Source organism: Herbaspirillum sp. Sphag64, from assembly GCF_014192645.1.
Taxonomy (GTDB): Bacteria; Pseudomonadota; Gammaproteobacteria; order Burkholderiales; family Burkholderiaceae_D; genus Herbaspirillum.
On record NZ_JACHYE010000008.1, the window covers coordinates 1 to 197,634 of the forward strand.

The 197,634-nt window shown below is 55.3% G+C and carries 188 protein-coding genes, 1 rRNA gene and 3 pseudogenes; 97 read left to right on the plus strand and 95 right to left on the minus strand.

Translation table 11 applies throughout. The features are described 5' to 3' along the window. The 7 genes and pseudogenes from FHW66_RS13470 to FHW66_RS13500 all read left to right on the plus strand — a co-directional run. Positions 1 to 1,019: pseudogene (locus FHW66_RS13470) on the plus strand (hypothetical protein); the annotation flags it as partial. Continuing rightward, positions 1,009 to 1,692, plus strand: coding sequence for a hypothetical protein (locus tag FHW66_RS13475; protein WP_183380331.1), 684 nt, complete (start codon positions 1,009 to 1,011; stop codon positions 1,690 to 1,692). The pseudogene FHW66_RS13470 and the gene FHW66_RS13475, both read left to right, overlap by 11 nt. A gap of 293 nt (positions 1,693 to 1,985) precedes the next feature. Then, on the plus strand, positions 1,986 to 2,441 hold the full coding sequence (locus FHW66_RS13480) for a hypothetical protein (protein ID WP_183380332.1): 456 nt from the start codon (positions 1,986 to 1,988) through the stop codon (positions 2,439 to 2,441). Continuing rightward, a complete protein-coding gene (locus tag FHW66_RS13485; protein WP_183380333.1) occupies positions 2,401 to 2,709 on the plus strand; it encodes a DUF2345 domain-containing protein in 309 nt (102 codons plus the stop codon). Before FHW66_RS13480 ends, FHW66_RS13485 begins: the two co-directional genes overlap by 41 nt. A gap of 378 nt (positions 2,710 to 3,087) precedes the next feature. Beyond that, the gene (locus tag FHW66_RS13490) at positions 3,088 to 4,473 is read left to right on the plus strand and encodes a glycoside hydrolase family 19 protein (RefSeq protein ID WP_183380334.1); all 1,386 of its coding nucleotides are present in this window, start codon (positions 3,088 to 3,090) and stop codon (positions 4,471 to 4,473) included. Continuing rightward, positions 4,460 to 4,966, plus strand: a complete 507-nt coding sequence (locus FHW66_RS13495) for a hypothetical protein (RefSeq protein ID WP_183380335.1) — start codon at positions 4,460 to 4,462, stop codon at positions 4,964 to 4,966. The genes FHW66_RS13490 and FHW66_RS13495 overlap by 14 nt, the downstream gene beginning before the upstream one ends. A 245-nt stretch (positions 4,967 to 5,211) precedes the next feature. Continuing rightward, the gene (locus FHW66_RS13500; protein WP_183380336.1) at positions 5,212 to 6,489 is read left to right on the plus strand and encodes a dicarboxylate/amino acid:cation symporter; all 1,278 of its coding nucleotides are present in this window, start codon (positions 5,212 to 5,214) and stop codon (positions 6,487 to 6,489) included. Between the two features lie 95 nt (positions 6,490 to 6,584). Here FHW66_RS13500 and FHW66_RS13505 read toward each other — a convergent pair whose 3' ends face one another. The 5 genes and pseudogenes from FHW66_RS13505 to ampC all read right to left on the minus strand — a co-directional run bounded on the left by FHW66_RS13505 (position 6,585) and on the right by ampC (position 12,712). Further along, entirely contained in the window at positions 6,585 to 7,982 is a 1,398-nt protein-coding gene (locus FHW66_RS13505) for a cytochrome c (protein WP_183380337.1), read from the minus strand. Between the two features lie 8 nt (positions 7,983 to 7,990). Continuing rightward, positions 7,991 to 9,589 carry a GMC family oxidoreductase gene (locus FHW66_RS13510; protein WP_183380338.1) on the minus strand — a complete coding sequence of 533 codons (1,599 nt, stop codon included), beginning with the start codon at positions 9,587 to 9,589 and terminating at the stop codon, positions 7,991 to 7,993. Between the two features lie 22 nt (positions 9,590 to 9,611). Further along, a complete protein-coding gene (locus tag FHW66_RS13515) occupies positions 9,612 to 10,184 on the minus strand; it encodes a sugar dehydrogenase complex small subunit (RefSeq protein ID WP_183380339.1) in 573 nt (190 codons plus the stop codon). 240 nt (positions 10,185 to 10,424) lie between these two features. Further along, a pseudogene (locus FHW66_RS13520) lies at positions 10,425 to 11,459 on the minus strand (aspartate carbamoyltransferase); the annotation flags it as partial. 68 nt (positions 11,460 to 11,527) lie between these two features. After that, positions 11,528 to 12,712 (minus strand): class C beta-lactamase, encoded by a 1,185-nt coding sequence (gene ampC, locus FHW66_RS13525; RefSeq protein WP_183380507.1) that lies wholly within the window; start codon positions 12,710 to 12,712, stop codon positions 11,528 to 11,530. Between the two features lie 195 nt (positions 12,713 to 12,907). Between ampC and FHW66_RS13530 the strand changes: the two genes are divergently transcribed. From FHW66_RS13530 to FHW66_RS13540, 3 genes are all read left to right on the plus strand, one after another. Beyond that, a complete protein-coding gene (locus tag FHW66_RS13530) occupies positions 12,908 to 13,783 on the plus strand; it encodes a LysR family transcriptional regulator (protein WP_221197003.1) in 876 nt (291 codons plus the stop codon). Positions 13,784 to 13,871: 88 nt separating this feature from the next. Beyond that, a complete protein-coding gene (locus tag FHW66_RS13535) occupies positions 13,872 to 14,786 on the plus strand; it encodes a LysR substrate-binding domain-containing protein (RefSeq protein WP_183380342.1) in 915 nt (304 codons plus the stop codon). A 133-nt stretch (positions 14,787 to 14,919) separates the two neighbouring features. Beyond that, positions 14,920 to 15,921 carry a M14 family metallopeptidase gene (locus FHW66_RS13540; protein ID WP_183380343.1) on the plus strand — a complete coding sequence of 334 codons (1,002 nt, stop codon included), beginning with the start codon at positions 14,920 to 14,922 and terminating at the stop codon, positions 15,919 to 15,921. 73 nt (positions 15,922 to 15,994) lie between these two features. On the opposite strand, the gene FHW66_RS13545 is transcribed toward FHW66_RS13540, so the two are convergent. From FHW66_RS13545 to FHW66_RS13575, 7 genes are all read right to left on the minus strand, one after another. Then, positions 15,995 to 16,546: an N-acetyltransferase gene (locus FHW66_RS13545; RefSeq protein ID WP_183380344.1), complete on the minus strand. Its 552-nt coding sequence runs from the start codon at positions 16,544 to 16,546 to the stop codon at positions 15,995 to 15,997. An 11-nt stretch (positions 16,547 to 16,557) separates the two neighbouring features. Then, a complete protein-coding gene (locus tag FHW66_RS13550) occupies positions 16,558 to 16,857 on the minus strand; it encodes an AzlD family protein (RefSeq protein ID WP_183380345.1) in 300 nt (99 codons plus the stop codon). Then, complete coding sequence (locus tag FHW66_RS13555; protein WP_183380346.1) at positions 16,850 to 17,578, minus strand: AzlC family ABC transporter permease; 729 nt, start codon at positions 17,576 to 17,578, stop codon at positions 16,850 to 16,852. The genes FHW66_RS13550 and FHW66_RS13555 overlap by 8 nt, the downstream gene beginning before the upstream one ends. Positions 17,579 to 17,649: 71 nt before the next feature. Further along, on the minus strand, positions 17,650 to 18,273 hold the full coding sequence (locus FHW66_RS13560) for a 2OG-Fe(II) oxygenase (RefSeq protein WP_183380347.1): 624 nt from the start codon (positions 18,271 to 18,273) through the stop codon (positions 17,650 to 17,652). Between the two features lie 2 nt (positions 18,274 to 18,275). Then, a complete protein-coding gene (locus FHW66_RS13565; protein ID WP_183380348.1) occupies positions 18,276 to 19,238 on the minus strand; it encodes a hypothetical protein in 963 nt (320 codons plus the stop codon). A gap of 218 nt (positions 19,239 to 19,456) precedes the next feature. Continuing rightward, entirely contained in the window at positions 19,457 to 20,653 is a 1,197-nt protein-coding gene (locus tag FHW66_RS13570) for a hypothetical protein (protein ID WP_183380349.1), read from the minus strand. A 1-nt stretch (position 20,654) separates the two neighbouring features. Then, positions 20,655 to 21,422 (minus strand): SDR family NAD(P)-dependent oxidoreductase, encoded by a 768-nt coding sequence (locus FHW66_RS13575; protein WP_183380350.1) that lies wholly within the window; start codon positions 21,420 to 21,422, stop codon positions 20,655 to 20,657. 138 nt (positions 21,423 to 21,560) lie between these two features. On the opposite strand from FHW66_RS13575, the gene FHW66_RS13580 reads away from it, so the two are divergent. Next, the gene (locus tag FHW66_RS13580; RefSeq protein WP_183380351.1) at positions 21,561 to 22,979 is read left to right on the plus strand and encodes a PLP-dependent aminotransferase family protein; all 1,419 of its coding nucleotides are present in this window, start codon (positions 21,561 to 21,563) and stop codon (positions 22,977 to 22,979) included. Positions 22,980 to 22,992: 13 nt separating this feature from the next. On the opposite strand, the gene FHW66_RS13585 is transcribed toward FHW66_RS13580, so the two are convergent. The 5 genes from FHW66_RS13585 to FHW66_RS13605 all read right to left on the minus strand — a co-directional run bounded on the left by FHW66_RS13585 (position 22,993) and on the right by FHW66_RS13605 (position 26,504). Further along, positions 22,993 to 23,364, minus strand: a complete 372-nt coding sequence (locus FHW66_RS13585) for a YkgJ family cysteine cluster protein (protein ID WP_183380509.1) — start codon at positions 23,362 to 23,364, stop codon at positions 22,993 to 22,995. A 162-nt stretch (positions 23,365 to 23,526) separates the two neighbouring features. After that, the gene (locus FHW66_RS13590; RefSeq protein ID WP_183380352.1) at positions 23,527 to 24,165 is read right to left on the minus strand and encodes a carboxymuconolactone decarboxylase family protein; all 639 of its coding nucleotides are present in this window, start codon (positions 24,163 to 24,165) and stop codon (positions 23,527 to 23,529) included. Beyond that, on the minus strand, positions 24,162 to 24,575 hold the full coding sequence (locus tag FHW66_RS13595) for a cupin domain-containing protein (protein WP_183380353.1): 414 nt from the start codon (positions 24,573 to 24,575) through the stop codon (positions 24,162 to 24,164). The genes FHW66_RS13590 and FHW66_RS13595 overlap by 4 nt, the downstream gene beginning before the upstream one ends. Before the next feature lie 192 nt (positions 24,576 to 24,767). Then, positions 24,768 to 25,130 (minus strand): hypothetical protein, encoded by a 363-nt coding sequence (locus FHW66_RS13600; RefSeq protein ID WP_183380354.1) that lies wholly within the window; start codon positions 25,128 to 25,130, stop codon positions 24,768 to 24,770. Between the two features lie 306 nt (positions 25,131 to 25,436). Further along, on the minus strand, positions 25,437 to 26,504 hold the full coding sequence (locus tag FHW66_RS13605) for an ATP-binding protein (RefSeq protein WP_183380355.1): 1,068 nt from the start codon (positions 26,502 to 26,504) through the stop codon (positions 25,437 to 25,439). A 180-nt stretch (positions 26,505 to 26,684) separates the two neighbouring features. On the opposite strand from FHW66_RS13605, the gene FHW66_RS13610 reads away from it, so the two are divergent. Next, positions 26,685 to 27,443, plus strand: a complete 759-nt coding sequence (locus FHW66_RS13610; RefSeq protein WP_183380357.1) for a response regulator — start codon at positions 26,685 to 26,687, stop codon at positions 27,441 to 27,443. 101 nt (positions 27,444 to 27,544) lie between these two features. On the opposite strand, the gene FHW66_RS13615 is transcribed toward FHW66_RS13610, so the two are convergent. Together FHW66_RS13615 and FHW66_RS13620 are read right to left on the minus strand one after the other, a co-directional pair. Continuing rightward, positions 27,545 to 28,624 carry a glycosyltransferase family 39 protein gene (locus FHW66_RS13615; RefSeq protein ID WP_183380359.1) on the minus strand — a complete coding sequence of 360 codons (1,080 nt, stop codon included), beginning with the start codon at positions 28,622 to 28,624 and terminating at the stop codon, positions 27,545 to 27,547. A gap of 226 nt (positions 28,625 to 28,850) precedes the next feature. Further along, on the minus strand, positions 28,851 to 29,657 hold the full coding sequence (locus FHW66_RS13620; protein ID WP_183380361.1) for an IclR family transcriptional regulator C-terminal domain-containing protein: 807 nt from the start codon (positions 29,655 to 29,657) through the stop codon (positions 28,851 to 28,853). A gap of 198 nt (positions 29,658 to 29,855) precedes the next feature. Here FHW66_RS13620 and pcaH point away from each other — a divergent pair, with 198 nt between their 5' ends. From pcaH to FHW66_RS13640, 4 genes are all read left to right on the plus strand, one after another. Then, positions 29,856 to 30,548 carry a protocatechuate 3,4-dioxygenase subunit beta gene (pcaH, locus tag FHW66_RS13625; RefSeq protein WP_183380362.1) on the plus strand — a complete coding sequence of 231 codons (693 nt, stop codon included), beginning with the start codon at positions 29,856 to 29,858 and terminating at the stop codon, positions 30,546 to 30,548. Positions 30,549 to 30,559: 11 nt separating this feature from the next. Then, on the plus strand, positions 30,560 to 31,078 hold the full coding sequence (locus FHW66_RS13630; protein ID WP_183380364.1) for a protocatechuate 3,4-dioxygenase: 519 nt from the start codon (positions 30,560 to 30,562) through the stop codon (positions 31,076 to 31,078). Between the two features lie 123 nt (positions 31,079 to 31,201). Next, a complete protein-coding gene (locus tag FHW66_RS13635; RefSeq protein WP_183380365.1) occupies positions 31,202 to 32,575 on the plus strand; it encodes a lyase family protein in 1,374 nt (457 codons plus the stop codon). A 38-nt stretch (positions 32,576 to 32,613) separates the two neighbouring features. Next, positions 32,614 to 33,876 (plus strand): alpha/beta fold hydrolase, encoded by a 1,263-nt coding sequence (locus tag FHW66_RS13640; protein ID WP_183380366.1) that lies wholly within the window; start codon positions 32,614 to 32,616, stop codon positions 33,874 to 33,876. Positions 33,877 to 33,953: 77 nt separating this feature from the next. Here the strand turns inward: FHW66_RS13640 and aroQ are convergent, their stop codons facing one another. The 6 genes from aroQ to FHW66_RS13670 form a co-directional block, all read right to left on the minus strand. Further along, positions 33,954 to 34,403, minus strand: a complete 450-nt coding sequence (gene aroQ, locus FHW66_RS13645; RefSeq protein WP_183380367.1) for a type II 3-dehydroquinate dehydratase — start codon at positions 34,401 to 34,403, stop codon at positions 33,954 to 33,956. A gap of 72 nt (positions 34,404 to 34,475) precedes the next feature. Further along, positions 34,476 to 35,609: a porin gene (locus FHW66_RS13650; RefSeq protein ID WP_183380368.1), complete on the minus strand. Its 1,134-nt coding sequence runs from the start codon at positions 35,607 to 35,609 to the stop codon at positions 34,476 to 34,478. Between the two features lie 117 nt (positions 35,610 to 35,726). After that, positions 35,727 to 36,560, minus strand: a complete 834-nt coding sequence (locus tag FHW66_RS13655; protein ID WP_183380369.1) for a shikimate dehydrogenase — start codon at positions 36,558 to 36,560, stop codon at positions 35,727 to 35,729. Positions 36,561 to 36,579: 19 nt separating this feature from the next. After that, a complete protein-coding gene (locus FHW66_RS13660; protein ID WP_183380370.1) occupies positions 36,580 to 37,941 on the minus strand; it encodes an MFS transporter in 1,362 nt (453 codons plus the stop codon). An 82-nt stretch (positions 37,942 to 38,023) separates the two neighbouring features. Continuing rightward, entirely contained in the window at positions 38,024 to 38,911 is an 888-nt protein-coding gene (locus tag FHW66_RS13665; RefSeq protein WP_183380371.1) for a sugar phosphate isomerase/epimerase, read from the minus strand. Further along, entirely contained in the window at positions 38,908 to 39,807 is a 900-nt protein-coding gene (locus tag FHW66_RS13670; protein ID WP_183380372.1) for a 4-hydroxyphenylpyruvate dioxygenase, read from the minus strand. Before FHW66_RS13670 ends, FHW66_RS13665 begins: the two co-directional genes overlap by 4 nt. 172 nt (positions 39,808 to 39,979) lie before the next feature. On the opposite strand from FHW66_RS13670, the gene FHW66_RS13675 reads away from it, so the two are divergent. Then, positions 39,980 to 40,747: an IclR family transcriptional regulator C-terminal domain-containing protein gene (locus FHW66_RS13675; RefSeq protein WP_183380510.1), complete on the plus strand. Its 768-nt coding sequence runs from the start codon at positions 39,980 to 39,982 to the stop codon at positions 40,745 to 40,747. 34 nt (positions 40,748 to 40,781) lie between these two features. Here FHW66_RS13675 and FHW66_RS13680 read toward each other — a convergent pair whose 3' ends face one another. The 5 genes from FHW66_RS13680 to FHW66_RS13700 all read right to left on the minus strand — a co-directional run bounded on the left by FHW66_RS13680 (position 40,782) and on the right by FHW66_RS13700 (position 47,198). Next, positions 40,782 to 41,633, minus strand: a complete 852-nt coding sequence (locus FHW66_RS13680) for a carbohydrate ABC transporter permease (protein WP_183380373.1) — start codon at positions 41,631 to 41,633, stop codon at positions 40,782 to 40,784. Between the two features lie 10 nt (positions 41,634 to 41,643). Further along, positions 41,644 to 42,591, minus strand: a complete 948-nt coding sequence (locus FHW66_RS13685; RefSeq protein WP_255458968.1) for a carbohydrate ABC transporter permease — start codon at positions 42,589 to 42,591, stop codon at positions 41,644 to 41,646. 108 nt (positions 42,592 to 42,699) lie between these two features. After that, entirely contained in the window at positions 42,700 to 43,950 is a 1,251-nt protein-coding gene (locus FHW66_RS13690; protein ID WP_183380375.1) for an ABC transporter substrate-binding protein, read from the minus strand. Positions 43,951 to 44,060: 110 nt separating this feature from the next. Next, positions 44,061 to 46,031, minus strand: a complete 1,971-nt coding sequence (locus tag FHW66_RS13695) for a beta-galactosidase (RefSeq protein WP_183380376.1) — start codon at positions 46,029 to 46,031, stop codon at positions 44,061 to 44,063. Between the two features lie 27 nt (positions 46,032 to 46,058). Continuing rightward, complete coding sequence (locus FHW66_RS13700; RefSeq protein ID WP_183380378.1) at positions 46,059 to 47,198, minus strand: ABC transporter ATP-binding protein; 1,140 nt, start codon at positions 47,196 to 47,198, stop codon at positions 46,059 to 46,061. A 421-nt stretch (positions 47,199 to 47,619) separates the two neighbouring features. Between FHW66_RS13700 and FHW66_RS13705 the strand changes: the two genes are divergently transcribed. The 7 genes from FHW66_RS13705 (at position 47,620) to FHW66_RS13735 (ending at position 58,280) form a co-directional block, all read left to right on the plus strand. Continuing rightward, the gene (locus FHW66_RS13705; protein WP_183380379.1) at positions 47,620 to 48,639 is read left to right on the plus strand and encodes a LacI family DNA-binding transcriptional regulator; all 1,020 of its coding nucleotides are present in this window, start codon (positions 47,620 to 47,622) and stop codon (positions 48,637 to 48,639) included. Positions 48,640 to 48,878: 239 nt separating this feature from the next. Beyond that, the gene (locus tag FHW66_RS13710; RefSeq protein ID WP_183380380.1) at positions 48,879 to 50,546 is read left to right on the plus strand and encodes a methyl-accepting chemotaxis protein; all 1,668 of its coding nucleotides are present in this window, start codon (positions 48,879 to 48,881) and stop codon (positions 50,544 to 50,546) included. 234 nt (positions 50,547 to 50,780) lie between these two features. Beyond that, positions 50,781 to 53,405, plus strand: coding sequence for a 2-oxoglutarate dehydrogenase E1 component (locus FHW66_RS13715; protein ID WP_183380381.1), 2,625 nt, complete (start codon positions 50,781 to 50,783; stop codon positions 53,403 to 53,405). A 169-nt stretch (positions 53,406 to 53,574) separates the two neighbouring features. Beyond that, the gene (locus tag FHW66_RS13720; protein WP_183380382.1) at positions 53,575 to 54,114 is read left to right on the plus strand and encodes a cytochrome b; all 540 of its coding nucleotides are present in this window, start codon (positions 53,575 to 53,577) and stop codon (positions 54,112 to 54,114) included. Between the two features lie 9 nt (positions 54,115 to 54,123). Next, positions 54,124 to 55,338 carry a LysR family transcriptional regulator gene (locus FHW66_RS13725; protein ID WP_183380383.1) on the plus strand — a complete coding sequence of 405 codons (1,215 nt, stop codon included), beginning with the start codon at positions 54,124 to 54,126 and terminating at the stop codon, positions 55,336 to 55,338. Between the two features lie 152 nt (positions 55,339 to 55,490). Then, positions 55,491 to 56,819, plus strand: coding sequence for an MFS transporter (locus tag FHW66_RS13730; RefSeq protein WP_183380384.1), 1,329 nt, complete (start codon positions 55,491 to 55,493; stop codon positions 56,817 to 56,819). A 90-nt stretch (positions 56,820 to 56,909) separates the two neighbouring features. After that, the gene (locus FHW66_RS13735; RefSeq protein WP_370543466.1) at positions 56,910 to 58,280 is read left to right on the plus strand and encodes an MFS transporter; all 1,371 of its coding nucleotides are present in this window, start codon (positions 56,910 to 56,912) and stop codon (positions 58,278 to 58,280) included. 42 nt (positions 58,281 to 58,322) lie between these two features. Here the strand turns inward: FHW66_RS13735 and FHW66_RS13740 are convergent, their stop codons facing one another. The 3 genes from FHW66_RS13740 to FHW66_RS13750 all read right to left on the minus strand — a co-directional run bounded on the left by FHW66_RS13740 (position 58,323) and on the right by FHW66_RS13750 (position 61,979). After that, on the minus strand, positions 58,323 to 58,868 hold the full coding sequence (locus FHW66_RS13740) for a glutathione peroxidase (RefSeq protein WP_183380385.1): 546 nt from the start codon (positions 58,866 to 58,868) through the stop codon (positions 58,323 to 58,325). 75 nt (positions 58,869 to 58,943) lie between these two features. Then, positions 58,944 to 59,624, minus strand: coding sequence for a Fe2+-dependent dioxygenase (locus FHW66_RS13745; protein ID WP_183380386.1), 681 nt, complete (start codon positions 59,622 to 59,624; stop codon positions 58,944 to 58,946). A 78-nt stretch (positions 59,625 to 59,702) separates the two neighbouring features. Further along, a complete protein-coding gene (locus FHW66_RS13750; protein ID WP_183380387.1) occupies positions 59,703 to 61,979 on the minus strand; it encodes a catecholate siderophore receptor Fiu in 2,277 nt (758 codons plus the stop codon). Positions 61,980 to 62,490: 511 nt separating this feature from the next. Between FHW66_RS13750 and FHW66_RS13755 the strand changes: the two genes are divergently transcribed. After that, the gene (locus FHW66_RS13755; RefSeq protein WP_183380388.1) at positions 62,491 to 63,516 is read left to right on the plus strand and encodes a lysozyme inhibitor LprI family protein; all 1,026 of its coding nucleotides are present in this window, start codon (positions 62,491 to 62,493) and stop codon (positions 63,514 to 63,516) included. A 53-nt stretch (positions 63,517 to 63,569) separates the two neighbouring features. Here the strand turns inward: FHW66_RS13755 and FHW66_RS13760 are convergent, their stop codons facing one another. Both FHW66_RS13760 and FHW66_RS13765 read right to left on the minus strand, forming a co-directional pair. Continuing rightward, positions 63,570 to 64,286: an SDR family oxidoreductase gene (locus FHW66_RS13760; RefSeq protein ID WP_183380389.1), complete on the minus strand. Its 717-nt coding sequence runs from the start codon at positions 64,284 to 64,286 to the stop codon at positions 63,570 to 63,572. A 95-nt stretch (positions 64,287 to 64,381) separates the two neighbouring features. Beyond that, entirely contained in the window at positions 64,382 to 64,618 is a 237-nt protein-coding gene (locus tag FHW66_RS13765) for a hypothetical protein (protein WP_183380390.1), read from the minus strand. Positions 64,619 to 65,009: 391 nt separating this feature from the next. Between FHW66_RS13765 and FHW66_RS13770 the strand changes: the two genes are divergently transcribed. Together FHW66_RS13770 and FHW66_RS13775 are read left to right on the plus strand one after the other, a co-directional pair. After that, positions 65,010 to 65,270, plus strand: a complete 261-nt coding sequence (locus tag FHW66_RS13770; RefSeq protein ID WP_183380391.1) for a hypothetical protein — start codon at positions 65,010 to 65,012, stop codon at positions 65,268 to 65,270. A 169-nt stretch (positions 65,271 to 65,439) separates the two neighbouring features. Continuing rightward, positions 65,440 to 66,603 carry a GGDEF domain-containing protein gene (locus FHW66_RS13775; protein ID WP_183380392.1) on the plus strand — a complete coding sequence of 388 codons (1,164 nt, stop codon included), beginning with the start codon at positions 65,440 to 65,442 and terminating at the stop codon, positions 66,601 to 66,603. Between the two features lie 27 nt (positions 66,604 to 66,630). Here FHW66_RS13775 and FHW66_RS13780 read toward each other — a convergent pair whose 3' ends face one another. Together FHW66_RS13780 and FHW66_RS13785 are read right to left on the minus strand one after the other, a co-directional pair. Continuing rightward, on the minus strand, positions 66,631 to 67,812 hold the full coding sequence (locus FHW66_RS13780) for an ABC transporter substrate-binding protein (protein WP_255458985.1): 1,182 nt from the start codon (positions 67,810 to 67,812) through the stop codon (positions 66,631 to 66,633). A gap of 306 nt (positions 67,813 to 68,118) precedes the next feature. Then, positions 68,119 to 68,484, minus strand: coding sequence for a hypothetical protein (locus FHW66_RS13785; protein ID WP_183380394.1), 366 nt, complete (start codon positions 68,482 to 68,484; stop codon positions 68,119 to 68,121). Here FHW66_RS13785 and FHW66_RS13790 point away from each other — a divergent pair. After that, complete coding sequence (locus FHW66_RS13790; protein WP_370543471.1) at positions 68,437 to 69,315, plus strand: ankyrin repeat domain-containing protein; 879 nt, start codon at positions 68,437 to 68,439, stop codon at positions 69,313 to 69,315. The genes FHW66_RS13785 and FHW66_RS13790 overlap by 48 nt on opposite strands. On the opposite strand, the gene FHW66_RS13795 is transcribed toward FHW66_RS13790, so the two are convergent. Together FHW66_RS13795 and FHW66_RS13800 are read right to left on the minus strand one after the other, a co-directional pair. Then, complete coding sequence (locus FHW66_RS13795; RefSeq protein WP_183380396.1) at positions 69,296 to 70,504, minus strand: branched-chain amino acid ABC transporter substrate-binding protein; 1,209 nt, start codon at positions 70,502 to 70,504, stop codon at positions 69,296 to 69,298. The two genes, FHW66_RS13790 and FHW66_RS13795, sit on opposite strands and share 20 nt — an antisense overlap. Before the next feature lie 184 nt (positions 70,505 to 70,688). Continuing rightward, positions 70,689 to 71,645, minus strand: coding sequence for a DMT family transporter (locus FHW66_RS13800; protein WP_183380397.1), 957 nt, complete (start codon positions 71,643 to 71,645; stop codon positions 70,689 to 70,691). A 204-nt stretch (positions 71,646 to 71,849) separates the two neighbouring features. Here FHW66_RS13800 and FHW66_RS13805 point away from each other — a divergent pair, with 204 nt between their 5' ends. Continuing rightward, a complete protein-coding gene (locus FHW66_RS13805) occupies positions 71,850 to 72,206 on the plus strand; it encodes a hypothetical protein (protein ID WP_183380398.1) in 357 nt (118 codons plus the stop codon). 60 nt (positions 72,207 to 72,266) lie between these two features. On the opposite strand, the gene FHW66_RS13810 is transcribed toward FHW66_RS13805, so the two are convergent. From FHW66_RS13810 to FHW66_RS13820, 3 genes are all read right to left on the minus strand, one after another. Continuing rightward, positions 72,267 to 74,525, minus strand: a complete 2,259-nt coding sequence (locus FHW66_RS13810) for a bifunctional diguanylate cyclase/phosphodiesterase (protein WP_183380399.1) — start codon at positions 74,523 to 74,525, stop codon at positions 72,267 to 72,269. Between the two features lie 379 nt (positions 74,526 to 74,904). Further along, positions 74,905 to 76,458, minus strand: a complete 1,554-nt coding sequence (locus FHW66_RS13815; protein WP_183380400.1) for a methyl-accepting chemotaxis protein — start codon at positions 76,456 to 76,458, stop codon at positions 74,905 to 74,907. A 376-nt stretch (positions 76,459 to 76,834) separates the two neighbouring features. Next, positions 76,835 to 77,449, minus strand: coding sequence for a TetR/AcrR family transcriptional regulator (locus FHW66_RS13820; protein WP_183380401.1), 615 nt, complete (start codon positions 77,447 to 77,449; stop codon positions 76,835 to 76,837). A 206-nt stretch (positions 77,450 to 77,655) separates the two neighbouring features. Here FHW66_RS13820 and FHW66_RS13825 point away from each other — a divergent pair, with 206 nt between their 5' ends. From FHW66_RS13825 to FHW66_RS13835, 3 genes are all read left to right on the plus strand, one after another. After that, entirely contained in the window at positions 77,656 to 79,134 is a 1,479-nt protein-coding gene (locus tag FHW66_RS13825; protein WP_183380402.1) for an efflux transporter outer membrane subunit, read from the plus strand. A gap of 85 nt (positions 79,135 to 79,219) precedes the next feature. After that, entirely contained in the window at positions 79,220 to 80,437 is a 1,218-nt protein-coding gene (locus FHW66_RS13830; protein ID WP_183380403.1) for an HlyD family secretion protein, read from the plus strand. A gap of 12 nt (positions 80,438 to 80,449) precedes the next feature. Continuing rightward, positions 80,450 to 81,988, plus strand: a complete 1,539-nt coding sequence (locus FHW66_RS13835) for a DHA2 family efflux MFS transporter permease subunit (protein ID WP_183380404.1) — start codon at positions 80,450 to 80,452, stop codon at positions 81,986 to 81,988. A 98-nt stretch (positions 81,989 to 82,086) separates the two neighbouring features. On the opposite strand, the gene FHW66_RS13840 is transcribed toward FHW66_RS13835, so the two are convergent. The 3 genes from FHW66_RS13840 to FHW66_RS13850 all read right to left on the minus strand — a co-directional run bounded on the left by FHW66_RS13840 (position 82,087) and on the right by FHW66_RS13850 (position 84,330). Further along, complete coding sequence (locus FHW66_RS13840; protein ID WP_183380405.1) at positions 82,087 to 82,737, minus strand: 3-oxoacid CoA-transferase subunit B; 651 nt, start codon at positions 82,735 to 82,737, stop codon at positions 82,087 to 82,089. 11 nt (positions 82,738 to 82,748) lie between these two features. Then, complete coding sequence (locus tag FHW66_RS13845) at positions 82,749 to 83,444, minus strand: CoA transferase subunit A (protein WP_183378240.1); 696 nt, start codon at positions 83,442 to 83,444, stop codon at positions 82,749 to 82,751. 109 nt (positions 83,445 to 83,553) lie between these two features. Further along, positions 83,554 to 84,330 (minus strand): transporter substrate-binding domain-containing protein, encoded by a 777-nt coding sequence (locus FHW66_RS13850; protein ID WP_183380513.1) that lies wholly within the window; start codon positions 84,328 to 84,330, stop codon positions 83,554 to 83,556. Positions 84,331 to 84,610: 280 nt separating this feature from the next. On the opposite strand from FHW66_RS13850, the gene FHW66_RS13855 reads away from it, so the two are divergent. From FHW66_RS13855 to FHW66_RS13870, 4 genes are all read left to right on the plus strand, one after another. Continuing rightward, on the plus strand, positions 84,611 to 85,084 hold the full coding sequence (locus tag FHW66_RS13855) for an Lrp/AsnC family transcriptional regulator (protein ID WP_183380406.1): 474 nt from the start codon (positions 84,611 to 84,613) through the stop codon (positions 85,082 to 85,084). A gap of 89 nt (positions 85,085 to 85,173) precedes the next feature. Then, positions 85,174 to 85,797: a YitT family protein gene (locus tag FHW66_RS13860; protein WP_183380407.1), complete on the plus strand. Its 624-nt coding sequence runs from the start codon at positions 85,174 to 85,176 to the stop codon at positions 85,795 to 85,797. Between the two features lie 91 nt (positions 85,798 to 85,888). Beyond that, positions 85,889 to 87,088 carry an amino acid aminotransferase gene (locus FHW66_RS13865; protein ID WP_183380408.1) on the plus strand — a complete coding sequence of 400 codons (1,200 nt, stop codon included), beginning with the start codon at positions 85,889 to 85,891 and terminating at the stop codon, positions 87,086 to 87,088. A 116-nt stretch (positions 87,089 to 87,204) separates the two neighbouring features. Next, the gene (locus tag FHW66_RS13870) at positions 87,205 to 87,765 is read left to right on the plus strand and encodes a PAS and helix-turn-helix domain-containing protein (protein WP_183380409.1); all 561 of its coding nucleotides are present in this window, start codon (positions 87,205 to 87,207) and stop codon (positions 87,763 to 87,765) included. A gap of 4 nt (positions 87,766 to 87,769) precedes the next feature. On the opposite strand, the gene FHW66_RS13875 is transcribed toward FHW66_RS13870, so the two are convergent. Then, positions 87,770 to 88,696 (minus strand): LysR family transcriptional regulator, encoded by a 927-nt coding sequence (locus tag FHW66_RS13875; protein ID WP_183380410.1) that lies wholly within the window; start codon positions 88,694 to 88,696, stop codon positions 87,770 to 87,772. Positions 88,697 to 88,853: 157 nt separating this feature from the next. Between FHW66_RS13875 and FHW66_RS13880 the strand changes: the two genes are divergently transcribed. From FHW66_RS13880 to FHW66_RS13890, 3 genes are all read left to right on the plus strand, one after another. Next, positions 88,854 to 89,759 carry an MBL fold metallo-hydrolase gene (locus FHW66_RS13880; RefSeq protein WP_183380411.1) on the plus strand — a complete coding sequence of 302 codons (906 nt, stop codon included), beginning with the start codon at positions 88,854 to 88,856 and terminating at the stop codon, positions 89,757 to 89,759. A gap of 65 nt (positions 89,760 to 89,824) precedes the next feature. After that, positions 89,825 to 90,436 carry an NAD(P)-dependent oxidoreductase gene (locus FHW66_RS13885; protein ID WP_183380412.1) on the plus strand — a complete coding sequence of 204 codons (612 nt, stop codon included), beginning with the start codon at positions 89,825 to 89,827 and terminating at the stop codon, positions 90,434 to 90,436. A 33-nt stretch (positions 90,437 to 90,469) separates the two neighbouring features. Beyond that, positions 90,470 to 91,105 (plus strand): DsbA family protein, encoded by a 636-nt coding sequence (locus tag FHW66_RS13890; protein ID WP_183380413.1) that lies wholly within the window; start codon positions 90,470 to 90,472, stop codon positions 91,103 to 91,105. A gap of 20 nt (positions 91,106 to 91,125) precedes the next feature. Here the strand turns inward: FHW66_RS13890 and FHW66_RS13895 are convergent, their stop codons facing one another. Next, a complete protein-coding gene (locus FHW66_RS13895; RefSeq protein WP_183380414.1) occupies positions 91,126 to 91,806 on the minus strand; it encodes an HAD family phosphatase in 681 nt (226 codons plus the stop codon). Positions 91,807 to 91,857: 51 nt separating this feature from the next. Continuing rightward, on the minus strand, positions 91,858 to 93,282 hold the full coding sequence (locus tag FHW66_RS13900; protein WP_183380415.1) for a PLP-dependent aminotransferase family protein: 1,425 nt from the start codon (positions 93,280 to 93,282) through the stop codon (positions 91,858 to 91,860). Between the two features lie 191 nt (positions 93,283 to 93,473). Between FHW66_RS13900 and FHW66_RS13905 the strand changes: the two genes are divergently transcribed. The 9 genes from FHW66_RS13905 (at position 93,474) to FHW66_RS13945 (ending at position 103,774) form a co-directional block, all read left to right on the plus strand. After that, a complete protein-coding gene (locus FHW66_RS13905) occupies positions 93,474 to 94,796 on the plus strand; it encodes an aspartate aminotransferase family protein (RefSeq protein ID WP_183380416.1) in 1,323 nt (440 codons plus the stop codon). A gap of 543 nt (positions 94,797 to 95,339) precedes the next feature. Further along, positions 95,340 to 96,536 (plus strand): ABC transporter substrate-binding protein, encoded by a 1,197-nt coding sequence (locus tag FHW66_RS13910; protein WP_183380417.1) that lies wholly within the window; start codon positions 95,340 to 95,342, stop codon positions 96,534 to 96,536. Positions 96,537 to 96,656: 120 nt separating this feature from the next. Then, entirely contained in the window at positions 96,657 to 97,517 is an 861-nt protein-coding gene (locus FHW66_RS13915) for a branched-chain amino acid ABC transporter permease (RefSeq protein WP_183380418.1), read from the plus strand. Positions 97,518 to 97,526: 9 nt separating this feature from the next. After that, complete coding sequence (locus FHW66_RS13920) at positions 97,527 to 98,537, plus strand: branched-chain amino acid ABC transporter permease (RefSeq protein WP_370543467.1); 1,011 nt, start codon at positions 97,527 to 97,529, stop codon at positions 98,535 to 98,537. After that, positions 98,534 to 99,307: an ABC transporter ATP-binding protein gene (locus tag FHW66_RS13925; protein WP_183380419.1), complete on the plus strand. Its 774-nt coding sequence runs from the start codon at positions 98,534 to 98,536 to the stop codon at positions 99,305 to 99,307. Before FHW66_RS13920 ends, FHW66_RS13925 begins: the two co-directional genes overlap by 4 nt. Further along, positions 99,304 to 100,008 (plus strand): ABC transporter ATP-binding protein, encoded by a 705-nt coding sequence (locus tag FHW66_RS13930; RefSeq protein ID WP_183380420.1) that lies wholly within the window; start codon positions 99,304 to 99,306, stop codon positions 100,006 to 100,008. The genes FHW66_RS13925 and FHW66_RS13930 overlap by 4 nt, the downstream gene beginning before the upstream one ends. Before the next feature lie 36 nt (positions 100,009 to 100,044). Further along, a complete protein-coding gene (locus FHW66_RS13935) occupies positions 100,045 to 101,313 on the plus strand; it encodes a Zn-dependent hydrolase (RefSeq protein ID WP_183380421.1) in 1,269 nt (422 codons plus the stop codon). 38 nt (positions 101,314 to 101,351) lie between these two features. Beyond that, positions 101,352 to 102,845, plus strand: a complete 1,494-nt coding sequence (locus FHW66_RS13940; protein ID WP_183380515.1) for a M81 family metallopeptidase — start codon at positions 101,352 to 101,354, stop codon at positions 102,843 to 102,845. Further along, positions 102,842 to 103,774, plus strand: a complete 933-nt coding sequence (locus FHW66_RS13945; RefSeq protein ID WP_370543468.1) for a DMT family transporter — start codon at positions 102,842 to 102,844, stop codon at positions 103,772 to 103,774. The genes FHW66_RS13940 and FHW66_RS13945 overlap by 4 nt, the downstream gene beginning before the upstream one ends. A gap of 19 nt (positions 103,775 to 103,793) precedes the next feature. Here the strand turns inward: FHW66_RS13945 and FHW66_RS13950 are convergent, their stop codons facing one another. From FHW66_RS13950 to FHW66_RS13975, 6 genes are all read right to left on the minus strand, one after another. Continuing rightward, positions 103,794 to 105,893, minus strand: coding sequence for a GGDEF domain-containing protein (locus FHW66_RS13950; protein WP_183380422.1), 2,100 nt, complete (start codon positions 105,891 to 105,893; stop codon positions 103,794 to 103,796). A gap of 233 nt (positions 105,894 to 106,126) precedes the next feature. After that, entirely contained in the window at positions 106,127 to 106,666 is a 540-nt protein-coding gene (locus FHW66_RS13955; protein ID WP_183380423.1) for a TlpA disulfide reductase family protein, read from the minus strand. Positions 106,667 to 106,862: 196 nt separating this feature from the next. Further along, positions 106,863 to 107,522, minus strand: coding sequence for a BON domain-containing protein (locus tag FHW66_RS13960; protein WP_183380424.1), 660 nt, complete (start codon positions 107,520 to 107,522; stop codon positions 106,863 to 106,865). Further along, the gene (locus FHW66_RS13965; protein WP_183380425.1) at positions 107,509 to 108,105 is read right to left on the minus strand and encodes a phosphoheptose isomerase; all 597 of its coding nucleotides are present in this window, start codon (positions 108,103 to 108,105) and stop codon (positions 107,509 to 107,511) included. Before FHW66_RS13965 ends, FHW66_RS13960 begins: the two co-directional genes overlap by 14 nt. Before the next feature lie 177 nt (positions 108,106 to 108,282). Further along, on the minus strand, positions 108,283 to 108,681 hold the full coding sequence (locus tag FHW66_RS13970; RefSeq protein ID WP_183380426.1) for a YraN family protein: 399 nt from the start codon (positions 108,679 to 108,681) through the stop codon (positions 108,283 to 108,285). 76 nt (positions 108,682 to 108,757) lie between these two features. After that, positions 108,758 to 109,963, minus strand: coding sequence for a penicillin-binding protein activator (locus FHW66_RS13975; protein ID WP_183380427.1), 1,206 nt, complete (start codon positions 109,961 to 109,963; stop codon positions 108,758 to 108,760). Positions 109,964 to 109,973: 10 nt separating this feature from the next. Between FHW66_RS13975 and rsmI the strand changes: the two genes are divergently transcribed. Continuing rightward, positions 109,974 to 110,897, plus strand: coding sequence for a 16S rRNA (cytidine(1402)-2'-O)-methyltransferase (gene rsmI / locus FHW66_RS13980; RefSeq protein WP_183380428.1), 924 nt, complete (start codon positions 109,974 to 109,976; stop codon positions 110,895 to 110,897). Positions 110,898 to 110,918: 21 nt separating this feature from the next. On the opposite strand, the gene FHW66_RS13985 is transcribed toward rsmI, so the two are convergent. The 7 genes from FHW66_RS13985 to FHW66_RS14015 form a co-directional block, all read right to left on the minus strand. Then, the gene (locus FHW66_RS13985; protein WP_255458971.1) at positions 110,919 to 111,278 is read right to left on the minus strand and encodes an SMR family transporter; all 360 of its coding nucleotides are present in this window, start codon (positions 111,276 to 111,278) and stop codon (positions 110,919 to 110,921) included. Beyond that, entirely contained in the window at positions 111,268 to 112,398 is a 1,131-nt protein-coding gene (locus tag FHW66_RS13990) for a septal ring lytic transglycosylase RlpA family protein (RefSeq protein WP_183380430.1), read from the minus strand. Before FHW66_RS13990 ends, FHW66_RS13985 begins: the two co-directional genes overlap by 11 nt. 83 nt (positions 112,399 to 112,481) lie before the next feature. Continuing rightward, positions 112,482 to 113,591 (minus strand): rod shape-determining protein RodA, encoded by a 1,110-nt coding sequence (rodA, locus tag FHW66_RS13995; protein ID WP_183380431.1) that lies wholly within the window; start codon positions 113,589 to 113,591, stop codon positions 112,482 to 112,484. Positions 113,592 to 113,595: 4 nt separating this feature from the next. Beyond that, positions 113,596 to 115,560 carry a penicillin-binding protein 2 gene (gene mrdA / locus FHW66_RS14000; RefSeq protein ID WP_255458972.1) on the minus strand — a complete coding sequence of 655 codons (1,965 nt, stop codon included), beginning with the start codon at positions 115,558 to 115,560 and terminating at the stop codon, positions 113,596 to 113,598. 13 nt (positions 115,561 to 115,573) lie between these two features. Then, positions 115,574 to 116,086, minus strand: a complete 513-nt coding sequence (mreD, locus tag FHW66_RS14005; RefSeq protein WP_183380432.1) for a rod shape-determining protein MreD — start codon at positions 116,084 to 116,086, stop codon at positions 115,574 to 115,576. Next, positions 116,083 to 117,162, minus strand: coding sequence for a rod shape-determining protein MreC (gene mreC, locus FHW66_RS14010; protein ID WP_183380433.1), 1,080 nt, complete (start codon positions 117,160 to 117,162; stop codon positions 116,083 to 116,085). The genes mreD and mreC overlap by 4 nt, the downstream gene beginning before the upstream one ends. Positions 117,163 to 117,405: 243 nt before the next feature. Further along, complete coding sequence (locus FHW66_RS14015; RefSeq protein WP_007881173.1) at positions 117,406 to 118,449, minus strand: rod shape-determining protein; 1,044 nt, start codon at positions 118,447 to 118,449, stop codon at positions 117,406 to 117,408. A gap of 285 nt (positions 118,450 to 118,734) precedes the next feature. Here FHW66_RS14015 and gatC point away from each other — a divergent pair, with 285 nt between their 5' ends. The 4 genes from gatC (at position 118,735) to FHW66_RS14035 (ending at position 123,249) form a co-directional block, all read left to right on the plus strand. Next, positions 118,735 to 119,037, plus strand: a complete 303-nt coding sequence (gene gatC, locus FHW66_RS14020; RefSeq protein WP_183380434.1) for an Asp-tRNA(Asn)/Glu-tRNA(Gln) amidotransferase subunit GatC — start codon at positions 118,735 to 118,737, stop codon at positions 119,035 to 119,037. 99 nt (positions 119,038 to 119,136) lie between these two features. After that, a complete protein-coding gene (gene gatA / locus FHW66_RS14025) occupies positions 119,137 to 120,603 on the plus strand; it encodes an Asp-tRNA(Asn)/Glu-tRNA(Gln) amidotransferase subunit GatA (RefSeq protein WP_183380435.1) in 1,467 nt (488 codons plus the stop codon). Positions 120,604 to 120,663: 60 nt separating this feature from the next. After that, complete coding sequence (gatB, locus tag FHW66_RS14030; RefSeq protein ID WP_183380436.1) at positions 120,664 to 122,124, plus strand: Asp-tRNA(Asn)/Glu-tRNA(Gln) amidotransferase subunit GatB; 1,461 nt, start codon at positions 120,664 to 120,666, stop codon at positions 122,122 to 122,124. Between the two features lie 216 nt (positions 122,125 to 122,340). Then, the gene (locus FHW66_RS14035; protein WP_183380437.1) at positions 122,341 to 123,249 is read left to right on the plus strand and encodes a TauD/TfdA family dioxygenase; all 909 of its coding nucleotides are present in this window, start codon (positions 122,341 to 122,343) and stop codon (positions 123,247 to 123,249) included. A 69-nt stretch (positions 123,250 to 123,318) separates the two neighbouring features. Here FHW66_RS14035 and pyrE read toward each other — a convergent pair whose 3' ends face one another. After that, the gene (gene pyrE, locus FHW66_RS14040; protein WP_183380438.1) at positions 123,319 to 123,981 is read right to left on the minus strand and encodes an orotate phosphoribosyltransferase; all 663 of its coding nucleotides are present in this window, start codon (positions 123,979 to 123,981) and stop codon (positions 123,319 to 123,321) included. Positions 123,982 to 124,110: 129 nt separating this feature from the next. On the opposite strand from pyrE, the gene FHW66_RS14045 reads away from it, so the two are divergent. Next, the gene (locus FHW66_RS14045) at positions 124,111 to 124,887 is read left to right on the plus strand and encodes an exodeoxyribonuclease III (protein WP_183380439.1); all 777 of its coding nucleotides are present in this window, start codon (positions 124,111 to 124,113) and stop codon (positions 124,885 to 124,887) included. Between the two features lie 85 nt (positions 124,888 to 124,972). Here FHW66_RS14045 and FHW66_RS14050 read toward each other — a convergent pair whose 3' ends face one another. From FHW66_RS14050 to dprA, 3 genes are all read right to left on the minus strand, one after another. Next, positions 124,973 to 127,630, minus strand: a complete 2,658-nt coding sequence (locus FHW66_RS14050; protein ID WP_183380440.1) for a DNA topoisomerase III — start codon at positions 127,628 to 127,630, stop codon at positions 124,973 to 124,975. Between the two features lie 244 nt (positions 127,631 to 127,874). Beyond that, a complete protein-coding gene (locus FHW66_RS14055) occupies positions 127,875 to 128,351 on the minus strand; it encodes a DUF494 family protein (protein ID WP_183380441.1) in 477 nt (158 codons plus the stop codon). Positions 128,352 to 128,533: 182 nt separating this feature from the next. Next, the gene (gene dprA / locus FHW66_RS14060; protein ID WP_183380442.1) at positions 128,534 to 129,652 is read right to left on the minus strand and encodes a DNA-processing protein DprA; all 1,119 of its coding nucleotides are present in this window, start codon (positions 129,650 to 129,652) and stop codon (positions 128,534 to 128,536) included. A gap of 244 nt (positions 129,653 to 129,896) precedes the next feature. Here dprA and def point away from each other — a divergent pair, with 244 nt between their 5' ends. Continuing rightward, a complete protein-coding gene (def, locus tag FHW66_RS14065; RefSeq protein ID WP_221197005.1) occupies positions 129,897 to 130,418 on the plus strand; it encodes a peptide deformylase in 522 nt (173 codons plus the stop codon). A gap of 83 nt (positions 130,419 to 130,501) precedes the next feature. On the opposite strand, the gene FHW66_RS14070 is transcribed toward def, so the two are convergent. After that, on the minus strand, positions 130,502 to 131,584 hold the full coding sequence (locus FHW66_RS14070; RefSeq protein ID WP_183380444.1) for an MBL fold metallo-hydrolase: 1,083 nt from the start codon (positions 131,582 to 131,584) through the stop codon (positions 130,502 to 130,504). 126 nt (positions 131,585 to 131,710) lie between these two features. Here FHW66_RS14070 and FHW66_RS14075 point away from each other — a divergent pair, with 126 nt between their 5' ends. The 11 genes from FHW66_RS14075 to FHW66_RS14125 all read left to right on the plus strand — a co-directional run bounded on the left by FHW66_RS14075 (position 131,711) and on the right by FHW66_RS14125 (position 142,955). Next, positions 131,711 to 132,142: a MerR family DNA-binding transcriptional regulator gene (locus FHW66_RS14075; protein WP_183380445.1), complete on the plus strand. Its 432-nt coding sequence runs from the start codon at positions 131,711 to 131,713 to the stop codon at positions 132,140 to 132,142. A gap of 113 nt (positions 132,143 to 132,255) precedes the next feature. Beyond that, a complete protein-coding gene (locus FHW66_RS14080) occupies positions 132,256 to 133,443 on the plus strand; it encodes an isovaleryl-CoA dehydrogenase (protein ID WP_183380446.1) in 1,188 nt (395 codons plus the stop codon). Between the two features lie 64 nt (positions 133,444 to 133,507). Next, positions 133,508 to 134,719, plus strand: coding sequence for an acetyl-CoA C-acyltransferase (locus FHW66_RS14085; protein ID WP_183380447.1), 1,212 nt, complete (start codon positions 133,508 to 133,510; stop codon positions 134,717 to 134,719). A 75-nt stretch (positions 134,720 to 134,794) separates the two neighbouring features. Beyond that, positions 134,795 to 135,397, plus strand: a complete 603-nt coding sequence (locus FHW66_RS14090; protein ID WP_183380448.1) for a 2-hydroxychromene-2-carboxylate isomerase — start codon at positions 134,795 to 134,797, stop codon at positions 135,395 to 135,397. Then, on the plus strand, positions 135,397 to 135,837 hold the full coding sequence (locus FHW66_RS14095; protein ID WP_183380449.1) for a YchJ family protein: 441 nt from the start codon (positions 135,397 to 135,399) through the stop codon (positions 135,835 to 135,837). The genes FHW66_RS14090 and FHW66_RS14095 overlap by 1 nt, the downstream gene beginning before the upstream one ends. Before the next feature lie 21 nt (positions 135,838 to 135,858). Further along, positions 135,859 to 137,478 carry a carboxyl transferase domain-containing protein gene (locus FHW66_RS14100; protein WP_183380450.1) on the plus strand — a complete coding sequence of 540 codons (1,620 nt, stop codon included), beginning with the start codon at positions 135,859 to 135,861 and terminating at the stop codon, positions 137,476 to 137,478. A gap of 52 nt (positions 137,479 to 137,530) precedes the next feature. After that, positions 137,531 to 139,564 carry an acetyl/propionyl/methylcrotonyl-CoA carboxylase subunit alpha gene (locus FHW66_RS14105; RefSeq protein ID WP_183380451.1) on the plus strand — a complete coding sequence of 678 codons (2,034 nt, stop codon included), beginning with the start codon at positions 137,531 to 137,533 and terminating at the stop codon, positions 139,562 to 139,564. Positions 139,565 to 139,591: 27 nt separating this feature from the next. Beyond that, on the plus strand, positions 139,592 to 140,527 hold the full coding sequence (locus FHW66_RS14110) for an MBL fold metallo-hydrolase (RefSeq protein ID WP_183380452.1): 936 nt from the start codon (positions 139,592 to 139,594) through the stop codon (positions 140,525 to 140,527). A 44-nt stretch (positions 140,528 to 140,571) separates the two neighbouring features. Beyond that, positions 140,572 to 141,501, plus strand: coding sequence for a glyoxylate/hydroxypyruvate reductase A (locus FHW66_RS14115; protein WP_183380453.1), 930 nt, complete (start codon positions 140,572 to 140,574; stop codon positions 141,499 to 141,501). A 17-nt stretch (positions 141,502 to 141,518) separates the two neighbouring features. Further along, on the plus strand, positions 141,519 to 142,022 hold the full coding sequence (locus FHW66_RS14120) for a YbaK/EbsC family protein (RefSeq protein ID WP_183380454.1): 504 nt from the start codon (positions 141,519 to 141,521) through the stop codon (positions 142,020 to 142,022). A gap of 24 nt (positions 142,023 to 142,046) precedes the next feature. After that, positions 142,047 to 142,955, plus strand: coding sequence for a hydroxymethylglutaryl-CoA lyase (locus tag FHW66_RS14125; protein WP_183380455.1), 909 nt, complete (start codon positions 142,047 to 142,049; stop codon positions 142,953 to 142,955). A gap of 62 nt (positions 142,956 to 143,017) precedes the next feature. Here FHW66_RS14125 and FHW66_RS14130 read toward each other — a convergent pair whose 3' ends face one another. Beyond that, a complete protein-coding gene (locus FHW66_RS14130) occupies positions 143,018 to 143,173 on the minus strand; it encodes a hypothetical protein (RefSeq protein ID WP_183380456.1) in 156 nt (51 codons plus the stop codon). Between the two features lie 264 nt (positions 143,174 to 143,437). On the opposite strand from FHW66_RS14130, the gene FHW66_RS14135 reads away from it, so the two are divergent. After that, on the plus strand, positions 143,438 to 144,400 hold the full coding sequence (locus FHW66_RS14135) for a nitronate monooxygenase family protein (protein ID WP_183380457.1): 963 nt from the start codon (positions 143,438 to 143,440) through the stop codon (positions 144,398 to 144,400). A 144-nt stretch (positions 144,401 to 144,544) separates the two neighbouring features. On the opposite strand, the gene FHW66_RS14140 is transcribed toward FHW66_RS14135, so the two are convergent. From FHW66_RS14140 to FHW66_RS14150, 3 genes and pseudogenes are all read right to left on the minus strand, one after another. Then, positions 144,545 to 144,733 (minus strand): hypothetical protein, encoded by a 189-nt coding sequence (locus FHW66_RS14140; protein WP_183380458.1) that lies wholly within the window; start codon positions 144,731 to 144,733, stop codon positions 144,545 to 144,547. A 126-nt stretch (positions 144,734 to 144,859) separates the two neighbouring features. Continuing rightward, positions 144,860 to 145,553, minus strand: a pseudogene (locus tag FHW66_RS14145) (alpha/beta fold hydrolase). Between the two features lie 53 nt (positions 145,554 to 145,606). After that, on the minus strand, positions 145,607 to 146,761 hold the full coding sequence (locus FHW66_RS14150) for an MFS transporter (protein WP_183380459.1): 1,155 nt from the start codon (positions 146,759 to 146,761) through the stop codon (positions 145,607 to 145,609). Positions 146,762 to 146,922: 161 nt separating this feature from the next. Between FHW66_RS14150 and FHW66_RS14155 the strand changes: the two genes are divergently transcribed. Next, complete coding sequence (locus FHW66_RS14155) at positions 146,923 to 147,504, plus strand: HD-GYP domain-containing protein (protein ID WP_183380460.1); 582 nt, start codon at positions 146,923 to 146,925, stop codon at positions 147,502 to 147,504. A gap of 126 nt (positions 147,505 to 147,630) precedes the next feature. Continuing rightward, positions 147,631 to 148,866 carry a YbfB/YjiJ family MFS transporter gene (locus FHW66_RS14160; RefSeq protein ID WP_183380461.1) on the plus strand — a complete coding sequence of 412 codons (1,236 nt, stop codon included), beginning with the start codon at positions 147,631 to 147,633 and terminating at the stop codon, positions 148,864 to 148,866. Here the strand turns inward: FHW66_RS14160 and hisC are convergent, their stop codons facing one another. Next, entirely contained in the window at positions 148,867 to 149,943 is a 1,077-nt protein-coding gene (gene hisC / locus FHW66_RS14165) for a histidinol-phosphate transaminase (RefSeq protein ID WP_183380462.1), read from the minus strand. 187 nt (positions 149,944 to 150,130) lie between these two features. On the opposite strand from hisC, the gene FHW66_RS14170 reads away from it, so the two are divergent. Continuing rightward, positions 150,131 to 150,709: a DUF4337 domain-containing protein gene (locus tag FHW66_RS14170; RefSeq protein WP_183380463.1), complete on the plus strand. Its 579-nt coding sequence runs from the start codon at positions 150,131 to 150,133 to the stop codon at positions 150,707 to 150,709. 55 nt (positions 150,710 to 150,764) lie between these two features. On the opposite strand, the gene FHW66_RS14175 is transcribed toward FHW66_RS14170, so the two are convergent. The 4 genes from FHW66_RS14175 to FHW66_RS14190 all read right to left on the minus strand — a co-directional run bounded on the left by FHW66_RS14175 (position 150,765) and on the right by FHW66_RS14190 (position 153,810). Continuing rightward, the gene (locus FHW66_RS14175; protein ID WP_183380464.1) at positions 150,765 to 151,355 is read right to left on the minus strand and encodes a molybdopterin-dependent oxidoreductase; all 591 of its coding nucleotides are present in this window, start codon (positions 151,353 to 151,355) and stop codon (positions 150,765 to 150,767) included. Positions 151,356 to 151,432: 77 nt separating this feature from the next. Next, entirely contained in the window at positions 151,433 to 152,368 is a 936-nt protein-coding gene (locus FHW66_RS14180) for a bile acid:sodium symporter family protein (RefSeq protein WP_183380465.1), read from the minus strand. 285 nt (positions 152,369 to 152,653) lie between these two features. Continuing rightward, positions 152,654 to 152,935: a hypothetical protein gene (locus FHW66_RS14185; protein WP_183380466.1), complete on the minus strand. Its 282-nt coding sequence runs from the start codon at positions 152,933 to 152,935 to the stop codon at positions 152,654 to 152,656. Between the two features lie 119 nt (positions 152,936 to 153,054). Next, positions 153,055 to 153,810 (minus strand): GNAT family N-acetyltransferase, encoded by a 756-nt coding sequence (locus tag FHW66_RS14190; protein ID WP_221197006.1) that lies wholly within the window; start codon positions 153,808 to 153,810, stop codon positions 153,055 to 153,057. A 214-nt stretch (positions 153,811 to 154,024) separates the two neighbouring features. Between FHW66_RS14190 and FHW66_RS14195 the strand changes: the two genes are divergently transcribed. The 7 genes from FHW66_RS14195 to FHW66_RS14225 are packed head-to-tail and all read left to right on the plus strand — an operon-like array spanning position 154,025 to position 158,995. Next, the gene (locus FHW66_RS14195) at positions 154,025 to 154,498 is read left to right on the plus strand and encodes a YHS domain-containing (seleno)protein (protein ID WP_183380467.1); all 474 of its coding nucleotides are present in this window, start codon (positions 154,025 to 154,027) and stop codon (positions 154,496 to 154,498) included. Further along, positions 154,495 to 155,046: a hypothetical protein gene (locus FHW66_RS14200; protein ID WP_255458974.1), complete on the plus strand. Its 552-nt coding sequence runs from the start codon at positions 154,495 to 154,497 to the stop codon at positions 155,044 to 155,046. Before FHW66_RS14195 ends, FHW66_RS14200 begins: the two co-directional genes overlap by 4 nt. Continuing rightward, on the plus strand, positions 155,043 to 155,876 hold the full coding sequence (locus FHW66_RS14205; protein WP_183380468.1) for an alpha/beta fold hydrolase: 834 nt from the start codon (positions 155,043 to 155,045) through the stop codon (positions 155,874 to 155,876). The genes FHW66_RS14200 and FHW66_RS14205 overlap by 4 nt, the downstream gene beginning before the upstream one ends. Next, a complete protein-coding gene (locus FHW66_RS14210; RefSeq protein WP_183380469.1) occupies positions 155,873 to 156,484 on the plus strand; it encodes a VTT domain-containing protein in 612 nt (203 codons plus the stop codon). The genes FHW66_RS14205 and FHW66_RS14210 overlap by 4 nt, the downstream gene beginning before the upstream one ends. Beyond that, positions 156,481 to 157,650: a hypothetical protein gene (locus tag FHW66_RS14215; RefSeq protein ID WP_221197007.1), complete on the plus strand. Its 1,170-nt coding sequence runs from the start codon at positions 156,481 to 156,483 to the stop codon at positions 157,648 to 157,650. The genes FHW66_RS14210 and FHW66_RS14215 overlap by 4 nt, the downstream gene beginning before the upstream one ends. Before the next feature lie 43 nt (positions 157,651 to 157,693). Then, positions 157,694 to 158,233 (plus strand): hypothetical protein, encoded by a 540-nt coding sequence (locus FHW66_RS14220; RefSeq protein ID WP_183380470.1) that lies wholly within the window; start codon positions 157,694 to 157,696, stop codon positions 158,231 to 158,233. A 6-nt stretch (positions 158,234 to 158,239) separates the two neighbouring features. Beyond that, a complete protein-coding gene (locus tag FHW66_RS14225) occupies positions 158,240 to 158,995 on the plus strand; it encodes an NRDE family protein (RefSeq protein WP_183380471.1) in 756 nt (251 codons plus the stop codon). 45 nt (positions 158,996 to 159,040) lie between these two features. On the opposite strand, the gene ettA is transcribed toward FHW66_RS14225, so the two are convergent. The 5 genes from ettA to FHW66_RS14250 all read right to left on the minus strand — a co-directional run bounded on the left by ettA (position 159,041) and on the right by FHW66_RS14250 (position 164,378). Next, complete coding sequence (gene ettA / locus FHW66_RS14230; RefSeq protein ID WP_183380472.1) at positions 159,041 to 160,708, minus strand: energy-dependent translational throttle protein EttA; 1,668 nt, start codon at positions 160,706 to 160,708, stop codon at positions 159,041 to 159,043. A gap of 81 nt (positions 160,709 to 160,789) precedes the next feature. Beyond that, positions 160,790 to 161,677: an EamA family transporter RarD gene (gene rarD, locus FHW66_RS14235; RefSeq protein ID WP_183380473.1), complete on the minus strand. Its 888-nt coding sequence runs from the start codon at positions 161,675 to 161,677 to the stop codon at positions 160,790 to 160,792. A gap of 124 nt (positions 161,678 to 161,801) precedes the next feature. Continuing rightward, positions 161,802 to 162,707 (minus strand): aromatic amino acid DMT transporter YddG, encoded by a 906-nt coding sequence (yddG, locus tag FHW66_RS14240; RefSeq protein WP_183380474.1) that lies wholly within the window; start codon positions 162,705 to 162,707, stop codon positions 161,802 to 161,804. A gap of 11 nt (positions 162,708 to 162,718) precedes the next feature. Beyond that, positions 162,719 to 163,336, minus strand: a complete 618-nt coding sequence (locus FHW66_RS14245; RefSeq protein ID WP_183380475.1) for a GNAT family N-acetyltransferase — start codon at positions 163,334 to 163,336, stop codon at positions 162,719 to 162,721. Positions 163,337 to 163,433: 97 nt separating this feature from the next. Beyond that, on the minus strand, positions 163,434 to 164,378 hold the full coding sequence (locus FHW66_RS14250) for a cupin-like domain-containing protein (RefSeq protein ID WP_183380476.1): 945 nt from the start codon (positions 164,376 to 164,378) through the stop codon (positions 163,434 to 163,436). Between the two features lie 209 nt (positions 164,379 to 164,587). Here FHW66_RS14250 and FHW66_RS20975 point away from each other — a divergent pair, with 209 nt between their 5' ends. Both FHW66_RS20975 and FHW66_RS20980 read left to right on the plus strand, forming a co-directional pair. Beyond that, the gene (locus FHW66_RS20975; protein ID WP_255458990.1) at positions 164,588 to 164,752 is read left to right on the plus strand and encodes a hypothetical protein; all 165 of its coding nucleotides are present in this window, start codon (positions 164,588 to 164,590) and stop codon (positions 164,750 to 164,752) included. Then, positions 164,719 to 164,967, plus strand: a complete 249-nt coding sequence (locus FHW66_RS20980; protein WP_255458977.1) for a contractile injection system protein, VgrG/Pvc8 family — start codon at positions 164,719 to 164,721, stop codon at positions 164,965 to 164,967. Before FHW66_RS20975 ends, FHW66_RS20980 begins: the two co-directional genes overlap by 34 nt. Here FHW66_RS20980 and FHW66_RS14260 read toward each other — a convergent pair. The 10 genes from FHW66_RS14260 to FHW66_RS14305 form a co-directional block, all read right to left on the minus strand. After that, positions 164,906 to 165,460 carry an ureidoglycolate lyase gene (locus FHW66_RS14260; RefSeq protein WP_183380477.1) on the minus strand — a complete coding sequence of 185 codons (555 nt, stop codon included), beginning with the start codon at positions 165,458 to 165,460 and terminating at the stop codon, positions 164,906 to 164,908. The two genes, FHW66_RS20980 and FHW66_RS14260, sit on opposite strands and share 62 nt — an antisense overlap. Further along, positions 165,447 to 166,679: an amidase gene (locus FHW66_RS14265; protein ID WP_183380478.1), complete on the minus strand. Its 1,233-nt coding sequence runs from the start codon at positions 166,677 to 166,679 to the stop codon at positions 165,447 to 165,449. The genes FHW66_RS14260 and FHW66_RS14265 overlap by 14 nt, the downstream gene beginning before the upstream one ends. Before the next feature lie 81 nt (positions 166,680 to 166,760). Continuing rightward, a complete protein-coding gene (locus tag FHW66_RS14270; protein WP_183380479.1) occupies positions 166,761 to 167,747 on the minus strand; it encodes an ABC transporter ATP-binding protein in 987 nt (328 codons plus the stop codon). Further along, complete coding sequence (locus tag FHW66_RS14275; protein ID WP_183380480.1) at positions 167,744 to 168,790, minus strand: ABC transporter ATP-binding protein; 1,047 nt, start codon at positions 168,788 to 168,790, stop codon at positions 167,744 to 167,746. Before FHW66_RS14275 ends, FHW66_RS14270 begins: the two co-directional genes overlap by 4 nt. Continuing rightward, the gene (locus tag FHW66_RS14280) at positions 168,787 to 169,701 is read right to left on the minus strand and encodes an ABC transporter permease (protein WP_183380481.1); all 915 of its coding nucleotides are present in this window, start codon (positions 169,699 to 169,701) and stop codon (positions 168,787 to 168,789) included. Before FHW66_RS14280 ends, FHW66_RS14275 begins: the two co-directional genes overlap by 4 nt. 3 nt (positions 169,702 to 169,704) lie before the next feature. After that, a complete protein-coding gene (locus FHW66_RS14285) occupies positions 169,705 to 170,658 on the minus strand; it encodes an ABC transporter permease (protein WP_183380482.1) in 954 nt (317 codons plus the stop codon). 77 nt (positions 170,659 to 170,735) lie between these two features. Further along, on the minus strand, positions 170,736 to 172,382 hold the full coding sequence (locus FHW66_RS14290; protein ID WP_370543469.1) for an ABC transporter substrate-binding protein: 1,647 nt from the start codon (positions 172,380 to 172,382) through the stop codon (positions 170,736 to 170,738). 94 nt (positions 172,383 to 172,476) lie between these two features. Continuing rightward, a complete protein-coding gene (locus FHW66_RS14295) occupies positions 172,477 to 173,157 on the minus strand; it encodes a FadR/GntR family transcriptional regulator (RefSeq protein ID WP_255458978.1) in 681 nt (226 codons plus the stop codon). 6 nt (positions 173,158 to 173,163) lie between these two features. Continuing rightward, positions 173,164 to 173,406 carry a hypothetical protein gene (locus FHW66_RS14300; RefSeq protein ID WP_183380485.1) on the minus strand — a complete coding sequence of 81 codons (243 nt, stop codon included), beginning with the start codon at positions 173,404 to 173,406 and terminating at the stop codon, positions 173,164 to 173,166. Beyond that, on the minus strand, positions 173,378 to 174,601 hold the full coding sequence (locus FHW66_RS14305) for a Bcr/CflA family multidrug efflux MFS transporter (protein WP_255458980.1): 1,224 nt from the start codon (positions 174,599 to 174,601) through the stop codon (positions 173,378 to 173,380). Before FHW66_RS14305 ends, FHW66_RS14300 begins: the two co-directional genes overlap by 29 nt. A gap of 460 nt (positions 174,602 to 175,061) precedes the next feature. Here FHW66_RS14305 and FHW66_RS14310 point away from each other — a divergent pair, with 460 nt between their 5' ends. From FHW66_RS14310 to FHW66_RS14320, 3 genes are all read left to right on the plus strand, one after another. After that, complete coding sequence (locus FHW66_RS14310) at positions 175,062 to 176,270, plus strand: ABC transporter substrate-binding protein (RefSeq protein WP_370543470.1); 1,209 nt, start codon at positions 175,062 to 175,064, stop codon at positions 176,268 to 176,270. Positions 176,271 to 176,279: 9 nt separating this feature from the next. After that, entirely contained in the window at positions 176,280 to 178,019 is a 1,740-nt protein-coding gene (locus FHW66_RS14315) for a diguanylate cyclase (protein ID WP_183380486.1), read from the plus strand. A 113-nt stretch (positions 178,020 to 178,132) separates the two neighbouring features. Continuing rightward, the gene (locus FHW66_RS14320; protein WP_183380487.1) at positions 178,133 to 179,899 is read left to right on the plus strand and encodes a methyl-accepting chemotaxis protein; all 1,767 of its coding nucleotides are present in this window, start codon (positions 178,133 to 178,135) and stop codon (positions 179,897 to 179,899) included. 13 nt (positions 179,900 to 179,912) lie between these two features. Here FHW66_RS14320 and FHW66_RS14325 read toward each other — a convergent pair whose 3' ends face one another. After that, entirely contained in the window at positions 179,913 to 180,968 is a 1,056-nt protein-coding gene (locus tag FHW66_RS14325; protein ID WP_183380488.1) for an oxidoreductase, read from the minus strand. Between the two features lie 22 nt (positions 180,969 to 180,990). Beyond that, a complete protein-coding gene (locus FHW66_RS14330; protein ID WP_183380489.1) occupies positions 180,991 to 181,335 on the minus strand; it encodes a zinc ribbon domain-containing protein YjdM in 345 nt (114 codons plus the stop codon). Between the two features lie 119 nt (positions 181,336 to 181,454). Between FHW66_RS14330 and FHW66_RS14335 the strand changes: the two genes are divergently transcribed. Continuing rightward, positions 181,455 to 181,901, plus strand: coding sequence for a hypothetical protein (locus FHW66_RS14335; RefSeq protein ID WP_183380490.1), 447 nt, complete (start codon positions 181,455 to 181,457; stop codon positions 181,899 to 181,901). Between the two features lie 7 nt (positions 181,902 to 181,908). Here the strand turns inward: FHW66_RS14335 and FHW66_RS14340 are convergent, their stop codons facing one another. Together FHW66_RS14340 and FHW66_RS14345 are read right to left on the minus strand one after the other, a co-directional pair. Then, positions 181,909 to 184,239, minus strand: coding sequence for a DEAD/DEAH box helicase (locus FHW66_RS14340; RefSeq protein ID WP_183380491.1), 2,331 nt, complete (start codon positions 184,237 to 184,239; stop codon positions 181,909 to 181,911). Between the two features lie 122 nt (positions 184,240 to 184,361). Beyond that, positions 184,362 to 184,613: a hypothetical protein gene (locus tag FHW66_RS14345; RefSeq protein WP_183380492.1), complete on the minus strand. Its 252-nt coding sequence runs from the start codon at positions 184,611 to 184,613 to the stop codon at positions 184,362 to 184,364. A 469-nt stretch (positions 184,614 to 185,082) separates the two neighbouring features. Here FHW66_RS14345 and infA point away from each other — a divergent pair, with 469 nt between their 5' ends. From infA to ureG, 14 genes are all read left to right on the plus strand, one after another. Continuing rightward, entirely contained in the window at positions 185,083 to 185,346 is a 264-nt protein-coding gene (gene infA / locus FHW66_RS14350) for a translation initiation factor IF-1 (RefSeq protein ID WP_183380493.1), read from the plus strand. 31 nt (positions 185,347 to 185,377) lie between these two features. Beyond that, on the plus strand, positions 185,378 to 185,689 hold the full coding sequence (locus tag FHW66_RS14355) for a hypothetical protein (protein WP_183380494.1): 312 nt from the start codon (positions 185,378 to 185,380) through the stop codon (positions 185,687 to 185,689). 390 nt (positions 185,690 to 186,079) lie between these two features. After that, on the plus strand, positions 186,080 to 187,333 hold the full coding sequence (urtA, locus tag FHW66_RS14360; protein ID WP_183380495.1) for an urea ABC transporter substrate-binding protein: 1,254 nt from the start codon (positions 186,080 to 186,082) through the stop codon (positions 187,331 to 187,333). Between the two features lie 194 nt (positions 187,334 to 187,527). Then, positions 187,528 to 189,084, plus strand: a complete 1,557-nt coding sequence (urtB, locus tag FHW66_RS14365) for an urea ABC transporter permease subunit UrtB (protein WP_370543472.1) — start codon at positions 187,528 to 187,530, stop codon at positions 189,082 to 189,084. After that, positions 189,081 to 190,196: an urea ABC transporter permease subunit UrtC gene (urtC, locus tag FHW66_RS14370; protein ID WP_183380497.1), complete on the plus strand. Its 1,116-nt coding sequence runs from the start codon at positions 189,081 to 189,083 to the stop codon at positions 190,194 to 190,196. Before urtB ends, urtC begins: the two co-directional genes overlap by 4 nt. After that, positions 190,193 to 191,047: an urea ABC transporter ATP-binding protein UrtD gene (gene urtD / locus FHW66_RS14375; RefSeq protein ID WP_183380498.1), complete on the plus strand. Its 855-nt coding sequence runs from the start codon at positions 190,193 to 190,195 to the stop codon at positions 191,045 to 191,047. The genes urtC and urtD overlap by 4 nt, the downstream gene beginning before the upstream one ends. A gap of 3 nt (positions 191,048 to 191,050) precedes the next feature. Continuing rightward, entirely contained in the window at positions 191,051 to 191,749 is a 699-nt protein-coding gene (gene urtE, locus FHW66_RS14380) for an urea ABC transporter ATP-binding subunit UrtE (protein WP_183380499.1), read from the plus strand. 153 nt (positions 191,750 to 191,902) lie between these two features. Then, positions 191,903 to 192,793 (plus strand): urease accessory protein UreD, encoded by an 891-nt coding sequence (locus FHW66_RS14385; RefSeq protein ID WP_183380500.1) that lies wholly within the window; start codon positions 191,903 to 191,905, stop codon positions 192,791 to 192,793. Between the two features lie 16 nt (positions 192,794 to 192,809). After that, positions 192,810 to 193,112, plus strand: a complete 303-nt coding sequence (locus FHW66_RS14390; RefSeq protein WP_183380501.1) for an urease subunit gamma — start codon at positions 192,810 to 192,812, stop codon at positions 193,110 to 193,112. A gap of 14 nt (positions 193,113 to 193,126) precedes the next feature. Beyond that, positions 193,127 to 193,453, plus strand: coding sequence for an urease subunit beta (locus tag FHW66_RS14395; RefSeq protein ID WP_183380502.1), 327 nt, complete (start codon positions 193,127 to 193,129; stop codon positions 193,451 to 193,453). Then, positions 193,450 to 195,150 (plus strand): urease subunit alpha, encoded by a 1,701-nt coding sequence (gene ureC, locus FHW66_RS14400; protein ID WP_183380503.1) that lies wholly within the window; start codon positions 193,450 to 193,452, stop codon positions 195,148 to 195,150. Before FHW66_RS14395 ends, ureC begins: the two co-directional genes overlap by 4 nt. Before the next feature lie 30 nt (positions 195,151 to 195,180). Beyond that, complete coding sequence (gene ureE / locus FHW66_RS14405; RefSeq protein ID WP_183380504.1) at positions 195,181 to 195,702, plus strand: urease accessory protein UreE; 522 nt, start codon at positions 195,181 to 195,183, stop codon at positions 195,700 to 195,702. Between the two features lies 1 nt (position 195,703). Next, a complete protein-coding gene (locus FHW66_RS14410; protein WP_183380505.1) occupies positions 195,704 to 196,384 on the plus strand; it encodes an urease accessory protein UreF in 681 nt (226 codons plus the stop codon). Between the two features lie 61 nt (positions 196,385 to 196,445). Continuing rightward, complete coding sequence (ureG, locus tag FHW66_RS14415; RefSeq protein WP_183380506.1) at positions 196,446 to 197,081, plus strand: urease accessory protein UreG; 636 nt, start codon at positions 196,446 to 196,448, stop codon at positions 197,079 to 197,081. Between the two features lie 265 nt (positions 197,082 to 197,346). On the opposite strand, the gene rrf is transcribed toward ureG, so the two are convergent. Beyond that, positions 197,347 to 197,459: ribosomal RNA gene (gene rrf / locus FHW66_RS14420) — 5S ribosomal RNA — on the minus strand. Positions 197,460 to 197,634 lie beyond the last annotated feature (175 nt).

Genomic DNA, 197,634 nt, shown 5'->3' on the forward strand with positions numbered 1-197,634 from the left:
GTTATGGATGCCTCAATGAGATGGAGTTCGGCGCCAAGAATCGTGCAGATCGCTGGGCCCGCTTTGAAAACCACGCCCGTGCAGTGAGCTTTGACAGATTACCGCAAGAGTACAAAGACGCGCAGTGGCATTTCCATCCGACGGAGTTCATCAAGCATTTCAGGAAGTGTGGGTGGCGTAGCTTGAGAGAGTTAGTGCAAACAATGCCGCGTAAGTCTTCTGGCGGTGCAGGTGGCGATATTTCTTGGGACGATGCATGGAAACGTTGGGAGCTGGGAAATAACAAACATGGATATATGCCACCAGGTATGAATATCGCCATTAATCGGATGTGGAGCAAATACGGCTTCTTTACTGTTCGGCGCCAGGCACATTTTTTGGCGCAAATTTATAAAGAGACGGGTGCACTCCGGGGGACTAGTGAAGATGGTGACAAGCGTTACCTACGCACGATGTACGAAGTACTCACACTGGATGAGGCAGGCGAGGATTATGATCAGAAACGTAGTTGGCTCGAAGCAATGGGTTTTTTGAAGAAACGTAATCGCCAGAATTATGTCGCACAACGTCCCGATGAAATTTCCAAGAAAGCTAAAGCTTTGGGCAATGTTGAAACTGGGGATGGATCACGATTCAGAGGGCGTGGATTGATTCATTTGACAGGACGTATTGGATACAGCGCCTACGAGAAATATCGGAGTCGTAATTTCACCACTGATCTAAATGCGCAATTACTTTCAACTGATTCGACGAGTGCAGCAGATTCGGCAGGTTATTTTTGGGTTAGCAAGATGATGGACTCAAGCAATACAGGTGCCTTGCGAAACGGGCTAAATATTCATCGCCGGGCTGACATAGGTACAGACAACGCTAACGTAGCAGCAGTTACAACCCCCGTTACTGGAGGGAAAACAGGGCTCTCTGAGCGCCAGGAATTTTTAGAATATGTTTTATTTATCTTGGGAGATAGTGCTGAGATATCCGATAAATTAAAAATAAAAATTCAGAATGATAAGTAAGACACTATCTATATCAACTTTGAAAATATGTATTTTTTATATTTTTTTTATAAAATTAACTCATTCAGAAGAAATTAAAAATAAAGATTTTGTTAAATCTTCAACATGCGGATTGAGCATTTCAATTCCTAAAGCACTGGAATCGATTGGTGATTCAATTTCTCCTTGTATTGGATCATACAAAAATAAAGAAGGTGCCGTTTTGAGTCTAATAGTAGATAAATTTCAAGGAGCAAGTCCAAACTGGATAGATAAACAGCCAATTTTACATATATATAATATTGGAATCGATGATTTTCTTAGCGAAAAAAAATCCCAAAGAAACAATTTTAGAGTAATGCCCAACGGATTGGTGGAAAATCGATACCCAATGACAAATTGTGGATCCCCGGCAAAGACAAATTTCATCTATTTAAAAGGTAAAAATTGGAATGGATGGATGGCCGAAGATAATTATGATGAAAAAGAAATTGATAAATCCAAAGAAGAATCCTGTCAGGAATTTAAAAAAATAAATCAGTGCGTAAGATTGGCATTCGGAAATAAAAATATTTCCGCAGTTATGAATCAATATTGCCTAACAAAAAATTCTGAAGAATATGACTTAGATGACAGGCTAAGCTTTAAAATTTTTATGGAAATGATCCTATCTATCGAATTTTTCGAATATTAAATTATAGATAAAGCCCCCTGATTGCAGATGGATAATCTTATTTATCTTGATGCAGAGGGAAATATTGAGAACTATCTAAATGAATTTGTTCCGAGGCGGTCATGAAAAAAGCGCTCCTCTATCTAGCATGCAGTTTCCTGTTTCTGTTATCGACGATATCCCATTCACATACGATAACGCCATCTGCTCGGAAATCATTATTACCAGGAAACGAAGATCCAAACACGATCTACGGATCTAAGAAATGCAAGTACAGGATTCATGACTTGTATGGGGGCATATTTGGAGAGAGTGTGTACATATCACCTATAAGAAGTAAGGATAAACCTGATGAACCGATTGTCTGGGGGTTTGGTCTTGCTTGCCATGCAGGTGCTACAGGGGACGAGATAGATGATCTGCTAGGGGCCAGAAAACTAAAGGATCAATGGTTTTGGACCGGGACGAATGCGCCATTCGAGGCTAATCAATATTTTCGTCTAATTGAGTTCTCTGGTAAGAACTGGACAGGTATTGGCAACACCAACGATCAAATCACAGGAGAAGAAACACTAAGCCAGCGCTTCTTCAATTTTTGTTTGTTCCAAACCGGTGGTTCACAAGTCCTTTGTGTCTGCAACTTGCAAGTCATGAACCTAAACCACCCCAATAGCAATATTCTTGAGAAGGTAATTGATATTCTGAAAAGCATTGAATTTGTTGAGCCAGATGCGCCAGCAATGGAAAAATCGAGATACAGGCCAAAGTGACGAGATACACGCCATCGCCGACAAAAACCTGACGATCACCAGCGTCAACGGCAAGGTAGAAATCAACGCCAAAGAAGCCATCCTGCTCAAGTGTGGCGGCTCCTATCTCCGCATCAGCCCGTTGGGAATTGAAAGCGGCACACTGGGCGACATTAACTGGAAGGCAGATGCATTCTCCTTGCAGGGGCCAGCGGCGTTACCGCAAGTCTTGCCGGTGTTGCCTACTGAACGTGGCAAAACTGATGACGACTTCATTGTCTCTCGTTAATTCAAGGAAACTCTCCGTCAGGTCTATGGTCATACTAAACAGCTGCACTTTGAGATCTGCTGCGACATCGAGAACCTCAAAAAAATCATCGGGCGCGAACCCGGCTGGTTAGACCCAGAAGCCATTCCCACCAAAGACGGCCGTACCGACAGTATCTTCGGCAGCCTCTACATTTATCTGCCAGCCACGACGCCGATCAGTCTCAAAGCACCCACCGATCATCTTCGCGCTGATAGCGACATCACGCTCGGCACGGCGCAGTGGATCAAACTCGACTACGGGAATGAAGGCAGAACGCCCGGTAGCTGTGCATTCACCAGCTACGGCATCAACGGTCAGTTAGGTGCCACACGACAAGATGCCGACGCCGAATACAACTTGTACAAAGAAGCCACCGATCGTCACAACAGCCTGATCAAGGCACATCCCGCAGTAAAAAGCAGCCCCTCTGGCTGGTATGAGTTATTGCGCTTCGGTCGCAATATAGGGCGGAGTGAAACAGATAAAGACCCCTTGCCAGACAACGCGGCGCACTGGCGCAAGATCAGAACACTAGAGGATAAGTCAGTCTGGGCAGACCTGAATGCGCCGGGTACTTACAAATTCAGCGATGCCGATTTCCTGCCGCAATTTGGCTGGAACTGTTACGACGACGATACCAGTCCCAATGACCTGCGTTGTGATTCAGAAAGACTCAAGGCACTGATCCGGGCAGAAGGCGATCAACCCAATCCGGATCGCAACAAGGATGACGTCGAACTATCCAGACGTCTGCCGGAGAAGGACGTACGCAAGGCATTGCGCAGAACAATTTGTCAATTCCCGACGGAGTGGGACAGAGGCACGATCATTGCGCGTTATGGATGCCTCAATGAGATGGAGTTCGGCGCCAAGAATCGTGCAGATCGCTGGGCCCGCTTTGAAAACCACGCCCGTGCAGTGAGCTTTGACGGATTACCGCAAGAATACAAAGACGCGCAGTGGCATTTCCATCCGACGGAGTTCATCAAGCATTTCAGGAAGTGTGGGTGGTTAGGTGAAGGCGACTTAAACGCTATTCTGAATGGTGCACCTGCGGTCGGCCGTGCTCGCGCCGTGACATTACGCATACCAATGAATCAGATGCTCAGAAAGTATTTGATCTGTAGTCGTCAGCGCCAGGCACATTTCCTTGCACAGGTTGGTCATGAGACTGGTTGGTGGCAGTTTAAGGAGGAAATTGGCAAAGAGCGCTATTTCAGAACAATGTACGAAGTGATCACGTGGGAAGAGGCTTTGGAAGACTACCATTCCGATTTTGCTCAAAAACTTAGCTTGGTTAAAAATCAAGAAACAGCAGAACAATATGCAGCGCGACGACCGGGTGTAGTTGCGAATAAGGCTGCTGGCATGGACAACGGAATCGCAAATGCAAGCAACGGTGGACAGATTGGGGATGGTGTCAGATTTAAAGGAAGAGGATTTCTTCAAATTACAGGGAGACGAAATTATTCTAGCTATGGCAAGTACCGAGGTGCCAACTTTATTAGTCCTCCTTACCCTAATTTATTGGCTAATGATTTATTTAATGCATTTGATGCGTCCGGCTTTTTTTGGTCAAGAGAGTGCGTCAATAAAAAGGCCGACAGTGGTAGTGATGCAATTTATGTCACTCAGGTGGGCGGAGTGATCAATCGAGGATCAGCAAATAAAGTCCCTCATCACAATCGGGAAAGACAGGCCATATTTACTCAGCTTTGGAATATGTTAAATGAAGAAATTTAATTTCCTTATAGTATTGGTTGGATTATCAGCAGCACTAGCTATAACTGTACATGCTACTTCAATAGATTTGCGAAAAATAGAATCGATATTTAATAAATTTAACCTACAGCGTTATGAATACTCGGAAAAAGGAAATCTTAGGATCGAAAAATTTAAAAGCAACGTTCCTTTATCTGAATTCACAAGTGAATTTGATCAGCGTATTGTTATTGTGGTATTAGGAAAAAAAACAATTGTAGATAGACCAAAAGTAGAACCGCTGGTACCTGAGCAAATTCTTAGTAAGATTCACTCCAAGAGACCTGAGAAATACAATGGATGGACCCTCTCAACTGATGAGATCATTTATGCTGCTCAAGGACAGGTTCCTGGATTTATGGTCGATTGCACTGTCGCAGGAAAGATGTTTAAAAACGACTACGTTACCGTCTCTGAGTGCTATTCGTTAGATAAAAAAAAGGAATTTCTTAAAATTTTGTCTGCATTTCATTAGAAAATCTCTACAAAACTAATGAATACTTGTATAGCCCTAGCCACTAAACACCAAACAAACGATTCCCACCCCACATCACCGATAACCTGACGTCGCAAGCCGCAACATTTCCCATAAGCAATTTTTAACGAGCTGGCCCGATGAATCTGTGCCGTTACAGCAATCATGTGCCTTAAACAACCGCACTCCCTGCTGTTTTTAGTACAATTCCGCCCACTTTTGAAAAAGCCCAGGGAAATCGTTTCATGAAAACATCGAACAAAACTACCCGCATGATCATGCTCAGCATGGTCCTCGGTGTTGCCGTCGGTTATCTGTGCCATCGCTTCACGGCCGACGCGGCAGCGGCCAAGGAACTGGCAAGTTACTTCTCTCTGGTGACAGATGCCTTCCTGCGATTGATCAAGATGATCATTGCTCCGCTGGTATTTGCCACCATCGTGTCCGGTATTGCTGGCATGGATGACACCAGTGCCATCGGCCGTATCGGCGTCAAGGCCTTGCTGTGGTTCCTGATGGCGTCGCTGGTCTCGTTGGCGATCGGCTTGCTGTTTGTCAATCTGACCCAGCCGGGTATCGGGCTGAGCTTGCCCTTGCCTGCCGCCGATGCCGCCACCGGTCTGAAGACCAGCTCGCTGAACTTCAAGGAATTCTTTACCGGTATTTTCCCGAAGAATTTCTTCGAAGCGATGTCGACCAACTCGATCCTGCAGATTCTGGTGTTCTCGGTCTTCTTTGGCGTCGCTGTGGGTAAGTTGCCATCGGCTTCGACCAGCCCGATGAAGCGCTGGGTCGATAATCTGATGGATGCCATGCTGCATGTGACCAATGCGGTCATGATGCTGGCGCCAATTGGTATCTTCGCTGCGCTGGCAGCGGCGGTCACCGTGCAGGGTCTGGATGTGCTGCTGGTGTATGGCCGCTTCATCGGTTACTTCTATCTGGCGCTGCTGGTGCTGTGGGCCTTGTTGTTTGCGGCTGGCTTTGCGGTACTCAAGGGACGTGCGGTTGCCTTGGTGCGTCTGATCCGTGAACCGATTGTCATCGCCTTTTCGACTGCCAGCAGCGAAGCGGCCTACCCTTCGCTGATCGAGCGTCTGCGTGAATTTGGTATCCGCAAGCGTATGGTCGGCTTTATGTTGCCACTGGGTTATTCGTTCAATCTGGATGGTTCGATGGTGTATCAGGCGTTTGCTGCGGTGTTCATTGCGCAGGCGTTTGACGTCCACATGAGCCTGGGTCAGCAAATCACAATGCTGCTGATTCTGATGGTGAGCAGCAAGGGTATGGCAGCTGTGCCACGTGGTTCACTGGTGGTGGTGGCGGCGATTCTACCGATGTTTGGCTTGCCGGAATCAGGCCTGCTGTTGATCATGGGTATCGACCAGTTCCTCGACATGGGGCGTACCGCCACCAACGTGCTGGGCAACAGTATTGCTACTGCCGTGGTCGCCAAGTGGGAAGGTGAATACCTGCCTGAAGGTGCGACCGAAGAGGATACGGCGGTCAGTCAGGCTGGCTGAGACTGAGCTAAAGCGTGACTGCAATTGACGTAAAAAAATCAGGCCCAACCAGGCCTGATTTTTTTGTACTACGGCACAGAACGTGACTAGATTGATTAGTTGGCTGTACGACGGTTCTTGCGTCTTACCAACAATACTAGTGCCAGCAGGATCAACACAATCGCTGCAACAATGCCTGCACGTGCCAATGTCAGCAGCGGGGAAGTCTCGCCGCCTGCGCGCAGTGACTTGACCTGTTCTAGCGTGACCTTGGCCGATGGATTGCCAAAATTCTGCAGCAGGTAGTTAGAGAGCGTGACCACTTGCTCGTCGCTGAGCTTGTGAGCGAAGGCCGGCATCAATACTTCAGGACCACCTTCCTTGCGCTCGACGCCTTGCAGAATAGCCATCACCAGATTATTGCTGTTGCTATGTCCCAGTGCGCTGTTGTGATAGAGCGCTGGCAGGCTAGCGCCGTTCCAGTTCTTGCTGCCCTCGCCGCGCGCCTGATGGCACGATGCGCAGTTGGCGTCATATAGCTGGGCACCATCGAACTTGCTGGTATCCCTGACCAATGGACCGCCGCGCACACTGTCGGCTGCCAGCGTCGGCTTGCCCCAGCTGGTTGCAGACTGGGTATCAGCGCTATCATGTTGCGCCGGCAGGGACTTGATGTAGACGGCGACAGCGTGACGGTCTTCCTCGGTCAGCTTGCTGAGGCTGTTGTCGATCGCTTCGGCCATCATGCCACCTGCCTGCGCCTTGCCGTCGACACGACCGGTGCGCAGGTATTGGGCAATTTCTGCCTCACTCCAACTACCGATACCACTGACCGGATCACTGCTGATGTTCGGTGCATACCAGGTGCCGAGATCGGTGCCACCAAACGCATGCGCCTTGTCTTCCGCCATCAGGGTGTTGCGTGGTGTATGGCATGCCGTGCAATGCGCCAGCCCCAGTGCCAGATAGGCACCACGATTCCACTCGGCACTCTTGCTGCTATCCGGGACGAATGGTTTGTTATCCAGGAACAGCAGGTTCCAGACCGACATCGATGCCCGGATATTGAAGGGGAACGGCAGTGCTGTTTCCTTTGGCTTGCCGTCCACCGCAGACACACCCTGCATGAAGAAGGTGTATAGCGCCCTGACGTCATCCTCGCTCAAGAGCGCATAGGAGGTGTAAGGCATGGCCGGATAAAGATGCTGACCATCGGCGCGTACTCCGCGTTGCAAGGCATCACGGAACTGCTCAAATGTATAGCTGCCAATGCCATCGCTGGCCGATGGCGTGATGTTGGTGGAGACAATATGTCCCAACGGCGTGGCAATATCCTGCCCACCAGCAAAGGGCTTGCCGCCCTTGGCGGAGTGGCAGGCAATGCAGTCACCGGCGGTTGCCAGATATTCGCCACGCTTGATCTGCTGGGCATCGGCTGCATGCGCCATTGGCAGCACGCCTGCAGTACCGATTGCCAGCGCCAGCGCGGCGTACCATGTGTTGAACTTGTTCATGGAGGTCCTCATGCGTTGGCGTGGATATGGTCGGCAGAGCGTAATGCCAGGGCGACGGCGGTCAGGGTGGAATTGACCGTGGCCGAGGTTGGCATGACGCCGGTGCTGGCAAGGTACAGATTCGGATGGTCGTGCGAGCGGCCAAAGCCATCACACACCGAATCCTTGGGGTCATTCCCCATACTGAGCGTGCCGGTGATGTGCTGGTTGTTGCCATACACGCCATCAGGTGAGTAACGCAGATTGGTACCGCCCATCAGTTGCGCAATGTGGGTGTAATGCTCGCGTGCGGCAGCCATGCCTTTGTGTACATAATCATTGAGAGCGTAATGAACCTGCGGCTTGGGAATGCCGAGCGCATCCTTCTGGTCGCTGAGGACGATACGGTTTTCTGGATCGGGCAAGACTTCGAGCACGTTCTTGACGCTGCATTGGCGCGCGGCATGGTAACGAATCTGTTCTTCCAGCTCGGCACCATAAATGCCCTTGGCGATCAAGGCATTGGTCACGTTGGCAACCTGCGAGGAATTCGAAATATCGATGCGGAACGAGGCATGCTCAGAGCGGAAGGCACCATCACGCAGCGAGTTGATCGAGCCTGGGCTCATCGGGCCACGACCGGGCCACAACTCTTCGTCTGCATCGAATACCAGACTGTTGCTGGGGTGGTCCATCAGATTGCGACCGACCATGCCGGAGCTGTTGGCGAGGCCATTCTTGAACTTGTCGCTGGCCGAGAGCAGCAACAACTTGGGGCTCTCAATACCGTTGGCGGCGAGGATGAAGGTCTTACCGGTGACACGTACCGAGTTCTTGTCCGGGTCGTAATAATGGACGGCGACGATACGGTCTTTTTCATCATGCTCGATACGATAGACCACCGCATTCGGGATCAGCTTTGCCCCGGCCTGCTCGGCTGCATCAACGGAAAGACCGCCGTGATATTGCGCATCGATCGGGCAGATCGGCATGCAGTTGTTGTTGCCGCAGCAGGCTGGGCGACCGTCGTAGGCACGGCTGTTACGGGCCGTGGTGTTGACGATCACTTCATAGCCAGCCGGCGCCAGACGCTCACGATAGCGTTGTTGCAGGAACGACTCCGCCACCGGTTGCATCGGAAACGGCTTGCTGCGTGGCGAGCCGTTATTAGGTGCGCCGGAAACGCCCATCTTCACTTCGGCTTCGTGGTAGAACGGTTCCAGATCGTCGTAAGAAATCGGCCAGTCGCGACCGACGCCATACAGGCTCTTGATGCGCAAATCGTTGGGCAAGACGCGCCAGGCCTGAGCCGCCCAGTGCCAGGTGGTGCCGCCGACGATACGGATGTACTCGGCCTTGTAGGGATAAGGTCCGGCCTGGATCAGGTAATTGTTGTCCTCAGGCTGATACACCGGATGCGGCGACCAGGATGAGAAGGGATAGGGCGACATGAAGTCGGCCTTGCGTGGCGAGTTACGGAAGTTGGCGACGAGCGTGGCGCGGTCGATCCTCGGACCGCCTTCCAGAATCAGCACAGAAGCGCCTTGCGAAGCCAGACGATGCGCAGCCAGTGCGCCGACGATACCAGAGCCGATGACGACGACGTCGGCAGAGAGTTGTTCAGACATGGTGAATTCCCGGTGAAATGGTTCAGGCGGCGAGCGGATTGCGACCCCAGCTGCCATACGGTCCGTAGGCGTAGCTGGGCGGCTTGAGACGATCAGCCACGGCGACATACATCAAGCTGGTCTCATAAGTGACGCAGCGTGCGGTCTTGCCGCTACCCACCACGCCCACATACCAGCCGCTGACGATGCGTCCGGGCAACTTGGCCACGGGCGACTTTTGCGCATCCAATGCAGCCTGGAGTCCGGAAACCTCAAGCTTGGTCTGAGCCTCAGCGGCGGAAATGAACTCCGACAACTGCTGTAATTGCGCCTCGAAATCGGGATACACCGACACAAAGGCCGCATAGAGGCGATCTGCCTGTACCGGATTGAGATCCTTCTTATCAGTCAACAGACGAGATAAGCTTAAGAAGTTCTCTGAAGCCTTGGCGGCTGCTCCTGCCGGACTGGCATTGTCAGCAAACGCGGCCGGCAAGGGAATAAAGGAACAAACGTAACTACCGAGAATGCCAGCCAGCAGCATCCGACGTGCTTTATCGTGCGCATGCGCGGGCGCAGGCTGCTCCTGCCCGGCCGATGGAGGGAGGATTTTCATGGGTGGATCCTTTCTTTTGACGATCGTTTGACGCGATTTCTGGATGCGACTTCACAACCTGCACATTATAGTCAAGAGAAAGGACAACTCAACAGACATCCTACAAGTATTTATTATGTTAATCATTTGATAACAATCCGCTGTTCATGTTATCAATGACAGAAGTCACCTGATTACACCAGCCGCAATGCGCCGCACAGAACTTCAATGCAGGTGGGCTGCGGCTTGTATCCAGATCAATTAAAACAGCTCGCGTCGGTAAAACGCAGCATCGTCCGGCCCCAGATATTCAGGACTTTTCCATGCGGCATCGCGCAGATCCTTTTGCACCAGATGGTCAACGCCGAGAAGTGTGGCAAAAATCGCCATGCGCACGGGAATCCCATTGTCGGTCTGGCGGAAGATCGCCAGTCGCTCATCCCGGTTCAGATCAGTGCTGAGGTCATTGGCACCAGGACGGCTATCGCGTGGCAGCGGATGCATGACGATGGTGTGCGGGTTGCAATATGTCTGCAAAAAGGCGGAATTGACCTGAAAGTCGGAGGAATAATTCTCGACCTCTTCATCCACGAAGCGTTCCTTCTGAATGCGCGTGGCATAAACCACGTCGACATCGGTAAGCGCCTGCTGCAGTGAGGTACGGGTGTGGATACGATGACCACGATTGGCGACGATATCGATAATGTACGCCGGCATTTCCAGCGAGCCCGGCGCAATCAGGGTAAAGGTCAGTTGCTGGTAGAGCGACAGCAGTTTGATCAGGGAATGGACGGTACGACCGTATTTGAGGTCGCCGACCAGCGCAATATGTGCGCCGTCGATACGCTTGCCAAGACGCTGGAATTCTTTTTGGATGGTGTAGAGATCGAGAATCGCCTGACTAGGATGTTCACCCGGGCCGTCGCCACCATTGATGACCGGAATATTGGTGGCCTCGGCGAATTGTGCGACTGAACCCTTCTCTGGATGACGCACGACCATCACATCAACATAGCTGCTCAATACCCGGCTGGTATCGTAGATGGATTCGCCCTTGGCCATCGAGGAAAAAGTGAAGCCGGTGGTATCGCATACCGATCCGCCAAGACGGCAAAACGCCGCACCAAAACTGACACGGGTACGGGTACTGGCTTCAAAGAAGAGATTGCCGAGAACCGCCCCTTCCAGAACCCGGGTTACCTTGCTGCGCCGGGCAATCGGCTCCATCGTGTGTGCAGTTGCCAGTAGTTGCTCGATCGATTCGCGACTGAATTGATCAACAGACAAGAGATGGGGGCCGAATTGGGATTGGGTCATGTTTTCCAGTGTGAAATGCGTTGGCGTGGGTCGTTGAGACCCGAATTTTACTGGAGATTTTCGAGTTGCTTGAGAATCTGATACGCCGCTGTCACTCGTGGTGGAATCGGATAATTTTTATTGGCCAGCAACACGATACCGATCTTTCTGGCGGGAATAAAGGCGACATAAGAGGCGAAGCCATTGGTCGATCCAGTCTTGTTGATCAGCACGTCATCATGGGCTGACTGTGTTGGCGATGCTGGCTGCACTGCTGTCACCGGCATGGCGTGGTAGGCCATGGCATCCGAATTACCTGCCAGCAACTGCTTGAGCGTAAAGGGAGCGGCATATTGTTCCCAGATCACATCCTGCATCATGACACCGGTATCCATAAAGCCGGTATGGGTGAGCTTGATGGCCTGCTGCAGTTGACCGTCCACGCGCAAGCTGCCGACATTGGCGGCGATAAAGCGGATCAGATCAGCTGCATTGGTCTTGATGCCATAGGCTTCTGCACCGAGCACGCCAGGATTGAGCCGGATTGGTGCGCCCTGCTTGGTGTAGCCCTGCGCATACGAAGCCATTTGATCGGCAGGAACATGAAAGTAGCTATGGCGCATGCCCAACAAGGGAAACAGCGTCTTTTCCATTACTTCTTCAAACGGCATCTGCATGCTGCGCGCCGTGATCATGCCCAGCAAGCCGATGCTGACATTGGAGTAGGCGCGCTGGGTGCCGGCCGGATAAGGTGGCTGCCAATGTTGCAGATAATCGAACAGTTGCGCATTGTCCTGGATCGTCTCCGGCACTTGCAACGGCAAGCCACCCGCGGTGTGCGTACCGAGGTTGAGCAGGCTCACATGGTCGAAGCTGCTGCCCTTGAGTTCCGGCAGATACTTGCTGACCGGGTCCGTAAATGCAAGCTTGCCATTGACTGCCGCATAGGCGGCCAGCGTGGCGGTAAAGGTTTTGCTATTGGAACCGATTTCAAACAAGGTCCGATTCGTCACCGCCTGTTGTGTGGCCAGCGATGCCACACCATAGTTATAGAAGTAGCTCTGCCCATCGATGGTCAGCGCAACGGCCATGCCGGGGATGGCATATTCCTGCATGAGCGGACCAATGACCTCCTTCACGACCGACGACATCTGCCTTTGCTGGGCATCACTTGCCGCCCACGCGCCAGCGCTCAAAAAACCGTAACCTAGCCCGGCGGCCATCAATAAGGTAGAAATAAAACGGCTTCGCATCATTGCTCCATTCGTGAAAAACTTCATGAAATAATCCGGTTGACGTGCACCACAGTTACTGTGGCGGATCCGCGATCGATAAGATAATCTCGCACCGGGATCTGTTGAGGACGATAATGTCACCTCTTTCAAAGCGACTCACAAGCGAGCATAATTTCTATCAAGACCAAGAAAAACTTATGCCATGAAGCGCAAATGAGTAGCATCACACGCCCCCACCTTCCGCTCAACGCCTTGCGTGCCTTCGAAGCATCGGCGCGCCATTTGAGCTTTACCCGCGCGGCACAGGAATTGCATGTGACGCAGGCAGCCGTCAGCCAGCAAGTCAGGATGCTGGAAGAACGACTGGGCGTGACTCTGTTCAAACGCTTGCCACGCGGCCTGGCCATGACCGACGAAAGTCGTTCGTTGTTACCGGTATTGACGGATGCCTTTGCGCGTATCGAAGGGGTGTTGCGACAATTTGAAGGCGGGCATTTCCATGAGGTGCTCACCATCGGGGTGGTTGGTACCTTTGCTGTCGGCTGGCTGTTGCCACGCCTCAAATCGTTTCGGGAACAACATCCGTTCGTGGAATTGCGGCTGCTCACCAACAATAATTTAGTCGATCCTGTCGCCGAGGGACTCGACTTTGCCATCCGGTTCGGAGATGGCAGTTGGCCCGGCACCCACAATCTGATGCTGCTGGACGCGCCGTTGAGCGTACTGTGTACACCAGAGATTGCACGCCGGCTCTCCTCCCCGCGTGATATTGAAAAGGAAATATTGCTGCGTTCCTATCGCAGCGAAGAATGGACTAGCTGGCTTGTAGCTGCAGGCCTGGAACCGTGGACGGTCAACGGCCCTGTTTTTGATTCATCGCGCCTGATGGTGGAGGCAGCATTGCAAGGTGCTGGTATTGCGCTGGCTCCACATCTGATGTTTTTGCGCGAGCTGCAATCACAGCAACTGGTCCGTCCGTTCGAGACGGAAGTGAAAACGGGGAGCTACTGGCTGACCTGGCTCAAATCCAGACATATGTCGCCGGCCACTGCGCTTTTTCGGCAATGGATCCTTGCGCAAACGCAATGAACATGATGATGAAACGACATGGCGGAGACTGTCACAATAGCGAGCAGCAACTGTTTGAATTAACGCGACCTCCGAAAGGGAAAAACAAGTGCAGCTAAGCTGGCTGGAAGACTTCATCGAACTGGCGCGTACGCGCAGCTTTTCTCGCGCGGCGGAGAATCGTTGCGTGACGCATCCGGCGTTTGGCCGCCGTATCAAGGCACTGGAACAATGGGTGGGTGCCGAGCTGGTAGTGCGCTCACATCCGGTATCGCTGACCGCCGCCGGGCAATTGTTTCTGGATGCGGCGACCCATTCGGTGGATGTATTGTCGGCCGCCAAGGCACAACTGGAGGACAGTTCGGCACCGGTCGAGCAGACGCTCCGGGTGGCAACCGGGCGCACCTTGGCACGAACCTTCTTCCCGGCATGGTACGAACAGCTGACGCAGCGATTGGGGTCCTTTCCGGTATCGGTCAGCACCGGCGGTGCGCAGGAAGTGATCTTCCGGCTCGGCGCTGGCGAAGCCGATCTGCTGGTGATCTACTCCAGTCCGACCACACGCCTGCTGATTGATCCACTGCGTTATGAATCACTGACGCTGGCCAGAGAGACCTTGTTGCCAGTCTCAGCCACGGATACAAAAGGTCGCCCGAGATTCAAGCTGGTCAATGCCGGCACAGCGACGCCAACGCCTTGGCTGGGATTCTCGCAATCGCTGACCCTGCGCGGGGTATTGAGCAAACATCTGGCCGGGCTGCCAAAAAAGCTGGCCTTGCACATGGTCTATCAGGCCGACTCGTATGAATCGATTCATGCGATGGCGCTGCGCGGCATGGGCGTGGCATGGCTGCCGCAACAACTGGTGCAGGATGACATCCGGCAAGCGCAGTTAGTGGTCATCGGCGGGCCGGAAATGCGGGTCAACTTTGATATTTCCCTCTATCGCCTGCGCGGCAACAGCAAGCCGCTGGTTAATGCGATCTGGGCCTCGGTGGCAGCCGACGCCATTGGGCCTGACTAGCAAGCAAAAAGCACAAGGGTGTGCCGAATCGGCAATCTGCACAAAAACCGGCTGACTATACTGCCAGTAAGATCGCATCCGAACCCGTTTTGCCCGTTGGCAGAACATCCACCCAACTAATCCGCCCCCCTCCATGAAAACACTTGAACAAGTTCGCGCTCAACTCAAGGCTTATCCAATTGAAATCGACTTCCCCGACATCAGTCCATGGAAAGACGGCAACACAGGGGTGGATTACGTGCACAGCATCGACAGCGGCATCGCCGGACCGCACGTGATGATCATGGCGCTCATGCATGGCAACGAAGTCAGCGGCGCCATCACGGTAGACCGTTTGCTCAAGGCTGGCCTGACACCGCGTCAGGGACGAATCACGCTGGGCTTTGCTAATGTCGCAGCCTATCAGCGCTTTGATGCCAGCAATCCCGATGCTGGCCGCTATGTTGATGAAGACATGAATCGCGTCTGGTCCGCAGACCGTCTGGACAGTACCCAGGACAGCACTGAGCTGCGCCGTGCGCGCGCATTGCGACCGATCATCGATACCGTCGATTACATGCTGGATCTGCACTCCATGCATGAAGTTGCGCCGCCGCTACTGCTCAGCGGCCCACTGGACAAAGGTATTCGCTTTGCCGCCGCCGTTGGTGCGCCGGAGCATGTGATCATCGATGCTGGTCACGCCAATGGCAAGCGCATGCGCGACTATGCCGCTTTTGGTGATCCAGCCAGCAGCAAGAACGCACTCCTGATCGAGACCGGCCAGCATTTTTCCAGCCGCAGCAAGGATGTCGCCATGGATTCTGCCTGTCGCTTCCTGATGGCGACCGGTGTGCTGCAATCGGACGATCTGCGCAGTTTCATGTTGCCAGAGGCACCAACGCTGCAACGCTTCTTCCAGGTCACGGATGCGGTGGTAGCTGACAGCTATGATTTTGAATTTGCCGATGATTATCGTGGCATGGAAATCATCGCCAAGGCTGGGTCACTGATTGCGCATGACAAGGAAGCGAAGATCGTCACACCTTATGACAATTGCGTGATCATCATGCCATCACTGCGTCATCTTGGCCCCGGTGTAACAGTAATGCGACTGGCGCGGCTGGTGGATGCTGCCCGAGGCGCTCAGGCATAACTCCATGCGAGCCGCCAATCCATGCACCAGTGTGCATGGATGCGCTTCAATCATCTCAGCACCGGCCCGATGACTACAAGCCGTAGCTGAGTTCGCGACGCATTTGATAGAGGACGTCTTCAACCAACGCCATCTCAAAAAGGTTCATCGATGCGCCCCGATAATGATCCGGCAAGGGACTGTCCACCGGAAACGATTTAGTCCTGATATGGGCAAAGCCTTGCTTTTCGTAATATTTTTTCAAGCGTGCATTGGTGGCCCAGGTATCAAGGCGCAGAAACTTCTTCTGCGAGCGCAACGCGTGTCCCTTGATCCATTCAAGGATGGTTGCCCCTAATCCCTGACCGGCATAGTCGCGCCGGGTTGCCAGCTTGTGGATATAGAATGCGGGATCTTCGGACCCATCCCAGATCAAGGGATCAGTTTCTGTGATCGTGACTGTCGCAACATAGATGCTGTCGATCGAAAAAAGGTAGACCCGCTCTTCGGCGATATCACGCGAGATGGCTTCCAGCGGAAACACTGGCCAGACCTCTGGCGTTGTCGCCAGATGCCAATCCCGTGCGGCGCTGAGCAGGTTCCCGACAACCTGCAGATTTTTTTGGTTCGCTACTGTTACCTTCATTTTTTCTCTCCTCAAATACCGACTGCCCGACACAAACCCGTGACGACGATGCCACCCAACATACTGGCGGCGGTGTTTTTGGTGACTTTCATGAGTGCGATCGTCACGACTGCCGCCACCGCCCCCGGCACGCCCCTTCCCAACAAATCTGGTACCACCAGCGCCATGAGCACTGCCCCGGGAAGCGCATTGAGCATCGACTGAACCACCTGCTTATGTTCCAGATACTTGCCGCCATACAAACCGACCAGACGCAGTGAAATCGACATGAGCGCCAGGCTCGCCAATAAGATCCAGTCTTGTTCACGCATCACGTGGTTCCCCCTGAGATAAAAAGCTCTTATGTATCCCGGCAATGGCTGCCCCCGCCAGCGCACCGATCACGATGTACCAGCTACCGGCAACAAAATATTTGACTGCCAGCGCCACCAGCGCGGCTGAGATCCAGGGCAGAGAATCTGCTTCCGAGGACTTCCACAGCACAACCAATAGACACAGAAACACCCCGGGAATGGCAAAATCGAATCCCAGCGTACGGACATTACTGACCAGTCCGGCGGCCCAGAATCCGACCACATTGCCAACGGTCAGACAGCTCACCACCAGCAGACCGCCACCAAACAAAAACGCTGCCGAGGCAACGTTGCCGCTTCGTTGGCGGGCAATCGTCATCACCCAGTTCGAATCGGTGGTGAAGTGCACTGCCAGTAACTTCTCCCAGAAACTCAGACGGGAGAGCAACGGCGCAATCGACGCACAAATGAGGATGTAGCGCAGATGCACGGCAAAGCAGGCAATCAGGATGGGGACCATGTCGTGCGACGTTCCCCATAACTGTAATGACACCGCCTGAATCGAAGCGCCGACGATCCCCACACAAAAGAGAATCAGATAAGAGGGTTGCCATCCATGCTGGTGAGCCAGTGCCCCCATGACAAAGGCAAAGATGAATACCGCCACGGCAGGTGCCAGACATGCCCTCGCACCGAGCTGTAGTTGTTGCCGTTGAAACAGGGAATCGCTTGTTGACATGCTCGATAAGGGACAATGAAATGAATAGGGAGCGGAGACCGTTTCCGGTGCACCATGTCAGACCATGCTGCTTATATTTGTTTGTGATTGGTGTTTGGTATCGACAGGTTGTCTTCGCTCAGAAAGAACACTAGCGAGGTACGATTTCCGTTTTTCACACAATCCACGCCATGTGGAATTTCGCAGCGGTTGACCAGGAAGTCGGCATAGTTGGTCTTGATGCGATACTCTTTATCTTCATGCTCAATGAAGAACTCACCACCTTCGTAGTCTTCACCAAACTGAATCACGCACGAGTAGCGATATCTGAGATTGCTGTAGGTATCGATATGCTTGCCGATAAAACTGCCTTCGGTCAGCACGTTTGACTGGCAGCGCCGAATATAGAAATCGCCTCCCATCACCTCGCGCAACAGTTCCGCCGAACGCTTGCCGACCAGAATATCGACGACGCTTTTACCCAAAGGATCGTTGCGATACTCTGGCAGCGCCTCTTTCTTGTCTTCCATGAAGCGGCCCACATCGAGATTGTTCTGTTCACCAACATCCCCAACCCGGATTCTTTCCTTTGGAACGATCTGGCATGCACGACTTAAGAAATCCAGCTCTGAATCGGAAAAAATCCGATGCGCATCGAAACGTGCATACGCTTTGGTTGCGAGCTCATTTTTGACAAGGTTAGCGAGGAATTCCATATCTATTGATTCAGGTGAAGAGAAGTAAATGAGTCAGTTTTGTTGTGGCAAAGCCGATCTCTCATCATTCTCAAGGTGGATAAAAAACCCCAACTCTCGTACATGGGCCCAAAGCGACCTATATCCGATTCCAGAGTTGCTCTTACATCAGCGATACAAAAATAGGAAACCAATGGCATGCGATGGTGAAAATCGTGATTGGGTAAATCTTGCGGATACACATACAGTCGAACCGGCAAATCAAAGATCACCAGTTTCAGGATCCACACTGCCCACGCAAGAGCACCCGAGGCTGGCAATGCACGTCCCTGAAAGCGACCGAAGGTCAGTTCTCCGTAACCCAGCGCTGTCCTTGCGCCCTCGGGTGAAGAGGAAAACCAGAGATGCTCGGTAATCAATTGCAGCCACAATGAATGCTGAAAGAAGATGAAACCCGGAATCAGCAGAAAAAAGATAAATTCAACGACATGATGAGTAAGCGCCACACTAATGAAAACAGCACTCCAGAAAAAAATCCGATAAATAATCTCGATGGCGTTGGGTTCAATAAAGCTTTCAACTATCGCCTCTTTCAATTGATGAAAGAGGTAGGCTGGCTTGAATGGTGTGAGCCAAACCCTCAACCAGAAAGATGTTTCGCTCATGCCTCGCCGAAAGCCCTGACGAACGATAAATTGTTGGTCCGGATCATCGTCAGAACACAGCACACGCAGATGGTGATGGGTCTGTACATGGCTTGCGCCATATCGCCCCCATGAAACATAAAAAAATGGTGTGGTAAAAAAAATCGTCGCTAAACCGGGGGCATAGAGACTGTTGGGCATTGCCGCACCATGGGTCATGTAATGAAACGTCGCTTGCAGGCTTCGCCCGCGATTGACAATCAGTAGCCAGCACAAGGGAAGAACCAGATAAGCGCGACTTTCCAGTGCGCTCCAGCCAAGCAGAATGCTCAGTGCGATCACTGCCCAGGACAGCAGCAGATGAGCGATGACCTGCGTTGAATTAGCAGGCCGCAAGGCAGCCCGATACTGTTGCGCCGGGAGCGCTACGCCTTTTCCGGTAATCCATGTCCAGAACGATTGAAAGGGAAGCCGGCGATAGGCATCCCTGATATTGCAGCACGCTCCATAGCGCGCATACCGGGTCGGCAACAAATGGCGGCGTTCAGTCTGGGCGTTCATCAGTACACCCGCCGCAAATAAAGTACAGGGATTTCCTGATGCAGCCAGTAAAAGGGCATCATCCTGTTATGGTCACCACCGATCACCAGTGGATTGGAGAAATGCTGATGAAACAAACGTCCCATCGCCGCATATTCAGCGCATTGTTCGAGAAGAATTTTTGCGTACTGACTTTGTGGACGCTCTCCGTGCCAGGCCCGGTAAAGCGGCAGGCGTGCTTCCAGCACCGACTGCAGATCGACCTTGGTAGGCATCAGATTAGGAGTGCGCTGATCGGCCAGCACGTGGTGCGCCTGACTGGTGATGGCGCGCCATCCACTCTCCCCGTCCGCCAGTTCTGAAATAAAGATTGACCTGGCCGGCAAGCCGAGTTCTGCCAGGATGCGCTTCTGGCTCAGACGCAATTTTTCCTGGAAGCTCGCCCGGCTTTCACCCACGCGCTCAACCGTGGCCAGATCAAATCCCTCAAAATCCCCGGCCGCAATGACTTGCTGGGTTTTGATGCCGTGGCGATTGAACAGCGCGGTGATACCCGGGAGCGTGTTGACGATGCGCCGGGCAACGAGTCCAATGCCGTCACCCAATTTATCGAAGGTATAGCGAAATTTATCGCCCTTCTTCTCAAAACTATAGTCCGGGCACACTGGTGAAATCAGCGTGATTTCTTCACCGGCCAATCCTTTGGCGAGCACTTGTGCAAGGGCAGAAAAATAATCGCTCTTGGGCAGATGGAAATTCAATTCCTGCAATACCTCACCCATTTCTGCGGCCAGATGGTCCGGTAACTTCTTGAGCACCGGATAGCGGACTTTAATCGGTGGTGTTGCCTTGACCTGACCGCGGATTACACAAATCAGCAATGTCAGCAGCGAGGGACGGGCGTAATTAATGAAGGGCTTTTTAAGCGTGACGTGAGGCTGCTTGCCAGCCTCAACGATTGACCACTCGAAGGAAGGAAACTTGTCCTTGATCGCCTTGTAAAACGGTAAATATTTGGGCGAGCCCTGCCTATTGCTGTCGCCGCCAAATTGGCGGTACAGCTGGCGCATTGTCTTCACTTCGGCTGCGATACCCAAGTAGTTGACCAACACCTCCGGCGGCGCATAGCCCTCAGCAATCGGTGCCAGCACCGCTTTGCTGATAAGGCGGTCGGTGATCTTGCCCCGCCGCATGAAGGGTGTCAGCGCGTCGATCATTTTATTTGAAGGAAAATTGCTGATCCGCTGGCATCAATTCAATCAGATTGATGTTCACGTGTGCCGGCTGCTGAAACGCCCAACTGACCGCTTCAGCAACATCGCTCGCTTGCAATGGGGTAATACCGTTGTAGGCAGCCGCAGCCCGCTCATGGTCGCCGTTGAAGCGCACCAGCGAAAACTCGGTTTCGGTGCGTCCGGGGCGAATCGTGGTCAGCTTTATTTTTTTCTCGACCAGTTCTGTGCGCAAACAAGCGCCAAACTGTTCAACGAAGGCTTTCGTTGCAGCATACACATGTCCGCCGATATAGGGATGTATTGCGCCGATGGAACTGATGTTGATGATATGCCCCTGCCCACTGCGCTCGAGTTTCTTGAGCAGAAGCGAAGTCATATTGGTCAACCCGATGCAGTTGGTTTGCACCATCGTATTGAGCGCGGTGGCATCGAGCTCTTCATAACTGGCCGCACCGACCAGCAGCCCTGCGTTGTTGACCAATCCATCAATATGGGAAAACGCCGGAGGGACATCGTCCAGTAGCGCCTCCAAACGGCTTCTGTCACGCACATCTCCATCCAATGTCCATATTTTTCCTGCGGGAGATATCGCTGCCAAGGCATCAAGGCGGTCACGTCGACGCCCTACGGCGATCACACGATGCCCCAGATCAACAAGACGCTTGGTGGTTGCCAAACCGATGCCTGCAGTCGCACCGGTGACTACAATCGTGCGCATGGCGGGGAGCAAAGATTCAACGGCAGCAGACATGGGATTTTCTAGGTAACTAAGAGGTAATATGTGCACTTGAGTATTACGCTAGAATTTCGATAGCAAAATACACACTTGTGCAAGGCGCGCACAAACTGTTCGCCAAAATTGCGCTAACACTCTGCGTTGGAATAAGCGATGAAACTGAGCTTGGAGTTCAACACCGGCATATCGATCACTGAGCAGCTCGCCGGGCAGATTGAGGCACAAATCCGTTCAAACATATTGAATGTGGGTGCCAAGTTGCCGTCGATCAGGCAATTGGCGGCCAATCAGAAAATCGGTCTCTCTCCTGTGGTCGAGGCGTATGAGCTGCTGGCCTCGCGTGGCCTGGTGCATCCGCGTCATGGCTCGGGTTACTACGTGGCCAACTTTGTCGATGTCGGCAAGAGCTCGCCGGAAACACTGGATCGCCGACGCACTGAGGAAGATGCGAGTCGCATCCTGCAACAGTTCAGCCATCAGAGCGATGTACTCAAGCTCTCCAGTGGTTTCATCCCTGAAGGATGGCGCGATATTGAAGGCATCACCCACACTATCCGCCAGATTTCCCGTCAGAATGTCGGCAGTCTGATCGACTACGCCATGCCGCAGGGTGATGCAAAGTTGCGCGATCAGATCTGCATCAGGCTAGGAATGATCGGTATCGACGCCAAACTCGACAACGTCATGATTACCAATAGTGCGAGTCATGCACTGGATCTGGTTGTGCGTACCATGCTCAAGGCTGGCGACACCGTGTTTGTGGAAGATCCAGGCTATTTCAATCTGTTCGGCCTGTTGTCATTGCAGGGCATCAAGCTGGTTGGCATTCCCCGGCTGGCCGGCGGGCCCGATGTTGAGGTGGTCGAGGAACTCCTCCGTTACCACAAACCGAAGGCGTTCTTTATCAATTCCGTCTTCCATAATCCCACTGCAACCAATTTATCGCAGAAGGTGGCGTATCAATTGTTGCAACTGGCAAACCGGCACGGCTTTTTTATCATCGAAGATGATGTCTATGCCGACTTCCAGACGACACCATCAGCCCGACTGGCGGCGCTGGATCAGTTTGACCGTGTTATCTATATCGGCGGCTTCTCTAAGACTTTGTCGTCATCGTTGCGGCTGGGCTATATGGCGGGTAAATCCGAGCTGATCCGGCATCTGGTCGATGTGAAGGTATTGACCAGTCTGGGTGGAACACGGTTGAGCGAACTGGTGGTCGCCTCCTTGCTCGAGAGCGGTTTGTACCGCAAGCATCTGAAGCATCTGGCCCGGCGCATGAATGACACCTTATCCGATGCCATTGAACAATTGATCCGTTGCGGCTGGCGGGTGTTTGATGACCCATGCGGAGGCACCTTTATCTGGGCCAGTGTTCCTGGTATTGAACAGTCGGAAACGCTGGCCGAAGGTGCCAGTCAGTTCAACATTGCCATGTCACCAGGCAATATCTACCGTCCCAATCAAGAGCCGACTGCGTGGATACGGATCAACGCCGCACATGCGATGGAAAACCGCGCCGCCGAGTACATGATGCACATGGCAGAGATCGGCAGACAACGCCGACGATAAACGACCACGCCGGTCAAGCCGATGTAGCGGTATCGGCTAGCGCCGCTAGTGGCGGCAAACCTAAATTGTCACGTAATCGCTGACAATCAGGATTGGGCGTACCATCTGGCTCCCAGGGCGAAAATTCCCGGCAAGTCGTCGGTCGGTTAGCGTAGATGCGGCAGCGAATACCCGGTTTGCCCAACTCCCCTTCAAGGGCGGTACAGCGGCCGTGGCCAGTTTCTGTCCCTTGCATGCAGGCGATGAGTTCGTTGACCTTGCTGGTCATTTCCACCGGCACAAAGCCGCCCGATCCACCAGCGAGCTCGCCACAATAAAACGACACCCGAAAATGCGCACAACAGCCACCGCAAGCGATGCAGGGGTTGTCTGGGCTATCGGGCATATCAGTAAAAATACGGTCATCGTCGCGCGTGCGACGGACTTGCAGCGGTGTCGTCATGAATAACAATGGCCCGGCCGTTTCGTACTGTATCGCACTGTTTTGCACTGCCAGGCACGAAGTGAGACTTCAGAAGGCACTATGTTACCGCAACTTGACTACCCATCACGCGACCGACTGGCGTTGCATCAGTGCAGATCGCAGCCGCTGCGCCACGCTGGGTTCAACCAGCTGCGCCAGCAACGGCAAGACCTGATGCAACTGTTGTTCAGTCAAACCAATGTTGATGCTGATGGCAATATGCGCCTGCAATTGTGACTCTGCCCCCGGCAAGGCGGATAGGGCACCGACAGTGGCCAGCTCACGGCTACGCCAATCGAGATTATCCCGACCAAAGATAGCGCCGAACAGATGCGCCTTGAGAAACTGGTCCATGGCCGGTGCAAAGTCAAACAACGGTCCCTTTACCGGTACGCCAACCAGTTGCGTTTGATTGACCGTGCCGAATGCCAGTAAGTCTGTATCATCTGGGAACGGTGCGGGCTCCGCGCCGGCGATATCAACGATGCCGCGCTGCTGGCGTTCAGCGAGTACCTTCATGAACTCGCCCAGTGCATTCAGACTCCGGGGGAAACCCACATAGGCGTATAGCTGGACCAGCGCTTCGCGTATCGCGCTAATGGTCAAACCGGCATCGAGTGCGCGTTGCAGCACACCATTGAGTGCCGACACATTGCCCACTGCGGTCAAGGCCGCCATCGGCACCAACATTTGCTGTTGCAGATCAAGTGGATCGTCGTTCATTCGGTCACCACTGGGCCGGACAGATATTGCTCATCAGTGACCGGCTCCATCCATTCGACGTTCTTGCCGTCCAGCATTTCGGTGATGGCAATGTGCGACATGGCGGTAGTGGCCGTGGCACCGTGCCAATGACGCTTCTGGCAGGGACACCAGATGACGTCGCCGGCGCGAATCTCGGTGCGCGGTCCGCCTTCACACTGGGTCCAGCCCACGCCTGAGGCAACGACCAAGGTTTGTCCCAATGGATGCGAATGCCAGACTGTCCGTGCGCCGGGTTCAAACGTCACAATCGCTCCGCCGCTGCGGGCGGGTTGTTCGCCTTGAAAAAAACTGTCGATACGTACCGAGCCGGTGAAATAAGAGGCCGGTCCCTTGACCGAGGGTGTGCTGCCGTTACGGATGATCTTCATGCGGATTCCCTGAAAAATGCTTCCCTTGCGCGGCGCGCTGTGGAACTTGCAGGAATTGTAGGTCGCCGCTGATTGCTTGATTAGAGGTCAAATTCAACATGGACTTATGCAGCAGATTCATCAATGCCGGCATTCATCGCCGGTGAGGCAGCGCTGGCCTCACCATGTCTTATATTTTCTAATGATGCGTTTTTACTCAGCCAGTACCAGATCTTCAACTTGCCGGCGCGCCTCATCGCGCAACAAACCGGCTGACACTATCGCCAGACGCATCAGTTGATCGGCATACACAATGCCAATGGCAGGCGCTGCGGTAGCGCCAGGATCGGCATCGCTGTTGGCGGCGCGTTCCAGATTGCTGGCATAGGCCAGTTGCAGACAGGCGTGGATACCCGCAGAAAGATCGAGCGTGGTCTCCAGCAGATTGCCGTAAAGGCTGCCTTGCTGCGGGCCTTCTATCCAGTGAAAGTCTTGGTGAGTCGGGTCGGGATGGGGTTGCTGTTTTTGTTGTTGTTCGTCGTGCGCGGTGCTGGCGTTACTGTCAGGGTGGGTCATGAAGCCTCCGTAGTTGCAGGACTAAACCCGTCAGCGCCTCAAGGATGAGGGTGGCGGGCACAAGACAGGGTTAGCGAACCGGACATACAATCATAACCGGCATACCCGAAGGTATCCCTGCCCAGGCCCGCCATGGAGGCGTGCAAAGACAGGACGAAAAAAACGCGTCAACAAAGGACGCGGCTTTTCGCCGATTGTATGTACAGGTCGCTAAACCCGGCTCCCTCTTTATCGGGAACGCGTCAAGAATACCGGGCGATAAAACGGGGGTCAATGATTATTGTCAGTTTGTCATGATGGTGACACTCAGCGCGGCAGTGCAATCTCAAACAAGGCACCACCCTTTTCACCCTTGCGATAACTGGCATGGCCGCCATGCACTTCTGCAATCGCACGTACCACCGACAAGCCTAAACCACTGCCGCCCATGGCGCGCGAACGAGAGGCTTCACCGCGCTGGAACACATTGAACAGATTGCTGGCAAGCGCATCGCTGATGCCGGGGCCTTCATCCTCGACACGTAAAAAGTACGTATCGTCGCTGGCCCAGGTGTGAACATGGACCCTGCCGGGATGGGCGTAGCGTTTGGCGTTGTCGAGCAAGGCCATGAGCACCTGACGCAGGCGTGCCGCATCACAGCACACAGCGATGGTGGTGAGCGTGTAGTCGAGGTGGAAGCCATGGGCCTCGAAGTCGGGACGCAACAGCGTTACCAGTCCCTCAATGCCGGGTGAGAGATCAAGCTCTTCTTTGTACAGCTCAAGGTGACCGCTGTCGGCCAGACTGACGGTGCGTAAATCCTCGATCAGGCGCGACAAGCCCTCCACCTGTGCCAGCAGATTTCTGAACTGCGCTTCATCGGGGGTGAACACGCCTTCGGCCAGCCCTTGCAGGCGGCCACGCAGAATCGTGACGGGGGTGCGCAGTTCATGGGCGATGGAGGCGTTCCAGATGGCGCGCTCGGCGGTCATGCTCTGGATTCGCTCGGCCATGGAGTTGAAGTCATTGACCAGCAAAGAGGCTTCACCCCAGCCGGCATTGCGCAACTCGGCACGTACCGTGAGGTCGCCTTGCGCAACCTGCCGCAAGCCGCTAGTCACTGAAGTCAAAGGTGCCAGAATGCGCCTGGCCAGACGAACCGCAACATAGACCGCAATGGCCACGCCGACCAGCATGATGAAGATCAGCCAAGCCCATTCGGGGCCGGTGGGAATCCAGCTGTCGTCTTCAAAAAACTTGGGGTGAAACACAAACAGGAAGGAATAAAAAAAGTAGCTGCCCACCAGCACCAGTAAGGTCACGCTGACCACCACGGCACTCATGGAGAGAACGATTTGCCGGCTCAGACCGCGACCGTGGAGGGCATGCTTCATTGTTGATCCGTTGATAAGACTGGCAACGCCATGGTAGCGGTAGGTGTCAGGCGCCACATGGAGGTTGGATGGAGAATTAGTGACGGTTGCATTGATGGCGGGCGACGATGCTTCTGAAGGCTTGGCGTTTCGCCCTACAATGCGTTACCTGCCTGCCCTCTTTCATCAGGACGCCCCACTATGACCGAAAATGATAAACCAGATCAACTGGTTGCTACTAGACCATCTGCGCCCGTCTGGGCCGACAGTAATAATGCGTTAGTGCTGATTGCCGAGGATGAACCGGAGATCGCGGCGATTCTGGAGGCCTATCTGGTGCGGGAGGGCTTCCGTACGGTGCATGCCAAGGATGGCCGCGTGGCGCTGGAGCTGCATCAGGCGCTGAAACCGGACGTAGTTCTGCTGGATGTGAAAATGCCGCATCTCGATGGCTGGGAAGTACTGGCCCGCATTCGGGGCATGAGCGATACGCCGATCCTGATGGTGACGGCGCTGGATCAAGATATCGACAAGTTGATGGCGCTGCGCGTGGGTGCGGATGATTACGTCGTCAAGCCGTTCAATCCGGCCGAGGTGGCGGCGCGGGTGCGGGCGATCCTGCGGCGGGTCAGCAAGAATAATCGCAGTGGAGTCTTGCGCGTCGGCGACTTGCGTATTGATCTGGAAAGCCATCTGGCCTATGTGGCGCAGGAGGACAAAAAGGTCTCGCTGTCGTTGACGCTAACCGAGTTCCGCCTGCTGACCCATATGGCGCGCTCGCCGATGCGGGTGTTCTCGCGCAGTGAACTGGTGGATGCCTGCCTGCCCGAGAGCGATGCACTGGAGCGCACCGTCGACAGCCATATCAGTAACCTGCGCAAAAAACTCAGCGAAGCTGGCGTGTCGGCGATGCTGGCCGGTATTCGCGGGGTTGGTTACCGGCTCGGCAGCGACGAGTAAGAGGCTGTTGCGAAATGAGCGCGGCGTTGTTGCGACTCCTTGCCGTACTAAGCGTACTGTCTGCGTCACCGCGCCTAGCCACGCTCATTTCGCAACAGCCTCTAAGGATTACGCGGGCTCAGATAAGCGGGCTCAGATATATGCCGCAGCGGACGCATCGCGACCCACGACAGGAACAGTGAAAAACAAACCGGCCCCAACGCCAATACGGAGAGATAGGCAAAGTCAAACTGCGCCCAGCGCCGTTGCAGCCAGTCGCGCGAAGAGCGCCAGCGCCATAGCAGCACGGATACCAGCAGCATTGGCAGCAAGGCACCTAGCTGCGCACTGATAAAGGAAAACAAACCTTGCAGGTAAGCGAGTAAATCGGGACTTTTGGGAGCGCGCTTGCCGACATATTTGATCGACATGAAGTCGGTTTGCGCCATCCAGATCAGGTGCGGCACAAACATCAGGGTGGCAACTGCCATCATGACCCACGGGCCGGGCGTGCGCAGCCGTTGCCGCGATACGGGATGCAGCAGGGCGAACAATGCCAGCGGCGCAATGATGGCACCCATTGAATAGCGTGACCACAGCCCCAGGCTAGCCACCAGCCCGGTGAATATCCAGTCACGCAGGCGGTTGTCGGCATTGGCCTTGTGCAGCAGCCAGCCAAACAGAGCCGTAAAGGGCATCTGCAACAGGATGTCGTTGAATTCGAGTGTCGGCAGGCTGAAGTAGTAAATGCCCTCCAGCAGCAAGGCGCCGACCAGGGCCTCCTTTTCTGAGGCGATGCGTTTGCCGAGTTGCCAGACCGAAAAGAAAACCGTCGCCACACAGACTTGTCCGGCCAGATAACTGATCCAGAGCTGCTTGCCAGACAGAGTGGTGAGCGCCTGAATCACCCAGGGGTAGAGCGGCGGGTCCTTCTCGTAGCCGAGTTGCCATTCTTTACCCCAGGCGAGCCCCTCGGCCATGTCGAGTGCGATGTTGCTCTGAAACAGAAGGGGCAGCAGGGTCCAGACCAGGAGATGTGCCAGCACCGCCAGCATGAAGTGAAATGCCAGATCATGCCGGACCTGTTGTGCATAGATGTGCGGCCTGATCCGGTGCCTGTGGCCGGAGCCGGGTACCAGAGCATCAAGCTCTGCCGAGACAATCCGGGAGGAAATAAGCCGTTTCGGTGATACTGCTTTCATCGCGTTTCATACGCCCAAACGTGACCACCCCCGCGCCACACTTGGTGGCAAAGAACAGTCTGGTGGGCTCTTATTCAGAGGGTTATCGGGGAAGGTCTCGTCAGCAATCGCTGTAGGAACTGGCTGTGCTGGCAAAATCGAGACCGTCGTACGATAGCGTAGGCGAAATCAAAGTTCCATCGGGAAACGATGGAGTACGGCGTGGATATTCCCCGGGGATGAATGCTTACAGTAATGCAGCCAATTCGATCTGAATCTTGAGCATCGCGGGCAAGTAGCGCCCGACCATGTCGTCGAGCTGCATGCGGGCGGCGTGGACGCTGATATTCATGGCGGCAACGACTTCGCCGCGAAAATTACGCAACGGTACGGCCATGGTGCGCAGGCCCAGTTCCAGCTCCTGATCCACGAGGGCATAGCCTTGCTGGCGGATACGGGCAATCTCCAGCGCCATGCGCTCCTTGTTGACGATGGTGTGACTGGTGATGGCTTCGGGTTGCCAGCGCACCAGCAGATCTTCCATCTCCGACTGGGGCAGATGCGCCAGCAAGACGCGACCATTGGCGGTGCACATGGCCGGTACACGGGTTCCCGGTTGCAGCGTGGTCGAGACCAGCCGGCCGGCGCTGACCGCCGCAATGCAGACCAGTTGATCGTGATCGAGCACGCCCGCTGAAGCTGCCTCTTCCACCGAATGCGCGAGCCGGTAAAGCAGCGGCTGGATGATGCGCGGCAGGCGCGCCGAGTGCAGATAAGACTGACCCAGTCGCAAGACCATCGGCGTCAGCGAAAACAGCTTTTGGTCCTGCCGCATGTAACCCAGATACACCAGCGTAATCAGATAGCGCCGTGCAGCAGCGCGGGTCAGCCCGGTACGCTGGGCGACTTCGGCAATGGACAGGCGCGAACGCTCCTGGTCGAAGGCTTCGATCACTTGCAAGCCCTTTTCCAGACCAGCGATCAGGTCGCGTTTGGCGGGCTGGAGATTATCATTTTCCAGTGCGCTGTCAGGATGGTCTGCGGGCTCTTGCATGCTTCAATCTCCAGAAAATCTACCATTTGTGCGTTATTCGCACTTAGTGTGCGTATAGCGAATGGTACTGCACTTTACTAGCTTGTGGGCCAGCCCTCGATTGCCTACTATCTTTCCACAACAAGACAAAATAACCCGCTATTCGCACAAAATTAGTGCCAATAGCGATGACCTGAACTTTATTTCGCAGGAGACCACATGCAATTCGATGCCATCGAACCGGGTGTTTATCCGGAGCTGATTTATCCGCCCTACAAATCCACCGTCCCTCGTGGCCCCACCCAACCCCCATTGCGCATTGCGGCTCCCGCTGCAACGACTACCAATCTGGTCGCGGCGCCCAAGCTATTGCTGCCGCACGATATGGACCTGACCGCGCAAGGGACGAGTGCACCCTTGGGTGAAAAAATTGTCGTTACCGGCCGTGTGCTCGATGAAGATGGCAAGCCGGTGCGCAACTCGTTGCTGGAAGTCTGGCAATGCAACGCGGCTGGACGTTACTGGCACAAACGCGACCAGCATGACGCCCCGCTGGACCCAAACTTCTATGGCTTTGGCAAGATGCTCACCGATGATGATGGCCGCTACCGCTTTGTGAGCATCAAGCCGGGCCCGTATCCCTGGGGTAATCACCATAAGGCATGGCGTCCTGCGCATATCCATTTTTCGCTGTTTGGCAATGTGTATGCACAACGACTGGTCACGCAGATGTATTTCCCGAGCGATCCTTTGTTTGCCTACGACCCGATCTTCCAGAGTGTGCAGGATCCGGCTGCGCGTGAACGTCTGATCTCGCGCTTCAGCCTGGAAGAGACTGTGGATGACAAGATGCTCGGCTACGAATTCGATATCGTGCTGCGCGGTCGCAACGCAACACCGATGGGTATCTGAGGGGAGCAATCATGACAAGCAAAATCACGACATCACAAACCATTGGTCCTTTCCCGCATGAAGCCTGGCGGTGGGCGACGGAACTGACTGCGCAGGTCAACAGCAGCGCGCCGACGGTCACCGTCAAGGGTGTCCTGTTTGATGGTGCTGGCGTACCGATCAACGATGGCTGGGTCGAGACCTGGATGCCACAGAGCGCGGCGCTGGAAAGTGCACAGGCGATTCCTGGCTTTCGGCGTATTCCTACCAATGATGCGGGTGAGTTCGCGCTGCAGATCACCCGTCCGGCACAGGCCGAAGCGGGTGAGCCAGTGGCCTTTGTGACGGTGTTTGCACGCGGTCTGGTCAAGCATCAGTTCAGTGCGGTGTTTCTGGAAGACGATGCGACGCTGGCACAATCGACGATTCTGGAGCAGGTGCCGGCAGCACGCCGCGCATCGCTCATTGCGCGCAAACAGGCCGATGGCAGTTATGTCTGGAATATCCACATGCAAGGGCCGACGGAGACCGTGTTCTTTGACTATCTTTAAGACCCGGTAAGATTGCTGGCATTGATCACATCAATGATAGGAAGACATTGATGACAACGAGGACTCGCAAGGTTTTGCCGGCGGGTCCTGTTGCGTTTTTATTCGGTATCTAACGGAGTCCTTGTGAGCGTTTCCATTTTTGACAGTTTTCTGACAACCTCGGAGATGAGCCAGATCTTCGACGACAGTGCGATTGTGCAGGCCATGTTCCGCTTTGAAGCAGCATTGGCGCAGGCTGAGGCTGCCAATGGCGTCATTCCTGAAGCGGCAGCGCAAGCAATTGCCAGTGTTTGTCGCGCACCGCTCTACGATATTCCCGCGCTGGTGCAGGCCGGTCGTAGCGCTGGCGCACTGGCGATTCCGCTGGTCAAGGAGTTGACGCGTACCGTGGCGCTCTATAGTCAGGAAGCGGCGTCCCATGTGCATTGGGGCAGTACCAGTCAGGATGTGCTTGATACGGCGATGGTGCTGGTGACCCGTGAGGCGTTCACCCTGCTTGATCGCGGGTTGGCGCAACTGGCGCGGCAACTGCTGACACTGGCCGAGGCGCATCTGACAACGCCGGTATTGGCGCGCACGTTGATGCAACCGGCGCAGGTGACCAGTCTTGGTTTCAAACTGGTCGGTTGGGCCGCGCCGCTGGTGCGCGCGCGCGTACAGCTTCATCAGCAGGCCGCACGCGCACTGCAATTGCAGCTTGGTGGTGCGGTTGGTACGCAGGCAGTGCTGGGCGACAAGGGACCGTTGGTAGCCAAACATATGGCCCATGCCCTGTCGCTGCGAGTGGCTGATGCGGCCTGGCATACGCAACGCGACGACTGGGTCCGACTGGGGCTGGAAGTGGCTGTGTTGACCGGTAGTCTGGGCAAGATTGCAACCGACCTGAGTCTGATGGCGCAAGGTGAAATCGCTGAGCTGGCGGAGCCTTCTGGCAATGGTCGTGGTGGTTCGTCAGCCATGCCACACAAGCGCAATCCGGTGTCATCCATGATTGCTTTGGCGGCCTCTACACGCGCACCGCAACAGGCGGCGACCTTGCTGGCAGCAATGGGCCAGCAGCATGAGCGCGGTCTGGGCAACTGGCAGGCCGAGCTGGCAGCATGGCCCTCGTTGTGGCTAGGTGCGCATGGTTCGCTGCAAGCCTTGAATGATGCCTTTGCTGCACTACAGGTTGACTGTCTACGGATGCGGCGCAATATTGATAGCTTGCAAGGATTGGTGTTTGCCGAGGCAGCATCGATCTTTTTGGCAGCCACCATTGGCCGCCCACGTGCCCACGCATTACTGGAGCAGTTGAGCCGGCAATTACTCGACAGCAGCGCGCAGCTGGTCGATGCCCTCAGTGACGCCATCAACGCTGATATCACCTTGCGTGCACAGGTTGATCTGGCCGCCTTGCGGGCGCTGTTTGATCCGGTGCAGGCGGCAGCAGCACCGGGCCGACTGGCGCAGGCACAGTTGCAATCACTGCGGCAGACACTGGCTGGCCTTGATTGACCCTCTCTTTATCCTATTGATGATTGAACGAGAATTTCATGAGCTACGATCCCTTTGATCATGATGTTGAGCGCGGCATGCGCAACCGTCGCAGTGTCCTCGGCGACGCCTGGGTTGACCGCTCGGTGGCCAATGCCACCAGCTTCAACCAAGACTTCCAGAACCTGATTTCGCGCTTTGCATGGCATGAAATCTGGGGCCGCCCGGGGCTGGATCACAAGACCCGTCGCATCATCGTGCTGGCTATTACGATTGCACTTGGGCGCTGGGAAGAGTTTGAACTGCATGTACGGGCAGCCCTGCTGGCCACGGACGAAAACAAGCTGAGCCCGGACGAGATGAAGGAAGTGTTGATGCAGTCGGCGATCTATGCTGGTGTGCCTGCCGCCAATACGGCCTTCACCCATGCCCAGCAGATTCTGCGTGAAGTGGGGGAGCAGATCGGCTATACCCTGCACCGAGCCAACCCGGCTGCGAGCTTTCATTCTGGCGTCGGCCATGCGGCGCGCAGTACAGGACGGCCCGCGTTGCATTACACCGTGCGCCCGCCGCGCAATGGCAAGTTGCCGCGACATACGATTGTGCTCAGCCATGCGATTGGTTGTGATCTGATGATGTGGGATGGGTTGGCTAATCTGCTGGCAGCCGACTGTCAGGTCATCACCTATGACCATCGCGGCCACGGTAGCTCGGAGAGTATGCCGGGTCTGTACAGCATGGCGGATCTGGCCGACGATGCAGCGCAACTGCTGCGCGAGATCGATACCGGTCCGGTCATCTGGATCGGCTTGTCGATGGGCGGCATGGTTGGTCAGGAACTGGCCTTGCGCCATCCTTCGCTGGTACGTGCACTGGTGCTGGCCAATACCACTTCGGCCTATCCTGAGGCAGCGCGGACGGCCTGGCAACAACGCATCACCACCGTGCGCGAACAAGGTATCGAGGCGATTGCCGAGGCAGTCATGGGGCGCTACTTCCACGATGACTTCCGCGCTTCACAGGCGGCAACGGTAGCGCGCTTCAGGGCACGTCTGACCAGTTGCGATGTGCAGGGCTATGTCGGTTGCTGCCATGCGGTGGGCACGGTCGATACGACGGCGCGTCTGCCACAGATCCAAGCGCCGACGCTGGTGATCGCAGGTGAGTTGGACCAGGGTACGCCGTTGGCGATGTCGCAGACGCTGGTCGATGGTATTGCCGGCGCACAGCTGGCCGTGATTGCTCAAGCGTCGCATATTAGCGCAGTAGAGCAACCGCAGGCATTTGCCGAACTGGTGACTGGCTTTATCGGCGCGTTGTAATGCCGATATAAAAAAGCACCTGCCTTGCTGCGTGCAAAGCAGGTGCTGTATAAAACTTCAGAAGATTGGTCGTCAGATCAGCGTACCTGCTGACGCCGGATAATCTGTACTGCCGCACTCAAGGCGACCAGATAGCTATCACCACCGAAACCACTGATCTGTCCTTGTACGACTTCGGCAAATACGGAAAGATGACGGAACGGTTCGCGTGCATGAACATGAGACATGTGGAGCTCGACAATCGGTACCGACAGAATCGCCAGCGCATCACGAATCGCATAGCTGTAATGGGTCCAGGCGCCGGCATTGATGAGTACTGCATCAATCGGCTCGCTGTGCGCGGCATGAATACGCTCGCACATTTGGCCCTCATGATTAGTCTGAAAGCTCTCCACCGTGACGCCAAGCCCATGCCCGAGATCCTGCAGTTGCTGATCGATCTCGGCCAGCGTGAGCGTGCCGTAGTGGGCCGGATCACGTTTGCCGAACATGTTGAGATTGACACCATGGAGAACGAGAATTTTCATCTGTAGGCTCTTGAAACAATGCGTTAACCGGCAACGGAAGCACGTTGATCTGCTCCCGTTGCCAGTAAAGGTTTAGAAGGTATGCAAGATACCCATTTGAATACCAACCAGCTTGCGACCATTGACGTCTGAGCCGCTCAGATTGGCTGTTGGCGAGGCCGAACCACTGAAGCGATAACCGGCAGCGCTGTCGTTTTTCATGTAGTTCACAAAGCCGTAGAGCGTGGTACGTACCGACAGCGAATAGTAGGCACCAACGTTGCCACCCTGTGCACCGGCACTGCCACCCGAGGTGTCCTTGATGGCACCGTAGAGTGCGCCGATACGCAACTGTGGATTGACCTGATAGTCGGCCGACAGCTGATAGATGTCAAAGTAACGCTGGGCATTGATATCGGTACCGGCATAGACGTTGCCGCTGCTGGCGACGTTGCTCAGAATCTGTGCTGCGGTCAGGCCACTGCTGCTGGAGGTAATGTTGTTGCTGCGTACGATGGCGGTGTAGATCTTGCCATGACCGTAATCATAGTCGGCATAGACGTTGTGATATTGCACCTTTTCACTGACTGTACCGGTGGGTGCTGGATTAGCCATCAAGCCGGCATAACCAATACGATACGGACCGCTGGTGTAGTCCAGACCTAACTGATACACCGCACTTTGCGACAGGCCGCCACCGGCTTGTTCACCCAGCGCATAGTGCACCGTTGCCTGCAGACCGTTGACGCGCGCAGTCTTGTAGGAGAGGTCATTGTCGTAACGCGACGGTACGCCGAAGGTATTGATCAGGGAACCAAAGGTCGTGCGGGCGGTGTAGTCGATGGCACCGCCGATATTGAAGATTTCTGTATTCTGGCGACCAATGCGGAATTCGCCCGATGGGGTATTCAAACCCACCCACGCCTGGCGGTCGAACAGTCGTGTGCTATCGGCTGCGACGCCGGTATTAGCGCCAAATCCCTGTTCCAGAGTGAAGGTGGTCTGATAGCCGCCGCCGAGATCCTCGGCACCTTTGAAGCCAAGTCGGCTACGCAAAATCGCGCCGTCATTGACACCGACCACGCTGGTACCGCTACTGCTGTGGATATAGCCAACATATTCGTCGACGTCACCGTAAATGGTGACACTGGACTGTGCCTGTGCGGACGTCATGGCCCCTGCTGCACACCCCGCCAGTGCCATGATGCTGATGATTTTTTTCTGCATAGTTTCTCCTCCTGTGATTGATTGGCGCGCAATATCCTTGTCACGATCAAGATGACAATAACTTACGCTGTTTTTTTTACTACGGTGAACCGGTCCGTTGCTGATGAGGCACTGACGTCAGTATTTAATTTGTGCTACGGCACGCAACTCCTCAGGTGTTGCGGTGCCAAATCCAAAGAACTCCAGATAGGCAGGAATCATTTCGAACAACATGTCGGTGCCGATCTGAATCGGGCAGCCCTTCTCGCGGGCCGCTGCCAGCAGGGGCGTAATTTCCTGCTTCATGACCACATCGCCGACAAAGGTGCCGGAGGCGATACGACTCACGTCAAACGGCAAGGGATCATCGATCTTCATGCCCAGTGGTGTGGCATTGACTACCAGATCAAAGCCGGCTGGATCATTGCTGCCCGTACGCAGTGTCAGTGTCGGGTAATGTGCACGCAAGCGCTCAACCAGTGCCTGTGCCGACGCAACATGGGTATCGAACAGGACCATCTCGGCGACCCCGGCGGCGGCCAGTGATGCCGCAATCGCCGAGCCCACACCGCCGGTACCGGAAACCAGTACGCGGGCACCGTTCAGCATCAGTCCTTTCCGCTGCACGCCACGCACAAAACCCGCACCATCGAATTGATCACCCAGCAGGCTGCCATCAGGACGTAGCAAAATCGCATTGGCGGCACCGGCGATACGTGCCGCTGGTGTCACCTCATCGACCAGACGCATGGTGTTGACCTTGTGCGGCATGGTCACCAATGCGCCACGGATGTTGCTCATCCTGAACAATGCTGGCAGCGTGGTGGCGTAATCATCAGGCTTGACTCCCATCGGTACCACGACGGCATTGATGCCGTGTTTCTGAAACCAGGGGTTGTAAATCATCGGTGCCTTGAAGCTCTCCGTGGGAAATCCCAGGTGGGCGATGAGTTGGGTCTTACCGTCAATCATGGTTATTCCTATTACCTTTTTAATCAATTTCAACGCGGTGTACATCGCCAACGACGAAGACGTACGACAGCACGCCAAGCAGCGCCGCAGCACCAACATAAGCGAGTGCATAAAAGAAGGAACCGGTGGCGCTGATAATGAAACCGATCACCAGTGGCGTGACGATGCCGGCCAGATTGGAGCAGGTGTTGAAGATGCCACCGGTGAGGCCCATCAGCTTCTTGGGAGCGACGTCAGAGATCAGGGTCCAGCCCAAGCCCACCATGCCCTGACCAAAGAAGGCGAACGACAGGATGGCGATGATGGTGGTGTCGTTGTCGACAAAATTGGCGGCGACAATAGTCGATGCTGCCAGCAGACCGAAAATGATCGGCAGCTTGCGCGCCATATTGGCCGAGCCGGTGCGCTTGAGCAGCCAGTCGGAAAACCAGCCGCCGAACATCACACCGACCGCTGCCGCCAGGAACGGCATGATCGCGAAGAAGCCTACCTTGAGCCAGCCCATGTGACGCTCAACCGCCAGATAAGTTGGGAACCAGGTCAGGAAAAACACCAATGTGGTGTTGCCCGCAAACTGGCCGATCGCTGCGCCCCAGATTTGTCGTACGCTCAGCAGCTTGACCACATTGCTCCACGAAAACGGGGTGTGTTGCTGACTCGGCTGCTCCAGCCCACCCCCGGCAGCGATGTAATCGAGCTCGGCCTGATTGACACTCTTTGATTCATGCGGTTCGCGGTACATCGCCCACCACACGAGTGCAAAGGCGATACCGACCAGACCGACGACGATAAACAGCGAGCGCCAGCCAAAGTTGCCCATGATCCAGAACAATGCTGGCGCAAAGCAGGCCAGGCCAAGATATTCACCGACCGTGTAAATCCCCGTGGCACGCGCACGCTCATGTTGCGGAAACCAGGTTCCGACGACGCGACTATTGGTCGGAAAGCATGGTGCTTCACTCACACCAAGACCAAATCGGAACAGCAGCAGCGATTTGATACCAACGGCAAAGCCCTGGAACATCGTAAATAATGACCAGAACGTCAACGCCAGAAAATAGGTCAGGCGATTACCGAAGCGATCGAGAAAGACACCACCCGGGATCTGTGCCACTGCATAGGTCCACGAAAATGCCGAAAAGACCAGCCCCATGATGGCTGCACTGATCTGTAATTCCTTGGTCATGACCGGCGCGGCAATGCCGAGCACGGTGCGATCAAGGTAATTGATGAGGGTACCGATGGCCAGCAAGGCCAGAATCACAAAACGGGTACGGGTACGTGTGGCGTGCAGTTTGCTGCTGGTTGCAGTTGGGCTGCTGCTAGCAGGACTGCGCACGGCGGGATGCGCCGCAGTGGCGGTAGCACTGTCTGGTTTCATGACTTGTCTCCTGAAAAATTCTGATTTGAATTATTTGAACGACCGGCACCTCTTGCGGGTGCTCGATGTTGTCGCCGGCTCCTTACGCCGGAAGTGCTTGTCTGGTTTGTTTTTCACGAACATTTAAGCTGCGTCGCAAAACCTGATCTGTGACCCATTTGGCGCTTTGGTAAGCCCTTCGACCGACGATCTCAGGTGGCAGTTGCAGATAATCATCGTTGAAGACTTCAAAGCTGAAGTCGCCACGATAGCCACCACGATCCAGTCGATTGAGCATCTCTGACAACTCTGCCGAATGCGTACCTTCGCCGGGAAACACCCGCAGATGACGGGCAGTTTCGAGTCGTTCCTCAGCGCTGCGAATATCGCGCCACATGTAATCCGATAGTTGCACCAGAGCGATCTTGTGGCTCGGAATATCGTCCAGACTATCGAGCTCGCTGTTATTGGCGAGGATGTGAAACGAGTCCAGTACCACGCCCAGATTGGCGTGGTCTGCCAATGCCACAGCTTCCCATGACTGGGTGTATTGATTGATGTGACGGCCCCAGGACAGTGCTTCAAAGCCAACCTTCACGCCCAGCGGCACTGCCAGCGTAGCCAGCTTGGCCAGATGGCGGGCGATCAGGCTCATGTCACTGTCAGCGTGACTGGAGGTGGTTGAGCACACCATCAGCAACGGTGCGCCGACGGCCTTGCATAGTTGCAGCATGTTCTTGGCAATATCGAGTTTGTACTCATGCAGTGCGCCACTGAGCCCTTCGAAATCGCGCATGACCTGAATCCCGGTGACGCGAATGCCACTTTCCTTGACCAGACGTACTGCCTGATCGAGTCCGCCCGGATAGCTGGCCAGATCTTTTGCCCATAGCATGATCTGCGAAAAACCAGCCGCCTTCGATGCTTGCAGCTTGGATTCCAGCGGCCCTGCAAGAGTGATGCTGTCCATACCGAAGTTGCCGAGATTCATACTACCTCCGCATTTTTCTGTTGACGACGCTGATCGCTGATGACCAGCTCGAAGCTGATGCCACCGCGATACAGTTGCGTGAGTGCGCCGCGCTCGCTGGTGCGGGTTGGTTCCCGATCAATGAAGACGATACCGCGCTGGGTCAGTGCCTCCACGGCAGCCAATACATCGGGCGCACCGATGCCGATACGGATCAACTGCTCCTCCCATTTGAGCACGGCAGCGTCCTCGGGTGGCTCGACCAGTTGCAGGTAGAAAGTACGACAAGGGCTCTCCAGCAGCGTGCCCTTGTGCAGCACACCGAAGTAAACCCCTTCCGGCAGCGGGCGGAAATCCATCAGTTGCTGGTAGAAGTCGATCCACTCCGGCAGGCGTCCGGCACCAATGGTCTGTACCACGCCGAAGAAATGCATGTCGGCCAGTGCTGGCGGATGTTGGGGTGCATTGAGAATGGGCTTGAAGTCGACGTCATAGATAGAGAAATCCTGAAAGCGGTCGACAAAATAGACAATCGAATCACCCGCACCATGCACGCCGGGAATATTCAGTTCCATTGCGCCGGCGCGGGTCTGAATGGCCCAGGCACCCATCTCGATGGCGTGCCGATACGCGGCATCGGCATCACGTACGCGTAGCGCGATGGCACTCATGATGGTTGATTGCGGGTCTTTGCTGGTGGGCGATAGCGAGCCGGGATCGGCGTTGACGATGATGTTCATCGTGCCCTGCCGGTACAGCGTGACCTCGCGCGAACGATGGCGTGCAGTTGCCATGAAGCCCATTTGCTCCAGCAGGCTACCCAATGCCAGTGGCTGCGATGTTGCGTATTCAATGAACTCGATACCGGCGATGCCGAGAGGATTCTTTGGCTCTGGATTGATTTCTGTATTGCTCATGTTGTCTCTGCCCATCGTTACACGGCGCTGTCCGTGGCCGCGGATACACCGCGCTTTTGTTTGATGGAAGATTAGCGACAAGAATCGTGTAATACCAGAATTGAATCATTCAAAATGATCGATTAAAGTGCATAATGCACGATTATCGAACGTTTTTAGAAATGATTCCATGATGGAAATTGATAGTTTGAACAAAGTTGACTGGATTGCCGGACTGGAACGTGGGCTGGCGATCCTTGCCTGCTTCGACAACGATCATCCGACGATGACGGCAACCCAGGCAGCCGAACGGGCCGGCTTGAACCGCACTGCAGCCAGACGCTATCTGCTGACACTGGCGCATCTGGGCTATCTGTATAGCGATGGCAAGAAGTTCGGACTGACACCGCGCGTGCTTAAACTGGGCTGGTCTTATCTTGACTCGGCTGCGCTACCGCGCCTGCTGATGCCGTTCCTGCAACGGGTGACGGCTATTCTCAATGAATCGGTGTATGTCTGCGTACTCGATGGCTGGGACTCGGTCTGTATCGCCAGAAACGGTACCAGTCGGGTCATGACCAGTGGCTTTGCCCTTGGCTCGCGGTTACCGGCGCATCTGGCATCGCCAGGCATTGCGATGCTGGGGTTTCAAGCGCCGCAAGAGGTGCTGGCGCGTATGGCTGAACTGGCGCTGGTACCGTTTACGCCGCATACGATTACCGACTATCGTCTGCTTTACAGGGAGGTCGAAAAATCGCGCGAGTTGGGCTATGCACTGCTGGAGCAACAGATGCAAACCGGCGTGCGTGGTATTGCGATGCCGCTGAAAAATCGTAACGGTCAGCTCGTCGCTGCCATGAGCGTGAGCATGCCGATCAAGAATGAAACTACCGAAGAAGCGGTGGAACGCGTCTTGCCCGTGCTACAGGAAACGGCCAACAGCCTGATCAATCATCTCTGATCTCGCTATTGGCTTGCTACTTACATTTTGCCTGTCAGCCCTTGCTGGCACCAAATGTCAGGCCGACGACGAACTGTTTCTGCATCAGGAAGAATAGTAATACGGAGGGGATCGCTGCCAGTATCGAACCGGCAGACACCAGATTCCAGGCCGTTGTCCATTGGCCCTTGAGCGCGGCCACGCCAACCGTGATGGGTGCGACATCGTCACCCTGAGTGAGACATAAGGCCCAAAAATAATCGTTCCATACAAACGTGAATACGAGAACAGCCAGCGCGGCTAGCGCAGGTCGGATCAGCGGCAGCACGATACGGTAAAAGACGGTCCATTCGCTGGCACCTTCAATACGCGCGGCCTCGATCATTTCGTAGGGAAGCTGCTTAATGAAGTTACGTAGAAACAGGGTACAAAAACCGGTTTGCATCGCAATGTGAAACAGGACCAATCCGGTCGTTGTATTGAACAAGCCCATACTCAGGGACAGCTGACGCACGGGAATCATGAGAATTTGCTGCGGCACAAAATTGCAGGCAACAAAGATCGTGAACAGAATGGCGTTACCACGGAAGCGATATGTCGATAAGGCAAAGCCCGCCATCGCTGCCAGAGCAATGGCGCCTGCAACTGAGGGAAGTGTAATCAGACAGCTGTTCCAGAAATAATGCAGCATCGGCGAGCCCGTCAGCGCTTCACGATAATTGTCGATGACAGCGAAGTCCTTGGGCCAGCCCCAGTAATTGCCTTCCATCAGCTCATCGGTGGAGCGTACCGACGTCACCAGAACCGCCAGAATCGGCAGTAACCAGATCATCAGCGCCAGCGGTAACGAGAGTTGATAGAACAGGCGACTGCGCGGTTTCCAGTGTTGCAGGGGTAAGGGAAACATAGGGAACTCCTTAGTTTTCAGCGCGCAACATGCGCCGCAATTGCACAACGATGTAGATCAGCATGAGGCTGAAGAGCGTTACGGCAATGGCCGCAGAATAACCTTGTCGATAATATTTGATCGCTTGATCGTAGGTGTAATAAGCCAATACCGTCGAACTTTCGTAGGGCCCGCCACTACTCATGACGGCGATCAGATCGAAGCTGCGTAGAGCGCCGATGATCGTCACGACAAACGCCATGAAGGTAGTAGAACGCAACTGTGGCAGGACCACGTGGCGCAACATGCTCCATCCTTTGGCACCCTCCATGCGGGCAGCTTCTATCTGATCCTGATTGATGCCGGTTAATCCGGTCAGAAACAGAATCATGCAGTAGGCAGTTTGTGGCCATAGCGCGGCAAAGATGATGCCGTAGGTGACGTAGCGGGCATCACCGAGTACCGGAACGCCATGCCCCAGTATTAGGGCCAATAAGCCAAAAGTTGGATCATAAAACCAGCTGAATATGAGACCCACAACTACGCCGGAAAGGACAAACGGCGCAAAAAACAGGGATTTGACCAACCTGATTCCGCGTACTTGCTGGTTCAGATACAGGGCGACTGCAAGGCCTGTCGGTGGTGCCAGCAGAAATAGCAATAACCACGTCAGATTGTTTTTGAGCGCGGTGTAAAACGTGGGGGCATGCAACATCTCGACGTAATTGGCCACTCCCACAAATCGGGGAACACCCATCCCGTCCCAGTCAAAAAAACTGAGATAGACCGTATATAAAATCGGATACAGCACATAGATGATCGTCATCAGACAGGCCGGCAGCAGGAACCAGAAGGCAGCACGATGATGGCGCGCATGCTGACGATGCCGGACTTTCTGTTGCGGTGGCGGCGCTTTGCTGGTCGCAGGGGGTAGTGATGAGTGTGGCATCGGTACGCTGGCTGGGTGCGAGACGAGCATGAAGGAAACTCCAGTTGATCCGCAAACCAGCGCCCTTATGGTGCAGAAGATGAGCGCTGGCAAACGGAAAACGGCGAATGCAATAAGCAATCAGAGTGAATCAGGCACTCATGATTTCTTGTAGATTCGCTTACGGCTTTGTTCAAGATCATTCAATATGTCGTCAATTTTAGTCGGGTCACTGACGAATTTCTGCATCCCCTTCAATCCCTCATCAGCCATTTCTTTGGTCATGTCGCGGTCATAGAACTGGGCAATCCCGCCTTTGGTATTGGAGAGAATCTGAAAGCCGATACGCGAGATCGGCTCGACCGGTTCAGGTGACTTGCTATTGGCCGGCAGTGAGCCCAACCCGTCGGCCAGTTTGGCACTAATAGCCGGGGTCCCGACAAAGGCCAGGAAGCGGTGTGCGTCGGTTTTGTTACGTGCTTTACTCGGGATATGGATCGACTCTGCCGGACCATCTTCAGCAGTCGCAACGTGGGCGTCAATGACCGGGAACTGGAAGTAACCCATATTGGCTGCCAGCTTCGGTGGGAATCCCTTGGCAATGAAGGTGCCCATGAGCATCATGGCGGCCTTGCCCTGAAACAGGAATGGCTGCGCCCCGTCGAGGTCATAGGACAACGCATTGTCGATAAAATATTTACTGTCGATCAGATTTTTCCAGGCGCTATAGACTTTTTTGACACGGGGATCGGTGTAGGCGATCTCACCACCCATGAGTTGCTGGTGGAAGGCGTTACCGTTCAGACGCAGGTCGAGATAGTCGAACCAGCCCGCCAGCGTCCATGCGTCGCGGGCACCAACAGCGATAGGGGTAATCCCGGCTGCCTTGAGCTTGTTGCAGGCGGCGAGAAATTCATCCCATGTTTTTGGCTCATCGCTGATGCCAGCGCTCTTGAAGCTGTCCTTGCGATAAAACAATCCCCAGGAATAATAGACAGTAGGCAGCGCATATTGCTTGCCCTGGTAAGAGGAAGCGCTCTTGGTGGAGGCATAGACGTCATCCCATCCGTTTTTCTTCCAGTCGTCGCTGAGATCTTCCAGCAAACCGCGACTGGCATAAAACGCCATCCGCTCGCCATTGTGCCAATTGATGATGTCAGGTGCCTGGGTAGTCAGCCAGCCTGGCAACTGCACCTTGTAGGTTTCCTCTTCAACGAACGTTACCTTAACGTCAACATCGGGATTCTGCTTGTGAAACTCATCGAGTGTCGACTGCCAGACAGCACGCTGGGTCGCACCTTTGTAGGCAATATTGACAGCCAGTGTACCTGCTGCTGCGACACTACCAGTCACGGCAAACGCGCTGGCTAACAAGGTGCTGAGAAGTGCTTGGCGAATATTTTTTTTCATACCTGTCTCCGGGTAATTGAGGTTCTTGAAATGACCTGTTAAATGACGTACTTCTACGATTACGCTGTTGGTTCACCTTCTGATGGTCAGGGTCGATGTCAGGGGAGACATCAAGCTCGATAAATGGCGACGCCTTGCGGTTCAAGATGACGACTGCCGACTAAAAATTCAGCACGCTCTCCCGCCGGAACGTTGCAGGCTACATTGCTGTAATTAACCGCAAACTGCAGACCACCACGCTGACTGACGCGCAACCCTTCCGGCAAGCACTGCGCTGACAGTCCGGCCCTGTGTGCCACACGCTGCAACACGGAACGCGTGAAATCAGCATCAAAGACACTCGCCAGATAATGCAGACCACGATAATGGACAATCGCCGGATGCTGGTCATCAAATCGCGCCAGTGTCTCGACACCGGCGCCTGTCTCGATCAAATCACGCCAATACGCAGCCTGTCCTTGCAGATCATCGGCAGTGACTGTCTCGACGATATTGGGACGTAAGGATTCGACGCGCCAGACACGGATTGGCAAAACCTGTTGCAGAGCTCCGGGAGGTAATTTTTCCGGGATCTGCAGGGTATCGGTTTTGGAGCCGCTACGAGGACCGATCACCACCTGTGCGCCGCTAGCGGCAAGATCATCCGCCAACCCGGGCGGTAAAATCGGCAGTGGTGGTACAACAATCATGGCGTAATTGTTGAGCACACTACGCTCGCTGGTGGTGGGAAGAATATCGACATCCAGACCGAGTGCACGCAGTGCCGAATAATAGTCGAAGGCAATCCGGTGATACTGGAAGTCCGCTCCTTGCGGATGGATTTCAAACAGCCATTTTGCGGCGTAGTCAAAGAGTAACGCAACTTGTCCACGCGGCTGTGACAATGGGCCGTTAGCTTGCGTGATCTTGCTGATTTCCTGTGCCACCTGCGCCGCCTCCTGCCCACCGACATCGAGCTGGTTGTCGGGCGTATTGAGCCCGGCATGCATTTGCTCCTGCGCAAATGGAACTTGTCGCCAACGGAAATAAGAAACGCAGCCAGCGCCGTGGGCAAACGCTTCCCAGCTCCATAACCTGACCATGCCAGGCAAGGGCATCGGATTCCACTGTGCCCAGTTGACCGGCCCCGGTTGCTGCTCCATGACCCAGAACGGCTGGGCCGACATGCCGCGATAGAGATCATGATTGAAACTGGCAAAATCTGGATGACCCGTGCGCAGCCACCGTGCCTTGTCGTCAGGGGAAAACCACATCTCTTCTAGTGCGCCAAGCGGATAACTATCCCAACTAGCGACATCGAGATCGGCAGCCACAGGATAGTGATCGAACTCTAGAAACATCTGCATGAAGTTGTGCACCATCAATCGCGCCGGAGCATGGGCACGCAAGATGTCAACCTGCATCCGGTTGTAACGGGCGACCTCATCGGAAGCAAACCGCCGGTAATCGAGGCGATGCGAAGGATGCGCTTCAGTGACTGTGCAGACCGGGGCATCGACTTCCTCAAAGCTGCGGTATTCGCCACTCCAGAAGACAGTTCCCCAGGCCGCGTTGAGTGCTTCAATGGACTGGTAGCGTTGCTGTAGCCAGCGACGAAATCCGGCCTGTGCAGCGGCGGAGTAACTGACGACAGTGTGATGACAGCCAAATTCATTGTCGATCTGCCAGGCACTGATGGCAGGATGCTTGCCGTAGCGCTGCGCCAGCAGGGTCACAATACGCTGTGATTGTGCATAGTAGGAAGGTGACGAAAAGTCGTAGTGACGACGCGAGCCAAAGCTACGGGGCCGGCCATTGGCATCGATCGGCAAAATATCGGGATACTGATCAATCAACCATTTTGGCGGCGTGGCAGTCGGTGTACACATGACCACTTCCAACCCTGCGGTGGCGAGCACTTCGATCGCACGATCAAGCCAGCCCCACGCGTAATGGCCTGGTTCTGGCTCGATCCGACTCCAGGCAAATTCGCCAATGCGCACCTGCCGTATACCCAGTGCGACCATACGCTGGGCATCACTGCGCCAGATCTCTTCAGACCAATGCTCCGGGTAGTAGCAAACTCCTAATCGAATCGACATGCAACAAACTCCCTTCTTGAAATAGGTTCAGGCAGCCAGTGCTACTGCGCCAGATCTGGCAAAGGCAAAGCCGTTTTCGTCAAATAGATGTGCGCAGGTGGCCGGAATACCAAAATGCAGACGATCTCCACGCCGGGCCTGGCTATCACCAGATAGTTTGGATATCAATGGCTGGCCTTCTGGCTGCTCAAGGTGAACATAGGTATGTTCGCCAAGTCGCTCTACCAGAATCACTTCTCGTGTGACTCCCGCTGTCGACGTTGTGGTCAATGTGAAGTGTTCCGGGCGGACTCCCACTACCACCGATTGACCGGGCTGAAGGACAGGTGCCACAGCCTGTACAACAAGTATCTCGTCGGTTCCGGTCAAGCGTACTGTCACACTGTCTGGATGAGCTTGTACCACTGTTGCTGGCAAAAAATTCATCCGCGGTGAGCCAATGAATCCGGCAACAAAGCGATTGCGCGGGTGGTGATACAGCTCCATCGGTGTGCCAACCTGGGCAATGCTGCCATGCTCTCTGGCGTCGGCACCGGCATGTAAGAGGACGATACGATCGGCCAGAGTCATCGCTTCAATCTGATCGTGGGTGACATACACCACGCTGGCGTGTTCGAATTGGCGGTGCAGACGTGCGATCTCGATACGCGTCTGGCTTCTCAAGGTGGCGTCCAGGTTGGATAAGGGTTCATCGAACAGGAATACGCCTGGACGACGGACAATGGCGCGACCGATGGCCACACGCTGGCGCTGACCACCAGAGAGCTCGCGCGGCTTGCGCTGCAAGAGTTCTTCGAGTTGCAGAATACGGGCAGCTTCTCTTACCTTGTGCTCAATCTCGACCTTGGGCGTCTTGGCAAGACGTAGGCCAAAGCTCATATTCTCGAAGACTGTCATGTGCGGAAACAAGGCGTAGCTCTGGAACACCATTGCTACAGATCGCTGCGCAGAGGGGACCTCGTTCATGCGCTGATCATCGATGAGGAGCTCACCAGAAGAGATATCCTCCAGACCGGCAATCATGCGCAGCAGCGTCGATTTCCCACAACCTGATGGCCCAAGGAAGACACAGAATTCATGCGCGCCGATGTCGAGATCAACGTTACGTAACGTTGGCGCAGCGACGCCATAGGATTTTTGTACCGCACGTAAGGAAATACTGGCCATGCCTGCTCCTTGCGAAGTTTTTCAAACCAGATAAATCAAACTATTCAAGCGTTTCGGAATCGCTCCGGATGACCGGACAGCAACGACTCGCGCTGCCATGAGAAGCCGCAGGCACAAGCCCGAAAATCGGATGAATAAAATTTGGTTAAGCGCTTAACCTAATTAGCCAAAAAAAAGAGCACGCTTGCGTCTCGAATACATGATTAGTCTCCGTTTTGTCATTTTATTTTGTCACTGTTTACTGCCGATGCATCAGTTTTTACCGCTTGCATCGCGTGAGTGCGACCAATCATAGCAACCTTATTTTTGAGACGCAATCGAAATTTCGTCTCCTTCAGCGCCCTTCTATTCTCTCAGCCACGGCGTTGACAAGGCCCGCGATAGGCGATTGAATACCGAAGCTAAAAATTTCTGAATACTGATGACAACCCTCAACGAAGTTGCCGAACTGGCTGGCGTCACCGCGGCTACCGTTTCCAATGTTTTGCGTAATCGCGGCAAAGTGGGAGAACAGACACGGCTACGCGTCTTGGCTGCCGTGGATACACTCGGCTATCGTCCGCACCTCACAGCGCGTGCATTGGCAGAAGGTTGTGCGCCTACATTGGCATTGATGGTGTCCAGTATTGCCAATCCGTTTTATCCCGAATTTGCACTCGCGGCAGAGCGCGCAGCCCGAGCAAGCGGACGTTTTTTAATCGTCTGCAATACGAATGAAGATGTTGAAACCGGTCGCGCCTATCTGGACCAGATTGCGGGCAGTCTGTCCGAAGGCTTGCTGGTGATGAACGCCAAGCTGCCGATGGAAGAATTGAAAAAAGCCCAACAGCGTGGTGCACCAGTGGTGCTGTGCATGTGGGAAAAGCCGGATGCGCCGCCAGAGCTACCTTGTATCGCCGTTGATTTTTTCGCGGCCGGCGCGATTGCTGGACAGCACCTGATCGATTTGGGCCATCGCCATATTGCAGCGCTTGTCGGCAGCAAGAAAAACGGCATTCATAGCGAGCGCTACAAGGGATATTTGTCGGCGTGCACAACATCGGGACTGAAGCACCTCGAGTGTCACACCCGCTACATTCAGGACTCGGTAGAAGCCGGCTACGAAAGCGCGCTCGTCCTGCTTAAAACGCAGCCAGAATTGACAGCGATCTTCGCCACCAATGATTTGCCTGCATTGGGCGCGCTCAATGCAGCGGCTGATCTTGGCCTCAAAGTCCCTGAAGATATCTCAATCATCGGCATCACGGATATCCAGTGGGCCAGACTGGCGCGTCCAGCGCTGACAACCGTCGCCGTACCGACCGTCAGTGCAGCAGAGTCGGCGATCAAGCTATTGCTCGAGTTGATCAGCAAATCAATCGATGGCGCCACCATGCGCGTCACAGAAACACCACAACTAGTGATCCGCGCCTCGACCGGCGTCGTCAAGCGTAGCGCCTGATAACAAGGGTTACAGCGAGGCAGAGATCGAATGCACAACAAAGATACCCATAATAATGTTTGATCTAACTTATCTTTCATTGTTGCCTGTGATAAAAATAAAAAACGCATTCTGTGTCATGATTCCCGGACTCGATATTCACGACTACACAAAAGGTCAACATCAAGATTGGCCATAAAAATAACCGGAGACCTTTTGGTAAGAACATTGTGTGTTCATAAAAAGGAAGGGATGATGATATGAAAATTTCGAACTTGAATATTGGTCTGCGCCTTGGTCTGGCGTTTGCCGTGGTGGTGGCCTTACTGATTGGTACTGCCGGTGTCGGCATCGCCAACCTGGCTGCCAGCAACGACAAGATGAGTCACATCGTCAATGACCGTTACTCACTGATTGCGCTGAGCAACCAGATCAAGAACAACGGTTACAAGGGCAACGCCCTGCTAAGCAATATTCTGTTGGCGTCCACTCCGGAGAGTTCAAAGAAGTATATGGATGAATACGTTGCCGTTCGCAATGCTAACGCAACCGCCTATGCCCAGCTGGAAAAGTTGATCCAGACACCCGAAGCGAAAGATATCTACCAACAGCAAATCACCGCACGCAGCGCCTATGGAGTGGCTGTGCGCAAGTTCTTTGAGGTGATGAACGCCGGCAATCTGCAACAGGCACGCGAACTGTATCAGGGTGACGTCGCCAAGCTGCAGGTAGAGTACAACGTCTGGGTCGACAAGATGGTCGATCACATGGCCGATCAAATGAACAAGGACACCGCGCAGGCGGCCAGCGATGCAGCCAATGCCAAGCTGGAAATGATTGTGCTGTCGATCGCTGCGGCAGCGATTGCAATTGTGACGGGCATCCTCATCACCCGCACCATCACCTATCCGATCCAGCGGGCGGTCACACTGGCAGAAGCGGTGGCGCAGGGTGACCTGACCCATGAGCTTGCCTCCGACAGCAAGGATGAAATTGGTCGCCTGCTGCGTGCGTTGCAAATCATGATCGAAAATCTGCACCGCATCGTGGCCCGGGTCCGGGTTGGTACCGACACGATTGATACTGCTTCCAAGGAAGTTGCACGGGGCAATATGGATCTGTCGAGTCGCACCGAACAGCAGGCCAGCTCACTGGAAGAAACTGCCTCAGCGATGGAGCAGCTCACCGCTGCGGTGAAGCAGAATGCCGAGAATGCGCAGCAGGCCAATACGCTGGCGCGTTCTGCTTCTGCCATTGCAACGCAGGGTGGCGTTGCGGTGGAACAGGTGGTGTCGACGATGAATTCGATCAACAGCTCATCGCAAAAAATTGTTGAAATCATCAGCGTGATTGATGGCATTGCCTTCCAGACCAATATTCTGGCACTCAACGCGGCAGTCGAAGCAGCGCGCGCTGGCGAACATGGACGTGGCTTCGCGGTGGTGGCAAGTGAAGTACGCAGTCTGGCACAGCGTAGTGCGGTGGCGGCCAAGGAGATCAAGTCGTTGATCGATGATTCGGTCACGCAGGTTGGCTCCGGTAGCCAGATCGTGGTGCAGGCAGGACAGACCATCAACGAAGTTGTCACGAGCATTAAACATGTGACTGATATTGTGGGCGATATCAGCGCCTCCAGTCATGAACAGAGCCGTGGTATCGAACAGATCAATCTGGCCATCACCGAGATGGATCAGGTGACGCAGCAAAATGCCGCGCTGGTCGAGCAAAGTGCCGCAGCGGCACAGGCCATGCAAAGTCAGGCGAGCCGCCTCACGGATGTGATGGCTGCCTTCAAGCTCAATAGCGGGCATGTGCCGGTAGCGCTCAATGATGATGGTCCTGGTAGTTATGTTGGTCATCAGCTGTTGCGTGATGTCAATCCAGATCTGTCACTACCAGCGGAAACCCGAGTGCCGCAGTTGTCCTGACGGGTAAATTGGTAGGTAAGTGTGATTCTGATATGCGATGTACCCAGAGAGGGGATACGAACCAGGCTGATTGACTGTCTGGTTCGATAAGAAAATTCACAGTGATCTTGCAACTGACGGGCACTGCTGCGTCGTGTCATCCGGGTGATGACACTGTGCGGCGTTGTTTGTACGTTAGTGATGCGTCGGTCGTGAGATGAAAATCAACCCTGCTGTTCTTATCTCGTATTCATCATGACAAACAATGCTGATATCACATTCGCAACTGCTACATATTCGACCTCTGCATCCGACGACGTACTGTCGCTGAATCATTCTCAGCAAAAAATTAATCGCTATATCGAGGCTTACCGCCAGCACGGTTACCGTGTTGCCCGGCTGGATCCCCTGGATACGATCAAGGTGCCTGCGCTGGCAGAATTGTCGCCGTCATTTTGGGGCATCACCGACGAGGACGTCCGTCGTTGGCGCACCGGCAGCGGCTTTGCCGGGACCACGACGAAACAGCTGAACGACCATTTACAGGCACTTTACGCAGGCAGTATTGGTGTCGATGGCAGCGGCGTGCGTAACACGACACGACAACAATGGCTGTTTGACGCCTTCGAACAGCAACAGCAAGGACATCAGCAAACCTCCCTGCCACTGCAGCAACAGACTGCTCTATTGCAGCGTCTGATACAAGCCGAACAATGGGAGCACTTCGTCCAGGAGCACTATCCCAAGGCCAAGCGGTTTTCGCTGGAAGGATGCGAGAGTCTGCTGCTGCTCATGGACGCCTTGCTTGATGCCAGCAATGCGCAGGGCATCCGCAAATTCTTCTTTGCCATGCCGCATCGGGGCCGCTTGAATCTTCTGGTCAATTTCATGCAAATTGCGCCGGAACGTATTTTGTCCCACTTTGACACGACGACTACCACTGCACAGCGCCATCACGATCTGCCTTTCCATCTTGGTGTGACGAGCACCAGAGAGACGGTACACGGTGTGGTTGAGCTCAAGCTAGCACACAACCCTTCGCATCTGGAAAGTGTCTACCCGATCTTGCTGGGCATGACGCGGGCGGCACAGGACGCACAGAGCGCCACGACCGCTGCCCCTACCTCGGTCGTGTTGCATGGTGATGCCGCATTCAGCGGTCAGGGCGTGGTCATGGAGTCACTGAAGTTAAGCCAGCACCAGGGCTATGCGGTCAATGGCACGATCCATGTGATCATCAATAACCAGATTGGCTTTACCACGCCAAATCCACTGAACCCGGCAACGCATGTCCTGTGCACCGATATTGCCAGGATCGTCGATGCGCCGGTCTTGCATGTGAATGCAGATGATCCTGTGGCAGTCGTACAGGTGGCGCAACTGGCGTTTGCCTATCGCCAGCAGTTTGGTGTCGATGTCGTGATTGATCTGGTCGGCTATCGTCGCTGGGGACATGCGGAACAGGATACGGCCAGCGTTACCCAAGCGCCACTGCATGCGCTGATTGATCGTCAGCCAACTATTACGACACTGTTTCAGGAACAGTTGCAGCGCAACTTTAGCGACTTTATTGACCACGGTGCACAATGGCGCGAACAGGCACGGAAGAGCTTCCATGGAGTAACGCACCCAGCCAGACAATCACCGCAGACATCACTGTATCCTGCCACCGGGGCGGCAACTGAGACGGCTGTTCCTTTATCCCGACTGCGTCAGTTTGTCGACACAATGACCACGCTGCCACCTCACTTCGATCCGCATCCGGTTGTCGCAACACTAATCGACAAATGGCAAGCCGCAGTTACCCAGACCGATGGCGTTGCCGACTGGTGTCTGGCAGAAAACCTGGCCTATGCCAGCCTGTTGAGTGAGGGCTACAGTATTCGTCTGTCCGGTATGGACGTGGAGCGTGGCACCTTCATGCACCGACATGCTATATGGCACAACCAGCAGGCCGAAATACGCATCAAGGAGAGCGTAGCGATGGCCAGACATATGCCGTTGTTAAGCGTTGCCGCAGGACAGGCACGTTGCGCTATCGTCAATTCACCACTGAGTGAAGAAGCCGTGCTGGGTTTTGAGTATGGCTATAGCGTCCAGACCAGCAAACCCGGTCTGGTAATGTGGGAAGCGCAGTTTGGTGATTTTGTGAATGGCGCACAGATCATGGTGGACCAATATGTCAGTTCAGGGGCAGCAAAGTGGGGCTACACGTCAGGTCTGGTAATGTCGCTGCCGCATGGTTATGAAGGTGTCGGGCCAGAGCATTCCAGCGCTTATCTGAGCCGATTCCTGTTGCTGTGCGCGGAAGAAAACATGCGCGTCGTGTATCTTTCCGAATCGGCCCAATGGTTCCATCTGTTACGTGAGCAGGCACGCTCAACGCAACCAACGCCGTTGATCGTGATGGCACCAAAAGCGCAGTTATACCAAAATCAGGCATCGTTCTCGGAGGTGTCGGCAATCACTGGTGGTGCCTTTGCGCCAGTATTAGCTGATCCGCAACAACCAGTGGCGGAGCAGGTCAAACGGGTTGTGCTGTGCAGCGGCAAAGTCTTTCATGATCTGGACGCACACCGCCGTCTGGCAGCGCAGTCATCCGTGGCATTGCTGCGGGTGGAACAACTGTATCCGTTCCCGGCGACGCAGTTGCAGGACGAACTTACCCGCTTCCCTTCACTCACCGAGGTAGTCTGGGTGCAGGAAGAAGACAAGAATCAGGGTGCATGGTACTTCCTGCGTGAGCACTTGGAGGCAATCCTGCCAGATCAGGCTGCACTGCGACTGGTCTGCCGGCCAGCCAGAGCAGCCGGAGCGCACGCTTCTTCGACGCAACACAAGGCTGAGCAGGCAGCACTGCTATTGGCGGCATTGCAATGATGCCCTGAGGCACCAGACGAATGAAGTGCCATTCCGCCACGGTGTCATGACGCCGTGGTGGCCTTTATCAAGACTCCTCATTACAATTGTGCGCATTCTGGCAAGCATTTGATTGTTAGCTGCCGTCCAGTCATGTTCCACCGTATTGCTGACTTTTCATTTTCAATCCATGACAACGCGTAAAGCCTACCATCCGCTGTCAGTGTCTCTACACTGGCTGATTTTTATACTTTTCGTTGTCGCGCTGGCCGCGATTGAATATCGGGATGATATTCCCAAGGGTGAGCCATTGCGCGATATTCTCAGGACAGTTCATATGCATGCCGGTCAGCTGGTGTTTGTATTTGTGGTTATCCGCGTCCTGGCACGCTGGCGCTTCGGTGCGCCAGAGGAATTGCAAGCATCGCAATGGCAACGACTGGGAGCAACCGGTGTTCATCTGGCGCTGTATTTTGTCATGTTTGCCTTGCCCATCAGTGGCATTCTTTTCACCCAGGCCGGGGGTAGAGACATTGTATTTTTTAGCATGACGCTGCCGCAATTCATTGCCGAGAATCAGGACATCCGTGGTCCGATCAAGGAATTCCATGAGTTTCTCGGCAATGCCGTCTACTACCTCGTGGGTATCCATGTCGCAGCAGCGCTGTGGCATCAATTCGTGCTGAAGGATCGTATTTTGCAACGCATGCGCTGGCACAAGGACAACTGATTCGGGTCCATGGCATTGCTGAACCTGCGTCACCTTTACGTCTTCAATATCGTCGCTACCACTGGTGGCGTACGTCGCTCGTCGGATACCCTGCTGCGCGATTCATCGGCCGTTGCACGCTCTGTAGCGGCACTGGAGAGTAGTCTCGCGGTACCGCTGTTTGAACGCAAAGGCCGTGGCATGTTGCTTACCGCAGCTGGTGAAGCGGTGCAACTGCGGGTGCGGCGTATTGAAAACGAACTGCGGGAGGTCCGCGACGATGCATTACGCCTGTCCGATCGTTCCGGCGGACAGGTTGCCGCGCTCGATGCCTTGTTCAACGAACGCCGTCTGCTGGCCGCAGTACTGCTGGCAGAAGCCCATCACATGCCCAGTGTGGCAAGGCGCATGGAGGTATCGCCACCGGCGGTGAGTCAGGCCATTTCGCTGCTGGAAGGTCTGCTAGGCCAGTCACTTTTCTTTCGTACCGCACAGGGTATGTTGCCGACCGATGCCGGACGGCGCTGGACTGAGCACTTCGAACGTGCGCTGGCAGAGCTGCGACACATTCCTGCCGATATTGCCGCACTAGCCGGGTCGGTTCAGGGCAGCGTGACCATCGGCACCTTGCCACTGGTACGCTATGAAATCCTGCCGCGCGCCATTGCGACATTGCTGCACCACCATCCCGGCCTGCATATCCGTTCGCTGGAAAGTCCCTATGAAGAACTATCGGCCGGCCTGATGAGTGGCCGTATTGACTTCATCATCGGCTCGCTGCGTCCGTTCGATAGCGATACATTTGTATCGATGCCACTGTTCACGGACAAGGCGGTGCTGACCGCACGTGTGGACCATCCGCTGACGCGAAAGAAAAAAATCAAGCTCACTGATCTGGCCGATTATCCTTGGGTCATGGCCCATGCCGGTACGCCTTTACGTACATTGCTGGAGGAATTTTTCGCAACACAAGGCGTGAGCTGGCCATCAACTGCCGTAGAAACAGGTGATCAGGCGCTAGTGCGTGGATTACTGTGCGCCAGCGATATGCTCACGGTACTCTCAGCACATCGACTGCAGCATGAAGTGCACTCCGGCGCATTGACCGCGCTCCCGTTTGACTTGCCAGGTATGGAACGCATCATTGGCGTCACGCTCAGGAAGGGTGCGCATCTTTCGCCCGGTGCAACCGCCTTGCTTGGTGAAATTGAAAACATTACAACGACACTACAGCAAGCTGCCTGATGCCGTAGCAGAAGCAGATAAGTAAATTGCAACAGTCTGGTGACTGAACGCAATACGATAGAAGGACGTCAGTCGTACACTTTCTGACAGAGGAGCAATGGCGCGGCCACTGTTCGATAACAACGATAATTTCGGACTCACCAGGAGACACCATGAGTACAGCATCCACGCTGGATGTACGCGCGCATATCAACGGTCGCAAGATGTCGGGCTATCAGTGGCTATTACTGATTCTCTGCTTTTTGATCGTGGCCACCGACGGTATTGATGTCGCGATCATGGGCTTTCTGGCGCCGGACATCATTCGCGAATGGTCAATCTCACGCACTGCGTTCGGCGTAGTGATGAGTGCGGCGCCAGTTGGATTAGCCATTGGTGCATTGGTCGTTGGTCCACTGTCGGACCGCTTTGGTCGCAAAAAACTGTTGATGGCCACCGTCGCCTGGTTCGGTGTATTCAGCCTGCTCAGCGCCACCGCACCCAATGTAGTCGTCTTGTCGACATTACGCTTTCTGACCGGTTTAGGCTTGGGAGCTGCGATGCCAAACGCCACCACCCTGCTCTCGGAATACGTCCCTGAACGCGCCCGCAGCACTTTGCTGGCCATCATGTTTACTGGCTTCAATCTGGGTTCTGCCGTCGTTGGTTTCGGTGCTGCCGCGTTGTTGCCACATTATGGCTGGCGCACGGTGCTGGCAGTCGGCGGCGCATTGCCGTTGCTGTGCCTGCCGTTCTATCTGGTGCTGATTCCAGAGTCAGTGCGCTTCTTGGTCGTACGCAAGTTCCCGGCAGAACGCATTGCGCGTACGCTGAAAAAAGTCTGTGGCGGAGACTTCGCTGCCGACCAGACATTCACCATCAGTGAACCGACCGTTTATGGCAGCCAGCCGGGCAAGGTACTGCTGTCGTCGTCCTATCGACACATCACCTTGTCGCTGTGGGGAACCTATTTCATGGGCCTGCTGGTGATTTATCTGCTCGGTGGCTGGTTGCCAACCCTGATCAAGGATGCCGGCCTGCCCATTGAGCGCGCCGCCAATATCACCGCCATGTTCCAGCTGGGTGGTACTGCCGGAGCATTGACGGTGGGCTTCCTGATGGATCGTCTGACACCGGCCAAGGTGCTGGCAGCGGCCTATATTGCCGGTGCTTTCTTCATCTTGCTGTTGGCTTCCGGCAGCGTGAATTCGGGCATGTTCGCCGCCTATGTGTTGCTGGCCGGATTTTGCATGAACGGTGCGCAGACTGGCATGAATGCCTTTGCACCATCGTGCTATCCCACCGTCGTGCGTGCTACCGGTGTGAGCTGGATGCTGGGCGTCGGTCGCTTTGGCAGCATCCTTGGTTCTTTTGCTGGTGGTGTGCTGTTATCGCTGGGCTGGGGATTCTCTGCAGTGATTTCGGTATTGGCAATTCCGGCAGCGATTGCCGCCATCACTATCGTGTTTGTGCGCCTCGTGCAACGTCCGGTTGCAGCATAAACACGGTATCACCGCCACGAATTTTTCGTGGCGGTGATACGATAGCGGCTTTGTCGCAGGCGCATACCTGCACAAGTCGAAAGTCACGCTGTGCACGTTTCTCAAGCAATCGGCCCAAGCGCCGCACATCCGGACGGTTTACCTCCTGAACAACGCCTGCTGGCCATCATCACGGTGGTGCTGGGACTGACCATGGCCGTCATGGACGGCTCCATTGTCAATCTGGCACTACCGACGATGGCGCACGAAATGCATGCCTCTGCGGCCGAGGCAATCTGGATTGTCAACAGCTATCAGATTGCGATGGCGGTTTGTCTGCTACCACTGGCTTCACTGGGCGAAGTGATCGGCCACCGTCGCATCTATCTGCTGGGTCTGGTGTTGTTCACTTTCGCCTCACTCGCCTGCACACTGAGCGGAAACATCACCCAACTCAGTCTGGCGCGGGTACTGCAAGGTCTTGGTGCTGCCGGGATTCTCAGTGTGAATACGGCATTGATCCGCTTCATCTATCCGGTACGGATGTTGGGCCGCGCAGTGGGCTATAACGCACTGGTGGCAGGAAGTGCTTCGGCATTGGGGCCTAGCGTGGCGGGTGTGATCCTGCATGTGGCGTCATGGCACTGGCTGTTTCTGATCAATATTCCGCTGGGCTTGCTGGCACTGAGCATTGGTCTGCGCGCGCTGCCGTTCAATCCACTATCGGCTCGTAAATACGATGTCACCAGCGCCTTGCTGTGTCTGCTGTTTGTCGGGCTGACCTTGTACACCTTTGATGCACTGGCGCATCTACAGGGCCTGTCGGTGGTACTGCCTTGTGGCGTGCTGGCTGCTGCGGTGCTGTGGATGTTACTGCGGCTGCAATCGGCCAGTGCGCCGATGCTGCCACTGGATCTGCTGCGTATTCCACTATTCGGGTTGTCCATCAGCACGTCGATCTGTGCGTTCGCGGCACAATCGACGGTCCTCGTGATGCTGCCGTTCCTGCTGCAAAATCAGCTAGGATTACCGGCAGCGAAAGCGGGTCTGTTGCTGACCACCTGGCCGATCACATTGGCGATGGCTGGTCTGCTGTCTGGCAGATTGTCGGACCGGATTGCAGCAGGTCTGCTCGGTGGATTGGGTCTGGCAGTTCTGACGGCAGGCTTGCTCGGCTTGCTCTGTGTGCAGCAATCAACACCGACACCGGTGATTGCCTTGTTGCTGGGTGTTTGTGGCATCGGCTTTGGCATCTTCCAGTCACCGAATAATCGCGCCATGATCAGCGCTTCACCACGTACTCGCAGCGGCGCGGCCAGCGGCATGCTCGGTACTGCCAGACTGACCGGACAAACACTCGGTGCGGCGCTGGTGGCACTTATTCTCAATACCTCGGCGATTCCCTATCCCGTAGTGCTTTACTGTGCCGCCAGTCTGGCTGGTGTGGCCTGTGTGGTGAGCCTGACGCGGCTACGGTTCTGATGTTGCCGGCGTCAGGCGATGCGCTGATCTACTCTGCGTGAATCAGGCCTTGGCCAGTTCGTCGTGAATTGCCTGCACCAGACGTGCATCATCAGCGGTGACATCTGGGGCAAAGCGGCCAACAACCTGACCTTGTTTGTTGACCAGGAATTTCTCGAAATTCCATAACACGTCGGGTGCCGGATTGCCGGCAATGCCATAACCCTTGAGACGTTCACGGAATGGACCATCGCCTGTGGCTTGCGGTTGAGCGGCGGTCAATGCCGCGTACAACGGATGCTGGTCCTCGCCAACCACCGAGATCTTGGAGAACATCGGGAACTGGACGTTATAGGTCAGCGAGCAGAATTCGCTGATCTCAGCGTCACTGCCGGGCTCTTGTCCCTTGAAATTGTTGGCCGGGAAACCCAGGATTTCGAGACCCTTAGCACGCTCTGCCTCGTACAGCTTTTCCAGTGCTTCGTATTGCACGGTGAGCCCGCACTTGGAGGCGACGTTAACCACCAGCAGTACCTTGCCACGGAATTCGGCGAGGTTGATGGCGGTGCCATCGATACGGTTCAGAGGGATGTCATAGAGGTTGCTCATCGTCGAATCCTTTGGGTAAAGTAAGAGAGCAACTACTATACACAAGCTCGCCACAGCTCGCAGGCGACCCTTGTTTTACAGGTCGGCCCATTGCCTCAGCAGATTATGATAATGGCCTGTCAGACCAAGCACTTCGGCAGTGTCTCCCAGGCTGGCACGCAGGCTGGAAATATTCTGGTCCAGCGCAAACAGCATGCTGCGCTGCCAGTCGTCACGCACCATGCTCTGTGTCCAGAAAAAAGAACAGACGCGCTCACCACGCGTGACCGGTTCAACCCGATGCAAACTGGTGGCGGGATACAAAATCAAATCGCCGGCCGGTAGTTTGACTTCATGCGTGCCATAGGTATCAACGACTACCAATTCACCGCCGTCATATTCTTCCGGCGCGGACAGAAACAAGGTGGAAGACAGGTCCGTGCGCATTGCCAGCGTACTGTCAGACAACTGTCGGACTGCTCCGTCAACGTGCAAGCCATAGTGCTCACCGCCGGCGTAAACATTGAACAGCGGCGGCATGACTGTGCGCGGTAGTGCCGCAGCAAAAAACAAGGGATTGGCTTTCAGTGCAGCCAGAATCCGGTTACCCAGCGCGACACATGTCGGCGAGTGTATTGGCAACTGGCGGTTGCGTTTAACCTTGGCACCTTGCTCGCCGACGGTTGCCTTGCCGTCAATCCAGTCGGCACGAACCAGTTCGCTGCGCAGTTCCCTGACCTGTTCGCCGCTGAGCACCTGAGGGATATGCAACATCATGAGGTCTTCTCCATGCGTGTAAATACTTTGTCGGCTACGCCTCGCCCGGCCAGCGAGGCGCGTTACCAAACTGAGTACTTAGTATTTGAAGTTGGCAGTCAAGGCGATCGCTCTGGCTGCGCCCGGCGTGTCACGATAGCCACTCTTGTTGATCGCCGCTACGTAGTCCTTGTTGAACATATTGGTCAGATTGAGTTGCAGATCGACGTTCTTGTTGACCACGTAACTGAGCATGCTGTCGAAGACCCAGTAAGCATTGGCATACTGCGGCGTGCCAATTGCACCATCGGTACCACGTAGCAGCGAGCTCACATAACGCGCACCACCACCGATGGTGAAACCTTGTGGCAGCTTGTAGGTGGTCCAGGATGTGAAGGCTTGTCTGGGGGTATAGGCCAGCAGCTTTTCACCGCTGGCCGTGGCTGCCGCACCGCTGACGATACGGGTATCCATGATGGTATAGCCGGCAGTGACCGCCCAGTTAACGGTGATATTGCCGGTGACGCCCAACTCGATACCCTGGACCTGCTTCTTGCCGGTCTGGTAGTAGAGCAGTGTGGTCGGATCCTGTTCGACGTCATTGCGAACCTCGGTGCGATACAGCGCCGCTGTCAGTGCCAGCGCCTTGTTGAGCACATCCCACTTGGTACCAATCTCGGTGGTAGTGGTTTTTTGTGGCGCGTAATTGCTATTACTGGCGCTATTGGCGGCAGCACTCAGGGCGAAGTTAGCACCGCCCGGTGGCTGCTGTGAAGTTGCATAAAGCGCATACACACTGCTGTCTTCAGTTGGCTTGTAGCTTGCGCCCAGCTTCCAGTTGACCAGATTGCCGGAAGTCGACAGATCAGTGATCACACCTGCTGCATTGGCATAGTAACTGGTGCGGTAATTGTCGACCCGTGCACCACCGGTCAACGACCATTTGTCGTTGAACTTGAGGGTATCGAACAGATACGCAGAAATGGTATCGGTCTTGCCATTGTTGTAGCCGGTGGCAGGCATGCTGAAGCTTGCTGCCACGGCATCGTAGGGATTCGGATTGTAGAGATTGGCTGCCGGCAGCGATCCATTCCGGGTGAAGGACAATGCCTGCTGCCTTTCCTCGGTCAGTTCCACACCGGCGACCAGAGTGTGCTTGATGCTACCGGTTTGCAGTTCGGCCGTGATATTGCTCTGGTTGGTCATGATCTGGTTGCTCTGATTCTTGCGCGTAGGCAGATTGCGGGCAATGCTCCAGGTCGAGGTATCGCTGCTGACCGGGGTCAAGAGATTGGCCGAGCTTCCAATGAAGGAGGTCAACTGATAGTTCTGACTGGTCTTTTCGTAGCGGGTCGTATTCTGGAATTTCAGATCAGGTGAGAAGTCATGCTCTACCCGTACGGTGACCATGTTGGTTTCGCTCTTGTCGAAGTCCGATGCCAGGCCGTAGAAGTTGGACGAGCTGACGCGTGGTGCGTTGCCGATGTAGCTGCGGGAGGCGTCCGGCGAACTGTATCCGGGCAAACCAATAGTCGGCGCGCCGCCGTCAGGTACGTTGTTCTGATCCACATGCAAGAGGTCGACAAATACGCGCGTTGGTCCGTTCAAACCAAAGACAAACGATGGCGCAATCCCACTACGATTGTTCTCTACCATGTGGCGACCTGGCACACCGCTTTCCTGTTTCATCAGATTCAGACGCATGGCCGTACCGGTGGCTTCATCGATGACCTTGTTCCAGTCAGCGGTCACACGCTTTTGATTCCAGCTGCCATAGGTCGCGGAGGAGGCAAAGGAATCTGTCATCTCCGGCTGCTTGGTGACCAAATTGATTGAGCCGGTCGGCGAGCCGCGTCCGTTATCGGTACCCGCCGGCCCCTTGAGTACTTCCACCTGCGAGATGTTAAACATGTCACGCGACACTGAGCCGAGATCGCGCACATTATCGACAAAGATCGCGCTGGAGCTGTCAAAGCCACGCATGTAGATGGCATCACCGGTACTGGTTGAGCCGTTTTCGCCGAGGAAAAAGGTACCAACGCCCGGCGTGTTACGCAATGCCTCGGTCAGGGTCGTCGCTCCCTGTTGATCCATCAATGGGCGCGCAATAATGGTAATCGTCTGCGGTGTATCCACCATTGGTTGCGTGTATTTGGGTGATGATGCATGGTCAACTTTATAACTTTCTTCGGTCGCGCTAACGTGAACCGCTGGCAATTGGTTAGCCGTGGAGGGTGCGGGGGCGACCTGCTCGGTCTCCTGTGCATGCGTAATGGAGGGCAACAACATGGCGCCTGCCATGGCGACAGTGACAGTGGCGTGCACGGTGGCATGCACACGAGGATGGACGTGTTTGCGACTTTGGATAGAAGACATGAGCTAGCCTGTTCAAATGGAGTAAAGATTCAGGCTGGCGTTTCATGTCAACACTTGCGGACACGAGGATAAAGCTGGCAGAACGATGAATGTACGTAACAGATAGATACTTAGTTACAAAGCACAAACATTATATCACGAATGAGAATTGTTACGATTTGGTGACAATTTCTTGATCATCATTAACGCTCTGGGCAGCTCTGCAACAGCGCGCAGAATATTGCAAAAAAACTGCGCCACTTTGTTTAACTCAGCGTATTGTTTAAAGGAGCTGCGTTAGGCAAACACCCTATTGGCGGAAGTTACGGGTGCATCCGTTAGTGCATGTTGCGGCTCTGATGTTGGCACGGATAGATCTACGGCAACCCTCGTAAAGTAAGGTATCGGGCCCTTGAATTTACACATGTAAAGATTTTTGCAAAAACATCGCTCTACTCTGCGTTTTGTGTCCGCTTGGAAAATGTCATGCTTTTCATGTAACTACTGCAACATATTGGCTCGCGAAACTGACATGAAAAATACTGCTCTCAATCCATTCAAGCACGGTCTGGCTTTCAGACTCTGGCTCGCAGCTGGCATCGCTGCACAATGCGTTCTGTTTGCCTCGCCGGCAATGAGCGCCAGCTTTGACTGCAGCAAGGAAGGCTCTGCCAACGAAAAAATCATCTGTAATGATCCCGAGTTATCGGCCATGGATGAGCAACTGGCAAAAATCTTCAAACAGGCGCGTAAGAAAGCGGCAGACCGGCGGGCATTCAATGCTGCCTCGGACGAGAAATGGCTGTGGCGGGAAAAGAATTGCCATGCCCGCGAATGTCTTGTGGACTGGTATCGGAAACGCCAGACTGAATTGAAAGCAAGTCTGGATGCAGACATGACGACTGATAAAACTGCGAGTGATACAACAGCACCTGCGCCTGCACCGGCAAAGAAAGCCATTAAACCTCAGACTCCCGTAGCAGCAGTGACAGCGGCCCCATTGGCCAGCCTCGCGCCCTCCGCGCAGGCGGCCGTGGCGGAAGCCGAGGCGCAGCTCAGTGCCACCAGCAAAACAGAAGTCAAAGCAGGAAGTAAAATCGATAACAAATCAACGACCGGCAAGGCGACTGCAAAATCCGCACCCAAGGTGGCTGAAGCCGCACCGGCACCGGCATCGACACTGCAACTGGCATTGAGCTCGACTCAGATCGACGGTGTCGCGCCGGAAGGCGCAGCGGCACGACCACACTACGTCAGCGCCAACCGCGGCGAATACCTGTATACCGATCCCGATGCCAAGGAAGGTGATGCGACAGCAACGACGGTCAGCGTGCGCTATCTGGGCATAGAGAACGGTCAGTACATTCTGGAAGCGAAGCGCGCCAACGTGTATACACGCTATACCTGCAGTGCAGACTGCGCGCTGATCGGCGCACTGCAATTGCCGGGCGATGTAGAAAAAGACATGGTCATCCTGAAGAATGACCACCTCTCCCTGCCGTCACAAATGGTGAGTGATGCGATTAATGGCTTGCTGGCCGAATCGGGAAAACGTTAACACGTGAATGCCGTCAACCAAACGGTGACTCAGGCAGTCACCGTGATCACGACTTACAGAGAGCGCGTGATGCCACCGTCAATCCGAATATTCTGGCCGGTAATGTAGGCAGCATCAGCACTGGCCAGATGCGACACCAGTGCAGCAACTTCTGCAGTCTTGCCATAGCGTGCCATGGGAATCTTTTCCTTGATGGCGGGCTTCTCGGGCAAGCTGTCGATAAAGCCAGGCAAGACATTGTTCATGCGGATATTGTGTGCGGCATACTGGTCGGCAAACAATTTCGCATAGGCCGCCAGGCCGCTACGAAACACACTGGAAGTTGGGAACGACAGCGAAGGTTCAGCCGCCGAAAAGCTGGAAATATTGATGATCGCACCGCCGCCCTGCTGCTGCATCAGTGGCGTTACCAGACGTGCCGTGCGGACGACGTTCATCAGATAGACCTCCATTCCGAGCAACCATTCTTCGTCACTGAGGGTGAGCAAATCACCTTTGGGGCCATGTCCGGCACTGTTGACCAGAACATCTATCCGCCCCCAACGAGCAACACAGGCATCAACCACCCGTTGCAGATCTGCGATGTTGCGATTGCTGCCAGTAACACCAACACCACCCAGTTGGGTCGCCAATGCCTCACCCTTACCAGACGACGACAGGATACCGATCGCAAAGCCATCAGCGGCCAGCCTCTGCGCCGCCGCGGCACCCATGCCACTGCCGCCGCCGATAATCAGCGCTACCTTGCTCACTTCGCGCGTTGCTCCCATTTTCACTCCTTGTTCAGTGTCATTGACAAACGTGTCAGGTTACACGAACAGGTTCAATGCTGCAGTTTGCGACGATATCAGAGGGCGATAACGGTTTAACGCCAGCCCTGGTGCCAACCATACTGTGGATGGTGCCAACCCCATCCGTAATGAGGATGATAAGCCCAGACATAACCTACCGCAGGTTGCGGATAGCTGGGTGCGACATAGACCACCCCGGGCGGTGCCACATAGGCTGGACGTACTGTCGGTGGTGTGACCACGCAGCCACTCAGGGTAACGGCAATGACGGCGCCCGATAGCAGGGATGCCATACTGAAAATTCTATTCATGTTTCTTCTCCTTGTTGTAATGACGTGACGATCTGATTTTGAGTCGGGGGATCGTGAAATAGCATTGAGCAACGATAATGTGCAGTGCGCAGTGCTATTGCACCCTCAACGGCACAGCAGCAGAGAATGCCGACCGAATTTTGTATTATTGTGTAACCGTTTTGCGGTGTGCGTTGCCCATTGTTGCCATGTATTTCGGGCAAAGGTAAATCAGACATGGGCTCGCTCTGCAGAGGTACAGGCGGCTTGCAATGGATAGTCGAGAGGCCGAATGGGCAAATAGCCACGTCAAAAAAATATGTTACATTCTCTGCCTCGTTACGTCTGATTTTATCGTTCAGGCTTCTCCGGTTTTTGGTTTCAACGGCGGTACTTATAAAAATAATTGACCATGACATCGACCCCAAAGGCTCCATCTTCAGCGCGACACAATCACCAGAATATCAATCTGGCCTGCCCGCATTGCGGGCAAATGTTGTTGCAGTTATCCATTGATGCCCGCCCGATCCAGGAACAGAAAGTTGCCTGCCCAGCGTGCGCTCGCCGTAGCAAGATGGCCGCACTGAAAACCAGTACAGGCGATACGTATCAGCTGTACATCAGGCAGATTGATCCGCGCGCGCAGATCAGCGTCTATTCCTACAAGAAATAAGAAGCTAAGCAAGGGGCCGAAAACTACCGCCCTGGCCCATGTCACTTCAGCGTCAGTTCTGCGAGCAATTGCTTGCTATTGCGTGTCACACCTACGCAATCATCAAGTATTACAATATGATGGCGACTTACGGACCGCGCAGGCGGTCACCTCGTTAGACTGCCCCTCCATGCTTGCCATTGCCTCCATTCTTGCCATTACCGCGCTGTTCAGCATGTCCATGCTGTTGGTATTGGGTTCGCTCAGGCGCAGCGGTGTCGCGGGTCTGCAATACTGGTTTGCGGCCAATGCCTGCGTTACCTGCGGCGTGATCCTGCTGGAGTTGCGCGGCTTGATTCCCGACTTTCTTTCCATTGTTGTCGGCAACACCACATTGGTGGTGGCGGGAATTTTGTTCTATGCCGGTTGTGCCCGCTTCATGGGTCGTCCTGCGTACTGGTGGCGTCTGCTCAGCGGGGTTGTCATCGTTGCAGTGTCGATGATTTTCTGGCGTTATATAGATGACAATATCCGGATGCGCTTCATTACGTGGAGCAGCGTCATCACACTCATTTATTTTTTTCTCGGCGTGCTCCTGCTGCGCCACCGGCCAGCTACCGGACGCTGCGGATATTATCTGTTCGGTGCAATGATGTCGTGGGTGTTCGCGATTATTCAACTGGTACGTTGCGCAACCTTTTGGACGTTGACACCAGCCAATCTGGTCACCATGCTGACCCATCCCTGGAACATCGCCTTGCTCGCCGTCAGTGCCATTGCCATGCCATCACTGACGATGTTCGTCGTGATGCTGGTCCATGACGCGATGCTGGCCAAGCTCGAAGATGCAATCAACCATGATCATCTGACTGCCGTCCTGTCTCGCAAATGCTTTGAACGCTTTGCTAATGACCATCTGTCACTGGTGACATCGAACCAGCCTGTCTCGCTGTTGCTGATTGATCTGGATCACTTCAAGCAGATCAACGATACCTGGGGACATGCTGCTGGTGATGAAGTCTTGCGCAGTTTTGCTGCGCTGGCACGCGAGCAGATACGACCCGGCGATGTGCTGGGGCGTCTGGGTGGCGAGGAATTCGGTTTGTTGCTACCCGCTACCGCACTGCCCGAAGCGATAACAGTCGCTGAACGTCTGCGCGAAAAGGCCGAGCAGCATCAGGTACGTGGTGCCTTCGGGACATGCCGCTACAGCATCAGCATCGGGGTCGCATGCACTTCTCTTTCCGATACGCTGGACCGCTTTGCTGCTCAAGCCGACCGTGCCTTGTACGACGCCAAAAATACCGGTCGCAACCGGGTTCTGGTGAGCCAGATGGCCATGGTGGGCACCTGACCCCATCCCTAATGCAGCAACCCGGATTCAGTCAGCAGCACGCAATTTTTTCACTTCGGCATCTGACAACTGCAATGTAGTGCCATCCACATAGATAAAGCTACTCATGACGCCGCGCCCATCCTTGACATCGGTGCGGCCAACGAAGACCCCAAGCGTTGACTGATGATCCTGTGCGCGGTAAACAATCAGCCCTAGTGGGGTCTCGACCTGCAAGCCCGAGAATGCTGCGGCCAGCTTGCCACTATCCGTGCTGCCAGCCTTGCGCAGACCGGCAGCGAGCGACATCATCGCGCTGTAGCCTACTAGTGAACCCATGCGAGGATAGTCGTTGTACTTCTTGCGATAAGCCTCTACAAATTTCTTGTGTTGCTGTGTGGTCAGTGCGTACCAGGGATAACCAGTCACGATCCAGTTTTTTGGCGCCTCATCTTTGAGCGGATCGAGGTATTCAGGCTCGCCCGAGAGCACCGACACTACCTCGCGCGATGCGAACAAACCACGGGTATCACCCTCGCGCACGAACCTGGCTAGATCGGTGCCAAACAGCACGTTGAAAATGGCATCCGGTTTGGCATCAATCAATGCCTGTGCGACTGCGGCCGCGTCCACCTTGCCCAGCGGCGTCGCCTGTTCGGCAACAAACTCGATATCGGGCTGAGCCTGCTTCATCATGCTCTTGAAACTGGCAACGGCAGATTGGCCATATTCGTAGTTGGGATAAACAATCGCCCAGCGCTTTTTCTTCAGCTTGATGGCTTCCTTGACCAGCGCCGTCACCTGCATGGAAGTGGATGGACGCAGCCGGTAGGTATATTTATTCCCGTTTTGCCAGATGATCTTGTCGGTCAGCGGCTCGGCAGCGAGGAAAAACACCTTCCGCTGTTTAGCGTAATCGCTCAATGCCAGCCCGGTATTGGAGAGAAAACCACCGAATAACAGGCTGACCTGCTCACGCTTTAACAGCTCCTCGGCAAGTCGTACCGAGTCGCCCGGATTGCCGTTGTCATCACGCGCGATGACCTCCAGTTTCTTGCCCAGCACGCCACCACTACCATTGATTTCGTCGAGTGCCAGCCCCCATCCCTGGCGATAGGGTTCGAGGAAGGCTGGCTGGAGCTTGTAGCTATTGATTTCCCCGATTTTGATGGTGCTCTGGGCAGTCGCCGTCGAGACGACAGCGAGGCTGACGACCAATGAGGCGCTCATCAGTAAATAACGCAGCAAGGTACGGCGAACAGTGATCATAGCGACAATCCTTTAGCAAAGGAGCTCAGTATAACGAGCCGGCCAACATTGTGTGCAGCACGGCATGCGCCTTAATGAATGAGAGACACCTGGACAAATATTTCGCTGGGAGAAGGAACGCGAAGAAGAGATAGGTAGACAAACTGCTAGTTACCTTTGTCAATCATCAGGAGTCTTATCTTGGACAATTTCATTAGCCGTCAATTTACACTGCCGATCACCACTACCGCCTATATACCAGCAGTGGTCAACGCGATATTGTCTACGCTAGGGAGCAAGGTACTGCGTATTTTCAGTACGCAGGAGAAGCCGATCGACCCCGTCGCTCAGCGATGGCGCTTGATGACTGATCGCAACCTGCTTCCGGAAGACTGTCTGCGAGAAATTTTCAGCTATATCGTGGATTTTGCTGATGTACTCAATCTGGTCTATGCCTTCAGAGATAAGGACGGCCAGCCAATGGGGCCTGACCACTATCTGTTCCAGGCAGTAAAGAGATTCTATCAGATACCTCTGGAATATCCTCAGCGGTGGCAATCGACCTGGTTCAGTGCGGCCAAGGATGGCCGTACCAGAATCGTTGACATACATGTCAGCCATCAAGGCAACATCGATGTCAACATGACCGATCATTTACACCGTACCGCCTTGCAATGGGCAATCCATGGTGGTCATGGAAAGCTGGCGACTCTGTTGCTGCTGCAACCAAAAATACACGCTGATGCCACCGGAAAATTCAATCGGAGTCCGCTGGCACTAGCAGCGCACGCGGGCAATGCACGCATCGTCAGATTGCTCGTGCGGGACCACAATGTAGATAACAATGCCACTGACAAACAGTTTAGAACGCCACTTCATTATGCTGCCCATTTTGGGCATAAGAAGGTCGCCGATATATTGATCGGACATCCCCTTACGGCAATCAACGTGACCGAACGCATGAACCGATCTGCGCTGCATCTAGCGGCGTACAGCAATCATGAAAAAATCGTCGGAAAACTGCTCAGGCATAAACAGATCAAGCTCAACAACCGCAATGCTTTCGGTGAAACACCACTATTCAATGCGGCGAGTCGCGGCAATCTTCTGGTCCTGGAGATGCTATTGAAAGCAAAAAACATCGAACTTAATATTCAGGACCGTCACGGCGACACAGCGCTGATTATCGCCTGCAAGAAGGATCAATACGAGATCGTAGTGTCATTGCTCGCTCATAAAGAAGTAGCCCTGAACAAGCAAAATCTTCAAGGTTTCAGTGCTGTGATGTGCGCTGCCAGCAACGGCAATCTTGCCATTGTTAACCTCCTTCTGGCCGACTCGAGAACAAATGTCGGGCTGGTCAATACCCACCAGAAGACAGCAGTCGTTATCGCCAGAAGTCGTCATCACCTTCGCGTGGCAGATGCCTTGCAAGTGCATGCCCAGAGCACCGAAAAGCAGGGAATCAGCGCTGGCGCACAGTAATTTCCGGAACTGCGGTGCCACCGATACGAAATTGTTTGAGCGCAATCCAGATGTGGTTCTGAACCTGGTACATGGAAAATGATAATTCGCGCAGATCACCGTTGGCATCGAAGGAGATGTTGCCAATCAATCCTTTGTAATTGATCGTATGCAAGGCCTTGGTCACATCATGCGGATCGGTGGATCCGGCCTGCAATATCGCAGCCGCGATCAGTTGCACCTGATCATAGGCAGATGCCGCATACGCGCCAACGTGAGTACCATAACGTAGTCGATAAGCCTCTTCGAAATTGAGCAAGGTCTGACTTTTTTGCTGCCGCCACCCCGGCATGATCGAGACTGTCCCTTCCGCACCTTCCCCAGCAACAGAGAGATAGAAGGAGTCGGCAACCGAAGCTGCGGTGACCAGCGGCAGGTTCACCCCGAGTCGACGCAGACTCTTCGCCAGCATAGCGGTCTGATCAGCCAATCCGGCAAAGAAGATGACATCAGGCTGCATCGCCTTGATGTGATTGATCTCCTGATTGAAATCGAAAGTGGTTACGCTGACACTCTCTACACTAATGATATTAACGCCCGCTCGTTTGAATGCTGCAATAAAACTGTCCTTGTAACTGATACCAAACAGATCATCTGGATAAATGATCGCCACCTTGCGCTTATTCAATTCATGGATCGCAAACCCAACCAGTGCATCGGCACGTTGATCATCATAGGCTGCCAGGCGAAATGCCGTATTGTTGCCCTGACGGGTGAATGAGCGACTCGCTGAGACGGCAAAGTGAGCAATGCCGCCCGATTGATAAATCGCCGACGAGCTCAATGCCACAGCGCTATTGTAAATACCTACTACGCCTGCCACTTTACGACTCACAAAATACTGCGCAGCAAATCCGGCGATACGCGGGTTGGACTTGTCGTCCTGTACGAGTAATTCAAAGTGCAGTTTGTCGCCATGGAGACTGAGACCGGCCTGGTTCAGGTCATCAATTGCCATTACCGCTGCATTGCGCATATCGGTACCAGCGATCCGGCTTAACCCGGTAATCGGCCCCGAAAAGCCGATAGAAATGGTCCGCATTGCCGCGGCAGGGGTACTCAATGAAAGGCAAAGCAACAACAGGGTGCCGATGATAATCAGCAGCGTGCGGAGTTGATAATAACTGCGATGAGCAAAAGTGTGGACCATGATCCGGATCCTGTATGCCAAGTGTGCGCTGATGAGCACTAACCCTGGAGCATATATAGCATTAGTGTGTCGCAGGACGTACGAAAAGAATCGGATCAGAGTGTGGCCGATTGTCGCTTTTAAGGCACAATCAGATCAGCTAATGACGCCCATGACAGCATTGATGTCATGGGGCATAGCATGCTCAGTGAGCGGGTGCGGATCTCCCCGGCAAGGTCACCAATAGCATACCCGCCAATGCAACCGTGAAAGCAATCAACTGGATTGAAGTTAGCGATTCACCAAGCACCAATACTCCGACCAGAGCCGCGCTGACCGGCAGCATGACGGTAAAGACGCCGGCCTTGGCCGCCGGCACTGATTTAAGACCGGTCATCCATAACCAGACAGTCCAGACGCTGGCTGCCAGTGCGTAAAACACCAACAGCAGCCAGATACTGACATTGACCGTGGTCAGATCAAATGAAATGGCCGTATAGATTCCTAACGGTGTCATCAAAATCAAGCCCCACAAATTGATCACCGCGCTGATCCGCTTAGGACTCATGACTGCTGTCAATCTCTTACCAATGACAGCATAGGCAGCCTCACACAGGACTGCGCAAAAAACCAGCAGGTTGCCTAGCCATGCCTTGTTGGCAGCGGCATCAGAAAGAGTGGCACCTACACCACCATGGCCATTTTTGGCCAGCGACAGCAAGCCGATTCCCAATGCGCCACAGGCCACTGCCAGCCAGACACGTACGCCAATACGCTCACGCAGGAAAATCCAGCTCATCAATGCCACCACCGCAGGAATCACCGACATGATCACACCCGCCGATACCGCACTGGTCATGCTGACGCCAGTGATCATGCAGATTGAGAACAGAAAATTGCCGAGAAATGATTCAAGAAAGACCAGTACCCGGGTCTTCGGCGTCAGCGGTGCTTCATTGGCCGGCTTTCTGATCCAGCGCAGCATGGCAATCGCACCGATGCCAAAGCGTAGCCAGGCCAGCAAAAAAACTGGTAACGCCGCCACCAGCGGCTTGGTCAGTGCAACATAACTGCCCACCAAAGACATGCTCAGCGCCAGACATGCGTAGGCGAGGAGGCGACTTGAAGCGGTGGAGACTTGTGGTTGTTCTAAGACAGTCATTGCGATTAGCCGGAAAGTATTGTCGCTCGGAAAGGCGAGCGGGCATTTTAATATGAACTGAGCAAGGCTTGCCCCGACAGCCCAGATTCGTATTTCAGGTAAGAAATGTAAGCAAGAATTGCTATAGCATTTTCCTGCCAGCGTCTGCTCTATATTGACGACATGGCGAAGAAGAAAACACGCCAGAATTAAAAGGAGATCATCATGATCAGCAAGAAACTTGTTCCCGCACTCCTCATCTCGACCGTACTGGCAGCATCCGTATCAAACGTCGCCATGGCGCACGACAGGAATGGACTGGCCATCGCCGCGGGCATCATCGGAGCCGTTGCCGCGGGCACCATCATTGCCAACAGTGTTCCCGCGCCAGTAGTTGTTGCACCTCAGCCGGTGGTACAACCGGTCTACAGCACCCCGCAGGTTGTCTACTATCAGGCTCCACCCGCACCGGTCTATTACCAACCAGCCCCCGTATATTATCGTCCGGCACCGGTGTATGTTGCACGCGACTATCCACGTGCTCCAGGCTATCCCTACTACGGTCGCTACTATGATCGCTAATGAGGCACATGCGCCAGAGCGACTTTCTGCGATGCCATAAATTAATGTCACACTATTACTTTATGCCATCAGCAGTTGGTCTATCTGTTCACGCTCAAGTGGACGATAGTAGTAAAAGCCCTGGAACAGTTCACAACCGATAGCCTTGAGAAAATGCTCTTGCTCGGCCGTCTCAACACCTTCAGCGACTGTCGTGCATGACATGATTCTGGCCAGCGATACGACCGCGCGAATGATCAGTTCGCTCTTTTCGCTGACACCGATCTGCGCGACAAAAGATTGGTCGATCTTGATGCTGCGGGTCGGGAAGCGGCTCAGTTTCTGGAGCGAAGAATAGCCGGTACCAAAGTCATCAATGGTGATCCCGTAACCTTTTTTGCTGAGCGCTTCGAGATGGGAAATCGCCAGACTCTCATCACCGACCAGTCCCGTCTCGGTGATCTCGAACTCCAGCAGATGTGTACTCAATTGATACTTCTGACATGCATTGTTGATTTGCTGGACCAGATCAGTACGCACAATATCGTTGGCCGATAGATTGATGGCGATCGGCAGGCAAACCTTGCCGGCATCAAGGCGTTGGCGTAGATAAGCACACGCACTATCAAGCACGAACGCCGTGATCAAAGGAATCGCACCGCAACTTTCCGCTATCGGAATGAATTCGGCGGGAGATACCTCACCCAGTGACGGCGAGTGCCATCTGACCAGCGCTTCCAATCCCACAATCTTGCCTTGATTGGTAACCTTGGGCTGGTAGACCAGACGCATCTCATCTTCACGCAACGCCATCACGATGGCTTGTTCGATACTTAACCGGCGACGTATACGCGCGACGGTATCGTCATCAAAGACGGCGACATCCCGGCTACCCGATTGTCTGGCAGCATCCAGCGCCAGCTTGCAGCGCTGCAGGAGCTGGTCGCCGTCCGTCTCACCGGGACGCGAAAATGCCACAGCCATCGATAGGTCAACACGGCACTCTTCCGCACCTACCGGTAGTTGCTCCGGCAAGTGGCGACGAATCTGTTCAATCTGCGTAATCACCGTGCTGTCATCATGGGTACACTCAATGGTGAAACAAAACAGCGCACTACGCAGACGTGCACAGAGACTTTCAGCAGGGAGCAACTGCCGCAGTGCTCGCGCAAAACCTGCAATCAGCGCATCCCCAGCCAGCGTGCCACGTGCGTCGTTAATGTACTTGACGCTATCGAGGCGAATCAGCACCAGCGCTATCTGATGGCGTGGCGAGCGATCTTTCATTGCCTCACCTAATCTCTCCAGCAGCAGATTCCGATTGGGTAGTTGCGTTAGCTGATCGTGGCTGCTGAGGAAGCTTTCACGGGCCTTGCTACGATCCAGTTCTTCCTGAATCCGCTGCATTGGAGCCAGATCACGTAACAACACCATAGTGTGTTTTTCCGAAGTCCTGATGACGTTCTGAATCAACACCAATCGGCCATGATGTGTCTGGAACTGCTGCTGCGGCTCCAGCGCTGCCATGTCAGTGACTGCTGGCTCCATATGGTGCGGCTTGTGCTGTATCAGCTGGAAGATATTGGAGCCGCCTTCGTTCTTGCCATGTCTGCGCTCCAGCAGCGAATCGGATTGGGCATTGGACTTGAGAATCTCGCCGCGGGTATCACAGAGGAAGATGGCGAAACCGGCATTTTCGAAGATTTCTTCATATTGCGCATGGCTACTTTCAAGCTCGGCAGTGGCCGTACGTTGACGTTTGATCGCGACATCCAGCGCATGGAGCAGCCGAAATACGCTCAGCGGCAGGCAGATATTGAAGAACAGGAAGAGTAACGACTGAATATCATAGCCATGCTGATCGCTCGGTGAAGCGATCACGCCTGGGTAGCTAGGCAGGGGATAATCGTGCAGCAATAATAAAAATGGGACAACATTTACCGCCATCAACGCCAACGCGACACGCGGACCGAAAAACAGTCGTCCAAGCAAAGGCGCGGCGTAAACCAGCACGATGCCAAGTCGCGCGATTTGGGGATAACTACCAAAATAGACCAGACAGAAGGCAGCTGCGTAGACACTGCCAATCAGAATGGCGCTACCGATGGCGGGTCGCCGCGCAGCGGCAAGGATCGCCAACACCTGGAGCGCAACAAAACCACTAAAGAGGACCAGTACATAAGTTGAGCCATCTTTCAGCGCACCACTGATGCTAATGGCGCCGATAATGACTGCGACCAAGAGTGCAGAAACCAGAATGATGCGTAAAGCACTCTCTCTCCAGACCGAATTCTCCGCCGCACTGAGCGCATTTTCCTTGAGCAGTAACCACTCGAACATTTTTATTGGCTCGACAATTGGGGATGCGATCTCGAATAATTTCTATTACAAATTCATCTGAAAACGCATAATCTCATAGTTAATTTCTGATTAGCAACTAATATTACAACTAGGTCACGATGATTTTCCATGCGTAACCGATCAATTGACAAATACCGCATAACACCGCAGCCGACACGGCTTGCTGAGATCGAACACCCGATTGCTTTAGTACTTTTTGTGATCAGCAATGGGCGTACCGGTGCTGCAGATTGAGACGATGCGTGTGCTTCAGTTAGATGAAGGGGACTAAGAAGATTAAATAGAAAGGCCCGTCGAAGTGGGCCGGATCGAGCTGCTATAACAGCAACATTTAGAGCGAAGCGTGTCAAAGACCAGTTCAGCGGCGCTCCAGCTTGAAAATACTGACGACTCCAGCCAGGTTGCCGGCCTGTTCCTGCAACGATTGCGCGGCAGCAGCAGCTTCTTCGACCAAGGCGGCATTCTGCTGAGTGACTTCATCCATTTGGCTAATGGCACGGTTGATTTCTTCGATTCCGCTACTTTGTTCCTGACTGGCGGCGCTGATTTCAGCCACGATATCAGTAACATGCTTAACGCTGGCGACGACCTCGGCCATGGTCGCTCCAGCCTGCTCAACCAGCTTGCTGCCAGAACTCACCTTTTCGACAGAATCATCAATCAACTCCTTGATTTCCCTGGCCGCGGCAGAAGAGCGTTGCGCCAGATTGCGCACCTCTGAGGCGACCACCGCAAACCCGCGTCCCTGTTCGCCGGCACGGGCTGCCTCGACCGCAGCGTTGAGTGCCAGGATATTGGTTTGGAAGGCAATGCCGTCAATCACGCTGATGATGTCAAATATCTTGCGTGAAGATTCATTGATCGAGCCCATCGTGTCAACGACCTGCCCAACCACGACGCCACCTTGCTGGGCGACGTCCGAAGCAGATACCGCCAGCTGATTTGCCTGGCGGGCATTGTCGGCATTTTGCTTGACCGTTGAGGTAAGTTCTTCCATGGCCGATGCAGTCTCTTCCAGCGAGCTGGCCTGCGCTTCGGTGCGCGAGGACAAATCAAGGTTGCCGCTGGCAATCTGGGTCGATGCCGTAGCGATTGTATCGGTACCCAGACGGACTTGGCCAACGATGCGTTGCAAGCTATCGTTCATTGCCTTGAGAGCATGCATAAGCTGCCCGGTTTCATCCTGACTTTCGGCACGAATCTCGGCACTGAGGTCACCACCGGCAACACGTTGCGCAATACCAACCGCCTTGTTGAGGGGCTCTGAAACGATACGCGCGACAATTACCGCCAATCCGACAGCGACAACCACAATGGTAATGAGCAAACCAAGAATCCAGCCTCTACCTTGGATAAACGTGTCATCCGCTAACTCATTAGCACGGGTAGAGCCCTCATTATTGATTTTTACGAGCTCCTCCAACAGCTCTACCGATTTACGAAACAGCTGGTTCGACTCGCCCTTGAACAACGCACGTGCCTCGTCTTTCTTGCCGTCACGCGACAATGCCTGAATCTGCTTGTTCACTTCCAGATACTTCGCAAAAGTCTGCTGGAATTGCGGATAAATCTTTTTCTCCTCTGGCTCGGAAATTAGCGCTTCATATTTGGCCTGATCAGCGCGGAGGATTTGCAAGCGGGTATTCATTGCCTTTTCTGCATCGTCGAAATCCTTCGAATCAGTCGATAAAATATGTTGCAATTCCGAGATACGGAAGCGTCCCATCGACGTTTGCAGCTGATAGCCCAACTTGATGCTCGGCAGCCAGTTGGTGGTGATTTCGGTAGACGCCTTGTTGACCTTGACCAGTTCAACGATGGAAAAGATACCCAATGACGCGGTTAGGACAATCACCGTGAGGAAGGAAAGGATCAGCTTCTTGGCGATTTTGAGATTGAGGAACCAACGCATGATGTATTTCCTTGGCAAGAATATTGGAATAAGGCGAATGTCATTCGCAAGAATGACTGTACTGCTTTTTGTCCCATTCACGGTATATAAGAGAATTTCAGTCGCAGATAGTACTCACCACATTCTTGTGAGTATCTTTTGAGAAAGTGCCTATTTACCGTCCAATTATCTTGAACGGCATTTTGATCAGAAAGTTTAGTGCAAAATTTCTGTGATGATGCGACAGGCTGCGACAGCCCGAATAACAACAAAAAGAGGACGACAAGCCGCGCTTGTGCAGTGCATCAGTCGGATTCGGCGACGCGGGTCAGGTAGCCGGCAACGTGAGCTGAAGAAGAATGTTTTGCTCACATTTTGGCACTGTGGGGGCTCTGCCTTACTTGCCGTATATGCAATAAAATGCGTCGAGCGCCCGTTCAACGCCTTGCGCCACCTGCTCCGGCGACACCGGTGCCATTGCCCCCAGCAAGCGCGGCTCATTCCACTCAACCTCAATCAAGGAGCGGAACTGGAGCGCCGCGAGCGCCGGATCAGCCTCACGCAATACACCAGCTGCCATGGCACGTTCCATAAAATCAGCGATGATCTGGTTGCCACGCTTGGGTCCATTGTCGTAGTACATACAACCCAGATTCGAATGCTCGGCGTGATAGATCATCAAGCGTCTGACAACGATGATTTCGGATGTCAATACCAAATTCAGATATTGGTTGGCAAACAGGCGCAAGGTTGCCCGCGTCTGTGTGGAATCCAGTGACTGATCTTGCATAAGCAGCGCAAAGCGGGATTCGAACTGGGTCTTGGCCTGCCGCCGCATGACTTCAAGAAAGATCTCTTCCTTTGAAGAGAAATAACTGTACAAGGTCGCCTTCGATCCACCGAGACGGGATGAAATCTCCGCCATGGAGGTGCGATCAAATCCTATTTCATTGAATATTTCAGCGGCGACATCGATGATGGCCTGTCGCCTTACTTCACTTTTCTTGCGCATGGTGTCTATTTTACCGGTTGGCACGACGGCTGTTGTACCTGAGTCGCTCTAAGTGCAGAGCCTGCTGTGGTGGACACAATGACAAGTCGTTGTAGCGTTGCACTGTGTCCACCGATGTTCGTTTATTTGTCGCTAGTTTTGCTTGACGTTCGCCAAAAGTCAATACTATACTGAACTGTACAGTTTACTTTTGAGTGAGTTTTCTTATGCAAGTTCCGTTGTTTTCCCACAATAGCAACGCCCGCGGCGTGCGATTGGATGCGCTGCTAAGGCACACGCCAATCGCTCTGGCCGCGTCTGCCATGCTGGCGCTTGCCGGTTGTGCGCCATTTTCGGATATTGGTGAACGCGCCCAGCCGAAAGCCATTGAAACTTATCAAAGCAGTGCGTCACTAGCTGGCAACAACGTCGCGTGGCCACAAGACAGCTGGTGGAATGTTTATGGCGACCCGCAACTCGATGCGTTGATTGCGGAAGGCTTGCAAGGCGCACCATCGCTGGCAGTGGCACAGGCACGTTTGCTCAAGGCCGAAGGTTCGGCTCAGCAACAGGGTGCCGCACTGACGCCGGATATCACAGGTAACGCTTCGCTATCGCACATGAAGCAAAGTTACAACGACGGCTTCCCACCTGCTTACGTACCACAGGGCTACAACAACTCGACCCACACGTCGATCGATATGAGTTACGAGATCGACTTCTGGGGTAAGAATCGCGCCGCACTGGCGGCCGCCACCTCAGATCTAGAAGCGGCGCGTGCCGATGCCGCCCAGGCGCGTATCACCCTGGCGACGTCGATCGCATCCGCCTATGCCGAACTGGACAATCTGTATCGTCAACGCGACACCGACGAAGCAGCATTGAAGGTCCGCGTGGAGACACTCACGCTGTTTCAGCAACGTCGTCTCAATGGTCTGGAAACAGAAGGCAGCGTGAAACAGGTCGAGGCACGTCGCGCTATGGCTGAGGCAGATTTGTTGAGTGTAGAAGAGTCGATTGGACTGCAACGTAACAAGATCGCCGCATTGCTCGGTGCCGGACCGGACCGTGGCCGCCAGTTGACGCGCCCGGTCATTGATTTGTCCAAGCCGTTTGGTCTGCCTGCAGAGTTACCGGCCAACTTGCTGGGCCGCCGACCTGATATCGTCGCTGCGCGCTTGCGGGCTGAAGCGGCTGCCAAGCAAATCAAAGTGGCACGTGCACAGTTCTACCCCAACGTGAATCTGAAGGCCTATATCGGCTTCGAATCTCTTGGCACCACCATGCTCAAGGCTGCCGGTTCGGATATCGGTGGTATCGGTCCCGCTATCTCGCTGCCGATCTTCGAGGGCGGGCGTTTGCGCGGCCAGTTCCGTTCAGCCAGCGCCAACTATGACGAAGCAGTCGCCAACTACAACAGTGCAGTCACGCAAGCCCTGCAAGATGTCGCAGATGTCGCCGTCAGCGAAAACGCACTCAGCGGTCGTCTGGCCCGGGTTGAAGCAGCGGCACATGCAGCACAGGAAGCGTATCGCATCATCAACGAGCGCTATCAGGGTGGACTGACCAATTATCTCGATGTACTCAATGCCCAGGATGCGCTGCTGACGAATCTGCGCGAGTTGTCGAACTTGCAATCGCGCATGTTCACGCTCGATGTGGCACTGGTTCGCGCTCTCGGTGGTGGCTATCAGCACGCCATTTGAATAATGACACGATGGGGCTGAGGCGTTTATCGCTAACGCAGTAGCAAATGCTGGCCCCGCTCATCAGGAATGTAAAGGAATAACCATGTCACACAGTGATTCTCAAGCTATCAATACGCTCGCCGAAGAAGCCACAGCCAAGCAAAACAGCACCAAGCGCAAGAAGTTGTTCGGCATTTTTGCCGGTGTCGTTGTGGTAGCCGCAATCGGTTATGGCAGCTACTGGCATTTTATCGCCTCACGCTACGTTGATACCGACAATGCCTACACTGGCGCCGAAATCTCTCAGGTCACACCGGCAGTCAACGGGATCGTTTCGGCCGTCAACGTGGTCGATACCCAATACGTCAAGCAAGGCGATGTGCTGGTCGAAATCGATAGCCGCGATGCCAAGCTGGCACTAGCCCAGGCAGAAGCGGATCTGAGCCGCGCCGAACGTCGTGTCCAAGGCTACTTTGCCAATGACAATGGTTTGGCAGCGCAGGTACTTGCACGTGAAGCAGAACAAAAGCGTTCAGCAGCACAGTTGTTGTCGGCGCAGGCTGATCTGCAACGTGCAGAATTGGATCTGCATCGCCGTGAAGCACTGGAGAAAACCGGTTCAGTATCCGGCGAAGAAGTGACCAATGCTCGTACTGCGTTGTTGACCGCGCAAGCCAATCTGAAGGCGGCCGAAGCCGGTGTCATCCAGGCAGATGCCAACCGTCATGCAACCCTCGGTGCACAAAAGGCCAGCACGGTGCTGACCGCAGATACTACCGTGGATACCAATCCGGAAGTGACATTGGCGCGCGCCAAGCGCGATCAGGCCAAGCTGGATCTGGAGCGTACTGTTTTGCGCGCGCCGGTCGACGGTGTCGTGGCCAAGCGTCAGGTACAAGTCGGTCAACGTGTGCAGGCTGGTGCGGCATTGCTGTCCGTCGTACCAATTCACTCCCTGCACGTAGACGCCAATTTCAAGGAAGGCCAATTGACTAAAGTAGCTCTGGGTCAGCCAGTCACCATGACTTCTGACCTGTATGGCAGCGCTGTCGAATATCACGGCACCGTGGTTGGTTTGTCGGGTGGTACTGGATCTGCATTTGCAATGATTCCGGCACAAAATGCAACCGGTAACTGGATCAAGGTGGTACAACGCCTGCCGGTACGCATTTCGATCAATCCTGACGAGTTGCTCAAGCATCCGTTGAGTGTGGGCCTGTCCATGGATGTGACCATCGATACGCGCAATCAACCTGCCGGCACCAAGGATCAGCCCGTTGCTTCGGCAACCGCCACTGCAACGACTGCAGCGAAGCGCTAAACAGGTCGTATCATGTCATCCCAATTTTCCGATGCCAACCTGCAGCCGCTACAAGGGTCGCAGCTAGCAATCGCCGGCTTGCTGCTGGCGGCTGCCAATTTCATCGCGGTGCTCGATACCACGATCGCCAACGTCTCCGTATCCACCATTTCCGGTGCGCTGGGGGCGTCGTCCAGTCAGGGCACCTATGTCATCACTTCCTATGCTGTCGCCGAAGCGATCACGGTGCCACTCACCGGCTGGCTGGCCAACCGCTTTGGTACTGTAAGGGTGTTCATCAGTTCGATGGTCATGTTTGGTCTGTTCTCTGCGTTGTGCGGACTGGCCAATTCACTGGGCATGCTGATCGCCTTCCGTGTGTTGCAAGGACTCGCTGGTGGACCATTGATGCCGTTGTCGCAAACCCTGTTGCTGAAAATCTTCCCCAAGGAAAAAGCAGCAGCGGCCGTTGGCTTGTGGGCCATGACGACACTGATCGCGCCAATTGCGGGGCCGATCCTCGGTGGTGTGCTTTGTGATCAGTACAGCTGGCCCTACATCTTCTTTATTAACGTGCCAGTGGCATTGTTATGCGGCTACTTCGGGTGGAAGATGCTCAAGCGCTATGAGTCGCCACTGATGAAACTGCCGATTGACAAGGTTGGTCTGGTTCTGATGATCATTTGGGTCGCCGCCCTGCAATTAATGCTCGACAAAGGCAAGGAACTGGACTGGTTCGCCTCCGGCACGATCATCATCCTGGCACTGGTGGCAATACTCGGTTTTGTTGCCTTCATGATCTGGGAGCTGACCGAGCGCAATCCGATCGTCGATCTGCGCGTTTTCCGCCATCGCGGCTACAGTGCCAGCGTTACGACAATCTGTCTCGCCTTCGGTGCATTCTTTGGTGCGACGGTTCTGACACCGCTGTGGCTACAGGGCTATATGGGCTACACCGCGACACTCTCAGGTCAGACCACTGCCGTGAGCGGAATTCTGGCAGTGCTCACCGCGCCGTTTGTTGCCAAGCTCTCCACCAAGGTGGACCCACGCAAGCTGGTCTTCATCGGTGTGACCTGGCTGGGCATGGTGACGTTACTGCGCAGCTTTAACTCGACCGACATGACTCATTTACAGATCGCCTGGCCGCTACTGATGCAAGGTATCGGGATGCCTTTGTTCTTCGTGCCGTTGACTGGCCTGGCACTGGCCAGTGTGGATCTGTCTGAAACGGCTTCGGCGGCTGGTCTGATGAGTTTTTGCCGCACCATGTCAGGTGCCATTGCGACCTCACTGGTCAACACCAGTTGGGAAAACAAGGCCAGCTATTACCACGCAGAGCTGGCAGGTATGGTCGATTCCAACGGTGAGATCAGCAATGTGCTGGCCCAGGCAGGCATGACGCTTGATCAGGCGCGCGTAAGCATGGAGCAAACCCTGCAGTCGCAAAGCATCATGTTGTCGACCAATCATATTTTCCTGATGGCCGCCATCTCGTTTGGACTGGCTGCAACGGCAGTCTGGTTTGCACCCAAGCCAACACGGGTTGCGGATACCTCAGCAGCACACTGAACTGAATCAGTAACTGCAGGAAATAAAAAAGGATGCCTTCATTCAGGCATCCTTTTTTTACATCCGAACATCTGTCGGCATCAATGAAACTAGATTCATCAGACTGCGCTGACATCAAGCTCCGCTTCAGTATTCGCCAACATCTCTTCCTTGCTCACCCCGGTTGCCAGCTCGATGAGCTTCAAGCCAGTCGGCGTGACATCGATCACGCCCAGATCGGTGATGATCCGATTGACCACGCCCACACCAGTCAGCGGCAGATTGCATTGCGGCAAAATCTTTTTCGAGATGCTGCCATCCTTGCCCTTGGCAACATGTTCCATGAGCACCACCACACGCCCCACACCGGCCACCAGATCCATCGCACCACCCATGCCCTTGACCATCTTGCCGGGAATCATCCAGTTCGCCAGATCACCCTGTTGCGATACCTGCATCGCCCCCAGAATCGCAATATTGATCTTGCCACCGCGAATCATCCCGAACGAATCTGCCGAGCTGAAAAACGACGATCCCGCAATCGTAGTCACCGTCTGCTTACCGGCATTGATCAGATCCGCATCCACCTTGTCCTCGGTCGGAAACGGGCCAATCCCCAATAAACCATTTTCTGACTGCAGCCACACTTCGATGTCAGACGGGACATGATTGGCCACCAGCGTGGGCAAGCCAATCCCCAGATTCACATAAAAACCATCCTGCAATTCCTTGGCTGCTCGCGCTGCCATTTCGTCTCTGGTCCATGCCATTTTTGTTCTCCTTATTTGCTGACAGTGCGCTGTTCGATCCGCTTTTCCGGGGTCGCATTGACCACGATGCGGTGCACGAAAATACCGGGCGTATGAATCTGGTCGGGGTCCAGCGCTCCCACTTCCACCAGTTCTTCGACTTCGACCACAGTGATCTTGCCTGCCATGGCAACATTCGGATTGAAATTACGGGCGGTCTTGTTGTACACCAGATTGCCAGCACGGTCAGCCTTCTGCGCCTTGACCAGCGAGACGTCGGCCACCAGCGAGCGCTCCATCACATACTGCGCACCGTCAAACTCACGGATTTCCTTGCCTTCTGCAACCAGCGTACCGACGCCGGTCTTGGTGAAGAATGCCGGAATGCCAGCACCACCGGCGCGCAGCTTTTCAGCCAGCGTTCCTTGCGGCGTAAATTCCAGCTCCAGCTCGCCCGCCAGATACTGACGCTCGAACTCTTTGTTCTCGCCCACATAGGAAGCGATCATCTTCTTGATCTGGCGCGTCGTCAGTAATTGACCCAGACCAAAGCCATCGATACCGGCATTGTTGGAAATGGCCGTCAGGTTCTGCACATTGGAATCGCGCAGCGCCGCAATCAGCGCCTCCGGAATGCCACACAGGCCGAAGCCGCCTACGGCAATCACCTGGCCGTCATGGACAATCCCGGCTAACGCACTAACGGCGTCTGGATAGACTTTGTTCATAGGTCTCCTTGAGATTTTTATTTGTTGAAAATAGCTGCAAGCATCATAGGATGCCCCCAACACGGGCCACAATACGGTAAAAATACCTAGAACTTACACCATGCGTGGCTCATTTGAGCCAGTGAGCTGCCGCTTCCTGCAGATCACCGCGCTTGTCGATCAGATCCCAGGTAAATTGCATCACACGCAGGTAATCCTCATCGCTGGCTGGGAGCATGAAGCCGAGAAAGTTGCGCGGTGTCAGTGGTGCATCAATAAAGCGTGCTGCCAAGCGTGCATCGTTGTGAGCGTAATACAACGCCTCGTAGGTCTCGGTGATCATCACATCGCCCTGCCCGCTGGCGATCAGTTCGGGGATTTCCGCATTTTTATCATGCGTGATGATTTGCGCCTTGGGAAGATTGTTCAGCACAAAGGTTTCATTGGTGCCACCGGGATTCTTGATCACACGTACATCTGGCTGGTTGAGATCAGCCAAGGTCTTGTATTTGGACTGGTCAGCAGCACGCACCAGCGCCACTTTTCCGAACCCGGCGTAGCCCGGCAGCATGGCAACCTTCCGCAAACGGGTCGCATTGCGGGTGATACCGCCAATGGCAATATCGAACTTGCCTGCCTGCAGATCGGCCAACAGATTCGGCCAGGTCGTCGGTACGTATTCAATAGTGACGCCCAGTTCCTTGGCCATTTTTTCGATCACTTCAATGTCATGCCCTTCGTAACTCCCGGTCGCGGTTTTGATCGCGAATGGACGGTAATCACCCGGTGTGCCGACGCGTAAAACCTTGCTCTCGACAATATGATCAAGGATAGGACCGGCAAGGGCCGAGGACAGGATAAACAGGCAGGCGACAAGACCGCACAAGCATTGACGAAATAAGCGCATCATTTTCTCTCAGGGTTGAATCATTAAAAGGATGTTGCCGCCAGCGTAGCAGAGGCAACAGGCATCCAGGCTTCAGCAACTTCCATGCCACTACAGAAATACCATAATTCACCAAATCGACGCATGGGCCCGCAAAATTTGCGGAGTTCGTGCATTAAAATAGCGAAAAAGAAGCATTCATGCACAATGGCACATGAATTGCTTAAGCCATATGCCTCACGCGCGACACACTATTTTTGCCCTTTTATGTCGCTTTGATCAATCCTCAAGTGATTTCCTCATGTCTTTTACCATCGATGAATACGACCGCATGATCCTGGATCTGCTGCGTGACAATGGCCGCCTTAGTAATCAGGATCTGGCAGATCTGGTGGGCTTGTCTGCATCACAATGTTCGCGCCGCCGCAGTGCGCTCGAGAAGAGCGGACTGATCCTCGGCTATCACGCGCATTTGTCGCCACAGGCAGAAGGTACGCCTGTGATGGGCATGGTGGAGGTCCGGCTGATTAACCATACGCGTGAGGCGGTCGAGTTGTTCAGTGCATTCGTCCGCTCGGCGCCGGCGGTACGCGATGTATTCAAGCTCACCGGCGACTTCGATTATCTGCTCAAGATTGCGCTCCCCAATCTGGGCGAGATGAGTCAGCTGGTCACAGATCTGGCTTCCCTACAAGGTAGCGTCAGCCATTTGCGCACCTCCGTCGTGCTGGAACGCGTTAAAGAAAACGGTATTGTCTTCACGACCACCAGTTAACGACCGCACGCCAGATTGTCACTTTCTCTCCGCCACCCATCGTTTGCTTCGGTGGCATTGCTTTTTTTCATTGCCCGACTAATTACACCATGAACACCCCTGCATCCATCGAACCAAAAGATCTCGCACCACACAGCCCTGTAGAAGACTTGTTTGCACTGATCCTGGGTACCAGCGTGATTGTTTTTGGCGTCGTGCTGCTGCAGCAATCCCATGCCATCACAGGCGGCACCTCGGGCTTGGCATTTTTGTTACACTACTTGACTGGCATGCGGTTTGGCGTGGCTTTCTTCTTCTTGAATCTGCCGTTTTACTACCTTGGCTACAAGCGCATGGGAGCCGTTTTTGTCGTCAAGACCTTTAGCGCAGTGGCGTTGCTGTCGGTGCTGGTCGAGTTTTATCCGCATGTGATCGAGATCAGCCAACTCAACCCATTGTTTGCCGCACTGTTTGGCAATATCCTCATGGGACTTGGCTTTATCGTTCTGTTCCGGCATCGCGCCAGCCTCGGAGGCATCAATATTCTGGCGCTGTACCTGCAGGCACATCATGGCTTGCGTGCTGGCAAATTCCAGATGGGGGTCGATGTACTGATCGTGCTGGCGTCGCTGGTGGTTGTGCCTTTATCGGCTGTGCTGGCATCGGTTGCAGGAGCGATATTGTTGAATCTGATTATCGCAATGAATCATCGGCCAGGCCGCTATCTATCGTGATAGCACTGGCTTCATCAGGTTTTATTGAGTTTCACTAAGTTTTATTACGCAGCGTGCCGGTATCGGCGCATGTCAACTTCTGGAGTCTTTCATGTTTCACCATGTAGAAGCCTATCCTGGCGATCCCATCCTCTCGCTGATGGAGCAATTCAAGACTGATCCTCGCAGCGGTAAAATCAATCTGAGTATTGGTCTGTATTACGATGCCGATGGCATCATTCCTCAGTTCAAGTCGGTGCAGCGCGCGCAAGAGCGTCTGCAGGCACGCCCGCAAGCGGCAAGTCTCTATCTGCCAATGGAAGGTTTGCAGGCCTACCGCAATGCCGTCCAGATATTACTGTTCGGTGCCGACAGCCCGACCCTCAAGGAAGGCAAGATTGCCACTATCCAGACGCTGGGTGGTTCAGGTGCACTGAAGGTTGGCGCCGATTTCCTGAAGCGCTACTTCCCGCATGCTGAAGTCTGGGTCAGCGACCCAACCTGGGACAACCACGTCGCCATTTTCGAAGGCGCAGGGTTCACCACACACACTTACCCTTATTTCGATGCCACCACACGCGGTGTCAACTTTGCCGGCATGCTCGCCAGTATTGAACAGTTGCCCAAGGACAGCATCGTCTTGCTGCACCCTTGCTGCCACAATCCAACCGGCTCAGATCTGACGCCAGCACAATGGGATAGCCTGATCGAAGTGATCAAGTCACGCGGTCTGATTGCCTTCCTGGATATTGCCTATCAGGGTTTTGGTGCTGGCATGGTGGAAGATGCCTATGCAATTCGTGCACTGGCTGCGGCCGGACAAACCTTCCTGGTGAGCAACTCGTTCTCCAAGATTTTCTCGCTCTACGGCGAACGCGTTGGTGGCTTGTCGGTCGTCTGCGAAAACGCCGATGCCGCCTCCCGCGTCCTGGGTCAACTCAAGGCGACTGTCCGTCGCAACTACTCCAGTCCGCCAACCAATGGTGCCGAGCTGGTCAATACCGTCCTCAATGACGACGCGCTGCGCACAGACTGGTTGCATGAAGTCGAAACCATGCGTACCCGCATCATCGCCATGCGTGAAACGCTGGTCGGCGCGCTCAAGAATGCGCTACCGGGTCGTGACTTCGATTATCTGCTGGAGCAACGTGGCATGTTCAGCTATACCGGCCTGAGCGCGGCGCAGGTAGATCGTCTGCGCGACGAGTTCGGCATCTATCTGGTGCGCAGCGGACGTATCTGCGTGGCAGGTCTGAACCAGCACAATGTCGCCCGGGTAGCAGAGGGTTTTGCTGCGGTATTGGCAAACTGAAGCAGGTACACTGCGATCAGTGCGTTGACAGTGCAGATGTGCTCATCGTTACCGAGGCTTGACCTTGCACCTGAGCCACCGCTTGTCAACGCTTTCACTCCTCTTTGCAACTGACAATGAGTAAGCAGTCCACCATCGATTTCCAACAGGTATTCATGCATGCCCCGATCGGCATGTGTGTTTCTCATAACCGGGTTATCCAGCAGGCCAATCTGGCGCTGGCCAGGATGTTTGGCTACGCGCCGGACGCCTTATCGGGTATGTCGTTCATGGTGCTGTACCCAACCGCTGACGAATTTGAACGGACCGGTGTGCGACTCGTCCCGATTCTCAACGAAAAGGGTTTTTATTCCGACGAGCGCATCATGAAGCGCGCCAACGATGAAATGTTCTGGTGCCATGTCACCGGCGCTTCGCTGGTACAGGGAGACCCGCATGCCGCCGGCATCTGGACGTTTGAGGATGTCAGCAGCAAGCGTCCGTTAGCGCCAGGACTCACCCCGCGTGAGCGCGAAATCGCCGCGCTGCTGGTGGAAGGCAAGACCAGCAAGCTGATCGCCCGTCAGGTCGAACTGAGCCCGCGTACGGTTGAAATGCATCGCGCCCGGCTGATGCGCAAGTTCGGTGCGGCGACCTCCTCGGAGCTGGTCCATAAGCTCTTGAGCATCACCCCATAACCGCTCACCACGACTCCACAAAGCGCGCCGCCAGAAAATCCAGCATCGACCGCAATACCGGCGACATATGCTTGCGCGAGGCGTACACCCCATACACGTCCAGTACGGTCGGCTCGTAACGTGGCAACAGCGCTACCAGCTGTCCGCTGGCAATGTAAGGCGCAGCCGATGATGCTGGCAAGTGGGCGATACCAGCACCTGCCAATGCACCATGCAGCAATATTGTCGCCTCATTGGCGCTGATGCCGCCACTGACGGCGACCGAACGCTGAAACTGACTGCTATCGCCGTCAGCCGATTCTGCTGGCCAATACGCCTGCTTGAGATCGAAATGCCACAAGCTTTTGCCCATGTAGGAATGCGTCAGGCATTGATGCAAGGCCAGATCCTCGACCTCCTCTGGCGTCCCATGCTGGCGCAGGTAAGCAGGTGAGGCACATACCGTGGAACGACAAATCGACAATTTGCGGGCAATCAGATTGGGATCCAGTCGTCGGGTCATACGGATGGCCAGATCAATGCGCTCCTCGACCAGATTGACGGTGCGATCGAGCATCACAAAGTCGATCGTTACTGCCGGATAGCGCTGCACAAACTCCGCAACTGCCTGCATCAACTGCGGCCCAAATGCCGTGCTACACGTGATACGCAACAAGCCCTTGGGTTGCTGCTGGGGATGGCTCACCGCCTGCTGCATTTCACCGGCAGCATCGAGCAATTGCCGGCAACGCTCCAGTACCTCGTTACCCGCCGGGGTCAGACTCAGACGCCGTGTGGTCCGATGCAGCAAGCGCGCACCCACCCACTCTTCCAGCTCAGCAAGATAGCGCGATACCACCGGACGCGAGAGATCCAGCTGGATTGCCGCAGCCGACTGACTGCCACTGTCGACTACCGTGACAAAGACCTGCATCGCCATCAAACGGTCCACGACATGCTCCCTGTATCAGTACGCAACACCAACATAACAGCCTTATTTGAACGATTTTGGAAACAAACTATGTTTCATTATGCCGTTTTTCAATCCAAAAGAAAGGTCTAAGCTGCGTGCATTGGACTTTTTAATGACTTTTTAAGGAGCAAACAACATGACTTTCACATTGAAGAAACTGATGCGTCCATTGCTGGTGTTAAGCCTCGCCGCTGGCGTACTGACAGGCAATACAGCATTGGCTAGTGACAATGCCAAACCCGCCCTGACGCTGGATATCTACAATCCAGGTCGGCAGGCCCTTTTCCCGGTCAGCTCAGTCATCGTCGCGGGTCAGCATGATGCCATCCTGGTTGATGCGCAGTTTGGCCGCGCGCAGGCAGCACAGGTGGTGGAAAAAATTCGCACCAGCGGCAAGCACCTGACCACCATCTACATCAGCCATGGCGACCCTGATTATTACTTTGGTCTGGACACCATCACTGCAGCCTTCCCGGATGCCAAGGTCGTCGCCACGCCGCAAACGGTTGCCCATATCCGCGAAACTGCTACGCACAAACTGGCATTCTGGGGCCCCAAGCTGGGTACCGATGCGCCGCAAAAAACCATCGTGCCAGAAGTATTGAAGGGTAATACGCTGACACTGGAAGGCAAACAGCTCAAGGTGATCGGTCTGGATGGCCCGCAACCGGACCGCAGCTTTGTCTGGATTCCTTCCATCAAGGCAGTCGTCGGTGGTGTTGTCCTGTTCAACGATGAGCATGTCTGGATGGCTGATACGCAATCATCCAAATCACACCAGGACTGGCTGAAGACGCTCAAGCGTATTGATCAGCTCAAGCCCGTGACGGTTGTACCAGGCCATTTTGGTGAAGGTGCCGCGATGGATCGCAGCGCAGTCACGTTCACCCGCAACTACATCCAGACATTTGATGCCGAAACCACCAAGGCGAGTGACAGCACTGCGCTGATCAAAGCGATGCAGGAACACTATCCGGCGCTGACCGAGATCTCTTCCCTCAGTCTGAGTGCCAAGGTTGCCAAGGGTGAAATGAAGTGGTGAAACACCACGTATCAAACAACTGCTGGAAATTTTATTAATCAACGTTTTTATACTAAGGATCTAACATGAAAATCGCTCTCATCGGTGCCACCGGCAATGTTGGTACCCGTTTGCTGGACGAGGCACTGCGCCGCGAACATCAGGTCACCGCCATCGCACGGTCGGCATCCACACTGACACCCCGTACCAATCTGCGTAGCGTGGATCTCGATGCTCAGGACGGTTCGGCACTGGCTGCAGCATTATCTGGCCACGACGTGGTGATCAGCAGCGCGCACTTCGTCAGCTTCAAAGCCACGCATTTACTGGCCGCTATCAAGCAGGCAGGCGTCGTACGCCTGCTGGTCGTCGGTGGCGCAGGTAGCCTGCATGTGGCTCCCGGAGTGGCACTGATCGATACGCCGCAATTTCCGGCAGAATACCTGTCTGAAGCCAGCGCCGGACGCGACTTCCTCAATGACCTGCGCAACGAGCAGACCATCGACTGGACATTCCTGTCACCGTCTGCCATGTTTGTACCGGGCGAGCGCACCGGCGTGTTCCGGCTCGGCCAGGAAGAATTGCTGACCGCCGCCGATGGCAAGAGCTGGATTTCGATGGAAGACTATGCTATTGCCCTGCTCGACGAGATTGAACAGCCGCGCCATTCGCGTCGCCGCTTCACGGTCGGCTATTGAACGACACAGCTACTGAAGAAAGCAGAAACCGCCATGCGCACCACAACCCTGCATTACATCTACGACCCTTTGTGCGGCTGGTGCTATGGCGCTGCGCCGCTGGTAGCAGCCGCACGCAGCATTCTGCCTGTGATCGGCCATGCCGGCGGCATGATGACTGGCAATAACCGGCGACCGGTTACTGCGGCCTTGCGCAACTATGTCATGCCGCATGATCATCGTATTGCAGCGATGACCGGCCAAACGTTCGGGGATGATTACTTCAACGGCTTGCTGCTGGATCAAACGGCTGTGTTTGACTCAGCACCACCGATCGCCGCCATCCTCGCTGCCGAGCAGATCAACGGTAGTGGATTGAACTTGCTGGCGCGTTTGCAGCGAGCGCACTATGTCGAGGGCAAGCGCATTGCTGATAATGCCGTGCTAGATACGCTGGCCGCCGAACTGGGTCTGGACCCGGCTCAGTTTGCTGTACTGCGTCAGCAAGTCAGTGGTGATGAAGTGGCTCGACATATCACTGGCAGTCGCGCACTGCTGCAGGAAGTCGGCGGCCATGGCTTTCCGACGTTTGTGCTTGAACAGGATGGCCGCTTGGAAGTGCTCGATGCCGGCGCCTGGCTGGGACAACCGGAAGCCTGGGCCGACTATCTGCGCGAGTATCTGCACTAATCCTTCACCACTCAATAGCCTCAGGCAGGTACACCCAACGCCTGCAACTGACGGATAGTCTGCTGACAATCGACATGCTGAATGGCATGCCAGCCAAGTCGCCGAGCCGCCTCGACATTGCGTGCCAAGTCATCAATGAAGACTATTTGCTGCGGTTGCAGGTCTGGCAAATGCTGGCGGTAGCGCTCCAGTGCAATCTGATAAATGATGTCATCGGGCTTGATGCACTTCTCAGCACCTGACACGACGATGTCACGGAACAACTGCAAGAAGTCGTAGTTAGCCAAGGCATAAGGGAAGGTTTCATCGGACCAGTTGGTCAGGCCGAACACGGGCACGCCACGGGCATGCAGACCGCGCAACAGCGCCACGCCATCATCAAGCGCCCCCTGCAACATCTCGCTCCAGCGAGCATAGAAAGCCCGAATCAATGCCTCATGCTGCGGGTATTGCGCCACCAGCAACTCGGTACCATCGTGCAGGCTGCGGCCGGCATCCTGTTGGATATTCCATTCAGAGGAACACACGTGCGTGAGGAAGTGCTCGCGCTCCTGGGCATCAGGGATCAGTTCCTGATAAAGATGATGCGGATTCCAGTCAAACAGAACGCCACCGAAATCAAAGACAACTGCACGGATGTCAGCACGGTTGTGCGCATGATTATCAGCAAGATGGGTGGGATCAGGAAGCGTGGTTTGCATGAACAACACTCTCACAAAAAGGTAGTGGGACAGACGACTCAACAATACACATCATAGCGTGCGAAAGAAATCATAGAGTTCACTCGCCTCCGAATACGCGACATTGAAACGGAACCACGGCTGGCCCGGATGGGACAAGTGAAAAAAATCGCCAGGCGCAAGCCAGATACCCTTTTGGCGCGCCCGATCGGCAATCTCGCGCGCACTCAGGTCGCAGCCCTCCAGTCTGGCCCAGGAAAACATGCCGCCGCGCGCCGTGGTAAAAGGGATCAGCCCGGTTTCATGCAAACGGGCATTGACCCTGGCCTGCGCGCTCAACAAGGCGGCTGACAATCCATCCACGTGACGTCGATGATGCCCCTCCGTGAGCACACTATGCACCAGTCGCTCATTGATCTCGGAATTGGTCAGACTCAAGACCATCTTGGTATGCACAAGTTGACGCGCCAGTTCCCGCTGACAGGCGATATAGCCAAGTCGCAATGAAGGCGCGATGGTTTTGGAATAACTACCCACGTAGATCACTCTGTGCAAACCATCGAGCGCTGCCAGCATAGGATCGGTGGGCTGCCCGAGTTCGCGAAATATATCATCCTCGACGACCCAGAAGCCATGTCGCTCGGCCGACTGCAGCACACGCATCGCACAGGCGGGCGTATAAGACGTGCCGGTCGGATTGTGCAGCACGCTGCTGGTGAAAAACAGCTTGGGCTGATGGGTACGTGCCAATATCTCCAGTTGATCGGTATCCACGCCGGTCGGTGTGCGCGGTACGCCAATGACCTGCAGGTCTGCCATTCTGAGCATCGCCACCAGATTGCAGTATGCCGGATCGTCAATGAAGACCGTGTCGCCGCGTTTGGTCATGGTCCGAATGATCAGATCCAGTGCCTGAGTGGCTCCATGTGAGGTCAAAATCTGGTCCAGTGACACTTCCAGTGACCAACCCGCCAGAAACTGCGCAATGATCTGGCGTAGCGGCGCGTAACCATAGGGATGCCCATAACCCACCTGCTGTGCCCCGGGTGCGCGGATGATGCGACGCTCGGCCTGATGCAGACCATCATCATCGAGCCATTTACCGGGTAGCCAGCCGCAACCGGCCTTGATCGGTACGCGCTCATCGGCAAACATCTCGGAGAGCAGCCAGGCCGAATCAATGACCGGCTCCGGCGGCGCAAAGCTCAGACTAGGCGCTGTTGGTGCCCCCTTGGCTGCGACAAAGAAACCGGCACCACGACGCACCACCAATAAGCCCCGCGCGACCAGTTGCTCATAGGCTTCAACCACGGTGGAAGCACCAATGCTGTGGGTCTGTGCAAACTGCCGTACCGAAGGCAAGCGCTCGCCTGAGCGCAGCCCGCCGCTGGCGATCAATTGCGCCAGAGTATTGACCACCTGTTCCACCAACCGTACCGCGGTATTTCTCTGCAAGTCCAGTTGCAGCGCTTCGTGCGGCGCTCTTGCTCGTGCCATGACAGCTCCCAACGATCAGTTAGCTGGGGTCGATTGACCACAGTGACCAATACAGATTAAACAAATTTGCAATACAGTTTTCTAGTTAATTGAGAAGTGTATCTAACAATACTGACGCTGTCCCGGAATAATCGTGGCTATCAAATCCACATTATTCGGCTCATCATTTTTTCGTACAAGGTCTCGTTGCCATGAACAAACCACTTTCCGCTGCCGAGCTCTCGGCCTACTGGATGCCCTACACGGCCAACCGCAATTTCAAGTCCAGTCCGCGCATGCTGGTCTCGGCTGAGGGCATGTATTACCGTGATGATGCTGGCAATGCGATCCTCGATGGCACCGCAGGTCTGTGGTGCGTACCGCTCGGCCATGCCCAGCCGAAAATCGTCAGTGCGGTACAAAAGGCCGTTGCCACCCTCGATTACGCACCATCTTTTCAGCTGGGTCATCCCAGCGCGTTTGAACTGGCAGAGCGTTTGAAGCAATACACTGGCGGACGTTATTCACAAGTGTTTTACACCGGTTCCGGTTCGGAAGCCGTTGATACTGCCCTCAAAATCGCATTGGCTTATCACCGTGCACGTGGTGACGCCACCCGTACCCGCCTGATTGGCCGTGAGCGTGGCTACCACGGTGTTGGCTTCGGCGGCATGTCGGTCGGTGGTATTGGTGGCAATCGCAAGACTTTCCACGCCTCCCTGATTCCCGGCGTGGATCATCTGCCGCACACTCACAATCTGGAAAAGAATGCCTTCACCAAGGGCCAGCCTGAATACGGCACCCATCTGGCAGACGAACTGGAGCGCTTGGTGACGTTGCATGATGCGTCCAATATCGCAGCCGTGATCGTCGAACCGGTGGCTGGTTCGACCGGTGTGCTGATTCCCCCAAAGGGCTATCTGCAACGGCTGCGTGAGATCTGCACCAAGCACGGCATCCTGTTGATTTTTGATGAAGTCATTACCGGCTTTGGCCGTCTTGGCACACCGTTTGGTTCAGACTATTTTGGCGTTGAGCCGGACCTGTTCACCACCGCCAAGGGGCTCACCAATGGCGTGGTGCCAATGGGTGCCGTGTTCGTCAAGCCGCATATCCATGATGCATTCATGCATGGACCAGATGGCATCGAACTGTTCCACGGCTACACCTATTCTGGCCATCCATTGGCCTGCGCCGCCGGTCTGGCGTCACTGGAAATCTTCCAGCAGGAAGGCGTTCTCGAACATGCGCGCAGCGTATCTGACTACTTCCAGGATGCAGCACACGCGCTGCGTGGTCTGCCGCATGTCGTGGATGTACGCAGCATCGGCATGATCGTGGGGATTGAACTTGCGTCGATTCCAGGCAAACCCGGCGCACGCGCCTACGATGCATTCCGCCGCGCATTCGATGACGGCATCCTGATCCGCGTCACCGGTGACATCATTGCCTTGTCGCCACCACTGGTCATCGAAAAGAAACACATCGATGAGTTGTTCGGCAAGCTCGCAGCTATTCTGAAGACACTGGATTAATCCGTCAGAAAAGTAAGGAAGAAAAAACATCGTCAATAACGGCATGAGCAACGCTCATGCCGTCGCTGTTTTTACTCAGCACCAAGAAGACACAATGGTGCATGACGATCTCGGCGCTGCACTAGTTAACATCAGGAAGGAGAAAAGAGCACCATCATCATCCGTAACAGCGATCTAAAACGCATTAAAGGCAAGTATCAAAACAAGATTTACAGCAGTAAAAAATCACAAAAACAAAAGTAGTACCGAGACGTTAAACCAGGAGGAGCAATTCATGATCCACGTTCATCATGCATTGTGCTGCGCTGTCGTTATGCAATGTGCGCGGTCGCTTTTTTATCGCTTGCAGCGATTCTTTGACACTGTTTTTATGGCGTTTTTTGCGTGCCTGGAAACAGCGTTTTTTCACGTCAAATCGCCTCCTTCTCTACGTTAAAAATCATCTGCCGATCATCACAATAATGGCGGTGATGGGCACAGAACTTGCGTCACGTATTACCGATTTCATTCCTACCATGCACGATCTTTTTTGGAGATGTGACTATGTTGAATCGCCGTGATTTTCTCAAGTTGTCTGCACTCGCCGCACCAGGTGCATTGACGTTTTCCGATGTCTTTGCGCAATCAGATGCAATTCAGTTTGCCTGTCCTGTTCCCATGTCCGGACCGTTTGCTGCCAATGGCAAATATGCGGATATGGGGATGAAGCTGGTGTTGCAGAAATATGGGAAGGTTCTGGGAAAAAATCTCAGTTATGTAACGCTCGACACGGAAGGAAAACCTGCGACCGCCGTACGCAAGGTGCAAGAAACCATGGAAAAGGGAACGCGCTTTTTTGCCGGTGGCATTCTCTCGGGCGAGGCGCTGGCGATGGGTAAGGAAGTCGACAAGGGCGGCGGCATTTTCATCACAACTGCCGGTGCCGATGAAATTACCGGTAGCGATTGCAATCACGCGACCTTTCGCTGGTCGGTACCAACCTTTGGTGCAATTGAACAGACCGTACGTCCCCTGCTCGACAAAATGCCCAAGGCCAAACGCTGGTACACCATCACACCCCAATATGTCTTTGGCGATGGTCTGCTCAATGCTGCCAAGGCGATCTTCAAGGAAAAGGGGATCGAGCACGTTGGCAACAGCTATCACTCACTCGCAGAAAAGGAGTTCAGTGGCTATCTGACCAATGCCATGGCCGCCAAACCTGATGTGCTGCTGTTGCTCAATTTTGGCTCCCAATCTTCGGATACGCTACGCCAGGCAGTGAGCTTCGGCATGAAAAACAATATGACCATTCTGGTCGCCTGGGCCTCCGGACTGGAGCAGTTTGAGACACTCGGTGCCGATATCTGCGATGGTGTGTACTTCGGGGCCCAATACTGGCACGATATCGACGCACCGTTCAACAAGGAGTTCCAGCAGTTCGTCAACAGCACCTTGAAGATAGAACCGAACTACAGCCTGGCGGGTTCTTACATCTGTACCAAGGTCATTCTCGATGCCATCATCAAGGCCAACAGCGCCGATCCCAAAACAGTGATCGCTGCGATGGAAGGCATGAAATACGAAGGCCTTACCGGCACCGAAGAGATCCGTAAGAGCGATCATCAGGTCATCAAAAATTACTATCTTCTCAAGGGAAAACCGAAGGCGAAGATGCGTAACAAGGATGACTTTGCGGACATCATTTCCTTCGGCAAATCCTTCCTCGCACCGGACAAGACCATGTGCAAGATGGGTTGATGTCCGTCATGCTACCGACCAGTTCTCTGGTCGGCGCAACTGTCATCGCTATGCTCATTTCTGATTCTGCATTGGATTCTGATTTTTGTTATTGCGCTCGCACCCACCTATCGAGGTTGCATGAATATTTATCTGCTGCAGGTGGCCAATGGTGTCGGTATTGGCATGCTGTACTTTTTGCTGGCAGTCGGGCTGAGTATCGTCTTCGGCTTGCTGCGCTTCGTCAATTTTGCGCATGGCGCGTTCTTTCTGCTCGGCGCCTATCTCTGCTTTCAATGCGGGGAAATGGGCTTGAGCTTCTGGTGGTCCCTACTCTTGGCACCGTTGCTGGTGGGCGTCTTCGCGTGGCTCATCGAGCACTTCGTACTGCGCCACGTGTATGCCTTGCCGCATCACTTTCACATCTTGTTTACGGTCGGTCTGGCGCTGGTAATACAGGAAGCCGTGATTGCCATCTGGGGACCGCTGGGCAACAACATTTCACCACCTGATCTACTGCAGGGCGTAGTGATGGCTGGCGGCTTTGTCTATCCGCTGTATCGCCTGTTCGTGATTGGCTTCACTGCAGTCATGGCCTTGCTGTTGTGGTGGGTACTGGAGGGAACCCGTTTAGGTGCGATTGTCAGGGCCGGGAGCGAATCGACCGAAATGGTCTCGCTGCTGGGGCTCAATATCAACCGCATTTTCAGTCTGGTATTTGCCCTTGGCGCAGCGACCGCTGGTCTGGCTGGCGCACTCGCGGCACCGATTCGCGGTGTCGAACCGTTCATGGGCGTTGAGGCGCTCGGGATTGCGTTTGTCGTGGTCGTCATCGGTGGACTGGGCAGTTTTTCCGGTGCGCTCATCGGCGGTATTCTGGTCGGTATTGTGCAAAGCGTGATGAGTACGGTCTGGTCCGAAGGCGCACATCTGATGATCTACGTCGCCATGGCAGCGGTCATGTTGCTACGCCCCAATGGCCTGCTTGGCCGCGCAAGCTAGGAGACTGTCGTGAAAAAACTTGCACCGCATTTTTCCCATCTGCACTACACCTTGCTAGCACTTCTGGTGACCTTGTTGCTGCCATTGCTGGTCGACTCAGGCTCGCTGGCAACGGAAGTGCTGATCTATGCCCTGGCCGCTCTGGGCTGCAATCTCTTGCTGGGATATACCGGACTGATGTCATTCGGTCAGGGTATATTTTTTGGTATCGGCAGCTACACCACCGGACTGGCACTGCTGCAGCTGAAGTTGCCGTTGCTGCCCGCGTTGCTGCTGGCGGTAGTCATTGGCGCGGCGATTGCACTCGTGGTGGGATGGTTTTCGATCCGCCAGCGTGGTACCTATTTCGTCATGCTGACACTGGCTTTTGCCCAGATGTTCTACTTTCTGGCCTACACCATGAAGGATCTGACCGGCGGCGACAATGGCCTGCTTGACGTACCGCGCCCTGACCTGCGCTTCTGGGGGCATACCTTGTTGGCAACGGGCTCTTCGTGGCAGTACTACAGCGTGGTGGCGATTCTGTTTGTACTAGTGTTCTGGCTGCTGCAACGGGTAGTCGATTCAGTCCTCGGACGCACGCTGCTGGCGGTACGCGACAACGAGATACGTGCTGCGGCGGTCGGCTACGACATCACCCTCCTGAAGCTGGCCGCCTTTGTGATTTCCGGTGCTGTCACGGGCTTGGCTGGCGGCTTGCATGCCATGATGACCGGTGTCGCACCGCTCTCCAATATCGAATACCACACCAGTGAATCAATCCTGATCATGACCGTCATCGGCGGTACCGGCAACCTGTTTGCGTCGGTACTGGGCGCAGCCTTCTACGTCATCGTGGGCAACTGGTTATCGACGCTCTGGCCACGCTGGCTGATGTTGCTGGGCTTCCTGCTCATTGGCGTGAGTCTGTATCTGCACAAAGGCCTGTTTGGTGTGGCCCAGACAATTGTGCGAAAGTGTCGACCGCTGGCAGCGGCATCTCCGGTTGAGCCGGAGTCCGTCAAGGAGCAACATCCATGAGCAACACGACACCTATCCTGTGTGCGCGTCACGTCACCAAACGCTACGGTAAATTCACCGCGGTCAACGATATCTCCCTCGATATCCTGCCCGGCACCGTGCATTCAGTGATCGGCCCCAACGGTGCAGGCAAGACCACCCTGTTTCATACGTTGACCGGCACCACACCGATCACGACCGGTAGCATTCAGGTGGAAGGCGAGGAGGTGGCGCATCTTCCGGGTCATCGACGCGTGCGCAAGGGGCTGGCACGTTCGTTCCAGGTTACCAGCCTGTTTCCCAATTTGAGCGTGCGTGAAAACCTGCGACTGGCGGCGCAGGGCAAACATCCCTATGCCGCGCTTAATCCATGGCGACGTCCGGAACTGCTACGCGCAGCCTGTGATAGTGCCGAGCAGCTGCTGACTCGCCTGAACCTGCAAACAGTGGCTGAGCGTATCTCGGCAGAACTATCGCATGGGCAGCAGCGCCGGCTGGAAGTCGGCATGGCGATGGCCGCGCAACCGAAGGTGATTTTTCTCGATGAGCCTACCTCCGGTATGGGGATTGACGATATTGGCGAAATGAAGCAGCTGATCCATAGCCTGCGCGATAGCGCCACCGTGGTTCTGATTGAGCACAACATGGACATCGTCATGGATATCTCGGATCAAATCACCGTGATGCAGCAGGGACAGATTCTGGCGCAAGGCAAACCCGCCGAGATTCGTAGTGACGAACGTGTCCGTCGTGCCTATCTGGGCAGCATGATTACCGGAGGCAAGGCATGATCCTGAAACTGGAAGAAGTCCACGCCTATTACGGCAAGAGCCATGTATTACAGGGCATTTCACTACAGGTTGCTGCAGGCGAAGTCGTGACGCTGCTGGGACGTAATGGTGCAGGCAAAACCACGACGCTCAAAAGTATCGTTGGGGTGGTACCGCCGCAAAAGGGCAAGGTACTGTTTGAGGGTCACGATATGGCGAAGCTGCCATCCCACAAGATTGCGCGCCAGGGTGTCTGTCTGGTACCGGAACATCGCGGCATCTTCAAATTGCTGACGGTGGAAGAAAATCTGACCATGGCAGCACGCAAGGACTCGGCGTGGACCCTCAATGATATTTACCGGATTTTTCCGCGGCTGCAGGAACGACGCAAGAATGGTGGTGGCCAGCTTTCGGGCGGCGAACAACAGATGCTGGCGATTGCACGGGCATTGATGACGCATCCCAAGGTACTGATGCTGGACGAACCGGTAGAAGGTCTGGCTCCGGTTATCGTCGATGAGATCGTGGCACAGATCAGGCTGATTAGAGCTACTGGCATGTCGATCATTCTGGTCGAACAAAATCTGCAGGTCTGCACGCAACTCGCCGACCGTCACTATATTGTTGAACAGGGCCGCATCGTCTACACCGCCAGCAATGCCGATTTCATGGCCGATGACCATGCCAAGGACCGCTATCTGGGCGTCAATCTCACTGCCTGAGGCAGACCCACACACTGACCGAAAAAAGGAATCACCATGGATATGAAGACCAACACGGCATTATCTGCATTGCCCACATTGCGTATTGACGGTGGCCGACTGTGGCAATCACTGATGGATCTGGCCACCATCGGCGCCACGCAAAAAGGTGGCGTATGCCGACTGGCATTGACCGACCTCGACAAGCAGGGACGCGATCTGGTCAGCAACTGGGCACGGCAGGAAGGAATGAGTGTGACGGTCGATCAGATCGGCAATATTTTCATGCGTCGTCCCGGGCGCAACAATGCATTGCCACCGGTGGTTACCGGTTCGCATATCGATACCCAACCAACGGGCGGCAAATTCGATGGCAACTATGGCGTGCTGGCGGGAATGGAAGTGATCCGCACCCTCAACACCCACCAAATCCAGACCGAGGCGCCACTGGAAGTGGCGATCTGGACCAACGAAGAAGGCTCTCGCTTTGTGCCGGTCATGATGGGGTCGGGCGTGTTCTGTGGTGCTTTCTCGCTGGAGCATGCTTACGCAGCGACCGACGTCGATGGTAAAACGGTCAAGGAGGAACTCAGCCGGATTGGCTACATCGGCGACCAGCGTTGCGGCGATCATCCCATCGGGGCTTACTATGAAGCCCATATCGAACAAGGGCCAGTACTGGAAAACGCCGATACCGTCATCGGCGTGGTACCAGCCGTACTTGGCCTGTCCTGGTACGACTGCACAGTGACCGGTTTCGAATCACACGCCGGTCCGACGCCGATGGAAATCCGCAAGGATGCATTGCAGGTAGCGACCTACATCATGCAGGAAGTCGTTGCCATCGCGAATCGCTACCCGCCCTACGGTCGTGGCACGGTGGGCTCGGTGCAGGTGATGCCGAATAGCCGTAACGTGATTCCGGGGCAAGTAAAATTCTCGATTGATCTGCGTAATGTGAGTGATGCCGCCTTGAATCAGATGCACGAAGATCTGCTCGCCTATCTGGAGCAGACGCGACAAAAAACCGGACTCGGTATTGCCCTCGAACGGGTATCGTATTTCCCGCCCTGCCCATTTCATCCCACCTGTGTGGACGAGGTCCGCAAAGCCTCGGCAATGCTCGGCTACCGCACCATGGATGTGGTTTCAGGTGCCGGCCACGACGCGATCTATGCGGCGCGTCTGGCACCAGCCGGAATGATCTTCGTGCCGTGCAAGGATGGCGTCAGCCACAATGAAATTGAAGACGCCCGTCCCGAACATCTGGAGGCCGGTGCCAACGTGCTGCTGCACGCCATGCTGGCCAGCGCCGGCGTGGTCTGAAGAAAAAATCTGCCATGCCAACTAACCAGATCAAACCAATGAAAATCGTCATCGCGCGCCTCAACCACGAGACCAATACCTTTTCACCGATTGCGACACCTCTGGAAGCGTTTGCGCCCCAGTGGAATGAAGATGCCTATACCGATCAAAAGGGTGCCCGCACGGCCATGGGTGCCTTTCTGGATATCGCGGAAGGACTCGGTGCCAGCATCGTGACACCACTGGCCGCTACTGCCAACCCGAGTGCAACGGTCGAAGCCACCGCTTATACCCAGATGACAGACGCGATTGTCGCTGCCGTCGCCCAGGGCTGCGACGCCATCATGCTCGATCTGCATGGCGCTATGGTTGCGGAGAATGCGCAAGACGGCGAAGGCACCCTGCTGGAAAAAATCCGCAAGCTGGCACCCACCACGCCACTCTGCGTAGCGCTCGATCTGCATGGCAATGTCACGCAGAAAATGGTGGACAACGCCGACATCATCGTCAGCTTCAAGACCTATCCGCATATCGACATGTTCGAAACTGGCGAACATGCCGGTCGTCTGCTGGTCGCACTGCTGCAACAACGGGCGCGTCCCGTGACTGGCTGGCGGCAGATTCCCCTGCTCTCGGCAACACTGACCAGCAATACCTCAGCGAGCGCAATGCAACGTGCGGTGGCGCAGGCGAAACTGGCCGAGCAGCGTCCCGGCGTACTCGCCGTATCGGTGCTGGCAGGCTTTCCTTTGTCGGACTTTCAGGATGCCGGGATGTCGGTGGTGGTGGTCACCGATAACGATCGGCAACTGGCGCAACAGGTTGCCGACGAACTCACCCGTACGATCTGGCGGGAACGAGATGACTTTGTCTATCACAGCTTGCCGCTGCAGGAATCACTGGCACAGGCGCGTGCCCTGCAAGCCTTGCCTGGTCAAGGTCCCGTGCTGCTGCTCGACCATAGCGACAATGTCATGTCGGGTGGCACCTGCAACACCATGGATGTCCTCGAAGCGACACTGGCGGCAGGCATGCAAGGAATTGCCGCTGGACCCATCAGCGATCCGGAGGCAGTCGCTGCACTGTTGCAATTGGGCATTGGTGGCACCACCACGATCGCCATCGGCAACAAGGTCGCACTGACACAGCAAGGAATCACCAAGACACCGCTGCCGCTGCATGGCACCGTGATCGCCATCACGGATGGCAGCTTCAAGGTCACCGGCCCGATTTATACCGGTTCAACCATCAACATGGGACGCAGCGTTCTGTTTGATACCGGTGCCGCGCACATCGTCATTACCGAGGAGCGGTGCGAGCCCTATGATCTTGGCGTGTTCACCAGCCTCGGGCTAGACCCGGCGACGATGGATTACGTCATCCTGAAGTCACGCATGTATTGCCGTCCGGTGTTCGTGCCGATCAGCAAGGGCTTGGTGGAATGCGACTCCGACAGCGGTGGGCCAACCAGTTCCAACTTCACCTTATTCCCGATCCGCCACGTGCGACGGCCAGTCTACCCGCTTGATACGTCGACACCGGCGCCAGTGTGAGGACCACCGAAGGCGCTGCCGTAGAGCGCGCCACCGCGAGCACACAACGACGCGCTAAACACTTGCTGATCCTGCTGGGCGTGGTCTGGGGTCTGAACTGGCCGGCAGTCAAAGTGGCACTCGGCAGTATCTCGCCATGGGCCTTGCGCAGCATCGGACTGGGTGCCGCTGCGAGTACGCTATTGTTGCTCGCTGTCCTTCGCGCAGGCACACTGCGCGTGCTTACCATCACCGCCGGCCGCGACCGGATTCACGTGATCGTCAGCGGGCTGCTCAATATCGCCTTGTTCAATATCCTGCTGACGTTTGCCCAGCTTGGCGCCGCAACATCGCGAGTGGCCATCATTACCTATTCGATGCCACTCTGGACCACCCTGTTGGCGTGGCTGATATTGGGGGAGAAAATCAACCGCAGGCGCAGCATCGGCTTATTGCTCGGTGCCACGGGTCTGCTTGTGTTGTTGCTGCCATTATGGCGAACAGGCGTACTGTCGTGCGGCATCCTGCTGGCGCTGGCGGCGGCAATCAGTTGGGCGATCGGCACGATTTACAGCAAATGGGCAAATCTGCGCGCCGATCCCCTGGTCATTGCCGCCTGGCAGTTGCTCATTGGGGCCGTGGTAGCGTGGATCGGCATGTTGTCGCTGGAAGGCTGGCCGCACTTGATTAACTTGCCATGGCGGGTACTGGTGGCGTTGGCTTATCACGTCTTCTTCGGGATGGCAGTCGGCTACATTCTCTGGTTCGAAATCATCGCCCGACTACCCGCTGCTGTCTCGGCGCTCGGCGTCTTGCTGGTGCCAGTGGTCGGCGTATGCGGTGCGGTATGGTTACTGGGCGATCATCCCAGCGGCCCGGATCTGATCGGTTTTGCCTTGATTTTCAGCGCTGCGGTGTGTGTACTGCTGCCTGTCAGCCAACAACGCTAACACTGGTTTCAGGCAGAATTCAGGCAGGCTGCAACGAGGTTACGTAGGCATGATGCAAGACGTGATGCGGTACATACAGCAAATCAGTTACCGTTTCAGCCGACAGTGCGCGCGAAAAGAAAAAGCCCTGCCCAAAATCACAACCAAGGCTACGCAGATGATCAACCTGCATGTCGGTCTCAGTGCCTTCGGCGACAACTTCAATCCCCAGATTACGCGCCAGCGTCATGATGGTCTGCACAATCTGACGTCTTTCTTCATCGTGATTCATGCCGTTGACGAAGGAGCGATCAATCTTGAGTACATCCAGTGGGAAGCGATGCAGATAACTCAACGACGAATAGCCGGTACCGAAATCATCGATGCTGAAGCGCACGCCCAGTGCGCGTAACTGCGACAGAATCTTGATGGTTTGCTCGACATCACCCATGGTCACGCTTTCGGTGATTTCCAGTCGCAGTGTGTTGGGGTCAATACCGGTTTCGATGATGATCTGCTGAATCTGGTCGACCAGATTCGGCTGTACAAACTGTCGCGGCGAAATGTTCACACTCATGGTCAGCGGCTTGCTGCGCGGGAACTGCTGGTGCCATTGATGCATTTGTCGGCAAGCTTCACGCAATACCCACATGCCGATATGCAAGATAAGGCCGGTCTCTTCGGCCACGCCAATAAAATCAGTCGGATAGATCAGATCGCCACTATCACCACGACGCCAGCGCACCAGCGCCTCAACCCCGACGATGGAACCCGCCTGCAGCTCGATGATGGGTTGGTAATGCAATACGAACTCATTGTTCTTGAGCGCATTACGCAAAGCAGTCTCGATGGTCAGACGGCTGACGGCCCCACGGCGCATGCTGTGCTCGAACAGTTCATAGCAATTCTTGCCGAGTGCCTTGGCGCGATACATCGCCAGATCCGCGTCACGCAGGACCTCGTCGGCCAGCGTATGTGCACCGTCACTGAAGACAATACCGGTACTGGCACTGGCATAGATTTCCTGATCTCTGATCAGGAAGGGCAGGGCCATGGCCGCCTGAATGCGTTCTGCGATGCGAATCGCCTCATCCACATGGGCAATATTACGCAGCAGAACCGTGAATTCATCGCCTCCCATGCGGGCCAGCAGATGTTCGGACGATGCCGCTGCGACGTGATCATCCGGCGCGTCTACCCCCGGCCAGGGCACGGAATGAGGGACCGCAACCGGCACATGATCGGGACGCAGTGCATTTTTCAGCCGGGCAGCAACCTGAATAATCATGCGATCACCGGCCAGATGACCGAGACTGTCATTAATGACCTTGAAGCGGTCCAGGTCAATGAAGAGCACCGCGAATCGCGTACTTTCATCCTGCCATTGCCGCTGCAGTGCCATATCCAGCTGCTGCAAAAAGCGGGAGCGATTGCATAGTCCAGTGAGGCTGTCATGGGACGCCTCATGCATCAGTCGCTTCTCGATACGGGTACGATCGGCGACACGACCAAGACGACTACCGATTTGCCGCATCAAGGTCATCAGGCGCAGCAGATAGTCATCCAATGACAACATCCGGCTGGAGAAAAACTCAAGTACAGCCACCACTTCGCCGCCACTCATGATCGGAAACGCAACACCGCCCTTGATCCCGGCGGCGCGGGCGATATCGGCGCGGGCGGCCATACGGTCTACCCCCAGATTGACCGTCCAGACTGGCGCACCCTCGCGCAGGGCACGTCCGGCCAGATCGTTTTCAGGGAAAAAATCAGGACTGGCAGTGCGCGCACAAAACAGCGCAAACTCTTGCCGGTTGGCACCTTGCCATATATCACTGGATTTGAGAAAGCTGCGGCTGCCGCTCTTGTGCAGCAAGTAGCAATGGCCTATCGGCCAGCCGGTATAGCGACACAACTCGCCAACCGTGAAACGCAACGCTTCGTGTAAGGTTTCGGCCTGATTGGCAGCAGTAGCAACGGCCTCCAGCAGTTGTAGCTGCTGCTCGCGCTGATGCGACTGGCGCATGCGATTTTCTGTATCGGCTTCAGCGCGATGACGCATCTCACGCTCGCGCTGCAGTGACTGAGACAGTTTGTCGAGTTCTGCGGCATGCGCGACCGCATCCGTTGGGGTTGTCATTATAAGTGTGGTGGTGACGATGCCGAAATTGGACTGCCTAGTGCATGCACGAGCGTTCGATTATAGCTGCGCGTTATCAGTCTTGCATCTAATTTATGTAAAGATTCAAACATTATTGAAACAAGCGCAAAGCCGCCCTGGAAGGCGGCTTTGCATGATATTGGAGAGTGGAAATGTTGCTGCGTGACATGCCGGTTATTGCAGTATGTGACCGTAGGCCGGCGTGGTTCGAATCAGGCAGCCAATGCCTTTTCCAGCAATTGATGCAGCTCGGCAAACTGCGGCTCACCGACGTAGCGCTTGAGAATGGTGCCATCTTTACCGATCACAAAGGTGGTCGGCGTCAACTTCACATCACCGAATGCATTGGCTAATTTGTCTTGCGCGTCGAGTGCGACGGCGAAAGGCAATTTGCGGGTCTCGGTAAAATTGATCACATAGTTAGGCGGGTCATAGCTCATCGCGACAGCGACAAAGTCGAGACCCTGATTTTTGTACTGATTGTAGGTTGCCACCATTTGCGGCATTTCACCGACACAAGTCGTGCAGCTGGTCGCCCAAAAATTCACCATCACAACCTTGCCGCGCAATGCCTTGAGTGACACCGTGCTGCCATCGAGCTTGACGAAGCTCACGTCCGGCGCCTTGTCAGGCACTGCCAGCGCGCGGTAGCCGAGCAGTGCAGCTGCTACCAGCACGACAAGAGCCAGCAGTTTGAGTCGTAGGCTAGTGGTTGAGGGAGAGGCGGAAGAAGTTGCTGTTTTGGCATCCATGACTATTCCTGTTCAAATGTGGTCGCGGCAAGGGCAGGAAAACCTGCACACGTCTGCCAAAGCGTCACAGGGTCTTATTATAGTCAGCATCGCGCAAAACTGTCGCCCATGAAAAAACCGCCGATACCAGAGATACCGACGGTTTAGATTCTGCTTCCAATACGACTGCGATTGAAGCAAATACCTGCAACAGCGCTTATTTTGCTGTGTTCGGCTGCTGTGCCACGTTCTGGTTCAGGCGCTTGTATTCCTCGTCGGAGATGAAGTCGAACAGGGTCACAACCTTTTGCACGCCGCTGACGCCACTGGCGATCCTGGCGCCGACCTGCCCCTCATGCTGGGTCACCCGTCCCAACATGTAGACAACGCCACGTTCCGTGGTGATCTTGAAGGCGTTGGCATACAACTCCTTGGAGTCCACCAGACTGGCCAGAACCTTACTGGTGATCAAGGCGTCACTGGAGCGGGAAGAAAAGCTGGCGGAACCCGACACGGCCAGCTCATTGAATACGCGTTCAACGCCGGCAATGCTCTTGATTTCCCGTTCAGCCAGCGCTCTGGAGTTGTCGTCAGGCACTTCGCCACTGAGCAAGACCCAGCGATTAAAGCTGGTGACATTGACGTGCGCACCGCCAGGTAGCACGTTGGCAATGTTGGACTCACCCTTGACGACAATGGACTTGTCTTCGGTCTGTGCGCCCAGGGTACGGCGGTCACTGGCAGCGAAAGTACCTGCTACCAGGCCACCTGCCAATACACCAAAACACCCCTGTAGCGTCAATGCCAGCATGCCGCAAGAGACGGCTACACACAACCGGCGATGCCAGCGATTTCCGTTGGCATTAATCATTCGCATCACCTCCGAATAGCGCCACATCAATGCCATCGCAGATGCAATGCAAGGTGACCAGATGCACCTCCTGAATCCGGGCAGTGCGATCATGCGGCACGCAGATATGCACGTCGGCATCGGTCAGCTTCTTGCCGATGGCACCGCCGCCCTTGCCGGTAAGCGCCACAACGCGCATGTCACGCTCCTGGGCCACATCGATGGCGGCCAGGACGTTACCGGAATTGCCAGAGGTCGAGAATGCCAGCAATACATCGCCAGCCTGACCAAATGCCTGGACCTGTTTGGAGAAAATTTCCTGATAACTGTAGTCATTGCCCACAGCGGTCAGGATGGAAGTATCGGTCGTCAGCGCCAACGCCGGCAGTGGCAGGCGCTCGCGCTCAAAACGTCCGACCAGCTCGGCAGCAAAGTGTTGGCAGTCGGCGGCAGAACCACCATTGCCACAGGCCAGAATCTTGTTACCGTTCGACAGCGCCGTGAACATGATTTCAATCGCCTGCTCAATCGGCTGTGCCAACACGGAGGCAGCTTGCAGCTTGAGTTCGGCACTTTCTTGGAAATGCGAGAGGATACGTTGATTGGTCATGATGCGTAAATGTTAAAAATGCGTGAAGAACGATAGCAGAATGGATTTCCCACAAACGCTACCCGAACAGCCATCCATGCCTGCCTGAGGTCAGACGTTGAAACCTGTGGCGAACAATTATAGTGCAGTTACTCTGCCCTGCTCGCAGCACATCGACAAACAAATCGATCAACAAGCTCATGCCTGGGCTTCGATCGCGTTTTTTATCCATTGCCGCTGCAAGCCATCATAGGCCACGACATCGAAGCGGCAAGCAGGTACATTCTGATAGCGCTGCAGGTAGAGTTGGGCGGCAATCAGCAGGCGTTTTTGCTTGGCCGGCGTCACGCTGACCAATGCGCCTCCATGGCTGCGGCTACTGCGTTGACGTACTTCGACAAAAACCAAAGTTGCATGTTCCTGCATGATCAGATCGATTTCGCCGCCGCGACAACGGAAATTCCGTTGCAAGAGTGTCAATCCCTGCGTTTTCAGGAACTGCAGCGCACGTTCTTCTGCAGCATCACCAATGCGCTGCGTACTGCTCAGTTGCGACGGCTTGGTGAATTTTTTGCGTAAGCGGTCAAGGATTGACATAAGCGGATTTGCCTTATCGTGGTCTTTGATGACCGTGAGTAGTCTTTCATAATCTTTTGATCGGCAGCGCAACGGTTCAGCGCTGGCTACTTAGCGGTACGACCACACCATCCTGGTAGACTGCCTGCGTTTCGCGCCGCTGGAAGTAGGTGGCACTACGGTCCATGTTGACATAAATCTGCCCGGTCACGCCATCTACATCAAAGCCGGAGTGCTGCTGGGCAATCTGGTTGGCGATACGATACGCATCTATCCCAAGTGCGTACAGACGCTCAATATCGGCATTCGAGCGCACTTCATTACTTGCCGGACGTGCGCGCTGATAGGTGATGACGATGGCATTTTCCTGTTCCAGCTGCCACGGCATATCGACCAGATGAACACCGTTGAGTTCAGGAAAACGGTCATCCGCAGGCAGACTTGCTTTGTCAGCCGCGGCTGAGGCCTTGGCGCTGCTTTTGAGTCTGCTGTCCAGCGTCAGGGGGTTCAGCTGGGAAGTGCCGTATAACGGCAAGTCGTTACCCACTGCATCGCGCAACTGGATGGTCTGGATTGCATCCAGTGCGACAAACAGCAAGGCTGGCTTTTCGGCCTGTATCCTTTGTCGTAACTGTGCCAGTCCGCTCTGGCTGATACTGCCATTAGGCAAGCTCAACTCCAGACTTTCCACCGCCATGCCGATGCGTTGCGCCTGATCGGCATAGGCTTTGGCAGCGCGGCGTTGCCAGGCAATACTGGTGGAAATGGTAAAGATCTTTCCAGGCCGCTTGTCACGCTCGGTCCAGAGCGCAATCTGGCGTGCTTCATCCTCAATCGACAAGCCAATAAAGAGCAACTGGGGGGGTAACGGCGGTTCGGCAACATCGGGCTGCGCCAATGCCACGGTGGGTTTGATCACACTGCTCGATTGCGCCAGCGCCGTCACCGCGCTGCGCGATAACGGCCCGACGATGATGTCGGATTTGGTGGCGGCATCCCGATAACTAGCCAATATCTCCTGCACATCGTCGCCAGTCTCGACAATATTGATTTGCAGCTTGCCATGTTTGTGTTGGGCTGCACTGAGAAAACCGCCGCGCACTGCATTGGCAGCGGCGGCAAAAAGCGGCGAGCGCAGCGGCAGGAGCAACGTGACGCGCACTGCTGACTCATCCGAGTCATCATGGCCAGGAGCGTTCCGGCCATTGCTCTGCGCGTGCGCAGTTGTAATTGGCGTTACGGAAGCGCACAATCCGCTCATCATCGCCAACAGCAAGAACACTTTCACCCATTTTCGCGACATTGTCTTCTCCATGAGTATCTCTTCCACTGCTGCCTCAGGCACATCACTAGCGTTGTCGGTCTTGAGCGAGGCGGCGCAGCAAACGTATCCTGCATCGGCATTATATGTGCTTGCTACACCCATCGGAAATGTTTGCGATATCAGTGTGCGTGCACTGCATGTATTGAGCATCGTCGATACCGTGGCCTGCGAAGATACCCGCAACACCAGCCATTTGTTGAGCCGCTACGGTATCAGTCAGCCGCTGCTGGCCGCGCATGAACACAATGAGCGGGAAGTCGCCGAGAAGATCATTGGTCGACTGCAGCAAGGCGAGCGCATCGCGCTGGTGTCGGATGCGGGCACCCCTGCGGTCTCGGATCCAGGCGCAAAAATTGTCGCGGCAGTGCGTGCTGCAGGTCTGCGCGTGGTGCCCTTGCCGGGTGCTTCAGCAGCTATTTCGGCCTTGTCTGCCAGTGGCCTGATTAATGATCAATTCCGTTTCGTCGGCTTTTTACCGAGCAAGGCCAAACAGCGTGAAATGGCGTTACACGAGCTGCTACACGAGCGCGCTACACTGATGTTCTATGAAGCTCCTCATCGCATTGTCGAGACGGTGAGCGCGCTGTTGCAGGTGTTTGGTCCGCAGCGTCAGGTCGTGTTGGCGCGTGAACTGACCAAATTGTTTGAGACGATTCATCACTGTGCGCTGGCAGAAGCACCCGACTGGCTGGCGCAGGATGCTAACCGGCAGCGTGGCGAATTTGTGATTCTGATCGCAGGTGATCAGGCGGAGAGTAATACGGAAGCCGACGCCGATGCCGAGCGGATTTTACAGATCCTGCTCGCCGAGTTACCCGTCAAACAGGCCGCATCACTGGCCGCCCAAATTACCGGACAAAAGAAAAACGCGCTCTATGAGCGCGCTTTACAAATCAAAAACTCAGAAAACTAAGTCTGCCGGAAATGCCACATCTCAATGTACGGATGACTTTGAAAACAGATTGAGAACCAGCACACCCGCCAGGATCAGACCCATGCCGATCAGGGCGGGCGCATCCAGTGTCTGCCCATAGACCAGATACGCCACCAGCGAAATCAACACGATGCCTAGACCGGACCAAACCGCGTAGGCAATGCCGACCGGTATCGATTTGAGGGTCAGCGAGAGAAAAATAAAAGCAATCGCATAGCCGACCACAACCAGCACCGATGGCCAAAGTCGGGTAAAACCATCGGCAGCGCGTAGCGCCGACGTCGCAATGACCTCGGCTACAATCGCGATACCCAGTAACAAATAAGGTGGCATGAAATCGCGTCCCTGTTTAGCGTTCAATAATGAATGGTGTTACATCAATGCGCTGACGAATCAGCTGCGCCGTGCTTTGCGCCACGGGGCGACTGGCATAGGGACCGGCGACAACGCGGTACATGCCATTGACCACGACGGTATCGAGACTGGCTACAGCACCGTTAAGACTAGCCATGAGCTTGTCGCGCGCAGCACGCGCGTTGGCTTCCTGACTAAAGGCACCGAGTTGCAGATAAATGCCCGGTGCAACGGCCGCCGCGGTGGTGCCCGTGGCAGTGGCGACACTGGATGTTGCCGCCGCGCTGGCGGCACTCACATTACTGCCAGTGGTGATCGCTTGCGGCTGCGCCAGTGCTGGCATTTCTGCCTGGGCAAGCTGTCCCGGTGGAGCGACCGCACCGACTGATACTGCAGGATCAGCTGCGCCCGATGTTGCAGGCATGCCGGTGGCACCAGCGACAACGGTGCTGGAAATGCCGTTACGCTTGTTTTCTGCCATGCGCCGAATTTCATCGGGCAACAAACGCTCGACTTCAAGCTCACTGCTGCCAGAAGACAGATAACCAAGTTTTAGTGCAGCGGTGTACGACAAATCAATGATGCGGGTGGTGTGGAAGGGACCACGGTCGTTAATCCGCACAATCACTTGCGCACCAGTCTTCAGATTAGTCACGCGGGCATACGAGGGAATCGGCAAGGTCGGATGCGCTGCCGTCATCTTGTACATGTCATAGAGCTCGCCGGACGAGGTCTTGGCGCCATGGAATTTCTTGCCATACCAGCTGCCGATGCCACGCTCTTTGTACGGGCGATCATCGACGATCGGTACGTAGGTCTTGCCAAAGACAACGTAGGGACGACTGGCCGACTTCAAATAGGGCTCAATCTTTGGATCAGCATCCGGCGTATTGAGCAAGCCATCTGGCGGATTGTCACCGGGGCCATCATCCTTGTAATAGCCGCCCCGGCCAGAACCGGCTGGCGGTAATGCGGGCAAAGGCTTGGAAGGGGTTGAGCGCACGGCGGTGGCAGGTGCAACCGTGTCAGTGCGCGGCGGCGCACTGCTGCAGGCTGCCAATGCCAGCGGAATCAGGACGGACAGGCCGCGCAGCAGGCGCGGGAAGACATCAAGGTGTGCTCGCATGGGAACATTTCCAAAAGGCATGGTTGGTGTGCGGTCGTCGATGATGCGCAAAGATACCAGAGTCTGCCGCGCCCCGAACAAAATCAGGTTTGCACCAGTTTGCGGTGACGTTGAATACTCATCAGAATGCCAGCTGCCAGCCCCAGTGTGACCAATGCCGTGCCACCGTAACTCATGAACGGCAGCGGTACACCAACCACCGGGATAATGCCGCTGACCATGCCCATGTTCACGAATGCGTAAGTAAAGAACATCATCGTGATCGAACCACCCAACAACCGGGTGAACAAGGTCGGTGCATTTGCCGTAATCATCATGCTGCGGGCGATCAGCAACAGATACAGTGCCACCAGAATGAGATTGCCGATCAATCCAAACTCTTCTGAGTAGACCGAAAAGATAAAGTCAGTGGTCCGTTCCGGAATGAATTCAAGGTGGGTCTGAGTACCCATCAACCAGCCCTTGCCGGTGATACCGCCCGAGCCAATGGCAATCGTCGATTGAATGATGTGAAAGCCCTTGCCCAACGGGTCAGAGGTTGGGTCAATGAGCATCATCACCCGCTGTCGCTGATAGTCATGCATAACCGACCAGATCACCGGCAGGCTGGCCGCACCGGCAACGAACAGGGCCGTCAGCACCTTCCATGACAACCCGGCGAAGAAGATCACAAAAAAACCCGCCGCCAGCACCAGCAAGCCGGTACCCAGGTCTGGCTGGCGAATGATCAGACCAACCGGCACCGCCAGCAGCAGCGTCGCCACGACAAAGACATGCCAGCGCATCACGCTTTCGCGCTTCTGGAAATACCAGGCCAGCATCAACGGCATGGCGATTTTCATCACTTCCGAGGGCTGCACCACCACGCCAATGTTGAGCCAGCGTCGCGATCCTTTCTTGACGATACCAAACAGTGCCACCGCAATGAGCAAGGTGACACCGATGGTATAAATCGGCACGGCAAAACGCAACAAGGTCTGGGGCGAGAGATTGGCAGCAATCCAGAGCACCACGAAAGCAATCAGGATATTACGCAACTGGTCTTCCACCCGGCCCGGGAAATTGATGCCGGCCGAGTACAGCGTAACGATACCTACCGCCACAATCAGAAAGATGATCAGCGACAGGCTGGCGTCAAATACGGCCAGATGCGGTTTGATGATTTGCCACAGAGGTGGTCGCTGCAGGCTCATGATGTCAATCTTTCAATGGACGACCGTTGGCATCCACTGCGGGCGCCACATTCGATGTGTCATCAGCGTTGGTACCCGACTTGTCGCCGGCCTTGGGGTCTGTCTTGTTGCTGTCACCAGGACGCTTACCCAGCAAATAATAGTCGAGTGCCTTGCGTGCCAGCGGTGCAGCCGCTTCGGCGCCCCAGCCACCATTCTCGACGATCACAGCAATCGCGATACGTGGTTTCTCGGCCGGTGCAAATGCGGTGTACAAGGCGTTGTCCAGCAGATGCGTCGCCAGATGCTTGGCGTCGTATTTCTCGTTCTTTTTGATCGATACCACCTGTGCAGTACCGGTCTTGCCCGCGGACGTATATTGCGCACCGGCAAACACGCGCGAACCAGTACCTTCCTTGTTCACGCCAACCATGGCTTGCTTGACGATGTCGATATTTTCCTGCTTCAACGGAATCCGATAACTTTCCTTGGGCACGGTGACAGTGCGCTCATGGGTGACGCCATCTTCAATCATTTTGACCAGATGCGGCTTCATGACCACGCCGTCGTTAGCCAAGGTCGCTACGGCATGCGCCATCTGAATCGGGGTAAAGGAATTGTAACCCTGCCCGATGCCTAGCGAAATCGTTTCACCGGCATACCACTTGCGCTGCTCTGGCCGACGGTAGGCATTGCGTTTCCAGGTAGTTGAGGGCAACAAGCCCTTACGCTCGTGCTCCAGATCAATACCGGTAATCTGACCAAAACCGAACGGCTTCATGAAGTCATGAATCGCATCCACGCCCAAGTCATTGGCCAGCATATAGTAGTAGGTGTCGCACGATTCAACGATGGATTTATACATATCCACCACGCCGTGGCCACCTTCCTTGTCGTCCCGGAACTTGTGATTGCCCAGCCAGAAATAACCAGGGTCGCGGATGGTATCGGTAGGCCGTCGCTTACCCAGTTCCAGAGCCGCCAGCGCCATGTAGGGCTTATAGGTGGACCCTGGCGGATAAGTCCCCGATAGCGGACGATTCACCAACGGCCGGTCAGGCGAGTTGTTGAGCTCATCCCAGGTTTGCTGGTCAATTCCTTCAACGAAAACATTGGGATCGAATGACGGCTGAGACACATAGGCCAGGATATCGCCGGTAGCCGGATCGATTGCCACCAGTGCCCCCTTGCGGTCGCCGAAGGCCTCTTCAATTACCTTCTGCAATTCAATATCAATCGACAGAATCAGATTGTGACCAGGGCTCGCGGGTGTGCGTGAAAGCGTACGCACGGCGCGACCACCGGCAGAAATTTCAACTTCTTCATAGCCGGTCGTCCCGTGCAGCTGGGTCTCGTAGCTCTTTTCCAGACCTTCCTTGCCGATGTAGTCAGTACCGTTGTAATTGGCCTCGTCATCGGAGTCGGCAATGCGGTCAGCATCGCGTTGACTGATCCGGCCGATGTAACCGATGACGTGCGCGGCGCTCTTGCCAAACGGATACTGACGGAACAGTCGGGCCTGAATATCAACACCAGGAAAGCGATAGCGCTGGGCAGTGAATTTGGCAACTTCCTCGTCGGTCAGACGGGTACGAATAGGGACACTCTCAAAGTTCTTTGATTCTTCGAGCAATTTGCGGAAACGACGACGATCCTTGGGTTGAATCTCTACCAGCGTACTGAGCTGATCAACCAGATCATCTAGACTGCCAACAATCTTGGACGGCGTAATTTCAAGCGTATAAGCAGAGTAGTTACGCGCCAGAACGACGCCATTGCGGTCCATGATCAGGCCACGATTGGGCGTAATTGGCACTACCGAGATACGGTTTTCCTCGGCCTGCGCAGCATAGGCTTCATAGCGCACGATCTGCAGCCAGACAAAACGCGCTACCAGCAAACCAAAACACACCAGTACGACGATGGCCACCACGAACAGGCGCAGCCGGAACAGCCTCAGTTCATTCTCGGTATTTTTGAACTCGGTCATGCCAACAGGCCCATCAGATCGGACGATTTTCGTCGCGATTTATAGCGCGCCGCTGGGGTGCCAGCAGCAACCATGTCACCAGTGGCCACAACAAGGCACTGACAAAACTCTCGCTGAAGTAATACCAGTGCGGGAATTTACCACTGACGATCAGACGCACCAGCAATTGCACGACTTGCGTGAACAATAGCAGCGGCAGAATATGCAGCGCCTGGGTGCCCACCGGAAACCAGAGTACACGGCGGTGGATCATGATCGAGAAATACGACAGCAGGGTATAGGCAAGCGCATTCTCGCCTAGCAATGTCGCTTGATTGACATCCATCAATACGCCCATCAGGAAAGCGATGCTGATACCAATCATGCGGGGCTGATGGATCGCCCAGAATACCAACACCAATGCGACAAAGTCTGGCACGCCGACGGCTTGCCCCCAAGGTAGCAGGTTCAGCAGAAAGGCCACCACGAGACTGAAGAAAATGAACAGCCGGTTTGCCGGCAGCAGGATGTAATGCGGGTCGTTCATTTGGTGCTCTTGGCTGGTTGGGCTGCCGCAACAGGCGCAGAAGCAGCGCGGGCGACAGGAGTAGCTGGCGCTGGTGCCGCCGCTACAGGCACGGCCGCCTGGGTCACCGAGGCTGCGCCCTTGCGCTCCTCGGCCGGCGGCGATTTACTACGGTCATCTGCCTGCTCCTTGGTACTCTCGCGCAGGCGACGTTTGAGCAGTTTGTCATCCTTGTCGGAAGGCACATCAGCGTCCGGACGCTGTGTCTGAGATTGGTCGACCAGCAGGATCAGTAATTGGCGATGACGGTCAATTCCCGCCGACGGCATACAAACAATGTGGGCGAAGGCATCGGTTGACTTGGTCTCGACTTGTACCACGGTAGCCACCGATAGACCGGCTGGATACACGCCGTCAATGCCCGAAGTCACCAGCGCATCACCCTTGCGGATGTCGGCATTGGATGCCATGAAGCGCAAATCCAGCACACCTGACTGACCGCGGCCATAGGCAACGCTACGCAAGCCATTGCGCAATACCTGCACCGGGATAGCCTGATCCTTGTCCGTCAACAGAGTGACTTCAGAAGTAAACGGGAACACCCGCGTGACCTGCCCCACAATACCAATATCATCAATCACCGGCTGGCCCGCTGTCACGCCTTGTTGCGAGCCACGATTGAGGATGATCTTGCGCGTGAAGGGGTCGCGCGCATCGTACAGAATTTCGCCCACCAGCGACTTGCTGGGAACCCGTTGCTGCATATTCAGCAGGTTACGCAACTGATTGTTCTCAGCAGAGACCTGACGCTCCTGCTGCAGCAATTGTGCATTCAGGACTTGTTGTCGGCGCAAGGCGTCATTCTGGCTTTGCACCGTATTCAGCGAAGTGAAGTAATCACCCACCTTATACGCCGCATCACGCGGCATCAACGCCACCACCTGAAACGGATACAGCACCGTCCCCACTGCCTGACGCACGATGGTCAGCGCGTGCATGCGAGAATCAACCACCAGCATAACGACGGCAATCAGGGCAAAAAAACCGGCACGCACACGGGCTGAAGCGCCCTGCTTGAAAAGTGGTGGAATATCCATGTGTGCTTAAGCCCGCAACGAACTCTGCAGGGCAGAAAATCGCAACAGCCCGCACAAGGCGGGCTGAAAAAACCACATCGGGCAGGAGTACTGGTTGCCTAAAGGCAAGCCGTGCCATGAAGACGAAACAGAGCCATCCGATGGATCACACACTCGCGACACCGACTTTGTTTCTGTATGCGCTGTCATAGGCGTATTTCAATTCTGCAAGCTTGATCCGACTCCCGCTACCCGTGCGTTGAATTACTCGTTGGAGAAAATCGATCCGAGCTTGTCCATGCGATCCAGTGCCATACCCGAACCACGAACCACGCAGGTCAGCGGATCTTCAGCAACGATCACTGGCAGACCGGTTTCTTCCATCAGCAGACGATCCAGATCACGCAGCAAGGCACCGCCACCGGTCAGCATCATGCCCTTTTCGGCAATATCGGCACCCAGCTCAGGAGGCGTCTGCTCCAGCGCATTCTTGACGGCAGAAACGATGTTGTTCAGCGGATCGGTCAGTGCTTCCAGAATTTCGTTGCTGGAGATGGTGAACGAGCGTGGAATACCTTCGGACAGGTTACGACCCTTGACTTCCATTTCCTTGACTTCGGAACCTGGGAAAGCGGAACCGATTTCCTTCTTGATGGCTTCAGCGGTCTGTTCACCGATCAGCATGCCGTAGTTGCGGCGGATGTAGTTGACGATGGCTTCGTCAAACTTGTCGCCGCCGACGCGAACCGAACCCTTGTAGACCATGCCGCCCAGCGAAATGATGCCAACTTCGGTCGTACCACCACCGATATCGACAACCATCGAGCCTGTTGCATCCGAGACCGGCAGGCCTGAGCCGATGGCAGCTGCCATCGGTTCTTCGATCAGATACACCTGGGAGGCACCGGCACCCAATGCCGATTCACGAATGGCGCGACGCTCAACCTGGGTCGAACCGCAAGGAACGCAGATGATGATACGTGGGGAAGGACGGAACAGCTTGGAGTCGTGCACCATGCGGATAAACTGCTTGAGCATCTGCTCGGTGACTGTGAAGTCGGCGATCACGCCATCCTTCATCGGGCGAATCGCCTCGATATTTCCCGGCACCTTGCCCAGCATCTGCTTGGCTTCCTTGCCGACTGCCTGAATCGTCTTTTTGCCATTAGGACCGCCTTGTTGGCGGATTGCCACGACCGAGGGCTCATCCAGCACGATGCCTTGGCCGCGTACATAAATCAGAGTATTTGCCGTTCCAAGGTCGATTGCGAGGTCGTTAGAAAAATAACTACGTAAAAATCCAAACATGAATTGTCCTGATGCGCCATAGCCGCGCGCTTTACATTTTGCAAGGGGGGGTGTCTTTTATGACTGCGGCGACACATAATCGGCGCCAGCGAGGCATTAGTCCGACATTCTACCTTATAATTTGAGAGAAACCAGCAGGCTGAATTGCCAATCATTCTGGCCCGATACCAGATACTTCTGCGTTTTTCCCGACAATTCTTCGACGTTTTACTATGAGAATGTCTGTGAGAACGACGCGATTTTTCAACATACTCGTTTTTGCGCAGCAGGCGCACTCTTCCCATCATGACGCTAGCCCTTTCCGACGTTAAACGCATTGCCAACCTGTCCCGCCTGGAATTAACGGAGTCACAGGCGCAGCAAACCCTGACCAAACTGAACGACATTTTTTCTCTGGTGGAACAAATGAGCGCGGTCGATACGACCGGTATCGAGCCACTGAGCCATCCAATTGCTGCGCTACAGACCGATCTGGCGCTGCGCCTGCGTGACGATGTGGTGACCGAAACCAATCAGCGCGAGGCCTATCAGCAGCCGGCACCAGCGACGCAGGATGGCCTGTATCTGGTGCCCAAGGTGATCGAATAGGCATCTAACCCGGACAGACGCGGCCTGGCAATCAGTTAACCATGCCCTGCCAGCCGTTCTTCTCAGAAACTGAAGCAACTGAAAAACGATCGATTTTCCATGCATACCAAGACCATCAAAGAGCTTTCGACGCTGTTGCAGGCCAAGAAAATTTCCGCCACTGAACTGGCGACCCTGTTCCTTGACCGTATCGAACAAAGCGACCTCAATGCCTTCCTGCATGTGGACCGCAGCCTGACACTGGCACAGGCAGCACGCGCAGATCAGCGTTTGAGCAGCGGCGATATCACCGCACTGACCGGTATCCCGATTGCACACAAGGACCTGTTTGCGACCCGTGACTGGCGCACCACTGCCGGTTCGAAGATGCTGGAAAATTACACCAGCCCGTTTGATGCTACCGTGGTGGAACGCTTCAACCATGCCGGTACTGTCACGCTGGGCAAACTCAACTGCGACGAATTTGCAATGGGTTCGGCCAACGAAAATTCCTTCTTTGGCGCGGTCAAAAATCCTTGGGATAAAACTGCCGTACCAGGCGGCTCCTCCGGTGGCTCGGCCGCGGCAATTGCCGCCCGTCTGGCGCCTGCGGCAACGGCAACCGATACCGGTGGCTCAATCCGTCAACCAGCCTCGCTGTGCGGCGTAACGGGTATCAAGCCAACCTATGGCAGCGTGTCGCGTTTCGGCATGATCGCTTATGCCTCCTCGCTGGATCAGGGTGGTCCGATTGCCAAGACCGCCGAAGACTGCGGCCTGCTACTCAACGCCATGTCCGGTTTCGATGCCCGTGACGCCACCAGCCTCGAGCGCCCACAGGAAGACTTTACCCGCTCGCTGGGCGACAGCCTGCAAGGCCTGCGTATTGGTGTGCCGCACGAATTCTTCGGCGCCGGATTGGCCGCCGATGTGGAGCAAGCGGTACGCGCCGCACTACGCGAATTCGAAAAGCTGGGTGCCACGCTGGTCGATATCTCGCTGCCCAAGACCGAGCTGTCGATCCCGGTGTATTACGTGATCGCACCGGCAGAAGCATCCTCGAATCTGTCGCGCTTTGATGGTGTGCGTTATGGCCATCGTGCCGCTGATTACAAGGATCTGGCGGACATGTACAAGAAGTCCCGTGCAGAAGGTTTTGGCGAAGAAGTCAAACGCCGCATTCTGGTCGGTTCTTATGTGCTCTCGCACGGCTACTACGATGCCTACTACCTGCAGGCACAAAAGATTCGTCGCCTGATCGCGCAAGACTTCCAGCGCGCACTGACCGGGCCGGAACGCCAATGCGATGTCATCATGGGACCGGTATCGCCGACCGTGGCATGGGATCTGGGCGACAAAACCGATGATCCGGTGGCCAACTATCTGGCCGACATTTTCACACTGTCCACCAGTCTGGCAGGCCTGCCCGGCATGTCGATTCCCTGTGGTTTTGGTCAAGGCGAAAAGAACAGCCGCCGACCAGTCGGCCTGCAGATCATCGGCAACTATTTTGAGGAGGCGCGCCTGCTCAACGTCGCTCACCAGTATCAGCAAGCCACCGATTGGCATGTGCGCGCTCCAGCCTGAGCTGGAAACGCCGCCAACGTCCTGACGCAACAGCACAGATAAAGATTTGAAGAGGTCATCATGCAGTGGGAAGTAGTCATCGGTCTGGAAACGCATACGCAGCTCTCGACCCAATCCAAGATTTTCAGTGGCGCATCGACCCAGTTCGGTGCCGCTCCCAACACCCAGGCCAGCCCGGTTGATCTGGCACTGCCTGGCGTCTTGCCCGTACCCAACAAGGGCGCCGTCGAGCGTGCGATTCAGTTCGGGCTCGCAATTGGTGCCACGATTTCGCCGCGCTCGATTTTTGCGCGCAAGAATTACTTTTATCCTGACCTGCCCAAGGGCTATCAGATCAGCCAGTTTGAAATTCCGGTGGTGCAAGGTGGCCGGATTTCCTTCGCGCTGGAAAAGGATGGCAAAACCGAGCTCAAAACCATCCAGCTAACGCGCGCGCATCTGGAAGAAGATGCCGGTAAATCGCTGCATGAAGACTATCAGGGTATGACCGGCATCGACCTCAACCGGGCGGGTACACCCTTGCTGGAAATCGTCACCGAGCCCGACATGCGCAGCGCCACGGAAGCGGTCGCCTATGCCAAGGCCTTGCACTCGCTGGTGATGTGGCTGGGCATCTGCGACGGCAACATGCAGGAAGGTTCGTTCCGCTGCGACGCCAACGTCTCGGTGCGTCCGGTGGGACAGGCAGAATTCGGTACCCGCTGCGAAATCAAGAATCTGAACTCGTTCCGCTTCATGGAAGAGGCCATCAACTATGAAGTGCGACGTCAGATCGAACTGATCGAAGACGGTGGCAAGGTGGTCCAGGAAACCCGCCTGTACGATCCCGACAAGAAGGAAACCCGCTCCATGCGCAGCAAGGAAGATGCGCAGGATTACCGCTACTTCCCGGACCCCGACCTGCCGCCGCTGGTCATTGCACAAGAATGGATCGAGCGCGTGCGCGCCACGATGCCAGAACTGCCCGGTGCCATGCGTGAACGCTTTGTACGTGACTTTGCGCTGCCGGAATATGATGCGGCGGTACTGACCCAATCGAAGTCCATGGCGAGCTATTTCGAAGCCGTAGTCACTGCGGCTGGCAAGGAGCAGGCTAAACCTGCTGCCAACTGGCTCATGGGTGACGTTGCGTCCACCCTCAACCGTGAAGATACCGATATCAGCGCCGCACCTGTCAGCGCTGTGCAACTGGCCTTGCTACTCAAGCGCATTTCCGACGGCACGATCTCCAACAAGATCGCCAAGGAAGTCTTTGCAGCCATGTGGGAAGCCAAATCAGACAAGCCATCGCTGGCCGATGACATCATCGACGCCAAGGGTCTGAAGCAGATTTCCGACAGTGGTGCGCTCGAAGCAATCGTCGATCAGGTACTGGCTGCCAATGAAAAGTCGGTCGCCGAGTTCCGTTCCGGCAAGGAGCAAGCCATCAACGCGCTGATCGGGCAAGCCATGAAAGCGACCAAGGGCAAGGCAAATCCGGCGCAGCTGACCGAGTTGCTGCGCAAGAAACTGAGCGCCTGATGTAGTCCTCAGAGTGCTCCTGCGGGTGTTAAAGAGCCGCTGTGCAATTCGACTGCAGAGCGGCTTTTTATTGGCGTCAGACGTTTGATGCAGCGAAAACCGCATATGGATAAATGATTTTATTCCTTGTCGCCTTGAATGGCCGCAGGTGTAATGGTCGCTTTGCGGCCGTACTGAGCGTCCTCATTCAGCGTCCTCACTGCACTCACAATCATCATGTCCCGCGCCACTGCCTCCCCTGATATTTCTCCTGCTTTCTCCGTCACATCACAAGACGCGTTCGGCATTCGTGCCTTTGAAGGGCCGCTCGGTGCCGAAATCAATGGCCTTGATCTGAATCTGCCCGTCTCCGATACCCGCATTGCCGAGATCCGGGCAGCGCTGGTCAAGCACGGCGTGGTGGTGTTTCGCGATCAACGTATCACCCCCGAGCAACATGTGGCGTTCAGCCGCCGTTTTGGCCCGTTGCAGGTACATGTTCTGAATCGCTTTCACCTACAGAATCATCCGGAGATTCTGATCGTTTCCAATGTGCTGGAGAACGGCAAGCCGATCGGCCTGGTCGATGCTGGTGCCGACTGGCATTCCGATCTGTCGTACATGCCCACACCCAGTCTGGGTTCGCTACTGCACTCGCAAGAGCTGCCGGCCGAACAGGGTGACACGTTGTATGCCAACATGTTCAACGCCTACGAATCGCTGCCGGCGGATGTCAAAAAGACACTCGAAGGCCGACGTGCTGTGCACTCCTATGTGTACCGCTACAAACGCCTGCAGAAGTTGTCACCATGGCGCGTTGACCTGACCCAGCAGCAGATCGATGAAGTGCCGGAAGTTGAACATCCGGTGATTCGCACGCATCCTGAAAGCGGGCGCAAGGCGCTGTTCGTGAGCGAGGGTTTTACCTCCCACATCATCGGCCTGCCACGCGACGAAAGCGATGCGCTGCTGAAATTTCTGCATGAGCACAGCATTCGCCCCGAAAACGTCTATACCCACAAATGGCGCGCCCACGACATCGTGTTCTGGGATAACCGCAGCACTATTCACTATGCCGCGATTACACCGCTGCATCTGCGCCGTACGCTGTATCGCACCACGGTCGAGGGCGATGTCCCGTTCTGAAGCCAGAACCATTCAATAAAAAAGCTCCTCACCGTCATGGCGAGGAGCTTTTGCTTTGGCGGCCCAACTTCAGATGCCGTAGCGGGTCCGATAAGCAGCCACAGCATCCTTGTATTGCGCCAGTTGATCACCGGCTCCTGCACAGGTCAGATACTCCAGCAAATCATTGAGGTTGGCAATCGAGATCACCGGCATGCCATAGGCTTGCGAGACTTCCTGCACCGCCGAGTGTGCCGACAGCGCATCGTCCTTGCCAGATCGCTCCATGCGGTCCAGCGCAATCAGGACCGCACAGGGCGTTGCACCTGCCGCGCGGATCATGTCGACCGATTCACGCACCGAGGTACCGGCCGAAATCACATCATCAATGATCACTACGCGGCCTTGCAGCTTGGCGCCGACAATCGTGCCGCCTTCGCCGTGATCCTTGGCTTCCTTGCGGTTGTACGCAAACGGCACGTTGCGGCCGTGCCCTGCAAGCGCCACAGCAGTTGCGGAAGCCAGTGTGATGCCCTTGTAGGCAGGGCCAAATAGCATGTCATATTCGAGACCGGATTGCTGCAGCGTCTGTGCATAGAATTGCGCAACTTTGCCCAGCATGGCGCCTTCATTGAACAAACCCGCATTGAAGAAGTAAGGCGAGGTACGGCCCGCCTTGGTGATGAACTCGCCGAAGCGCAACACGCCGGCCGAAACGGCGAACTCAATGAATTCTTGTCGTAAATTGCTCAAAATGCATTCCTGGAAAATTGTCTGTGCGGCAAGTTCTGCGATGCATGGAAAGCAGTAGCAGAGGCCCTGGGACACGTATTTTAAATGAATCAGGTATGCTACGCGCCTGACTTTTTCATGAGTTTCCCCATGCCAAAAATTGTTTCCGCCAACCTCAACGGTGTCCGCTCCGCCGCCAAGAAAGGTTTTTTCGAGTGGCTTGCCAAGGAATCTGCAGACTTTATCTGCGTCCAGGAACTGAAGGCACAGGAAGCTGACATGAGTCCCGAGTTTCTGGCGCCGGCAGGTTATGTCGGGCATTTCCACTATGCTCAGAAGAAGGGCTACTCAGGCGTTGGCCTGTACAGCAAGCGCACGCCGAACGCCGTACGTATCGGCTTTGGAACGCCTGAATTCGATGATGAAGGTCGTTACGTGGAATGCGACTTTGGTGACCTGACCGTGATCTCCGTGTACTGCCCGTCAGGCTCTTCCAGCGAAGAGCGCCAGCAGGCTAAATTCCGCTTCATGGAGGTGTTCTTGCCCCACCTGCAATCACTGGTGGCCAGCGGACGCGAGATTGTGATCTGTGGCGACTGGAATATTGCACACAAGGAAATCGATCTCAAGAACTGGAAGAGCAATCAGAAAAACTCCGGTTTCCTGCCAGAGGAACGGGCGTGGATGACGCAACTCTTCGATCAGCTTGGCCTGGTTGACGTCTATCGTGTGCTACATCCGCACACCACCGGCGATGCTTACACCTGGTGGAGCAACCGTGGTCAGGCCTGGGCCAACAATGTGGGATGGCGTATCGATTATCACGTCGCCACCGCTGGCATCGCGGGCAAGGCAACAACGGCAGCGATCTACAAGGAACAGCGTTTTTCCGACCATGCGCCACTGACGATCAGCTATCAGGATTGAGTCAAACGGGACAACAAAAAGCCCTCGTCACTGGATAAGTGACGAGGGCTTTTGCTTGGTACCACTAGCTCAGGTTAATGCAGACTCAGGCGCTGGCGACCTTCTTGGGCGCAGCCTTGCGCACTGCAGGCTTCTTTGTGGCCGTCTTTGCGGCCGCCTTGGCAGCAGTTTTCGGTGCCGCCTTGGCAGCCGCTTTCTTCGGTGCTGGCGCAGCGGCTTCGTCGTCGCCGTCAGCTTGCGCCGCAGCCTTGCCCTTGGCCGGCGCCTTGGCTTTACGCTCCTCGAACTCGAAGCTGATCTTGCCATCCTTGGCACGTGTCAGGAAGGCCTTGAACGGACGACGCGTACGCTGGGAAATAAATCCCGGCAACAGATCAGTCTTCCCTTCGTTCAACAACTTGGCCATCTGCTCGGGCAAAATTTCCTGCTGCAGGATGATGCGACCGCTACGGAAATCGCATGCCTTGGGCTTGGCAACCGTCTTTTCACAGACGTAGGCAAGTCCCATTTCATACACGCCACTTGCACATTTAGGGCAAGGGCCGAGCGGTGTCTGTTCGCTAAAATCAACGGCTTCACCGCCTTCGCCTTCACCGTCGTTCTGACCGAAATCAAACTCCAGCTTGAAGTTGTTGATTTCGTTATCACGCGAAATCTTCAAAATCGCGGCGAACGGTCGGCCCATCTTGGAACGGAAGCCCTGCAACGGACCAATGGTGCGATTGGCCAGCAATTCCTCAACTTCAGGAATTTCAAACTGACGGCCACCGGGTACCTTGCTCATCGAGAATTCGCACTTGGTGCAGGCAAACCGACGATAGTTTTCCTTCACCACGCCGCCGCAATTCGGGCAAGGCGTTGCCAGAGTCGCGTAGTCGCCAGGAATCGTGTCGTTATCGTATTCCTTGGCGCGCTTGACGATAATCTGGGTCATCTGGGCAATCTCGCGCATGAACTCGTCGCGGCTGATCTTGCCACGCTCCATCTGCGCCAGTTTCTGCTCCCATTCACCGGTCAGTTCCGGTTCGGTCAGCTCGTCCACACCCAGACCATGCAGCAAGGTCATCAGCTGGAAGGCCTTGGCAGTCGGCATCATTTCGCGGCCTTCGCGTAACAGATACTTTTCGTTGAGCAAGCCCTCGATGATGGCAGCACGCGTGGCCGGTGTGCCCAGCCCCTTGCCAGCCATCGCCTCGCGCAGCTCGTCCGAATCGATCAGTTTGCCGGCGCCTTCCATGGCTGACAGCAGCGTCGCTTCGGTGTAGCGTGCAGGCGGCTTGGTCACCAGACCATTGGCGGTGACCTTGTCGGTCTTGACCTTTTCATCCTTGGCAACGGCCACCAGCGTGCCGCTGTTTTCATCCTTCTCATCGACCACGTCCTTGCCGTAGATCGCCAGCCAGCCCGGATTGGTCATGACCTTGCCTTCGGTCTTGAACTGATGACCGGAGACTTCGGTGTAACGCGTGGTGACCTGGAATTCGGCCGCCGGGAAGAATACCGCCATGAAACGACGGGTCACCAGGTCGTACAGCTTTTGCTCTGGCTCTGACAGATTCTTCGGTACCTGGGTGGTCGGAATGATCGCAAAGTGATCGCTGATCTTGGTGTTGTCAAAAATGCGCTTGTTCGGTTTGACCCAACCCTTGTTCAGAATTTGCGCTGCAAATTGCTGGTAGTTATTGTTTTCGGACACGGCTTCCAGCGTCTGCTTGACGGTCTGCAGATAATCTTCTGGCAGATGGCGCGAGTCGGTACGCGGGTAGGTCAGTACTTTGTGCTTTTCGTACAGGGCTTGCGCCAGGCCGAGCGTGTTCTTGGCCGAAAAACCAAAGCGGGAGTTCGCTTCGCGCTGCAGGCTCGTCAGATCAAACAGACCTGGTGCCATTTGTGTGGTCGGTTTGGATTCTTCCGTAACGTTGCCGATCTTGCCGCGGCAGGCAGCCACGATGGATTCAGCAGCAGCCTTGCTCCACAGGCGCTCAGGCCGTTTTTCGGGATCAGCTTCGTCCTTCTTGTGCTGCTTGTCCAGCCAGCGCCCTTCGTAGATACCAGCAGCGCAGACAAACTCGGCGCGCACTTCCCAGTAATCCCGGGGTACGAATTTTTTGATCTTTTCTTCGCGCTCAACCACGATCGACAAGGTCGGTGTCTGCACACGACCAACCGTCGTCAGGTAAAAACCGCCTTCCTTGGAGTTGAACGCCGTCATCGCACGGGTACCGTTGATGCCGATCAGCCAGTCAGCTTCACTGCGGCAACGGGCGGCGTCGGCCAGCGGTAACATGTCTTCGTCACGACGCAGATTGGCGAAGCCTTCGCGAATTGCGTTTGGCGTCATCGACTGCAGCCAGAGCCGTTGTACCGGCTGCTTGGCTTTGGTGTATTGCGCAATCAGACGGAAAATCAGTTCACCTTCGCGGCCCGCGTCGCAGGCGTTGATCAAGCCGGTGACATCCTTGCGCTTGATCAGTCGGGACAATGCTTTCAGGCGTGATTCAGTCTTGGCGATCGGGTTCAGCGCGAAATGCGGCGGAATCATGGGCAAGTGCGTAAAGGTCCACTTGCCGCGTTTGACGTCGTACTCCTCAGGCACCGCGATTTCCAGCAGGTGACCGACGGCGGAGGACAGGACGTATTCATCGGATTCGAAATACTCATCGTGCTTGGTAAAGCCGCCGAGGGTCTTCGCGATGTCATTCGCGACAGAGGGCTTCTCGGCAATGATGAGGGTCTTGCTCATAAATATGATCTCAATAGAGGAGGCGAAAAGAAGTCGAACGCTCAGTCGATTGCAACTTTTTCAATGCTTACCAGCACAAAATTGTGACATCCGATTCGACATTCGCATTGCATCTTGGCAATACGCTTTTTATATACTAGCCAATATTCGGCGATTGCGGGGGGAATGATAAGCGCGTTGCGGCGCAAACGGCAAGCGCAATGGCTTGCCTGTGGCTACCGACAGACGGCCCGGGACAGTAACTTCAGTGCAGGAGACGCGGTTCGGTCTCGTCTTCGTCGAGAAACAACTCGTCGAACATCAAGCCATCCGGTTCTTTTCCCTGACTCCACAACACCATCAGAACGATGACTTTGACCTTCTCGAGTGAGACTGGTGCTTCGCCAACGGCAAGCGCACGTTCAATCACGATCTCACGCTGGATGGCATTGAGCATCTTGGCCGACTCGAGAAACTGGATGAAGCCAACAGCTTCCGTACCCAGCACATCCATCTCTTGCTGCGCATACACACGAATGCCAAAAGAGAAAGCGGTCTGTTGGGGATATTGGACGGCGAATTCGTGATTGGCTTCTTCCAGATCGGTCAGCCAACCAAGTGCCTTGGAGATTTCTTCTTCTTCAAAACCGATCGCGGACAGCTTCTTGACCAAGGCTGCTGGTTCAGGGCAGGCGTCGGGGCGATAGTAGGTTTCGTACAGATAAACAAGGACGTCAAACATGGCTCTACTCTATCGCGAAGGTTGAGACAACACAAGTCTGCGAGATGAGTATGGCAGGATTTTGGGATTCGCGCTCAAGATCTTACGGTGTTGCTGTCTGGTTACTCTTGAATCATAGCGATCTTGCCAACACCTTTATCTATAAGGGTTTCAAGCTTGACATCGTGTCGCGAATGACAACATTACTGGAGACGTCGATAACGTCCTCCGGGCAGGGCCTCCACCAAGCCCTCCAACTCCAGCATCAACAAACGTGCATGTAGATTGGCCGCATCCATTGCACTGCGCGCACTGAGACTATCAACATCAATTGGATCGAAACCGATGAAGTTCAGCAAGGGTTCATCGATGCCGGGTAGCAATGATGGATCATGTGGCTTCGCTAACGCATTGTTCGGTAAAGGCAGCTGACCAAGCTCACTGAGAATGTCATCAATCGACTCGGCCAGCTTGGCCCCTTGCTTGATCAGTAAATGACATCCCTTGGATAAAGGCGCATGGATCGAGCCGGGAATGGCGAGTACATCACGCCCTTGCTCAGCGGCCATCCTGGCAGTGATCAACGACCCGGACCGTGCTGCTGCCTCGACCACCAGCACGGCCCTTGCCAACCCGGAAATGATGCGATTGCGACGTGGAAAGTTAGCCGCCAGTGGCGGCATCCCCAACGGATACTCGCTCACAATACAGCCCGAGCCCGACTCTGCCAGCCGCTGCGCCAGAGCGATGTTGCGTTGTGGATAGCTGATGTCGATCCCGGTCCCAAGCACGGCCACTGTACCGCCAATCCCACGCAGAGCGCCCTCATGTGCGGCCGCATCAATGCCCAGCGCCAGACCCGAGATCACCACGACACCGGCTTCACTCATCGCCTGCGAAAAACGTTCTGCATGCAGCAGACCTTGTGCAGTCGCATTGCGGCTACCGACGACTGCTACGCCGACGGTACTGAGCAGTTCGGTGCATCCCTTCAGATATAGCAAGATCGGGGGATCAGCAATGTGGCGCAACAGCGGCGGATAATCCGGATCGCCGATGGTCATGATGCGATGCCCGGGCAGAGCAGCCCAGTCCAATGCCTTGTCAACACGCTGCTGCAATGACGCAGAGACTGGCGCGGTGAGCACGTTGACCTGCGCCTCAGAGACGATCTCGCCCAGTCGCCGCGCACTGGCCTGCAGGATCATCGAGGGATGTTCAAACTGTGTCAACAAACGACGCAATCCGGAGATACTGACGCCATCGCGCAAGCACAACTGCAGCCAGGGGTTGAGCTGCTTGTCTTGTTCGGAAACGGCCATATCGGGCTCCTCATGTGAAGGCATGTCGCACAGGGCAAAGCCTGCGGCGCTGGGGTAGGCATGCTAGAATTTGCTTCGTGCTGTCGGCGACGCACAAGCGGTGGGAAAGACTGGAAATTGGTGAAATCCTGAATCCAGCGAGAAAATATGTTGCGATAATGACAACTTTTATATTCTGCCCACAATCCCTTTTACTTGCAATCACAACTCTCTGTTCTGCCGCGTGATGCGGCGATTAACTCGTATGGCCTTGCTGAATATTCTTCGTTATCCTGACCCGCGTCTGCACAAAGTCGCCAAACCCGTGACCGTGTTCGACGAGCGTCTCAAGCAGCTGGTCGCTGACATGGCTGACACCATGTATGAAGCACCCGGCGTTGGTCTGGCCGCTACTCAGGTGGATGTGCATGAGCAGATCGTGGTAATTGACGTGTCTGACAGCGGCAAGGAATTGCGTGTGCTGATCAACCCCGAGATCCTCTGGGCCAGTGAAGAAAAGCAGCTCTACGATGAAGGCTGCCTGTCAGTGCCTGGCATCTATGATGGCGTGGAGCGTCCGGCGCAAGTGAAGGTGCGCGCGCAGGATACCGATGGCAAGTCATTTGAAGTGGAAGCCGACGGCTTGCTGGCCGTGTGCATTCAGCACGAAATGGATCACCTCAAGGGCAAGGTGTTCGTCGAGTACCTGTCACCGCTGAAACGCAATCGCATCAAGACCAAACTGCAAAAGGAAGAGCGGGAGCAGCAGCGCGCTGGAGCACGTTGATCTGCGCGGCGAATACGATTCGCCTCCCGAAAAGACGAAAGGCCTGCACATCATTGCAGGCCTTTTTACTCATAGGACCGGTATCAGCGTGCTACGAAACGGTACACCTGGTCGGCATCCAGACGTCGTTCCAGTAGACCATCAAACCAGAGCTTGTGCAGATGCGCTAAGGCTTCACCCAGCGCGAAGCTGAGCTGATGCGTATCCAGTGGCCGCTTGAACATCACAGGCAGAATATCGACAGCCGACTGCGTAGTAACACAGGCTGCCAAGACCTCCTCCAGCCGCGCCCGATGATGCGCAAGCAATTGCGCAATGCGGGTATGCGCACCACGGAATGGCTTGCCATGCGATGGCAGGATCAAGACACCTGCTGCCACACCAACATCCAGATATTTTTGTAATGACTCCATGTATTGCTGCACCGGATTAGCCAGCGGCTCAATCGCAAATACCGACACATTGGTAGAAATGCGCGGCAACAGCATGTCACCGGAGATCAGGATCTGATCCTGCTCGGCATACAAGGACACATGTTCCGGTGAGTGACCAAAGCCGGTAATCACACGCCACTCACGCACCTGCTCACCAACACCAATACGGACGCGCTGACCATCCTGCAAACGGATATAGGACAGTGGCACGCTCGGCACCAGATCCTGATAATAATGATTGCGTCCCTGCAGCTTGGTTACCAGAGCCGCATCGGTAAGACCATGCGCACGGAAGTGTGGTCCTGCCGCGCTGCCATCAGCACCAGGCAGGCCTGCCGACATCAGTCGCGCAAAGGCATATTCCCCAGCGCTCATCCAACACGGAGCCAACCAGCGCCGACACAGCCAGTCCGCCAGCCCCACATGGTCAGGATGACAATGCGTGACCAGCACGCGCACAATCGGCAAGCCACGCAACTGTGAGGCAAAGATGTTCTCCCAGCTGGCGCGCGTAGCATCGGTGGCGATGCCACAGTCAATTGCGGTCCAACCATGAACGCGACCATTCGGGGTCTCGATCTCGTCTTCCAGCAGCCACAGATTAATGTGGTCCAGCGCAAAGGGCAAACCCATACGCAACCACAACACGCCGGGCGCGACTTCCAGGGTGGTACCAAGTTCAGGCAAGCGGTCGCCGAAGGTATAGTCAAGCTGGGCTTCAAGAGGGTTCATAGGTCATCTGTCGCAGGAAAATTGGCAAATTGACAAAAATGTGTTTGGTGAAATCACCATTTTCATTTTCGCCAGAGCAGCCTACAATATACTTTACGTTAACGTAAAGTGCCACTACGGAGCATCATGCCGACTTACACCATTACCGAGCTGGCGAAAGAGTTCGATATCACGCCGCGCACGATCCGATTCTACGAAGACCAGGGCTTGCTCAGTCCCAAGCGGGAAGGCAGTGGTGGTCGTAACCGGATCTATCCGGCACGCGAAAGAACCCGCCTGAAGCTAACCTTGCGTGGCAAGCGATTGGGTCTGACGCTGCTGGAAATCAAGAGCCTGGTTGATATGTACGAGTCTCCCAAGGACACCGAGACGCAATTGCAACGCTTTCTCGGCGTGCTGGCACAGCATCGCGAAAAGCTCGAACGGCAGCGCGAAGATCTGGAAACCACGCTGGCGGAAATTGCTGCTCACGAAGCTGAATGCATGCAACTGCTAAAGCAGACGACGCCAGCAAAAGCGAGCGGAAAACGCGCAGCTGCCCTACCTAAATCAGCCTGATAACCAGCGATCATTTGACGTTAACGTTAATCAAGACGCGCATTGTCAATCAAGAACAATCGTCTGCCACTGATCCATCATCAGAAACACCTAAAACCATCAAGGAGACACCCATGTTGCACTTGCCAGGCTTGACCTTCGATCACGGTGATGACATCGCCGCTCTGCGTGCTGCCGTCGCTGAATTTGCGCAGGCAGAAATTGCGCCTCGCGCCGCCGAGATCGACCGCAGCGACCAGTTCCCAATGGATCTGTGGCAAAAAATGGGCGCACTCGGTGTACTCGGCATCACAGCCGATGAGCAATACGGCGGTGCCGGCATGGGCTATCTGGCGCACATCATCGCGCTCGAAGAAATCTCGCGCGCCTCGGCCTCGGTCGGACTGTCCTACGGCGCTCACTCCAATCTGTGCGTAAACCAGATCAAGCGCAACGGTACCACCGCACAAAAGGATCGTTACCTGCCCAAACTGATTTCGGGCGACTTCATCGGTGCGCTCGCCATGTCAGAGCCCGGCGCCGGTTCCGACGTCGTCAGCATGAAGCTGCGGGCCGAGAAGAAAGGCGACCGCTATGTCCTCAATGGCAGCAAGATGTGGATCACCAATGGTCCGGATGCCGATGTACTAGTGGTTTATGCCAAGACCGATCTGGCCGCCGGTCCGCGGGGTATGACGGCATTCCTAGTGGAAAAGAATTTCAAGGGATTCTCGGTCGCACAAAAACTCGACAAGCTCGGCATGCGTGGTTCGCATACCGGGGAGCTGGTGTTTCAGGATTGCGAAGTGCCGGAAGAAAACGTGCTCGGTGGCATCGGACGCGGCGTCAATGTCCTGATGTCCGGCCTTGACTATGAACGCGCCGTACTCTCCGGCGGGCCTCTGGGCATTATGCAAGCCTGTATGGATGTGGTCGTTCCCTATGTCCACGAACGGCATCAGTTTGGTCAGGCTATCGGCGAGTTCCAGCTGATGCAGGGCAAGCTGGCTGATATGTACTCGACCATGATGGCGTGCAAAGCCTATGTCTATGCTGTGGGTCAGGCCTGCGATCGTGCCAGCACGCCAGACGCTGCACGCGCCTTGCGCAAGGATGCCGCCGGCGCGATTCTGTATGCCGCCGAGAAAGCCACCTGGATGGCCGGCGAAGCAATTCAGGCATTGGGAGGCAACGGCTATATCAATGACTATGCGACTGGACGCCTGTGGCGCGACGCCAAGCTCTATGAAATCGGTGCCGGCACCAGTGAAATCCGACGCATGCTGATCGGCCGCGAACTGTTTGCCGAGACCATGGGCTGAACCCGTACCTCTATCAACATCAGAACCGTACACCACTTTTTATCAAGACATTGAGGAGACAGACATGCAGGACCTTACCGTGAATGACCCTATTGTTATCGTCGGCGCTGCACGCACCCCCATGGGCGCTTTTCAGGGCGAGTTATCGGCACTGACCGCCAGCGATCTGGGTGCGGCTGCGATCAAGGCTGCGTTGGAACGTGCTGGCATTGCAGCAGCCGAAGTGCAGGATGTCCTGTTCGGCAATTGCCTGATGGCGGGGCAAGGTCAGGCACCGGCACGGCAGGCTGCCATCAAGGCCGGCATTCCTGTCTCGGCTGGTGCCGTCACACTGTCGAAGATGTGTGGCTCAGCGATGCAGGCCACCATGTTCGGATTCGACTCCATCCTCACGGGCACCAATGAGGTCGTCGTGACCGGTGGCATGGAGTCGATGACCAACGCACCCTATCTCATCCCGAAGGCGCGCGGCGGTTATCGCATCGGTCACGGCATGCTGTTTGATCACATGATGCTCGATGGTCTGGAAGACGCGTATACCCGTGACGAAAAAGGGGGCGGTCGCGCCATGGGCACCTTCGGCGAAGACTGTGCCGCCAAATACAAATTCACCCGCGGTGAACAGGATGCCTTTGCCATCGCTTCGGTCCAGCGCGCACAGCAGGCTGCCGCCAATGGTGGATTCCAGTGGGAAATCGCACCCATCACAGTCGCTTCACGGACAGGTGATGTTGTCATCGATACAGATGAAGGCCCACGCAAAGCCAAACTCGACAAAATTCCCTCGCTCAAACCCGCATTCAAAAAAGACGGCACCATCACCGCTGCCTCGTCTTCGTCCATCAACGACGGTGCCGCTGCGCTGGTACTGATGCGTGAGTCGACTGCCAAGCGCCTGGGCAGTACACCGATTGCACGCATTGTTGGCCATGCACGCCATTCGCAGGAACCGAACTGGTTCACCACCGCACCTATCGGTGCGATTCAGAACCTGTACAAAAAGATCGGCTGGAGCACTGCAGATGTCGATCTGTTTGAAATCAACGAAGCCTTTGCCGTCGTACCGATGGCTGCCATGGCCGAGCTCGGCATTGGTCACGACAAAATCAATATCCATGGCGGTGCGTGTGCGCTGGGGCATCCTATCGGTGCTTCTGGTGCCCGTATCCTCGTCACGTTGATCGGCGCCTTGAAAAAGACCGGTGGCAAGCGCGGTGTCGCGGCGCTGTGTATCGGTGGTGGCGAAGGTACCGCCATGGCCATTGAACTGATCTGAGGCTCACCACAGAAGGCCTGCTCCACGGCAGCAGGCCCAATTACTCTCCACGTCACGTCTTGAACAAGGATTCGCATGCGCTCTCCCATCGACTTTTACTTCGACTTCGGTTCACCCTACGGCTACTTCGCGTCACTGCATATTGAAAAGGTGGCAGCACAAGCCGGTCGCGAAATCCGCTGGCACGCCATTCTGCTCGGCCCGATCTTCAAGCAGACCAATGGCGCGCCTCTGACCACGTTGCCTGTGAAGGGCAACTATTCCGTGCACGATATGAAACGCACGGCGCGCTTCCACAATATCCTGTTCAGATTTCCCGACGTGTTCCCGATTGGTACCCAGCATGCGGCACGCGCCGTGCTGTGGGCACAACAGCATGCTCCAGACAAGGCAGTCACGCTGATTCACACCCTCTTCAGCGCTTACTTCACTGAGAACATTGATATCAGCAAGGCGGAGACCGTGGTGCGTATTGCAGTAGATCTGGGGCTGCCGCAAGAGGCGCTGGCAGCGGGTATTGGCGACGAGGCGATCAAGAATGGATTGAAAGAAGCCGTCGATACGGCCTTCCAGCGCGGGGTATTCGGTTCACCGTTTGTGATTGTGGACGATGAGCAATTCTGGGGCTTTGATCGTTTTGATCAGCTCGCGAGCTTCCTCAAGAATGGAAAAATCTGATGGCTGGCAAGGCTGACAAAGTTACCAAGGGTGGCAACGCAGAATGTCCGTGTGGCAAAGGCAAACTGGTGACCTGTTGCGGGCGCTTCCTGTCGGGTGCGCAGGTAGCGGAGACTGCAGAGCAATTGATGCGCTCGCGCTATAGCGCCTTCGCGCTCGGTGACGAAGCCTATCTGCGCGCCACCTGGTTTCCCGATAGCTTGCCCGATGAGCCCCTGACAGGCGAAGACGACGTCAAATGGATAGGCCTTGAGGTGCGCAAGCATCAACACGTCAAGGACAGTGCTGAAGCGACTGTTGAATTCGTGGCGCGCTTCAAGGTCAGCGGCCGCGCCCATCGCTTGCATGAGGTGAGTCGCTTCGTACGTCAGGCGGATGCCACAGGCCAGTTGCGCTGGTATTACGTCGAAGGTGTGTTCCCGGAACTGGCCGACGACTAAAAATGGAAGAGTGAGGATGACATGCCGCACATTGAAAGCAAGCTGAATACCCGTAGTGAAGATTTCCAGAACAATACCGCGGCGATGCAGCTCATCGTCGATGATCTACGCCAAAAAATTGCCGTGATTGCACAAGGTGGCGGTGAAGCGGCGCGCACCAAACATCTGGCCCGTGGCAAGTTGCTGCCGCGCGACCGGGTGCAGATGCTGCTGGATCCGGGGACACCGTTTCTGGAATTTTCACAGTTGGCTGCCTACGGTATGTACCGTGAAAATGACAAGGATGCAGCCCCATCGGCCGGGATCATCACCGGCATCGGTCGGGTCGCGGGACAGGAATGCGTGATCGTCTGCAACGATGCCACCGTCAAGGGTGGCACCTATTATCCGATGACCGCCAAGAAGCATTTACGGGCGCAGGAAATCGCCGAGTTCAATCACCTGCCCTGCATCTATCTGGTCGACAGCGGCGGTGCCAATCTGCCGAATCAGGATGAGGTATTTCCAGATCGCGATCATTTCGGCCGGATCTTTTTCAATCAGGCCAATCTATCTGCCAAGGGCATTCCCCAAATTGCCGTGGTCATGGGCTCCTGCACGGCGGGTGGTGCCTATGTTCCGGCGATGAGCGACGAGTCGATTATCGTCAAGGAACAAGGCACCATCTTTCTGGCTGGTCCGCCATTGGTCAAAGCCGCGACCGGCGAAGTCGTCAGCGCCGAAGATCTGGGCGGTGGCGATGTGCATACGCGACTCTCCGGCGTGGTCGATCATCTCGCGCAAAATGATCTGCACGCCTTGTCGATTGCGCGCGATATCGTTGGCAATTTGAATCGCCAAAAGCCGCAGCAACTGCTGCTGCGCGACATCAAGGAACCCCGTTATCCGGCGCACGAACTGTACGGCATCATCCCTAGCGACACCCGCAAACCCTTCGATGTGCGTGAGGTGATTGCGCGCGTCGTCGACGATAGCGTCTTCGATGAATTCAAGGCCCGCTATGGCACCACATTGGTGTGCGGCTTTGCGCATCTGCACGGCATGCCGGTTGGCATCATTGCCAATAATGGCATTTTGTTTTCTGAGTCGGCGCTCAAAGGCGCGCACTTCATTGAACTGTGCTGCCAACGCAAGATCCCGTTGATCTTCCTGCAAAACATCACCGGCTTCATGGTCGGTCGCAAATACGAGAACGAAGGCATTGCCCGTAACGGCGCCAAGATGGTGACGGCAGTTTCCACTGCTGCCGTACCCAAGTTGACCGTGATTATCGGTGGCAGCTTTGGTGCTGGCAACTACGGCATGTGCGGCCGTGCCTTTTCGCCACGCTTCCTGTGGATGTGGCCCAATGCACGGATCTCGGTCATGGGTGGCGAACAAGCCGCCAGTGTGCTGGCCACAGTCAAGCGTGACGGCATCGAAGCCAAGGGCGATAGCTGGTCGGCGGAAGAAGAAGCTGCCTTCAAGGACCCGATCCGTGCGCAATACGAACATCAGGGCCATCCCTATTATGCCTCGGCGCGTCTGTGGGATGACGGCGTGATTGATCCAGCCGATACCCGTACTGTATTAGCACTGGGTCTCAGTGCCGCACTCAATGCGCCAATACAAGAGAGCAGGTTTGGCGTGTTCCGCATGTGAGCATGCTATAGCACTCCAAAAAAAACGCAACAGCCGTCCCTGAGGAGACATCATGTTCGAAAAAATACTGATTGCCAATCGCGGTGAAATCGCCTGCCGGGTCGCAGCGACTGCACGCCGCATGGGAATCAAAACAGTCGCCGTTTATTCCGAAGCCGATGCCGGTGCCAAGCACGTCACTGCCTGCGACGAGGCCATCCTGATCGGTCCCGCTGCGGCACGTGAAAGTTACCTGCAAGCCGAAAAAATCATTGCCGTTGCGCTCGCCACCGGCGCTCAGGCGATTCATCCGGGGTATGGCTTCCTGTCAGAAAACGCTAGCTTCGCTCAGGCCTGCGCCGACGCCGGTCTGATCTTCATCGGCCCACCCGCTAGCGCCATTACTGCCATGGGATCTAAATCAGCAGCCAAGGCATTGATGGCACAAGCCGGTGTGCCACTGGTGCCGGGCTACCACGGCGACAATCAGGATGCCGAACTGCTGCAACAGGAAGCCAACCGTATCGGCTACCCGGTCTTGCTCAAGGCCAGTGCCGGTGGCGGTGGCAAAGGTATGCGCATCGTGGAGCATGCCGATGATTTCAAGGCGGCACTGGCTTCCTGCAAACGTGAAGCCAGCAATAGCTTTGGTGATGATAAGGTCTTGGTGGAAAAGTACCTGACCCGTCCGCGACATGTAGAAATTCAGGTCTTTGCCGATCAGCAAGGAAATACCGTTCACCTGTTCGAACGTGATTGCTCGGTGCAACGACGCCACCAGAAAGTGCTGGAAGAAGCCCCGGCACCCGGCCTCGGTGCCAGTCGGCGTCAAGCCATGGGGGAAGCGGCTGTAGCCGCTGCCAGAGCGGTTGGCTATGTTGGTGCCGGTACGGTGGAATTCATCGTCGATTGCAGTGCCGACGATGGCAGTGCCGATCGCGGCGACTTCTATTTCATGGAAATGAATACCCGGCTGCAGGTAGAGCACCCAGTGACGGAAATGATTACCGGACTTGATCTGGTGGAGTGGCAACTGCGAGTGGCCAGCGGACAAAATCTGCCACTGCGGCAGGAGCAGTTGCACATTGACGGCCATGCCATTGAAGCACGTATTTATGCTGAAAACCCGGAGAAAGGCTTCTTGCCCGCGATCGGTCGTCTGCACACTCTGCATACGCCCTCTGCGGTCGAATTTGTCGTCCATTCCCACGCGCCGGGCCTGACCAAGGCAGCCGTCAGAATCGATTCCGGCGTACGTGAGGGCGATGCCATTTCGCCGTTCTATGACCCGATGATCGCCAAACTGATCGTCTGGGGAGCTGACCGACAGACTGCGCTGGCCAACATGGCGGCAGCGCTGGCGCAGTATCGTATCGTCGGGCTGGCCACCAATATTACCTTCTTGCAACGACTGATCAGTGGCCATGCCTTCGCCAGTGCTGATCTCGATACCGGGTTGATTGCACGTCACCACGATGCGCTGTTCCCGTCGCCACAAGCGGCTAGTCTTGCCACGCTCGCATTGGCAGTCTGTGCGCTGCTGACGCAGGAGCGTGCCACATCGAACGAACCCTGGGCACAATCAACTGGCTGGCGGATGAACAGCCGTCTGGTACGTCAACTACCGCTGTCAGATGAGGCCAGCGTCTATCCGTTGACGGTGGAGTATCTCGATGATCGTCGCTGGGTACTGCACGCTGCGGATCAGAGCTATCACTTGTCGCTGAACCAGCACGATGATTCAGCATGGTCGATTACACTCGATGATCAGCAGATCAAAGGACATGTCGTGCGTCTGGAAGATGACTTGCATGTGTTCCATCAAGGTCGCCAGCACGTCTTGCGCTGGGAAGATCCATTGGCGCATGCAGGGCAAAGTGAGGCTGAGGGTGGCCGACTGACTGCGCCGATGCCGGGCAAGATCGTGGCGCTTTTGGTCACTGCCGGACAAGAGGTCAAGCAAGGTACGCCGCTACTGATCATGGAAGCGATGAAAATGGAGCACACTATTAACGCCCCAGCAGATGGAGTCATCGATACCTTGCTCTATAAGATCGGTGACCAGGTGGCTGAAGGTACCCAGCTGCTCGGCTTTACGCGGACATAAGCGCCAAGATCGGACGGTTCCAGCACCATGCCAGCCAATCCCCATGCACTGCCAGCCAGCGTTCACGTGCTTGAGCGTGGCTGGCTGTCGGCCAATAATATTCTGTTCCTTGGTCGTGACGAGACAGCACTGGTCGACAGCGGCTACGTGACGCACGCTGCGCAAACCATTTCGTTGATTGAGCACAGCCTGCAATCACGACAACGGCCGGTGCAACTGAACCGCTTGTTCAACACGCACTTGCACTCAGATCATTGCGGTGGCAACGCTATGCTACAGGCACGCTTTGGCTGTCACACCAGTATCCCGGCAGGAGAGACCGATAAGGTTAGTCGCTGGGACGAAAACGCACTCAGTTTTCAGGCAACCGGGCAGCAATGCCCGCGTTTTGGATTTGATGCCGGGATTGAAGACGGTGCGACGCTGATGCTGGGCGATCTATCATGGCAGGCACTCGCCGCGCCCGGTCATGATCCACATTCGCTGATTTTTTACTGTGCACCTGAACGACTGCTGATCTCGGCCGATGCGCTGTGGCGAAACGGCTTTGGCGTGATTTTCCCGGAGCTCGAAGGCGAGTCCGGCTTCCCTGAAGTCGCGGCGACACTGGATCTGATTGCGACACTGGATGTACGACTCGTGATTCCCGGCCATGGCGCACCGTTCACCGATGTCGCAGCAGCGCTGGCACGGGCGCGTACCCGGCTGGACTATTTACGTAGCGATCCGTTACGCAATGCGCAGAATGCCGTCAAAGTCATCCTAAAATTCCTGCTGCTGGAACGACAGGCAATATCGCTCGATAGCCTGCCTGCACTGATGACTGAAACACCTTTGCTAGCCTTATGCAACCAGCAATTCTTCCACAGTAGCGCCGAGGCGCTGGCGGACTGGGCCAGCAATCAACTGATCAAGGCAGGTGCAGCAGCCCGTTCGGCAACGCACTTGCTAAACGCGGGTTAGTGCTTGCGGGTAAAATAATTTTTTTATCTCCATCCCACCTTCCTATGCGCATCCTGTTTTATTCCGCCGACACCAGCAATCAGGACGCCTGGTTGCACGCCTTGCGCAGCGCACTGCCTGCTGCCGAAATCGCACCTTGGGAAGCTGGTGACACCCGCTCAGCCGATTATGCGATCGTCTGGAAGCCGCCCGCTGCGATGCTGGCCGCACACCCGGAACTGAAGGCTGTGTTCAATCTTGGCGCTGGTGTGGATGCGATTTTGCAACTCGGTGTAGTACCAGATGACTTGCCGCTGATCCGTATCGATGATGGCGGCATGGCGGAGCAAATGGCCGAATTTGCGACACAGGCAACCTTGCGCTATTACCGACGGCTCGACCAGTACGAACAACAGGCACGACAAGGCCAATGGCTGCCACTGGAACCGTTTGAGAAGGAAGATTTTGGTGTCGGCATACTCGGCATGGGCTTGCTGGGGCAGCGCATTGCCGCTAGCCTGCAGCACTTTGGCTTTACGGTACATGGCTGGAGTCGCGCCAGTAAGGACGTTCCGGGAATGAACAGTTTTGCCGGTGCCGAACAATTGCCGGCCTTCTTGCAGCGCTCGCGCGTTTTGATCTGCATGCTGCCACTGACGCCGGAGACCACTGGTATCCTTAATCGCACGACGCTGTCGCAGTTGCCACGTGGCGCCTATCTGATCAATCTGGCACGCGGCGGGCATCTGGTGGAAGCAGATCTGCTGCCCTTGCTGGAGCAAGGGCAACTGGCGGGTGCCACGCTGGATGTCTTTGCGCACGAACCGCTGGAGCCGGCGCATCCATTCTGGAGTGATACACGGATCACGATCACTCCACATATCTCGGCACTAACGGTACGCAGCATTGCGGCACAACAGATTGCCAAAAAGCTGCAGGCGCTGCAACAGGGCCTTCCTGTTGCCGGGCTGGTGGATCGCCGCCTCGGTTACTAACTATCTGGACATGAATAATGCATCAAACCTCTTCTACCCTGCCCGAAGCTGCCCAGCGCGTCGCCGATCTGCTGGCCGCGCTGCAGCATGATCGCCCGGTGGTGATGTTGTCTGAAGCTGGGCGCACGGCCGCTGAAGCAGCAGCCGGTTTAGGCTGTAGCGTCGCCGAGATTGCCAAGTCGATCATCTTTCGCCGCCTCTCTGATGAGACGCCGGTACTGGTGATTGCCAGCGGCAGCAATCGCGTTGATGAAACCAAGGTGGCTGCATACGTTGGCGCTCTCGGCAAAGCCGATGCCCGTTTCGTGCGTGAGAAAACCGGTTACGTCATCGGCGGTGTTTCGCCCATTGGACATGCGGTCAAACCTGTCATGTTGCTGGATCAGGATCTGTTCAAGTTCGACAGCATCTGGGCTGCTGCCGGTCATCCGCATGCCGTCTTCAATCTGACGGCGCAGCAACTACAATCCATGACCGGAGCGACCGTCGCCGACATCGCACTGGTCGCCAGTGCAATATAAAATCAGGATAGAGGAGACACTGTCATGCGCTTTCCCAAACAAGTCAAAATCGTTGAAGTTGGCCCTCGGGACGGTTTGCAAAATGAACAGCAAACCATCTCTGCGGCGGTCAAGATTGAACTCGTCAACAGACTCACCGCTGCCGGCTTTGTCAATATCGAAGCGGCCTCGTTTGTGTCGCCCAAATGGGTGCCGCAAATGGCGACCTCGACCGACGTCATGCAAGGGATCCAGCGTCGGGAAGGTGTCATCTACTCGGCATTGACACCGAACATGAAGGGATTTGATGCGGCATTGGCTGCGGGTGTGGATGAGGTGGTGATCTTTGCCGCTGCTTCGGAAGCGTTTTCGCACAAGAACATCAATTGCTCGATTGCCGAATCCATTGCACGTTTCAGTGAAGTGGCCGCCGCCGCCAAACAGCATGGCAAGCGCTTGCGTGCTGCCGTCAGTTGCGCCTTCGGCTGTCCTTATCAGGGCGAGGTACCTCTTGCAGCCATCACTGATGTGGTGACTCGCTTGCAGGATCTGGGCTGTGACGAAATCGACATTGCCGACACCATCGGTGTAGCCACCCCGAATAAAGTCGCACCTGTCATGGAAACGGCGGCCAGGGTATTCCCCATCACCGGCTTGTCAGGCCACTTTCATGACACCTACGGGCAGGCACTGGCCAATATCTACGCCAGTCTGGAAGTCGGTATCACGATCTATCATGCGTCAGTCGCCGGACTGGGCGGTTGTCCTTATGCCCGCGGTGCTACCGGCAATGTGGCCACCGAAGATGTGCTGTACATGATGCAGGGCCTGGGTATCGCGACTGGTGTCGATCTCGACCTGGTGGTAGACGCCGGTCAGTTCATCTCGCAACAACTGGGGCGCAAGAGTAGCAGCCGCGCAGGCAACGCAATTGCCGCTAAACGTCAAAGCTGACGTCAGAGCAACTTTCTGGTCGTATCGAACACGGTGCCAGTGTGGCGCCTTGTTCGGATCTATCAATGTGAATGGCGATTGTGCGCACTATGATAGAGCGCGCTGCGGGCCCGAATTTTCTTGAGCCGGCCACGCAGGTAACGGCTGTGCAATCCAGCAGCCAGCACAATCACCACTGCCATCCCGCAGACGGCAAAAATATTTGTCAGATTGTCCATTTTCTTCCCCTTAGGTTACTTGCTGCTTCTTGCGACAAAACATGTTCATGCCTGCATCACGCAAATCGTATGCCAAGGCAGAGCTGGCATCGGGAACAGTCGTTTTTCCTTGTTTTTAGAGTTAAAGATAATACGAATTCGTATGAAAAACACCAATCTAGTGCGACGCAGTCTGAAGAAACAACAAGAAAAGCACGATCGTAATATTTTTAGCCGTATTTATCCTATAATCAGCGGACTTCCTACAACAACGAGACATTCATCATGACCCTGCCTGCAGTTCTGCAACAGCTTCGTATTCCCGTGATCGCCTCGCCGATGTTCATCGCCAGCGGCCCTGCTCTGGTGGCCGCGCAATGCAAGGCTGGTATTGTTGGTTCTTTTCCCGCACTGAACGCACGTCCTGCCGAGCAGCTTGATGTCTGGCTGACACAATTGCAGGCAGAACTGGCGGCACACAAGGCGGCGCATCCGGATGCGGTGATCGGTCCGATTGCCGTCAATCAGATCGTGCATCAATCCAACGATCGCCTGGCCCATGATGTTGAGGTTTGTGTCAAACACCAGGTTCCGATCATCATCTCCAGTCTGCGTGCACCACCGCGTGAAATGCTGGATGCTATCCACAGCTATGGCGGGATCGTGCTGCACGACGTGATCTCCATACGGCATGCACAAAAGGCGCTCGAAGCCGGTGTAGATGGTTTGATTCTGGTCGCAGCAGGTGCCGGCGGCCATGCCGGTGCGCTGTCACCGTTTGCACTGGTGGGTGAAGTACGTAAATTCTTCAATGGCCCGATTGTGCTGTCCGGCGCTATTGCAACCGGTGATGCGATCTTGTCGGCACAGGCCATGGGCGCTGATCTAGCCTATATCGGTTCGCGCTGGCTGGCTACACAGGAAGCCAACGTGAATGACGAGTATCGTCAGGCAATCGTCGAGTCCAGCGCAGCCGACGTGGTGTACACCAATCTGTTTACCGGCGTGCATGGCAACTATCTGAAGAAATCCATCGTCAATGCCGGACTGGATCCGGACAATCTGCCGGAAGCTGACAAGAGCAAAATGAATTTTGGCTCTGGCGGCGATACCAAGGCCAAGGCCTGGCGCGATATCTGGGGTGCAGGTCAAGGTGTCGGTCTGATGGATGATGTGCCGACAGTCGCCGAAATGGTGGCGCGCCTGGAGCGCGAGTATGTTGCTGCACGCCAGCGTCTGGCACTGTAAGTCACAGACATCGGTGGTGTCGCGAGTTCGCTGCAGCCACCGATTTAGTTTGCAAATGCATCACAATTGATGGCACTTCTTTCATTCAGGTTGGTCTTATCTTGTCCCTAAACTCTACAAAGTGAGGATATGATGACCAGCTTTCTACGCACCCGTAAAGATCGCCATCCAAGAACCGAAGCCAAAGCCCACCCGGCCCAGGACATCACCAGCAGCAGCGCCAACATTGAGCGCCTCCATACCACTGATGCTGTGCAACCGCCGCGTCAGGATCAATTCAGTCGCACCGTCGACTCCCAGCAAGCTGAAGACGTAGACAACAAAATCCCGCATGACCGTTGAGCTTGACGGCACTAGTCAAGAGCGCTGAGCCCTGCTGAGTCTATTGATGGACGCAGCAGGAATGCTTGATTCACTTGCGTTGCATAAATTGTTTCGCTTCAACTGCAGAATGCACGGCTACAGTCCCGTCTCCTCGATCCAGCTACGCAGGATGAAAAACAGCGCTTGCGGCTTTTCCAGTGGTGTCATATGGCCGCAGTCACGCACGATGTCGAAACGTGCTGATGGGATACGACGGGCCATCTCTTCTGACTCCTCTACCGAGCGTAGCCGGTCCGCATCACTGGCCACAATCAGCGTCGGGCAAGCAATCCTCTCCAGCGCTGCATAACTGCCGTCACGCAAGGTCGCCAGCTGACGCAGAAATACTTCCTTGCCATTGTCCAGTGCCATGGCCTGCAAGCGCTGCAGCAATACACTATCTCGCGCGCGAAGGATGTACCGAGGATGCCAGTGCACGCGAAGTCAGGCCCTTGAATGGCGTGCGCTCAGCCAACGCCAGCTGCGCCAGCGTGGCAGCAGATTCCTGCTCGGTTTGTGGACGTGACGACGTGTTGAGCAACGCCAACCCACGCACCCTATGCGGGGCCTTGAGCGCAATTGCCTGCGCCACAAATCCACCCATCGAAAAGCCGGCCAGTACAAACTGCTCCGGCGCGTCCTGCAAGACCCGATCGGCCATGGCGGCCAACGAACTGTCTCGCCGCAGATCGCCGAAATGCAACTGCCCAAGCGTCGCCAGATCGTCACGCATGTCGTCCCATAAGGCCTGATTCAACATGAAGCCAGGTAATAAAACCAGATTACGCATTCCTATTCTTTCCAGAGTTTTTTGTTGATCTTTCCCCTACCACCTATAGCAATCTATACCAGCCAGCGAGCGCGACTAGCGGCGAATGCGACAGCCACACACAGCACACCGATGAACGACAACGCAGCCTGCAAACCAAAACCTTGTGCCAGTATTCCCACCACAGGAGGGCCAATCAGACTACCGCTGTAACCCAAGGTCGCCACGCCTGCCAGTGCAATTGCGCCGTGCCGACCGGCGGCGCTGAATACGAAGGGAAACACCATCGCCACACCGGCACCAGTGATCATGAAGCCAATCGCCGCGACAACAATACTCGGTGCCAGCACAACGATGGCGATACCGAATGCCGCCAGCAAAGCGCCATAACCAACAATGCTGCGCGCCCCCCAGCGCTCCTTGAGACGGTCGCCGAGCATTCTTGCTACCAGCATCATGCCGGCAAAACCAGCGTAAGACAGTGGTGCCGCACCATCGCCAGCATGCATGTGATCCTTCATATAGATGCCGCTCCAGTTCGAAATCGATCCCTCCACGATAGCGCCACAAAAGACGATCAAGCCAAGTGCTACCAGATGACCATGCGGAATTGCGAAGACCTTGCGTTGCGGATCATGATGCGGCCGATCATTGGGCAAGCGCTGGTACGACAATTTCAACGGCAGTGCGAACAGCAGACTCAGCACCAGAAAATGCTGCCACGGCGCGATTTCCACCGATGCCATCGCACTCCCGAGCAAGGCTCCACTGAAGGTCCCCACACAAAACCAGGCATGCAACATTGACATGATGGAGCGGCCAACTTGCTTCTCGTGCTCGGCACCCAATGCATTAATGGCCACATCAAAACAGCTCGCTGCGCTGCCATAGCAAAAGCAACCCAGCATCAATAGCGGTAGATTTGTCGCCGCGCCGAGACAGGGCAGCACAAGCAAAAGCGCCCATCCAGCATACGACGCCGTATGACGCGCGCCATAGTGCGCATTGAGCCAGGCCGCCAGTGGAAACGAGCAAACCGCACCAATCCCGCTACACAACAAGACCATACTCAGTGTGGCGGCATCCAGTGCGAGTCGATCTCGAATGGCGGGAATGCGAGCCGCCCAACTGGCATATAAAACGCCCAGCAAGAAAAATAGAAACGGCATGGCAAGCTGACGTAAGCGTGCGCGCACGTCGAGGGAATTCACGGTAATGTTGGTTGTCATGCTGCGCGTAGAGGAATAAACTTCGTCGAGCTGGCATTATCTCGCATCTGATTCGTATCTTGATGTAAGTCGTTCCACAGACTCAAGAGCATGTAGGTTGCAAATACGTTGCGCCCGTTGCAGTTGCCGAATCAACAATAGCCACGCTGCTAAAAAATTTCATGCCAGACCTCGATATCTCTACTCATCAGCTACAACGAGAAGCACTTGATGCGCTGGTCTCGCTGCAACAGCTGATCGACAATTACACACCGGAGCACGAACGTCGGGTTGCCGAACTGGCAATCCGTATCGGCCATGAACTACGACTGGGCGGCGAACAACTGGAAGCATTGAACATGGCGGCGCTGGTCCACGACATTGGCAAGGTCGATATTCCCCTGGCTGTGCTCAACAAACCCGGTCGTCTCACCGACGAAGAATTTGCGCTTATTCGCGGTCATGCCCAGACCAGCTACGATATCCTCAATCGCATCTCCTTTACCCTGCCGGTTCCCGAAATTGCGTATGCACATCATGAATATCTGGATGGTTCCGGCTATCCACGTGGGTTGAAAGGCGATCAGATCAGGCTTGAGTCTCGCATCCTCACGGTAGCGGATATTGTCGAATCGATGTCGCAGGATCGGCCCTATCGTGCCAGCCTTGGCATCGACGCCGCGGTCACGGAAATCAAGCGTCTGAGTGGTAGCCGTCTCGATCCGAAAGTGGTTGAAGCCTGCCTGCAGGTCTGCATCGACTAAACAGCACACGACTAACTCGCCCCCTGCTGAAAGAACAACAATCCGCTACACTCTGAGGCAAACATCAGCACTCAGAATGCACAACCCCAACCGGGCGACATGTGATCCCCGAGGAGACTAGCGGTCATGTCCGGCAATTCAGCTTCGCACAAACCACCTCATTCCTGTTCCGTCCTGCTGACTGCAATCGCGCTATCGCTAGGTAGTGCGGTCGCACTCGGTATGGCACGCTTTTCGTACGCACTGTTACTCACGCCGATGCGCACCGATCTCGGCTGGCCTTATCTGATTGCGGGAGGCATGAATACCGGCAATGCATTGGGTTACCTGATCGGCGCCTTGCTGACACCACCGCTGGCGCGTCGCATGGCAGCATCGACATTGCTGATCGCCGGTGCACTTGCAACCAGTTTGCTGGTACTCAGTTCAGGCCTGTTCATCGATACCACGGTGCTGCTGTTGCTGCGCGTTGCCAGCGGTATCAGCAGTGCGTTCGTGTTTGTCTGCGGCGGTATTCTGATTACCAGACTGGCCACCCTGCATCCGCAGCGGGCCGGTTTTCTACTCGGGCTGTTCTATGGCGGCACCGGAATCGGCATTGTGATTTCAGCGTGGCTGGTGCCACTGACCATCTCGCTCGCGCAAACCCATGGCGTCGCGCATCACTGGCAATGGGCATGGCTCGCCATGGGTGTGCTGAGCCTGCTAGCGACTGCCTGCCTGGCACCGGCTGCCAGAAACATTTCCTCGGCTCCGGCACAAAGCCGTGCCGAGGGACATTTTCGCTGGAGTACCTTGGGGATCGGATTGGGTGCTTACTTCCTCTTCGGACTGGGCTATATCGGTTATATGACCTTCGTGATTGCCTTGCTCAAGGAACAAGGCATGTCGCCGCTCATGATCAACTGGTTCTACACCGCACTCGGTCTGGCGGTGATGGTAGCGTCACGGCTCTGGGCGGGGATGCTGGATCGCTTCAAGGGTGGACAGGCGCTTGCCATTCTCAATGGCTTGCTCAGTATTGCGACGCTGCTGCCCGCGTTGACCGCAGCACCGTTAGTGGTATTTGCCTCAGGAGTCTTGTTTGGCGGTGTATTTCTGTCGGCAGTGGCCTCAACGACGGCACTGGTGCGACACAATCTGCCGGCGGCCAGCTGGCCCGCGGGAATCAGCGCCTTCACCATCGTCTTCGCGCTGGGACAGATCATCGGCCCCAGCATGGTGGGCTGGATTGCCGATCATCTGGGTGGCCTGCAGCAGGGGCTGCAATGTTCAGCACTGGCACTGCTGGCGGGGGCATTGCTGGCATGGCGCCAGCAACCGCTTCCACCCGGCGCGGTGACAGCGACAATGCCTCGCTGATCAGGACAAGTGCTTGCGCAATGACTGAATCAGACTGCCGCAGGCAGCGTCGGTACCGACTGTGATACGCAGGAACTGATTGATACGTGCGCTGGTGAAATGGCGCACGATAATCCCATCACTGCGCAAGGCCGCAGCCAGCGCAGCCGCATCGTGCCCGGGGTGACGCGCAAACACGAAGTTGGCGGCTGAGGGCAGTACCTCAAAGCCCAGACTGCTGAGATCCGCCACCAAGGTATTGCGGGTTGTGATCACCGCTTGCCGGGTCTGCTCGAAATAGTCTTCGTCTTCCATCGCCGCTGTCGCAGCGACAATGGCCAGGCGATCCAGCGGATAGGAATTGAAACTGTTCTTGACCCGTTCCAGCGCGCTGATCAGGTCAACATGACCAACCGCAAAGCCAACCCGTAAACCCGCCAGCGAACGTGACTTCGACAAGGTCTGTACGACCAGCAGATTCGGATAGCGGTCGACCAGCGCGATGGCACTGTCGCCACCGAAGTCAACATACGCTTCGTCGACAATCACAACTCGCTCCGGGTTGCCGGCAACGATCTTCTCGACCGCCTCCAATGGCAGTAAGCAACCGGTCGGTGCATTCGGATTGGGGAAGATGACGCCGCCGATGGCCTTGCCATGGCCGAGATAATCGTCGACGCGAATCGTGAAGTCTGCTGCCAAAGGCACGGTCTGATAAGCCACCTCATACAAACCGGCATACGTCGGATAGAAACTGTAGCTGATATCCGGAAAGAGGATGGGTGCCTCCTGTCTGAGCAAGGCTTGAAAGGCATGTGCCAGTACCTCGTCGGAGCCATTACCGACAAATACCTGCGCCACCGACAAGCCATGACGGCGCGCAATCGCCTGCTTCAGTGGTTCTGCATCAGGATTCGGATACAGCCGCAGGCTATCGCCGGCAGCGCCGATTTCACGGCTCATGGCCGCCACCGCCAAGGGCGACGGGCCATACGGGTTTTCATTGGTATTGAGCTTGATCAGGTTAGTGATCTTGGGCTGCTCGCCAGGAGTGTAAGGCGTCAGTCGGCTAACAATGGGGCTCCAGAACTTGCTCATGGGAATGCTCTTCAGGTGATGGCGCGCAGCGCGGATCAATAAAACAGCAATGGTAGCAAACCTCAGCGCTTCTGATCGGCAGTCGATTTAGCTGATTCAGGGTATTACGCATTAAAATAACGCGCGCACTGAGCGCCAACTGCATAATTGTATAACCGACAATCATCGACATCACTGAACAAGAACCATGGCCGAAGAATTTGAAGTCCCCAGTCCGCATGAACACCATCTGGAACATGTTGCCCAGCACGCCCATGACGAGGGTGACAACTTTGCTGGAAAGATTGCCGTGATGACCGCCATCATGGCAACGATTGGCGCACTATTCAGCTATCAGGCAGGTTTTACCGAAAGTAGTGCTGCCATGAACAAGAACAATGCGGCTATCAAAAAGACCGAGGCGGCCAATCAGTGGAATTACTATCAGGCCAAATCCAGCCGTCAGAATCTGGCCGAGCTGGCCATGACGATTCCCGGCGTGGATGCCGCCAAGTACAGTGCCGCCGCCGAACGCTACAAGTCGGAAAAGGAAGAGATCCGCAAGAAAGCAGAAGAGTTGGAAGAACAATCCAAGCAATGGGATGAGTTGTCGGAAGCCGACCTGCATGCACACCATCGTTGGGCACAGGCCATGACGGCGATCCAGATTGCGATTTCCATGGCAGCTATCACCCTGCTGACACGCAAGAACTGGCTCAAGAAAATTTCCTATAGTGCTGCAGGTGTGAGCGTGGCATTGGGTATTCTGGCAGCGCTGCATATCTGAGCCGCACAATCATTACCGTGCCGGGTCTGAGGCCATAACATCTTAGACTCGCATCTCAGAGGCGCGCTTCAATGTGGTAAATACCCCATGGGCATAGTGCAAAGCGCGCACTCACCGGACGCTCCATCATCTCTGGAAAGCGGTCGGCATCGTACACCGCCCACAACGGTCCGAGTCCACCCAATGGCAGTGGTTTTCCGTCCAGATGGGTGGCGATGATGAAGCCGTAGCGCCGAATATCGGCCGCCGACACCATCACCACATAGCCATCAATGGCGCGCAGCAGAATATTATTGGCATTGGCCGCACCTGCCGCTGCCAGCACATCACTGATCAACGGACCTTGCAACAGATGCTGCTGCTCGTCATATTCAAGCGTCGGCTTGATGGTCTGGCGGGGTAGTGATGACAGGGTAGAAAAATCAAAGACGTGGGCCCGCTCAAACACCAACTTCTGCTTGACCATCAGTTGATCCAGTGCCGCATCAAGTGCGCCTCTGTTACCGGCACCGATGGCACCAGTGATGGTGAGCAAGGTCGGCCCTGCCGGTGCAGCGCATGACTTACTGACATCGTCCTTGCCTGCTGCAAGCGCTACGCTGCTGAGACCACATAATGTCGCTGCAATGAAGTTACGCTTGTCCATGCTTTCTCCTTGGTCCACTGACCGATACGACGTCACAATAGAAAGAGCGGACCAGAGTCCGCTCCAGGCCGATGATCTTACACCAGGCGGTCCGAATCTTGCGCGCGTGGTGGACGACCACGCCAGAAACCTGCCAGTAACGAGCCTGACAAATTGTGCCAGACCGAGAACAAGGCTCCCGGTAACGCTGCCAGCGGCGTGAAGTAGAGCTTGCCCAGTGCCGCTGCAAGACCAGAGTTCTGCATACCGACTTCAATGGCCAGCGTACGGCAAACAGACTCATCAAAGCCCAGCAGACGACCACCCCAGTAGCCACCCAGCAAACCCGTGGCATTATGCAGAATCACGCCTACCAGCACGACCAGTCCAACCGAGGCGATATGGCTCTGGCTGCCAGCAACTACCGCCGCAATGATCAACAGTATGGCAACCATTGACACCAGCGACAGATACGGCTCAATGCGGCGTACCAGTTTGCTGCAGAAAATATTGACTACCAGCCCCAGCACAATCGGCACCACCACGATCTGCACGATGCTCATCAACATTGCGCCGACGTCGACATGAATCGAAGCATCGACATACAGCTCAGTCAGCAACGGGGTCGCAAATACGCTCACCAGCGCCGACAGCGTCGAGATAGTGATCGATAGCGCCACGTCACCGCGCGAGAGGTAAATCATCACGTTGGAGGCTGTGCCGCTAGCCACGCTGCCAACCAGTACCATGCCAGCGGTCAGATCCGGCGGCATGCGCAGCAGTTTGGCGATGACCCAGGCAGCCAGAGGCATGACCAGATAGTGCAAAACGATACCCGCAGCCACCGGTGCCGGACGTTTGACAATGCGCTTGAAATCCTCCAGCGTGAGGGTGACACCCATGCTCAGCATGATCAGGGTCAACAGCCCGGTGACATGCGGACCAATCGGCGTGAAAGTGGCGGGAGAAAAGTAGGCTGCGGCGGACAGCAGCAAAGCCCAGACAGGGAACAGACGAGTCAGTGTGGAAAGCATAATCAGAAGTGGATGGCGCGTCTTGCAAGCCGCGAAAGCCTGAGTACGCGCACAGAGCAGTTTGTCAAATTATCGTTATCTGCAACTGCTGCGCACGGGCAGGGAGAGCGGTGCGCAACAGCAGTGACGGGGCCCGACCTATGGCGCCGGAACCGTACAGCCAGCCTCTTGTGAAAGCTGGAAGGCGCTTATTTTACCTGCGCCATCCAATCCTTGCCTGTGGCGGCCCGCAAACGACGCGCCATCGATCGGATGCGGTCTGTTTTTGGATGCTTAGCCAATTCCTTAATCAATGCACCGGAACATGACCGCACTGCGGGCTGGAACAAGCCCCAGTACGGCATCGGCCGACTGCGAATTGGTCAACTCCATGCGTTTCCCACGCTGCTGGCAGAACGCCTGTGCCTGGTTGACACCATCTGCGGTAGCACTGACGCCGAGAAAGAAAGCCTTGGTGGTGATCATGTAAATGCCATTATCCAGCGGCGTAATCTGGCCCTGTGAGGCACAGCCCACCAGGAATACAGACGCCGCCACGGTAGCAGCCGCCAGATGTGTGATTTTCAAGAGAAACTCCCAGGCTGATCCAATACCGCTACGATAATCCCGGCAATCCACTTTTGACAAGTTCTCTGGTGCAACCCTGTGGCATATGACATGCAGCGGTCCATGTTGGGCAGGCCAACTCAGGGAATACCGAAACGACGTCGTCGCTGCTGCATGTCCGGAGATTGCAAATCCACCAAAGTCAGAAAGTCGATGGTCTTGAAAGCCCGATCCAGCGCTGGTGGTCCGCAGATCCAGGCACCCAGCGCCAGATAGGAAGAAAGCAGCTTGGGTAGCTTCAGATCCGGCGTCGCCGGACCATCGAGCGGACAGACATACGCAGGCGTAGGTGCCGTACGCAAAGCCGGCGGGGCCAGATATTGCTGCAGTTGATTGAAGCCAGCCACACCGTCGGCAGGATCCTGCGAGGTCAGCGAGCTGCAGCCAATCAGGTAGCGGCCACCACGTTGCTGGGCATACGCGGCAATCCCGCGCCACAGCAAACTCAGCACCTGAAAATTGCGATGCTCACGCGCAATACAGGCACGACCGAGCTCTATGATTTGCGCCCGTAACGGCGCATAGACATCAAACGCAAACTCCTGGGCGCAGTAATAACCGTGTTGCGCATGCGCCGTCGCACCGGACTGCATACGATAGGTCCCTACAATTTTTCCACTGGGGCAATGCTCGACCAGCAAATGGTCGCATACGGAATCAAAGAGATCGCGATCCAGACAGGTCTCAAAGGAAGACGCCAATCCCTCATTGAGCTCGCTGTTGAACACCACAAAGCGCAGCGACTGGCAAGCGCGCAAGTCAGCTTCATCTCGCGCCATGCGCGCCACATAGCTGGTACCTATATGAAGTGGGGCCAATTCGCCGAATACGTTCATCGGTCATCACCATTGGTTATGGACAACATTGCACAGCGCAACGTCCTGCCCTGTTATTCGCGTTACAGGCAAAAGAAGTTACGTGCACAACAAAAATATTATCAATTTTTGCGTCGCGGTGTAACCGGATCAACTTGCCCGACGAACTCACTATCAACACCACGGCGCAAGCCGCCTTTTGAAAATATAGCCTTATCGCTCGCAAAGGAAAAGTATGTTTACGCACTTACTAAAACCATTACTGCTGTCTTTGCTGCTCACCACAGGTGCGCTCGTCACCTTGAGCGCACCAGCCAGTGCCGCCGAAGCGCCTGTCTACACTGGATTGTTCAGCAAGGTTGCTGTCAGTGGCTACGATACCGTGGCGTATTTCACTCAGCATCAGGCCGTTAAAGGCGATCGAAAGTTCACGACAATCTATCAAGGTGTCGAGTGGCGCTTTGCAAGTGCGGAGAATCTGGCCCTGTTCATCGCCAATCCGGAACACTACGCACCGCAATATGGTGGCTATTGCGCCTGGGCCGTGTCCCAGAACAGCACCGCCTCAGCGGATCCACAGCGCTGGAAGATCGTCAACGACAAGCTCTATCTGAACTATGACGAAGACGTGCAAAAGAAATGGGAAGCCAACACACCCGCCTTGATCAAGGCTGCCGACCAACACTGGCCTAAGGTCCTCGAAAAATGAAACCCCTCTCCAAATCACATACCGATAGCCTGCAGATGTCAGCGACTCCTTCCGCGATGCCGACCGGACGGCGGCAACAACTACTCTTGATCGCGCTGACCGGCTATATCGCCTTTGTCTTTATTCAGTCCTTGTTCTACAAATTCTCCAACTCGCCGGAGACACAATATATCTTTGGCATTCTTGATGTCTGGAGCGGCACACTCGGCTGGCCGGGACTATTCTCGCCACACGGCATCTTCAGTCAATATGTCGTGGGCTGTGCCGAGTTGTTGGCATCGACCCTGCTACTGGCCGGTCTGCTGCTGAAAAAGCCACTGCTGCATACGGCTGGTGCCGCGCTCGGGCTGGCGGTTATCAGTGGTGCGATCTTCTTCCATCTGTTCACCCCTCTGGGCGTACAGGTACGGAATGCCGATGGTAGTCTGGACGGTGGCGAACTGTTTGCGCTGGCCTGCGGTGTGTGGATTTCGGCGGTACTGATCCTGGTACTGCGCCGGCATACGGTCCTGACACTGCTGTCGCACCTACGTGCATCACGGCCATGACTGCGACCAGAATCATGGGTGTCCTCGCCGTCGTCATGACACTGGCTGGCTGTGCGCCACCAGCACCGCGCCTGTCGTCAGAGCAGCTGTCCGCCTTGCGCAGTACGGTGCATGTGGACGCACCACTGAACCAGGCAATCAGTATCGTGCACTCACCAGAAACAAGCGGTGTGCCGGTAATTTATGTACACGGTACGCCGGGCTCGGCTGAGGGCTGGACCGACTATGTGCTCGAACCACTTCCAGGCACCCGATCGATTGCACTGGATCGCCCTGGTTTTGGCAGTAGCGAGCCCGAACAGGCTGTCACCAGTCTGGCATTGCAAGCCGCTGCGGTGACCGCCCTGTTCCCGCAAGATGGCAGCCCGGTCGTTCTGGTTGGCCATTCACTCGGCGGTGCGGTCGTCGCCAAGGTTGCGGCCGATCATCCGCAACGTGTACGCGCACTCGTCTTTCTGGCATCGGCACTGGACCCGGCTCAGGAAAAAATCAATCCGCTGCAATATCTCGGACAACACTGGCCGGTCAGTGCGATGTTGCCACGCGCCATGCGTAACGCCAACGAGGAATTGATGGTCTTCAAGGGCGAGCTGGAAGCGCTGCAACCCTTGTTGCCGCAGATTACCGCGCCGACCATCATCGTGCACGGCACCAAGGACCCGCTGGTGCCCTTTGCCAATGTCGCCTACATGCAGGCCCATCTGAGTGGTGCTGCCTGTATCAAGACGGTACCGCTGCAGGACTTCAATCACTTCCTGCCATGGAATGCAGAGCCACAGGTGCGCGCCGCCATTGAATGGGCAGTCCATGCGGACTGTCACGCACCATGAACGCGCTCTGGGACAACAGCCATGCGCTGGTACTGGCAGCACTGCAAGGCCTGACTGCGCCGTGGTTAATCGTCGTGGTGCTGGTACTGACAACCTTCCTGCTGGAAGACCTCGCCATCGCCGCCGGTGCCGCGCTGGCCATGCAGGGCGTGCTTTCCTGGCCACTGGTATTTGCAGCAGTCGCCGGTGGCATTGCACTGGGGGATCTGGGCTTGTATGGGCTCGGCTATCTGGCGCGCTATCTACCATGGCTGCGGCGACGCTATCTCACGCCACACGGGCCATGGTTACTGCACAAGCTGCAAAGCAGCCTTGGAAGTGCCGTGCTGCTGGCACGCGTAATTCCGGGCTTGCGGTTGGTAACTTACACCGTCTGCGGTGCCGTCAAGGTCCCGGTAGTGGCTTTTATTGGCTGGGTGACGTTGGCCGTGACGCTCTGGACCAGCACCTTGTTCTGGATCAGCGCCACCATCGGCCGCGCCATCGCCAACAGTCTGCACCTGCCACTGGCACTGGCTGCCGCCATCCCGATCGTGATGCTGGTGCTGCTGACGCAGCTAGTGCGCCGTATCCATCCAACACTGTTTCAAGTCAAGGAGAAAGCATGAATCCCGTGATGCCACCAGCGATGCAGCAAGCAGTTCAGGATGCCATGGCGCAAGGACAACAACCGCATCAGGGCATGCCTGCGTTTGATCAGAGCGGCGCGCCGCTGAGCTTTTTCGAGTTCTGGCCAATGTGGGCGTTCTACCCGCCAGTGTTCCTGTACACGCTGTGGTTAATGGCGCGCTATCGCGGCATCTTGCTGCCGACAGTTGCCAATCCTTCGTTCCCCGGCGGTGGCTTCTTTGGCGAATCCAAGGCTGCCATTCTGGAACTGGCGATGGCACACACACCGGAGTGGGTGGCCCCTTTCATCACACTGGAACGTCCGGAAGTCTCCGACACCGAGCAAGCCTGGCAAGCGCTGACCACGCTCGCACTGGAACAACTGGCAGCAAAGGGCCTGAGCCTGCCGGTGGTAGCTAAACCCGATCTGGGCTGTCGTGGTGCCGGCGTGCGACTGATTCGCACTGTCGCCGCATTGCGTCAGTACTTGCAGGACTTCCCGGCCGGTGCCACCTTGCTGCTACAGCGCTATATTCCGTTCGAAGGAGAAGCTGGCATTTTCTACTGCCGCCAGCCACACGAAGCACGTGGTCGCATTCTGTCGATCACGCTGAAGTATTTTCCTTACGTCTATGGCGATGGACAGCGTAGTCTGCGCGAGCTGATCCTGGCTGATCCACGCGCCGGCAAATTGCAGCATCTGTATCTGCATCGGCATGCCGCGCGTCTTGATACCATCCCTGCTGCGGGTGAACCAATACGTCTGGCATTCGCCGGCAGTCATAGCCGTGGCGCGATCTTCCGTAACGGCACCCACATGGTGACGCCAGAAATGGAAGCCTGTTTCGATGCCATCTCACAGCGCATTCCGGAGTTTTATTTTGGTCGTTACGACATCCGCTTCGCTGACTTTGCCGAGGTCCAAAATGGTCGCGGCTTCACCATCGTTGAAGCCAATGGCGCTGGTGCCGAAAGCACCCACATCTGGGATCGCAGCACCAGCCTGTGGACGGCCTGGCGCGATCTGATGAAGCAGTATCGACTGCTATTCCAGATCGGCCGTGCCAATCTGGAGCGTGGTTTCAAACCCTTGAGCCTACTTGAATTCAGGCGCTGGCATCGCCGTGAAAAAGAACTCACACCGCGTTATCCGAGCACCGACTGAACCTCTTCAACTCCGAATGATTGACCATCCGTGGACATCCATCATGCACAACAATGACACCAACCCGCTCTGGGCACATAACGCCGGCCTGATTGACGCCGCCATCCTGCTGATCGGCCGCCTGCAACGCGAAGCGCATCCTGGCTTCAACTATGCGCAGGCAGTAGGGCCTCATCTGCGCCACATCATTGAGCATTACACGGCATTGCTGGCGGCGCTGGACTCTCCCTCCGGCCTGGTTGATTACGATGCCCGCGAGCGCGATCTGGCCTTGCAAAGCGTACCGCAAGTCACGCTGGCCAAGCTGACGACGTTACGTACGCGCTTTGAGACGCTGATGCATAGTCACGGTCCGGCAGCCTCCCTGGCGACGTCACTGACAACCCGCCTGCAGACAGGTCCCGCGGGTGAACTGAGCATCATGTCGAATACCTCACTGGGACGTGAGCTCTGTTTCCTGTCCTCCCATACGGTGCATCATTTTGCCGTGCTGGTTCATCTATGCCACGCTGCGGGTGTCGAACTGGGACATGACTTCGATAAGGCACCAGCGACGCTGGCGCATGAACGTCAAGCGGCCTGAACTGCCATGTGCCTGATCGCCTGGAACTGGCAACCTGATAGCCAGCAACCGCTGCTCCTGCTGGCCAATCGTGATGAATTTTTTGTTCGCCCGACTCAGCCCTTGCACTGGTGGCAGCATGGCTTGTTCATGGCTGGTCGTGATCTGCACGGCGGTGGCAGCTGGCTCGGTGTCAGCCGGGATGGCCGACTGGCGGCGCTGACCAATTATCGCGACCCGCTGCATCAGCGCGCCGATGCGCCATCACGCGGCAAACTGGTGACTGATTTTCTGGAGGGAAGTCTCAGCGCAGCCGACTATCTGGCCCAACTGACGCCCCACGCGCAGGACTACAACCCATTCAACCTGTTACTGCTTGATGGTCAGCAGTTGCTTGGTTTCGAAAGTCGGCAAGCCCGCAGCTTTGTTGTGCAACCGGGCATACAGGGTGTTTCCAATGCCGGCTTCAATACACCATGGCCAAAGTTGGTCCGGCTCACAGCGGCACTATCGCGGCAAAAGCCAACTGCCGATACGGAGACACTGATGTCCTTGCTGGCCGACGACACAATAGCGCCTGATACGTTGTTACCCCAAACCGGTATCACGCTCGAACGTGAGCGCCTGCTGTCAGCCGCCTTCATCCGTTCGCCCGATTACGGAACACGCGCCAGCAGCGTGGTCAAGATCACGGCACAAGGAGTGGAATTTAGTGAGCGCAGTTTCAACGCCCAAGGAACACTGGCCACGCAGCAGTTCAGCCTTGCGGCTGTTGCGGCGTGACCAGTGATAGTAAGGATGATTGCGACGATCTAACGTCAGTGCCGTTTAGCGTGTCACAGGCTTGTAACGGATACGCTTAGGCTTGGCACCTTCTTCACCGAGACGCTTCTTCTTGTCGGCTTCATATTCCTGATAATTGCCGTCAAAGAAGCTCACTTGCGAATCACCCTCGAAGGCGATGATATGGGTCGCGATACGGTCCAGGAACCAGCGATCATGGCTGATCACCATCACGGTACCGGCGAACTCCAGCAAGGCATCTTCCAGTGCACGCAGGGTTTCCACGTCGAGGTCATTGGACGGTTCATCCAGCAGCAATACGTTGCCGCCTTGCAGCAGTGTCTTGGCCAGATGCAGACGGCCACGCTCACCACCGGACAGATTACCGACGATCTTTTGCTGATCCCCACCCTTGAAATTGAAACGACCCAGATAGGCACGCGAGGGCATTTCAAAGCGGCCCACGGTCAGAATATCCGCACCATTGGCAACATCTTCAAACACGGTCTTCTTGTTTTCCAGATCTTCGCGCGACTGATCGACCAGCGAAATCTTCACCGTTGGTCCCAGGACCAGTTCGCCGCTATCGGGCTGCTCACGGCCAGCCAGCATGCGGAACAAGGTCGACTTACCGGCCCCGTTAGGACCGATGATACCGACGATAGCACCGGCTGGAATCTTGAAATTCAGGTTGTCGATGAGCAGACGATCACCGTAGCTCTTGCTCAGGTTCTTGAACTCAATCACTTCATTGCCCAGACGCTCGGCCACAGGAATGAAGATTTCCTGGGTTTCATTGCGCTTCTGGTATTCGTGTTCTGACAATTCATTAAAGCGCGATAGACGTGCCTTGCTCTTGGCCTGACGTCCCTTAGGGTTTTGTCGCACCCATTCCAGTTCCTTGGCGATGGTCTTTTGACGCGCCGATTCGCTGGCTTCTTCCTGCTTCAGACGCGCTTCTTTCTGTTCCAGCCAGGAGCTGTAGTTACCCTTCCAGGGGATACCGTGACCGCGGTCCAGTTCCAGAATCCATTCCGCAGCGTTGTCCAGGAAGTAGCGATCATGGGTAATCGCCACCACGGTGCCGGGGAAGCGTTGCAGGAACTGCTCCAGCCAGTCGACCGATTCCGCATCCAGATGGTTGGTCGGCTCATCAAGCAGCAACATGTCGGGCTTGGAGAGCAGCAGTTTGCACAATGCCACGCGGCGTTTTTCACCACCGGACAGCACACCGATCCTGGCATCCCACGGCGGCAGACGCAGGGCATCAGCTGCCATTTCGAGCTGCTGGTTCAGGCTGTTGCCATCGGACGCAGAAATGATCGCTTCCAGACGTGCCTGCTCGGTTGCCAGCGCGTCGAAGTCAGCGTCTTCTTCCGCGTAGGCGGCATACACAGCATCCAGTTTGGCTTGCGCTTCGAATATTTCGCCGAGTGCGCTCTCGACTTCCTGACGCACGGTCTTCTCGGCATCGAGCTGTGGTTCCTGCGGCAGATAACCAATGTTCAGGTTCGGCATCGGAATGGCTTCGCCTTCGATTTCCTTGTCGATGCCGGCCATGATCTTGAGCAGGGTCGATTTACCGGAGCCGTTCAGGCCGAGCACACCGATCTTGGCGCCGGGGAAAAAGGACAGCGAAATGTCCTTGAGGATCTGCCGCTTGGGCGGCACGATCTTGCCGACGCGGTTCATTGTAAATACGTATTGAGCCATGTGTAGATGCCAATAATGAGAATAAAAAGGAAAGAATACGATTCGGTAGCAGCCAGATCGGGACGGGCCAGTCAATCGCCGTCAGGATTGAGCCAGACGACGCTTGTCAGATTTATCAACCCACAAACGCCATAACCCTTCCAGTGAGTATACCGCCAGCGCGGTCCAGATCACCATGAATCCGGTTAAGCGAATGCCATCGAAGGCTTCGTGGTAAATCAGCACACCCGTCAATAGTTGCAGGGTCGGTGTCATATACTGCAACAAGCCCAGCAACGACAAGGGAATCTGCCTTGCGGCCCGGGCAAACAACAGCAAGGGGATGGCCGTCACCGGCCCCGATAGCATCAGTAGCAACTGCTTCGATGGTGCCGCCTGTAAAAATGCATTGCTGCCATGCAAGGCGCCCACCAGCGTGACACCGATCACCAGCGGTGATAGCAGGATGGTTTCCAGTGCCAGCCCCTGCAAGGCTCCCAGCGGTGCCGTCTTGCGCAACAAACCATATACCCCGAAGGTCGCGGCAATGAGCAAGCCAACCCAGGGCAAAACACCGTTCATCCAGGTCATCCACAAGACGGCACCGAGTGCAATCAAGACGGCCAGCCATTGCAAGGGACGCAGCCGCTCCTTCAATACCACGGCGCCCAGCAGGACACTGAGCAAGGGGCTCATGAAATAACCCAGACTGGCATCGACGATACGACCGCTATTGACCGCCCATACATACAAGGTCCAGTTGGCCGACAGCAGCAAGGCGCTGGCCAGACAGCCGAGCAATACGCGCGGCTGACGTGCGACCTCGCCCAGCCAGGCCCACTGGCGACGCCAGCTCAATACCAGCACCAGAAAAACCAGTGACCAGAAGATCCGTTGCATCACAATCTCAAATGAATTGATGTCTTGCAACAGTTTGAAGTAGACCGGGAACAAACCCCAGAGCAGAAAAGAACTAATCGCGTAAAGCATGGTGGCCCGACTGTCAGGAACGGCAATAAGAGGGTAGAAAGCGCTTGCTGCCAGTCACCGATGAAGTCTCCGGAATTTTTCTATATGTATGGACAGCAACGCTATTATCGCCGGAAAGCAGGCTTTATTCACCTGCCAGCAAGGACGTACGTTGACGCGTGGCCAGCCAGCACAACACCGATCCAGCACACACCATGCCAGCGCCTTGCCAGAATGCCAGCGATAAAGGTACGCGCAATACGAGCGCTGATAACACTGCCGAAAAGATCGGTATGAAATAAGACGCACCGGCCAAAATGGTGACATTGCCGCCCAGAATGCCTACATTCCACGCGGCATAACCAAACCCCATTGCTGCAGCAGCCAGCACCAGATACAGCACAGCGTGCACACTGAACACCATCGGCGCGCCGGGACTCAGTAGATATTTTAGCCACAACACTGCTGCCACCAAGATGAAAAACAGAGTCACGCCATTCTTGCCCTGTGCAATGCGCGCCGTCACCGTGCAATAAGCGGCCCAGATCACGGCCCCAAAAAAGGCCAGTCCATAGCTAAGCGGGTTGTCTTTGACATTGATCAGCATCTGCGCCAGATCCACCCCTTGATCACCACCGAGCACCCAGCAAATACCCAGCATCGAGAGCAAAAATCCGGGGATCACAATCAAACTCGCCCGTTGTCGATTAAACAGAATTGCCGCCACCATGGTGAAGGACGGCCACAGATAATTGACCATACCAACCTCAATGGCTTGACGCCCGGTATTGGCGTAACCGATAGACAGTGCCAGACAAAGCTCATAAGCGACAAATAGCAAGCTGCCCCAGAGCAGGTAGCGCCGCGGAAATTGCCGGATGTCGGGAAAACCCACGCTCAGTAGCAGGAACAGTGATGCCACGCTATAGATCATTGCCGCCCCACCGGTGGCACCCAGACTTTCACTGACGCCGCGTATCAAGGCAACGATGGAACTCCACAACACGATGGCAACAAGGCCGACCAGCGTCGCCCGATTTTGAGATTTCATATTCAACAGATTCAATTGTGATCGGTGCGTGTTTGCTGCATGCGGCTTTGCAAGGTAGCTTTGACGGCTGGCCATTCATCATCAATGATGCTAAAGCGGATCGAATTACGCTTGCGACCATCGGGCATGATGCGCTCATGCCGGACCACACCTTCTTGCTGCGCACCGAGGCGCAAGATGGCGTTGCGCGATGCCTCATTGTGCTGGTCGGTGGTGAACTGCACCCGCACACAATGACGTGTTTCGAACGCGTATTGCAGCATCAGATATTTGGCCTCGGTATTCACAAAACTACGCTGCCAACGTTTGGCCAGCCAGGTGCTGCCGATTTCCAGCTTTCTGTTGACGCCATCCATTTTCCAGAAACGGGTCGATCCGATCACTTCATCAGTGGCAGCCAGCACGGTCACAAACGGCATCACCGTACCCGCCTCTCTGCCAGCAAGCGCTTTGGCAATATAGTCGTGTACGGTCTGCGCGGATGGCACCACCGTCACAGGCGACTCCCATAGACGACCATCACTTGCGGCATCGACCAGCGCAGCGGCATCGTCGAACTGCAAGGGGCGTAGCAGGATGCGTGGGCCGACAAGCGACTGGAGTAAATCAGGCCGATGAGAGGTAGTCATTGTGACGAAATCGAGATGGTTCAACGTGATGATGCATGGCAGAGGAGGTTGATTCTAGCAGCACCGCTGACGACCGGATCAATCGCCTCCGCAACGATTATTCTGACGTATGCGCAGCGCTACCACGCAATACCAGCGGCACGCCTCTGGCCCAGCGGTTTGAGGAGAGAGAAAATGTCAGCGCCCTGACCTGGTGGTACCATCCCGCAGGCACATACAAGAGCTCACCGGGCTGCATGATGCATTCGACAATGGCGGCCTGACGCGCCAGAGGGAAGCGCTCGAAGTCGGGCGACTCCGGATCGAACGGCGAGCCAAACAAAATCGCGTTCGCCTCACGCGGATAAAGAAAGGCATCATGATGCGGCGGCGCCAGACAAATGCGCTTTGTACCCCAGATCTGCGCAAAGATATTGTCGTCGTAATCGCAATGCAGCGGCGTTACCGTACCGGCAGGACCCAGCCAGAAACGTGGTGGCCCCATTTTTTTGAAGTATCCCGGCCAGTGGCACAGACTGTTGAGCGCCTTCATTTCCAGATTGCCGAGATAGGGAGGTAATGACGGAGGCACTAAAGGTTGCAATGGTTCAGTATCCGAAGAACCCTGATCGGCAACCAGATCAAGGTAATCCAGCAGCGACATATCCTGCATTGCCCGATCAGGTGCAAATGCCGTATTGATGTAATCACCCACTCTTGCGCGTACGGGCAACGTCGCAAACCGCTCGCGCAAGGTCTGTGCCGTCAACGCTGCCAGCGGCCATTTGCCGACGACACCGGTGATGACAAATGGCAGCCCCTGCATTGCCCGTTGCTCAAAGCCAACAGCATCGAGCACAGCGATACGTGGCACCGTGGAGATCATTGGCAGATTACGGCTTGCCTGCCGGATTGCCTCCCGCATTTCTGATATTGAGTTAACGCCACGAATCTGCGCATCTCTTTGCTCGCGCGCCTGTTTTTTGGCGAGCGTATCGACGGACGAGTGAGCGATCAGCCCCGGTCGCGGCGGCAGGAATCGTGAGGAATTACGAGAGACCATGAAGGCAATAAATGCAAGAATAAAAGAGACATGATTGTAAAGTTTATCTCTCTTGCGAGGTCGTATTACGGATATCTCTGCCTCGCATTCACGCCGCCGTAAAAGTGACGTCACTTTAATAAACGTCCTATATCGCTCTACTGACTCTTCTCATAGCATGCGCCTTCGATTTCGTCCGCCGGACGTTACGCCACGAAGGAATGCCAGAGATGACAGATTCATTCGATCAAGCCGCTGCGCTTGTCCACGCCGTAACCAAGCATCAGAAATATCACGTTAAGGTTCGCGGCACGGCCAGCGCAGCATTGTTGTCGGTGGTCTCTTTGAAGCCGTCGAAGCCTTGGGTGCGCCGTACCAGATCACTATCACGCTAACCCATCCTCAAGAACTGGATCGGAACGGGTACCTCGGCAAGGAAGCCAGCTTCAGCATGGGCACCGGCTTGCACGAACCACGCGAATTCGTCGGTTGCATCACTCACTTCAACAAGCTCAAACAAACGCACGATTTTCACAGCTACGAATTCGTCATCGAACCACTGGTGGCAAGACTACCTTATCCTCCAGCCTCACCACAAACTGCCCCGTGAGCGGTACTACCTCACAATCCACCACAGCAGCCTGCCGTTCAATGACAAGGACATCGGCAGCGCCCAGCGTGAGCAGCGGATGGTGCCAGATACCGCGACGCAAGGTAATGCCCTGTCCGGGCTCGACGATGAATGCCTGTAGCGTCGATTCGTCTGGCGCATTGTCACCCAGCGCCACGACTGCAAGACAACGACCCTGCGCTAGCGGCACAAAGGTCTGACTGCCCAGCAGATGGCGTTCCATGACACTGAGTCGATGCGCTGTCGTCGGCATCTGCGCACTGGTGCGGAAGATGGCAACGCAGGGTGTACCACCCTGCACATCGAAGTCGAGTCGGGTCAGGTCATCGAACCGTTGCGCACTCCCGGCATTGATCGCTACGCTGCTACTCGCACCGGCGGTGATGACATCACCAAACGGCGCAAAGGCCGATACTGTGAGCGCTTGTGCGATCACGCTGCGCACGGCAGCGGGGGCTTCAGGCGAGCGCATCGATGAGCTTGCGTGACAGGCGAATCAGCGACCGGTCGCTGCCACGCGGACCAATGAGGGAGAAGCCAAACGGCGCGCCGTCGAGCTGCATTACTGGTAATGATATTTGCGGGCAACCGGACAGGCCGGACAGGCACAACATGCGAATTGCCTGATTGCGGTAGTCCTCCAGCGATTGCTCGGTATCGGTCAACAAGGGGGCGATGTCGGGCATGCTCGGTAACACGATGACACGATCATTGCCCAGCAGATTGAGAAAATCTTCGGTGAAGCGATGACGTAGGGTGGAGTGTTCTTCCATCTGCTGTGATGTGATCTGGCTTGACCATGCAAAGCGCTCGGCCACACCGGGCCCTAGTTGCAGGTCGTGACGGCGGATGGTGGCACCGTGGGCTTGCCAGGCTTCATACCCCTGAATGTGGCGGAAGGCCCAGTACAGGGATTCAAACGACGGGGTGGCGGTTTTCACTGGCGGGAGTGGGCCAGTGAGGTCGGACAGGCGTTCCAGCGTCTGCGCGAACACCGCCTGTACATGGGGGGCCAGCAAGGCTAGGACATCTGCTGCGACCAGTATTTGCGGTAGCGCCGAAGCCTCATCCGGCAAGGGGCAACTGTCTGCGCCCAACAGCACGTCACCGACGCGTGCAAAGGTATCGATATCACGTGCAAACCAGCCGCAGGTATCAAATGAGGGCGCCAGGTCCATGCATCCCTTGAGCGAGACGCGCGCATGAGTAGGACGCAGGCCGATCAGCCCGCAGTGGCTGGCGGGAGCACGCACGGAACCGCCGGTATCGGTGCCGAGTGCAACATCCGCCAGCCCGTTGGACACCGCTGAGGCTGACCCCGAACTGGAGCCGCCGGGAATCCGTGTCGGTGCGCCACCGTTGCGGGGCGTACCAAAATGGGCATTTTTGCCGTTCATGGAGAAGGCAAGCTCATCAGTATAGGTTTTGCCGACAAAACGGGCACCTGCTTGCAGTAGCGCCGTCACTGAAGGTGCTGAAACCGTCTTGATGCCGGATAGCGCCAGCATGTGCGGATTACCGCAGCCGGTTGGAAAGCCAGCAACATCAAAGATATCCTTGACCGCCAGGCGCAGGTCGGACAGTGGTCCGACTGGCAACGCAGGCACAGGAACCTCCGGATAAGGAACGAAGCAACGTGCAGTAGTGGCAGTAATCTCAGTAACGGCAGTAACGGTGTCAGAGGTGGACATGAATGACTCTTTCGTGGCAAATACAAGCTGTAAATAAGTTAGCTGAGTGACACATGAAAATGCGATGGGAATCAGACCAGATCAGGCTGGCGCCAGTGCAATTTCGTGCAGCCGGAAGCAGCGCGCACTATGCCCTGCCCCGAGACTCTGCTCTGGCGGCACCGCCGTGTGGCACGCTGGAACCGCATACTGACAACGTTCGCCGAAAGCACATCCGACCGGTAGATTGCTCAGGTCTGGCGGTGCGCCACCGATGGTATCGAGTCGCCGTCCTTTTTGCAGCGCGCCATGACTGCGGCTCTTGAGCAGCGACAGGGTATAAGGGTGGCGCGGCTGGGTCAGCAATTGCGCGGCCGGTCCCTGTTCGATGATCTTGCCGGCATACATGACGGCGATACGGTCGGCGACTTCGGCAGCAGCGCCAATGTCATGGGTCACGAACACGATCGATAGCCCTAATTCGCGCTGCAACTCGCGCAGCAGCAAAAGGATCTGGATCTGTACCGTGGCATCCAAGGCGGTGGTTGGTTCGTCTGCCAGCAAGACCTTGGGATGGCAGGACAGTGCCAGCGCAATCATGGCGCGCTGACGCATGCCTCCCGACATCTCGTGCGGGTAGGCGTCGAGACGGCGCTCGGGGCTGGGGATGCGCACTTTCTCAAACAAGGCCAGTGCCTGCTGCCGCGCTTCCCGGGCAGATACCTTTTTGTGGCGACGGATCGCTTCGATGATCTGCGCACCGACGGTGTAGACCGGGTCTAGTGCCAGTAGCGGCTCCTGGAAGATCATCGCCACAGTGTTGCCACGCAGCGCAGCCAGCTCACGCGAGGACATCGCCAATACGTCCTGCCCATCCACCTGCAGAGTGCCGCTGATGCGAGTAGAGCGCTCCGAATGGAGCCGCATGATCGAGCGCAAGGTGACGCTTTTGCCGGAACCTGACTCACCGATCAAGGCAACAACCTCACCCAGACCAAGTTGCAGATCGACACCATTGACGGCACGAATCACTTTACCTGGGGCCAGAAACTGGACCTGCAAATCTTTCAAGGAAATCATGTCAGTCATACCGATACCTCCACTGCAGATTGCTCTTTAAATTGCACACCGCTATCGGGCTCATAACGCAGGCAGGCAACACCATGACCACTGTCATCGGTGGCAAATAGCGGCATACGCTGACTGCACAATGGCTGAGCATGGGCGCAGCGTGTGTGGAAACGGCAACCACTGGGCGGGTTGATCGGGTTTGGTGGATCACCGGCCAGTGGCGCGACTTCGGTACGTTGCAACGGATCAGTACTGGGCATCGATTGCAGCAAGGCGCGGGTATAAGGATGCTTGGGATGATCGAACACCTGATCCGACGAGCCGATCTCGACCACTTGCCCCAGATACATGACCAGAACGCGATCGGAGATGAAGCGTACGACGTTAAGATCGTGACTGATGAACAGATAGGTAAGGCCAAACTCCTGCTTGAGATCGAGTAGCAGATTGAGTACCTGTGCCTCGACCGATTTGTCGAGCGCGGAGACAGCTTCGTCCAGTATCACCAGACGGGGCTCCAGTGCCAAGGCGCGGGCGATGTTGACGCGCTGGCGCTGACCTCCAGAGAGTTCATGCGGATAGCGACCGGCAAAGCGCTCCGGCTGCAAGCCAACGCGTGCCAGCAGATCACGTGCGCGCGTAATCGCCGTACGCGATGCGAGACCGTGCACAATCGGAGCGAAGGCAATTGAATCCTCAATCGTCATGCGCGGATTGAGGGAGGAATAACTATCTTGAAACACCATCTGTGTCTGCCGCCGGAACTGGCGCAATGGTAATGCACGGGAACCGACGGTTTCACCATCGAAGACCAGTTCGCCGCTGTCTTGCGCAATCAACTGCATGAGCACGCGAGCGGTTGTGGACTTGCCACAACCGGACTCGCCGACGACTCCCAGCGTCTCGCCTTTGAGGATGTCGAAACTGACACCATCGACTGCACGGACGGCGCTCTTGCCACCGAAAGGCAAACCCTTGCCCTTGATCGGAAAGTGTTTCAGCAGATCGCGCACCTTAAGCAAAGGCTGTTGCGGTCCACCGATATCGCGCGGATCTGTCATTGCTTGACCTCCATGGCCGACCGCAAACCGTCGGATAACATGTTGAAGGAAATCGATGTGATGAAAATGAATGCCCCCGGCAAGGCAGCGACCCAAGGTTGGGTGTAAATCGCCGTACGCAGGGTGTTGAGCATCAGCCCCCACTCTGGCTCTGGTGGTTTGACGCCGAGCCCGAGAAACGACAGGCCTGACGCCAGAATCATCGAGACGGAGATCAGGCTGGTCGCATAGATGAAGATCGGTCCCAGCACATTACCCAGCACATGCGCACGCACAATGGTGAAGGCACCGGCACCGGAGGCACGTGCCGCATCCACGTAATCGCTACGACGCACCTGCGTGGTGACACTCTCGGCAATCCGCGCAATCTGCGGGATGAAGACAATGGTCAATGATGTCAATGCATTGACGATCCCCGCACCCAATGCACCTGACAAGGCAATCGCCAGCAAGACCGAAGGAAACGCATAGAGGACATCAATGGTACGCATGATGACGGTATTGATCAGTCCACCCGCGTAGCCTGCGAGAATCCCCAACCCGCTACCGATCACAAACGCCAGTAACACCGGAGTGATCCCCATGAAAAGGGAAAGCCGTCCGCCCAGCATCAGGCGTGACAATAGGTCGCGCCCCAGTTCATCGGTACCCAGCACATGTCCAACGCTGCCAATCGGCTTGAGCCGGGTGAACATGGAGGCGGCAAACGGATCTCCGGGCATGATCCATGGCGCCGCTAGCGCGATGACGATTAACGTCACGATCACCAACGCAGCAACCATGGCGGTTGGATTGCGCACGATACGGGCGGTGACGTTGGCCCAATGTCCGCGTGAACGCTTAAATGGTGGCACGCTGTTGCCTGCGGAGGAAATGGTAGAAGTGACAGAAGTAGCGGTGGTCGATGGCATGGCTCAGGCTCTTTCTATGCGGGGATCGAACACGGTTTGGAGAATATCGACGAGCAGATTGAGCGAGACGAAGAACAAGGCCAGCACCAGAATCGTACCTTGCAACAGCGGCAGATCACGCTGAAAAATCGCCTGATTGAGCAGGAAGCCGGTACCGGGCCAGGAAAATACGGTTTCAATCAGAATCGAGCCACCGAGCAGATAACCGAGTTGCAGCCCCATCACGGCCAGCGCAGTCGGTGCACAGTTCTTGACGACATGCCGCAATACGCCAAACTCACCCAGTCCGCGTGCCTTGAGACCAACGACAAATTCCTGCGAAAGAATGTCTGCAACAAGTGCGCGCACGGTACGGGCGATGATGCCCATCGGGATGAACGACATCGTCACGGCAGGCATGATCAGATACTGAATGTGTTCATAATCCCAAACCCAGGCACTGGAGCCATCGGGACCGGCACCGGTCGCAGGCAGCCACATCAGCTGCGACGAAAAGAGAATGACCAGCACCATCCCCAGCCAATAATGCGGCACGCTCACGCCAATGACCGAAATGAAGGAGGCCATCTTGTCGACCCACGAATTGCGGAAGTAACCAGCGACAAAGCCGAACAGCGCGCCAAAGAAAAATCCGATCAGCGTTGCCAGTGCCGCCAGCATGAAGGTATTACCAACGGCCTTGAAGACCTCCTGCGCGACCGGACGGCCGGTGGCAATAGAGCTGCCAAGATCACCATGCAATGCACGCCAGACCCAACTTAAAAACTGCTCGGGATAGCTGCGATTGAAGCCGTACAACTCCATCAACTGTTTCTGCAGATCGGCCGAGGCATCCGGCGGCAGGATCGATACCAGGGGATCACCAGGAGCAATATGGACCAGCATGAAACATAAAAATGCGACACCCAGCATGATCGGGATGGCATACAACACGCGGCGGATCAGATAGGAAATCATAAGTTTCTTCCGAAACCGTCACCACAACGCTGGTAATGCGCGTGATGACGGCATATGAACATGGACAACAGTGGTGCTCAATCCATCGACATCGTGGCAATATCGATGAACCAGCTTTGTGGCTGCACGACGCCCTTGACTTTGGCCGAAATAGCGCGCGGGCCAGTGTCATGTGCGACCCAGACGAACGGTGCGTCGTCAACGATCTTGGCATGCAATTGCGCCAGCAAGGCATCACGCTGCTTGGCATCGAAGGTTGTGCGAGCACGCGCAATCAGCGCATCAATGTCAGGATTGCTGTAGTAGCCCCAGTTGTTCGATACCGGTGGTGCTGCCTTGCTATCGACGAAGCGCACCATGGCAAAGAACGGATCCATTGCGGCAAAGCTGATATTGACCGCGTCGGCACCGTGCGCGCTCGGGTCCTTGGCACCGATGCGCCAGTTGGTATAGAGCGTGTTCCATTCGATCACGTCAAACTGGACATCAAAGAAGCAGCCTTTGAGGTTCTGCTGCATGAACTCGTTCATTGGTAGCGGTTGCATTTGCCCGGAGCCGGAGGCGGATATCTGCACCTTGACCTTGAGCGGCTTGGCAGCAGAGTAACCGGCTTCCGTCATGAGCTTGCGGGCCGCATCGGGATCGTACTTGATGTGGAACTGTGGATTGCCGCGCCATGGATGACCGGGTTCGACAGTCCCCGTGGCCTCGCCCATCAGGCCGCCCAGCAACTGCTTCATGGCAGGACGGTTGACACACAGGTTGGCGGCATAGCGCACGCGCTTGTCCAGCCAGGGCGAACCGGGGACAAACGATAACTGCCATGGCCACACGTGTGGCTGTGGATTCGAGTAAATCTTGAAACCACGGGCCTTGATGGCGTCGAGTGAATCAGGTGCAGGTGCTTCGATCCAGTCCACCTGACCGGACAGCAAGGCGGCGGTGCGTGAATTGGCTTCTGGCAACGGCAACAATACGACCTTGTCAATCTTGGGGCGGCGCTTGGAATCCCAGTAGTCGGGATTTTTCGCCAGCTCCAGACGTTCGCGGGAGACGAACTTGGTCATCTTGAACGGGCCAGTACCAGAGGCATCGGCGGCGAAGGCTGCCCAGGCTTGCTTGGCACGCTCTGCCTTGTCCGTTACCGAGGCCGGCACCGCAGCCAGTTTTCTGGCCCATTGCAACGGTGAGGCCATGAACAGATTGGTCAGGTTGATCGGTAAAAAGGAGTCCGGCTGTGACGTGGTCAACTCGACAGTGAGGTCATCGATCTTGCGTGCAGAGCGCAGTGTCGGCATGCGTGACGCCGTCACACCGACCTGGCTCGGATCGAAGTTGGGCGCATCTTTGTCGAGCACCTTATTCACATTCCAGACCACCGCATCAGCGTTGAATGCCGAGCCATCATGGAACTTCACGTCAGGACGCAGTTTGAAAATCCACTTGGTTTTATCCTTGGCATCCACCTGCCACGAGACGGCGAGGTCGGGGATCAGCTCGCTGGCCTTGTCGGCTTTGCTGAGATCCCATTGCGTCAATCCATCATACATCGGAATGCCCGTGAAACGATTGCCCTCAAAACCCTGGTCAGGCTGACCCAACGTGCGTGGAATATCACCGGCGGTCATAGCAATACGCAAGACCTTTTCAGCATGGGCAGCGGTTCCTGTGAGTAAGCCCAATGCCAGCGTACAGGCCAGGGTCAGTGTGCTTGGGGTGCTCAAGCTCCTTAGTTTTCTCAGTTTCATGTGATGCTTCCTTTACAAAACAAACGATCATCGGAGGGCGTTGCGGATAATGAAAACGTGAAGTCAACAATCAGGGTGGTATGAAAGCGATGCCGATACGCGCGGCGGTGTGCTGCAAATGGGTTTGCATGGCTTGGCGCGCACCTTCCGCATCACCAGACGAAATCGCCGCAGCGATGGCACGATGCTCTTCGGCCGGCTCCCAGATGCGGGCGTGGTCGGCAAACGGCAGACGCAGGCTGTGGCTGATACGGTGTTCGAAGTCGCGGGTGACTTGCAGCAAACCCGGATTGCCGGAGAGCTCAGCGATGAGTTGATGAAACGCCAGATCAAACTGCGAGGCGCTGATCAGATCGACGGTCTTGAGCGCCTCTTCAAAGCGGGTCTGTACGTCCCACAGACGTAGCGATACGTGACCGCTAACCTTACGTGCTGCTAGTGCTGCCGCTGCTGGTTCAAAGACGTAGCGGAGTTCGAAAGTGGCGGTTAATTCTGCAGAAGAAGAGACTGATGCGGCATGTGGCGTATCGGTGTGTGCAATGCTACTGCGACCGGAAGTGACCAGGGTGCCTTTGCCGGGCAAGGAACGAATGAAACCAAGCGCTTCGAGCGTCGATAACGCTTCACGCAAGGACGCGCGGCTGATGCCAAGCAAATCGGCCAGGTCTCGCTGACCTGGCAGCATTTGCCCCACCTTGTAGGTCCCGGACAGGATCTGGCGTTGCAATGTTTGCGCTGCAATATCGGGCATGCTCATTCAGTTCCCCTGTATGGTCTGACTGGTCAGACCGCTACTCAGGTAATAGCAATAGCTGTGCCACTGATGAATCGAAAAACCGCTCTTGCCGACTGCGTCTGGGCTGGCAAACTGGGTTGATCCAGTGCCACCCGGATGCATAGGCAAAAAAAAGCGCCGGTATCCTACCGGCGCACGTTTTTCATGCAGTGCGGTGCTGCGAAAGAGTGCAGCCTCAGACAGCAGGCCTTGCTGGCGCAGCATGGCGCGCCACATAGCGATACATCAACAGCGCCGCGACGCCAAAGACGGCCATCATAGTGACTAGTGGCAAGGCGGTACCGTCGTGCCAGAAGCTCTGGATGACGCCAGAGAGCATCCCCAGACTGAACTGCAAGGTGCCCATCAATGCAGCTGCCGTACCAGCCTGTCGGCCCTGTTGCGCCAGTGCAATCGCTGAGGCATTCGGACTTACAAAACCATGGCAGGACAAGAAGATGAAGAAGCCGACCAGTAACAGCGGCAGACTCTCGTAACCGCAGGCTACCAATATGGCAACCAGCGTGGTGGCGATGGCCGGCACCCAGATGATCTTGCCCAGCACGCGATCGGCGCTGCGCTTGATGACCAGTCGTGCATTGATCTGCGAACAGGCAATCAGGCCAATCGCATTGGCGCCGAATACAAACCCGAAGTGTTGTGGCTTGATGCCATGCAACTCGATGAGCACAAACGGACCACCTGAGATGTAGGCAAACATACCAGCCTGAATCAAGCCGCCGCACAGGACGTAGGCCATGAACTGACGGTGACGCAGCAGATCAAGGTATTGTCGCAGCGTACGTCCCAGATGTAGCGGCTGCACGTGTTGCCGGTCGAGCGTTTCCGTCATGACGCGATAGGTGCACAAGAGGCAGATGGCTGAAAATACTGTCAATGTGACAAAGATGGCGCGCCAGCTTGATACCGTCAACAACAGACCGCCGATGAAGGGAGCCAGAATCGGCGCCAGACCAAACACCAGCATCAGCATCGAGAATGCCCGTGCCGCGCCCTCAGCGCCCATCCTGTCGCGCACTACTGCACGCGGGATGACCATCCCGGCGCTGCCGCCCAGACCTTGCAGCAGACGCAGCACCAGTAATGCTTCGATATTTTGTACAAAGATACAGCCGAGCGCCGAGAACATGTACAAGGTAATGCCGAAGTACAGCGGCGGCTTGCGACCAAAGCGGTCGCTGATGGGGCCATAGAACATTTGTCCAAGTGCCAGGCCAACCAGAAAGGTCGATAAGCTCAGTTGCACCTTGCTGCTGTCGACACCGAGATCACGGGCGATGAAGGCAAAACTGGGGAGATACATATCGATGGCCAGCGCGCCCATGGCGGTGAGCGCAGCCATCAGGATCAGCCATCCGGGAAGACGTTTGCCCATCGCGGGCGAAGATTGTGTATGCATGAACAATGACAAAAAACCAACGTTCCGGTCACGCCAGAAAAATGGTCAGATAAAGGATGAGGGAGATCGCCGTGCGCCAGAAGTCAGATGCGCTGTGACGTGTTGCCCATTATACCTTTTACACCTGATTCGCTTTAAGGCGGATGAATAATCGGATACCAGCTTATAAGGCGACGGTGACGCTATCGATTGGCTCGCAATTCGCCACAAGGCCGCATAAAAAATTCACGGGCAATTTCTCGAAAAGATGGCAAACTCTTTTGAATACATGATTTGCCTTGGTTTTCAATTACGTGGTTTTTCTCAGAATTTGACTCAGCATTGGCGCGTTAACGTGTTAGTTGTCAGAAAGATCATCGGTTTTGTGCAAATAGCAAGATCCCCCTTACCGCGTCTGACGTGGTGCACGGGGGCTCTGTTGGCATGTCTGCTGTGTGCCTGCGATGGCCCTGAAAATCAGGTGGCTCCCTCACCATCAGCGACGGTGACACATCTGAACGCTTTGGTCTGGGCACCCGACTGGCCGGAGCAGGTACATGAGATTGCGGACGCTTTCCATCGTGCGCATCCGGATATCGTGGTGGATGTGCAATTCATGATTGGCAACTCGGTGGAAGAAAATCTGAAGCCGAAGATCGCGACCCATCATCTGCCCGATATCATTTCGGTCAACGCCAATGCCTATGCAGCAGAGCTGGCTGACCAGGGCTTGCTGGCCGAGCTCGGTGACACGCCGGTGTGGAGCAACATGATCGATAAGCTCAAGCCTGACTGGACCAGTCAAAGCGGCCGGCATTTTGGTATCTCCGGCGGCATTGGCGCACCGTTGGTCTACTACAACCGCGAGATGTTTCAGAAAGCGGGTATCAGCACACTGCCAGGCAATTTTGATCAATTGCTGGCGGTATGTGCGGCACTCAAGGCGGCGGGCTTCGTGCCAATGGCGTGGACTGGTGCCTTTCCCAACATGCTGGCCAATGGCCCTTTCAGTGCCGGCTTTGCCAATGCGGTGGCAGCGCGCTATCCGCATGACTGGAAAGAGCGTATCGCCGGTGGCCGCCTGCGCTTGGACGATCCAGAGGCAATCGATATCTTCGCCAGGATCAAGCTGATTGCGCAGCGTGGCTATTTGCAGCCGGGCTATATGCAGACCGGCTATGACGAGGGGATTCGCTGGTTCAGTGAGGGCCGCGCGGCAATGACCATACAAGGTACCTGGTCGGCCGGTCAGCTCATGCATGGCAAGGACTTCCATACCGGCGTATTCATGCCACCGTGGAATGCTGCGCATCAACAGATCGTCCCGGTCATTGGCAGCGAAACCGGTTTCGCCGTGGGCGAAACGGCGCACAAAGAAGCTGCGTTGAAGTTCCTCAATTTTCTCTACGACGAAGGATTTCCGCTGCAGCAAAACAAGCGCCAGAATGTGTCGCCGCTGAAGCACGTCAAGGGCCCGTTAATCAACGATCCGCAGATCATCAGCTACATCGAACATGCAATGCGTGCACCGCTCACGGTTGGGCCGTATTATTCCTATCTACCAACCAATACCATTGCGAGGCTGCATGGCCTGCTGCAGGATGTCTTGTTCAATCGTCAGACGCCGCGTCAGGCTGCGTTGGCCTTGAGTGATTCGATTCGCGATGAGGCGCGTGTCGACAATAAATAGAAACTGCTCATGAAAAATCTGCTGGATCTGCTGTCATTAAAACTACTCCGCAGGATCGCGATCCGTTATCGTCTGATCAATTCATTTGCGCTGGTTTCGTTACTGCCTTTGCTGATTGCGGGTGCTATTGCATATCGCGAATCGAGTCAGGCTTCGGAAGAGAAAATCCGAATCTTCGCCGGCGAGGTGGTGCGTCAGGTGGCGCAGAACATGGCGCAGCAAATGGCAATCATTGAATCGTCGAGCGAGCGGCTGGCGGTTTCCGATCGTCTGCAACAGGCATTGACCGGCCATTACAGCGCCGATGCCGGGCAACGTGCTGCGGCAAATGCGCAGTTGACGCGCTTGCTGCTGGAAAATTACGGTACGTCGGATGATATCAACCAGAAGTATCTACTGGATCGACAACACCGCATCATTGACTCGCAGGTCTATCCGGCACTGGGCAACGTCGTGTCGGAGTTTGTACGGTCGGTAGCGCTCACGCAGGCACGTCCCTACTGGCATGTTTATCGTAGTGCCAGCGGACAGTCCAGCATGGTGATGCTGCGCCATATTCTGCTGGAGAGTAATAACCGTCTCGGTGCTACCTTGTTTGTGGGACTCAAACCCAGCTATTTCTCAGGGATTTTTGATGCCGTCCATCTGGGCTACGATTCGCGCATTCTGGTCATCGACAGCCAGGATGGGCAAGTGGTGATCGATACCAGCCAGAACGATATTGCCCTGCGCCCGGTGCCAGCCGAAGCTGCATTGCTTGCCGCCGTTCGTGCCCATCTTGCAGACCATGATGAGCAGGATGAGAGCCATTTTGTGGCCTATCGCGATCAACAAAAAAACCAGCAGCTCGCCAGCTTTTCACCCATTGATCACACTAGCTGGCTGGTCGTCAGCATAACGCCGGAGAAAAGCCTGAACCGCGAAGTTCGCTCGATTCGCAACAAAATTATCTTGATTGGCCTACTGTGTTTTGTGGGCTCATTTGCGCTCTCCTTCATCATCGCGCGTAGTATCTCACTGCCACTCAAGCAACTTGTGGAAGCCATGCGTCAGACCAGAAAAGGCAATTACCAGATCCGCGTCGAACATAGTGGTCGTGACGAAATTTCGATGCTGGCCAATGGCTTCAACGACATGGCTAACAAGGTATATCAACACAATGAACAACTTGAAGAGCTGGTCAAGCAGCGCACGCATGCACTGGAGCTTGCCAATCAGCAGCTCGCGGCGCTCAGCTCCACGGATAGTCTGACCGGTATTGCCAACCGGCGTCGCTTCGATGAAGTGTTACAGACCGAGTTGCGACGGGCCTCGCGGTCGCATCAATCGATGGCACTGCTGATGATGGATATCGATTATTTCAAAAATTACAACGACCATTATGGCCATTTGAGTGGGGATGACTGCCTGCGTCAGATCGGTCAGGTACTGCATACCCAGACGCGCCGTGCCAGCGATCTGGCTGCACGTTATGGTGGTGAAGAATTTGCGGTCATTCTGTTCGACAGCAATGGTGATAGCGCCAAAAAAATAGCTGAAAATATTCGGAAGGCAATCGCCGCGCTCAATATTGCGCATGCGACCTCACCGTTCGGCCACGTTACGTGCAGCATCGGCGTCACAAGCTTGCTCGCGGACGATAGTATGTCGCCGTTGGCGTTGCTGCGCATGGCGGATGCTGCCTTGTATATGGCCAAGTCACAGGGGCGCAACCAAGTCGTGTCCAATGAAATCCGGCCGGCAGATTGAGCAATCCGGTGATAAGCTTGCAGTTAGCACAAACCTAGTCCATTTGGTGCTGTGTCAGTCGATGCGATTCGACTTGAGATGCAGTAAATACTAGAACATAAGGGGAGACAACGATGAAAAATCTGCGTATCGGCTGGCGTCTGACATTGGGATTTTCAATGGTGCTGGCATTGTTGGTCTTGATTACCGTGGTTGGAGTCTGGCGCCTGCAAGACATTGGCACACGTACTGCCGATCTGGTTGCTCAGGATCTCGTGAAAGAGCGATTGTCAACTGCATGGGCTGCCAATATCGACGCCAATTCGGTACGTACAGTGGCTATCATCAGGAGTACCGATCCTGCGGTGCAGCGTTACTTCAAGGACCAGATTGCCGGTACCGTTGCCAGTACCAGTGCAATACAAAAACAGCTCGATGAGATGATCAAATCAGCAGACGGGCGAAAACTGTTCGATGCCTTGCTAGAACAACGGAAAATCTATAACGATTTGCGCAATACCGTCTTCAAATACAAGGAAGCAGGTGATGATACCAATGCGCAGGCAACACTGGATAGCAAGCTCATCCCCGCCATGCAGGAATATCTGACACGAGTCAATGCCGTGGCCAAACATCAGCAAGAGCGGATTAATTCCGGGGCTGCCGTCGTGGATGCACAATATCGCTCGGGTCGAATCATTCTGATCAGTGCCGGTGTGCTGGCACTGTTAGTTGGCATCCTTGCCTCGTGGCGTCTGTCACTGGGCATTACCCAGCCTTTGCAGCGCACACTGGAAACCACGACGGCAGTCGCTGCTGGTGATTTGAGTACCGTCGTAGTGGTCAACCGACGCGATGAGATCGGACAACTCCAGCAAGGTTTGAAAGACATGACCGACAATTTGCTCAAGACCGTGACCGAGGTCCGCTCTGGTGCAGAATCGATTGCCACGGCATCGTCTGAAATTGCCTCCGGTAATTTTGACCTGTCCGCGCGTACCGAACAGCAAGCCAGTTCGCTGGAGCAGACTGCCGCTGCCATTGAACAACTGACCGCCACCGTGAAGCAAAATGCCGATCACGCGCGTGAGGCAAATCAGCTGGCGCAATCGGCGTCAACGATTGCAACCGAAGGCGGTACGGTGGTGGGTCAGGTCGTCGATACGATGAGTGCCATCAAGGAAGCGTCAGGCCGGATTGTCGACATCATCAGCGTGATTGACGGTATTGCATTCCAGACCAATATCCTGGCACTCAATGCGGCCGTGGAAGCCGCCCGTGCTGGCGAGCAGGGCCGTGGTTTCGCGGTCGTGGCCTCCGAGGTGCGCACCCTGGCACAACGCTCGGCGTCTGCCGCCAAGGAAATCAAGGCGCTCATCGATGATTCAGTCAATACGGTCGATGCTGGCAGCAAACTCGTGGAACGCGCTGGTACCACGATGACCAGTGTCGTCGACAGCGTCAAACAGGTGAGCCATATCGTCGCCGATATCAGTACAGCAACTGAACAGCAAAGCAGCGGCATTGCCGATGTCAATCAGGCAATTACCCAAATGGATCAGGTCACCCAACAAAATGCAGCGCTGGTGGAACAGGCAGCCGCAGCGGCAGGTTCCTTGCAAGAACAGGCAGCGCGACTGGCAGCGGTAGTCAGTGTGTTCAAGCTCAGTCAGCACCAGCACGTCACACTCGCGTCGGCACCACCACACAAGACCGGCAAATCACAGCAACCTGTGGCAGTGGCTGCGGCGAAAACGCGTGCAGGTATCGTCTCAGCACAGGCGACTACAATAACTTCAGCAAGCTCAGCAAACACAATAGCGGTAACCGCGAAGAGCGAAGGCAAAGCTGCACTGCGCCTACCCGCTGCAGCCGGTGAAGATAACTGGGAAACCTTCTAAGGCGAATTACCGCTCAGGTCAGCGCTTGCCGTGCCGGGAATGGCAGGCGCCGACCACTGGCGTGACTTTGTATTGCCAGATCAATGATTGTCATGACATCCACTGCATCCTGCGCACTGATCGGGAACGGCTGACCACCCAGCAAGGTGTCGGCCACTGCACGGTAAAAACCAGCATAGTCACCGTCCTGAGTCGGGACGACTTCTTCTGTCTCGCGCCCATCAAGCAAGGTACGCAGCCGGGACGGCAGATTTTTACCGAAGCCGGCATCACCAGGTCGTAAGCCAGCCTTGAGCTGATCTTCCTGCACATCCAGCGTCTCACTGACAAAGCTCCCGTTTACCCCATGTACCCGGAAGCGCGGTGGTGCCAGGGCGGCCAATGCGCTGGCATGCAGCACCACTTCGCACTGTGGATAGGAAAGTTGCAGGTGCAGATAATCTGGTACCTCTGCCCCATCGCGTTGTTCACGTAGCGTCGCACTGACCGACTGCGGCGCTCCGAACAAGGCTACGGCCTGATCAATCAGATGTGGTCCGAGATCAAACAGCAAGCCACCGCCGTACGCTGCCTGTTCGCGCCAGCGCTGCGGGATCTGCGGACGGAAACGATCAAAATGTGAGGTGTAGTGCGTAATCCGGCCCAGACGTCCTGCGCTGATCAATGCACGCAAGGTCAGGAAGTCACCATCCCAGCGGCGATTGTGAAACGGTGCAAACAACAGACCACGCGCCGCCGCCAGTTGGGCCAGTGTAAGCGCCTCTGCTGACGAGAGCGTAACCGGTTTGTCTACCACCACATGCTTACCCGCCAGCAGCGCCTGCCGGGCCAGCGCAAAGTGGGTGTCATTAGGTGTGGCGATGACGACGCAGTTGATATCGTCACAGGCTAGCAGGGCTTCAAAGTCAGCCACGATCCTGGCCTGCGGATAATCTGCGCGGGCACGCTCGGCCTGTGAGGTGGCAATCACCGACAAGGCGGTGCGTCCGCTATGGGCAATCACCGGCGCATGAAAGGTGGTGCCGGCAAATCCATATCCCATCAAACCCAGTTTCAATACGGCAGTCATAGATACTCCAGAGATAAGGCGATCAAACCTTCTTGACGAATTCAGTCTTCAAACCCATGGCACCAAAACCATCGATCTTGCAATCGATATCGTGGTCGCCGTCGACCAGACGGATATTCTTGACCTTGGTACCGATCTTGACGACACCACCACCACCCTTGAGCTTGAGATCTTTGATGATGGTTACGGTATCGCCATCCTGCAGGATATTGCCGCTGGCATCACGCCAGACTTTAGCGGTGTCAACAGCTTGCTCACCGACAGGCTGGGATGACCATTCGTGCGCACATTCCGGACAAATATAGAGGTTGCCATCTTCATAGGTAAATTCGGAATGGCATTGGGGACAGGCGGGCAAGTGACTCATGTAATCTTTCTTCATAGCGGATGGTGCCGGGCAGCGCCGACAGTATACCGTGGTGACCGGAGTTCCTTATACTATTGCCAGCAAGCTTATATGTGCCTGTCTCACGTTCAGGAGTCGCGATGCAACTGCAGTCCATTCCCGTTCATGTCCCGCATGCCCCATTACGCAAGGAATGCCCAGCGGGTGCCTGTGTCTGCCAGCGCGAATTGCTGGAACAGGATCCGACGGCTGATATGCGGATATTGATGTTGACCCAGGAACAGGAAAAGCGCCTCATCGAGCGGATTGCTCGCATCATCAGCTATGCCGATTTACAGCATGTGGTGCAGTTGTTGCAGTCGCAATTGGGCGTGGTACTGCGGATCATGCCGGGACCGCGTGAGGTGCGTACGGTACGTGGCTTCATTATCCAGCTGGAGGATCAGCCGGGCTTGTGCAAGAAAACCCGGCAAGCGATTCCGGCGGCGATTCGCAAATGTCTGGAGCAGCAGCCCCAGATTGCTTATGCCATTCTTGACACCCATGACTTGCTGGGCGCGTCCGAAAACGCGCCGCAGCAAGGCTGAGTAAGCATCAGGGCTTGCTGCCCTTGCGGTGTGGTTTGGCCTTGGGCTTGGCTGGATCACGACGCTTGTCAGGGCGATGTTCAGACTTGTGTTCAGGCTTTTGATCTGACCTGTGTTCAGGCTTGTGCGCCCGCTTGCCAACCGCGGCCTGATCGGTATGCTGCGCCTCGGCACCGGCGATGCTGATCTTCAACTGCTGCCCAGCGACCCACACGCCCTTGAGATGATTAAACAACTGCTTGGGCATGCCTGAGGGTAAATCCAGCGTGCTGAAGTCTTCATGAATCTCGATGCGTCCGATATGCTGCGCCTCCAGACCAGCTTCATTGGCGATGGCACCGACGATATTGCTCGGCGATACCGCATGCTTGCGGCCGACTTCGATACGATAGGTCTGCATCTGGAATTCGCCCGCCTGCTTGCGATCGTGCTTGCGTTCTTTCTTGCGATCCGAATCGCGGCCAGAATCACGCCCTGCTTCTGCCGTCTCCACGTGGTCTGCGGCGTCGGCTGTGCTGAACTCGCGGGCTGGCGCTGGCTTCCTTTCCTTACGGACCGGGCGCTCTGCTGCGGGCGAAAATGCCGGAGCCGATGCAGGGGTCGATGCTGTATGGCCAGCAGTCGCAGCATTGTCGCGCGCAATCCGTAGCGCCTGTCCAGCGACCCTGACCGCCTTGAGATGATCGATCAGATCATCCGGCATGTCGTCCGGCAAATCGACAATCGCGTAGTCGTCATAAATATCGATGCGTCCGATATGCTTGGAATCCATACCTGCTTCGTTGGCAATCGCACCAACGATATTGCCGGGCTTGACGCCATGCTGATGGCCCACTTCAATGCGGAAGCTTTGCATGCCGGGTTCGGAAGCGCGGATGATGCGCTCCTTTCTGGCAAAACCATCGCGTTCAAACTTGTCGCTACGTTCGCGCCGCTCACCTTGCTCACTGCGCTCTGGTCGTTCACGTACACTGCGCTCGCTTGATGGCGCAAATGCTTCGTGGCTCTCGCGCTGCTTCTTGTCCAGCAGCAGCGGTTCAGTTCCCCGCGCCATGCGTGCCAGTGCGGCTGCGATATCAACTGCGGAGACATTGAATTCGCGCTCATAGTCTTCCACCAGCGAACGGAAGATATCCAGTTCGCCATCGGCCAGCGTGGCACTGATCTGCTCCTTGAAACGTGACACGCGCACATCGTTGACGGCCTGAATGCTCGGCAGCGTCATCTGTGTAATCGGTTGGCGAGTCGAGCGCTCGATGGTCTTGAGCAAATTCTTTTCGCGTGGAGTAATAAAGAGGATCGCTTCACCACTGCGACCCGCGCGCCCGGTGCGGCCGATGCGGTGGGTATAGCTCTCGGGATCGTAAGGCACATCGTAATTGATGACGTGGCTGATGCGCTCAACGTCGAGGCCACGCGCCGCAACGTCGGTGGCGATCAGGATATCGATTTGACCATCCTTCAATTGCTGGATAGTGCGTTCGCGTTGCTGTTGCTGGATATCGCCATTGATGGCGGCCGCGGCAAATCCGCGAGCCTTAAGCTTTCCGGCCAGCTCTTCTGTGCCAAGCTTGGTACGCGAAAAAATGATCAGCCCATCAAACGGTTCCACCTCCAGAATCCGGGTCAGTGCATCGAGCTTGTGCATGCCGCTGACCAGCCAGTAACGCTGACGAATGTTCTCTGCAGTGCCGGTCTTGGCGGCAATGGTGACTTCGGCGGGATCGCGCAGATAGGTCTTGGCAATGCGTTTGATGACCGCTGGCATGGTGGCCGAAAACAGCGTGGTCTGACGGGCCGCAGGGGTACGTTGCAGAATCGACTCGACATCGTCAATGAAGCCCATGCGCAGCATTTCGTCAGCCTCATCGAGCACCATGGTCTTGAGCTGAGACAGATCAAGCGAGCCTTTTTCCAGATGGTCGATAACCCGGCCAGGTGTACCAACCACGACATGCACGCCGCGGCGCAATGCGCTGAGTTGCGGTCCGTAGCTTTGTCCGCCATAAATTGGCAATACATGAAAACCCGGAATATGGGTGGCGTAGCGCTGAAATGCTTCGGCAACCTGAATCGCAAGTTCCCGTGTCGGGGCCAGGATCAGCGCTTGTGGCGCGCTTTGGCGCAAGTCCAGACGCGACAGGATCGGCAACGCAAAGGCAGCCGTCTTGCCGGTGCCGGTCTGGGCCTGACCCAGCACATCACGGTTGGACAACAGTAAAGGGATGGTTGCCGCCTGAATCGGCGACGGGGACTCGTAACCGAGCTCCTTGAGCACGCGCAACAGGGGCTCACTGAGGTGAAGATCGGAAAACAAGGGGAGGGGGGCTTCGGACATGAGGAGACTCGCTGGTTCTTAGTGGCTGCAGGACGCAACCAATTGTTGAGCGCAGTTTACCTGCTTGTGAAGCAATGAGCGACTTAAGTTATGTCACAGGCCCCTCATGCTGGCCGGCAATATTACTGAAATGTGTTGGGAGTCAGCCGTAATGGCGTACCCTGCACTCCGGCGTGGACCAGACGCCGCGCCACACCGGTGATATTGCCTTCAAGCTCACGGAAGGTTTGCACCGGTCCGAGAATTTCGAACATCTGTGCCGCCAGCTTGACCAGTGCTTCGTTGGTAATGAAACACTCGCGATGCACAAATTCAACGCAAACCGAAAAAGCGATGCCTGATTTTGTCACTTTTACTGCCAATGGCTGAGACATAATACTCACCTTCATTGATGTAAACACCCAGTGTGCTCGCAAGCCCACCAAATAGCAATGAGAGCGCAACGACCTGGCAATGGCTCATCTTGCGCCGACGTTGGCAAACTGCTTTGTAGCGGGCGGGCGGTGCGCCGATGCGGTATAATACAGGTTCGTGGGGTTCGTGCCTTTTTTGCTAGCGCCCTTTTCATGACCGGCAATGTTGTGTCGCCTGTCTCCACTCTTTCTGGTCGAATTTGCCGCTTTCAGAGCAAACCCGGCCGTCCCGCTGTAATCCGCTGCACCGGTAAGTGTTGTTGGCCGGTGCCAAGTCTTTTTGTGGCCCGCATCGGTGCAATTGAACAAAAAGCAATCCGCGCCGATCCGCTCAAGCGGCCACCGGCCTTAATGTTCGCGCGCTCTGGCGAAATACCTGCACCGTGTTGCATGCTGTTTCGGTCAGCTTCGCGCCCAACCTGGAATTAAAATGGCTAAAGAAGAATTACTTGAAATGAACGGCCTCGTCGAAGAAGTTTTGCCGGACTCGCGCTTTCGCGTCAATCTGGAAAACGGTCATCAATTGATCGCCTACACTTCCGGCAAGATGCGCCAGAACCACATCCGTATCCTCGCTGGGGATAAAGTGACGCTGGAAATGTCGCCTTATGATCTGAGCAAAGGCCGGATTACCTTCCGTCACCTGGAAAAACGCGGTCCAGTCGGTGGCGGGCAACAACGCCGTCGTTACTGAGCAGCAACAGGTCAACGCACCCAGCCCGCTCATGACACCACCCATTAGTATCGAGCGTACCGCCGGTGCCGCCGCCATCGTTGCTCAGGCAATCTTGCTGGCGTCAGCCGAAGGAGTGGAAATCTCCGACGTGGTCTGGGATATCGGCGACGATCTCACGCATGAGCATGCACACCGACTTGATCTGCTCGCAGCAGACAAGTCGGTACGCTTGTATTTCACCGAGCCTGAGCTGACCACCAGCGGCCATTCCATGCGCAGCAAGCGCGTCACCGAACGATTGCAGCGCGCCATTGCGCAACTGATGCTGCGCACTCCTGCACCGACTTATACGCTTCTCTGATGTCGACACTGGATAATCGGCCTGCAACCAAATAGGCCGATGACAGGCTCGCACCAAATTAACCCACTGCATCAACTGCCGCAAACCTTTGCGTGGCGGCTACCCGTCTGACCATCCACTCCAATTTGCGCTAAAAACACGCACCGACCTAGCTCATTGCCCTGAGTTGGGGCGAACGTACCCTCCCAGCAACCAGTAGGTCACACCAAGCCCCGCATTGGTGCGCACCTGTGCCGCCCGCTCATCGGGACTGGCCCGCCCTTGAACACCATATTGGCATACCAAGAAGAATCCTCGTTCGATCTTGGCACGTTATCTGCTAAAGCTAACAAGCAGTCAACAAAAACTCCATCGAAGTATTGATCTGATTTCTTACTGTAGGAGCTTCTCATGTCACGTCGCACTATCCTGAAAGCAACAGCACTCGGCGCGTTTGCACTTGCAGCATCCTCCTGGCTACCGTCGGCCTTTGCCGAAGACACCATCAAGGTCGGTATCCTGCACTCCCTGTCCGGCACGATGGCCATTTCCGAAACATCGCTCAAAGATGTGGCCTTAATGACCATCGACGAAATCAACGCCAATGGCGGCGTGATGGGCAAAAAACTGGAGCCGGTTGTAGTGGATCCTGCCTCCAACTGGCCACTGTTTGCAGAAAAGGCACGACAGCTGATTTCACAAGACAAGGTATCGGTCGTGTTCGGTTGCTGGACCTCGGTCTCGCGCAAATCGGTACTGCCAGTGTTCAAGGAACTCAACAGCCTGTTGTTCTACCCTGTGCAGTATGAAGGTGAAGAACTCGAGAAAAACGTTTTCTACACTGGTGCAGCACCAAATCAACAAGCTATTCCAGCGGTTGAATACCTGATGTCCAAGGAAGGTGGCGGTGCCAAGCGCTTCGTGCTGCTGGGCACAGACTATGTCTACCCACGTACAACCAACAAGATTCTGCGCGCATTCCTGCATAGCAAAGGCGTGAAAGACTCTGACATCGATGAAGTCTATACACCGTTTGGTCACTCCGACTATCAAACCATCGTCGCCAACATCAAGAAGTTCTCGGCTGGTGGCAAGACTGCTGTAATTTCGACCATCAATGGTGACTCCAACGTGCCGTTCTACAAGGAACTGGGCAATGCAGGTCTGAAGGCAACCGATGTGCCAGTCGTGGCATTCTCGGTGGGTGAAGAAGAATTGCGCGGCGTCGATACCAAGCCGCTGGTGGGTAACCTGGCTGCGTGGAATTACTTTGAATCGATCAAGAACCCAGTCAATGCCGCTTTCATCAAGAAGTGGAAAGCCTACGCCAAGGCCAAAGGACTGCCTAACGCCAACACCGTTGTGACCAACGATCCAATGGAAGCCACCTACGTTGGTATCTACATGTGGAAGCAAGCTGTCGAAAAAGCCAAGTCAACTGATACCGACAAGGTCATTGCAGCAATGGGTGGTCAAACCTTCAAGGCACCGTCCGGCTATACCCTGGAAATGGACAAGACCAACCATCACCTGCACAAGCCCGTGATGATCGGTGAAATCAAGGCCGATGGTCAGTTCAGCGTGGTCTACAAGACCAAGACCACGATCCGCGCACAACCATGGAGCCCTTACATCCCTGGTAACGAAAGCAAGCAAGGTCTGTAATTCGTCATCCATAGTGACTTAACGGGTAGTCACTCTTCGTCTTCATTCCCGCAGGCGCGGGAATGAAGTTCGGAAGTGCCTTGGTTGTGGCATGGCTTGCCCATCGATGAAGACACTCTTCACGTCATAACAACTCCATGAATTCCTTCCTCAAATTCTCAAAAGCAGCGCTGGCTCTCTGTTGTTGTGCCCATATGCTGGGCGCGCAGGCAGCGATTGATCCGGCATTGCTCAAGCCACTGGCTGGCGACGACCCCGATGCACGTATTGCCGCCGTGACGCAGATCGCTGCGTTGGCTAATGCAGATGCGCAAAAGATTCTCGATGCCATCAATAATGATGCGCTGTATGCAACACCGGCAGGCGAAGTGCTCATTGTGAGCGACACGGATGCCTTCAATCCGGCCACCGACAAGACCGGGCCGGTACCCGATGATGCCGATGCCATTACCGTCAACAATCGTCTGCGTGGGGTGGTCGAAGGTGCGTTATCCGGACTCAAGCTGTTTTCTGAAGATCGCGCTGTGCGACTGAGCGCAGCAACTGCCTTGCTTACAACGGCAGATCCTTCGCAAACTCCGCTGATCAGCAAAGCGCTGGCGGCAGAAAAAGATTCTGAAATCCAGGGCGTGCTCAAGCAGGTAGTGGCGACCGCCAATCTGCATGCGCCCGACGCAGAAAGCCGCCGCGCCGCAGTCAAGGCGCTCGGCGAGACGACCAATGCCAGCCTGCGGCCAGTACTGGAACAAATGCTGAGCAAAAATGCCGACGGCAGTAATGTCGAGCCGGATGAAGGCGTGCGTATCGAGGCTGTGCGGACTTTGGCAGCGCTGGATCGCCATCTGGCCATTACCGACTTTGTCGGCAAGCTGTTCTATGGCGTATCACTCGGCAGCGTGCTGCTGCTGGCGGCACTGGGGCTGGCAATTACCTTTGGCCTGATGGGCATCATCAATATGGCGCATGGTGAATTACTGATGATTGGCGCTTATACGACCTATGTCTGTCAGTTGTTCTTCCGGCATTTCTTCCCCGGTGCGATCGATGCCTATCTGGTTGTCGCTTTGCCTGCGGCGTTCCTGGTGGCGGCTGCGGTTGGCATCGTGCTGGAGCGCCTGGTGATTCGCTGGCTGTATGGCCGTCCGCTGGAAACACTGCTGTGCACCTGGGGTATCAGCCTGATGCTGATGCAGGGCGTGCGCTCCATCTTCGGCGCACAAAATGTCGAAGTTGCCAATCCGAGCTGGATGTCAGGCGGTGTCACGGTGCTGGGCTCGCTGGTACTGTCGTATAACCGTATTGTCATTATCTTCTTTGCGATGTTTGTCGTGTTTGCCGTCTGGCTGATCCTGAACAAGACACGCCTCGGCTTGTTCGTACGTGCGGTAACGCAAAACCGTCGTATGGCGGACTGCGTAGGCGTCTCCACCGGCAAGATCGACATGATGACCTTTGGGCTGGGTTGCGGGATTGCCGGGCTCGGCGGTGTGGCGTTATCGCAACTTGGCAATGTGGGTCCAGACCTCGGTCAGGGCTATATCGTGGATTCATTCATGGTAGTGGTACTAGGGGGGGTCGGTCAGCTGGCAGGAACAGTGATTGCGGCACTCGGACTGGGTGAGGTCAACAAATTTCTGGAACCTGTGGCCGGTGCCGTACTGGCCAAGATTGCGATTCTTGTCTTCATCATCGTGTTTATCCAAAAGCGCCCGCAAGGCCTGTTTGCACTGAAAGGCAGGAGCGTGGAATGAGCCAGCTTAACTTCTCCCAACGACCAGCCCTGTTCGCCCGCCCCGCCTGGATCGGCATCATTGTCTGCACCGTAGTGCTGGCGTTACTACCTATCCTCAATCTGGTGTTTCCGGCAGGTCATCCGCTGGCGATATCGAGCTACACCATTGCCCTGATCGGCAAGTTCATGTGCTATGCCATGGCAGCGCTGGCATTGGATCTGGTGTGGGGCTATACCGGCATTCTGTCGCTCGGCCACGGCGTCTTCTTTGCACTCGGCGGCTACGCACACGGCATGTATCTGATGCGTGCCATTGGTCACGATGGCGTGTATCAAAGCGATCTGCCGGACTTCATGGTGTTCCTGAACTGGAAGGCCTATCCCTGGTACTGGTGGATGAGCGATCACTTCTGGTTCGCCATGTTGCTGGTGGTACTGGTACCCGGCATCTTGGCTTTCGTGTTCGGCTACTTCGCATTCCGGTCTCGAATCAAGGGGGTCTATTTTTCCATCATCACGCAGGCCATGACGTTCGCGTTCATGTTGCTGTTCTTCCGAAACGATACCGGCTTCGGCGGCAACAATGGCTTCACCGATTTCAAGCGCATTCTCGGCTTCACGATTACGGCTCCCTCCACCAAGGCGGTACTGTATCTGGTCACACTGGCTTGCCTGCTGGGTTCGCTGCTGTTGTGCCGCGTCATCGTGACATCGAAACTGGGGCGCGTGCTGCAAGGAGTGCGTGATTCAGAATCGCGGCTGATGTTCATCGGCTACAACCCGCTCTGGTTCAAGCTGTTTGTGTGGACATTATCGGCGGTCTTGTGTGGCATCGCAGGTGCCTTGTATGTGCCGCAGGTTGGCATCATCAACCCGTCCGAAATGTCACCCGCCAATTCGATTGAAATGGTGATCTGGGCTGCGGTCGGTGGGCGTGGTTCACTGTTGGGTCCGATCATCGGTGCATTCACGGTCAATGGTTTGAAGAGCTGGTTTACGGCGGCCTTCCCGGATCTTTGGCTGTATGCGCTGGGACTGATCTTCATTCTGGTCACGCTGTTCCTGCCGCAGGGCATTCTCGGTCTGATCCAGAAACTCAAGAAGCGTGACAGCACCGCGGAGGCTGCATGAGCGAACTCTACAACCGCGCTACGCCGCAAGAGAGCGTCGACAACGGTCAGCATGCTGATCATGGCACCTCCTATGCGCGTATCAAACCAGACGGCGTCGATACCCTGCATGGTGCGATTCTGTATCTGGAAGACATCACGGTCTCCTTTGATGGTTTCAAGGCCATCAACAAGCTCAATCTCGATATTTCGGTCGGCGAACTGCGCTGCATCATCGGTCCCAACGGCGCTGGTAAAACAACCATGATGGATGTCATCACCGGCAAGACGCGACCAAACGCCGGTACCGCTTTTTTTGGACAGACCATTGATCTGACCAAGATGACCGAATACGAGATTGCCCACGCCGGTATTGGTCGCAAGTTTCAGCGACCAACGGTGTTTGAGCAGCACTCGGTTTTCGACAATCTTGAACTGGCGATGAAGATGGACAAGCGCGTCAAGCGTACCTTGTTCGCCCGCCTGAATTCCGAGCAGATCGGCAAGATCGAGGAAATCCTCAAGCTGATCCGCCTTAATGGTCAGGAAAACCGCATGGCTGGTCTGCTTTCCCACGGTCAAAAGCAATGGCTGGAAATTGGCATGTTGCTGATGCAGGAGCCGCGGTTGCTGCTACTCGATGAACCGGTAGCCGGCATGTCGGATGCGGAAACCGTGCGCACCGCTGAATTACTCAACGAGCTGCGCGGCAAGCATTCGATCATGGTGGTGGAACACGACATGGGCTTTGTCGAGGAAATTGCTCAGGGTGGCAAGGTCACCGTATTGCATGAAGGTTCGGTACTGGCCGAAGGCACCATGCAGCAGGTGCAATCCGACGAACGCGTAATCGAAGTTTATCTGGGACGCTAAGCCATGCTGCAAGTTAATCAACTCAACCAATATTATGGCGCGGCGCATACCTTGCGCGGGGTATCGCTCAATGTCGAGAAGGGCAAATGTCTGTCGCTGTTGGGTCGCAATGGCGTCGGCAAGACGACTTTGCTGAAATGCCTCATGGGTGTACTGCCGGTAGCTGCCGGCAATGTCACGCTGGAAGGGCGCGACATTACCAAACTCAAACCGCATCAGCGCGCCGCTCTTGGCATTGCTTACGTCCCGCAGGGACGCGAAATTTTCGCCCGCCTGACCGTAGAAGAAAATCTGCTCATGGGCATGGCAAGCTTATCGGGACGCAAAGCGTCGGTCATCAAGGGAGAAGTCTATGAACTATTCCCAGTGCTCAAGGAGATGCTGCACCGTCGCGGTGGCGACCTCTCCGGTGGTCAGCAACAACAGCTGGCGATTGCGCGTGCCTTACTGGCTGAGCCCAAGCTGATCATTCTGGATGAACCGACAGAGGGCATTCAGCCATCGATCATCAAGGATATCGGGCGCGTGATCAGCCTGCTGCGCCAGCGCGGCGATATTGGAATTCTGCTGTGCGAGCAGTATTTTGATTTTGCGCGCGAACTGGCAGACAACTTTGTAGTAATGTCGCGAGGTGAAGTGGTAGCCGCAGGGACCCAGGCACAAATGGATGATGACAGCGTCAAAAAACACCTGGCCGTCTGATCGTGGTTGTAGCTAGCTGCGCCGCAGCATTGCTGGGCACTGCCATATCCATAAGCAGTCGCTGTTTTTTTGCTGAAGGTCTGCTATAACAGCACATTACGATGCAGACGGTTGCTCGTCCTTTATATCACCATTGCTACATTGCACCCTTGCATGAAACGCGTCATTACTCCCCTCGACTCCAGCGCTCCTGCAACGCAGACGGCGCCGCCTGTGCACGGGAATGAATTAGCTCGGCTAAGGCTGGGATTTACCAACGATGCTGGCACCACACGGTTGACTGAGCGCAGCCATTTTGGCCCGCTGCGCGTACAAAAACCGCTCTACCCCGAACATCCTTCTGTTTGTCACGCCATCATCGTGCACCCGCCCGGCGGTATTCTCGGCGGCGATATCTTGCAGATCGACGCTGCGGTGGGCGCACAAGCCCATGCTTTGCTGACCACGCCAGGAGCGGGAAAATGGTATCGCGCCAATGGCATGACTTCACAGCAGCAGGTGGCCTTGTCAGTCGCCGCGGGCGGCTCACTGGAATGGCTACCGCAAGAGACGATTTTCTTCAACGATGCCAATGTGCGGATTCGGCATGATGTCGAGCTGGCCGCTGACACCTGCTATATCGGTGCCGATATTCTGTGTTTTGGACGTACTGCCTCAGGTGAATCCTTCGAGACCGGCTGCGTCGGCCAGCGTACCGGCATCCGCCGTGAAGGAAAATTGATCTGGTTTGAACAGGGCAGCCTGCAGGCAGGAACGCATGCCATGCAAAGCCCGTTGGTGCTAGGTGGCTATTCGGTATGCGCGACCATGATTGCGGTCGGCAAGACGATGAACAGCGCGTTTTTGCAACAACTGCGCGAAGAGACTGGTGCGTTGGCTGGAGACGGCCGCAGTGGCGTCTCACAGATGAAGCAATTGCTGGTGTTGCGCTATCTTGGACACTCCAGTCAATCGGCACGCCACTGGTTGATGCGTGCCTGGCAACTGATCCGGCCCGAATTAATGCAACGTGACGCGGTCATCCCGCGTATCTGGAATACATGAGAATCAAGGAGAACAGATGGAACTGACACCGAGAGAAAAGGACAAGCTGCTGATCTTTACAGCTGCTCTGCTGGCTGAACGGCGGCGCGCAAGAGGTCTCAAGCTGAACTATCCGGAATCGGTCGCGCTGATTACTGCTGCGATCATGGAAGGTGCACGTGATGGCAAGAGCGTAGCGGAATTGATGTCGGAGGGTACCCGCATATTGGGCCGCGCCGATGTGATGGAAGGTGTGGCGGAAATGATCCCCGACATTCAGGTCGAAGCGACCTTCCCTGACGGTACCAAGCTGGTCACGGTCCATCATCCGATTCCCTGAACGAGGAGCCCATCATGATTCCTGGAGAAATGCTGGTCGAACCCGGCGATATCGAACTCAATGTTGGACGTGCAACGGCGACTGTGACGGTTGCTAATAGCGGTGACCGGCCGATTCAGATCGGATCCCATTTTCATTTCTATGAAGTCAATCCGGCTTTGTTGTTTGACCGTCAGCTCGGCTACGGCATGCGACTCAATATCGCTGCGGGAACAGCCGTGCGTTTTGAACCCGGTCAGGAGCGTACCGTGGAACTGGTAGCGCTGGCAGGTGAACGCAAAGTGTATGGTTTCAACGCCAAGGTGATGGGTGCACTGGACAAGAAGGGAAGCAAAGCATGAGCAAGATTTCACGTCAGGCCTATGCCGAAATGTTCGGCCCTACTACAGGCGACCGTTTGCGCCTCGCTGACACAGGTTTGTTCGTCGAAGTCGAGAAAGACTTCACCACCTATGGTGAGGAAGTTAAATTCGGTGGTGGCAAGGTAATTCGCGATGGTATGGGGCAATCACAACGTAACCATCATGACGTGATGGATACGGTCATCACCAATGCCGTGATCATTGATCACTGGGGCATCGTGAAGGCCGACATCGGTATCAAGGGTGGCAAGATCGCCGGAATCGGCAAAGCCGGCAACCCCGATATTCAACCGAATGTCACCATGGCCATCGGTGGCGCAACCGAGATCATTGCCGGTGAAGGCATGATCGTGACCGCTGGTGGGGTTGATACCCACATTCACTTCATCTGTCCGCAGCAGATCGAGGAAGCACTCATGAGCGGCGTGACCACCATGATTGGCGGTGGCACCGGGCCCGCGGTCGGTACTGCAGCGACCACTTGTACGCCTGGTCCTTGGCATATTCATTCGATGCTGTCTGCGGCGGATGCGTTTCCGATGAATCTCGGGTTTCTCGGCAAAGGCAATGTCAGTTTGCCGACGCCACTTGAGGAACAGGTCCAGGCCGGTGCAATTGGTCTGAAGTTGCATGAAGACTGGGGATCAACACCGGCCGCGATCGATAACTGTTTGTCTGTGGCCGACAAGATGGATATTCAGGTCGCCATTCACAGCGATACCCTCAACGAAGGTGGCTTCCTGGAACATACACTGGCGGCCTTCAAGGATCGTACGATTCATACCTTCCATACCGAAGGTGCCGGTGGTGGCCATGCGCCGGATATCATTGCCGCAGTGGGTGAAGGCAATGTGTTGCCATCCTCGACCAATCCAACCCGACCTTACACGGTCAACACATTGGATGAACATCTGGACATGCTGATGGTATGTCACCATCTCGATCCGGCCATTGCGGAGGACATTGCGTTTGCCGAGTCACGCATCCGCCGCGAGACCATTGCCGCTGAGGATATTTTGCATGACATCGGCGCGATCTCGATGATGTCGTCGGACTCGCAAGCCATGGGACGCGTCGGTGAAGTGATTATGCGCACCTGGCAAACTGCTCACAAGATGAAATCGCAGCGTGGTTCATTAGCGATGGACCCTTCCCGTCACGATAATTTCCGCGTCAAACGCTATATCGCCAAATACACCATCAATCCCGCGATTACCCACGGTATTTCGCACGTGGTAGGCTCGCTTGAGGTGGGGAAGGTGGCCGACATTGTGCTCTGGAAGCCCGCCTTTTTTGGCGTGAAACCATCCATGATTCTCAAGAGCGGCATGATCGCCGCAGCGCAGATGGGCGACCCAAACGCCTCAATCCCGACACCGCAACCGGTCCATTATCGAATGATGTTCGGCGCTTACGGCGGCGGTCTCAAAAGCTCCATGACTTTTGTCTCCCAAGCGGCGTTCGACGCCGGCATTGGTGCGCATTTGAAGTTGAACAAACCGCTGGTACCAGTCAAAGGCATGCGTCACCTTCGCAAGTCGGACATGATTCATAATGATCTGACACCGAAGATGGAGGTCGATTCGGAGACTTATGAAGTACGTGCCAACGGTGAGTTACTCGTGTGCGAACCCGCCAAGATGCTGCCTCTGGCGCAACGTTATTTCCTGTTTTGAATAAGCTGGGTAAATCAATTAGAGAAGAACATGCTGACGCTGAATACAAAAATTGATCCTGCGGGATTTACCGGCGCAATTGACGGTGAACTGGTACTGCCTTACGAACTGCGCGAAAAAAGTCGTTTGCGTGCTGCGCTGGTTTCGGGCGAAGAGGTTGCGGTGTTTACAGTACGTGGCACCATTTTGCGTGATGGCGATTTACTACGTGGTGACGATGGCCGGGTGGTCAAGGTGAGTGCCGCACGCGAGGTAACTTACCACGTCGAGGGTGACACGCCACAGCATCTGTTGCGTTGTGCCTTCCATTTAGGAAATCGCCATACCCAGGCGCAAGTTGGTGACGGATTTTTGCGTATCCGTAAAGACCCGGTGCTCAAGGAAATGCTGGAAGGTCTTGGCGCACGGGTTACTGAAGAGAATGCGGCCTTCGAGCCGGAGTCCGGCGCCTACGGTGGTGGTCACCATCATCACGGCGATGATCATCACCATCCATTGGCACCGATTCCTGTGCGCCAGAAGATTCACCGTCCTGGCGATATCGCGCGTTAATATGCACGCCCATGCTCTGCTCCATCTGCTACAGCTATCGAGTCCATCATTACCGATTGGCGCTTACAGTTATTCGCAAGGTCTTGAAGCGGCGATAGAAAATGGCAGTGTGAATAACGAGTCGACTGCAAGACAGTGGATCATGACTTCGCTTCAAGAAGTCGTCGCCTATTTTGAAGCACCGATTTTCTGGCGATTGCTGGAAGCGTTCGCTACCCGTGATGCGGATGCTGTCACTTTGTGGAACGAACGTTTCATCGCTGCACGTGATACTGCTGAATTCCGTGCAGAGACGATACAAATGGGATATTCGTTAGGCAAACTGGTGGCAGAGTTGGGAATCTGTGACGCGGAACTACTTGCTTTGCTGCAGCAACAAGCCGAGCTGCCATTGCCAACAACGCTGGCCTGTGCTGCCGTGGCATTGGCTGTTCCAGCGGAGGCAGCGCTGCTGGGAATGCTGTTTTCGTGGGCGGAGAATCAGGTGTTGGTATGCGTCAAATCGGTGCCGCTTGGGCAGGTTGCGGGGCAACGTCTGCTGTTGTCATTGCGTCCGGCATTGGAAGAAGCGTCGCGGATAGCGCAGGGGTTGTCCGATGATGCCTTATCGAATTGGGCTCCGGGACTGTCCCTATTGTCGATGCAGCACGAAATTCAGTACAGCCGACTCTACCGCTCGTAAATAATGTTTTTGCTTGCAAAGATTATCTTTGCTGCAATTTATCAATTGAGGTTATACATCCATGAGTAATTCATCATCACCCAATCCACTACGTGTCGGTATCGGTGGGCCAGTCGGTTCGGGAAAGACTGCACTGTGCGAAATGTTGTGCAAGCGCATGCGCGATCATTACGACATGGCGGTCATCACCAATGATATTTATACCAAGGAAGACATGGAGATTCTGCTGCGCGCAGATGCCCTGCCCGCTGAGCGACTGATGGGCGTTGAGACCGGCGGTTGTCCACATACGGCAATTCGTGAAGATGCGTCGATTAATTTGGAAGCAATTGCGCGAATGAGTGCGGACTTTCCCGATCTTGATCTGATCCTCGTGGAGTCTGGGGGTGATAATCTCGCTGCGACATTCAGCCCGGAGTTATCGGATCTGACTATTTACGTCATCGATGTAGCTGGCGGTGAAAAGATTCCACGTAAAGGTGGTCCTGGTATTACACGTTCTGATTTGTTGATCATAAACAAAACCGATCTGGCACCTTATGTTGGCGCCAACCTGGATATCATGGCACAAGACGCGAAACGTATGCGCGGTGATCGTCCATTTGTTTTCACCAATTTGCGTAGTGGTGATGGCGTGGAGAAGGTTATTGATTACATTCGCAAGCAAGGGTTGCTGGATGAGAAAAAGCCAGTCTAAATCTTTTTATTTGTAAATAATAAAGTCGGCTTCTTGCCGGCTTTATTTTGTCTACCCAGTTTGAGACGTTTGAGCACTCAAAGAAGTAGTTCATTCTAGGGAATAAAGCAGTTATGGACGAAAAGATGCTGACCATTTCCCGCCAAAGTATCCCCGTGTAAAGTTAGTGACTGTGCTGAATCATGCTGTCGGAGCGCGAATTGGCAATGGAAAGTGCAAAGCAAAAAGCCCTTAACCTGAAGGTTAAGGGCTTTTTCAATAACTAGCCTGACGATGACCTACTTTCACACTGGTTGCAGCACTATCATCGGCGCAAAGTCGTTTCACGGTCCTGTTCGGGATGGGAAGGGGTGGTACCAACTTGCTATAGTCATCAGGCATAACTTGTAGTGTTGCTTGAGTCCCGTTGAAACTGGGGTTGTCAAACAACGCAATCTGGGAAGAAGTAAATTATAGTGGGTGTGATGCACAATGGCAAACACGTCAATTCAAGCTATAACAGCTAATGTTATAGGGACAAGCCGCACGGGCAATTAGTATCAGTTAGCTTAAC

What these genes read in the sequence shown, in the direction of transcription:
- FHW66_RS13955 (WP_183380423.1), bottom strand. Translation starts at nt 106,666, where the DNA reads ATGGATGCCAAAACAGCAACTTCTTCCGCCTCTCCCTCAACCACTAGC.
- FHW66_RS14285 (WP_183380482.1), bottom strand. Translation starts at nt 170,658, where the DNA reads ATGATTTCCTATCTGATCCGCCGCGTGTTGTATGCCATCCCGATCATG.
- FHW66_RS13715 (WP_183380381.1), top strand. Translation starts at nt 50,781, where the DNA reads ATGACAAACAATGCTGATATCACATTCGCAACTGCTACATATTCGACC.
- FHW66_RS13515 (WP_183380339.1), bottom strand. Translation starts at nt 10,184, where the DNA reads ATGAAAATCCTCCCTCCATCGGCCGGGCAGGAGCAGCCTGCGCCCGCG.
- FHW66_RS14275 (WP_183380480.1), bottom strand. Translation starts at nt 168,790, where the DNA reads ATGACAGATCCGCGCGATATCGGTGGACCGCAACAGCCTTTGCTTAAG.
- FHW66_RS13710 (WP_183380380.1), top strand. Translation starts at nt 48,879, where the DNA reads ATGAAAATTTCGAACTTGAATATTGGTCTGCGCCTTGGTCTGGCGTTT.
- pcaH (WP_183380362.1), top strand. Translation starts at nt 29,856, where the DNA reads ATGCAATTCGATGCCATCGAACCGGGTGTTTATCCGGAGCTGATTTAT.
- FHW66_RS14345 (WP_183380492.1), bottom strand. Translation starts at nt 184,613, where the DNA reads ATGTCTCAGCCATTGGCAGTAAAAGTGACAAAATCAGGCATCGCTTTT.
- FHW66_RS13810 (WP_183380399.1), bottom strand. Translation starts at nt 74,525, where the DNA reads ATGTTCGAGTGGTTACTGCTCAAGGAAAATGCGCTCAGTGCGGCGGAG.
- dprA (WP_183380442.1), bottom strand. Translation starts at nt 129,652, where the DNA reads ATGGCCGTTTCCGAACAAGACAAGCAGCTCAACCCCTGGCTGCAGTTG.
- FHW66_RS13580 (WP_183380351.1), top strand. Translation starts at nt 21,561, where the DNA reads ATGAAACTGAGCTTGGAGTTCAACACCGGCATATCGATCACTGAGCAG.
- FHW66_RS14265 (WP_183380478.1), bottom strand. Translation starts at nt 166,679, where the DNA reads ATGTCCACCTCTGACACCGTTACTGCCGTTACTGAGATTACTGCCACT.
- FHW66_RS13825 (WP_183380402.1), top strand. Translation starts at nt 77,656, where the DNA reads ATGCAAGTTCCGTTGTTTTCCCACAATAGCAACGCCCGCGGCGTGCGA.
- gatA (WP_183380435.1), top strand. Translation starts at nt 119,137, where the DNA reads ATGCATACCAAGACCATCAAAGAGCTTTCGACGCTGTTGCAGGCCAAG.
- FHW66_RS14270 (WP_183380479.1), bottom strand. Translation starts at nt 167,747, where the DNA reads ATGACTGACATGATTTCCTTGAAAGATTTGCAGGTCCAGTTTCTGGCC.
- FHW66_RS13615 (WP_183380359.1), bottom strand. Translation starts at nt 28,624, where the DNA reads ATGAAAGCAGTATCACCGAAACGGCTTATTTCCTCCCGGATTGTCTCG.
- FHW66_RS13860 (WP_183380407.1), top strand. Translation starts at nt 85,174, where the DNA reads ATGAACACCCCTGCATCCATCGAACCAAAAGATCTCGCACCACACAGC.
- FHW66_RS13725 (WP_183380383.1), top strand. Translation starts at nt 54,124, where the DNA reads ATGGCATTGCTGAACCTGCGTCACCTTTACGTCTTCAATATCGTCGCT.
- FHW66_RS14050 (WP_183380440.1), bottom strand. Translation starts at nt 127,630, where the DNA reads ATGAGCAAGACCCTCATCATTGCCGAGAAGCCCTCTGTCGCGAATGAC.
- FHW66_RS14015 (WP_007881173.1), bottom strand. Translation starts at nt 118,449, where the DNA reads ATGTTTGGATTTTTACGTAGTTATTTTTCTAACGACCTCGCAATCGAC.
- FHW66_RS13915 (WP_183380418.1), top strand. Translation starts at nt 96,657, where the DNA reads ATGAATATTTATCTGCTGCAGGTGGCCAATGGTGTCGGTATTGGCATG.
- FHW66_RS13545 (WP_183380344.1), bottom strand. Translation starts at nt 16,546, where the DNA reads ATGAAGGTAACAGTAGCGAACCAAAAAAATCTGCAGGTTGTCGGGAAC.
- FHW66_RS13815 (WP_183380400.1), bottom strand. Translation starts at nt 76,458, where the DNA reads ATGCGTTGGTTCCTCAATCTCAAAATCGCCAAGAAGCTGATCCTTTCC.
- FHW66_RS14220 (WP_183380470.1), top strand. Translation starts at nt 157,694, where the DNA reads ATGCACAACAATGACACCAACCCGCTCTGGGCACATAACGCCGGCCTG.
- FHW66_RS13865 (WP_183380408.1), top strand. Translation starts at nt 85,889, where the DNA reads ATGTTTCACCATGTAGAAGCCTATCCTGGCGATCCCATCCTCTCGCTG.
- FHW66_RS14140 (WP_183380458.1), bottom strand. Translation starts at nt 144,733, where the DNA reads ATGCGGGATTTTGTTGTCTACGTCTTCAGCTTGCTGGGAGTCGACGGT.
- FHW66_RS13960 (WP_183380424.1), bottom strand. Translation starts at nt 107,522, where the DNA reads ATGCGAATGATTAATGCCAACGGAAATCGCTGGCATCGCCGGTTGTGT.
- FHW66_RS14395 (WP_183380502.1), top strand. Translation starts at nt 193,127, where the DNA reads ATGATTCCTGGAGAAATGCTGGTCGAACCCGGCGATATCGAACTCAAT.
- mreC (WP_183380433.1), bottom strand. Translation starts at nt 117,162, where the DNA reads ATGGATATTCCACCACTTTTCAAGCAGGGCGCTTCAGCCCGTGTGCGT.
- FHW66_RS14190 (WP_221197006.1), bottom strand. Translation starts at nt 153,810, where the DNA reads ATGAACGTATTCGGCGAATTGGCCCCACTTCATATAGGTACCAGCTAT.
- FHW66_RS13970 (WP_183380426.1), bottom strand. Translation starts at nt 108,681, where the DNA reads ATGTCAATCCTTGACCGCTTACGCAAAAAATTCACCAAGCCGTCGCAA.
- FHW66_RS13600 (WP_183380354.1), bottom strand. Translation starts at nt 25,130, where the DNA reads ATGACCCACCCTGACAGTAACGCCAGCACCGCGCACGACGAACAACAA.
- FHW66_RS13675 (WP_183380510.1), top strand. Translation starts at nt 39,980, where the DNA reads ATGGAAATTGATAGTTTGAACAAAGTTGACTGGATTGCCGGACTGGAA.
- hisC (WP_183380462.1), bottom strand. Translation starts at nt 149,943, where the DNA reads ATGAGCAAGTTCTGGAGCCCCATTGTTAGCCGACTGACGCCTTACACT.
- FHW66_RS13640 (WP_183380366.1), top strand. Translation starts at nt 32,614, where the DNA reads ATGAGCTACGATCCCTTTGATCATGATGTTGAGCGCGGCATGCGCAAC.
- FHW66_RS13890 (WP_183380413.1), top strand. Translation starts at nt 90,470, where the DNA reads ATGCGCACCACAACCCTGCATTACATCTACGACCCTTTGTGCGGCTGG.
- FHW66_RS13605 (WP_183380355.1), bottom strand. Translation starts at nt 26,504, where the DNA reads ATGAAGCATGCCCTCCACGGTCGCGGTCTGAGCCGGCAAATCGTTCTC.
- FHW66_RS13870 (WP_183380409.1), top strand. Translation starts at nt 87,205, where the DNA reads ATGAGTAAGCAGTCCACCATCGATTTCCAACAGGTATTCATGCATGCC.
- FHW66_RS14075 (WP_183380445.1), top strand. Translation starts at nt 131,711, where the DNA reads ATGCCGACTTACACCATTACCGAGCTGGCGAAAGAGTTCGATATCACG.
- FHW66_RS13495 (WP_183380335.1), top strand. Translation starts at nt 4,460, where the DNA reads ATGAAGAAATTTAATTTCCTTATAGTATTGGTTGGATTATCAGCAGCA.
- FHW66_RS13760 (WP_183380389.1), bottom strand. Translation starts at nt 64,286, where the DNA reads ATGGGAGCAACGCGCGAAGTGAGCAAGGTAGCGCTGATTATCGGCGGC.
- FHW66_RS13930 (WP_183380420.1), top strand. Translation starts at nt 99,304, where the DNA reads ATGATCCTGAAACTGGAAGAAGTCCACGCCTATTACGGCAAGAGCCAT.
- FHW66_RS13550 (WP_183380345.1), bottom strand. Translation starts at nt 16,857, where the DNA reads ATGCGTGAACAAGACTGGATCTTATTGGCGAGCCTGGCGCTCATGTCG.
- FHW66_RS14330 (WP_183380489.1), bottom strand. Translation starts at nt 181,335, where the DNA reads ATGAGTCACTTGCCCGCCTGTCCCCAATGCCATTCCGAATTTACCTAT.
- FHW66_RS13530 (WP_221197003.1), top strand. Translation starts at nt 12,908, where the DNA reads ATGAGTAGCATCACACGCCCCCACCTTCCGCTCAACGCCTTGCGTGCC.
- FHW66_RS14175 (WP_183380464.1), bottom strand. Translation starts at nt 151,355, where the DNA reads ATGGACAAGCGTAACTTCATTGCAGCGACATTATGTGGTCTCAGCAGC.
- FHW66_RS14150 (WP_183380459.1), bottom strand. Translation starts at nt 146,761, where the DNA reads ATGACAACCAACATTACCGTGAATTCCCTCGACGTGCGCGCACGCTTA.
- FHW66_RS13570 (WP_183380349.1), bottom strand. Translation starts at nt 20,653, where the DNA reads ATGATCGACGCGCTGACACCCTTCATGCGGCGGGGCAAGATCACCGAC.
- FHW66_RS13975 (WP_183380427.1), bottom strand. Translation starts at nt 109,963, where the DNA reads ATGTCGCGAAAATGGGTGAAAGTGTTCTTGCTGTTGGCGATGATGAGC.
- ampC (WP_183380507.1), bottom strand. Translation starts at nt 12,712, where the DNA reads ATGCGAAGCCGTTTTATTTCTACCTTATTGATGGCCGCCGGGCTAGGT.
- ureE (WP_183380504.1), top strand. Translation starts at nt 195,181, where the DNA reads ATGCTGACGCTGAATACAAAAATTGATCCTGCGGGATTTACCGGCGCA.
- FHW66_RS13505 (WP_183380337.1), bottom strand. Translation starts at nt 7,982, where the DNA reads ATGAACAAGTTCAACACATGGTACGCCGCGCTGGCGCTGGCAATCGGT.
- FHW66_RS13965 (WP_183380425.1), bottom strand. Translation starts at nt 108,105, where the DNA reads ATGACCAATCAACGTATCCTCTCGCATTTCCAAGAAAGTGCCGAACTC.
- FHW66_RS14080 (WP_183380446.1), top strand. Translation starts at nt 132,256, where the DNA reads ATGTTGCACTTGCCAGGCTTGACCTTCGATCACGGTGATGACATCGCC.
- FHW66_RS13510 (WP_183380338.1), bottom strand. Translation starts at nt 9,589, where the DNA reads ATGTCTGAACAACTCTCTGCCGACGTCGTCGTCATCGGCTCTGGTATC.
- FHW66_RS14070 (WP_183380444.1), bottom strand. Translation starts at nt 131,584, where the DNA reads ATGAACCCTCTTGAAGCCCAGCTTGACTATACCTTCGGCGACCGCTTG.
- FHW66_RS13925 (WP_183380419.1), top strand. Translation starts at nt 98,534, where the DNA reads ATGAGCAACACGACACCTATCCTGTGTGCGCGTCACGTCACCAAACGC.
- FHW66_RS13630 (WP_183380364.1), top strand. Translation starts at nt 30,560, where the DNA reads ATGACAAGCAAAATCACGACATCACAAACCATTGGTCCTTTCCCGCAT.
- FHW66_RS13855 (WP_183380406.1), top strand. Translation starts at nt 84,611, where the DNA reads ATGTCTTTTACCATCGATGAATACGACCGCATGATCCTGGATCTGCTG.
- FHW66_RS13750 (WP_183380387.1), bottom strand. Translation starts at nt 61,979, where the DNA reads ATGTCTTCTATCCAAAGTCGCAAACACGTCCATCCTCGTGTGCATGCC.
- FHW66_RS13950 (WP_183380422.1), bottom strand. Translation starts at nt 105,893, where the DNA reads ATGACAACCCCAACGGATGCGGTCGCGCATGCCGCAGAACTCGACAAA.
- FHW66_RS13680 (WP_183380373.1), bottom strand. Translation starts at nt 41,633, where the DNA reads ATGTTTCCCTTACCCCTGCAACACTGGAAACCGCGCAGTCGCCTGTTC.
- FHW66_RS13670 (WP_183380372.1), bottom strand. Translation starts at nt 39,807, where the DNA reads ATGAGCAATACAGAAATCAATCCAGAGCCAAAGAATCCTCTCGGCATC.
- FHW66_RS14180 (WP_183380465.1), bottom strand. Translation starts at nt 152,368, where the DNA reads ATGCTTTCCACACTGACTCGTCTGTTCCCTGTCTGGGCTTTGCTGCTG.
- gatB (WP_183380436.1), top strand. Translation starts at nt 120,664, where the DNA reads ATGCAGTGGGAAGTAGTCATCGGTCTGGAAACGCATACGCAGCTCTCG.
- FHW66_RS14105 (WP_183380451.1), top strand. Translation starts at nt 137,531, where the DNA reads ATGTTCGAAAAAATACTGATTGCCAATCGCGGTGAAATCGCCTGCCGG.
- FHW66_RS14090 (WP_183380448.1), top strand. Translation starts at nt 134,795, where the DNA reads ATGCGCTCTCCCATCGACTTTTACTTCGACTTCGGTTCACCCTACGGC.
- ettA (WP_183380472.1), bottom strand. Translation starts at nt 160,708, where the DNA reads ATGGCTCAATACGTATTTACAATGAACCGCGTCGGCAAGATCGTGCCG.
- ureC (WP_183380503.1), top strand. Translation starts at nt 193,450, where the DNA reads ATGAGCAAGATTTCACGTCAGGCCTATGCCGAAATGTTCGGCCCTACT.
- FHW66_RS13780 (WP_255458985.1), bottom strand. Translation starts at nt 67,812, where the DNA reads ATGAGCGCCTCATTGGTCGTCAGCCTCGCTGTCGTCTCGACGGCGACT.
- FHW66_RS14315 (WP_183380486.1), top strand. Translation starts at nt 176,280, where the DNA reads ATGAAAAATCTGCTGGATCTGCTGTCATTAAAACTACTCCGCAGGATC.
- mrdA (WP_255458972.1), bottom strand. Translation starts at nt 115,560, where the DNA reads ATGACCGAGTTCAAAAATACCGAGAATGAACTGAGGCTGTTCCGGCTG.
- FHW66_RS13765 (WP_183380390.1), bottom strand. Translation starts at nt 64,618, where the DNA reads ATGAATAGAATTTTCAGTATGGCATCCCTGCTATCGGGCGCCGTCATT.
- FHW66_RS14085 (WP_183380447.1), top strand. Translation starts at nt 133,508, where the DNA reads ATGCAGGACCTTACCGTGAATGACCCTATTGTTATCGTCGGCGCTGCA.
- FHW66_RS13745 (WP_183380386.1), bottom strand. Translation starts at nt 59,624, where the DNA reads ATGATGTTGCATATCCCTCAGGTGCTCAGCGGCGAACAGGTCAGGGAA.
- FHW66_RS13540 (WP_183380343.1), top strand. Translation starts at nt 14,920, where the DNA reads ATGAAAACACTTGAACAAGTTCGCGCTCAACTCAAGGCTTATCCAATT.
- FHW66_RS14280 (WP_183380481.1), bottom strand. Translation starts at nt 169,701, where the DNA reads ATGCCATCGACCACCGCTACTTCTGTCACTTCTACCATTTCCTCCGCA.
- rsmI (WP_183380428.1), top strand. Translation starts at nt 109,974, where the DNA reads ATGAGTATCTCTTCCACTGCTGCCTCAGGCACATCACTAGCGTTGTCG.
- FHW66_RS13555 (WP_183380346.1), bottom strand. Translation starts at nt 17,578, where the DNA reads ATGTCAACAAGCGATTCCCTGTTTCAACGGCAACAACTACAGCTCGGT.
- FHW66_RS14225 (WP_183380471.1), top strand. Translation starts at nt 158,240, where the DNA reads ATGTGCCTGATCGCCTGGAACTGGCAACCTGATAGCCAGCAACCGCTG.
- FHW66_RS13685 (WP_255458968.1), bottom strand. Translation starts at nt 42,591, where the DNA reads ATGCTCGTCTCGCACCCAGCCAGCGTACCGATGCCACACTCATCACTA.
- gatC (WP_183380434.1), top strand. Translation starts at nt 118,735, where the DNA reads ATGACGCTAGCCCTTTCCGACGTTAAACGCATTGCCAACCTGTCCCGC.
- urtE (WP_183380499.1), top strand. Translation starts at nt 191,051, where the DNA reads ATGCTGCAAGTTAATCAACTCAACCAATATTATGGCGCGGCGCATACC.
- urtD (WP_183380498.1), top strand. Translation starts at nt 190,193, where the DNA reads ATGAGCGAACTCTACAACCGCGCTACGCCGCAAGAGAGCGTCGACAAC.
- FHW66_RS13895 (WP_183380414.1), bottom strand. Translation starts at nt 91,806, where the DNA reads ATGCAAACCACGCTTCCTGATCCCACCCATCTTGCTGATAATCATGCG.
- FHW66_RS14170 (WP_183380463.1), top strand. Translation starts at nt 150,131, where the DNA reads ATGGCCGAAGAATTTGAAGTCCCCAGTCCGCATGAACACCATCTGGAA.
- FHW66_RS14205 (WP_183380468.1), top strand. Translation starts at nt 155,043, where the DNA reads ATGACTGCGACCAGAATCATGGGTGTCCTCGCCGTCGTCATGACACTG.
- rodA (WP_183380431.1), bottom strand. Translation starts at nt 113,591, where the DNA reads ATGAGCCTGCAGCGACCACCTCTGTGGCAAATCATCAAACCGCATCTG.
- FHW66_RS14390 (WP_183380501.1), top strand. Translation starts at nt 192,810, where the DNA reads ATGGAACTGACACCGAGAGAAAAGGACAAGCTGCTGATCTTTACAGCT.
- FHW66_RS14340 (WP_183380491.1), bottom strand. Translation starts at nt 184,239, where the DNA reads ATGTCCGAAGCCCCCCTCCCCTTGTTTTCCGATCTTCACCTCAGTGAG.
- FHW66_RS13885 (WP_183380412.1), top strand. Translation starts at nt 89,825, where the DNA reads ATGAAAATCGCTCTCATCGGTGCCACCGGCAATGTTGGTACCCGTTTG.
- FHW66_RS14210 (WP_183380469.1), top strand. Translation starts at nt 155,873, where the DNA reads ATGAACGCGCTCTGGGACAACAGCCATGCGCTGGTACTGGCAGCACTG.
- FHW66_RS13655 (WP_183380369.1), bottom strand. Translation starts at nt 36,560, where the DNA reads ATGATTGACGGTAAGACCCAACTCATCGCCCACCTGGGATTTCCCACG.
- FHW66_RS13830 (WP_183380403.1), top strand. Translation starts at nt 79,220, where the DNA reads ATGTCACACAGTGATTCTCAAGCTATCAATACGCTCGCCGAAGAAGCC.
- FHW66_RS13900 (WP_183380415.1), bottom strand. Translation starts at nt 93,282, where the DNA reads ATGGCACGAGCAAGAGCGCCGCACGAAGCGCTGCAACTGGACTTGCAG.
- FHW66_RS13560 (WP_183380347.1), bottom strand. Translation starts at nt 18,273, where the DNA reads ATGGAATTCCTCGCTAACCTTGTCAAAAATGAGCTCGCAACCAAAGCG.
- FHW66_RS14110 (WP_183380452.1), top strand. Translation starts at nt 139,592, where the DNA reads ATGCCAGCCAATCCCCATGCACTGCCAGCCAGCGTTCACGTGCTTGAG.
- FHW66_RS13500 (WP_183380336.1), top strand. Translation starts at nt 5,212, where the DNA reads ATGAAAACATCGAACAAAACTACCCGCATGATCATGCTCAGCATGGTC.
- FHW66_RS14045 (WP_183380439.1), top strand. Translation starts at nt 124,111, where the DNA reads ATGCCAAAAATTGTTTCCGCCAACCTCAACGGTGTCCGCTCCGCCGCC.
- FHW66_RS14305 (WP_255458980.1), bottom strand. Translation starts at nt 174,601, where the DNA reads ATGCATACACAATCTTCGCCCGCGATGGGCAAACGTCTTCCCGGATGG.
- FHW66_RS13840 (WP_183380405.1), bottom strand. Translation starts at nt 82,737, where the DNA reads ATGGCATGGACCAGAGACGAAATGGCAGCGCGAGCAGCCAAGGAATTG.
- FHW66_RS13935 (WP_183380421.1), top strand. Translation starts at nt 100,045, where the DNA reads ATGGATATGAAGACCAACACGGCATTATCTGCATTGCCCACATTGCGT.
- aroQ (WP_183380367.1), bottom strand. Translation starts at nt 34,403, where the DNA reads ATGAAAATTCTCGTTCTCCATGGTGTCAATCTCAACATGTTCGGCAAA.
- FHW66_RS14325 (WP_183380488.1), bottom strand. Translation starts at nt 180,968, where the DNA reads ATGACTGCCGTATTGAAACTGGGTTTGATGGGATATGGATTTGCCGGC.
- FHW66_RS14035 (WP_183380437.1), top strand. Translation starts at nt 122,341, where the DNA reads ATGTCCCGCGCCACTGCCTCCCCTGATATTTCTCCTGCTTTCTCCGTC.
- FHW66_RS13845 (WP_183378240.1), bottom strand. Translation starts at nt 83,444, where the DNA reads ATGAACAAAGTCTATCCAGACGCCGTTAGTGCGTTAGCCGGGATTGTC.
- FHW66_RS13485 (WP_183380333.1), top strand. Translation starts at nt 2,401, where the DNA reads ATGCGCCAGCAATGGAAAAATCGAGATACAGGCCAAAGTGACGAGATA.
- FHW66_RS14260 (WP_183380477.1), bottom strand. Translation starts at nt 165,460, where the DNA reads ATGCGCTCGCCTGAAGCCCCCGCTGCCGTGCGCAGCGTGATCGCACAA.
- yddG (WP_183380474.1), bottom strand. Translation starts at nt 162,707, where the DNA reads ATGAAATCTCAAAATCGGGCGACGCTGGTCGGCCTTGTTGCCATCGTG.
- FHW66_RS14095 (WP_183380449.1), top strand. Translation starts at nt 135,397, where the DNA reads ATGGCTGGCAAGGCTGACAAAGTTACCAAGGGTGGCAACGCAGAATGT.
- FHW66_RS13785 (WP_183380394.1), bottom strand. Translation starts at nt 68,484, where the DNA reads ATGATCGGTCATGTTGACATCGATGTTGCCTTGATGGCTGACATGTAT.
- FHW66_RS14300 (WP_183380485.1), bottom strand. Translation starts at nt 173,406, where the DNA reads ATGCTGCGCCAGCAAGGCCTGCTGTCTGAGGCTGCACTCTTTCGCAGC.
- FHW66_RS14120 (WP_183380454.1), top strand. Translation starts at nt 141,519, where the DNA reads ATGCATCAAACCTCTTCTACCCTGCCCGAAGCTGCCCAGCGCGTCGCC.
- FHW66_RS14155 (WP_183380460.1), top strand. Translation starts at nt 146,923, where the DNA reads ATGCCAGACCTCGATATCTCTACTCATCAGCTACAACGAGAAGCACTT.
- urtB (WP_370543472.1), top strand. Translation starts at nt 187,528, where the DNA reads ATGCTGGGCGCGCAGGCAGCGATTGATCCGGCATTGCTCAAGCCACTG.
- urtC (WP_183380497.1), top strand. Translation starts at nt 189,081, where the DNA reads ATGAGCCAGCTTAACTTCTCCCAACGACCAGCCCTGTTCGCCCGCCCC.
- FHW66_RS13665 (WP_183380371.1), bottom strand. Translation starts at nt 38,911, where the DNA reads ATGAATCTCGGCAACTTCGGTATGGACAGCATCACTCTTGCAGGGCCG.
- FHW66_RS13475 (WP_183380331.1), top strand. Translation starts at nt 1,009, where the DNA reads ATGATAAGTAAGACACTATCTATATCAACTTTGAAAATATGTATTTTT.
- urtA (WP_183380495.1), top strand. Translation starts at nt 186,080, where the DNA reads ATGTCACGTCGCACTATCCTGAAAGCAACAGCACTCGGCGCGTTTGCA.
- FHW66_RS14055 (WP_183380441.1), bottom strand. Translation starts at nt 128,351, where the DNA reads ATGTTTGACGTCCTTGTTTATCTGTACGAAACCTACTATCGCCCCGAC.
- FHW66_RS13720 (WP_183380382.1), top strand. Translation starts at nt 53,575, where the DNA reads ATGACAACGCGTAAAGCCTACCATCCGCTGTCAGTGTCTCTACACTGG.
- FHW66_RS13590 (WP_183380352.1), bottom strand. Translation starts at nt 24,165, where the DNA reads ATGAACGACGATCCACTTGATCTGCAACAGCAAATGTTGGTGCCGATG.
- FHW66_RS13585 (WP_183380509.1), bottom strand. Translation starts at nt 23,364, where the DNA reads ATGCCCGATAGCCCAGACAACCCCTGCATCGCTTGCGGTGGCTGTTGT.
- FHW66_RS13610 (WP_183380357.1), top strand. Translation starts at nt 26,685, where the DNA reads ATGACCGAAAATGATAAACCAGATCAACTGGTTGCTACTAGACCATCT.
- FHW66_RS13700 (WP_183380378.1), bottom strand. Translation starts at nt 47,198, where the DNA reads ATGGCCAGTATTTCCTTACGTGCGGTACAAAAATCCTATGGCGTCGCT.
- FHW66_RS13690 (WP_183380375.1), bottom strand. Translation starts at nt 43,950, where the DNA reads ATGAAAAAAAATATTCGCCAAGCACTTCTCAGCACCTTGTTAGCCAGC.
- FHW66_RS13775 (WP_183380392.1), top strand. Translation starts at nt 65,440, where the DNA reads ATGCTTGCCATTGCCTCCATTCTTGCCATTACCGCGCTGTTCAGCATG.
- FHW66_RS14100 (WP_183380450.1), top strand. Translation starts at nt 135,859, where the DNA reads ATGCCGCACATTGAAAGCAAGCTGAATACCCGTAGTGAAGATTTCCAG.
- FHW66_RS13795 (WP_183380396.1), bottom strand. Translation starts at nt 70,504, where the DNA reads ATGGTCCACACTTTTGCTCATCGCAGTTATTATCAACTCCGCACGCTG.
- FHW66_RS13620 (WP_183380361.1), bottom strand. Translation starts at nt 29,657, where the DNA reads ATGCAAGAGCCCGCAGACCATCCTGACAGCGCACTGGAAAATGATAAT.
- ureG (WP_183380506.1), top strand. Translation starts at nt 196,446, where the DNA reads ATGAGTAATTCATCATCACCCAATCCACTACGTGTCGGTATCGGTGGG.
- def (WP_221197005.1), top strand. Translation starts at nt 129,897, where the DNA reads ATGGCCTTGCTGAATATTCTTCGTTATCCTGACCCGCGTCTGCACAAA.
- FHW66_RS13650 (WP_183380368.1), bottom strand. Translation starts at nt 35,609, where the DNA reads ATGCAGAAAAAAATCATCAGCATCATGGCACTGGCGGGGTGTGCAGCA.
- FHW66_RS20975 (WP_255458990.1), top strand. Translation starts at nt 164,588, where the DNA reads ATGACAGATTCATTCGATCAAGCCGCTGCGCTTGTCCACGCCGTAACC.
- FHW66_RS13990 (WP_183380430.1), bottom strand. Translation starts at nt 112,398, where the DNA reads ATGCGAGCACACCTTGATGTCTTCCCGCGCCTGCTGCGCGGCCTGTCC.
- FHW66_RS14355 (WP_183380494.1), top strand. Translation starts at nt 185,378, where the DNA reads ATGACACCACCCATTAGTATCGAGCGTACCGCCGGTGCCGCCGCCATC.
- FHW66_RS14385 (WP_183380500.1), top strand. Translation starts at nt 191,903, where the DNA reads ATGAAACGCGTCATTACTCCCCTCGACTCCAGCGCTCCTGCAACGCAG.
- FHW66_RS13880 (WP_183380411.1), top strand. Translation starts at nt 88,854, where the DNA reads ATGACTTTCACATTGAAGAAACTGATGCGTCCATTGCTGGTGTTAAGC.
- FHW66_RS14160 (WP_183380461.1), top strand. Translation starts at nt 147,631, where the DNA reads ATGTCCGGCAATTCAGCTTCGCACAAACCACCTCATTCCTGTTCCGTC.
- FHW66_RS13850 (WP_183380513.1), bottom strand. Translation starts at nt 84,330, where the DNA reads ATGCGCTTATTTCGTCAATGCTTGTGCGGTCTTGTCGCCTGCCTGTTT.
- FHW66_RS14295 (WP_255458978.1), bottom strand. Translation starts at nt 173,157, where the DNA reads ATGCCCGATATTGCAGCGCAAACATTGCAACGCCAGATCCTGTCCGGG.
- FHW66_RS13800 (WP_183380397.1), bottom strand. Translation starts at nt 71,645, where the DNA reads ATGACTGTCTTAGAACAACCACAAGTCTCCACCGCTTCAAGTCGCCTC.
- infA (WP_183380493.1), top strand. Translation starts at nt 185,083, where the DNA reads ATGGCTAAAGAAGAATTACTTGAAATGAACGGCCTCGTCGAAGAAGTT.
- FHW66_RS14200 (WP_255458974.1), top strand. Translation starts at nt 154,495, where the DNA reads ATGAAACCCCTCTCCAAATCACATACCGATAGCCTGCAGATGTCAGCG.
- FHW66_RS14115 (WP_183380453.1), top strand. Translation starts at nt 140,572, where the DNA reads ATGCGCATCCTGTTTTATTCCGCCGACACCAGCAATCAGGACGCCTGG.
- FHW66_RS13805 (WP_183380398.1), top strand. Translation starts at nt 71,850, where the DNA reads ATGATCAGCAAGAAACTTGTTCCCGCACTCCTCATCTCGACCGTACTG.
- FHW66_RS13940 (WP_183380515.1), top strand. Translation starts at nt 101,352, where the DNA reads ATGAAAATCGTCATCGCGCGCCTCAACCACGAGACCAATACCTTTTCA.
- FHW66_RS13660 (WP_183380370.1), bottom strand. Translation starts at nt 37,941, where the DNA reads ATGAAACCAGACAGTGCTACCGCCACTGCGGCGCATCCCGCCGTGCGC.
- FHW66_RS13575 (WP_183380350.1), bottom strand. Translation starts at nt 21,422, where the DNA reads ATGTCTGCTGCCGTTGAATCTTTGCTCCCCGCCATGCGCACGATTGTA.
- FHW66_RS13770 (WP_183380391.1), top strand. Translation starts at nt 65,010, where the DNA reads ATGACATCGACCCCAAAGGCTCCATCTTCAGCGCGACACAATCACCAG.
- rarD (WP_183380473.1), bottom strand. Translation starts at nt 161,677, where the DNA reads ATGCTTTACGCGATTAGTTCTTTTCTGCTCTGGGGTTTGTTCCCGGTC.
- FHW66_RS13695 (WP_183380376.1), bottom strand. Translation starts at nt 46,031, where the DNA reads ATGTCGATTCGATTAGGAGTTTGCTACTACCCGGAGCATTGGTCTGAA.
- FHW66_RS13595 (WP_183380353.1), bottom strand. Translation starts at nt 24,575, where the DNA reads ATGAAGATCATCCGTAACGGCAGCACACCCTCGGTCAAGGGACCGGCC.
- FHW66_RS13905 (WP_183380416.1), top strand. Translation starts at nt 93,474, where the DNA reads ATGAACAAACCACTTTCCGCTGCCGAGCTCTCGGCCTACTGGATGCCC.
- FHW66_RS13835 (WP_183380404.1), top strand. Translation starts at nt 80,450, where the DNA reads ATGTCATCCCAATTTTCCGATGCCAACCTGCAGCCGCTACAAGGGTCG.
- FHW66_RS14320 (WP_183380487.1), top strand. Translation starts at nt 178,133, where the DNA reads ATGAAAAATCTGCGTATCGGCTGGCGTCTGACATTGGGATTTTCAATG.
- FHW66_RS14125 (WP_183380455.1), top strand. Translation starts at nt 142,047, where the DNA reads ATGCGCTTTCCCAAACAAGTCAAAATCGTTGAAGTTGGCCCTCGGGAC.
- FHW66_RS14135 (WP_183380457.1), top strand. Translation starts at nt 143,438, where the DNA reads ATGACCCTGCCTGCAGTTCTGCAACAGCTTCGTATTCCCGTGATCGCC.
- FHW66_RS13910 (WP_183380417.1), top strand. Translation starts at nt 95,340, where the DNA reads ATGTTGAATCGCCGTGATTTTCTCAAGTTGTCTGCACTCGCCGCACCA.
- FHW66_RS14130 (WP_183380456.1), bottom strand. Translation starts at nt 143,173, where the DNA reads ATGGACAATCTGACAAATATTTTTGCCGTCTGCGGGATGGCAGTGGTG.
- FHW66_RS14245 (WP_183380475.1), bottom strand. Translation starts at nt 163,336, where the DNA reads ATGACTACCTCTCATCGGCCTGATTTACTCCAGTCGCTTGTCGGCCCA.
- FHW66_RS13705 (WP_183380379.1), top strand. Translation starts at nt 47,620, where the DNA reads ATGACAACCCTCAACGAAGTTGCCGAACTGGCTGGCGTCACCGCGGCT.
- mreD (WP_183380432.1), bottom strand. Translation starts at nt 116,086, where the DNA reads ATGAACGACCCGCATTACATCCTGCTGCCGGCAAACCGGCTGTTCATT.
- FHW66_RS13755 (WP_183380388.1), top strand. Translation starts at nt 62,491, where the DNA reads ATGAAAAATACTGCTCTCAATCCATTCAAGCACGGTCTGGCTTTCAGA.
- FHW66_RS13730 (WP_183380384.1), top strand. Translation starts at nt 55,491, where the DNA reads ATGAGTACAGCATCCACGCTGGATGTACGCGCGCATATCAACGGTCGC.
- FHW66_RS14410 (WP_183380505.1), top strand. Translation starts at nt 195,704, where the DNA reads ATGCACGCCCATGCTCTGCTCCATCTGCTACAGCTATCGAGTCCATCA.
- FHW66_RS13820 (WP_183380401.1), bottom strand. Translation starts at nt 77,449, where the DNA reads ATGCGCAAGAAAAGTGAAGTAAGGCGACAGGCCATCATCGATGTCGCC.
- FHW66_RS14250 (WP_183380476.1), bottom strand. Translation starts at nt 164,378, where the DNA reads ATGGTCTCTCGTAATTCCTCACGATTCCTGCCGCCGCGACCGGGGCTG.
- FHW66_RS14215 (WP_221197007.1), top strand. Translation starts at nt 156,481, where the DNA reads ATGAATCCCGTGATGCCACCAGCGATGCAGCAAGCAGTTCAGGATGCC.
- FHW66_RS14335 (WP_183380490.1), top strand. Translation starts at nt 181,455, where the DNA reads ATGCAACTGCAGTCCATTCCCGTTCATGTCCCGCATGCCCCATTACGC.
- FHW66_RS13740 (WP_183380385.1), bottom strand. Translation starts at nt 58,868, where the DNA reads ATGAGCAACCTCTATGACATCCCTCTGAACCGTATCGATGGCACCGCC.
- FHW66_RS14195 (WP_183380467.1), top strand. Translation starts at nt 154,025, where the DNA reads ATGTTTACGCACTTACTAAAACCATTACTGCTGTCTTTGCTGCTCACC.